Source organism: Neotabrizicola shimadae (genome assembly GCF_019623905.1).
GTDB lineage: Bacteria > Pseudomonadota > Alphaproteobacteria > Rhodobacterales > Rhodobacteraceae > Neotabrizicola > Neotabrizicola shimadae.
In genome coordinates this window covers 2684325-2909509 of the sequence record NZ_CP069370.1, presented here as the reverse complement: position 1 = coordinate 2909509, position 225185 = coordinate 2684325, and the positions used below count along the sequence as shown (strand labels likewise).

Below are 225185 nucleotides of genomic sequence, written 5' to 3'. Positions count from 1 at the left end.
GCACGACCGGTGGCCCCGCGTCGCTGAGCTATGTCGGTTGGGACCGCAGCACGGGCAACGCGGGCGCAGTCGCGGATGTGTCGGTGCGGGGCAGCACGACCGCCTTCAGCCTGACGCGGGACATCGCCTCGATCAGCGGGAACGACCTTCTGGTCGGCGGCGAGGGCAACGACACCCTGATCGGGCTGAGCGGGGACGACACGCTGTTGGGCAATGACGGGTCGGACACGCTGGACGGCGGGTCGGGGAATGACAGCCTGGAGGGGGGCGCGGGGAATGACAGCGCCCTCGGCGGGGAAGGTGGGGATCGTTTGATCGGAGGAGCCGGAGCTGACTTCCTTTCCGGCGGCGCAGGTGATGATTTTTTGACGGCGGAGACGATTCTGGGGGCTTATGAAACCCTAGTACGCATCGATTCTGGAGACAGGCTTTTTGGCGGCGACGGGAATGATGTGCTGATTGGAGGCAACTCCACAGAGTTGACGCTGCATGGGGGCTCTGGGAGCGACAGTATCTATAGTTATATCGTGGGCGAGGTATTGGCCGGATCGGGAGATGACATTGTTCTCATTTCTGGTGCCAGTAACTCTCTACCTGGCCTAATTGATGGAGGCGATGGACGGGACACCTTGAGTTCTGCTTGGTCGCCACTTGGCGGCGGGGCCAGCCCAGACATGGCTCGGGTGCGGAACTTTGAAGTAATTCATGCAGTATTCGCAGATTCTCTCATCCTGAATGATGCAAACGTTGCCGCTGGCGAGGTTCTGACGGTCATTGGCAACCCTGCGTCTGCAATACTGATTGACGGCTCTGCCGAGAGGAACGGGCGCCTTGAAATCGTCGGAAACAATTCAACGAACGGAGATGGGGACGAAATACTAGGAGGCTTTGGAGACGATACGATTACTGGTCTTGGTGGCAACGACAGTCTCTCGGGCAACGATGGACATGATCAAATCTCTGGAGGTGAAGGCAATGACGTTCTCACCGGAGCCAACGGTGACGACCTGATCGATGCCGGAACGGGGTTCGACACGGCGGTCTTCTCTGGCGCCTTCGCGGATTACCTGATCACGGAAGACAACGTGAACGGTCGTCTGATCGTGACGGACCTGCGCGGGATCGACGGCGAGGACACGCTGATCAGCGTGAACCGGCTGCAGTTCGCGGATCAGGCGGTGGATGTGGTGATCCCCGGGGTTCTGCTGATCGGGACCGATCTCGCGGACACGATCGCGGGCGGCGAAGGCACCGACAGTCTGGACGGCCAGGGCGGGGACGACACGCTGTTGGGCAATGACGGGTCGGACACGCTGGACGGCGGGTCGGGGAATGACAGCCTGGAGGGGGGCGCGGGGAATGACAGCGCCCTCGGCGGGGAGGGCGAGGACCTGATCGAGACAGGGGATGGTAACGACACGGTGGATGCCGGGGCGGGCGATGACCTGATCGTGGGCGGCAACGGCGCGGGGAACGACCGCTACACCGGCGGCGCGGGCATCGACACCGTCCGCTACACCAGCGCGATCACGGGCATCTTGGTTGATCTCGCCGCCACCACGGCCAGCGGGGCCGAGATCGGCAGTGATCGGCTGTTTCAGATCGAGAACATCATCGGCGGGCAGGGCAGTGACTCGATCCGCGGCAGTGCGGCAGCCAACCGACTGGATGGTCACACCGGCGCGGATACGCTGGAGGGGATTGGCGGCAACGACACCTATGTGGTCGACCGGCTGACGGATGTGGTCATCGAACAGGCGGGTGGCGGGACGGACACGATCATCGCCCTGGTGGATGCCATCGTGCTTGGGGCCGAGGTCGAGAACCTGGTCCTGGGCGGCACGGTCGGCCGCGGCACCGGCAATGCGCTGAACAACAGCCTCACCGGCAACAGCGCCGCGAACCGGCTGGAAGGGGGTGCAGGGAATGACACGCTCGACGGCGCCGGCGGCGCGGACAGTCTGATCGGCGGGGCGGGCAACGACCTCTATGTGGTCGATGCCGGCGGGGACCGGGTCTACGAGACAACGACCACATCGAGCGCCATCGATGCTGGTGGCATGGACACCATCCGCAGCGCCGTGAGCTTCGACCTCGATGCCAGCGCCGGTGTCAGGTTCGTCGAGACCCTAATCCTGACGGGAACGGCGAACTCGACCGCATCCGGTAATGCGCTGGCAAACCTGCTCATCGGCAACAGCGGAGCGAATGTGCTGGATGGGAGAGCGGGTGCTGACACGATGATCGGCGGCGGGGGCAACGATCGCTACATCGTCAGCGCGACGGGTGACCAGGTCTTTGAGACAACAACCCAAGCCAGCACGACCGATGCGGGCGGCACCGACACTATCGAGTCCAGGGTGAGCTTCAGTCTGGATGCCTATGTCGGCGTGCGCTTCGTTGAGCATCTGATCCTGACCGGCACCGCAAACACCAGTGGCACAGGCAATGCCCTGGCGAACCGCCTGACCGGCAGCGCAGGAAACAACCTGCTCAACGGGGGGCTGGGTGCCGACACCATGATCGGTGGGGCCGGGAACGACATCTATGTCGTCGAACGGTCGGCAGATCGCCTCATCGAAACACTCGACGTGGGAAGTGCCATCGACGCCGGCGGTGTCGACGAGGTTCGCAGTACCGTGACCTTCAGCCTGGACGCCTCTGCCGGGGTCCGCTTCGTGGAGAACCTGACCCTCACGGGCGCCGGCAACACTACGGGTACGGGCAATGGGCTCGCCAACATCCTGATCGGCAATGGGGGGCGAACCTCCTCGTCGGTGGCGCGGGCGCCGATACCATGATCGGTGGGGCTGGGGATGACATCTACGGCGTCACGTCCGCGGCAGACATGGTCTTTGAGACCAAATCCATCGCAAGCGCACTTGATGCAGGCGGCCAGGACGAGGTTCAGAGTTCGGTGTCGTTCAGCCTGGACGCCCATGCGGGCGTCCGGTTCGTCGAACGGCTGACGCTGACCGGCACCGGAAACACAGGCGCGACCGGCAACGCGCTGGCCAACGTCCTGACCGGCAATGCCGGCTCAAACACGCTGGTGGGTGGCGCGGGGGCCGACACCATGATCGGCGGGGCTGGAGATGACATCTACGGTGTCACCTCCTCCGCCGACCAGGTCCATGAAACCACCACCATCACGAGCGCCCTTGACGCCGGCGGCCGGGACGAGGTGCAGAGTTCGGTGGCGTTCAACCTGGATGCATATCTCGGGGTGCGGTTCGTCGAGAACCTGGTACTGACAGGCACAGGCAACATCGCCGGCATTGGCAATGCGCTGGCGAACAGGATCACCGGCAATGCCGCCAACAACGTGATCAACGGCGGCCTCGGTGCCGATACCCTGACCGGCGGTTTCGGTAACGATGCCTTCGTCTTCAGCGCGGCCCTCGGCGGCGGCAACATTGATCGGATCACTGACTTCAGTGCCGTAGATGACACGATCAGGCTGGACGACCTTGTCTTCTCGGGCATGGCCACCGGAGCGCTCGCCGCATCTGGCTTTGTCTCGAACCTGACCGGGAACGCCACGGATGTTCTGCACCGGGTGATCTACGAGACGGACACGGGTCGGCTCTTCTTCGACGCCGACGGCAACGGGTCCGGCGCCCGCGTTCAGTTCGCGACACTGTCCGCTGGGTTGACACTTACCGCGGCCGATTTCTTCGTAGTGTGATTGGTTCGTGGCATGGGCGCTCGTTTCGACAGGAGGGCGGAGCGTTACCTGTTCAGCCCTGCAGTGTCCTGTACGGAGGACTGTGCTCGGAAACGGTGCTCTTCGGTGTCTTGGGTCGCGCGTTGCTCCGATGGCATTCAAGTACTAGGTCGGTTCGGCAAAGGCCAAATCCTGCCCACGCAGCCAGATTTACGGTAGTGGATCAAGACGTTACAGGCCGCCCATCCGGGCGGCTTCTTGTTGCGTCGGCAAGACCCATTTAAGCAACGGGGAGGCACAAGAGGCCAAGTCAAGGGTGCCCAGGTCCGTCCGCAGTAGATACTTCGCCTGATGCGCGTGTGGCATGGGCTGCGCGGGTATCACACGCCGCGAAAGGACATCGGGCAGGTTCGGGAACAGTGGCGGGGTGGTAGGGTCCGATAAGCCATCGACGGAACGCAGAGCGCTTTGCTGGCGGATGGTCAAAGCGGCGGCGTAGTTCGAGTTCAGCAACCCCGTCGACACCCGCCGCTCAATCCGGTCGGCCTCATTCTCACCGGGCAAGGCTGGCACGGGCAGGGGCGGCAACGGCGTTGCACCAGAGTTTTCCGCCGCCCGCGCATCGTTGCCCAGCACATTCACGTCGAGTGTATCGTCATGGGATGGCGTACCATCCGGAGTTGGTCCGGCGCCTGAAGATCGACATCCGGTTCTGCGACCCAATCAACCGGCGGGAAAAGAATCCCCCGGACTGTTTTCTGATCCGCCTCATACGCGGAAGCGCGGATCGGACGAAAACACCAACGGCCTCCTGCGCCGTTTCTGCCCAACGGGGCCGACCTCCGCCAGTCCTCCAAGCGCTATGTCGACCATATCGCCAGGCTCATGAACAATCGCCCACGGAAAGCCCTAGGGCGGAAAGCCCCGGCTCAGCCCCTCACCGAGCAAACTGAAGGCGCAGCCGCAAGTGTTGCGATTGGAGCTTGAGTCATCAAATCGCAGGCGCGGCGCCGTAACGCATTGAAAACGCTTACTACGACAAGGCGTCCGAGCTCGGGCGCCCCGTCAGGCCACCAGCTGCCCGCCCTCGTGCCCCAGGATGGTTGCGGTCACGATCCGGCCTTCGGGCTGGTCCTCCCCGAAGACCACCTCGGTGAACTGCGGCGTCCGCCCCATCCGGGCCGTCTCCATCAGCACCGGGTGGACGGCCCCTACCTGGGCGCCCAGGTGCCGGGTCAGCGCCAGCTCCCCCTCGGCCCTCAGCCGCGCCGCCCTCTCCCGGATGATCGGCCCCTTCACTTGAGGCATCCGCGCCGCCGGCGTCCCCTTTCGCGGGCTGAACGGAAAGACATGCAGGTAGGTCAGCCCGCAGTCCTCGACCAGCTTCAGCGACTGGCCGAACATCTCCTCGGTCTCGGTCGGGAACCCCGCGATCAGGTCCGCCCCGAACACCATGTCGGGCCGCAGGCGCCGCGCCTCCTCGCAGAACCGGATCGCATCCTCCCGCAGGTGCCGCCGCTTCATCCGCTTCAGGATCAGGTCATCCCCCGCCTGCAGGGAAAGGTGCAGGTGAGGCATCAGCCGCGGCTCCGACGCAATGGCCTCCATCAGCATCGGGTCCGCCTCGATCGAGTCGATGGAACTGATCCGAAGCCGCGCCAGGTCCGGCACCAGCCGAAGGACCCGCATCACCAGGTCGCCCAACCGCGGTGTGCCCGGCAGGTCCGCGCCCCAGGACGTCAGGTCTACTCCGGTCAGGACGACCTCAAGGAACCCCTTGTCCACCAGCCGCCGGATCTGCTCGACCACCACCCCGGCGGGAACCGACCGCGAATTCCCCCGGCCATAGGGGATGATGCAGAAGGTGCAGCGGTGGTCGCAGCCGTTCTGGACCTGCACATAGGCCCGCACCCGCCCGAACCCGTCGATCAGGTGGCCGGCGGTTTCCTTCACCGAGAGGATGTCGTTGACCTGCACCCGCTCGGTCGACCCGATCAGGTCGGGCACGGCCAGCGCGTTCCACGTCTCGGCCTGCATCTTTTCGTGGTTGCCCACGACCTTCGTGACCTCGGGCATGGCCGCAAAGGTCTCGGGCTCTGTCTGCGCCGCGCAGCCGGTGACGATGACCGCCGCGCCGGGGTTCTCCCGCGCCAGCCGCCGGATTTCCTGCTTGGCCTTGCGCACCGCTTCGGCCGTGACCGCGCAGGTGTTCACGACCACCGCACCATCCAGCCCTACCGCCGCGGCAAGTTCCTTCATCGCCTCTGTTTCATAGGCATTCAACCGGCAGCCAAGCGTGGCAAAGACCGGCGGGCGAGGGGACAACTCGTTCATGCCAGGGCCGCCAGGTAATCCGGCGACAGCCAGCCGTCGAACACATGGGCGACCGGCCCGGTCATCCAGACCCCGTCCTCGCGCCAGTCGATGGAAAGCCGCCCACCGTCCACGTCGATCTCGACCGCCCGTCCGGTCAATCCCCGCAGATGGGCTGCCACCGCAACAGCGCAAGCGCCCGAGCCGCAGGCGAGCGTAACTCCAGCGCCCCGTTCCCAGACCCGCATCCGAAGGTGGTCGGGGCCTGTCAGGCTGACGAACTCCACATTCGTCCGTTCGGGGAACAGCGGGTCATGTTCGACGGCCGAGCCGCGACCCACCACATCCTCGGCCTCGGCATCGGCCACGATGAACACGCAATGCGGGTTGCCCATGCCCACAGCCACCGGATCGCCAGGCAGCGGCAGATGCAGGAGATCCACCTCGCGCGCCAGGGGCAGCGCACGCCAGTCCAGCACCGGCGGCCCCATGTTCACGCTGACCAACCCACTGTCCAGCCGCCGCGCCTGCAACTCGCCGCGCGCCGTGACCAGCCGCACCACCTCGCGTCCGAGGCCCGCCATCACAAGATCCGATACGCAGCGCGTGGCATTGCCGCAGGCGCCAGCCCGGCTGCCATCCGCGTTCCAGAAGTCCAGGGCGAAATCGGCCCCTGCATGATCCGGGCCGGCATCGCGAATCTCGGCCAGTTGGTCGAAGCCGACGCCGCGATGCCGATCGCCAAGCGCGCGCGCCAGCGCCGGGGTCGTCACCGCCCCGCGCCCGCGCGAGTCGATCACGACAAAGTCGTTGCCAAGGCCATGCATCTTCAGGAAGCGCAGGCCGGACTTGGGAAAGCTCTGGTCCATTCCGGCGCATATACGCGCCTTCGCCGCATCTTTCCAGCTTTCGCCGATTTCCCCTTGCGCCTGTCGGGCAACGGGGGTATCCGCCGCGCCAAGGATGGGCCGTTAGCTCAGTTGGTAGAGCAGCTGACTCTTAATCAGCTTGTCGAAGGTTCGAATCCTTCACGGCTCACCATCCTTCTTTCCCAAAGGAATGCTGCCAACAAAGCGGGTTGACGCCCAAGGGCGCATGCCGTAGCAGGCGCCTGCGTGGGCCCGTAGCTCAGTTGGTAGAGCAACTGACTTTTAATCAGTGGGTCACAGGTTCGAATCCTGTCGGGCTCACCATGAAGATCAAGAACTTGGCATCCCAAGCCGATCAAGCGGAAGCGTCCCGGCGACCACTTGGTTACCGCGCCGACGCACTCGGCATCCTAGATGTTCCTTGCCTTCTGTCGCGTGCAGGTCGTTGAGTCGCCATGCGCGCCCTCCGGCCCGCGCTGCCCAGTGAAATCCGTGCAGGTGAGGGCCGCCTTTTGCGTCATTGCGGCGTGCGGATGGTGTTCCAGGCGCGGTCAAGGGCCCGCAGCGCCGGCCCTTAAGCCCCGGCTTCGGCATGATGTCGTTCATGTGGACCGACGGGAACACGATGTCATGGCCCGTCGCCCCGACCGGATCATCGCCAGCATCTCCGCGTTCAAGGAACCGGTGTCCCGTGTCGCCTCGATGCCGACTTCGTCGGTAGGCTTCCGCGGAATCTCGGGGTGGTCGCCCCAGTTGCTCAGGGAGCGATTGCCCGCCGCCGCCGGAAGACGCCGAGCGTGCGGGCGCTCGAGCTGCACCGCCCCCCGTCGCGCGCGACCGTCAGCCTAGGTCTTGCGCCTTTTCGCCGGGCAAGCGGCCGGAAACCGCAGGTTCCTGTGAACTTGCCTTGCGATTGTCATGCTTCGGTGATCGGCTGGCCCCATGCCGGCAGTGTCGGCCAGTGGGCAGATTACAGGCGAGGATTCGGAATGAAGCTTCAGGACGTGCGCAACAAGGCCTTTGCGATGCCGGTGAACAACCCGGCCTATCCGCCGCCGCCCTACAAGTTCTACAACCGCGAATTCGTCATCATCAGCTATCGCACCGACCCGGAACTGCTGCGCCAGGTGGTGCCCGAGCCGCTGGAGGTGATCGGCGATACGGTGAACTACGAATTCATCCGGATGCCCGATTCCACCGGCTTCGGCGACTACACCGAAACCGGGCAGGTGATCCCGGTCCGCTACACCGCGCCCGATGGCACGGTGCAGGAAGGCGGCTATGTCCATGCCATGTATCTGGACGACAATTCACCCATCGCCGGCGGGCGTGAAATCTGGGGTTTCCCCAAGAAACTGGCTTCGCCGAAAGTGCAGCACGAACAGGAAACCCTGGTCTGCACCCTGCATTACGGCTCGGTCCTCTGCGCCACGGCAACCATGGGCTACAAGCACCGCGAACTGGACACCGCGCCGATCGCCAAGGCCCTTGCCAAACCCGCCTTCCTTCTGAAGGTCATCCCGCATGTCGATTGCAGTCCCCGGGTGTGCGAACTGGTGCGCTATTACTGCGAGGACGTGACGGTGAAAGGCGCCTGGGCCGGACCCGCGGCGCTTCAGTTCTTTGACCACGCGCTCTGCGACGTGGCCCGCCTTCCGGTGCGCGAGGTCATCGGCGCCACACATTACATCTGCGACCTGACGCTCGGTCTGGGCACGGTCGTTCACGATTACCTGGCCGACTGACGCACGGCCCTGACAGGAGACCAACATGGCCCGTTTCACCAATCGCATAGGCATCATCACCGGCGCCGCCAGCGGCATCGGCAAGGAGATCGCGCTGCGCTTTGCCGCCGAGGGTGGCACCCCGGTCATTGCCGACCTGAACCTCGCCGCGGCTCAGTCGACGGCGGAAGAGATCAAGGCCAAGGGCAGCGATGCCTTCGCCGTGGCGATGAATGTCACCGACGAGGCCGAGGTCGAGGCCGGGGTAGCCGCCGTGGCCGCGAAGTACGGCCGCATCGACGTGCTGGTGTCGAATGCCGGCATCCAGATCGTGCATCCCTTCGTCGATTTCCCCTTCTCGGACTGGAAGAAGCTGACCTCGATCCACCTGGACGGGGCGTTCCTCACGACGAAGGCCTGCCTGAAGCACATGTATGCCGCGAACTACGGCCGCGTGGTCTACATGGGTTCGGTCCACTCGCACGAGGCGTCCAAGCTGAAGGTCGCCTATGTCACGGCCAAGCACGGGCTTCTGGGCATGGCGCGGGTGCTGGCCAAGGAAGGCGCAGAACACAATGTCACCGCCAACGTTGTCTGCCCCGGCTTCGTGCGTACGCCGCTGGTGGACAAGCAGATCCCCGAACAGGCGAAAGAGTTGGGGATCACCGAAGATGAGGTGATCCGCAATGTGATGCTGAAGGACACGGTCGACGGCGAGTTCACCACGACCGATGACGTGGCGGATGCTGTGCTTTTCTTTGCCGGCGCCACGTCGAACGTCATGACCGGGCAATCCCTGGTCGTCAGCCACGGCTGGTACATGCAGTAAGCTTGCTTGGGGCGGGGCTGCCCGGCCCTGCCCGCCGTCGCATCCGTCAGAAGGCCTCCCCATGCCCCCCAAGCGCACCACCCCCTCGCCTGCCGCCGCCTCGATCCGCCCGCCCTTCGACCGGATCGCGCTCGTGCTGCAGGGGGGCGGGGCGCTTGGCTCCTATCAGGGCGGCGTCTATCAGGCGCTGGCCGAGGCCGGCATCCACCCCGACTGGGTCGCGGGCATCTCGATCGGCGCGATCAATGCCGCCATCATCGCCGGCAACGACCCGGCCGACCGGGTGGCCCGGCTCCGGCAGTTCTGGGAACGGGTCAGCGAACCGCCGCTTGGCGTGCCCTACCTGCCTGTCGCCATCGACGACTTCTCGCACCTCTGGATCAACCGGATGCGTGCCTTCGGCATCCTGTCCTTCGGGGCGCCCGACTTCTTTCGCCCGCGCTGGCCCCCGGTGATCAGCACGCCCGCCTCGGGCTTCGGCCGCCTCAGCTTCTACGATGTCACGCCCGTCCGGAATCTCTTGGGCGAACTGGTCGATTTCGACCGCATCAACCGCGGCGCAACCCGGCTCAGCGTCGGGGCAACCAATGTCCGCACCGGGAACTTCCTGTATTTCGACAGCGAAACCGCCCCTTTGTCGGTTGACCACGTCCTTGCCAGCGGCGCCCTTCCGCCGGGCTTTCCCGCCGTCCAGATCGACGGCGAACATTACTGGGACGGCGGCGTCGTCTCAAACACGCCCCTCGACTGGATCCTCGACAGCCCCGACCGCAAGGACAGCCTGATCTTCCAGGTGGATCTGTGGAACGCCCGCGGCGAGATTCCGCGCGACATGATGGAGGTCGACCTCCGCCAGAAGGAAATCCGCTTTTCCAGCCGCACCCGCCTGGCCAGCGACCACTTCCGCAAGTCGCAGACCCTGCGTCGCGCGATGCACGCGCTCCTGGAGCGCCTGCCGCCCGAAATACGGCAACTGCCCGAGACCGAGCTTCTGGCCGCCGAGGCCGACGAATCCAGCTACACCATCGCGCAGCTCATCTACCGGGCGCGGAACTACGAAGGCTCGTCCAAGGACTACGAGTTTTCCCGCCGCACGATGGAGGAACACTGGGCCGCCGGCCTTGCCGACACCCGCCGGACCCTCGCGCACCCCGAACTCCTGCAACCCGCAACCCGCGAAGAAGCCGTCCGCGTGTTCGACCTGGGTAAACCTGCCCAGCCCTGATTGCCAAGGCGCCCAAGCGGGTTGTCTGATGGGGAAATGGCGGACCCGGAGGCCGCCTGAGAGCAGCTTCACCCTGTCGCAGGATGACGCACGGGTGCATGGAAACATGAACTCAATCAAGCTTCTGGCGCCAATGCCGTCTGTCACCATTGCATCCTGTCGCATTTAGAAGCAAACTAGTGGATGGGTTTGATGAGGGGTATTAACCGGTGCCCAAGCTGGCCACAGAACTCGGAGCATTGGACGTTAAGCGACTTGTCCACGGCGGCGGCAAGGGCAACTCCATGGTGGCCGTCGGTGGGGTGACGGGGCTTTACGTCCAGATCACGCCGAATGGCGCGAAGACCTGGATCCTGAGAATGCGGATCGGCGAGCGGCGCCGGGACTTCGGGCTCGGTGGCTATCCGACGGTGACCCTGGCTCAGGCCCGCGACAAGGCGAGAGAGGCGCGTGCCAAGGTGGAGAGCGGCATAGACCCTGTCGAGGAGCGCAAGTCGGCCCGCGCTCGGATCATCGCATCGCAACGCAGGGGGCTCCTGTTCTCGGAAGCGGTCGATCGCGCGCTTGTCTCAAAGATTGATGCCTTCCGGAACGAGAAGCATCGAAAGCAGTGGAGGTCGACCCTCGACACCTACGCCCTCCCGGTAATCGGCCACATGCCCCTGCAGGACATCGCCGTCCATGACGTGCTGCGGGTACTGGAACCGATCTGGGCGACGAAGACGGAAACGGCCTCCCGCCTGCGTGGTCGGATCGAGGCGGTCTTGTCCTGGGCCACGGTTTCCGGCCACCGCACGGGCGACAATCCTGCCCGATGGGCGGGAAACCTCAAGGAATTGCTTCCGGCCGCAAGCAAGGTGGCGAAGGAGGACAATCAGCCTGCCCTGCAACTGAAGGATGCACCTGCCTGGTACGCGGAACTCAAGGATCGTCAGGGTTTCGTCGCTCGGGCCCTGGAGTTCCTCGCCCTGACCGCTGCCCGCTCCGGAGAAGTCCGCGGCGCCCAATGGGACGAGATCGACTTCGAGCACCGGTTGTGGATCATCCCCGCCTCTCGGATGAAGATGCAGCGGGAGCATCGGGTTCCGCTTTCTCAACAGGCTCTCGACCTTCTCGCGGCGCTTCCCCGGCTGGATACGAACCCGCTGGTCTTCCCAGCCGCACGTGGCGGCCCCCTGTCCGATATGGCCCTCTCGATGCTGATGAAGCGCCAGCACGCAGCCTCCATCGAGGCGGGCGGGCCGGGCTTTGTCGATCGCGTGACGAAGCGTCCCGCCGTTCCGCACGGGATGCGCAGCACCTTCAGGGACTGGGTCGCGGAACGCACGCAGTATCCGGGTGAGATGGCGGAGGTCGCTCTTGCCCATCGGATCAGCAATGCGGTCGAGGCCGCCTATCGGCGTGGCGACATGGTCGAGAAGCGGCGGGCGATGATGGAAGACTGGGCGGGGTTCCTTCGTGGTAGGGAGGCGGAGGCAACCGAAAAGGGCGCGACATCGGAGCTTCAATGATGTCTTCAGCCACTCATAGTCGGTTCCTGCCACTCTTTTCCCCGGATGGCACTTGGGCTGCGGAACGCCCTGATCTCTGGCTCCTCGCTCGCTTGAGTCGCTCGGACAAGCAGGACGACGAAGTCGCCCAAATCTATCGCACCATGCTCGATTCCGACGCTAACTCGCCCGTCAATGACTTCGAGAGAGATGTTCGAAAGCACACGATCGGCCAGAACACGGGTCCTCGGGTTCGAGCGGGAGAGGTTGTCCTGGAAAGTTGGCGGATCATGGAACACACCGGGCACGTTCCGAAGCTTTCCCACGCGCTTGCCCTCGTGGCGCTCGGTGTCCAAGGGGATGCCCGCAAGGCCGGGCATGAAGCGAAGGTCAAGAACTTCCGGGACGACTTCAGTCTCTATCGGAACACCGCGCACCTACAAGGTGCCCTCGTCCTGTGGTCGCACATGGGAGCCTTGTTCGAGGGCGACGAGGCCGAAACGAGGCGCTTCCTCGCATGTGCTCGGGCGCTGGAGCAGGTCATGGATGCAGTTGCCGCCCTTTCCACATTGGCCTGGTCACCGTGGCGCATACCTTCCGTCATCGAGCCAGCCATCCCCGCCAGGCCGGCACCGCTGTCAAAGGCCGATCTCGTGGCTCTGGGCCCCTCGTTTGGGGTCTGACCGGCGTCCCTTCGACGCAACTGCGCTGCGATAAAGCCGGGCATATGGGCCAGTCCGCGACCCCATGCGACGAGGGGCACCTCAAGATTTTGGAGGGATCGGCAAGGCCGCAGGCCTGAACGATGGTGCGGGCAAGCGCATCCAGCGCCAAGGAGACGCACCTTGCCCATTCCGGAATTCATCGCAGGCCGGCCCGGCCGCTCTATCCTACCCCCGGTCTACCTGGCTGACCGCGCGGTCGCCCGCCGCTACGGCGTCCATCGTTCGACCCCTTGGCGCTGGTTGCGGTCCGATCCCTCCTTCCCGAAGCCGGTCTCCTTGTCGCCTGGCTGCACCCGCTGGCGGCTGGAGGATCTTGAAGTCTGGGAGCAGGGCAGGGCTGACGCCATCGAGAAGGCAGGCAAGCCGTGACTTCACCGTCCAGATCCCAACTCCGGACAAGCGGAGGCAGTCCTCCCGTGTGTTCATCTACCCTCGCGCGCCAAGCGTCGCCGATTGCGCGCAGGGCCGGGAAAACTCTTGGATACGCGCTGGTCCGCAACACCCCAACGGGCTGGTCGGTCTTCAGCGACTGGATCGCCTTGCACGTGCCGCTTCATGACCGCTCCTCGGTGGCCTTCGCTGCGTTACGCTCCCTTCCTGACGCCGCGCGCCGGTTGGTCGTGTCGGCCGCACTCTGGGCCGAAGCCGATCCTCCTACAGCCGGCCAACCGCTTCCGCCGCTCCGGGACGTGCACGACGAGGCAGCCGATTGGGCGCGCTTCGCCTCGTCGACCGAGCGCCGCGCCTATCTCGGAGCGATCTGGCGATCAATCCCATATTCCGACCGTCAAGCTTTCCTTTTCCACATTCGAGGCCAGGACCATGGCTAGACGGAGTGCCGCACGGACAGAGACGGAGCAGGTACTCGGCTCCGTCAAGGCGCCCACCGTCGACGACCTCGCACCCCAGCCAACGCCACCGAGACAGGGGCGTCACGAACGCTGGTCCGTCGACTTGGCCTGCTCGACCATGGAGACCGATCCAGCATGGGCTGGCGTCTTGGCCTACGACGAGCTCTCGGCGCTTCCGGTCCTTCTTCGACCCATGCCCGGTTCAAGGACGCCGAAGTCGACATTCACTCCTCGGCCGCTTCGCGATGCTGACATCACCGCCGCAGTGCGCTGGTTCAACCGCGCCGGCCATCCGAACGCTCCCCGCGCAGCTGTTGCAGACGCACTCGCTTTCGTCGCGGGTGAGCATATGCTCTCGCCGATCCGAGACTACCTCGAAGGCCTACAGTGGGACGGAAAGCCGCGAGTGGCCGATTGGTTGGAGCGGTACTGCGGCGTGGCGCCCGCCAACTTCGCGCGGAAAGTCGGGCAAGCTTGGCTCGTTTCGGCCGTCGCCAGGGCATTGCAGCCGGGGTGCAAAGCGGACTGCGTGCTGGTGCTGGAAGGTCCGCAGGGGGCAGGTAAATCCTCCGCGTTGCGCATTCTGGCCGGGGAAGCATGGTTCCACGACGGGCTCGCCGACCTTCACTCGAAGGACGCCAGCCTGGCTTTGCGCGGCAAGTGGGTCATCGAATTGCCTGAACTTGCCGCGATGCGACGCACGGACATCGAGGCGGCGAAAGCCTTTCTTTCGCGCACGGAGGAGCGATACCGTCCCCCGTACGCTCACACTGAGGTGGTGGAGCCGCGCCGCTGCGTGTTTGCCGCAACGACCAATCGAGTTGACTACCTGAACGACGAGACCGGCGGGCGTCGGTTCTGGCCGGTCAAAGTCGGGAAAACTTCGCTGGCTGACCTTGCGGCGGACCGCGACCAAATTTGGGCAGAGGCGGTCGCGCTGTTTCGGTCCGGCACAATTTGGTGGTTGGACCGAGTGGACGAGGAAGAGGCCGCGCTAACTGTCGCCTCCCGTGCAAGCGACGATCCTTGGACAGCAGATGTCCTGTCCGCGGTCGCAGATAAGGCTGAGTCCAGCACCAAAGACGTGTTGCAGCTTCTGGGCATACCGTTGGAGCGTCGAGGCAAGCCTGAGGCGATGAGGGTGGCCTCGATCCTTACGAGGGCCGGCTGGCAACGTCGAGGGAAGTTCACGAGCGGTCCTAACCGCGATCTCGCCCTCTACGTCGCGCCTGATGCCAGCGACCCGGATTGAGGTTGACGGCTACGGCACCTCGGCCGACTTGGAGCGCGGAACGTCGCGCATGAACTCAACACAAGCGCGGGATAGTTTTCACCGCGGAACCTTGCGGAACCCTTTCCCACGAAACACTTCTGCTCACTTTAGAGCCTTGAAAAGCTGACAGGACTTGGCCCCATGTCTATCTCTACTTTTCACCGCTCGGGCCGAAACCTAACGCAGTTAGCGGGCTTAGAAGAAATACCCGCGCAAAGGTTCCGCACGTTCCGCCCGCCGATTGGAATGGCGCAATGCTCGGCCACGAGAGCGGCGGAATGAAACGGACGCTGGCGCTGCAATACGCGGACATTCTTGCCATTTCTGGCAACGGGGAGTGTGAGAAGGTTGTCTACAAACAAATCAGCGATGACCTCAATCTGGATGGCGAGGTTGTGACCGCTATGGATCCAGCTGCTTGGGAATGTGGAAATCCGCAAGATGCGGCTGGAGGCGTCTAAGACGCCGCCGGCATCGCAACCTGCTGGCGATGGTGATACCATGGCCGGCACCGCCCCCACGGAGCACCCCGCCAATGAACAAGGAAACGCTGACGCAGATCTTCCTGGACCGGTGGAAGGAACAGAGCCCAGCCAAGTTCAAAGCGCAGGACAGGACGTTCCTGACGCGGGAGGCGACGGCGCTGTCGGAAATGGCGGTGGCGGAAATCGAGGCGGAGCGGCGGCCCGGCCAGACAACGGAGGAGGTCTGGAGCGAGATAGCGTCGCCGTTCCTCAAGAAGAGGATGCCGACCCAGGACTGACCGACGACGCCGAGCCGGAAGAACATCCGGAGCCCGCGGCGGCAGGTCTGACCGGGGAGAACCCCGGCAACTTCGTCATCACACCAGAGCTTGGGCTTGGTACCGGAACGGATGGCCAGAAGCTGTCCGGCAACATCGCCGCGATCGAGCTTGTGAAGAAGCTGACGGCCGAGGGCCGCCATGCGACGCGGGAGGAACAGGCCGTTCTTGCCCGCTATGTCGGCTAGGGCGGGATGAAACGGGCTTTCGCCCAAGGTCGCGACCGATACCGGGCTGTGGGGCATAGCCTACCACTTCCGATATTGGAACATGACCGAAGACTGTAGTCGAACGGTCGATCCCGTCGACCGATCGGGCCGCCTACGCAACTGGTCCATGTCGTCAATCGGGCAGACCTGCGAGAAGCGTGCATTCACGGTGATGTGCCGAATCCACATGCGACCAGCGCCCGCGTCGGCGCCGTCCGCGCCATCCTGGGCAGCTGCCTCGGCAAATCTGGCACCCACGCCGACAACGGCCTCAACAGCGGTGATCGGCATCAGGCCCTCCTGTTGGAGATCATCGAACGGTCGTCCACACGATCAGAACCTGCGCAACGGGCTCCGGCTGCTTGCAGGCTTTGCCGCTGAGTATCCAGATTCTGTCTGACGGCCGAGGCCAACGGCACATGGCGGCGTCCGGATCATCAACACAGAGTCCGATCGTGGACGCCTAGCCACTTTCCTCTTCCGCGCGGCGGATCGGCTCGTCTAGTGTTCGCGCGAGGAAGCTATGTTTGTCGGTGGCGTGGAGTAAATCTATGGAAGCTGCTTCGTTTTTCGAGAAGCCGATCCTCAACTCACCCTATGAATACCCGGACCGACACTGGGAACTGGATCCCGAAGGCCAACCGACCAACCGAATACTGCCCTCTCGTCGCCGGTCCGATCTGATCACTCCCGTCCCGCCGCCGAAAAAGCAAACCAAAGCTTCGAAGCAGGGCTCATTTATCCTCGGCGGTCAGGATGGCCTTTCGACTGCCGAGCAGGAGTACAACCCCACCCCGATCATCAACGAACTGCGGGGGTATGTGGATTCGTGGCGCAAACTGCCGAACCCGGATCAGTGGCTCGTTACGCCCGAAACTGCTCGCCTCCTGCAGCACTGGCGACATCATCAGTTCGGCGGCGTCCGCCCCTTCTTCTGTCAGATTGAGGCCGTCGAGACAGCGATCTGGTTGACCGAGGTCGCGCCTCACATGGGCCCGCGAGGCGCCAAGTTCCGAAACCATATTGAGGGGGCGAATGCCCAGGCGAATCCGGAACTTCTGCGGACCGCCCTGAAGCTGGCGACCGGCGCCGGCAAGACCACGGTTATGGCGATGCTGATCGCGTGGCAGACGGTCAATGCCGTTCGGCACCCGAACAGCAGGCAGTTCTCAAGCCGTTTCCTGATCGTATCGCCGGGCATCACCATTCGAGACCGGCTGCGGGTGCTACTGCCCAACGACCCCGACAGCTACTACCGGAGTCGCGAAATCGTCCCGCCCGACATGCTGCGCGATGTCCAGAGCGCCAAGATCGTCATCACCAACTACCACGCCTTCAAGCTGCGCGAGAAGCTGGCGATCGCCAAAGGCACGCGCGAGGCGCTTGAAGGTTGGCGGGGCGACAAGGTCCAGACCCAGGAAACGGAAGGCGAGATGATCCAACGGGTCATGGGCGACCTGATGGGCCAGAAGAACATCGTGGTGATCAACGACGAGGCCCACCACTGCTATCGTGAGCGGGTCCGCGATGCCATGGGCGAGAAGGAAGATGACCTGAAGGGCGACGAGAAGAGCGAGGCCAAGGAAAACAACGAGGCTGCGCGGTTGTGGATTTCCGGGCTGGAGGCCGTAAAGCGCAAGCTTGGCATTCGCATGGTCTATGACCTGTCGGCCACGCCGTTCTTCTTGCGCGGGTCCGGTTACATCGAGGGCACGCTCTTCCCATGGACGATGTCGGACTTCTCGCTAATGGACGCCATCGAATGCGGCATCGTGAAGTTGCCGCGGGTGCCGATCGCTGACGACGTTCCCGGCGGAGACACCCCCAAGTTCCGCAACCTATGGGATCATATCGGCAAGAAGCTCCCGAAGAAGGGACGCTCGGGCGGCAAGGCCGCCGATCCGCTCAGCCTACCGGTCGAACTGCTGACAGCCCTGGAGGCTCTGTACGGGCACTATGAGAAAACCTTCCGGCTCTGGCACGATGAAGGCATCGGCGTCCCCCCGGTCTTCATCGTGGTGTGCAACAATACTGCGACCTCGGAACTGATCTACAAGTATATCTCGGGCTTCGAACGCCCCGGTGACGAAGACGGCCAGTCGACTCTAGAAAACGGCCGGCTGGCCCTGTTCCGGAACTTCGACGATTTCGGCAACCGCCTTGCCCGCCCCAACACCATCCTGATCGACAGCGCCCAGCTGGAGTCCGGCGAGGCGTTGGACAAGGACTTCCGGGAGATTGCCGCCACCGAGATCGAGCAGTTCAAGCGCGAACTGATCGAACGGACCGGCGACATCACCGCAGGCGACAAGATCGACGAATCCACCCTGCTGCGCGAGGTGATGAACACGGTCGGCAAGAAAGGCCGGCTGGGCGAGCAGATTCGCTGTGTCGTATCGGTCTCGATGCTGACCGAAGGCTGGGATGCGAACACGGTCACGCACGTTCTCGGCGTCCGCGCCTTCGGCACCCAGCTGCTTTGTGAGCAGGTGGTCGGGCGGGCGCTGCGGCGCCAGTCCTATGAACTGAACGACGAAGGCCTCTTCAACGTCGAGTATGCCGATGTCCTCGGCATCCCATTCGACTTCGCCGCCAAGCCCGTGGTCTCGCCGCCGGCCAAGCCGCGCGAGACTGTCCGCGTCCACGCCTTGAGGCCCGACCGCGACGCGCTGGAAATCACCTTCCCCCGCGTCGAAGGCTATCGCGTCGAACTGCCCGACGAGCGGCTGGAGGCGAGGTTCGGTCCCGACCATGTCCTCGAACTGACCTCGACCCTTGTCGGGCCGTCGAACACCAGGACACAGGGCATCATCGGCGAAGGCGTCGACCTGACTCTTCAGCACCTCGAAGACACCCGCGCATCGACGGTTCTCTTCCACCTCGCGCGGCACCTGCTCTACACGAAGTACCGCGACCCGGGGGAGGAGCCGAAGCTGCACCTCTTCGGACAGCTTAAGCGGATCACCCGCCAGTGGCTGGAAGGCGGCTACCTGAAATGCACCGGCGGCACCTACCCGGCCCAGCTTCTCTACAAGGAACTGGCCGACATGGCGGCCGAACGCATCAAGTCGGCCATCACGGAAACCTTGCAGGGCGAACGGCCGGTCAAGGCGATCCTTGACGCCTACAACCCGACTGGCTCCACCTCCTACGTCAATTTCACCACCTCCAAGGCGCTGCGCTGGCAAACCCGCCCCGACAAGTCGCACGTCAACTGGGTCGTCTGCGACAGCGATTGGGAGGCAGAGTTCGCCCGCGTGGCTGAGGCCCACCCGCGCGTCCTGTCCTACGTCAAGAACCAAGGGCTCGGGCTCGAAGTGCCCTACCTCTATGGCTCCACCCCGCGCAAATACATCCCCGACTTCATCGTCCAGGTCGACGATGGTCACCTCACCTACGGCGGCAAGCCTGACCCGCTGAACCTGATCGTCGAGATTAAGGGCTTCCGCGGCGAGGATGCCAAGGACAAGGCAAACACCATGCGCGCTTACTGGGTGCCCGGCGTCAACAACCTCGGCAAGTTCGGGCGATGGGAATTTGCCGAGTTCACGGCGGTTTACGAGATGGAGGAACAGTTCGACAAACTGCTTGAAAGTCTCGGCGCAGGACAGGCGCGACAAGGGATTCTGGTCGAATGACATCGCCCCCGTTTGGAACCCTCGCCGACATCGCTCCCCGTGAAGCTTGGTTTCACGAAGAGCGCGATTTCACCCCTTGGCTTGCCGCAAATATCGACGGGTTGGCCAAGGCTATCGGAATTCCACTCGAATTGACCGGCACCGAAGTTCGAGTGGAGGCGTTCGAGGCGGACATTCTTGCCCGCAACCCTATGGATGACACCGTCGTCCTGATCGAGAACCAGCTGGAAGCAACCGATCACACACATCTTGGACAAATCCTGACGTATCTCGCCGGTTTGGAGGCGCAGACCGTCATCTGGATTTCTCCGAGCTTTCGGGAACCACACTTGTCCGCTGTCAATTGGCTCAACGAACACACCTCTGAACGTTTTGCCTTTTTCGGGGTCAAGCTTCGCGTGGTTCGGATCGGCGACAGCCCTTACGCTCCGATCTTCGAAGTTGTCGCCCAACCAAATGGGTGGGAACGCCGATTGACCACCACACGTCGAAAAGCCGAAGCGCCGACCGCCCTGGGTGAGCGTCGCCGCGCCTTCTGGTCCGCCTACCATACTCGCTATCCCGCTGTTGCGGACCTTGGCATCAAGCCCGTGGCGACCTCTTCGGTTTGGGCGCGCGTCGATGGTCTTGCAGCCCCCGCCAATCTTTCACTCTGGATCGGCTCTGACGATTGTGGCGCTTTCCTTCGCCCAGCCCGTGGCGGCACCATCCAGCCCATCTTCGACCAGCTTTCACCATTCGCGGCTGAGCTCGAAACTGCCCTCGGTGCCACCTTTCAAGCGTCAGGAGAGAACTTGCTCTCGACACGTTTCGACAAGGGCTATGCGAATGAAGCGGACTGGCCGACCATTATCGACTGGATGGAAAAGACACGTATGGCCTACCTCGCAGCCTTAGGTCGTGTAGCAGCGGTACTCTCGGCGCAGGAGCGCAGCGATGGCCGCTGACTCATGCCATCCGAGACTCCGGCGCATTGTGAACAAGTCTGAGGCGACATGAGAATCGAAAAGGGCCTCGTCATCCGTGAACCCTGGATCGACCTGATCCAGACCGGCCAGAAGCCATGGGAGATGCGCGGCCAGCGCCCCTCGTACCGGGGCTGGATCGGCCTCATCCGCAAGGGCAGCGGCGTGGTGTCCTCGATCGCGCGCCTCGCAGATGTCGGCTTTCCGCTCTCGCCCGACGAGATGGTCGCCACCTTCGACCACCACCGCATCCCCGAGGCGATGATCCGCAGCGGCGAGGTTGCGAAGTGGACCACACCCTGGAAGCTGGCCGATCTCCGCGTCCTTCCCCGGCCCGTGCCCTATCGCCACCCGAACGGTGCGATCACCCTTTTCACGCTCGACCCGCAGGTCAGCGCGGCCATCGTGGCGCAACTCGGACCTGACATGCCCGCCGCCGACATGCCCGCCCCGCAGCCGTCCACGGCCCGCCCGATCACCCCTCGGGCTCCGTCCCGCCCCCCGAAAGTGTCCGCCATGCCCGTGACCTCCCCGCAGCCAGCCGCCCCCGGTTCCCTCCTGGGCGAAACGGTGCTGACCGAGGGCAACCTGAAGAACAACCACTTCTACCTGCGCGCCTTCCTGCATCACTTCCCGGAAGACCTCGTCGGCGGCCGTGACACCGCTCCGCCCACCCTCGCCGTGGTCGAGTCACCGGGGATGCCGCCCACCCAAACCGACATCTGCCCCACGCACCGCTTCTTCCGCGACCGCAGCTGGACCCGGCGGTTCTTCGCCAACCACGATGCCGAACCGGGTGACCGTGTGCAGGTGCATCAGGTCGCCCCCCGGCATTACCGCGTCTTGCTTGTGAAAGGTTGACCCTTGGCCAAGAAACCCATCGAGGTCGAAACCCTCACCCACGACGCCACGCGCAAGAACATTCCGACGGCGGAGTTCGAAAGCCTGATGCGTGATCAGGACAAGTCCCCCATCCAGCTCGCCTACGAACGCCGCAACCGCGATCTTGACCCGCAGCTCGTGTGGCGCGGCAAGGATGAGCAGGACTGGTCCGACCTGATCGTTCAGGCCCCGCCCCTCTACATTCAGGAAAAGGTCCACCCCAAGGTCATCATCGACGACCTGAAACGCGAAAGCGCCAACCGCGCCAAGGCGGCCAAACCCGCCCCGCAGTTCGACATGTTCGCCGATTTCAACGGCCTGCCCGATGCCGAGGCCGCGACCGAGTTCTACCAGCACGACCAGCACTGGTCGAACCGGATGATCTCGGGCGACAGCCTGTCGGTGATGGCGTCCCTGGCCGAGCGGGAAGGCTTACGCGGTCAGGTGCAGTGCATCTATTTCGACCCGCCCTATGGCATCAAGTTCAACTCGAACTTCCAGTGGTCCACCACCAGCCGCGACGTGAAGGATGGCGACAAGACCCATGTGACGCGCGAACCCGAACAGGTCCGCGCCTTTCGCGACACCTGGAAGGACGGCATCCATTCCTATCTGACCTATCTGCGCGACCGGCTGACCGTGGCGCGCGATCTGCTGAGCGAGAGTGGCAGCATCTTCGTGCAGATCGGCGACGAGAACGTCCACCGCGTGCGGGCGCTGATGGATGAGGTGTTTGGGGATGAAAATGTTGTTGCGGTCATCCCGTTCATCAAAACCAGCAGCCAAACAAGTGATTACCTGCCCAGCGTTTGTGATTATGTAATTTGGGCCGCTAAATCGAAATCTAACGTCAAGTATCGCCAGCTCTACTTCCGAAAGTCCGTTGGAGGGGATGGTTCTGCTGGTTACACAAGGTTGCAATCGGACGATGGCAGCCGCCGCTCCATGACGCCCGAAGAAAAGCGGAACCCGGACCTTCTTGATCCGAAACTGAAAGTCTTTTCACTCGACAACATGGCGAGCCAGAGACCGCCCGGAGACTTTCCGATCTACATTGTTGGACGCGCCATCAAACCCAATCGAGGTTACTGGAAGACGGGCGAACTTGGTGTGTCTCGTCTAACCAAAGCGGAGCGTCTGGAACTTGTTGGAAACACGCCGCGATATGTGCGGTTCATCGACGACTTCGGCGTTTTTCCACTCTCGAACGTGTGGACTGACACCATCACTGCAGGTTTCGCGTCCGACAAGGTCTACGTTGTTCAGACGCTCGAACGGATCATCGAACGCTGCATTCTTATGACCACCGACCCCGGCGATCTGGTGCTCGATCCCACCTGCGGCTCGGGCACCACGGCCTATGTCGCCGAACAATGGGGGCGGCGCTGGATCACCATCGACACCAGCCGCGTCGCCATCGCTCTCGCCCGCTCCCGCCTGATGGGCGCGCGCTATCCCTATTACCTGCTGGCCGACAGCCCCGAGGGGCAGCAGAAGGAAGCCGAGATCACCCGCACCCCGCCGAAAACCACCCCCACCCACGGCAGTATCCGCCAGGGCTTTGTCCATGACCGCGTGCCGCACATCACGCTGAAATCCATCGCCAACAATGCCGAAATTGACGTGATCTGGGACCGGATGCAGCCGGGCGTGGAACAGAAGCTGGCCGAGTTGAACCACTCCCTCCTTGGCACGGCCCCGCCCTTCAAGGTGGAAACCGGCGGACGCGCGGGCAAGAAGATCGAGTTCCGCGAAGGCGGGAAAGAAAAGCTGCCGTCCGGTGAAGAGGTGGAAACCTGGAAGCTGCTGGAATGGGAAGTCCCGCGCGAGGCGCCACAGGGCTGGAGCGAAACCAGCCGTGGCTTGCTAGCGCAGTTCTGGCAGGCCCGGATCGCCCGCCAGCGCGAAATCGACGCCAGCATCGCTGCCAAGGCCGAGTTCGAATACCTCTACGACAAGCCCTTCGCCGACACCTCCAAGGTCCGCGTCGCAGGCCCCTTTACCGTCGAGAGCCTGTCGCCCCACCGCTCCCTCGCCGTCGACTGGGACGACGAGCTGATCGACACCTACGAGGCCGCCGAAGGCAAGCGCAAGGCCGCCGAGGCCCCGCGCGACTTCACCGACTTCGCCCATATGATCCTGGAAAACCTGAAAGCCGCAGGCGTGCAGCAGGCGCATAAGGAGGACAGGATCACCTTCACCAGCCTGAAGGGATGGCCCGGCAACTGGATCGCGGCCGAGGGCACCTTCATGGAAGGCGACACCCAGCGCCGCGCGGGCGTGTTCATCGGCCCCGAGTTCGGCACAGTCTCCCGCCCCGACCTTGTGGCCGCCGCGCGCGAGGCGGGCGACGCCGGTTTCGACGTGCTGATCGCCTGCGCCTTCAACTATGACGCCCATAGCTCCGAGTTCGACAAGTTGGGCCGCATCCGCGTGCTGAAGGCCCGGATGAACCCCGACCTGCACATGGGCGGCGACCTGAAGACCACCGGCGCGGGCAACCTGTTCGTGATCTTCGGCGAGCCGGATATCCGTATCACCGATGCGGGCGACGGGATGGTGCAGGTCCAGGTCTTCGGTGTGGACGTGTTCAAACCCCAGACCGGCGAGGTGCAAAGCGAAGGCACCGACGGCATCGCCCTTTGGATGCTGGACACCGACTACAACGAGGAGTCGTTCTTCGTCCGCCACGCCTATTTCCTCGGCGCCAACGATCCCTACAAGGCGCTGAAGACCACGCTGAGGGCCGAAATCGACGAGGAAGCCTGGGAGAGCCTGTATTCCGACACCTCGCGCCCGTTCCCGAAGCCGAAGTCCGGGCGGATCGCGGTGAAGGTGATCAACCACCTCGGGGACGAGGTGATGAAGGTGTTTCCGATATAGATTAGCGAGAGGATGTTCTCAATGCCATACGTTGAAGTGAAAGAATCTGACCTCAGAAGACTTCGTGAGCTTGCCGGGATCTTTGAGATAAAGGATGTGATCACAAAGTTGATCGATGATTTCCTGGAAGATTACACGAAGCCTCAGGTCGGCAAGCCGTCAACCACTGCGACTGAATACTCTTTTGATGACTTGCCTTCTCTAGTGCATGCGAAATTCATTTCAGGCAAGATCGGTGATATTGCTTCAAACTCCACCACATGGAACGGTTTCCTTGAGCAGTGTCTGGAGATCGCCCACGGTCGATTGGGAGGCTTTGGTGCAGTCGCAAGGGTGGTGCCGCTTAACATAGTGGCCGGAGAGCGTGCTGAAGAAGGGTATCGATACGTTCCATCGATTGACCTTTCCTTTCAGGGAGTCTCGGCCAGTTACGCGGCCCGCTATATCGGGCAAATTGGGAAGGCGCTGAACAGTTCAGTCGAGATTGACTTCCTGTGGCGCACCAAAGAGGAAGCGCTAAAGCCGGGCGAGAGCGGCAGATTAATCTATCGTGCGCGGTGATTCCTTGGAGTTTCGCATAGCCGACACCTTCACCGACAGCCTCGGCCGACTGACGGCGCAGGAGCAGAAGGCGGCCAAGACCACCGCCTTCGACCTGCAACTCGACCCCACCTCGAACGGCCTGTCCTTCCACAAGTTGGACCGCACTCGCGACGCCAACTTCTGGTCGGTGCGGGTGAATGCCGACATCCGGATCATCGTCCACCGCACGGCAGCCGGCATCCTGCTGGTCTATGTCGACCACCACGACGACGCCTATGCCTGGGCCGAACGCCGCAAGATCGAACGCCACCCGACCACCGGCGCCATGCAGCTGGTCGAGGTGCGCGAACGGGTCGAAGAGGTGGCGGTCTTCAAGCCCAGGGAGGTGAGCGGGCCAGTCGCGCCCGCCACCAGGCCTGCCCCCCGCCTGTTCGATAACCTGCGGAAGTTCGAACTGATGGCCTTCGGCGTGCCCGAGGACTGGGTCGAGGATGTCCGCGCGGCCACCGAGGACAGCCTGTTCGACATCATCGCCCACCTGCCGCAGGAGGCGCAGGAAGCGCTGCTGAAGCTCGCCGTAGGCGAGCGGCCGGAGCCGCCACAGCCCGTTCCGGCCGAGGCCGATCCCTTCGCCCATCCCGATGCCCAACGCCGCTTCCGCCTGCTCACCAATTCGGAAGACCTGCGGCAGGCGCTGGACTTCCCCTGGGACAAGTGGGCGGTCTTCCTGCACCCCGCCCAGGCCGACCTTGTCAGCCGCAACTTCTCGGGCCCCGCGCGCGTGTCAGGCTCGGCCGGCACCGGCAAGACGATCGTCGCCCTGCATCGGGCCGTCCATTTGGCCCGGGCCAATCCGGGCGCCCACATCCTTCTGACCACCTTCTCAAAGGCGCTGGCCAATGCGCTGCGGCCAAAGCTGGTAACCTTGGCCGGGGCCGAGCCCCAGGTGCTGTCGCGCATCACGGTGAAGGCGATGACTGCGGTCGGATACGACCTTCATGCCGACCGCTTCGGCCAGCCGCAGATCGCCCCTTCCGCGCTGATCCACACGCTCCTCACAAAGGCCGCGGCCGAGGTCGAAGGCCATCGGTTCACACCGCGGTTCCTTCGCGGCGAGTGGGACGAGGTCGTGGACGCCTGGCAGTTGACGAGCTGGGAGGCCTATCGCGATGTCTCGCGCCTGGGCCGCAAGACCCGGATCGGCGGCAAGCAGCGCGAGGCGCTCTGGGCGATCATGGCGCGCGTCCGGGCCGGCCTCGCCGAGCGGGGCGTCGTGACGATGGCGGACGTGTTCGGCCGCCTGACAGACCACCTGGCGCAGAGTGGTGCCCGGCCCTTCGACTTCGCGGTGGTGGACGAGGCCCAGGACCTCGGCGTCGCCGAAGCGCGATTCCTCGCCGCGCTGGCCGGCGGGCGCGAGAACGGCCTCTTCCTCGCCGGGGACCTCGGCCAGCGCATCTTCCAGCAGCCCTTTTCCTGGCGCTCGCTCGGCCTCGACGTCCGGGGCCGGTCTTACACCTTGCGGGTCAACTACCGCACCTCGCACCAGATCAGGCAGCACGCGGACCGTCTCCTGCCGATGTCCGTGGCGGACGTCGACGGCACATCCGAAAGTCGGCGCGGAACGGTGTCGATGTTCGACGGCCCGCAACCGCAGGTCATTACCTGCGAAGACGAGGGACAGGAGACCCAGACCGTAGCGGACTGGCTTCGGGCCCGCCTGGATGAGGGAAGCGCGCCGGAAGAGATCGGCATCTTCGTCCGCTCCGAGGCGCAGATGAAGCGGGTCCGAGCCGCCATCAAGGTCGCCGGCCAGCGGGTAACCGAGCTGGGAGAATCGGCCTTGGTCGAGCCAGGCGCTGTTGCCATCAGCACGATGCATCATGCCAAGGGCCTGGAGTTCCGCAGCGTCGCCGTGATGGCCTGCGACGACGAGATCATTCCCCTGGCGGATCGAATCGAAGCCGTGGCGGACGATGCCGACCTGGAAGAGGTCTACAACACCGAGCGCCATCTTCTTTATGTCGCCTGCACCCGCGCGCGGGACCACCTCCTGCTCACCGGCGTCTTGCCGGTCTCCGAGTTCGTGGAGGACTTTCTCAAGGGCTGACCTGGGGCCATAGATCGGGCGGCGCCACGTGTATCCGCAAACCCATCAAGGCGAAACCAAGCCGGATGAGTGAGTTTTGCTAAAGCACAAGCAAAGGGAGCCAGTTCAAGACCTGATCGAAGCGTTGTCTCACTTCGGCGCAATCAGTCGCACAATAGAAGATGGGTGCAATGATGGGTATGAACCTATCCGGCGCATTTTCCTGTTGCTTTTCAATGGAAGGTGGCGGACCCGGAGCGATTCGAACGCCCGACCCTCAGATTCGTAGTCTGATGCTCTATCCAGCTGAGCTACGGGTCCGTCGTGAGGGGGCGTTTAGCCCCCCCGCTCGGGCTTTGCAAGGGCCAAAGCGGCGATCACTCGTCGGATTCTGCGGCGAGTTTCGGCAGGCGGATGATGAACTCCGACCCGTCCTCATCCGTTCGCACCAGCTCCAGCCGGCCGCCGTGGCCGCGCACCAGTTCCGCCGCGATGGCCAGGCCCAGGCCGGTCCCACCCCGCCGCACCCCGCCCTGGAACGCCGAAAACAGGTGCTCGCGCGCCTTGGGCGGCAGGCCGGGGCCGGTGTCGCCCACCCGGATCCACCACTGCGCATCGTCCTCGCCCGCCGAAACCTCGATGGTCCCCGCCTTGCCCGTCGCTTCTATGGCCTGCCTTGCATTGCGCACCAGGTTCGACAGCACCCGGTGCAGTTGCTCGGAATCGGCGCGCAGCACCAGGCCCGGCGGAATGTCCAGGATCGGCTGCACGAGGCCGCTGTCCGCAGCCAGCCCCTCGCCCTCGATGATGTCCTCGACCAGCGGCCGCAGCGCAAACAGCCGCAGCTGCGGCGGCGGCTCCTCGGCCTTGCCGAAGGCCAGCGTCGCCTCGGTCAGCGACACCGCCCGGCTGATCGAAGCCACCAGCTTCGGCGCCGACCGCGCAACGGCTGGGTCCGCGCTTCCCTCGATACGGTCGGCGAACAACTGCGCCGTGGTCAGGATGTTGCGCAGGTCATGCGCGATCTTGGCCACCGCCCCGCCCAGTTGCGCCAGCCGCTCCTTCTGGCGCAGCGAGTTGGTCAGCTGGGTCTGCATGGATTGCAGCGCCTCTTCCGCGATGCGCAACTCCACCACCCGCGCCTCGGGCGTGATCACCCGGCGCGCATCCTCGGGCGCTTGGGCATAGGCCTGCATCGACCGCACCACCCGCCGGATCGGCACCACCAGAAGCCGTTGAACCGCCAGGAACAGAAGGAAGGCGGTGACAACCGAGATCAACGCCGAAAGGGCCAGGATGCGCAGGCCATAGTCCAGCATCGACACCCGCAGCTCGGCGGTGTTCAGCGTGATCTCGATCAGCTGTCCCGCCTGCTGCACCGGATAGCCGATCACGCGGATCACCTGCGGTTCGGGGTTCAGCATGACCGCCATGGCATCGCGGATCAGCGCCCAGGGTCCCGCCGTACGCAGGTCATAGGTTTCGACGATGGGGGCGGGAATGGGCGAGGACAGCACCAGTTGCCGCACTTCGTCGCGCCGCAGCACCACGTTGTAGACACCGGCATTGGCCAGCAACTCGCGCTCCAGCTCCGGCGCGATCATCCGGTCCGAGGCCAGTACGGACAGCGCCGCGATCTGCGACTTCTCCAGTCGCGATACCAGGTAGTCCGCCCTAAAGCGCGCCATCGAGGGCACGAAGATCAGGATTTCGGCCAGCATCACGAAGGCCACCGTCAGCAGCAGGAACCGCCCCGACAGCGTGCTGAAGAATCTGTTCTTGCTGCCCCTGTGCGGCACGCCTTGCCCCCGCGGCCCTGGCTGGCCGCTCCCAGGCCGGACGTAGCAAACCGCGCACAAAAAACCCAGCACTTCCGGCGTCCTGCGCGACTTCCGCGCAGAGGCGTGCCGAATCTAGCGGCGGCGCAGGAACAGCGGCAACGCCGCCAACAGGCAAAGCGCCGTAAGGGCCAGCAGGAACCGGGGCTCCCCCAGCACCGAAAGATCGGGCAGGCCGCCCGTTGCCAGCACCTCGCCCAGGCCGGCCCCGATCGAGGTCAGGATCAGGGCGCCCGGCAGGATGCCCAGATAGGTTGTCACGGCAAAGGGGCCAAGCCCCACGCCGGCAAAGGCGGGAAGCAGGTTCGCCAGGAAGAAGGGCACGACCGGCGCCAGCCGCATCAGGAACAGCGCCGGCCACTGGTTGCGCCGCAGCGCCGCCAGCACCGAAGCGGACCGCCCGCCCGCCCGTTCGATCCGCGCCGCCGTTTCGGCGCCGAACCCCATGCGGGCTGCCAGGAACAGAAGGACCGCCCCGCTGCCAGCGGCCAGCACATTGTAGACCACGCCGGGAAACAGGCCGAACAGATATCCGCCTGTCAGCGTGGCCACCGTGGCGCCCGGCAGGCTGAAGGCCACCATCGCCACATAGACCACCATGAACCCCGCCACCGTCGCCAGGTAATGCGCGTCGCGAAAGGCGATCAACTCGGCCTGGTGCTGCGCCAGCGTCTCCAGGTCCAGCCGGTCGCGCAGCAGAAGGCCGCCCGCCACCGCCACCAGTAGGATCACAAGGAAGGGCAGGCGGCGCAGCCACGGGCGCCAGCGGGATGGGGGAACCTCGGTCATGGCCATACTCCACCACGCCGCGCGTCCGCCGGCAAATTTCTTCCACGTGAGAATTGACTAACCGCGCCCCGGCCCGTAAAGGACGGGCCTCGAATGGATACGCCTCCGAATCCTTCCGGCTTCGGGGGTGGACGTATGGAGTTACGCGATGAAGCGCACGTATCAACCCTCGCAGCTCGTCCGCAAGCGCCGGCACGGCTTCCGCGCCCGCATGGCCACCAAGGGCGGCCGTCTTGTGCTGGCGGCGCGCCGCGCCAAGGGCCGCAAGGTCCTGTCGGCCTGATCTGACCCAACGGTCCCGCTTGGCGGGTCCGTCTGAATGGGGCGCAGCATGCCGCCGCCGGAGACCAGGGTGACAGGGCAGGATGCCACCGTCGCCGAAAGGTCGCCGGCGGTTTCGTTTTGCGCGCCCGAAAACTGCCCGCCTGCAGGATTTCTGGTGCTGCGGCACCGTGCGGACTACCTGCGCGCAGCCAAGGCACAGCGCCAGGGAACCTCCGGGTTCCTTCTGCAAGGCCGCGACCGCGCCGATGGTGATCCCGTGATCCGCGTCGGCTTCACCTGTTCGAAAAAGATCGGCAATGCCGTGATGCGCAACAGGGCCAAGCGCCGCCTGCGCGCCCTTGCGCGCGAAGTTCTGGCCGGCGGCGCACGGCAAGGCTGGGACTATGTGCTTGTCGCCCGGCCGGATGCCACCGTCTCGCGCAGCTATTCCGATCTCTGTGCCGATCTGGCCCAGGCACTCTCCCGCATCCACCGCGCCCCCGAGGCGCGCGAGGCCAGGGCATGACCCCGCTCGCCCATCTGGTCGCGCTGCCCGTCCGGGCCTACCGCCTGCTCCTGTCGCCCTGGGTCGGCCACGGCTGCCGCTATCAGCCCACCTGTTCGGCCTACGCGCTCGAGGCGCTGGACCGCCACGGCGCGCTCAAGGGCGGCGCGCTGATGGTGCGCCGGGTCTGCTCCTGCCACCCCTGGGGCGGTCACGGCTATGACCCGGTGCCCGGCGCCGATCCCGACTTCGACGCCCAAAGGAAGGGCCCGGCAGAATGATCTGCCGGGCCGGCCCGCCTCAATAGCAGGGCGGATAGGGCGCGTAGCCGCAATAGGGCGGATAGGCATAGCCGGGAGGCGGCGGCGCCGGGTAGGCGACCGGCGGCGCCGCATAGTAGGGATGCGAGGCATCCGCGATCGCGGCGCCTGCCACCATTCCGGCGCCAACGGCCGCCGCGCCCCAGGCAGCTGGATGAGCGGCCCCGTACCAGGCGCCGCGATAGGCCGTCCGCCGCGCCGCGCCGGCGTAGGACACCGGAGTCAGCGGTCGCCCGATGATGTCGATGAAGATCGCCGCGCCGCCCTTGGCGCCATCAAGGCTGCCTTCCAGCACATCCACGTCGAAGGTCAGAGTCGTGCCGTCCAGCGCGGGCGTCTTCAGCACCACCACCGCGTCATAGACCGCATCCTCCGTCTCGCCAAAGACCGAAACGGTGGCATTGGGCGGGTCGGCGGCAAAGCTGTCGCTGCCATCGGCCCATTCTTCCAGAAGTGTCGTGGTGAGCGCATGGCCCGCCGCGCGCACCGGGCGGTCGGCGAACAGGATCGAGTTCTTGGCAATGCCGGTCAGCACCAGCTTGCCATCCTTCAGCGTCGCGCCTTCCGCGTTCATCACGATCAGCGTCGGAACGACCTCGGGCCGCGTCTGGCCGATGGTCTTCTGCAGGGGCACATGCTTCGGCGGGGCATCGGCCGTCTGCCCGAAGGCAACCGCCGGAACCAGAGCCACCGCCAGCACCGCGGTCATCCGCGCGAGTCTGGTCATGCTCATTCCATATCTCCACAAGAACAGGGCGGGCCGGGGCGGCCGCGCGGGGCGTCGGGCGAAGCGCCGACAGGACGAAACCTAGCGGCGCTTTCTGCCCTCTCCAAGCCCGGATTGCATCGGATGCTCCGCTCTGGCGCAGGCCGCGAAACCCGGCTCACCCGTCGATCCGAAGCGCGCGGTCCAGCGAAATCCGCCCCGGCCCCCGCAGCACCAGCGCCAGAAAACAGGCCGCCCAGACCCCATGCACCTGCCAGGCGTCGGGATAGATGAAGGTCTGGATCACCAGCGTCATCCCCAACAGCGCCAACGCCGACGCCCGCGTGAACAGCCCCAGCACCAGAAGCACCGGAAACACATGTTCCGCCGCCGTTGCCATCACCGCCGCCATCCCCGGCGGGATCAAGGGCAGCGCGTAGTCGTTCTGGAACAGGAACCACGTGCTGTCCTTGATGTGCAGAAATCCCTCCACCTTGGTCCGACCCGACGTGAAGAACACCGCCGCCGGAAACACCCGCAAGGGCAGGGCGGCGATGTCCCAGGGCAGCCGGTCGGCCCGAGCATGAAGGTGGCGAAGGGCATCGGTCAGGCGGTTCATGTCAGGTCGTCCTGTCTCAGGGAAATGATCGCGCCATGCCGCGCAAGGTTCAGAAGGATCGTCCCCGGCGCATGGCCGGGCTCGGCCAGCGCCGCCGCTGCCGCCGCGGCCATCAGCGTGCCACCCGCTGCCAGCGTCTCGACCAGCACCAGATCACCCGCCGTCACCGGCAGCACCGGCACCGCGTCGCCGGTATCGCGCAGGACCGCCGCCGCCTCCGCCCGGTCGGCGGTCAGCGGGCCGGACGGTTCGGCCCCCGGCTGGTTCGCGGCCCAGATCGTCACCGCCGAAAACCGCGACCGGAACAGCCGCAGCGAAGGATGCAGCCCGATCCGCAATCCCCCCGCCGAGCCAGCCGCCGCGGCCAGGTCCCCCGCCGTCACCGGCCGGGCATCCGCGGCATGATAGGCCTCGCCCCGCAGCCACTCCAGCCGCGCCACCTCGGGCAGGTAGGGCAACCCCGCCACTGGCGGAAACCGCTCCAGGAAGCCGGGGAACGCCCCGCCCCAGTGAAACAGCACGGGCGAGCGCGGCGGATGCGCCTCGATGAAGACCCGGGCCATCGCACCAAAGAACTCGGCCCCAACCAGCCGCTCCACCACCGGGAACCGCGCCGCCAGCGCCCGCGTCAGCCCGTAGGCCACATTGTTGCGATAGACGGCAAAGCGCCGCTCCGCCTCGGCCGGATCGCGCGCCGTCACGCCCGCCGGCAATGTCCCGCCGAACAGCCCGGCCCGGAATTCCCCCACCAGGTCACGAGGCAAGGCGCAGCCCTCCGGCATCGGCCATCACCCGCGCCGCGCGGTCCGCCTCGGCCAGCAGCACCGGAAACTCGGGCACGTCATTGTCCCATTCGATCAGCACAGGCTGCGGCCCGGTCAGCGCCAGCGCCTCGGCAAACAGCGCCCAGACCGGGTCGGCCACCGGCCGCGCATGATCGTCAATCAGCAGGGGCCCCGAAGGCAGCATCTCCTCGGCATGGCCGCCCAGGTGAATCTCGCCCACCGCCGCCACCGGAAAGCCCGCCAGATAGGCCCGCGCATCCATGCGGTGATTGGTGGCCGAAACGAAGACGTTGTTCACATCCAGAAGCAGCCCGCAGCCCGTCCGCCGCACCACCGCGGCCAGGAACTCCGTCTCCTCCAGCGTGGACTGCTCGAACAGCACATAGGTCGAGGGGTTCTCCAGAAGCATCCGCCGCCCCAGCACCGCCTGCACCTCGTCCACATGGTCGCAGACCGCCTGCAGCGTCTCGGCCGTGTAGGGCAGGGGCAAAAGGTCGTTCAGATAGTCGCCGCCATGGCTCGACCAGGCCAGATGCTCCGAAAAGCTATCCGGCTCATAGCGCGCCACCAGAGCCTTCAGCCGCGCCAGGTGGTCGCGGTCCAGCCGCCCCGGCCCGCCGATCGACAGGCCCACGCCATGCAGCGACAGGGCGTAATCCTGCCGCAGCCGGCCCAGCATCCGGTGCGGCGGCCCGCCTTCGCCCATGTAGTTCTCGGCGTGAATCTCAAAGAAGCCAAGCGCCGGGCTCAACCTCAGGATGTCGGAAAAGTGCTCGGGCTTGAAGCCAAGACCAGGGGAAGCGGGCAGAGGCATGTTCGTCTCCTGCAAGAAGCCGGGGCCGGCACCAGGGCCGGCCCCGCAACGGTCACATCTTCACCGGCTCCAGCGAGCCCATGCCGTTCGGCGTCTTGATCGTTGCGCAGGTCCCGGCGGGGACGTATTTCCACGCATTGCCCTGATAGTCCTTGGTCGAGGTCCCGGCGCAGCTCGTGCCCGGACCCGCGGCGCAGTCGTTCTGGCCGGCCATGGCCACGCCATAGCACTTCTCCATGGTCTGGTCCTGGGCCTGGGCCGCCGCAGCCATGGTCAGGGCCGCCGCCAGAGTGGCCGAAAGCGTCAGGGTCTTGTCGATCATCGTCATGGTCATCTCCTGTTGGACCGAGTGAAGGACCGTCCATGGTCCTCGGCGGTCCATACGGCGCGGGTTTCCGTGCCGTTACGGCGCTCACGCAGCCGTGTTTCCGGCGCCCCGTCTGAAACATTTGCCCTTGGCCGCACCCCGCGTGTAACACTCGCGGCGGTGCGGCGAAGGGACAGGCGATGATCGACCGCGAGACGGAATGGGCAAGCCTGTTCAGGGCGGCGAATGCGGGGGATGCGCTGGCCTACCAGCGTCTCCTTCGTGCCATCACTCCCGTGCTGCGTGGCATCGTGCGTGCCCGTGGCCGTACACTCGACGCCGACACCCAAGAGGACATTGTGCAGGACGTGCTGATCGCCATTCATACCAAGCGCCAGACCTGGGACCCGGCCGCGCCGCTCCTGCCCTGGCTCTATGCGATCACGCGGCACAAGGTGGTCGATGCCTTCCGCCGCCGCGGCGCGCGCATCCATCTGCCGATCGAGGATTTCTCCGATGCGCTCGAAGCCGATCCTGCCCCGGATCCGACAGCCGTGCGCGACAGCAATGTGCTCATCGGCCAGCTCGAACCGCGCGCGGCCGAAATCGTGCGCGCCGTCAGCCTGGCCGGGGAAACCCCGGCGGAAGTCGGCGCGCGGCTTTCCATGACCGAAGGTGCCGTCCGCGTGGCCCTGCACCGCGCAATCCGGCGCATGGCCGACCTGGCGAGGGGGCAGGGCCAATGAAGACCGAGGACCTCATCACCCTTCTGGCCGCCGATCCGCCGCCGCCCGCCTTTTCGGCCCTGCGTGTCGCCGCGGTTCTCTTGGCCGCCGTCGGGCTTTGCGCGGGCCTCTTCCTGGCCCTCGCCGGCCCGCGACCCGATCTTGCCGCCGCTCTGGCGGTGCCGGTGGTGCTTGCCAAGACGCTGCTTGCCGCCCTGACCTGCACACTGTCGCTATGGCTCGTTCTGCGCCTCGCGCGGCCCGGTCACGGCCTTGGCCGGGCGGGCCTGGTTCTGGTCCTGCCCGCGCTTCTCGCCGGGGCGCTCTGGCTTCAGGGCTATGCCGCCCGCCCGCCCGAGGTGCGTTTCGCCGATGTCACCCCGCTGGCTGTGGCCGAATGCCTGGGCTTCATCGTCCTCCTGTCGGCAATCCCCGCCGCCGTGGCGCTGCGCCTCTTGCGCGACGGCGCCTCCACCTCGCCCGCCCTGTCGGGCGCCCTTGCCGGCCTTGCCGCCTCTGCCGGGGCGGCAACCGGCTATTCGTTGTTCTGCACGCAGGACAACCCGGTGTTCTACATCACCTGGTACGGCCTCGCGCTCTTCATCGTCACCGCCGCCTGCGCCATGCTCGGCCGCCGCAGGCTCGACTGGTAACGCCTCAAAGCGCGATCACCTCGCGCCGCAACGGCCCCTCGGGCGGCGCAAACAGCGCCCGCCCGGCGCGGTGGCCGTCATGCACCGCATGAAAGATCAGCCCCGGTGCGCGGGCATCGCCGATGCGCTCCAGCGTGGTCAAACCCTTGCCCTGCAACCCGTGCCACAGCCCATCCTGCGGCTCGCGAGAGGTCACGGGGATCAGCGTGCCGCAGGCAACGCCCAGGGGTTTGCCCGTATGCACGCAGGCGAACTCTGCCGTGCCCTCGCCCCGACCGGCCAGCGCCAGATGCGTCAGGATCGTCACGCCCTGCCCGATCAGCCGCGCCTGCAATCGTGACTGTTCGGTGGTATAGGCGCTCCACTCCGCCACCGCCCCGCCGGGGCTGACATAGGTCACCTCATGCCCTTCGGCGGCCAGCAGGTCCGCCAGCCCGGCGGCGATGTGATAGCCCTCGTCGTCGAAGATGACGACAGGGCCGTCGCCGGGCCGCGCCCCCGCCAGAATGTCGTCTGGCGTCAGCACGGCCCCCAGCCCCGCAATGCCGCCGGGGTTCGACCGCCCGGTGCCGTCGCGCCGCCACAGACTGCCGGTCGCCACCAGCACATGACCCACGCCGGTCTCCAGCACGTCCTGCACCCCCATGCGGCTGGCACGGAACAACTCCACCTGCGGCAGCTTCGCCAACTGCCCCAACCGCCAGTCGCGCACCCGCGCCCATTCGCTCAGTCCCGGCAGCCGCGCCTCGCGCGTGACACGCCCGCCGGGGCTGTCCTCCGCCTCGGCCAGCAGCACCGGCACCCCGCGCCGTCCCAACACCAGCGCCGCTTCCATTCCCGACGGCCCCGCCCCGACAATCAGCACCGGATCGGCCCGCCCTGTGATCGCCGGCACGTCCTCGGGATGCCAGCCCCGCCGCCATTCCTCGCCCATCGCCGGGTTCTGCGTGCAGCGGATCGGCGCCCCCAGCCCGTCATGGGCGTAGCAGATGTTGCAGCCGATACATTCGCGGATGTCCTCCATCCGCCCCTCGTCGATCTTCTTCGGCAGGAACGGGTCGGCGATGGAAGGCCGCGCCGCCCCGATGAAATCCAGCACGCCGCGCCGCAGCTGCCCCAGCATCGTCTCGGGCGAGGTAAAGCGGCCCACGCACACCACCGGTTTGCCCGTCACCGCGCGCACATGCGCGACATGGTTCTCCAGCGGCGCTTCCTTGACAAAACGCGATGGCCCCATCTCGGTGCCATAGTCCGGGATCGTCACGTCGAACACGTCGATCAGCGGCGCCAGCCGCTCCAGAAGCCGCGCGCGTTCCTCCTGTCCCGTGCCGTCCTCGTCCGTCACCTCGATCCGCGTCGCCACTGCGGCGCGATGTCCCACCGCCTCCCGCGTGTCCTCGGCCAGCGCCAGCACCAGCCCAATCCGCGCCTCCCAGTCCACCGGGTTCAGCACCGGGTCCAGGAACTGCGCCAGCAGATAGGTATGCGCGGCATAGACATAGACCACGTCGAAATCCGCCTGCACCGCACGCAGCGCCGCCGCCCGGTGCCACTGGCGCAAGAGGGCAACGTCCTGCCGGTCCATCCGCGCGCTCTGCCACGGCACATTCTCCGCCATGGCGCTCACCGGCCCCAGCCCGGCCAGCCGGGACCAGGCGTTCGACACCCGGATGCCGCCGTGCCAAAGCTCCACCCCGGCCAGCGCCCCCTGGAAATGCACCGCCTCGGTCATCAGCGCATGGGCGCGCACGTCATGGTCGTCCCAAAGCGAGGCATGGATGGCCGGCGTGTCGTCGGAACTTTCGTGAATCGAACAGTATTCGGTATTCACAACCCCCCAGCCCCCCTCGGCCTTCACCCCCCGCATCGCGGCCAGGGTGCGCGGGTGGCGGTTGCCCATGCCGGTGCAATGCGGCACCTGCCAGAACCGGTTCGGCGCGGTCACGGGACCGATCTTCAGGGGCTGGAACAAGGGGTCGAAACGCGGGTCGCGGGGCATGGCAGTCCTCCCGCCCCAATTTTGACTGTGGATTCAGAATCCCGTCAAGCCGCCATGAAAAAGGCCCCGCCAGAGCGGGGCCTCCCAAAGCCGTCAGGCAGATGTCACATGCCCTGGTAGATCGGGTAGGCCCGGCACAGGGCCTCGACCTCGCCCCGCACCTTGGCCTCGACCGCACCGTTGTCGGCCTCGCCATTGGCCGCCAGCCCGTCCACCACTTCCACGATCCAGCGCGCGATCTGGCGGAACTCCGGCTCGCCAAAGCCGCGGGTCGTGCCCGCCGGCGCTCCCAGGCGGATGCCGCTGGTCACGAAGGGCTTCTCCGGGTCGAACGGCACGCCGTTCTTGTTGCAGGTGATATGCGCCCGGCCAAGCGCCGCCTCGGCCGCCTTGCCCGTCACGCCCTTCGGCCGCAGATCCGCCAGGCACAGGTGGTTGTCGGTGCCGCCCGACACGATGTCGATGCCGCCCTTCATCAGCTCGTCCGCCATGGCCGCGGCATTGGTCTTCACCTGCGCCGCATAGGTCTTGAACTCCGGTCGCAGCGCCTCGCCGAAGGCCACCGCCTTCGCCGCGATCACATGCATCAGCGGCCCGCCCTGCAGGCCGGGGAACACCGCCGAGTTGACCTTCTTGGCGATCTCTTCGTCATTGGTCAGGATCAGCCCGCCGCGCGGCCCGCGCAGCGACTTGTGCGTGGTCGACGTCACCACATGCGCATGTGGAATGGGCGAGGCATGGACGCCCCCCGCCACCAGCCCCGCGATATGCGCCATGTCCACATGCAGATAGGCCCCCACCTCGTCGGCGATGGCGCGGAACGCCGCCCAGTCCCATTCGCGCGAATAGGCCGTGCCGCCCGCGATGATCAGCTTCGGCCGATGCTCCAGTGCCTTGCGCCGCACGTCGTCCATGTCCAGCCGCTGGTCCTGCTGGCGCACGCCATAGGACACCACGTTGAACCACTTGCCCGACATGTTCACCGGCGAGCCATGCGTCAGGTGCCCACCCGAATTCAGGTCCAGCCCCATGAAGGTGTCGCCGGGCTTCAGCAGCGCCAGGAACACCGCCTGGTTCATCTGGCTCCCCGAGTTCGGCTGCACGTTGGCGAACTTCGCCCCAAACAGCGCCTTCGCCCGCTCGATGGCCAGCGTCTCGGCCACGTCCACGAACTGGCACCCGCCGTAATAGCGCTTTCCGGGATAGCCCTCGGCATACTTGTTCGTCATCACCGAGCCCTGCGCCTCCAGCACGGCGCGCGACACGATGTTCTCCGAGGCGATCAGCTCGATCTCCTCGCGCTGGCGGCCAAGCTCGTCGGCGATCGAGGCATAAAGCTCGGGGTCGCGCGACGCGAGGGTTTCGGTGAAGAAGCCGCTGTCGCGGTGCGTGGCAGTCATGGGGCAAGCTCCTTTGGCGGCCGTGGGCGTGGTTCCGAATACAGCAGACATTCCGGCCAAGAAAGGGCGGAATCCGACATTCGCGGCAGGGCGAGCGAAGCCGGGCACAGGATCGGAAACGAAAGCGCGCATCGGAAATCCCCGCCACCGGCTCCGGCCGGGGTTGAGTTGCCGCCGCCGCGCGGCAAGAGTGGCGCCAGGACGCGGCGCCACGCCGCGAGGGAACCCGATGACCCAGCGCAGGATCGCCTTTGCCGCCAGCCCCGCGCCCGACGCGCAGACCGCGCTGGCCGAACTGACCGCCGCTTACGGCCAGCACAGCCTGGACCGGGCCGATGTCGTCGTGGCCCTTGGTGGCGACGGCTTCATGCTCCAGACCCTGCACGAGGTTGAGCAGCGCGGGCTGCCGGTCTATGGCATGAACTGCGGCACCATCGGCTTCCTGATGAACGCCTATGCCGTCGAAGATCTGCCCGCCCGCGTCGCCGCTGCGGAAGAGGCGGTGATCCACCCGCTTGCCATGACGGCGGTGCAAAGGTCGGGCGCCGTGGTGAAGGCGCTGGCGATCAACGAGGTCTCGCTCCTGCGCGCCGGCCCCCAGGCTGCCAAGCTGCGCATCACCGTCGACGGCAAGGTGCGGATGCCGGAACTTGTCTGCGACGGCGCGCTGGTCGCCACCCCCGCCGGCTCAACCGCCTACAACTACTCGGCCCACGGGCCCATCCTGCCCATCGGCTCGGACGTGCTGGCGCTGACGGCGATGGCCGCCTTCCGCCCCCGCCGCTGGCACGGCGCGCTTTTGCGCAACACCTCTGTCGTGCGCTTCGACGTGATGGAAGCCGACAAACGCCCGGTCATGGCCGATGCCGACAGCCGCTCGGTAACGGATGTGGTCTCGGTCGAGATCCGCTCCGAACCCACGATCGCCCACCGCATCCTCTTCGACCCCGGCCACGGGCTGGAGGAGCGGTTGCTGGACGAGCAGTTCGTGTGAGGGGGAATAGCTTCATTCAGAAGGAACTTGAAAGTTCCTTGGATCGGCAGCGATTGCGTCAAGCATGACTCGAATCTGACCGCCCAGTGCATACAAGTTTGCTATCAATGCGTCAGTTCTTTGCCCGAACTCCGGCGAGCTTAGATTGCCCTTTGCAATCTTTAATATAACATCCTCCAGGTTCATTCGGATTTTCCCTTCTCGACATAGCTATGACTTATGGTAAGATGATCGCATGTCCGATAGTAATTCCGACTCTCCGCACAGAACTCGAATGCCGCACCTCTATCTATGAGGAATTGGCTGAGGTCATGAGTATTACGGCCCGTCACATTTCTGATGTCACTGCTTCCGCACTTTGCGATATCTGTAGTTGGCCCGTAAGTTGCCAAGAATTCGTACGAAACTTCCTTGCCAGCGACCAGTTGGCGAAGTGTTTCGGGCTCGGTAACAACGATTCCCCACAGTCTGGCCGGGTATCTCTTTTCAAACACCATGACGCCGCAGTCATTCACCTTCGTGACTTTGGCAAGTTCTAGAGAATAAACATCCCCGATTGCCGGCTGAACCAGGCAAACGAAGATGCACGTTCCAAGCGTTAAAGCTTTCATCGAGGCGTCCCTTCATCCCGTTGCCCCGTGCAGCCAACCAGACATATGCCTGCGATGGCGATTCGAGCAGTGGCTGTGTTGAGCAGGGACCGCACGCTTCCCACCCTCCAAGCTGCATCGTGGTCCTGCTGCGCGCCGTGCAGGCACTCGGCCGCGGCGGGAAATGCCGCAAGCGCAGGGCGCCCGGCAACAATGTTCTTCATCACCGCAATCCTGCCTGTTTCGGGTCGGTCGGGTAATGATCATGCCCGGCACGAAGAATTGAGGGAACCCAATCGCAGGTTGAATTTGGCTTCAAGGAGAATTGGCGCGGGAAGACCCGAAAGCAGGGGCGCGTGCATGTTGGCCGAGACGGTCAGTCGCAGGCTCTTGGGCCGATGAGCCTTCTGCCGGACATGCCGTCCAATGCCCTGCGCCACCCGCCAAAGGTTACGTCCAAGTTAACACGGCCTCGTAACCCATTGATTTCATGGAGTCGGAAAGGGCGTCCGAGCTCGGACGCCCCCTCAGGCACCTTTGCGGCCCGGCCCCCTCAGGCCGAGGTCCGGGCGTAGCCGATGGCCTTCAGGGCCAGGGTGATCTCGTCCAGGATGGCCGGGTCGTCGATGGTGGCCGGCATCTTCCAGGCCGCCCCGTCGGCGATCTTGACCATGGTTCCCCGCAGGATCTTGCCCGACCGGGTCTTGGGCAGCCGGTCCACCACCACGGCCTTCTTGAAGTCGGCCACCGGCCCGATCTTCTCGCGCACCAGGGCCACGCATTCCCGGACCACATCGCCATGGTCCCGGCCCGAGCCCTTGTTCAGGCACAGGAAGCCCACCGGCGTCTGCCCCTTCAACTCATCCCCCGCCCCGATCACCGCGCATTCGGCCACGTCGGGGTGGCTGGCCAGCACCTCCTCCATCGCCCCCGTCGAAAGCCTGTGCCCCGCCACGTTGATCACGTCATCGGTCCGGGCCATGATGTAGAGGTACCCGTCGGCATCCTTCATCCCCGCATCCCCCGTCTCGTACCAGCCGGGGAAGTGGTGGAGGTAGGACTTCCGGAACCGCTCCTCCGCGTTCCACAGCGTGGGCAGGGTGCCGGGCGGCAGCGGCAGCTTCACCGCGATGGCGCCCAGTTGGCCGGGTTCCACCGGATGCCCGCCCTCGTCCAGGATCTGGACATCGAAGCCCGGCATGGCGACCGAAGGCGAGCCGATCTTGACCGGCAGCGGCTCGATCCCGAGCGGGTTGGCCGCGATGGCATAGCCGGTCTCGGTCTGCCACCAGTGGTCGATTACCGGCACCTTCAGGTGCCGCTGCGCCCACATGATCGTGTCGGGGTCGGCCCTCTCGCCCGCCAGGTACAGGGCTTTCAGCCGGGACAGGTCATAGTCGCCGACAAGCCGGCCCTCGGGATCGTCGCGCTTGATCGCCCGCAGCGCCGTGGGCGCCGTGAAGAAGCTGCGGACCCTGTGCTCCGAGATCACCCGCCAGAAGGCCCCGGCATCCGGCGTGCCCACCGGCTTGCCCTCGTAGACGATGGTGGTGCAGCCCGCGATCAGGGGGCCGTAGCAGATGTAGCTGTGCCCCACGACCCAGCCCACGTCCGACGCGGCCCAGAACACATCGCCCGGCCCGCAGTCGTAGATGGCCCGCATCGTCCAGGCCAGTGCCACCAGATGCCCCGCTGTCGGCCGAACCACACCCTTCGGCGCGCCGGTGGTGCCAGAGGTATAGAGGATATAGGCCGGATGGTTGCCCGCAACCGGCACGCAGTCCACCGGCTCGACCCCGAACTGGAAGCTGTGCCAGGCCACGTCGCGGCCCTCGATCAGCTGGGCCACCTCCTGCTCGCGCTGGAAGATCACGCAGAAGTCGGGTTTGTGGCTGGCCAGTTCGATCGCGGCATCCAGAAGCGGCTTGTAATGGACGACCCGGTTCGGCTCGATCCCGCAGGAGGCCGCGATGATCGCCTTGGGCGTGCAGTCGTCGATCCGCACGGCCAGTTCGTTGGCCGCAAAGCCGCCGAAGACGACGGAGTGGATGGCCCCCAGACGGGCGCAGGCGAGCATCGCCTCCAGCGCTTCCGGCACCATCGGCATGTAGATGATGACGCGGTCGCCCTTTTCCACGCCCTTCGCCCGTAGAGCCCCGGCCAGTCGGGCGACGCGGTCCTTCAGTTCGGCATAGGTGATGACATGTTTGGTGCCGGTCACCGGGCTGTCATGGATGATCGCCGGCTGCTTCCCGCGCCCGGCCTCGACATGGCGATCCACCGCGTTCCAGCAGGTGTTGACCTCGGCGTCTGTGAACCATTCATAGAACGGCGCGCGAGCGGCGTTCAGGGAAGTGGTCGGGCGACGAACCCAATCAATGGCCCCTGCCGCTTCAAGCCAGAAGCCCTCCGGATCGCTGAGCGAACGGCTGTAAAGATCGCTGTATGCCATGGCATGCCCTCCCGCTTGCGCAGGTCTGTTATGTCAGGCACCGCGCCCCGCGCAACGATGTTACCGGCAACGGGGCAGGGGGTGCGACGAAATGTTTGCAGACTCCGGAGGGCATTGACCCGCCAAGTTTGCAAACTTGGCCACGCGGTCTTGGCGACGGGCTAAGGACGACGGGATTTGCAAATCCCTGCGCGACTCACCCGTAATGCGCCACCGGCGTTCCTGCGATGGCAGACATGTTCAACAAGCCCCGCGCGGTGATCGAGGGTGTGACCACATGCGCCTTGTTGCCCATGCCCATCAGGATCGGCCCGACCTCCAGCCCTCCGGCCTTCATCTTCAGGATGTTCCGCACCCCGGAGGCCGTGTCGGACGAAGCGAACAGAAGCACGTTCGCCGCCCCTTCGAAGCGCGAACCGGGGAAGATGCGGTCGCGCAGCGTCTGGTCCAGCGCCACGTCGATGTTCATCTCGCCCTCATAGGCGAAATCGGGTTCGCGGGCATCCAGAAGCTCCAGCGCCGCACGCATCCGAAGCGCGGCGGCGTTGTCCATGTTGCCGAACTGGCTTTGCGTGCACAGCGCGACCTTGGGAGTCAGGCCGAAGCGTCGGACGTGGCGCGCGGCGCCGATGGCGGTTTCGGCAATTTCAGCCGGAGTGGGCTCGGAGTGGACGTGGGTGTCCGCGATGAAGAGCGGTCCGTCTTCCAGGATCATCAGGCTGAGCGCCGCGGTGGGGCGCAAGCCGCCGCGGGCGAGGATCTGGCGGACGTAGTTCAGATGCCAGTGATACTGGCCGAAGGTGCCGCAGATGAGGGAATCCGCCTCGCCCCGGTGGACCATGATCGCGCCGATGGCGGTGGTGTTGGTGCGCATCACAGCGCGGGCGGTGTCGGGCGTGACGCCGCGCCGTGCCATCAATTCGTGATAGGTGCCCCAGTAATCGCGATACCGGGGATCGTTTTCCGGGTTCACCAGGTGGAAGTCGCGGCCGGGGCGGATGGGCAGGCCATAACGCTCGCACCGGCCTTCCACGACTTCGGGTCGCCCGATCAGGATGGGCAGGTCTGTGGTTTCTTCCAGCATCGCGTTCGCCGCGCGCAGCACACGCTCGTCCTCGCCCTCGGCAAAGACGATGCGGCGGACGGCGAGCTTGGATGCCTCGAACACCGGGCGCATAAGGAGCGCCGACTTGAAGACCGACCCGTCGAGCTTCTGCTTGTAGGCGTCAAGGTCGGGCAGGGGCCGGGCCGCCACGCCGGTTTCCATCGCCGCGCGGGCGACCGAAGTGGCGACAACGCCCATCAGGCGGGGGTCGAAGGGTTTGGGGATCAGGTAGTCGGCGCCAAAGCTCATGGTCTCGCCCCGGTACGCGGCAGCGGCTTCGGCGCTGGTGGTGGCGCGGGCCAGGGCGGCGATGCCGTCGATGCAGGCCAGTTCCATCTGGTCGTTGATGGTGGTGGCGCCCACGTCCAGCGCGCCCCGGAAGATGAACGGGAAGCACAGGACGTTGTTGACCTGGTTCGGAAAATCCGACCGGCCGGTGGCGATGATGGCGTCCGGCGCGACCGAGCGCACGGCGTCGGGCAGGATTTCCGGCGTGGGGTTGGCCAGGGCGAAGATGATCGGTCGCGGCGCCATCTTCGCCACCATCTCGGGCGTCAGCACGCCGGGGCCGGAGAGGCCAAGGAACAGGTCGGCGCCGCCGATCACATCGGCCAGCGTGGCCGGGGTGGTGCCTTGCGCGAAAGCGGCCTTCTGCTGGGTCATCTGGTCATGGCGGCCGTGATAGACGAGACCGGCGAGGTCGCACAGCCAGACGTTCTCGCGCCGCACCCCAAGTTTCACCAGCATTTCAAGGCAGGCGATGCCCGCCGCGCCGCCGCCGGTGGAGACGACCTTGATGTCCTCCCACTTCTTGCCGGCGACGATCAGCGCATTGGTGGCCGCAGCGCCGACCACGATGGCAGTGCCGTGCTGGTCATCGTGGAACACAGGAATGTTCATCCGCTCGCGGCAGAGCTTTTCCACGATGAAGCAGTCGGGGGCCTTGATGTCTTCTAGGTTGATGGCGCCGAAGGTCGGCTCCAGCGCGCAGACGATGTCGGCCAGGCGTTCAGGGTCGGGTTCGTTCAACTCGATGTCGAAGCAGTCGATGTTGGCGAATTTCTTGAAGAGCACCGCCTTGCCCTCCATCACCGGTTTCGAGGCCAGGGCGCCGATGTTGCCGAGGCCAAGCACGGCGGTGCCGTTGGACACCACAGCCACCAGATTGCCGCGGCTGGTGTAGCGGCTGGCGCTAGCGGGATCGGCCTTGATTTCCAGGCAGGCCTCAGCCACTCCGGGCGAATAGGCGCGGCTGAGGTCGCGGCCGTTGGCGAGCGGCTTGGTGGCGCGGATCTCGAGCTTTCCGGGCCGCGGGAACTCGTGATAGTCCAGCGCCGCCTGGCGGGCATTCTCGTGCCGTGCTTCGTCTGCCATGTCGTCCTCCCGATCCTCGCTTACCCATTAAACCAATTTCGGTTCGGTGCAATTCGGGGAAACCGCAGGTGTTTCAGGGCCGCCTTGCAAATTGGCAGGGCCGCGCCCAATCTGCGGCCGTTCCGGGGAGGACGAGATGACCGAGACCCGCGCCGAGATCCGGCTGCCCACCAACGAGTTGCGCGATGACCTGCCCTTCTACATGAAGGTGCTGAAGATGCGGCTGGACATGATCTATCCGGCCGACAACCCCGAAGTTGCGGTGCTGTCGGGCCATGGGCTGCGGCTGCGCATCGAGAAGGGGGCGAAGGAGGCGCCGGGGACGATCCGCATCCTGACCGAGGACCCCGACAGCTTTGCCGAGGGCAAGCGCGAATTGACCGCGCCGAACGGCACGCGCATCGAGATTGACGAGTTGAACCCGCCGCTGGTGCTGCCGGCCACGCAACATGCCTTCGTGGTGCGGCGTCTGGCCGACCAGGCGCCCTGGGTGATCGGCCGGGCCGGCATGATGTACCGCGACCTGGTGCCGTCGCGCCTGGGCGGCGCGATGATCGCCAGCCACATCCGCGTGCCGGACGGCAAGGTTCCGGACATGGTGCACTTCCACAAGGTCGGCTTCCAGCTGATCTTCTGCATCAAGGGCTGGGTCGATGTGCTGTACGAAGACCAGGGCGGCATCCGGCGGCTGCACGCCGGCGACTGCTTCATCCAGCCGCCGCAGATCCGGCACCGGGTGCTGGAATCCGGCGAGGGGATCGAAGTGATCGAGATCGGTGTGCCGGCCGATCATGTCACCGAGATTGACCACGAGATGACCCTGCCCACCCCGGATTACCGCCCCGACCGCGAGTGGGACGGCCAGCGCTTCGTGCATGACATCGGTGCGAAGGGCGCGTTCCAGCCCTTCCGGCTGCCGGGCTTCGTGGCCCGCGACACCTCGATCAACGCCAATACGAAGGGCGTGGCCTCGGTCATGGTGGCAAAGCCAGATGGTGGCGAGACGCGCTGGACCCGGCATGACGGCGACATCCTGTTCACCTTCGTGATGTCAGGCAGCATGGTGCTGGAAGGCGAGGGGAAGGAGCCCTATCGCCTGTCGCCCGGCGATGCCTTCGTCATGCCGCCGGGGATGGCCACCCGCTACGCCGAGCCTTCGGCCGACCTTGAACTGCTGGAGGTGACGCTGCCCGGGAACCCGCCAACGGTGGTCGTGTAGCCGCGCTTGCAGTTTGGCGTGGGCGGTTCCACACTCCCGACCGAACGGTCAAATCGGAAGCCGAGGTCCAGATGTCCCTGCTTGACGCCGCCACCCAGGTTCGCCTGAACGCCTGGGTGCCCTATTCCCGCTTCAAGGTTGGCGCGGCGATCCGCGCGACCTCTGGCAAGGTCTATGTCGGCTGCAACGTGGAGAACGTGGCCTATCCGGAAGGCACCTGCGCCGAGGCTGGGGCCATTGCCGCCATGGTGGCGGGGGGTGATACGCGTATTGCCGAGATATGGGTCATCGCCGACAGCCCCGAACCCGTGCCCTGCTGCGGCGGTTGCCGGCAGAAGATCGCGGAATTCGCCGATGCCGATGTGAAGGTCACGCTCTGCACCACCGACGGCAAGCAGAAAGTCATGACGGTGGCCGAGATCCTGCCGGGTGTCTTCACGGCCGCCCATATGGACCGGGCCTGAGATGGACGCGCGATCCATCGTGATGAAGGTGCGCGACGGAACCACCCCGTCGGCGGACGAGTTGCGATGGTTTGCCGCCGGGCTTGCCTCGGGCGATGTCACGGATGCGCAGGCCGGCGCCTTCGCGATGGCCGTGCTGCTCAAGGGGCTTGGAGAGGCTGGCCGCGTGGCCTTGACCTCTGCCATGCGGGATTCCGGCCGGGTCATGGCGTGGGATCTGCCCGGCCCGGTGGTGGACAAGCATTCCACAGGCGGCATCGGCGACTGCGTGTCCCTGCTTCTTGCCCCGGCCCTTGCCGCCTGCGGCGCCTATGTGCCGATGATCTCGGGCCGCGGTCTCGGCCATACCGGCGGCACGCTGGACAAACTGGAGGCGATCCCCGGCTTCCGCACGGGGCTTGGCGAGGACCAGTTCCGCGCCCAGATGGACCGTGTTCACTGCGCCATCGTGGCGGCCTCGGCCGACCTGGCCCCTGCCGACCGTCGGCTCTACGGGATCCGCGACATCTCGGGCACGGTGGAATCCATCGACCTGATCACCGCTTCCATCCTGTCAAAGAAGTTGGCGGCAGGACTGGAGGCTTTGGTTCTGGATGTGAAGGTCGGTTCCGGGGCCTTCATGAAGACGATGGAGGATGCACGGGCACTGGCGCAATCGCTGGTCTCGACCGCGCAGGGTGCCGGCTGTATGACCGTTGCCCTTATCACCGACATGAGCCAGCCCCTGGCCACCGCAGCCGGCAATGCGCTGGAAGTAATCGAGGTGATGGAGACGCTGTCGGGCACGTCGGTCAACGCCGCGCTGTGGGACATCACCTGCGCGCTCGGCGGCGAGGCTCTGGCACTCGGCGGGTTGGCGGCAGACCCGCAGGACGGGGCAGGGCGCATTGCGCAGGCGCTGGAATCCGGCGCGGCAGCGGAACACTTCGGCCGGATGGTGACGGCTCAAGGCGGTCCCGCCGACTTTGTGGACCGCTGGCCCGACCGCCTGCCCTCTGCCCCGGTCATGCGCGAGGTTCCCAGCCCGGCGAACGGCTGGGTGGCCGCCATCGACGGCTTCGCGCTTGGCCAGGCGGTGGTGCATCTGGGGGGCGGGCGGCTGCGTGACGGCGACCGGATCAACCCCTCCGTCGGTCTTTCGGATCTTGCCGGCATCGGTGAGGAAGCCAGCCGCGAGGTCCCGCTTGCCATGGTCCACGCCGCGACCGAGGCCGAAGCCGAGGCTGCAGTGGCCGCGGTTCAGACAGCCTATCGCATCGCCCAGGACCTTCCCGACGAGCCCCCCCTCATCCACGCGAGGATCGCATGAGCCGCGCCTTCCTGATCGTGATGGATTCCGTGGGATGCGGCGGTGCTCCGGATGCCGCTGCGTTCGGCGATGAAGGTGCAAACACGCTCGCCCATATCGCAGTGGCCTGCGCCGAGGGGCGGGCCGAGGAGGGGCGGAGCGGCCCACTTCACTTGCCCAACCTCGATGCGCTCGGTCTCGGGGCGGCTGTCCGGCTGGCCACTGGATTGAAGACCCCAGGTTTGGGGGCAGAGCCGAGGGGCCGTTGGGGTGCAGCGAGCGAGGTGTCCAAGGGCAAGGACACGCCTTCGGGCCATTGGGAACTGGCTGGCGTGCCGGTGCCCTGGGACTGGGCCTATTTTCCCGATCGGGTTCCTGCCTTTCCGGAAGGCCTGGTTGCCGAGGTGTGCGCCCATGCTGGAACCGGCGGCATCCTTGGCAATTGCCATGCCTCTGGCACAGAGATCATCGAACGACTGGGGGCCGAGCATCTGCGAACCGGCTGGCCGATCTGCTATACTTCCGCTGACTCGGTGTTCCAGATCGCGGCGCATGAGGAGGTGTTCGGGCTGGATCGGCTGATCAAGCTTTGCCAGGATCTGGCCCCAACCCTGCACTCCATGAAGATCGGGCGCGTCATCGCCCGGCCCTTTGTCGGCGCGCCCGGAGCTTTCGCCCGCACCGCCAACCGTCGCGACTTTGCCATTGCCCCGCCGGCACCCACGCTCCTGGATTGGGCTCAGGGGGCGGGGCGCTCCACCCATGCCATCGGAAAGATCGGCGACATCTTCTCGCACCGGGGCATTGGCAAGCTGCACAAGGGCAAGTCGGATGCGGAGCTTTTCGACCATCTGATGCGGCTGGCAGACGAGGCGGAGGCCGGTTCGCTGACCTTTGCGAACTTCGTGGAATTCGACAGCCTGTACGGCCACCGCCGCGATGTATCTGGCTATGCCCGCGCGTTGGAATGGTTCGACCGGCGCACCGGCGACTTCCTCGCGCGGCTACGCCCCGGTGACCTCGCGCTGTTCACCGCCGACCACGGCAACGATCCAACCTGGACAGGCACGGACCATACGCGGGAACGGGTGCCGGTGCTGTGTGCTGGAGTAGGTGCGGGGTCGATCGGCCTCGTGGGTTTCACCGATGTCGCAGCCTCGGTCGCGGCTCACCTGGAGATTCCGTCCGAAGGCCCGGGCAAGTCCTTCCTCTAGGTCACTTTCTGTCTGGAAACATCCCACGGGGGGCGGGGGTTTGGAACCCCCGCCTGCTTGCAAGAGGCACCGCGCATGAAATCAATGCCGAAGATCGAACTCCACCTTCATCTCGAAGGCGCAGCGCCGCCCGCCTTCATCCGCGGCCTGGCGCAGGAAAAGCACATGGATCTGTCGGGCTTGTTCAACCCCGACGGAAGCTATCGCTTCACCGATTTCTGGGATTTCCTGAAGGTCTACGAGGCGGCGACCTCGACCCTGCAGACGCCCGAGGACTACAGGCGGTTGACCCTTGCCGTGCTGGAAGAAAGCGCCGCCAATGGCGTAGTCTACTCCGAAACCTTCCTGTCGCCCGACTTCTGCGGCGGGCGGGATGTGGGCGCGTGGAAGGAATACCTGCACGCCATCCGGGATGCCGCCGACCAGGCCGAGCGCCAGATGGGCATCACCTTGCGGGGCATCATCACCTGCATCCGGCATTTCGGCCCTGACAAGGCGCGCGAAACTGCGGTCTGCGCGGCAGAGACGGCGGGGGACTGGATCACCGGCTTTGGTATCGCTGGCGACGAGAAGGTGTTGCAGCCAAAGGATTTCCTCTGGGCTTTCGACTGCGCACGCGAGGCGGGGTTGCGCATCACTGCCCATGCCGGCGAATGGGGCGGGCCCGAAAGCGTGCGCGCCGCACTGCATGACCTGAACCCGGAACGCATCGGTCATGGCGTGCGGGCCATCGAGGACCTCGCCTTGGTCGACGAACTGGCTGAACGCGGCACGGTGCTGGAGGTCTGCCCCGGTTCCAACGTGGCGCTCGGCATCTGGCCCACCTTCCGCGCCCATCCCATCGGCAAGCTGTTCGATCGCGGGGTGAAAGTCACCGTCTCGACCGATGACCCGCCCTTCTTCCACACCACCATGGCGCGCGAGTACGACATGCTGTCGGATGCCTTCGACTGGGATGACAGCGTCTTCGCGACGCTGAACCGCACGGCGCTTGACGCGGCCTTCTGCGATACCGATACCCGGTCGAAGATCGCGAAAAGACTGGAGGCTGCAAATGCGTGAACACCTGACCGTCGTTTCCCATCCGCTGGTGCAGCACAAGCTGACGCTGATGCGAGACAAATCGACGTCCACTGCCAGCTTCCGGCGCCTCTTGCGCGAGATCAGCCTGCTTCTGGCGTACGAAGTCACGCGCGAGCTTGACATGACCACCATTCGCATCGAAACGCCGCTGTGCGAGATGGACGCCCCCACCATCGAGGGCAAGAAGCTGACGCTGGTGTCGATCCTGCGGGCGGGCAACGGCCTGCTGGATGGCATCCTGGAACTGATCCCGGCGGCACGCGTCGGCTTCGTAGGGCTCTACCGCGATCCGGCCACGCTTCAGCCGGTTCAGTACTACTGCAAGCTGCCGACGCAGATGGAGGACCGGCTCGCCATAGTTGTCGATCCCATGCTGGCCACCGGCAATTCATCGGCGGCAGCCGTTGATCTTCTGAAACAATCCGGAGCGCGCAACATCCGCTTTCTTTGCCTGCTGGCGGCGCCCGAGGGGGTTCAAAGGATGAAAGAGGCGCATCCTGACGTTCCGATCATCACAGCAGCTGTGGACAGCCATCTCAATGATCATGGATATATTGTCCCTGGCCTAGGGGATGCGGGTGACCGCATGTTCGGCACTAAATAGAGCCCAAGCCACTTTACTTGGAAACAATCCTGCCCCATGCTGCGTGAAAGCATATGGGGTGCTGGCATGCTTCGGGATCTGTTGTCCGTCGCGCTTTGCGTGACACTTGCCGCAACTTCAGCGGTATCTGCCCAGACGCTGGCACAGATCGGCGGCCCCAAGGAAGTGCCCCCTGCCAGTTTCAAGGGCGATCAATTCGTTGACAGCCGCGGCTGCATCTTCATGCGGGCGGGTGTCGGCGGGACGACCAACTGGATCCCTCGGGTCGGGGCGAACCGCAAGGTGATGTGCGGCTACCCGCCCACCTTCGGCGCGCGTGAACCCGTGCCGGTGGCGCCCGACGTTGCCGTCGCTTCGGCGCCGCAAGCGCCTGCCGCTGCCGCAGCGGCGCCCGCCGTGGTTGCCGGCGCCACGCCGGGTTGCCCTGCCAATGCCCCTTACGGTCGGCAGGAAACCCGCGCCGACGGCAGCGAAGTGCTGAAATGCTCCACGCGCAAGGCAGCGTCGGCAGCACCCGCGCCGGTTGCGGTTGCCAGCGCCCCGGCCCCCGCTGCAAAGCCTGCACCTGCTGCGCCCGTGGTCCTGGCCGACGCCACGCCGGGCTGTCCGCCCAATGCGCCCTATGGACGGTTGGAAACCCGGGCAGATGGGCGTGACGTGCTGAAGTGTTTCTCGCGCAAGTCTTCCGCCGCTGCGCCCGCCCCGGTCGTCGTGGCTAGCGCACCTCCCCCCGCCCCGGCGGCAAGGCCGGCGCCAGCTGTCGTGCCGGTGGCCGCGCCGGCTGCAGCCGCCCTTCCGGCACAAAGCGTGCCGGCACGCGTCATATCCACGGGCGGGCCTGGACCGGGCCAGGTGGCCTGCCCGGCTTCCATGCCTGTTCTGATGAGGGTCAAGCTGACCACCGGTGGGACGGCTCTGCTGTGTACACCCGGATCGCAGCCCATCGTCTACGCCGCTGCGCCGACCTATCCGCCTGGCGCAGGACTGGCGCCGTCGATCTCGCCCCGTCAGGGCGCAAGCACCGCGGGCACAACCGCAAGGGCTGCTGCACCGCGCGCGCCAGCCGCCGGAACGCAGGTCGCGACGGCCGATGCCATGCCCCCGCTTCCGCCGGGTTACAAGCGCGCTTGGACGGATGACCGGTTGAACCCCAATCGTGGCAAGGGCACCGCCGAAGGCTGGGCGCAGCAAGATCAGGTCTGGACCCGCACGGTGCCGGCCGAGCCTGTGGTGCAGACCAAGCCATATGTTCCGCCGCCCGCTGGTGCCGTGACCGTTTCGTCGCGGTCTGCCAAAGCTGTGGCGCCGCAGGTCACGGTGTCGACCCGGTCCATACCCGAAGCCGCCGCGCCGGTCGTTGCCGGCCCGCGCTATGTGCAGATCGGCACCTTCGGAGTGCCGGCCAATGCGTCGGGCGCGGCAGAAAAGCTCTCTTCCCTCGGCCTGCCGGTTGCGACCTCGAAAACCACCCGCAACGGCAAGTCGCTTCAGATCGTGCTGGCCGGTCCCTTCGCCAGCACAGCCGAGGCGCAGCGTGCGCTTTCGGTCGCGCGCGGTGCAGGCTTCGGCGACGCCTACCTCCGTTAGTCCAGGCAGACCAACCAACAGGGCAGAACAAGACTTGGCCCCCGGATCAACCGGGGGCCTTTCCTTTGGGGGCCCGTCAGGAACCGCAGATCGCCTGAAGGCTGATCCAGTCGCCATCCGGAATGAGCAAATCCGGCGGAGAGCCCTTGAACGGATCAGCCTCGATCAGGGTCAGCGTTGTCTCGCCAGTGGGGTCCAGAGCATAGGCATAGGCCGAAGACGGAACCCCGGCCGCCTCGAACCTGGGCAGCAGAACTTCGGGATCGACAGGCACCACGCCCGGAGTCTGGGCTCGCAGCAACACTTCGCCCAGACCGTGAAGCGAATTCGGGTCCAATCGGCCAGACGTCAGCAGCCGAAAGGTCGCAACGGTCCCCGCCTGGCGCAGCACGGGCACCATCGGGTCCTGTTCTTCGTCCAGGATGGCCTGAACCAGGGCCAGGCCCGCCGCCCGTTCCGGACCGTCGGCGTCCTCAACCGCCGACCGAGGCAATAGGATCAGCCCACCGGGTAGGCTGGCTGGGCCGGACAGGCCGTCTGGCAGGATCAGAATGCGCGGGCCTTCCGGCCCGAAAAGCCGATCAGAAAGCTTCTCGGCCGCACGAACGCCAAGCGGTGCATCGCAGGGCGCACCCGTCAGGCGCGACAGATCGGCCAGCGCCGCCATCCCGATTTCGGCCCGCGTAGCTTCGGGCAGGGCCGAGGCCGTGTGGCTGGCAAGCGCGCCGGGCAACCAGAACAGACCTACAAGCACGATCAGAGCCGTGCCACCAGCCACCACCATGCCCCGCAACCGGCCGGGTCGGGACTGGGCGCGCTCCACGACACCGCGCACCGTCTCCAGCGCGACCACCATCTCCGGTTCTTCGATCTCCAGCGTTTCCGGCGAGTCCGGCGCGGGGGCATAGATCGCAGGCTCCTCGCCCGGATTCAGGCGCTGAATTGCGGGCAGCGACCACTGCGTAAGGGCGATATCGGTGCGCGGATCGGCCAGCACCAGTGTTGCCTCGCGAAAGCCCACGACGACCTCGCGCCGTTGCGCCAGTGCCGTTTCGCGCCAAAGGCCCGGGCATTCCAGCCGCTGATACTTCTTGAGTGCCGTCATCCCCTGGCCGGCCTTGCACACACCTGTACCGACCCTAGACGAGGCCGGCGCCTGCCACAATCACGACCCGATCAGCTTGGCAACCGCCCGAAGCTCGAATTTCTGGATCTTGCCCGTCGAAGTCTTGGGCAATTCCTGGAACACCACCAGCTTCGGCGTCTTGAACCCGGCGAGTCTGCTGCGGCAATGCGCGATAAGCTCCGACTCCGTCACTTTGGCCGACGGCTTCAACTCCACAAAGGCGCAGGGCACCTCGCCCCACTTTTCGTCCGGCTTGGCGACGACTGCACACAACAGCACGGCAGGGTGCTTCATCAGCACGTCCTCAACCTCGACCGATGACACATTCTCGCCGCCCGAGATGATGATGTCCTTCGCCCGGTCGGTGATCTTGATGTACCCGTCAGGGTGCTGGAAGGCGATGTCGCCGGAATGGAACCAGCCGCCCCTGAAGGCTTCGGCGGTGGCTGTGGGGTTCTTGTAGTAGCCCTTCATCACCATGTTGCCACGCATTGCGATCTCGCCCAGGTGATGCGCGTCGCGCGGAACGGGATGCCCTCGGCTGTCTTGCACTTCGGCATCTTCCAGCATGGCCATGGCCACACCGGTGCGCGCCTTGAGTTCGGCTCGTTCGGGCCCGAAACTTGCTTCCCATTCGGGTTGCCAAAGGCATTCGGTCGCGGGGCCGTAGGTCTCGGTCAAGCCATAGACCTGGGTGACGTTGAATCCAAGCGGTTCAAAGGCGGCCAGCGTCGCCGCGGGCGGTGGCGCCCCGGCGGTAAAGACTTCGACGATCTGACGGAACGGGCGCCGGTCCTCTTCCTTCGCGTTGACGATGGTGTTCAACACGATGGGTGCGCCGCCGAAATGGGTGACGCCTTCGTCGGCAATGGCGTCGTAGATCGCCTTGGCAGTGATGTCTCGGCAGCAGACCAGCGTGCCACCCAGCATCGGCAGCATCCAGGCGTGGCACCAGCCGTTGCAGTGGAACAGCGGCACAATCGTGAGGTAGACCGGGAACAGCGTCATCCGCCAGGCGATGGCGTTGGCCATGGTGGAGAGGTAGGCACCGCGGTGGTGGTAGACCACGCCCTTCGGTCGGCCGGTCGTGCCCGACGTGTAGTTGATGGCGATGGATTCCCACTCGTCCTCGGGCATCTTCCAGGCGGCGCCGGGATGTCCCTCGGCCAGCAGGTCCTCATAGGTCAGGTAGCGGCCGCTCGCGGTGAAGCCCTCGTCCACCACCTCCACGATCTGTGGCGCTGGCCCCTCCATCGCGGCGATGGCGGCCTCGGCCAGCGGGATCAGGGCACTATCGCAGATCACCAGCTTTGCCCCGGCATGGCCGAAGATATAAGCCACAGTGTCCACGTCGAGCCGGGTGTTGATGGTGTTCAGCACGGCGCCGCAGGCGGGTACACCGAAATGCGCCTCGGCCTGGGCGGGGATGTTGGGCAAGAGCGTGGCGACGACATCGCCCGGCTGCACGCCGCGCGCGCCAAGGGCCGAGGCTAGGCACGAGACGCGGGCGGCGTATTCGTCATAGGTCCTGCGGGTCGACTTCCAGACCACTGCGGTACGGTTGGCGTGGATGTCGGCCGCGCGACGAAGGAGAGAAAGGGGCGTCAGCGGCACATGGTTGGCCGCGCATTTTTCCAGTCCCGTTTCGTCTGCCAGCCAACCCATGCGTCCCTCCCCGTGAGATGTCGTTTTCCGGCGCGCGGAGGGGACGTTAGCAGGGTTGAAGGACAAGGGAAGACTGGACAAGACGCAGGAACGCCCGTGCCCGACAGAACCCTAGCCGCCGCCGGCCTGATCCTGGTCTATGCCGTCATCATAGGCTTCACAGACAACTATGTCCGGGTCATTGCGGCCGAGGCGGGGCTTTGGCAGTTCCATGCCACGCGGTCGGTCATGGCGATGGTGATCCTGGGCGCGGTGGCGGTGCCGTTCGGGCTGCGGCTGCGGCCGGTTTCGGTGAAGGCGGTGGCGGCGCGGTCGGCGATCCATGGGCTGGCCATGCTGATCTATTTCGGGGCGCTGGCCTTCCTGCCGGTGGCGCAGGTGGCGGCGGGGCTGTTCACGGCGCCGATCTTTGTCCTGCTGATCTCGCGGTTCGTATATGGCGAGGCGATCGGGCCGGTGCGGATCATCGCGGTGGCGGTGGGGTTCGTGGGGGTGATCCTGGTGCTGGGGCCTTCGGCCATGGCGGGCGCGTCGGTCGCGGCGGTGCTGCCGGTGGCGGCGGGGGCCCTCTATGCCATGGGGAACATCGCGACCCGGCGGTGGTGCGGGCAGGAGCGGGCGGAGGTCTTGCTGGCGGGGTTCTTCGTGGCCTTGGGGATCCTGGGGGTCATCGGGCTGGCCGTGCTTCACCTGGCGCCGGTGGCGGTGCCGGAGGGGGCGGCGGGGTTCGTGCAGCGGGGGGCTGTGGTGCCTTCGGGGGCCTTCTGGTTCTGGACCTTCGTGCAGGCGGCCGGGTCGCTTCTGGGGGTGGGGCTGATGATCCGGGCCTATCAGATCGCCTCGGCCAGCCGGGTGGCGGTCTTTGAATATGTGATCCTGCCGGCCTCGGCCTTCTGGGGCTGGGTGATCTGGTCCGAGACCCTGACGCCCCTGGCGGTGCTGGGGATGGGGCTGATCACCCTGGCCGGGGTGATGATCGCGGTCCGGGCCAGGGCCGAGACCTAGGCGTCCGAGCTCGGACGCTTGCTCGGGCCTATATATTTCAATGGGTTGCCGGCGCGCATTAACTTGGACTTAACAATTGTCCGAAGGAGGCGGCCCTCGCGCGAAGATGCGGCTAGGGCAGCAGGTGCAGCCAGACGGCGGCGGTGAAGAGCGCCAGCGCGGTGGCGACCAGCACGGCGGAGGCCGTGACGCGCTTGGCCACGCCATACATGTGGGCGAAGAGATAGGCATTCACCCCCGGCGGCATGGCGGCGGTGACGGTGGCCGAGCGCAGGCCGGGCACGGGCAGGTTGAAGACGAAACGGCCGAGGCCGAAGGTCACGGCGGGATGCAGCACCAGCGAACAGAAGCAGATCCACAGGATCGTGCGGGTGTCACCTTCGGGGCGGTAGCGAAACAGCACGCCGCCCAGCCCGAAGAGCGCCGCCGGAATGGCGGCGCGTCCCATCATGTCGAGCGCGGCGGCTGCGATGCCGGGCAGGGGCAGGCCCGAGAGGTTCAACAGGAAGCCGAGCGAAATACCCACCACAAGGGGCTGCGTGAAGATCGCGCGCAGGGTCTGGCGCATCATCGCAGAGGGGCCGAGCCCCAGCCCGCGCGAGCGGGCAAGCTCCATCATCGTGATGCCGGTGCCGTAAAGGAAGGGCGAGTGCAGCGCGATGATGGCGTAGTTGCCGGCCAGAGCCTCGGGGCCATAGGCGCGTTCGGTGATGGCAAGGCCCAGAAGCAGGGAGTTCGAGAACAGGCAGGCGAAGCCGATGGCGATGGAATCCGTCATGGGCCGGTTGAACAGGAGCCGCGCGCCGAAGAAGCCCGCGGCAAAGCCGGCGAAGGCGCCGCCGTAGAACGAGATCATCAGGCCCGGATCGAAGGCGGTGCGCAGGTCTAGCCCGGCCATGTTGCGAAACAAGAGACAGGGAAGGGCGAAGTTCTGGGAAAAGCGCATCACGCCGTCGATGCCGGCTTCGGTGATGAGCCCGCCACGCGCTGCGGCCCAGCCAAAGCCGATGATGAGAAAGACCGGCAGGATGACGTCGAGAAGGGCGCTCATGCCGCGCTGTCGGGCAGGTCGTAGGCGATGACCATTCCGTCATGGGCGGGGCGGATATGGGCGGGAAGTTCGGCTTCGAGCTGGTCGAAATCGAGGTCCACATGCATGTTCGTCAGCACGGCGCGCGCCGGCCGCGCCCTGGCGATCCAGTCCAGCGTGAGTGCGAGATGCGCATGGGTGGGATGCGGCTTCCGGCGCAGGGCATCGACCACCCAGCAGTCGAGCCCGGCAAGGTGCGGCCAGCTTTCGGCGGGGATTTCCACCGCGTCGGGCAGATAGGCGAGCGGACCAATGCGGAAGCCAAGCGCGTCGATGGTACCGTGGTTGGCGCGGAAGGGTTCCAGCCGGATTTCGCCGCCCACGCCATCCACCGTGACCGGCCCGTCAAGCTGGCGCAGGTCGAGAATCGCGGGATAGGGCGAACCGGGTGGCTGGACGAAGGCATAGCCGAAGCGCGAGAGCAGCGCCTCTTGCGTGGGGCCATCGGCCCAGACCGGCAGGCGCTCCTGCATGTTGAACACGATCTGGCGCAGGTCGTCGATGCCATGCATGTGGTCGGCATGGGAATGGGTGTAGATCACGCCATCCAGCCGGCCCACACCGGCATCGAGCAGCTGGTCGCGCATGTCGGGCGAGGTGTCGATCAGCACGCGGGTGGTGCCGGCGCTGGTCGTGCGTTCAACCAGCATCGAGCAGCGGCGGCGGCGGTTCTTCGGGTTCGTGGGGTCGCAGACGCCCCAGTCGCCGCCAAGGCGCGGCACCCCGCCCGACGAGCCGCAGCCAAGGATGGTGAAGCGGAGCTGGGCCATGTCAGGCGGCTTTCGCCTGTCCTGCGGCCTTGGTGAAGAGCCGGTCGAAATTGGCCGAGGTGGCGGCGGCGAATACGGCCTCGGTCAGGCCGAAGACCTGGGCACCGACCCTGGCGGTGAAGGCGGTATAGGCCGGTTCGTTGCGCCGGCCGCGGTGCGGCGGGGGGGCCAGATAGGGGCTGTCGGTTTCCACCAGGATGCGGTCGAGCGGCGCTTGCGCGAAGATCTCGCGCAGTTCGGTGGATTTCGGGAAGGCGGCGATGCCGGACATCGAGAGGTAGAAGCCCATGTCCAGCGCGGCGCGCGCCAGCGCGGCCGAGGAGGAGAAGCAGTGCATCACGCAGGAATAGGGCCGGGCGCGGAAGCCTTCGGACAGGATGGCGGCCATGTCGTCATCGGCGTCGCGGGCGTGGATCACCAGGGGCAGGCCGGTGGCCTGCGCGGCCTCGATATGGAGGCGCAGGCTTTCCTGCTGAATCGGCTTCGATTCAGGCGTGTAGTGGTAGTCGAGCCCGGTTTCGCCGATGGCGACCATTTTGGGGTGCCGGGTGAAGGCGATCAGCTGGTCGCGCGTGGCGAGCGGCTGTTCGGTGACGGACATCGGGTGTATGCCGACCGCGTAGAACACGCCCTCGTAGGTTTCGGCGATGGCGCGGACCTTCGGTTCGTTCACCAGCCGGGTGCAGATGGTGACCATACGGGTCACGCCGGCCATGCGGGCGCGGTCGATGATCTGGGGCAGTTCGCCCTCGAAATCGGGAAAATCGAGGTGGCAGTGGCTGTCCACGAGGGCCGGAGGAATGGGGGTCATCGTCTCACCTGAGGGCGAGGCTTCCCGCCGTCTCGTCGATCTTGAGCACCATATCCATGAGAAGCGCCGCAGGGTCAAGGTTGACCGCCTTGCCGCGGCGGGCGCGCAGGCCAAGCGTCTGGGCCAGGTCGGCCCATGTGCGCGCTGCCTGGGCATCGGGGGCGAGACGGGCGAAAAGCGCGGCCTCGCCGGGGGCTGCTTCGGGCGGGGTTTCGCGGGTGGTGCCGGCGCGGGCGAGGCGGGCGAGGAACAGGTCGATCAGCGTGACGATCAGGTCGAAGCGGGCCTCGTTGCCGCGACCGGCAGCGGTTTCGGCGATGGCGAGCGCGCGTGGCCGGTCGAGCCGGGGGAGGGTGGCGAAGAGGGCGACAAGGCGGGCGTAGAGGTCGAGCCCGTCGAGGTTGGTGAGGCGGAACGCCTCGCCCACCGAGCCGCCGGCGAGTTCGGCCAGCGCGGTGCGGGCCTCGGGTTCCACGGCCGCGCCGGCTAGGGCCAGCGCGTCGGAGAGGTCGCTTGCCGGAAGGGGCGCGAGGCGCAGCTCGCGGCAGCGCGAGCGGATGGTGGGCAGGAGCCGGAAGGGCTGGTGCGAGATGAGGAAGAAGGTGACGCGGGCGGGCGGCTCTTCCAGGAGTTTCAGGAGCGCGTTGGCGGCGCCGGTGTTCATCTCGTCCGCGGCGTCGATCAGCACGGTGCGGCGGCCGCCGTCGGCGGCGGTGAGCGAGAGGAAGGAGGTGAGCTTGCGCACCTCGTCCACGCGGATGTCGGCGGAAAGGGCGGTTTCGCTGGAGTTCAGGCCGCGGCGCAGCAGGAAGTGGCGCGGCTCGGACAGGGCGCGCAGGCGCGCGGTGACGGGGTGGCTGTCGGGGATGTCGAGGGTTTCGGGCGGGGGCGGGGCGAACACGCCGCCGTCCTCTTCGGGCGTGGCGAGGAGGAAGCGGGCGAGCGTCCAGGCCAGGGTGGCCTTGCCGAGGCCGCGGGGGCCGGTGATGAGCCAGGCGTGATGCAGGCGGCCGGCGTTGAAGGCGGACAGGAATTCGGCCCTTGCAGCGGCATGGCCGAACAGCCGCAGGGTTTCGCGCGGATGGGGCGCGCCCTCGATGCGGTCGGGTTCGGGGAGGGTTTCGTCAGCCATCGATATGGGCGCGGGCGAGGCCCAGGACCTCGGCCGCGATGGTGGCGGGCGGGCGGGCGCCGTCGACGATGCGGAAGCGGGCGGGATGGGCGCGGGCGAGATCGAGGAAGCCCGCGCGCATGGCCTGTTGCAGGGGCAGGCCCATGTCTTCGAAGCGCAGTTCCTTGCCGGCCCGGCCCACGGCGCGCGAGAGGCCAAGCGCGGGGTCGATGTCGATGAGGAAGGTGAGGTCGGGTTCGGTGCCGATCATCAGGTCGTGCAGGCGGTCCACCGTGGCGCGCAGGTCGCCGCGCGAGAGGCCCTGGTACATGCGTGTGCTGTCGGCGAAGCGGTCCGTGATGACGGTCTCGCCGCGGGCCAGAGCAGGGCGGATGGTCTTTTCCAGGTGGTCGCGGCGGGCGGCGGTGAAGAGCAGGATCTCGGTTTCGGCCGACCAGCGGTCGGGGGCGCCTTCCAGCACCAGCCGGCGGATTTCCTCGGCGCCGGGCGAGCCGCCGGGCTCGCGCGTCAGCGTGACGGCGCGGCCTTCGGCGCGCAGGCCTTCCGCCAGGAGCCGCGCCTGGGTGGACTTGCCCGAGCCGTCGATGCCCTCGAAGGAGAGGAAAAGGCCGGACATCAGCTTTCGGCGGGGGCCGGGCCGTCGATGTAGCGCGCGCGCAGGACGTCGACCGCGGTCATCAGCCGGGTGAGGAAACCACCCTTGGCGACGGCGGTTTCGGTCACGAGCGGCACATGCGCATCGGGCAGGCCTGGGACATGGATGGTGAGCGTGCCGACCTCGGCGCCCTGCGCCAGCGGCGCGGTGAGCGGGCCGGTGTAGGTGACATCGGCGGTGACGGTCTCCTGCACCAACGCCGGCACCAGAAGCTTGACATCCGCGGCGGGCACCAGCCCAACGGTCGGCGCGCCGCCCATGAAGACCTCGGCCTCGGCCACCCGGGTGCCAGCCTTCACGATGGTCTTTTCGGTGAACTGGCGGAAGGCCCAGGACACGATGCGCTCGGCCTCTTCGGCGCGCTCCTTGTCCGAGGTCAGGCCGTTCATGGCAAAGACGATGCGGCGGTCGCCCTGCTTGGCCGAGCCCACAAGCCCATAGCCGCTTTCGCTGGTATGGCCGGTCTTCAACCCGTCGGCGCCGATATCCAGCTTCAGGAGCGGGTTGCGGTTGAAGCGGTTGGCGGGCGAGCGGTCCTTGTAGTCGAATTCGGTCTGGGCAAAGATCGGATAATATTCGGGAAATTCCTCGATCAGCCGGATCGCCAGGATCCCGAGATCGCGCATTGACATGCGCTGCGTCGGGTCGGGCCAGCCCGATGAATTGGCGAAGGTCGATTGCTGCAGGCCGATCGCCCTGGCGCGCTCCGTCATCTGGGCGGCGAAGGCCTCTTCCGTGCCGGCGAGGCCCTCGGCCACCACGATGCAGGCATCGTTGCCCGAGTTGATGATGATGCCATGCAGCAGGTCGTTCACCGTGGGCCGGTCGGTCTGCTGCAGGAACATGGTCGAGCCGCCCTCGTGGCTCATTTGCTGGGCGCGGGCCGAGACACCGAAAGTCGTCTCGGGCGTCACGCGGCCGTCGCGCAACGCCTCGAACAGCATGTTGATCGTCATCAGCTTGGACATGGAGGCCGGCGGCACCGGCTCTTCGCCGCCCTTGTCCATCAGCACCGTGTTGGTCGTGACATCATAGACCCAGGCATGGGTGGCCCGGGTGTCGAAGGCGCGGGCGGGCAGGGCGGCCAGCACCAGAAGGGCAGCGAGGGCGATCAGGCGGCGGGTCATGCGGCGGGGTCCTCCGTCGGGATCATGGGGGGCTGGATCACTTGACCAGATAGGCGTCCTTGAAGCCAAGGCCCTTGATCTTGGTCAGCGTGGCCGAGGCATCGCCGCCGCCGGCGGCGGTGACCGACCAGTAGGTCTTGCCCTGGCTTTCTTCCTTGCGGACTTCGGCCGCCACGCCAGCCTTGGTCAACGTCTCGGCGGCGCGCTTGGCATTGGCCTCGACACTGAAGATGCCGATCTGGATGCGCTTGCCGGTCGCGGCCGGTTTGGCCGGAGCCGCAGGCTTGGCCGGAGTGGCGGGCGCGGCCAGGGCCGCCGCGGTCTCTGTGGCGATGGCGGCGGCATCGGTGGCGGGCTGGGCGCCCTTGGCAGGTTTCGCTGGTTTGGCCGGAGTGGCGGCGGGTTCGGCAGGTATGGCTTCGGCCGAGACGGTTTCGGCGGCATCGAGGATCGGCGCGCTGGCATCGGGCGGCGTGGCCGGCGCCTCTTCGCGGCGCAGCGCCGTCACGCTGATCTTCGTGGTCTGGCCGGCGAGGATGCCAAGCGCATCGGCTGCATCCGACGAGATCTGCAGCGGCGGGCCGGGATTGTCGCGCTCGCGCTTGAACAGCGCGCCGATGACGAACTTGCCGTTCGAGGGGTTGCGCATGATGACCCGCTCGGGGTCCTTGGTTTCGGGCGAGGCGACCCAGACGCCCCCCAGCGAGGGCCGTCCGTCCCACAGCGCATCGGCTGTGGTCTGGAAGACCTCGGGTGCCTCGACGTCGCGGTCGACGAGCCGGACCGACTTGGCCGGCGTGGCAGCCGGTGTTGCCGCAGCCTCGCCGCCGGCTGCTGCAGCGCCCTCGGCTGCCGCCGCATCGGCTGCGCCGTCTGCCGGCTTCTTGGCGAAGGGGCCCTGGCCTTCGACACAGCCGGCAAGCAGGGCCAGAAGCGCCACCCCCGCAATCAGCCGGTGTTGGGTCCGCCGCGCGGGCCGCTCGATCGGCAAATCGTTCATCCTCTTGCCCCCATCGCGCGGTCTGACGTGCCGCGCTTGTTCGTTCCGGCGCTCGCCGGTCGTCCTGCCCATGCCCGAGGCCGGCGCCCTGCCATGTGTTGGGCGGGGGCCGTCACGAAAGCTGAGGCATCATAACGGCTGCGCAAGGTTCTGGAAAGGCCGCCTCCCGACGAGTTGACGGAAGCCGCCGAGCGGCCGGCCGCGACCTGCACCACCCGCCTTGCACCGCCGCCCGCCGCGTTCTAGACCGGACCCGCCGGATGGGTGGCCGAGTGGTTTAAGGCTCTGGTCTTGAAAACCAGCGTGGGGGAAACCCCACCGTGGGTTCGAATCCCACCCCATCCGCCAATCCTTTAGAAATATTGTTTTATTTCAGAGACTTGTGCCGCGGCCTGGCCTACGACCCTAAAGTTGACCCTAACTTGAGTTGCAGCGATGAGCGCCGATACAGACGCCGCAACAGGATCGAGATCATGTTCGGGCGGTTGAAGGACTGGCCAATCGTCGGGAAAACAGTCCACCGGACTGTTTTCTGATCCTCCTCATACGTCGCAACCCGCTACGACAGGTGCCCCAAGGTCTTCCTTTCCGCCGTAGCACTCGCCGCAACCGCCATGGTCTGGCTATGACGAGAGAAAGAGTCCTGACCCTAGTCCACCTCCATAACCCATTGACTTCAAAAACACCGGCCAGGCGTGCGAGCTCGGATGGTCGGCGGGTGGGGAGGATGGAGCGGGCCGGGTGGACCTCCGTGCGGCCCCGCGCCGACCCCCTTCAGGCCCCCGCCTCGAAGGCCCGGATTGCCCCAAGCGCGGTCCCGAAGATCCGCCCTTCCCCCAGCCGCCCGGTCAACCCATAGGCGCCGAGGTCATCTGCCACTGTCGGGTTCATCCCGGCCAGCCAGACCGTGACCCCCTCGCGCTCGAACCGGGCAATGCCGGCATCCAGCGCTTGTATCGCCGAGAACTCGATGTCGAACACCCGGCTCAGATCCATCACCAGCACCCGCGCCTTGCTTTCTGCCACCAGCCCGCGGACGCGCGCGCTCACCGTCTCGGCATTGGCAAAGAACAGCCGTCCCAGGGGCCGCACCACCAGCAGCCCTGCGGGCAGCGCTCCGCCATCCACTTCCTCGTCGGCACCCGCCTTGCGGCCGATGACCAGAATCGAGGGATGTGCCGCCTGGCTCGCCAGACCCACAAGCGAGACCATGATGGCGATCACGATCCCCTGAAGCGTACCGAAAAGTATTACGCCAAGAAATGCGACCAGCGCCCAGACATACTCCATCCGCCGCACCCTCAGGATCGCGGCAAAATCGGCCGGCTGCACCAGCGCCGCCGAATAGACGATCACCACCGCGGCCAGCACCGCATTGGGCAGCATCCCAAGCATCGGCGCAAACAGCAGCATCACCGCCGCCGCCATCGCCGCCGTCACCAGCGAGGCTTTCTGCGTCCGCCCGCCTACAGCCCGCACCACTGCGGTCTGCGAGGTGCCACCCCCTGCCGGCATCGCGCTGAAGAAGGCACCCGCCAGGTTGGCCGCCCCGATCGCAAGCAGTTCGCGGTCGGGCCGGATCGCCGGGTCGGCAGGATCCGTGAACGCCCGGCCTGCGGCAATCGACTCGGTGAAACTCATCAGCGCGATCCCCGCCGCGCCCGGTAGCAACGCCAGCACCAGGTCTCGGTCGGGCAGCGTCAGCGCCGGCAGCGCCTGAGGAATATGCCCCACAACCGCGACACCGCGCGCCTCAAGCCCCAAGAGCCAGCTCGCCGCAATTGCCGCGCCAACAATCGCCAGGGCCGCTGGCGAATGCGGCCACTTGCGCTCGGCAGCGATCAAGGCCGCCAGCGCCCCCGCCGCGACCACCAGCGTCGCCATAGAGGTCGCCGGCAGGTCGCGGATCAGCGACAGGATGTCGAGGAAGAACCCCTGCTTGGTGATGTGCAGTCCCAACAGCTTCGGCACCTGGTCCAGCACGATCACCAGCCCGATGCCCGCCTTGAACCCCGTCAGTACCGGGGCCGAGATCAAGTTCGCGACGAACCCCAGCCGCAACATCGAGGCAAGGATCAGCAGCCCCCCCGTCAACGCCGTAAGTGTCGCCGTCGCCGTGATCAGCCGAGCGGGGTTGCCATCCGGCACCGTCAACCCCAGTTGCGTCGCCACCAGGATCGCCAGCGTGGTCGTCGAACTTACACTCAGAACGCGCGACGAGCCGAGGAGCGCATAGACGATCATCGGCACGAAGGCGGTATACAGGCCTACGCCCGCCGGCAGCCCTGCCACCGTGGCATAGGCCATGGACTTGGGCAGCACCACCGCGGCGGCCGTCAGCCCCGCAACGAGATCCGGACCCGGCCCGCCGGCGCTTGTGCTGCTGGTCATCTTCGCTCCCCGCCCCGCGCCACTGCCCGACTTTGCCGCCATTCCTTTGCCCCGGCAATCCATACAACGGACCGAGCGGGTGAACCGATCGACAGGCGGCGTCGCCGCTCTCGCGCTTCCGCGACACCATCTCGCTCAGGTTCCCAGCCGGGGCGGGACGCACGACCGCTACATCCGCCACGCCAGCCCATCGATCCTCACCGAACTCCCCCCGTCGCATCACGGAAGCTGGCGATGACCGGGGCCACCAGCCTGTGCCCACTGCTTCGAGACCGTCCCCACGGACTGGCGTTTCTGCAGGGCGGGATGATCGCGGTAGCTCCGCGGGCGGCGATGGCGTCATGGCACTTGCGCGTATCGAAGACGCCGTCGGCGGTGGCCATGGCGATCACTTGCTCGGGCGCCATGCCGAACAGCACCTTCATCGTCCGGCGGGTCTGGAAAGCCACATCGCTGTGGTCACGCTGTCGCCCGCGCTTGCCGGTTGGCGCGGCTTCCCAGGTCATGGCTTGATCGAATCAGATTGTCAGCGAGCCGCGGCGCCTGAGCGATTGGTTGTAGCTCGGCCAGATCCTGGTCTCTTGGGTCGGGCATGTCGATCTGCTCACGCCATCCAGCTATCACGCAGGATTCACGAGATGAATCCCTGGCAGGATTTGGGAAACTGAGCCCTTGCGACCTGCGGATTGTCCATCTCGGGAATGTCAGGGACGGCACGCATAGTCGGACGTCGACATCAGCTCTCCATTTGGACCGGTATGTGGCCCGCCCGGACTGCAGCCTTGAGTTTCGCGTGATCGCGCTCGGCCAGGTCGGCGTAGGTCACCGCGAATCGGGCTACCGCTGCGTCGAACTCCTCGCCCTTTCCCAAGTAGCCAGAGATCATCCAGGGGTCACCGGATTTTGCGTGTGCGCGGGCCAGCGCCCATCCGCACAGGATCCCGTAGTTTCTGAACGTCTCCAAGTCGAAGCTCTCGAGGAGCGGCCTGAGCTTCACATCTCTCAACTGCCGGAAGTAGAACTGCCTTCCTTCCTCGCCCCTGGACCAACCGAGGAATATGTCGGTCGCCGGTTGCACCATCCTCAGCCCTTGAACCACGCGCTCCCCGTGGTTCTTGTAGATGCTGCGACCAGCGAAGGGTTCAAGCACCGAGACATTGGCTTCCTTCATCTGTAGAAACAGCGGCTTGCCAGCCATTGACATGAACAGCCCGATGAAGCAGTTCGTTCCCACTGAGCCGATCCCGACGACCTTGATGGCCACGTCCACAAGGGTGAAGCGGTCGAAAAGGCGGCGACGGTCTTCTGCCAGGGTCTCGCGATAGGCGGCCAGCGGGCCCTGCATGCGCCGCAAGTGATCCTTTGTCGCAACATCGCCGACGTGAAAGATTGTGGGCGGCGTATCGCGGATCGATGCTTCGCCCGTGTCGAAGCCGTCAACCAGCTTCGGAAGGACAAGTTCCGAACTGTTTTGCCGTGTGGCCTTCTCGATCCGTTTGCGAAAGGCTTCGCGGCGCTCTGGCGGAAGCATCTGCTCGGCGATGCTGTCGTCCACGCGGGCATACCAGATGTCGAGCACGTCGGTCTGCGAGAAGGCCCTCATGCGTTCCCGATAGCTCCGGACCGATGCTTCAACGGCATCACGTGCCGCCTGCTCGCTGTGTCCGAGACTCCGGGCCGCGAGCACAAGGGAAGCGGCAAGGCGCTGGACGTCCCATTCCCAGGGTGCGGGCAAGGTTTCGTCGAGATCGTTGATGTCCATGACGATTCGACGTTCGGGAGTCGCAAACCCGCCGAAGTTCAGCAGGTGGCAGTCCCCGCAGGCCTGGACACGAAGCCCTGAGGTGGCACTGCGCCCGATATCCGCGGCCATGACACCGGCAGAGCCGCGATAGAAGGTAAAGGGCGACGCGAGCATGCGGCCATATCGCAGGGCAAGCAGATCAGGTCTCCGCGTCGCGTCAGCGGCCCTTAGAATATCCAGGGGGTCGGTTCGACCCGGGTCTGGCTTCCAACGGGCAAGGGCATCCCGCGGAGTCCTCGCCCGCAATGCCTTGCCGGCTGCGCGCCGGTCCTTGATGGTGATGCCCGCGTGGGCCCTGCCTTCCCAGTTCGCCGTGTCGTTCATTCCGCCACCCAGTGAAGATGTGGTCCGATTGCGCTACGCTGCTTCACGAATTCAGGTCAGAGACGAAAGGGTGCAAAGCCCGTAACTGGGCTTTGCAGAGCTCGCCTTCAACCTAGATCGCGCTCGCCAATTTCTCAATTCACCTTGACGATCTGCGGTGGCGTCCAGGTGCCGTTGAGGATCGACGGGTCCTTCTCTTTGGGCCAGTACATGCGCAGCATCGGCAGGAAGGCACCCTTGGGGGCCGGCAGCCAGTTGGCCTCCTTGTCCTTGCCCGGCGACTCGTTCTGGAAATACAGCGTCACCGAGCCGTCTTCGTTCGGCACCAGGTTGTTGCGCGGGCTGACGGTGAACTTGTTCAGAGCGTTCGGCACGAACCACCAGCCCTTGTCGATCTCGTACATGGTGATCGACCAGAAACCATCGACCGGCGGCTCCTGCCCCTTGGCGAAGGTCAGCGTGTAGTTGTTGGCGCCGTCCAGCGGCTTCCCGTCCTTGTCGGTCAGCGTGTAGGGATAGACCGCGTCCTGCGGCAGGTTGGCGGGCCAGCCGAAGGCCGCGAGCACGGCGCGCTTCAGATAGTCGGTGCCATAGGTGCCCACCATCGAAAAGACCCAGCCATCCTTCACGACCCCCATCGTGGATTCGTTCTTGCCCAGATAGTCCAGCGCCTGTTGCGGCAGGTCCTTCAGGGCCGACGCAGTTTCATCGCCCAGAGCTGCAAGGCTGAACGGCTTGCAGGGCTCCAGCCCGATCTTGGCCATCTCTGCCACCATCGGCGCATCCTCCGCCGCCGGGGGTGCGTCATGGCACATCAGCTTGGCCATCCGGTTGAAATACTCGTCGGTGTCCATGCCCAGGATCACCTGCTGCGGCTTGTCGGTCATCGAATAGCCGGGGTTCGGATCGACCGGCGGTGGCGTATAGACGTAATCCGTCTTGCCATAGGCCGAGAGCGGGCGGACGTCGTACTGCGCCTGCAGGGCGTTCACGATCTCATAGTCCTTCTCGGTACCGTCCGCAAAGGTGCGCCCCAGGATCAGGACATAGCGCGTCGGCACGTCGATCTTCGTAATCCCGGCCGGCACCTCGCCGTTCCAGCCCGGCCCGGCCAGCAGATAGCTCGCCGCCTTTCCCCCCGCCGTCCGCGCCCCCGGCGAGGCGATCACCGGCACCCACAGGCTGTAGGTCGGGAAGAGGTAGTAGCGGTCACCCATGTCAGGGTGCGAAAAGACCCAGGGTTCCTTGTCCAGGTCCATCCAGGCCAGAGAATAGAGTGTATCCGCATTTGGCGCCGAAACGCCGCGGTAATCCGCAGGCGGATAGCGCTTGATATTGAAGAACTGCCCCATCGGCGCGTGCAGGTCATCGGCCTTGGGGACATTTGTCATCTGCACCCGCGTCACCTCGGTGGTGATCAGCGAATAGCCGTAGACATAGGAATCCATGGCAATCTTCTTGGCCTCGTCGGTGGTCAGGGCCGATGCCGCCCCGGCTGACGCCACGAGGCCAGTTGCAAGCACCACGCCAGAAAACTTTCGCATAATTGCTTCCTTCTCCTGCTTCGACATGCGCGCTCGCCCGGCGGCGGCCGACATGCTAAAAAATACGGGCCGGGCAGGCTCGTCTTGCCCGGCCCGCGAAGGGTTGAGCACTCTTGGGCATCGTCGCCACTCATTTTGCGCCAGCGCCGCGCAGGCTGTTGCGCGAGGGGGAAAGCGGCACGCCAACGATGATTTCGGTCACTGCGCTGGCCAGGGTTCCCCAGATGGTGCGCCAGGCCTTTGGCGACTCGGTCCTGCGCTACGCCAACCGCGCCGCCATGCTCGACATCGAGTTGATCGAGGACCGCGACTGCTTCATCCCGCATATGACGATGACCGACTTCCTGGGCGAGATCGAACGGCGGACGAAGGAACGCCACATCGGCCTTCTGGTCGCGCCCCACCTCTCGTTCGAGGGCTACGGGTGCTGGGGCGACTATGTGTTGTCGGCCCAAACCCTGGGCGAGGCCATCACCCGTGCCGCCACGACCATCGGCTTTCACAGTTGCGGCGAGGCGATCACGCTGAAGGTCGAGGGCGAGACGGCCTGCTTCGCCTATTTCAGCGCGGCGCGAGGCAGCGCGGCCTATCCCCACATTGCCACCGGGGCCGCCGCCGTGATGGTGAACCTCTGCCGCTCCTTCGCGTCACCGGGCTGGAAACCTGCCCGCGTCGAGGTCGACATCGCCCGTCCACGCGACGCCCGGCTGTTCGAAGACACATTCGGTTGTCCGGTCGTCTTCGACGCGCCCGCCGCTGCGGTCCGGTTTCACGCCCGGCTCCTGCGGGCCGAGCGTCCGCGCTCGCAGGGGGGGCGGACGATGACCGTGGACGACCTCGCCCGCGCCCGGCTGGAACCCGCCAGCCGCGGCGATCTGATCGGCGTCATCACCACACAGATCTGGACGCAGGTGCTGGCGGGCAGCGTTTCGCTGGACGGCGCGGCCCATGCACTCGACCTCAGCAAGCGCACGCTGCAGCGCGCACTTGAAGACCACGGCACCAGCTTCCGCGACCTCGGCAATATCATCCGCGCCCGCCGCGCGACCGAGCTTCTGCGCGGCACCATCGCTTCCATCACCGATATCTCGGTCGAACTCGGATACTCTACCCCCGCGAATTTCGCGCGTGCCTTTCGAAAGGCAACAGGTTTCGCACCGGAGGAGTTCCGGCGCAGCCTGTCTGCAAGCTCAGTCCAGCATCAGGCGGCGGCGCGGATTGGAAGGGAGGCGGGCTTGAGCAGGAGAATATCGTCTTGAATTCGCGTCTGTCGTCCACTCGACAGGACCATTCTGTCCTTTCCGCGAGCCATCATCTGGCGGGTGCTTCACGGTCACGGCTGCCAGTTGGCAAAGGCCCGCCTTCCGCCCATCCCCGCCTGTCAAAAAAAAACTATTGCCGCCACGCCACGTCTGGAGGGACGCCATCCAGGCACAACGCAGCGCAGTCGCCGCAACAGAGTCGACTTCGCGGGACAGCGCTGCCGTCTGGCTTTGCTGCCTCTTGACATCACGGCCTTCCGTACTTGCCGGGAAGCCCGTCACTTGGGGCGTTCATGCACCAAGATTGTAGCCGGACCACTCAATCGGCACTGGCCAGACAGCGCTTACAGTACACCCGCTTGCCGACCCCTTCGATCAGCACAGCCGTAGGTGGGGCATCGGAGCCGACGATGCATCGATCTTGATGGCGATCGAAAGCTCATCGAGCTGAGTGGCGATCAACAGCAGATCGGCAAGAACCCTCGACTCGATGCGCGTTGCACCGGCAAGGCCCACGCCTTCCACAAGATTGGAGGCCACGTGGAGCGCGTATCGGAACCGTGTCTCGACCGGGAGCGTGCTGATCTGGCGCATGAGCGAGAACAGCCGGTCGCTGAGTTCCTCACCAAATTCATCGAGGATGGCTTCACTTGCTGTCATCTGCATCTGGTTCAAACATCCTTGTGCCATGGGAGCAACCGAGTCGATGCTGGCCTCCGCTCACCATGAAGACAGTGGTTTGGGGCACCCGTTTGACGCGATTGCGGCAGAGGAGCACTGAACGTGACAAGCTTCTGGCGCGAGGGACTTGGGTCCTACTGCGAAAGGAACTGTGCGAAGACGCTGGACAGTGGTGGCGCTTCGCCGCGACCGGCAGGCATTGTAAGGACAGCATAGCGCCGGCCGTCGGACTCATTTGCGTAGGCACCCCCCACGCGGTTCGCAGCATAACCTAGCTGCCGCAACGCACGGAGCAAGGACACCGGAGAAAGCGAGACGAGCTCATTTGCCCCTTCGCGTCGAGCAACGGACACAAGTCCGTCCACAATCAGACCTAGGCAGTGGCTGCGCTCGGCATGGCTGGTTAGTGCATCATCAATCACCAGCCTGGTGCACTCCCAGACGTCCGGTGAATTGATCTCCCTGTCGATGATGCCCGGAGGAATGTCCGCGAGCTTCCCGGCCAGGGCATCGCGGATCATGTATGTGTGTCCACCCCAAGAGGCCGTCGTGGACATCGTGCGTGCTCCGCCGACGACACAACCGTCTCGCAACACGACAGAGTAGTGTGCCAGTGGTGTGTCGTACTGATCCATCTCGACGACATCATTGTGTGAGAGGTTCCAGCCCAGATCATCGACGAACCGCTTCTTCCTGAGCCTCAGGAAGTCATAGAACGCCGACCCATGCAGATGCATGTCCGAGAAATCGAAGGTTACGCCCTGCATGACTGCTCGCTTTTTGGTTGATCTTAGCTGGGCTGAGGCCAAGTGCAAAAGACAACTTGCATGTCAGATCACGTTGTCTATGCCGCTGCTGCGTCCGCAACACACCTTACCTTCCCCCGACCGGACGCCGCGGTGGGTAGACAGACGCCCGCACCACTAGGCCCGCGCAAAGAAAATGCACAAGCACTCTTGAACTTTGCGCATGCCTGGAACTCAGATCAGCCCGAATTTCACAGCCTTGCTAAGTGCTTGGCTATTCGTCTTCGCACGCAGCTTGATCTTCGCATTCTTCAATCGGGCCTTGATCGCAGCTTCGGAGACGTCGAGTTCGAAGGCGATCTGCTTAAAGCGAAGCCCTCGGTTCAGGTAGCGCAACGCTTCGATTTCCGCTTCCGTGATCGTTCTCGGGGGCGACATGTCGTCGTGGCCTTCCTGCACCGCCTTGGCCAGGAACACGCTTTCCTCTGATGTGAACTCGCGATCCGGCCGACAGAACGACCCGAAGGACCTCTGCCCTGTGTTGTCCGCATCCGAGTAAGACACCGCCAGACCGTACACCAGATTGTGCTCCTTGGCTCGAAGCATCACGTTGGCAGGATCGGGGATTTCGATTTCACTCCAGCGAACGACCCCCGTGTTCGCGTACACCCACCTCATGACCGGGTCGTGCAGCATGAGCCCGTTCTGGGTGTAGTACCGGACCCATGCCTCAGGAAGGAGGTTATGCTCCTCGAGCGGGAACGCAAAACCGACGCGCAGCGCCACATAGAATCCAGAGATTGCCACGCCGGCTATGCTGTGGATGGGCAGTGTGGATGTGTCGACCTCAGGCATGCAGCGGCGTCAACCAATCGACTGGCACGTCCATTGACCGTTGCATGGACTCGGTGTCAACATGTGACCTAGGAGCAAGGGCTCCTGGGGGAGCGGGTTGGACGATGAGCAGCGCTTCGGAGATCGTTGGCATCTTGAGCACCCTAAAGGACGTCGCGCCGGCCGGCTATGCGATTGCCTTGCACATTCACTTTACAACTCCGATGTACCTCTTTCAGTCCTACCCACGGGAGTGGGTGGACAAGTACTCGCAAGAAGGACTGGTCCTCCTTGATCCTACCGTGCGCTGGGGATTTGGCAACACTGGGCCCATAAGGTGGTCAGAATTGGCGTCCGACGACAGCGCCGGTGTGCTCGCGGCTGCCGGACAGCACGGATTGACGTTCGGCTTGACCGTCGCCCAGAGCTTCGCCACGCGGAAGTCGATCGCGAGCTTCGCACGAACTGATCGAGAGTTCTCTGATCCCGAGGTTGCGCAGGTTTGCGCCTTGTTTGACGATCTCATTCAGAGAACGATCGCCCCCGGCGCATTGACAGATCAAGATCAGGAGTTTCTCCGCCGGATGTCAGTGGCCGTAACCCGAGGATGAGAGCCAGCAAAGAACGTGCTGACTGGGCCCTATGACCCCGTGCAATTTCTTGCCGTCAAGCCGATGCAGACGCCCAACCGCAGGCATCGAGTCTTCTGTTTGCTTTCCGCAGCAGAGGAACATTCGTATGCGAGGAACAGCTCCACAGCATACGTGATCTGCTGCTTTGGGTGAGCTGCCTCTGATCGGGTTCGGCCATTGCACAGCTTCATGCCCGCCCTGCTTCCTGCGCGGGCGCACTTGATGCCTCGGGTGGCGATCTGCACCGTGTTTGCTCGGATCTGGGTTCGATCTGACATCCACGAGAGCATCCTCAATGTGACGGCGACGCGTCCAACGTATGTTTCGCCTTGGCGCTCTAAGGCTGCAGGCAGTGTCGTCGGTTAGCCTGAGGTCGGGGTGCGAGGCGAATCCAGATTGTGTCATGATCATGTCCGCCAGGCCCCAAGCTGCGCATTGTTCCTTGTGCTGGCCAGAACTGTAGAAGATTTGAGAACATTAGTTATCCGAAACGGGATGGTGCCACCCATCGCCAAGTCGTGCATCTTGAGGATGCGAGGGCCGAACCGGTGCGTGTGTTTTCTTGGTTGGTGAGTGGTGAGCGTGTCCGTGACTTTTCGAGTGTGAAGCGCGCCTGGTTCGGCCCCTTGCGAAAGTGTACTGCGGCTTGGCACATCGGTTCGCTGATTTGACCCGGGTCTCGGTGAGAATGCGAGCAGTAACCAAATAGCAATTCGAGGACCCGGAATGACGTATCTTCAACTCGGCCTGCTCCTTGGGCTCATCACCATCAGCCTTCTTGCCGCGTTCTTCCCGCGCCGCCTTGCCCGGCCTCGGAAGTCGCCCGATCCGTTCGTGGGACTTGAGGTTGAGTGGAGAGAAATCATGCGGGTCCGACCGCGGCCTGTCCAGTCCAGCCGCCCCGGTGCCATCGGCGCTCCTGTGCCATCGTTCTCGCCGGAGAAGAGCGCCGCTTGAGGGAGATCTGAATGTCCTCCGATCTGGGAACGATGGTCTAACCGCGTCCAACGCCAGATCGAGTCCGTCGAAACGCTCTAGGCCATGTTGACAAATGGCGGAGCCGGAGGCGGATCGAGGTGATGTCGATGAAGCCCAGGAAGCTTTCGGCGGTTTTGTCGTAGCGTGTAGCGACCCGCAGGGTGTTCTTCAGCTTGTTGAAGCAGCGCTCGACGAGGTTGCACAGGCGGTAAAGGGTGCGATCCACGGCGACACGCAGTTTGCGCGTCTTGCGCGTCAGGAGCACCGGCACGACGTTGCGTGCCTCCATGGTTTTACGAACCTTGTCAGAGTCATAGCCGCGGTCGGCCAGCAGGACGGCGGGCTCGGGCAGATTGTCGTCCATGTATCGACCCAGTGAAAATCTGCTCATGCTACAAAGGAGAAGGTAGCGATGAGTGTGACGATGGACGACAGCATCAAACGGTGGACGGTGAAGCGGAAGACGGCGCTGGTGGTCGAGATCATTCAGGGCAAGTCGACGGTGGCAGAGGCCGGTCGGGCCTATGACCTTTCGCCGTCCGAGATCGAGGGCTGGGTTGATGATGCCAAGCGGGGCATGGAGAACGCCTTGCGGGCGAACCCGCTGGAGACCCGCGAGCAATATGAGAAGCAGCTGAAGGACCTGCAGGAGGCCTATGGCGAGGCCATGCTGGAGCTGCGCGCCAGAAAAAAAGCTGGCGGCCCTCATGGAGCGGGAGGACGGCAATTGATCCGGACGCTCCATGAGGGCCTTCTGGCTGATGGGATCGCGGTGCCGCTGATCAAGCTGTGCGCCTGGATCGGCGTGCCGCGGGGGACCGTCTACTACAAGCCGACCAAGGCCACGCCAACGGTCGATCCTCGCTATGCTGATCCGATCAAGGCCATGATCGAAAAGGAGCCGTCATTTGGTTACCGCACCCGCCGCAGCACCTTGCCCAGGTGCACGAGGTCCTTGTTGGCGCTGTTTGGCGTGAGCTCCTCGGTCTCAAGCCGCTCAGACCACCACTGCCGGAAGTCGAGCATGTCATCGCGCGTGATCTCGGCTATAGGCTTGTCGCCGATCACCTCGATGAAGTTGCGGATCGCCTTGATCACCGGATTCCGCGCCCGGCGGACCTAGTCCTCGCTCTTGCCGATCATCTCGTCGCGGGTCAGGTCTCAGAAGATCTCCAGAGCCTTGCTGACGCGCAGCCCCGGGTCCGGCACAGTGCCAAGAAGCGCAGAGGCGACCTTTGGGTTCGGGCGCCCCTTGCGCAGCGGGATTGCCTCGACACGGGAGAGGATCTCCTCGACAGGTGCGGCCTGGAGCACAGCCGCCGGCTTGTAGGCGAAGCCCCGCGTCTGCGCGATCTCGCGCGCCGCCGCGAGACGATCCTCCGCGGAGGTGGTGTCGCCCGCGAGCATCGCCTCCCAGGCGCGGATGTACTCCTGCCAGGCCAGTTCTGCCTTGTGCGCGCCTTCCGCGGCGGAGAACGCATCGATCGATAGCCAGATCTCCTTGCGGGGCTCGACCGAGGCATAGCGCGCTGGCACGCGCTTGCGCATCGTCACCGCGCCCACCTTCCGCTTCGACCGCGACATCAGGACCACGGCAGGACCCCCACCCAACAGAACCACGCAGCGACTGTGTAGCAGATTGTGGGGCAAAATGTGGAGCAGAAAATGCTCGAGGCGCATCCGGAGTCAGGCCTTGGGCTGAAAATTCAATTCTAATCAGCCGCCTAATACGTCGGGTCGTCAGATTGATATGCTTAGGTTGGCGGACAGAGAGTGCCTCAGGCGCTTCATCCTAGTTGGTATAATCTTTTGTTTTTCTGATGGTTGCAAGGCGGCTCATTCGCCTTGTGTGCCCCGGTTGGTCGTTTTGTGTAACCTCAAGCAGGCGGTCATTCGCTGCCGAACAGGGTGAATGGCCAAATCAACATTTAGTGTGAGGCGCTCAGAGTACACCAAATATTGATCACCCATCTTCGACACGGATCGAAGCGCCAAGGCGCTTCCAACGGGCCGGAAGCACCGATAGGCTGAAGAGAGATTCCAGAAGGGTGCCAGATGGTTAGCGTTGCCGACTTCGTTGTCAGGGTAAAGGACGTCTACAAGACCGGCATTGCCGGGGAACATGCCTACCGGCCCGCTTTGCACGATCTTCTGAAGGCGCTGGGGGACGATCTGACCCCGGTCAATGACGCCAAGAAGTCGGAAGTGGGCGCGCCTGACTTCATTGTTCTCAAGGGTGACATTCCTATCGGGCACCTGGAGGCCAAGGACATCAATCTCGACATCCGTGCCCTTAAGGATGCCAATAAGAAGCAGCAGGACCGTTACAAGGCGGGCCTGTCCAATCTGATCTACACCAACTGCCTAGACTGGGACTTCTACCGCAACGGCCAGCTTGTGGCCTCTGTGACCATCGCAGACTTCCTGATGGGCATTCAGCCCAAGCCCGAGGAATACGCGACCCTGGAGAACCTTCTCCGGGACTTCGTGGCCCAGCGCCCGCAGTCCATCACAACACCCCGTGATCTAGCCGAGCGAATGGCGGGCAAGGCGGTCTTGATCAAGGACGTCCTCTTCCAGACCCTTCGGCAGGACAAGGACCTCCAGACCGATCTGGCAGGCCAGTACAAGGCCTTCAAGGAACATCTGATCCACGACATCAGCCTCGAAGACTTTGCTGACATCTACGCCGAAACCATCGCTTACGGCATGTTCGCTGCCCGCCTGCACGACACCTCGCTGGACAGCTTCAGTCGCTTCGAGGCTCTGGACCTACTTCCTAAGTCCAACCCCTTCCTGCGCGACCTCTTCGGCTTCATTGCTGGGGCCACCCTGGACGACCGCATTGCCTGGGTGATTGATGACCTGGCCCGCGTCTTCCAGGCCGCCAACGTCAAGAAGCTGATGGAGGCCTTTGGTAAGCTGACAGGCCAGCAGGACCCCTTCCTGCACTTCTATGAGACCTTCCTGGCGGCCTATAACCCCGCCAAGCGCAAGGCGCGGGGCGTCTGGTACACGCCGGAGCCTGTGGTCAACTTCATCGTGCGGGCTGTGGATGAGGTCTTGCAGACCGAGTTCGGCTTGCCCGATGGCCTCGCCGACACCTCCAAGGTGATCATCGACTGGGACACCGGCCAGACCGACCCCAAGGGCAAGCCCTTAACCATCAAGAAAGAGGTCCACCGCGTCCAGATACTCGACCCCGCCACCGGTACCGGCACCTTCCTGGCCGAGGTGATCAAGCAGATCGCCCCCAAGGTGAAGAACGTGGCCGAGGGTATGTGGTCCCCCTACATCGAACGCGATCTGATCCCCCGCCTGCATGGGTTCGAGCTTCTGATGGCCTCCTACGCCATGTGCCACATGAAGCTAGACATGATTCTGACCGAACTGGGGTACAAGCCCACAGGCACGCCGCCGCGCCTGGGGGTCTATCTGACCAACTCACTTGAGGAAGGCGAACGCGAAGTTCGCGACCTGTTTATGGCGCAATGGCTGACCCGTGAGGCGCGCGAGGCCAATACGATCAAACGCCAGACGCCGATCATGTGCGTGATCGGGAACCCGCCGTATTCGGGACATTCGTCGAATAAGGGGCAATGGATCGACTCCCTTCTTGAGCCCTACAAGAGAGAGCCGGGAGGTATTGAGCGACTTCGAGAGCGAAACCCAAAGTGGCTTAATGACGACTACGTGAAGTTTCTTAGGTTTGCCGAAAGCTTGATCGCTAGAACAGGCGAAGGAGTTTTAGGTTTTATCACGAACCACGGATATCTTGATAATCCGACCTTCCGAGGGATGCGTTGGCACCTCCTCAGGACATTTGACAAGATATTTGTTCTCGATTTGCACGGGAATGCGAAAAAAAATGAGGTAGCGCCGGAGGGTGCCTCAGACAAAAACGTATTCGATATTCAACAGGGTGTCGCTATAATCATAGGCGTAAAGAGGAAGGAATATGGACGGAAAGCAGGGTTGGCGCGTGTGTATCATGGCGACCTCTGGGGTAGTCGAGAGGTAAAGTATGACGCGTTACGAAAGGAAACTATTCTGGGGCCTGTGTTCTCAGAGATCACTCCAAGCGTTGAGCAGCTCCAATTCCACCCGAGAGATTTCTCTCTGGACGACGTCTATTCGAAAGGCTTCTCGATAGAGAATTTCTTTCAGTCCAACGTGCTGGGGTTTCAGACACATCGCGACGATCTTGTAATTTCTACAGATCGCCAGATAGTCCAAGACCGTCTCGATAATCTTCTCTCGCCTGCGCTATCGGACTCTCAAGTCGCAAAAATACTTGCTTTGGATGCAAAAGCAGAGGCCAGCCTTACTGAACAACGCAAGAAGCTGAAATCTTCTCGGAAGGCAGAAGATAGTGTCGTAGCTTGCCTATATCGCCCTTTCGATGTCCGCTTCTGCATTATGCATCAAGCTGTTGTAGATCGACCTCGACCCGAACTTATCCGCAATGCAATCGGCAAGGAAAATTTGTTCTTGCTTGCCTCTCGCCAGATTTCTTTCTTAGGTTATCGTCATTGCTTTGTTTCCACTCTGACGGCGGAAAGCTGCGTTGTCTCGCTCAAGACTAAGGAGCAGAACCGCGTTTTTTCGCTCTATGCTTACCCCACCGAACAAGACCTCGACCAATCCCGCCGCATCAACTTCGACCCAAAGCTCTACGACCGCCTGCAGGCTCTCGCCACCCACCCCACCCACGGCACCCCGGATGAGGTGGCGGTCTTCGACTACATCTACGGCGTCCTGCACTGCCCGGCCTACCGCGCCACCTATGCCGAGTTCCTGAAGATCGACTTTCCCCGCATCCCCTGGCCCGTAACTCCTGATGAGTTCTGGGAGGTTTCGACCAAAGGCACTGCGTTGCGCAAGCTGCACCTGATGGACCCCGCAACCATCGGCCCCACCCCTTACCCCTTCAAGGGAGAAGGAAGCGCCGTGGTGGAAAATCCCCGGTTCGAAGGTGGCAAGGTCTGGATCAACGCCACCCAGTATTTCGACAACGCCCCCGAGGTCAGTTGGAACTTCTACATCGGCGGCTACCAACCAGCCCAGAAATGGCTTAAGGACCGCAAGGGCCGCACCCTAAGCTTCGATGACGTGAAGCACTATCAGCGCATCCTGAAAATCCTGGTCGAAACCGACCGGATCATGCAGACGATCACGATGACGCTGGGGGCATGAAAAAGCCCCAGGAACAGGCATTGGCCTGCCCCTGGGGCGTGTCTTGCTCAGAGTGTCGGTTCCCTGCGCCGCAGCATCGGTTCAGACCGTTGCTCTGGCCGGTTTGGACGCTGTGTCTGGCTGGGATGCTGCTCTCTCTCCCCCTGCTCAGCGATCCGCCGCAGCAATTCGTTGTTCTCCAGCACCAGGGCGAAGTTGCCCGCCAGCATCAGTACGAATAGCGCGCCTCCGACCATCAGGCTTACCCCGTCCCATCGGTGTCGGGAGGTCTGGCCCTCGATCATGCCGTAGAAACCAAATCCGAGCGCTGAGGCGAGCATCAGGCCGCACATGATCAGAAACACAGCCTTGTACAGGGAGATGATCTTTCGAAGCATTGGGAACTCCAAGGGTGGAAGGGCAGGATTTCAGGGACTTCACCGTGCGTCAAGCTTCTGACAGCACACGATAAACCGACCGTTCAGAGATACCCGTCACTCTGGCAATCTCTCGCTTCGGCGTCCCTGCGGCCAGGAGGCAGAGGACTTCGGCCCTTTTGAATTGGGCTGTTGGTTTCCTTCCCCGATACTTCCCGTCCGCCTTTGCCTTTGCGATCCCCTCCCTCTGGCGTTCGAGCATCATTTCCCGTTCGAACTGCGCCACCGCTCCGAGGACGTTCAGCATGAGCTTTCCGGTCGCGTTGGCGGTGTCCAGTCCAAGGTCCAGCACTCGAAGGCCAACTCCCTTGCGTTCAAGCGCCTCGACAATCTCGCCAAGGTGGCGGACAGAACGGGCCAAGCGGTCCAATTTGGTGACCATCAGGGTGTCGCCCTCCCGAACGAACTCCAGCGCGGCCTGGAGAGCGCTGCGGGTGCCCACTGAACTTGTCTGCTCCTCAAAGAGCTTCTCGCATCCGATGCCCGTCAGGGCCTCTTTCTGAGCCAATAGACCCGCAATCTGATCCAGGGTGGACGTGCGGGCATAACCGATTAGCATGTGAACCTCCTTCATCTGCCATTAGGGTCTAAGAGGTGGGTCTCGCGGTCTGCCAAAATGCGAGACCCCACTCCATTGTCCGCCTATTGCGTCCCAGGAAGGCTCTGCCACACGGGCAAGGTCTAGCGTCAGCCCGTCAGACCAAGATTTGCCGGATTGGCTTGGCCTGTATGGTGGCCTTCTCACGGACTACAAGGCACCCGCCGCTATCTCGGACAAGCTCACAAGCCCCAAAGCCTCCAGGATCTCCAGACCGAGGGCAGGCCGCGATTCTTCACGGCATTGGAAGGGGGTGGGGGGTCAGGAAGGTCACTTCAAAAATCGGGGGCTATTATTGGCTGTTGTTGTTAGTTAGCCCAGACGACGGTCTCGATGCCTGACCGCCGAGACCCGTTACGTTTCCAAGTAATGCCTTGGGGTGCTAAGGTGGCCAGGGGCACAGGTCGACCTATTTGGTGGTGACTAGTAGATGCTATACTAGGAATAGGATATGAATATACACTAAGGATGCCTCAAGTAACTCCAAGGATGCCCATTGAGTATCAAGGGAGTGCAAAGGTGAACCTAGGTCGACCCCTGTCCCTAAGAGTCTGCCCGAATGACTGGGGAGAACCCAAATCGGTCTCGATAGGCCTCCTCAAGTAGGCGATGAGCAAGGTCCATATGGCGGCGAGCCACAATAATGCTGTCATGGACCGGGAGGGCTGCAACGCCATTCTCCTCACCAAGTCGCAGAAGACAACTTATGAAGCACTCCGACTCCTCGTACTGGAGTCTCGCCCAATCAAGCTTTCCTGGCGCGATGGTCCTGATCAAGGGGTGCTTGTCCAAGAGAGCTTCGACCACGGCACTAAGCTTGTACTTTCTTGAGACCTTCACGCCGCTCTTCTCAAAGTATTCTGCGGAGAATTTTCTAGGCCATTGCTCAGGGGGCTTACCTCGTCCCGTTGTGGCGGCGAACAAGACCTTCGAGACCTCTCTCTCTACCCCCGGAAGCGAATAGGGGTCCTCATCTTGCGGAAGTTCCTGACCATTCAGTGCGTAAAGGATGAAAAGGTGGCTGGCGCGAACGTCCAACTCCACTGTTGGCTCAGACTGCCAAGTGATAAGGGAGCGCTCAATCTTTCCCATGTTTTGCCAGTCTGTGTCCGACCGGCAGTACAACCGCCCGCCCATATTGAAATCAAACCTGGGATTGTCCCCCTCGTTGAAGAGGCGGTAGACGCTTGGAGCGTCGGGTAGATCAAAGCCCCCGGCAGACAGGATTGAGTTGATCCTGTCTACTCGCTGAACTTCCGATTGATACTTGTCTCCCTTGTGCGCGATTCGTCTTGGCTTGCCAGTACTAAAGCCGGCGGTGCCTTTACTCTCGCGGACCATGACTGGCCTGATCCTGCTAATCTGACGATCAAAGTGATCCCCTATCGAACTTGGGGTGATCCCGAAATCCTCAGCCAGGCTCAAAAGCGATGTCGTGGCACGATACCTCGCAGCACGCCCCCAGGTCCGACCAATATCGGCACCGTCAAAGGTCTCCCTGACCACGAAAGAGCTTGTGGACTCCATCAAGCCCATCCGAACCCAGTATTCCCTCAACTGATCGAAAGATCGAACAGAAACCAGGGTCTCTCCGAGAAGGTCTTTGTCGCTGGGGCGGTAAAAGAAGCCCGCTGAGTCCTGAAATTGGCTGTGGCGAACGAGGTCTGCCGCAAAGGCTGCCACCGCACCTTCGAAACTCTCTAAGGCGGTCGATTGCCGCCGCCGACGCCGGGGGGCTGTGACGTCTTCATGCGCGATGGTCAACGCCGTGAGATGCAGCGCGAAGGCCTTGGCGGCATCCGTCTTGGGGCAGTAGACAAACTCTGCCATCCGTGCGTTTTCGAGATGTTCGCGGAGGTATCCTTCAGGGGTCTCTTGGCTTCGCCAGTCGTCTTGGGGCTGCATTCTCGGGACACTCGTTCTTTTGGCCACGGCTTTCGCCTGCCCCGGCCATGTTCTTCGATTTTTTGGGTTGATCCGTTCAGGCTGACGGTCGGTCTGACTGTTTCCAGCCTGTGCCAGGTTCTCAGGTGGGTATCACGGTCTTGATCATGTAACGGTGCATCAACTCAAGCCCATGTCCCTGGCCGTATGTCTCTCCCACACCTTTTCCAGCCCAGCCCCCGATCCGGTCGCAGAGGTCGGCTGGGGTTTCGACGTTGCGCAACCGGTCACGCATCGTGTGCCGAAAGCTGTGGACTGTTTGCCCGGTCGTGGCCAGCTTGTTGTCTTTCAGCCATTTGTTCAACGCCGCGGAGACCGCAGCAGACGTGAATTCGCCCTTCGACGGTCTTTGGGCTAGCTGAGGAAAGAGGTACTCGCCACTTCCGCCCATAGCTCGACGGGCAGCCCAGAGCGCCATTCCCACAAGGGGTACTGCCCTTTCGGACTGCTTGTTCTTCAGCCGCCTGAGGTCGTTTGGCCTGATCATGATGTGGGGAACTTGCGCGTCCAGTTGGACGTCATCCCGTTTCAGGCCGACTACCTCTGCCAAGCGAGTCATCGAGTCCGATACCATTGCGATCACCCAGCGCCGTTCGTCGTCCATACGCAAACAAGCGGATTGGATGGACGCGACCTGTGCCAAGGTGAATGGTGATCTTGGCTTGCGTTGACCCTCGTCGCGGTTCGGAATCGTTAGACTGTCGAAGGGATTTGGCTTGGACAGCTCAAACTCAAGAATGCCGGTCTGGATCACCGGACGAACTTGCGACAGGTAGCGCTTTATCGTCTCGGGACCCGCTCCTTGATTGATTAGACGGCGAACGAACTCGTTCCCATGCTCCCGCCTCAGTTGATCCAGTGGTAGGTCTCCTGCAATCTCAAGGAGTATGTTCCAAGCTCGATTGAACTGATCGGTAGCGACTTTCCCCTTTGGCCCTTTCCCCAGTTCAAAGTGCTTCTGCTTGGCATCACTGAGAAGACGAGGAACCGGCGCGCCGAAGAGGAGATCAATGGTCAGTTTGTCCTGTGGGGCTACCGTTGGAGGAGGTTCATCTGGCTCGTGCTGACCGATAAGTCGATCAACGAAGTTGCTTGCGGCAAAGCTATCGCCCTGTCTGAGGCCGTCACCAGGCGCGAGACCTGCCGCCTCCAAGGTTGCGAGGGCAACCTGTACATCGGCTGCATCTGAACTACCCAGACGCTTTGCCTTCCAAAGGGCATCGAAGCGCCGTGTTTGCGCATCGGCCCTGCGGCAGGCTTCGGCTAGGTCGGAGGTCTTCAGGCTGAAGAACAGCTGGGCGTCGTCCTTCCGTCCCGGCACCCTGTGGAGCGACCTGACATCCTCAGGGATGCGACGGCGATAGTAGAAGACATTTCCCTTTTTCTGCACATGCTTGCACATGACGCGGTAGGCCCCGTCTTCGAACATCAAGATCATCGCTGTGTAACCTCGCGTGTTACCTCAGGCAACCCGCGATCCGCACCTAACGCCTTGATCCTAAATCAGAATATGGCAGTTTGGTGGCGGACAGAGAGGGATTCGAACCCTCGAGACGGTTCCCCGCCTACACACTTTCCAGGCGTGCGCCTTCGACCACTCGGCCATCTGTCCGTCGCAGCGGTCTACAGCCAGGATGCAGGGAAATGCAAGAGGGGACGGTGCGGATCAGGCCCAGTTGCCGATCAGTCGGCGCAGGGCGCCGGATGGGTCATCGTCGGACCAGATCTCCTCGCCTACGGCAAGGAAATCCGACACCGGGGCAAGGGCGGCGATCAGGTCTGGTGTGAGGGAACCTTCGGCCACGACCGGGACTTCGATCATCTCGGACCACCAGGCGAACAGTTCGGCCTCTGCGCGTGTGCCGTCACCGAGGGGCGACAGGCCGACCGGGCCGAAGGCCACATAGTCTGCGCCGGCTTCACCTGCGGACAGGCCCTCGTGCCGTGATGCGCCGCAAAACGCCCCGACAATGGCGTCGGCACCAAGGTCCTTGCGGATCTTGCGGACCGAGCGCGCCCCATCCATCAGATGGACCCCGTCGAGCCCAAGCCGTTCTACAAGAAGGACATGGCGGTCGATGACGATCGGTACGTCGCGCTGGTGGGCGACTTCGCGCAGGGCGTCTGCGGCGCGCGCGACGAAATCCTCGTCAGAAGTCGCCAAGGACAGCCGCAGGCAAGCGATCTCATGGTCGTCCAGCACGCCGGCAATGCGATCTGGAAAGGTCTCCAGATCGAAGGCCGGCGGGGTGATCAGGTAGAGTTGGGGTTTGTCTTGATCTGCCATGGTAGGGCGTCCATTCGGGTTCAGCCTCCATAGGCCGCAACCCGGCAAAAGGCCATGCCCTCGTTCATCGGGCCGGCCCGGTTTCTGCGACTGCACCGTTGCGCTGGTGCCTGCGGTCTCAGGCGTCGCGGCGCGCGATCCAGTCGTGGTCCGGGTGATTGGCGAAGCGCCACTTCCGCAGTGGGCCGGCCATGACGTTCAGGTAGTACATTTCGTACCCGTAAGGGGCGCCGCAGGGATGGTGGCCCTTGGGTACAAGCACGACATCGTGGCTTGATACCGCCATGGTTTCGTCCAGGCTGCCGTCCTCGGTGAAGACGCGCTGGATGCCGAAGCCCTGGGCCGGGTTCAGGCGGTGGTAATAGGTCTCTTCCAGATAGGTCATGTCCGGGAAGCGGTCTTCATCGTGCCGGTGAGGCGGGTAAGACGACCAGTGCCCCGCCGGCGTGAAGACCTCGGTCACCAAGAGGCTGTCGGCCACGTCCAGCGCTTCCATCGCGATGTTGTTGATGTAGCGGGTGTTGGTGCCCTTGCCCCGAGGGGTCAGCGTGATCCCTTCTGGTCCAAGCCGCGCTGCCGGGTGGCCGCCCTTGCCGGGTGCAGTGCAAACGGCCAGCGTCAGGGAGGTGGTGGCGCGCACCTGCCAGTCGCTGCCGTCGGGCAAATACAGGCAATGCGGTGGAGTCTTCTCGAAGACATCCATCCGTTCGCCCATTTCTCCCCAATCCTCGCCCGCGCCGATCACCCGTCCCTTGCCTTCGACGAAGACGAGGATCGCCTCTCGGTCACCCAAGGCGCCGCCAGCCACCTCGCCCGGGGCCAGGCGCCAAAGCTGGAAGCCCACATAACCCCAACCGGCGCTTTCCGGCGTGATGTCGTGCACAAGGCCCGTTGTGCCCCGTGGCTTGACCAGCAAATGGCTCATCGGTCGCTCCCTCAGATCAGCCCGGCATCCCGGGAAAGACGCTTCAGTGTGGCCAGCCCGAGCGTCTGGTACAGGAGCGGATTGCGGACCTTCGGGTCCTGCTCTGCCTCGATCACGATCCAGCCGTCATAGCCGGCCCCCGCCAGAACCTTCAGCAGGGGGCCAAAGTCGACACCTCCCTCCTGGTCGCCCGGCACGGTGAAGGCGCCGGCGACAACGCCCTGAAGGAAGGACAGTCCCTCCGTTCGCACCTTCGCCACCATCGGGGGGCGGATGTTCTTGGCATGGAAGTGCCGCACCCGCCCGACATGCCGGGTCAGCACCGCCAGCGGGTCGCCCCCGCCAAAGGCGCAGTGTCCCGCATCGAACAAGAGATGCGTGTGCGGCCCGGTCCCGGCCATCAGCGCGTCGATCTCCTCGGGGCTTTCGATAATCGTGCCCATGTGGTGGTGATAGACGAGCGTGATGCCCTGGCTCGCCAGATAGGCGGCAAAGGCCTCGAGCTTCTCGCAGAACCCGGCCATCTCGGTGGCGGTCAGGCGGGGCCGGTCGTTCACCGGTTTGGCCGCATCGCCGTGAATGGCGTTCGACGTCTCGCAGACGATCATCACCTTGCAGCCATTGTGTTTCAGCTTGGCCAGATGATGCTGGCAGGCAGCGATTTCCGCCTCGACGGATTGCACCAGCAGGTTCGTCGAATACCAGCCCGAGATGAAGACCAGCCCGTATTCGGCCAAAAGCGCGCGCAGCGCTTCGGGGTCGTCGGGCCAGCGGTGGCCGTTCTCGATGCCGTCAAAGCCAATCTGGCGACCGGCCTCATCCAGGATGCGAGCGGTCGGGATATCGGCACCGATCGACTGGTCGTCGTCGTTGGCCCAGGCAATGGGGTTGGTCCCAAAACGGATCATGATTGGTCCTTGCGTTTCTTGATGTAGGTGGCGCGCGCATCGCGCACCTGCGGACGGGCAGAGACCTCGGGCACGGCCACGTCCCACCAATGCCCACCATGCGGCGTGGAGGGATAGGGATCGGTGTCGATGACGATGACGTAGGGGCCGCGAACCTCGGTCCGCCGGGCAAGGGCTGCCTCGAGCTCGGCGATGCTTCCAACCTTTACCGCCGTCGCGCCCATCGCTGCGGCATGGGCGGCAAAGTCGATCTGCGGCTGGTTCTCGATCCGCGCATGGGCATATAGATTGTTGAACTCTGCCCCGCCCGTGCCCATCTGCAGGCGGTTGATGCAGCCATACCCGCGGTTGTCGGTGATGACGGTGGTGAAGCTCGTGCCCAGCATCGCAGCCGTTGCCATCTCGCTGTTCATCATCATGTAGCTGCCGTCGCCCACCATGCAGACGACATCCCGCTCGGGCTCGGCCATCTTGATGCCCATGGCCCCGGCGATCTCGTAGCCCATGCAGGAGAAGCCGTATTCCATGTGATAGGCGCCTGCGCGCGGTGCCTTCCACAGCTTGTGAAGCTCGCCCGGCATCGTGCCGGCGGCGCACATGACAACGGTATCGTCATGCGACGCACGCTGAACGGCGCCGATGACCTGCTGGTCGGTGGGCAGGGCGTTCGCCTCGCCCGGCGCGTCGGTCAGGGGATCGACGGCGGCGAACCAGGCTTCCTTCAGCCCCTTGGGCGGGGCAGGGGCGCGGTGCGACCCAAGTGCCGACGACAGTGCCTCCAGCGAGGCGAGGGCATCGCCGCACAGCGGTTCCGCCCCGCGCTTCATGGCATCATAGGCCGCGACGTTGACGGAAACCAGCTTGCGGTCACGCGCCTTGAACAGCGCCCAGCTTCCGGTGGTGAAGTCCTGGAACCGCGTGCCGACGCCAATCACCAGATCTGCCTTTTCGGCCAGCGCATTGGCCGAGGAAGCGCCGGTCACGCCGATCGGTCCGTGATTCAGCGGATGCGTCCAGGGCAGCGCAGACTTGCCGGCCTGCGTCTCCACCACGGGAATGCGATGCCGCTCGGCAAAGGCGGTCAGCGCGGCCTCGGCCTCGGAATACAGCACCCCACCGCCCGCCACGATCAGCGGGCGCTTGGCGGCACGCACCAGCGATGCCACGCGCTCCACCTCCACCGGGTCAGGCGGCGGGCGGCGGAACCGCCAGGTCCTGGGCGCGAAGAACTCTTCCGGCCAGTCGAAGCCTTCGGCCTGTACATCCTGGCAGAATGCCAGCGTCACCGGCCCGCATTCGGCCGGGTCCGTCATGACGCGCAGGGCGCGGGGCAGGGCGGTCAGCAGTTGCTCCGGCCGCGTGATGCGGTCGAAGTAGCGGCTCACCGGTCGGAAGCAGTCATTCGCGCTGACTGTGCCGTCGGCGAAGTCCTCGACCTGCTGCAGCACCGGGTCGGGCGCACGATTGGCGAAGACATCCCCCGGGATGAACAGGACCGGCAGTCGGTTCACATGGGCCAGCGCGGCAGCGGTCACCATGTTCAGCGCGCCCGGCCCGATGGACGAGGTCACCACCATCGCCCGGCGGCGCCGCAATTGCTTGGCATAGGCAATGGCGGCATGGGCCATCGACTGTTCGTTCTGGCCGCGAAAGGTGGGCAGGACGTCCTGCATACCCTGCAGCGCCTCGCCGATGCCCGCCACGTTGCCGTGGCCGAAAATCGCCCAGACCCCGGCAAGATAGCTTTCGCCCGTTTCGGTTTTCTGCGCGGCAAGCCAGCGCATCATTGCCTGCGCGGCGGTCAGCCGGATCGTGGTCATTCCGTCCTCCTGGCGCGCGCCTGATCCCACAGGTCGCACAGCCGCCCATAGTTCTCGGCCATCACGGCGACCGCCTCCTCCGAATCCAGACTTCCTGCCATGAAGCCCGCCGCCGCCTCGGCAAAGATCGTCCGGCCAACGGCAAAGCCCTTCACCAGGTCAAACTCGGCGGCCAGACCGAAGCTCTCCGCCAATGCGGCCTCGCTTTCGCCCAGGCCCAGCACCACGATGCCGCGGGTGTGCGGGTCATTCTCGGTAATCGCCCGCACCGCTTCGGCCCAGGCCGTCCGGCTACGCATCGGTTCCAGCTTCCACCAGTCGGGGAAGATGCCGATGTCATAGAAGCGCCGGATCACGCGGGCGGTGGTCAGGTCATCCACCGGCCCGGCCTTCGACGGGATGACCTCCAGCAGGAACTCCAGCCGGTTCCGCCGCGCGGCGGCGTAAAGCCGGGTAATCGTCGCGTCCTGGTCCGCCCACATCTCGTCTGTGTCGTCCGGGTGGCAGAAGCACAGGACCTTCACCACATGGGCCAGCGGCCATTGCGCAAGCCCTCCGAAATCCGCCCCCAACTCGGGTTCAAGCCGCAGCGGACGCGAGCCCGGCCATTCCACCGGCCGCCCGATCCACAACCCGGTTTCCGCTGAGGCGTGAAGCGCGGTGCGGCCCAGCCGGTCGTCGCACAGGATGCCATAGCCAGGACGCCCCGCCTGCACGCGCGTCGCTGCCGCAAGGCACAGCTCCTTGAACGCGCCGATCTTCTTCGGATCGGCGCCCGGCAAATCCTCCATCTGCATCCGGTGGTCGAAGGCAAAGACCCGCATCGCAGACCAGTCGCCCGAACGGTTGGTCGACCAGTGGATCTGCTCCAGGGCCGCGTCGTTCCGCAGATCCTTCCTCACGATGCCCCGCCGGAAGAAGAACTGCAGCTCCTCCCAACTCGGATAGGCCGGCGCGCAGCCATGGCGGCTCACGGCAAAGGCGCCGCAGGCATTGGCGTATTTCAGCGCCACCGGCCAGGGCTCGCCATCCAGCCAGCCTTTGAGCAGGCCCGACATGAAGCCGTCACCGGCCCCAAGCACGTTGAACACCTCGATGGGAAAGCCCGGCCCGGCCTCGCCCTCGTCCAGCGTGTCGGGGATGGCGCCGGTAAAGGCCACGGCCCCCATTGGCCCGCGCTTGCAGACCAGCGTCGCCCCGGACACCGCCCGTACCGCCCGCAGCGCCGCGATGGTATCGGTGTTGCCGCCAGCGATATGGAACTCTTCCTCTGTGCCCACGATCAGGTCGAACAGCGGCAGCGTGGATTGCAGCTTTGCCGTGACCTTGGCGCTTTCGATGAACCGGTTCTCGCCATCGCCGTGGCCCGAAAGGCCCCAGAGGTTCGGGCGATAGTCGATGTCCAGCGCCGTTTGCGCCCCGCCTTCACGGGCCAGCCGCAGCGCCTTCAGCACCGCCGCCTCAGTCCGGGGATGCGACAGATGGGTGCCCGTCGCCACCACGGCCCGCGCGCGGGCGATGAAGGCGGGGTCGATGTCATCCTCGCACAGCGCCATGTCGGCGCAATTCTCGCGGTAGAAGATCAGCGGGAACCGGTGCTCATCGCGAATGCCCAGAAGCACCAGCGCCGTCAGCCGCTCGGGGTCGGTGACAACCCCGTCCACGCAGACCCCCTCGCGCTCCAGCTGCTCGCGGATGAAGCGACCCATGTGTTCGTCGCCCACGCGGGTCACCAGCGCCGATTTCAGCCCCAGGCGCGCGGTGCCCACCGACATGTTGGTGGGCGAGCCGCCGACGTATTTCTGGAAGGACCCCATGTCCTCCAGCCGGCCGCCGACCTGGGCGCCGTAAAGATCGACGGATGACCGGCCGATCGTGATCAGGTCCAGGTCGCGTGCCATCACAGGACCTCGGACACCTTCACCAGCCGCCCTTCGGCCACCGATTTCAGCGCCGCCTCGGCCAAGGCCAGCGCGCGCAGCCCGTCCTCGCCCGTGGTCGGCGTCGCGGCGCCCTCGGTGACGGCCGCGATGAACGATGCGATCTCGTTGGCATAGGCCGCGACATAGCGGGTCATGAAGAAGTTCAGAAGCGGCGCCGAATGGAACCCATCGGCATCGGCCAGCACGATCCGGTTCTCGCCGTGGTTCTCGGCGGCTGCCATGCCCTTCGAGCCCAGCACCTCGATCCGCTGGTCATAGCCATAGCTGGCGCGGCGGGTGTTGGTGATGATCGCCTGCTTGCCCGAAGCGGTGCGCAGGATCACGTTGGCGCTGTCGAAATCGCCCAGTTCCCCGATCTTCGCATCCGTCAGAACCGAAGCCGAAGCGAAGACACTCTCCACCTCTTCGCCCAGAAGCCAGCGCGCCATGTCGAAGTCATGGATCGTCATGTCGCGGAACATGCCGCCCGACCGGGTGATGTAGTCATGCGGCGGCGCGCCGGGATCGCGGCTGGTGATCGTCACCATCTCGACCGCGCCGACCTTGCCCGCATCAATGGCGGCCTTCACTGCCATGAAATCGGGGTCGAACCGGCGGTTGAAGCCGACCATCAGCTTGCCGTTCGTCTCTTGCACCACCTTCAGGCAGGCCGCCACGCGCGGCAGCGACAGGTCGATGGGCTTTTCGCAGAACACCGCCTTCCCCGCCCGGCAGAACCGCTCGATCAGGTCCGCATGGGTGTCGGTTGGCGTGCAGATCACCACGGCATCCACATCGTCCGAGGCTTCGATCTGCTCGATCGTCCGCACGTCGCAGCCATAGGCTGCGCGCAGCTTCTCGGCCGCGGCGGCCACCGGATCGGCAATCGCCACAAGGCGGGCGCCAGGGGTCGAGGCTACGGCGCGGGCGTGAACCTGGCCGATCCGGCCGGCACCAAGGATGGCAAAACGTAGGGTCATGGTGTTTCCTGCTCTGGTCTCACTCGGGATAAGCGCCCGAGACATTCTGGTCAAAGTCTATGATTGCGCCGGTCATCACGCCCGAGCCCGGCCCCAACAGATAGGCTGCAAGCCCGGCGACGTGGTCCGGCTTCACAAGCATCCCGAAGGGCTGCCGCGCCTCTGCCTCTACCAGCCAGTCATCGCTGGCCCCGTGAAACCGGCGCTGCGTGGCATCCTCTCCCGGCGTATCCATCCAGCCGCAGGCAATCCCGTTCACGCGGATACGGTCATGCCGCAACGCATTGGCGGAATTCCTTGTGATGTTCGCCAGTGCGGCCTTCGATGCCGAATAGGGCGCCAGGAACGACTGGCCGCAGTGGATGACCATAGACAGGATCGTGACGATGCTCGCCGGGTGCCCTTTTGCCCTTGCCAGTTGCGCCGTGCGCTGGATGGCAAAGAACGGACCCCGCGCATTGGCCGCCATCACGCTGTCCCAGACCTCGGGTGTCGTATCCAGGATCGAGCCCCGGTCCGTCGAAGCCCCCGCGAGGCACATGGCATCGACCCGCCCCATGATCTCTGCCGCACGGTCCACTGCAGCGATGACCGCGCCCGCATCCGCCAGATCCACAGGCAGGAAGCTTGCCCCAAGATCTTCAGCCGCTGCCTCGCCCTTGGCCCGGTCCCGCGCCGCAAGCACCACTCGGGTGCAGCCTTGAGCGGCCAGAGCATGAGCAATCGCCAGCCCCAATCCTTGTGTGCCGCCGAAGATCAGGGCATGGGAGTTCTCGTGCAGGTTCATGCTTCCTCTGCGCGTCCGACGCGCCCGTCTGCGAAGGTCGCTTGCCGCAGCGGGCATGCACTTGGCCTGCCGATCCGTGGGGCGGCCACTCGCTGCCCGGCCACATGGTGCAAGGCTGAAACTGTCACCGCCGATTCCTCCCTGAACCCGTGCGCCGGACCATGCAAACGTCGGCGCCGATCCGTCAACTCGACACGGGGCATTTCACGTCATTCATGACGAAGAATGGCCATGCGGATGATGGCATTTTCGTCAGACGGATTCGGGCAGGTAAAGGTCTGGCGGGAGGAAATGCTGGCCCAGCACTGGCGTGATGCCCTGCTGCATCGCGTCGGCGGCCAGGGTCACCAGATCGGCGCACAGCCGGGGCAGGGGCGTGCCGATGACCATGGTCACGTACCGGGCTACAAGGGCCGAGCGGCTTTCCGGCGTCAGTTCGTTCACCACCAACGCCACCTCGCCCGGTTGCCGCACCTCGCGAAGGGCGGCGATGGCGCCCTCCATCCCGCCGCCCGCACAGTAGATGCCACGAAGGTCCGGGTGGCGGTCCAGCAAATCCAGCGTGGCCTCATAGGTCAGCTGCCGCGTCTCCAGGTTCACCAGGGTATCGAGGATGACGAACTGCTGGGCGTGTTCGCGGAAGTAGCTGCGGAAACCGGTCTCCCGCAGTTCGTGGCCGTGCCAGCGATAGCCGCCCACGAAGACCGCGATCTTGCCCGGCTGATGTGTCGTCTGGGCGATCATGTGGGCGGCGATGCGGCCGATCTTCATGTTGTTCAGGCCCAGATAGTTCTGGCGCACCCCCTGGGCGAAGTCGTTCAGCAGGGCAAAGCAGGGGATGCCGCGGGCGTTTGCCCGGATCACGGCCTCTGTCACTTCGGGGTGGCTGACCGCGGTGGCCGCCAATACATCCACCCGTCCGGCCATGGCGTCCATGCGGGCGGCGAAGTCGGCCGGGGATTGGGAAGCCGTGAACTCGATCACGGCGGTGGCGTCCAGGCCGGCGGCGCGGGCTACGGCGCGCTCGATCTCGGCCTTGAAGCCCTGGTAGAAGGCCTGCCGTTCCTTGTGCAGGACCACGCCCAGGCGCAGGCGGGGCAGGTCGGGCTGCACGCGCTGGCCGATCAGGGGGGTCGCGTGGTAGCCGACCAGGCGTGCCGCCTCGTAGACCTTGCGGGCCGTCTCTTCCCGCACCCTCTCGCGCGCGTTGAGGACCCGGTCGACAGTGGCGGTCGAGACGCCCGCCTGCCGGGCGACGTCGTGGATCGTGGGTCGCCGTGCCATCCTGCCCCCGGTTGCACTGCCTTGGCCTGGCTGGAAAGGTGCTGGTTTCCGGTGGGGCCGGCAAGGGTTCCCCTGAAGCGTCGGCAGGCGTCCGAGCTCGGACGCCTTGTCAGATTGAGTGAAATCAATGGGTTGCTGTCGCATCTTTACTTGGACGTAACGATTGTCCGAGGCTTTCGCGGCTATCCGGGCGCGCCGGATGGCGGTTCTTTATCGGGGCTCGGAACCGCAGCCGGTGCATCCGCTGCCCGAGCTTTGGCCGGAAGGACAGATCGCGGCCATTGCCGGGCATCACTGGCCTGTCCCATCCGCGACACCGCCTGTCGGAATTTGCGAGATTGCAGGGTCCGCGCGCACTAGTGTCGCGGCGGGGACGGGCAGGGCGGGCAGATGGACGAGACCGATTACATCATCGTGGGCGCCGGTTCGGCGGGATGCGTTCTGGCAGAGCGGCTGACGGCCAATGGCCGCCACAAGGTGACGGTGCTGGAGGCGGGCGGCAGCGAGCGGCGGTTCTTCGTCGAACTGCCGCTGGGCTATGGCAAGCTGTTCTATGACCCCAAGGTGAACTGGCTGTACAAGACCGAGCCCGACCCTGGCCTTGCCGGGCAGCAGGATTTCTGGCCGCGCGGCAAGATCCTGGGCGGGTCATCCTCGATCAATGCGATGGTGTGGATCCGCGGGCACAAGGCGGATTACGAGGAGTGGAAGGCGGCGGGAAATCCCGGCTGGGGCTGGGAGGATGTGCTGCCCGCCTACCGTGCCATCGAGGACAACGAGGCGGGGGCTGACGCCTATCGCGGCAAGGGCGGGCCTCTGTTCATATCGGCCAACCTGAAGGGGCTGCATCCGCTGGTGCAGGACTACATCGCTGCCTGCGAACAGGCCGGCTTGCCGCACAATGCCGATTTCAATGGCGCGCGGCAGGAAGGCGCGGGCGTCTATCAGATGACGATCAAGGGCGCGCGGCGCAATTCCACCGCGCGCGCCTTCCTGCGCCCGGCGATGAAGCGGCCGAATTGCCGGGTGGAAACCCGCGCCTTCGTGACGCGGATTCTGGTGGAAGACGGTCGCGCCGTGGGCGTGGAATACCGGCAGGGCGGGGCGGTGAAACAGCTGCGCGCGCGCGGCGAAGTGATCCTTTCGGGCGGCGCGATCAATTCGCCGCAGCTGTTGCAGCTTTCGGGGATCGGGCCGGGGGGGCTTTTGTCCTCGCACGGGATTGCGGTGGTGGTGGACAACCCGAATGTCGGCGACCATCTAAGCGACCATCAGGGCCTGAATTACACCTGGTCCATGAAGGTGCCGACCTACAACGACGAATTGCGCCCGCTGTGGGGCAAGGCCCTGGCGGGGATCAAGTATCTCTTGGGCGGCTATGGCCCGCTGGCGAAAAGCATTAACCATGGGGGCGGGTTCTTCCGCACCGATCCGGGCCAGCCCCGGCCGAACATGCAGCTTTACATGCAAGCCTTCTCGACCCTGATCCCGCGGGTGGGCGAGCGGCCGCTCTTGACGCCGGACCCGTGGTCGGGCCTGTCGCTTGGCCTGTCGAACTGCCGGCCGACCAGCCGGGGGCATATCCGCATCCGGTCGGCGGATGCGGGGCAGCATCCGGTGATCACCGCCAATGCCTATTCGACCGACAACGACGTGACCGAAATGCTGGCCGCGGTGAAGATGCTGCGGAAGATCGCGGCGCAACCCGCTTTTGCCCGGCTGGTGGAAAAGGAACTGCGGCCGGGGCCCGAGGTGGCGACGGATGAAGAGATGATCGCCGATTTCCGGGCGCGGTCGGGCACGGTCTATCATCCGTCCTGCACCTGCCGCATGGGGCCGGATGCGGCGAATTCGGTGATCGACGCGCGGCTGCGGGTGCACGGTATCGCGGGGCTGCGGGTGATCGACGCCTCGTCCTTCCCGAACCTGATTGCGGGGAACACGAATGCGCCTTCGATCCTGATGGGGTGGATGGGCGCGGCGAAGGTGCTGGAGGATGCGCGCTGAGGCTCAGGCCCGGGCGCGGGCCAGGGTTTCGCTGGGAAGTTCGCCATAGGCCTGGCGGTACTGGCCGGAGAAGCGGCCGAGGTGGACGAAGCCGCAGTCGAGCGCGATGTCCGTGACGGAACTGCCGGTGCCTGGCCGGGTCAGCCGATCGCGGGCGACCTGCAGGCGGATATTGGCCAGAACGTCGCGGGGGCTGGGCTGGCCCGCGCGCTGGAACGCCAGTTGAAGACGGCGCGGGCCGATGCCGAGATCGCGGGCGAGGTCGGCCACGGAGAGGCGCTGGTCGGCGCTGGCGCGCATCAGGCGGATTGCCGTTCGCACGAGGTCCGCATCGCTGCGCCATGTGCCGGGGACGGGATCATCACCCGCAGCGGCAATGAGGGCTTCGGCGATCCTTTCGTGCAGAAGCCGGGCCATGCCGCGTGCGCCGCGGTCTGACAGGCGGCCCGGCGGCGCGCGGAGGAGCCCCGCCGCGACTTCGGCCGTTGCCGAGGCAAGCCGCCGGGCCTGGGCCCCGGCGAGCCAGAGCCCGTCTGACGCGCCAAGGCCGGTCGAGGCGAGACCCTCGACAAGCGGTGCGAGATGGCGGATCGGCACCATGAGCACGAGGGCGCGGAACCGGGGACCGGCATCGGTGGCGGTGGAGGTGAGGCGGTCGCCGGGGCGCAGGGCGAGGATTTGCCCGGCCCTGGCCACGCGATTCGTGCCGCCAAGGTCCACGCCGATGCGCCCGAGCTGCGGAAACAGCAGGGTGACATCTTCCGTTTCGGTCAGGTTGATGCGGTGGCCCGTGGATTCGACCGAGCCGATCTTCAGGGCACCGTCAGGAAACTCTGCCGAGCATGTGTGCAGATGGCCGTCCGCCGCAGTGAAACCGAGGCGATGCACCTGGGAAAACAGTTGTGACCGGAACTGGTCGACCGAATGGTCGCCGGCCGATACCGATGTTTCCACACGTGTGATTGGCACAATCGTTCCTGAGCAAACGGTTTCTCGCGCGAATTCCTGCGCCTGATAGAGTAACGGAAGTATAGCAGAGAAATGTACGGGCAAGAGCGCGATTGACGCAGCCATGCGCCGCGTTTTCTGCAGACGGACCGGGCTTGTGCCTTAGCGCCCGGTCGTGCCGGTGAACCTTCCGCTTTCGTCGAAGGTGCACACGAACAGCAGGCTGTCGCCGGGGGCCAGCTGGAACGAGCCGTTCACGGCATAGCCCTCGGCGGTTTGCAGGGTCGCGCCGGTGTTCACGTCGCCCATGTTGATGCCGAAGCGGCGCGAGGCATCGCCGGCGCAGAAGGCGGGCATCCGGCCGGGCGACACGGTGAAGCCCCCGCTGCCCGAGGGCCCGGGCGCGCAGGCGGGCAGGGCCAGCGCCAGGAGGGCCAGGACCACCAGGCGGCGGATGGCGGGGCTGTGGCGGGAATCCTGGATCATGCCGCTCTCCTTCGGGTGATCACGTTGTCGCGAGTTTTCGCGGGCGGGGCAAGGGAAAGCGCAAGCCGGCGGGGCGGGCTGGCGCGGGGCGGGAAAGGCGGCTTTACATTCGGGCGGCGGGGCGGGTCTATTCGCCGCCGGGCTGACAGGAGGGATGCGATGGCCGAGGCGCATATCGGGTTGATCGGGCTTGGCACCATGGGTAGCGCCCTGGCGCTGAACATCGCCGAGAAGGGGTTTCCCATCGCGGTCTGGAACCGCACGACCGAGGTCACGCACCGCTTCAGGGCCGAGGCGGACGAGTTGGCGGACCGGATCTTGCCCTGCGACACGCTTGCCGCACTGGTGGCGGCGATCGCGCCGCCGCGCGCGATCATCCTGATGGTGCCGGCGGGTCAGGCGGTGGATGACCAGATCGCGGCGCTGGCGCCCTTTCTGGGGCCGGACGACCTGGTGATCGACGCGGGCAACGCGAATTTCCACGACACCAACCGGCGCGATGCGGCGGGGTTGCCGTTCCGGTTTCTGGGGATGGGCGTGTCGGGTGGCGAGGAGGGCGCGCGGCACGGGCCGGCGATCATGGGAGGGGGCGCGCGGGCCGACTGGGACCGCGTGGCGCCGGTTCTGACGGCGATTGCCGCCAAGGCCGAGGATGGCACGCCCTGCGCCGACTGGATGGGCGAGGCGGGGGCGGGGCATTTCGTGAAGGCCGTGCACAACGGCATCGAATATGCCGACATGCAGATGATCGCCGAGGTCTACGGCATCCTGCGCGACGGGCTGGGGATGCCGGCGGAGGATATTGCGGGGGTGTTCCGGGGCTGGAACGAGGGGGTGCTGAAATCCTACCTCATCGAGATTTCGGGCGAGGTGGCGGCGGCGGTGGACCCGGTTTCGGGCGGGCCGATGCTGGACGTGATCCTGGATTCGGCGGGGCAGAAGGGCACGGGACGCTGGACGGCGGTCGAGGCGCAGCATCTGGGCACGCCGATCCCTGTGATCGAGGCGGCGGTGATGGCGCGCAATGCCAGCGCGCGGCGGGCCGAACGGGCGGCGGGCGAGGCGCGGTTCGGGCCGGGGCCGCGGCGCGTGGAGGGGATGACGACCGAGACGCTGGAGCAGGCGCTGATCGCGGGGAAGATCCTGTGCTATGCGCAGGGCTTCGGCATGATCGCGGCGGCGTCCACGGCCTTTGGCTGGTCGCTGGACATGGCCGCCATCGCGCGGGTCTGGCGGGCGGGCTGCATCATCCGGTCGGCCATGCTGAACGACATGGCGGCGGCGCTGGCCGAGGATCCGGCGCGCAACCTGATCCTGGCGCCGGGATTTGCGGCGATGCTGGAGGAGACGGTTCCGGCGCTGCGGCAGGTGGTGGCGGCGGGCGCGCTGAACGGGCTGGCGCTGCCGGCCCTTTCGGCGGGGCTTGCCTGGTTCGACACGATGCGCACGGCGCGGGGCACGGCGAACATGATCCAGGCGCAACGCGATTTCTTTGGCGCGCACGGGTTTCAGCGCGTGGACGGCCTTGACCGGCCGCATGGACCCTGGGGGAAGGCATGACGCTTCCGGCCGGACTGAACCTGTTCGACCTGACGGGGCGGCGGGCGCTTGTCACCGGCTCGTCGCAGGGCATTGGCTTCGCGCTGGCGAAGGGGCTGGCCGCGGCGGGGGCCGAGGTGGTGCTGAACGGGCGCGATGCGGCGCGGGTGGAGGCGGCGGCGGCCACGGTGCCCGGCGCGCGGGCGCTGGTGTTTGACGTGACGGACCATGCGGCGGCGCGGGCGGCGGTGGACGGGTTCGAGGCCGGCATCGGGCCGATCGACATCCTGGTGAACAACGCAGGCATCCAGCATCGCGCGCCGCTGGAGGATTTCCCGCCGGAAGCCTTCGAGCGGCTGTTGCAGACCAACATCGCCAGCGTCTTTCACGTCGGGCAGGCGGTGGCGCGCCATATGATTGCGCGCAAGCGGGGGCGGATCATCAACATCGCCTCTGTGCAGACGGCGCTGGCCCGCCCCACCATCGCGCCCTACACGGCGACCAAGGGGGCGGTGGGCAACCTGACCAAGGGCATGGCGACCGACTGGGCGCGGCACGGGCTGAACTGCAATGCCATCGCGCCGGGTTATTTCGAGACGCCGCTGAACGCGGCGCTGCTGGCCGACCCGGCCTTCAATGCCTGGCTGGAAAAGCGCACGCCGGCGGGGCGGTGGGGGCAGGTGGATGAGCTGGTGGGGGCCTGCCTGTTCCTGGCCTCGGACGCCTCCAGCTTTGTGAACGGTCATATCCTTTACGTCGATGGCGGGATCACGGTGTCGCTGTGACCCTGCGCGTGGTGGTGATGGGCGTGTCGGGCTGCGGCAAGTCCAGCGTGGGCGCGGCGATGGGCGCGCTGCTGGACATTCCCTATATCGACGGGGACGACCTGCACCCGGCGGAGAACGTCGCCAAGATGGCGGCCGGCGTGCCCTTGACCGACGCTGACCGCTGGCCCTGGCTGGACCGGGTGGCGGCGGTTCTGGCCGAACGGGCGCCTGTCATCCTGGGGTGTTCCGCGTTGAAGCGGGCCTACCGCGACCGTATCCGGGCGGGGGCGGGCGGGCCGGTGCGCTTTGTCCACCTGGCGGGCAGCCGCGAGGTGATCGGCGCGCGCATGGCGGCGCGTACGGGGCATTACATGCCCGCCACGCTCTTGGACAGCCAGTTCGCGGCGCTGGAACCGCCCGGCCCGGACGAGGCGGCGATCACGCTGGACGTGGCCGCGCCCGTCCCCGAGATCGCCGCGCGGGCGGTGGGCTGGCTGCGGACAGGGGCCAAGGTCTGACGCCGGAACGGCGGTGCTTCCGCGAATCCCGGAACCGCCTTACGCTTGGCGCCGGGACGCCCGGAAGCGGCGCCCGTTCCAGGGAGGAAGTCATGACCGCGCCCTATGCGGGTGGCTGCCAGCACGTCCATGTGACGGCGAAGGCAGAGCCCATCGACAACCATGAATGTCACTGCAATGTGTGCAAGGCCGTGACCGGCCAGCACACCACCCATGTCGCCTTTTTCGATTATGGCGACCTGAACGTCGATCACCCCGAGAAGATGAAGCGCGTGCCCTTCAACGCACAGAATCCCGGCGGCCCGCTGGAGATTTGCCTGTGCACCGATTGCGGCGCCGTTCTGATGCTGGACGACAAACAGAAGCGGATCCGCGTCGCCGTGCCGAATGTCATGGGCTATGACGATGCCGCCTTCCCCAAGGCCAGCTATCACGCCTTCTGGGACGAGACGAAGGGCTATCCCCCGCCGCAGGACGGCCGCCCGGTCTTTGGCGGCCTGCGGCCGGAATTCGCCTGGCCGGCGAGCCACTGACAGGACAGACGGGATGGGCAGGTCTGCCCATCCCCTTTCATCAACCGGATTTCATCAGCCATGCGTTTTTCCGTTTGTGCCGCTTTTGCCGGCCTTCTGGCCGGCCTTGCCCTTCCCGCCCTTGCCCTTCCCGTCTTTGCCGCCGATCCGGAGGTCCTGCGCCAGAAAGTGCAGGCCATCGCCGATGCCTATGTGCGCGACACCGCGCCGGGCGAGCGGGCGACCGGCATCTCCGTCAGCGTCAGCCTGCCGGGGGGCGCGATGGTGAACCTGGGGGCGGGCAAGGTCTCGACCGCCGCCGATGCCGCGCCCATCACGCCGGAAACGCTGTACCAAATCGGCAGCGTGTCCAAATCCTTCACCGCCGCCGCGCTGTTGCAGTTGCAGGCCGAGGGCAAGGTGGATCTGGACGACACGCTGGGCAAATGGACCCCGGAATATCCCGCCTGGAAGGACGTGACGATCCGCCGATTGTTGAACATGACCAGCGGGATCATGGGCTATGACAACGCGCCCGCCATGGCCGAGACATTCCAGAAGCTGGGGATGGGCCGGCATTTCTCGCCCGCGGTTCTGGTGGGCTTCGTGGACCCGACCTATCCCGGCGCGCCGGAGGCGACCGAGGGATATGACTATTCCAACACAAATTACATCCTTGCCGGCATGGTGATCGAACGGGCGGGCGGCATGACGGTGCAGGAGACGTTCCAGACCCGGTTTTTCGGCGACCGCTACGGCCTGACCGACAGCCACTATGTCGAAGGCGTCTTCCCGAAGGATGTGACGGACCGCATGGCCTCGGGCTATTTCGTGGCCGCGGCCATGCCCGAGCTGAAGGCGTTCGAGACCGACGACATCAAGCTGGCCGACATGTCCTGGGCCGGGGCGGCCGGGGGGATCGTGTCGTCGCCCGCGCAGGTGAACCTGTGGGTGCGGGCGCTGTTTGCGGGCGATGTGCTGGATGCGGCGGGCAAGGCCGAGCTGACCGATGTGGTCAGCATGAAGACCGGCAAGACCATCGGTCGCGCCAGCGCCGATGACCCGCATGGCTTTGGCCTGGGGGTTTCGGGCTTTTCCAGCGCGATGGGCGACGGCTGGACCTATGAGGGCGAGTCGATGGGCTTCCGGGTGCTGTATGCCTATCTGCCCGACAAGGATCTGGTGGCGACCATTGCGCTGAACAGCGGGGCCGAGGGCGAGGCGGACCATGCCAATACGGTGCTGGTCGAGATCCTGAAGGCGGCGATGGAGTAGCTCAGGGGCAGGCGATCGGCAGGAAGGTCGTGGACATGCCTTCCAGAGCCACGATCAAGGCCAGCGCATCGGCGAGTTCCACATCGGCCTTGGTCGCCGGGCAGGCATCGCGCGGCGTTTCGCAGCCCGAGGCGATGAAGGCTTCGATCTTCTGGCGAAAGCCGGGGCTGGGGGCGCCCTTGCCTTCGGCGGGGGCCGATGTGGCCCAGGCTTCGGTGAAGAGGGCGCATTTCTGCTGAGGCCAGGTCTGGGCCAGAGCCGAAGCGGGGGCGAGCATCAGGACGATCAGGGCGGGGCGAAGGATCATGCGCCGCCGCATAGCCGGAAGGGGCGGGGCGCACCAGATGCGACTTTCGCCGCAGGTCAGGCGTTTTCGTCGCGCGGGCAGGCGATGTCGAGCCAGGCGGTGGCGCCCTGCGCATCGCCGGGGCGGACCATGACGCCATGAAAGCCCGTATCGTCGCCTGACATGGCGGCGCGGGCCTCTTCGGCCAGGCCCTTGACCAGACGTTCCAGGATCCGGGCACCTGCCGCGCCGTCGCCGGCGCGGGTGGTGGTGCCGTCGCGCAGGTCCACGGTATCGCCGGGGCCGAAGACGGTGAGGCGCACGCCGCGGGCCTCGAAGTTGTCGCTTTGCAGGACAAGCTGCATCGGATCGACCTCGACCAGGACGAAGCCGTCCTTGCCGGCCGCTTCCAGCCGCATCCCGGCCTGGGTGGCGATGACGGCGGAATCCTCGAAGACGCCGATGCCGAAGCGTTCGTTTTCCTCGGCGCAGGCGACGACGAGGCGGCCGAGCCGGTCGTGGCCGATGAGGTTCTGGTCCACGATGCCGCCGGCAAAGAGGCCGATGCCTTCCTGGATGGCGAGGCCCTGGTGGCCCACGTCGGAGGAGACGCCGAAGCGCAGCGCCTCGTAGGTGGAGCCGCCGGCGATCATCACGCCGGACAGGGCAGAGGCGGCGCCGGAGGCCGCGATGAGCGCCGCGCCGCCGGCATGGGCGCGGGCGATGGCGCGCAGGAGGGCGCTTTCCTCGCCGCGGTGAACGAGGGTTTCCACCAGCCGGATCTGGTTGCCGCCGCACAGGAGGATGCCGGCCATGCCCTCGACCGCCTCCAGAAGCGCGCGGTCCTGCGCGGCATATTCCACGGTGTCGATGGTGACGCCGAGGTCCACACCCTCGATCCCGTGGCGGGCCAGCAGCGCGATGTGGTCGCGCGCGGTGCGGGCCGGTTCGGCCGAGGCGGCGGCCAGCACGCCGACCTTGCCGCCTTTCAGTGCGGCGAGCGGGCCCGCGACCATCGCCGCGTCGGAACTGACCGGGGTGGAGCCCAGGAGGATGAGCCTCGCGTCGGGGCGCGGGTCCATGCCGTAGGTGCGGGCGCGCCTTCCGATGCGGTCGGCCAGCCGCGTGGCGCTGAGCTTTTCGGTCGAGATCGTGGCACGGAAGTCGAGCGCGGTCATGCGCAGGCCCGATTCCGGCGTGGCGATCAGGCATTTCGTTTCGGGCTGGCGTTCGAGGATCACCGAGACGTTGACGCCGCTCTTGGCATCGAACGCCTCGACCCGGTCTTGCGCATAGGTGGCGGGGTCGCCCAGCACCAGGCGGGCCATCAGGTCATAGAGCGTGTAGGCGCCGAAGGCGTTTCGGCGCGACCGAAGGTTGCCGCGATAGGCGATCTCGGCGGCGCCGACCCGGCGCTTCGTTTCGGCCGGATGGGCGCGGAGCTTGCGCAGGTCCAGCCTGTCGCCGTTGTCGAGGTAACTCAGGCGGAAGTCCTGGTAGATGCGGCGGTTTGCGTCGGTCTGCATCTCGGACAGGTCCAGGAGCATCACGCCGTATTCGCCCACGACACGCGCCGCCGCGCCCTCGACGATGAGCGCGGTGTTTTCGTCGATGCCGAAGCCGGTGACAGCCCCTGCCGCCTCCATCGCCACCACGAGCCGGCCGAGCCGCCCGCGCTTGATGAAATGCTGGTCCACCATGCCGAAGGGAAAGAAGCCAAGGCCCCCGCCCATCATCAGGCCCGGCTCTTCGGCCTCGTCGGTGACGCCATGCACCACGGCTTCCAGAGAGGTGCCGCCCAGAAGCATGGGCTCTGACATGATCGCCGCACCGGCGCTGGACCCGGCGATCAGCCCGCCCTTGCCATGCGCCTTGCGCAGCGCCTTCAGCGCCGCGCTTTCGCGACCGCCGGGCAGGAGGGCGGCAAGGATCTTCGCCTGGTCGCCGCCGGTGAAATAGACGTGGCCCATGCGCGCGATCTGCGCCGCCACCTCGGGCCGGTCGGCCAGTTGGGCGGCATTCTCGCCCGACAGCGGCGAGACTTCCGCCTGGAATCCATGCGCGCGGAAGGCGGCCAGGCTTTCCTCGCCCACCGCCTGGGGTTCGGCCGAAGCCGTGGGCAGGATCAGGATGCGCCCGCCCGACAGGCGGTGCATCTCGCCGTAGATGGCGGCGTTGTCATCTTCCAGCCGGCCACCGATGACGGCCAGACGCCGGCCCCCGGCGGCCTTGGCGGCGGCTTTGAAGGGAAATCTGGCCATCTGCGGCGGTGCTTTCCCGTCACTCCCGGCGCTGGATGCGCACGCCCCGGTCGTCGCTGACCAGGGCATAGCCCTCGGGCACGGCGAAGCCCGCAGCCGTGACCCGCGCCTCGGGCGGGACCGGGCGCGCGGCTTCTTTCGGCTTGTGGTAGATGATCTTCTTCCAGCAGCGCGTGATGCCATCGCAGAAGATCAGCACCAGGTCGTTGGGCCGCGCCATGTCGAGCGCCGCTTCGACCGATTTCTCCTCGGACGGCTCGATCAGGATGGCTTCGGGCGGCACGCCATGCGCAATCAGCTCGTCGCGGATCATCTCGGGCACTTCGGTGGGCGTTCGGCCTCGCGGGTTGTCGTCGCTGTGGCAGATGTACTGGTCGAAATGGCCGGCCACCTTGCGCGCGACGGCCTTCACATCCTCGTCGCGCCGGTCGCCGGGGCAGGTGACGCAGGTGATGCGGCGGCCCATCGGTTGCAGCCGTTCCACCAGATCGACCATGGCGCCCACCGCGGCCTCGTTGTGCCCGTAGTCCAGGATCACGCGGAAGCCGTGTTCGTCATAGACGTTCATCCGACCGGGGCTTTGGAAGAAGGAATTGTCGAAGGTGCGCAGGCCGGTGCGGATCTGGTCCAGCGAGAGGCCGAGCGCATGGGCCATGGCGGCGGCGAACATCGCGTTTTCCACGTTGTGCAGCGCCTTGCCTTCGAGCGTGGCCGGGATCAGGTGGGTCCAGATCAGCGGGATCTGATTGCCGTGATCGTAGATCACGATCTGCTGGCCGTTCAACCCCGCCTCCAGCACCACGGCGCGCTTGCCCAGCCGGATATGCTCGCGCACCAGCGCGTGATCGGGGTTCTTCGTGACATAGCAGATGTGGGTCGCCGTGGTGTGTTCGGCCATGCGGAGCGTCTGGATATCGTCGGCGTTCAGCACGGCGCAGTCCTTGGCGACCTCGACCACCAGCCGCTTGACCTCGGCCAGTTCGTCCAGCGTATCGACGCCGCCGAGGCCTAGGTGATCGGAGGTGACGTTCAACACGGCGCCCACATCGCAGAAACGGTAGCCCAAACCCGCCCGCACGATGCCGCCGCGCGCGGTTTCCAGGACGGCCATGTCCACCGTGGGGTCGCGCAGCACCATCGAGGCCGAGGCGGGGCCGGTCATGTCGCCCTTCACCGTCACGTTGCCATCGACATAGACCGCATCGGTCGAGGTCTGGCCCACGGTGAAGCCTGCCATCTTCAGCACATGCGCCAGCATCCGCGCCGTGGTGGTCTTGCCGTTGGTGCCGGTGAGCGCGGCGATCGGGATGCGGCTGGGGCTGCCCGGCGGGAACAGCATGTCCATCACCGCGCCGCCCACGTCGCGGCCCTGGCCTTCGGACGGCGAGATATGCATCCGCATTCCCGGCCCGGCGTTGATTTCGCAGATGGCGCCGCCGGTTTCGCGGTAGCTCTTGGTGATGTCGGTGGTCAGGAAATCCACGCCGCCGATGTCCAGCCCCACGGCACGAATGGCGCGTTCGGCCATCAGCCGGTTGTCGGGGTGGATCACGTCGGTCACGTCGATGGCGGTGCCGCCGGTGGACAGGTTGGCGGTCTTGCGCAGGTAGACGACTTCGCCCGCCGCGGGCACGGTGGCGTGGTCATAGCCCTTTTCGGACAAAAGCTTGTCTGCCACCGCGTCCAGTTCCAGCCGGGTGAGCATGTTTTCATGCCCCTTGCCGCGGCGCGGGTCGGCGTTCACCTCTTCCACCAGGTCCAGGACCGTGCGTTTGCCGTCGCCCACCACATGGCCGGGCATCCGTTTGGCGGCGGCCACGAGGACGCCGTTGACCACCAGAAGCCGGTGATCGTCGCCCGGGATCATGCTTTCCACGACCACGCCGCTGCCTTCCTGTTCGGCGATGAGGAAGGCTTCCTCGGCGGCTTCGGGGGTGGTGATGTTCACCGTGACACCGCGGCCATGGTTGCCATCGACCGGCTTGATGACCACGGGAAAGCCGATGTCCTCGGCCTCTTCCGCCGCCTCTTGCGGGTCGCGGACATAACGCTGCACCGGGACGGGAAGGCCCAGGTCGGACAGGAGCCGGGCGCAAAGCTCCTTGTCGGAGGCGATTTCCACCGCGATATGCGAGGTCTGGCTGGTCAGTGCGGCCTCGATCCGCTTCTGGTACTTGCCCTGGCCGACCTGGATGAGGCTCGCATCGTTCAGGCGGACCCAGGGAATGTCGCGCGCTTCGGCGGCGCGGACCAGTTCGCGGGCGGTGGGGCCAAGCGAGCGGCGCTCGGCGAAATACAGGAAATCGTCAAGTTTCTCGGGGAAATCCTCCAGCGAGGAGCCGTCTTCCGGTGCGATGATGTCAAGAATCAGGTCGCGCGCCAGGTCGCCGGCGCGCAGGCCGATCTGTTCGGATTCATAGCCGAACAGCACCTCGACTTCGTCGGGATGCTTGGCGGGGCGGGTGAAGGCGCGGTTGCCCGGCGCGCCGGCCTGGTCTTCCAGGGCCAGCGCCACCTGGGCCATCAGCTCGCCCAGCCCGCAATCGGGCGCGGTGCGCGCGCGATCCAGGAACGGCGCGCCGTCTTCGGTCACCGCGCGCGCCAAAGCGGGGACATGGGCCAGAAGCGGGCCGATCAGCGCCTCGCCCCAGTCCGACACCGGCTTGCCGGCGCGGCGGTGCAGGTCCACCGTCAGCCGGATCAGGGGGTCGCGGGCCCAGGTGTTGGGCCCGACATAGACCGAGGTTTTGACGATCTGCATTGCGCGCCTCCGCTGGCCGCCCGTGTGACGGGCATGGGTCATTGCTAGCCGGGCCGTTCCCGCGGCGAAAGCGGTTTGTGGCGCCGGCGGCTTCAGCGCGGGTCGTTCGAGCCGTCGATGCGGTCGCGCAGGGCGATCATGGCGCGGTGAAGCGCGCGAGCGCGGTTGACGATGGCCCAGGCGTAGAAGGCGACGATGGCGCCGACGATCAGGACCAGGAGGCCCATCCAGAAGATCGTGGAAAGATCAGGCATGGTCATGCGCGGGCCGGGGCTGGGATGCGGGGCAATCTTGCATGGTGCGGGGGCGCGGCCAAGCCGGCGGATCAGAACGGACAGGGCGCGGTGAAGGTGACGGGGCGGCCGTCGGCGGGGTGGTGCAGCGTCAGGCTTTCGGCGTGCAGCATCAGGCGCGGGGCGTCGCGGGCGGGGCCGGTGGCGTAGATGGGATCGCCGAGGATCGGGTGGCCGAGTTCGGCCATGTGCAGGCGCAGCTGGTGGCTGCGGCCGGTCAGCGGCATGAGGCGCACGCGCGTCTCGCCGGGCGGGCGGTCTGTCACCTGCCAGTCGGTCTGGGCAGGGCGGCCGTGGTCGTGGCTGACCATCTGTTTCGGGCGGTTCGGCCAGTCGGCACAAATGGGCAGGTCCACGCGGCCCGCGTCGGGGTGCAGGTGGCCCCAGAGGCGCGCGACATAGACCTTTTTCGCGCGGCGCTTCTCGAACTCCTGCCCGAGGAACCCTTGCGCCTTCTTGGTGCGCGCAAAGATCATCACGCCCGAGGTGTCGCAATCCAGCCGGTGCACCAGAAGCGTGTCGGGGTGGATCGCGCGCAGGCGGGATTCCAGGCAGTCCTGCCGGCCTTCCAGCTTGCCGGGCACCGAGAGGAGGCCCGGCTGTTTGTCCACCACGATGATCTGGTCGTCGATGTGCAGGATCGCCGGGGGATCGGGGGGCGGGTCGTAGTCGAATTCCATCATGCGATGGTGTGCCCCGCGGCGGTCAGCGCGGCGGCGAGGTGGCGGATATGGGCGGGACCGACCTCGCAGCAGCCGCCGACGATGGTGGCGCCCTGCGCGACCCAGCCAAGCGCGAAGGCGGTGTAGCGTTCGGGCGTCAGGTCGTGGCGGGCGCAATAGGCGGGCGCGCCGCCGTCATCGGGCAGGGGCAGCGAGGAGATTTCAGAGAAGCCGTTGGCATAGGCGCCGAAGGGCAGGCCGAGCCGGGCCAGTTCGCCCATGGCGGCTGCCATCGCCTCGGGCATGGAGCAGTTGGCCAGCACCGCCTGGGCGGGTGTTTCGGCCAGCACGTCGGCCAGCGCGGCAACCGGCTCGCCCGAGCGCAGTCTGGTGCCGTCGCGGTCGTTGACCGAGACCGAGAGCCAGACCGGCCTGCCCGCCGCCTGCGCACCCTTCAGGGCGCCGCGGGCGAGGTCGAGCGAGGGGATGGTCTCGATCAGGATCACGTCGACATGCGGCCCGAGGATCCGCGCCTTTTCGGCGTATAGGGGGGCGGAGACCTCCACCGGCGGGGTCAGGTCGGGGCGGTAGCTTTCGCCCAAAGGCCCCATGGAGCCGGCGATGAGGCCGCGCCCGGCCTGGGCCTTGGCTTCGTGCGCCTCTGCCAGGGCGCGCAGGTGCAGCGCGTGGTACAGTTGGTCCAGCCCCTGCGGCTGCAGCCGGTCGTGCAGGATGTTGTAGGTGTTCGTGGTGGCGACCGAGGCGCCGGCGGCGAAGTAATCGTCGTGGATCGCCTTCACCAGACCGGGGTGGTCGATCATCACGCGGGTGGCCCAGAGGGGGCCGGGGTCCTGCCCCGCGCGGGCCACGAGTTCCTGGCCCATGCCGCCGTCAAGAAGGGTGATCGTGGTCATGGCTTACTCCGAAAGGACGAGCCGGACGGCGAGCCCGGCGAAAAGGACGGCGGCTATCTTGTTGACCGCGCCCATGCGGGCGCCGATGGCGCGGCCGGCAAGGCCCGCGACATAGCCGAAACCGGCGGTCACGACACCCCCGGTGAAGGCGAAGACCAGGCCGAAAAAGGTGATCTGCTGCCAGACCGGGCCGATGGCGGGATCGACGAACTGCGGCAGGAAAGCCAGCATGAACAGCACGGGCTTGGGGTTCGTGATGTTGGACAGGATGCCGCGCAGGAAGGCCCGGCGGGCATCCGGGGCGGCGCGGCCCTCGCCCGAGGAATTGCCCGCGCGCCAGCTTTTCCAGGCGAGCCAGAGAAGGTAGGCCGCGCCGACATATCTGATGGCGGTCAGCGCGCCGGGATGGGCGGCGATCACGGCGGCAAGACCAAGCGCGGCAAGGGCCACATGCCACAGCACGCCCACGCCCACGCCAAGGCCCGCGATGGCGCCCATGCGGGGGCCGCCGGCGATGCCGCAGGCGGTGGCGAAGAAGATGTCCTGCCCCGGCGCGAAGTTCACCGCCAGCCCGCCAAGGAGCATGGTCAGGAAGGTTTCCCACGGGATCGAGGCAATGGTGTGCAGCATGTCTTCCGCCGGTCAGGTGGGGCGCACCATTTCCGCCTTCGCCCCGGGGTTCAAGCCCCGTCCCATCTTGGGTACTGCGGCAGGCCGTCGTCGATGGTGTAGTAGTCGCCCTTGTCTGCCACGAAGATGTGGCTGACCAGTTGCCCGCCGGTGGGGTTGTCGATCACGCCGCTTTCGACCGAGAAGCCGCCCGCGGCATTGCGAAACCAGAGCGACGACCCGCAGTGGGGACAGAAGCCGCGTTGTGCGCCGCCGGGCGTGGTGTAGACGGCTTCGTCGCGCGACTGCCAGTCCAGCGCGGATTCTTCGGCATCGAAGGAGGCGGTGTAGTGGCCCGACAGCTTGCGGCACTGGGTGCAATGGCAGGCGCCCACCTCGCCCATCGGCCCCGGCAGGGTGAAGCGGTTGGCGCCGCAGAGGCAGGAGCCGTGCAGGGTTTCGGCCTGAGTGGGCGCGGGCGGCGGGCCTTCTGGGGCGTAGTAGTCGCCCGCATGTTCGGGCATCCAGTGTTCGGCGATGTGCAGGCCGGTCGGCCCGTCGATGGCGCCGGCGGCAAAGGACATGCGGTCCTCGCCCTCGGGCTTCCAGAACAGGAAGGCGCCGCAGTCCTTGCAGAAGCCGCGAGCGGCAGCGGGCGAGGCGCGGTACCAGGCAAGGCCCCGGTCCTGAACCAGGCGGAAGCGGTCCAGGGGCACGGTGGAGGCAGCCCAATAGTGGCCTGACTGCTTGCGGCACTGTGTGCAATGGCAGGCGAGCACGTCACGGACTGGGGGCGTGACCTCGAACACCACGCCGCCGCACTGGCACGATCCGCGCATCAGGCCGCCCCGTGGAACACGCGGGCCAGGAGCGGGACCAGATGCGCCTCGTCCTCTGCCGTGAAGGCGGCGGGGGTGTTGCTGTCGAGGTCCAGCACGCCGAGGAGGGTGCCCTGGCCGTTCCAGACCGGCAGCACCAGTTCGGACCGCGTGGTGGACGAACAGGCGATGTGGTCGGGGAAGGCGTCCACGTCCGGCACGTTCAGCACCTGCCCCGTGCGGGCGCTGGCACCGCAGACCCCGCGCGAGAAGGGGATGACCAGGCAGCCGTGACCACCCTGGTAGGGGCCGATCTTCAGCAGTTCGGGCGCGACGACGCGGTAGAAGCCGGTCCAGTCGCTGTAGGGGTGGCCGTGGTGCAGCTCGCACACCACGGTGGCCATGAGCGCCACGGCGTCCGTCTCGCCCTCGGTCAGGGCGAGGATCCGGGATTCGAGGTCTTTCCAGTCCAGGTCAGTAGCCAAGGGCGCATCCATCCTTTCGCGGGTCCGAGGCGCCGATCAGGGTGCCATCGCTGCCGATATGGATCGCCTGCGAGCCGCCGAGCGGCTCGTCGGGAATCGACACGCGATGCCCCATCGCCGCCAGTCCGGCGCGCACCGCTTCGCTGTAGCCGCGTTCGACCTGCATCCCCTCGCTGCCCGAAAAGCTGCGGGGGGCGTCCATCGCCTGTTGCAGGTCCATGCCGTAGTCGGTGAGGTTGGAGACGAAGCGGGCATGGCCGCAGGGCTGATACTGGCCGCCCATGACGCCGAAGGGCAGGGTGATGCGGCCCTTTTCCTTCAGCATCGCCGGGATGATGGTGTGCATGGGGCGCTTGCCGCCCGCAGCCTCGTTCGGGTGGCCGGGGGTCAGGGTGAAGCCCGCGCCGCGGTTCTGGAAGTTGATGCCGAACCTGTCGGAGGCGAGGCCCGCGCCGAAGCCCCAGAAGATCGAGTAGATGAGCGAAACCGCCATCCGGTCCCGGTCCACCACGGTGAGATAGACCGTGTCGCGGTGGACGGCTTCCGTCAGCTTCGCGGGTTCGGCCATGGCGCGCGCCGGGTCGATCAGGGCGGCGAGCTTCGCCGCGGTTACGGGCGCGGTCAGGTAGTCCGCGCCGCGGGTCATGAAGGCGGGATCGGCGATGAAGCGGTTGCGGGCATCATAGGCGAGTTTGGCCGCCTCGGCTTCGAGGTGCGCGCGTTGGGCGCCGAGGGGATCGAGCGCGGCGAGGTCGAAATGCGCGAGGATGTTCAGCATCAGGATCGCGGTTGCGCCCTGGCCGTTCGGCGGGTGTTCCAGCAGTTCGACCCCCTGATAGGTGCCACTGACCGGCGCGCCCCAGTCGCAGGCGGTGGCGGCGAGGTCCTCCATCGTATGCGTGCCGCCAAGGGCCCGCAGCGAGGCGATCATGTCCTCGGCCACCTCTCCCTCGTAAAAGCCCTTGCGCCCTTCGCGCGCAATGCGGCGCAGCACTTCGGCCTGGCCGGGGGCGCGGAAGACCTGGCCGAGTTTGGGCGCCGCGCCGCCGGCGAGATAGAAGCGCCGGGCGGCGCCGGTGAGCGCCTCGCCATCGGCGGCCCAGTCGAAGGCCACGCGCGGGGCGACGGGCACGCCTTCTTCGGCGTAGCGGATGGCGGGGGCGAGCACTTCGTCCAGCCCCTTCAGGCCGTAGTCGGCGTTCAGTCGGCAAAAGGCGTCGATGGCGCCGGGCATGGTGACCGATTCAATGCCGCGGATCGGCATGGCGGTCAGGCCCCTTGCGCGCAGGGTTGCGGCATCCAGCCCCATCGGCGCGCGGCCCGAGCCGTTCAGCGCCACGACATCCTCGGTGCCGGCGGGCTTGACCAGCACGAAGCAATCGCCGCCGATCCCGGTCATCTGCGGTTCGCAGATGCCAAGGAGGACGGCCGCGGCAATGGCGGCGTCGGCGGCGTTGCCGCCGGCCTGCAGCATGTCCACCGCGACCTTGGCGGCCAGCGGATGCGAGGTGGCGCACAGGCCGTTGGTGGCATAGACGGCCGAGCGGCCGGGAAGCTGGAAATCGCGCATGGGTCCCCCTTTTCGTGCCCAGCCTAGACCGGGGGCGCGCCGAAGAAAACCGGGGGCGTCAGGCGGCGGAGGTTGCCAGGCGGAAGGACAGGAGGTTGCGCCCATCGGTGCGGCGGTAGGTCAGATCCTGCGACAGGCTGCGGATCAGGAACCAGCCGAACCCACCCTCGGCAGGGTCGCCCTCGGGCGGGACAGGGGGAGGATCGCCGGGGGGCATGGCATCGCCCGGCATCGGCTGGCCATCGTCCACCACCCGGCATTCGAGCGCCGCGGCATCCAGCCGGATCGTCACCTGGATGACGCCCTGGCGCCCGGCATAGGCATGTTCGACGATGTTGTTCAGCACCTCGGCCAGCACGATTTCGGCGGTGCCCCGGTCGTCTGGAGGCAGGCCGCGAGAGGTCAGCGCCGCGACCATGGCCTGAAGCGCCTGGCGGACGGCCAGGGCGTCGCCGGGAATGACCAGCGTCAGGTCAGCGCCGTCTGGATCATCCGGCATTGCGCGGCCCGTCGGGCACGAGGGGATGGACGGTGAAGACGCTGTCCATCCGTGTGAGGCGAAAGACCTTTTCCACCGTGGGCGTGAGCCCTGCGAGTTCAAGCTGCCGGTCGGGGCCCACCAGTTTCAATACCGCGACCACCGCGCCAAGGCCGCTGGAATCGAGGAAGGCCACGCGCGACATGTCCAGCATGATGCGGGTGGTGCCATCATGCGCCTGGACGAGTTCGCGCATCCGGTCCTTGAACTGGATTGCCGCCGCGGCGTCGATCCGTTCGGCCCCGACTGAGACCAGCAGCAATCCGGGGCGTTCCTCTGCCACAAGTTCCATACGCGACCTCCGAATCCATCATCGGGGTCAGGTTAGGGCAGCGGGGTTAGCGAAAGGTGAGCGTCAGTTCAGGCGCACTTGCAGCGGATAGCGCCCGTCCTCGAAATCGCCGAACAGGTCGCCCAGGTCGGGGTGCGTGACCGGCTCGCCCGTGTCATCGGGGACGAGGTTCTGTTCCGAGACATAGGCGACATAATAGCTTTGGTCGTTTTCGGCCAGCAGGTGATAGAAGGGCTGGTCCTTCGAGGGGCGGCTTTCTTCGGGGATGTTCTCGTACCATTCCTCGGTGTTCGAAAACATGGCGTCCACATCAAAGACGACGCCCCGGAACGGGTGCTTGCGATGACGCAGCACCTGGCCGATATGATATTTTGCAAGCGTCGTCTGCATCTGTACCCCCATGATCATTATTACGCGTTTGGTCAAAAAGAGTCCATTCTTGGCGCGAAGGGGCCAAGGAAACAATCCGGATCAACAGGTTCGCTGGCCGGGCCCTTCGATCGGCCGTGGCAGACATGCATCCTCGCGGGAATCTGATCGCTGCGGCGTCTCTTGACGGGTTTCCCCCCGGCGGCACTTCACCTAGACTGCGCAAAAAAGAGAACGCGAGGGGCAGATGAGCAGAACTCTCCGCGCGTCGATGTTGTTGCTGTTCCTTGCCTCCTGTGGAGGCGGCAACTTTTCGGCGCCGCGCAATGTCGAGGATGCCTGCGCCATCGCGCGCGAGCGACCGCAGTACCTGCGGGCGATGGAAGCCACCGAGCGCAAGTGGGGCGTGCCCGTCCATGTGCAGATGGCGACAATCTACCAGGAGTCGAGTTTCGTGGGCAACGCCCGCACGCCGCACCGCTATGCGCTGGGCATCATCCCGATGGGGCGCCAGTCTTCGGCCTATGGCTATGCCCAGGCGCTGGACGGCACCTGGGAAGAGTATCAGGACGAGGAAGGCGGCCGCGGCGCCAAGCGCGACAACATTCGCGATGCCACCGATTTCATGGGCTGGTACATGGATGGTTCGGCCGAACGGCTGGGCATCTCGAAGACGGATGCGCGGTCGCAATACCTGGCCTATCACGAGGGCCGCACGGGCTTTGCCAATGGCAGCTACAACAACAAGCCCTGGCTTGTGGACGTGGCGAACCGGGTGGGCGCGCGGTCTGCGCGCTACGAGGTTCAACTGCAGGAATGTCGCTGACCAGGCAGGGCGTCCCGGCCCGGAGGCCGGGTCAGGTGGCCGTCGCAAGACGCTCGACGCCGGTGTAGCCGGCGGCGCGAAGGATTTGCGGACCTTCAGGCGGCACGCTGCCAGGCGCGAAGATCAGCGCCCTGGCCGGACCGGAATGGGACCGTGCAAAGCCCAGGGCACCCAGGGCGCGGGCGAGGTCGGCGGTCGGGTCGGAGGCGGGTCCGCGCCGGGCCTGGCAGCGACGCGCGCTTTCGCTGGCGAGCGCGGCGCAGCCGGCAAGGCCGGGCGCATTGGACCAGTCCGAAACCAGGTCGGAGATGTCGGCGTAGTCGCAGTCTTCGGCCCGCGTCCTTTCGGGCGGACCCCAGAAGCCGACAAGAAGCTCGGCCCTCGGCGGCGGCGGCAGGCCCATCAGCACCTCGCCCTGCCGCGAGGCCCAGAGATGGCGGTCGGGGTGGTCCAGCATCAGCGGGTCGCTGGCGCCTTCGGCGCGAAGGCAGGCGCGCACAAGGCAGCCGCGCGGGCCGGCGTATCCTGCAAGGCGTGCCACGGCCAGAAGCGAGGCGGTGGACATGCCGGTGCCCGACCCTGGCACGAAGCGCGGTTTCAGCAGGTAGCGCCCCTTGGGCGGCAGGCCCAGATCGTTCAGGAAGCGGCGCAGGCGGGGCAGGGGGATGAGCCCCGCGCCCTGGCCGAACCGGCAGGCCGCCAGCGCACCGGCCCGGCGCTGGCCCGCCAGGCCGGTGACCGCGGGCAACAGCGTGACAAGGCCGACCGGCCCGGCAGGGCCGATGCGGCCCTGGAGCCATTCGCCGAAATGGCAGGGCAGGGCGACGCGGGCGCCGGGGGGCAGGGGATCAGCCGTCACGCTGGCCCCAGCCGTCATGGAACACCAGGTCTTCCAGCGGCAGGCGGCTGCGCCAGCCGCGCGCCTGCAGTTCGGGCTCGGCATGAAGCTCGTCGACATGGCCAAGGCACAGATAGGCGACAGGCACGACCTGATCGGGCAGATTGAGGATCCGTTTGAGCGCCCCCTCGCGGAAGATGCTGACCCAGCCGACACCGATACCTTCGGCCCGTGCCGCGAGCCAGAGGTTCTGTACCGCGCAGACGGTGGAATAGAGGTCCATCTCGGGGGCATGGGTGCGGCCCAGGATGACCGGGCCGCCCCGGCTGCGGTCGCAGGTGACGCAGAGGTTGACCGGCGCGGCGGTGATGCCTTCCAGCTTCAGCGCCGAATAGAGCGGCCGGCGTTCGGCCGGAAAGAGCGTGGCGGCCTCGGCATTGGCCTCGGCGAAGGCGGCCTGAACCCGGCCCTTCACGCCGTTGTCGCGGATGACGATGAAGTTCCACGGCTGCATGAAGCCAACCGAGGGCGCATGGTGGGCGGCATCCAGAAGCCGCAGCAGGGTGGCATCGTCCACCGGACGCGGGGTGAACTGGCTGCGCACGTCGCGGCGGCTGTGGATGGCACGGTAGACCGCGGCGCGGTCGGCCTCTGGAAAGGGGGGGGCCGCGACCAGCGCGGCAGAGGCGGGTTGGGCAGGACTGGACAATCGGTTCCCCTGTCGTCGAAACGGGGTACAGGTCGGCCAGCCTGCGCCCCGGTTTCGTCTGGCCGGTCTTCTGACTCGGTTTCCTCCGGCGCCGCGCCTTCCCGACCGAGGTCAGTGGCATCTGCGGCCCCGTCCACCTTACAGCGTTGGGCACGTTGCGGAGTTTCACCGCATTCCCGATTATCCCGACCCTCGCAGGCCGGGCACCAGACCAACCCCAGATACCGCCGAGCCCGCACGGGCGCAATCGCCCTTGCGGCCGTGGCTTGGGTCACTCGTCGGGCAGGTTCTCGCGGAAGATGACGTGCTGGCGCGGCTGGACCGGGGTGTAGGGCAACCCGCGCACACCGGCGATCAGCGTGGCCAGCGCCTCGCGCGCCTCGACACGGGCGTTCTGGTCGATCACCGCGTCCATCGTGCCGTCCAGCAGCAGCGCCTTGTTGCCCTCGGTCGCCTCGTGGCCGATGAGCACGACGCGCTGCGCAAGCCCGCGATCCTTCATCGCCCGGCCGATGCCGTAAGAGCCGCCGCCGACATTGTAGATCGCGGCAAGGTCGGGGTGGCGGTCGAACAGCGCCATCGCCTCGCGCCAGGAATTCTCGCGGTCGTCCAGCATCTCGCGCAGTTCCACGATCTGCAGGCCGGGGAATTCCTCGTGCAGGATCTGGCGGAAGCCCATCTCGCGCTCCTGATGCCCGCGGTAGGACAGGGAGCCTGCGAAGAGCGCCACCTTGCCCTGGCTGCCCGTGCCGAGGAAGCGGCCCATCAGATAGCCAGCGAGGCGGCCCGCCTGCCGGTTGTCGGTGCCGATATAGGCCGCGCGGGGCACGTTCTGGATATCGGAGCAGAGGGTGACGATCCTGACGCCCGAGGCCGCCAGCCCGCGCAGCGCCTCGCGCACGACGGGATGGTCCAGCGCGATGACGCCGAGGCCGTCGACGGCGCCCTTCATCCGCGCCAGCCTTTCTGAAAGGGCCGCGGGATCGAAACCTTCGATGGTCTCGACCAGGGTTTCCACGCCGTCCAGCGCCGCGGCCTGGGTCTCGATCTGTGCCTGAAGCATCCGGATGAAGGAATTGGTGCCCTGGGGCAGCAGGAAGGCCAGCCGGACCGCTGGCGTCGAGGGCGCGCTGACGGCGACATAGCCAAGCCGCTGTGCAACGGACAGGACGTGCTGTCGCGTGTGTTCCTTGACGCCGGGCCGGTCGTTCAGGACGCGGTCGACAGTGGCAGGGGAAACCCCGGCCTCGCGGGCGATGTCGGTCAGTGTGGCGCGCAGCATGACGGTCTTCCGGATGTTCCCGACCAGCAGCTAGGGCCAGGGCGAGGGCGGGTCAACAGGGTGACGGGGGCCGCGCCGGGACACACTGATTTAAAAGACATCATTGCGCTGGCGATTCGCGTCATCTGGTGGCCGGTTGGCCTCGCGCTATGGATCGCCTGATCCTTTCTGCAGTCGCAAATCATGCAGCTTCTTGATGTCATTGCGGCAATCATCGACGAAACGTGCATGAGGGCCTCGAGAATCTCGCAACTGCGGCATCTTTCCTTCAAGAATAGAGCATCAAAATGATGTTTAGCATATAACAAATTGATTGACACTTGCCGCCGAGTCGCCGCACAAACCCGCCACGGGCTCCGGGAGAGGGCTTGAGGGAGGATCTCATGATCGGACGTCGCTTGACGCGGCGCGGGTTCCTAGGAACCGGCGCGCGATGGGGAATTGTCGGTGCCGGCGCCTTGATCGCGCCGCGCTGGATCGGGCAGGCCTGGGCGCAGGAGCTGGCGCCGGGCATGATCGGCGGGCCGACCGGCTTTGCCGGGGCCGAACGCTATCAATACGGACCGGACACGCCGGAAGGCCGCGCCGTCGAGGCGGCCAAGGCGATGAAGGCGGCAGGCACGGCGCCCGACAAGATCGTCCTCGGCCTGTCGGACGGGTCCATCGGCCAGCTGACCCAGCCCTTCCCGGCCGGCGCGCCCAGCGTCAAGGAACTGTGGGAGCGCGAGACCGGCATCACGCTGGAAATCGTGGGCCTGCCCAACGGGCAGGAATTCACCAAGACCATGCAGGACATCTCGACCAGCGCGGGCGGCTTCGACATCTACTCGACCGACTGGAACCGGTTGGGCGACCTGGTGGAATCCGGCGGCATCGCCAAGCTGGACGACTATGTCGCCGAATACAAACCGGAATGGGATGATCCGGTCCGCGGCTATGTGAACGGCGCGCAAGGCGTGTCGCTGATGAACATGTATCGCGGTTCGACCTATGGCGTGTCGCTGGACGGCGACTTCCAGACCTGGGTGTATCGGACCGACCTGTTCAACGACCCGGCCGAGCAATCGGCGTTCAAGAGCCAGTATGGCTATGACCTGGCCGTGCCGCGCACCTGGGCGCAGTTCAACGACATCGCGGCCTTCTTCCAGCGTCCGGACAAGGGCCTGTTCGGCTCGACCGACCTGCGCAACCAGGGCTGGGGCTATACCAACTGGTACCAGCTTTACACCTCGCTCGCCTCGCCGAACCAGTACCTGTTCGACAACGACGCGAACCCGCTGATCTCGTCCGAGCAGGGCATCAAGGCGACCCAGGCCTATATCGACTCGCTGGCCCACCATTCGCCTGATGCGATTTCCTGGGGCTGGCCGGAACAGTACGGCAACTTCGCCGCCGGCGGCGCGGCGATGACCTGCGCCTTCTCGAACCTGCCGAAGTTCCTGGACAATCCGGGCAATACCGGATCGACCGTCACGGGCAAGATCGGGTCCATGCTGCCGCCCGGCAACGAGATCGACGGCAAGATCGTCAGCCGGTCGGTGCTGTGGTTCTCGCTGACGGGGATGGTCAGCTCGCAGTCGAAGAATCCGGAACTGGCCTACCTGTTCCTGCAATGGCTCGGGTCCAGCCGCATCTATTCCTGGATGACGGCGAACCCCGGCGGCTATTTCGACCCCTTCAGCCTGAACGACTTTGCCGACCCCTTGGTGCGTGAGACCTACCACGCCTACCACATGGATGTGGTGCGCGAGACGGTCGCACGGTCGGTGCCGACCATCAACTACGCCGGCGCCACGGCCTTCAACAACGCGCTGGACGAAAACCTGATGGCCGCGCTGACCAAGGCCAAGACGCCCGAACAGGCGATGGCCGACACAGCGGCGGAATGGGAAAAGATCACCCGCCGCACCGGGCGCGACAAGATCGTCGAGGCGGTGCGCGGCAACATGGCCGCCTGGCCCACCGTTCTGGACCCGGTCTGAGACCATGCGCCGGGGCGGCCAGACCGCCCCGGCCCCTCCTTCAAGTGACTGCCGATGACCCGTTCGCCCGTCTTCGAGATCTTCCGCTACGCCGCGATCCTTGTCGCTCTGGCGATCACTCTGGTGCCGATCCTGTGGATGGTCTCCATGGCGTTCAAGCCGGTTGCCGAATGGCAGGCCTCTGGCGCCGCGCTGACCTGGGTGCCGCTTGCGCCCACGCTGGACAATTTCCGCTTCCTGTTCGGAGAAAGCGGATCGGACCTGATCGTCGCCCTGGACCGCACTGCGGGCAAGCCGATCCTGTCCTCCCTTCTTTCCGCCTCTGTCGGCACGCTGATCGCCATGTCGGCCGGCACGGCCGCCGCCTATGGCCTGTCTCGCTTTGGCTCGGGTGCGAACCTGCCGCTTGCGCTGATCCAGTTGCGGCTGTTCCCGCCGATGGCGGTGATGATCCCGGTGATGATCATGTGGGCCTTCCTGGGCCTGATGGACACCTGGTGGGGCCTGGCGCTGATTTATGGCATCGTCACGCTGCCCTTCGCCTTCTGGCTGATGAAGACCTTCTTCGATGACATGCCGAAGGAAATCGAAGAGGCGGCGCTAGTCGAGGGCTGTTCGCGGCTCCGTGTCTTCACCCGCGTGACGCTGCCGATGATGGCCGCACCCCTGGCCGCCGCTTCGCTGTTCGTCTTCATTCTGAACTGGTCGGACTACCTGATCGCGCTTCTGCTGACGACGCGGGAATGGGTGACTATTCCGGTCTACATGGCGTCGCTGTCATCTTCGATGACCGGGCAGCTCTATGGCGCCAAGGCCGCGCTTGGCCTGATCGCGGCGGTGCCGCCGGTGATCCTGGGCGTGATGATCCAGAAACATCTCGTGCGCGGCCTGACCTTCGGGGCCCTGAAGCAATGACCATGGCAGACCGTGCTCCCGCCCCCGCCGCGCAGCCTCGCGCCGACGCCCCCGAGACCGCCCGGCTTGGCTTTCGCCTGACGCTTCCCGCGCAGATTCTGGTGCTGTTCATCTCGGTCTTTCCGCTCTTGATGCAGCTCTACATCTCGCTGACCGACTGGTCGCCCCTGTCGGGCGTGTCCTGGCCCCATGCCTGGGAATACTGGAACAGCTTTGCCAACTATACCGACATCCTGGGCGATGGGCGGCTGTGGTCGGCGCTCTGGCGCACGGCGCTGGTGATCGCAGTCTGCGTGCCGGTCGAGTTCCTGCTGGGCCTCGCACTCGCCACGCTGTTCGTGGACGACTTCCCCGGCAAGCGGGTGGCCTATTCGGTGCTGATCATGCCGATGATGGTGGTGCCCGCCGTCGCCGGCTACATGTTCTTCATGCTGTTCCAGTCGGGCGGACCGGTGAACGACATCCTGTCATGGTTTACGCCCGAGCCCGTGACCCTGGCCTGGCTGTCCGATCCGACGCTGGCGCTGGTGGCGGTGATGGTGGCAGACATCTGGCAATGGACGCCGCTCATGTTCCTGATCCTGCTGGCGGGTCTGGTCGGCGTTCCGGATGACCAATTGAAGGCGGCGGCCCTGCTGGGGGCATCGCCCTGGGCGCGGTTCCGCACCATCGTCATCCCCCGCATGAAGACCATCATCGTGATCGCCCTGTCGATCCGTGTGATCGAGGCGTTCAAGATCTTCGACACGCTGTACATCATGACGGGGGGCGGCCCCGGCGTCGCGACCGAAACCATCTCGGTCTACATCTACAAGATCACCACGCAGGATCTGATCTGGGGCTATGTCGCGGCCATCGCGCTGTTCATCCTGGTCGCCCTTTCGGTCGCTGCGGTCTGGGCCATGAAGAGGATGGCGAAATGAGCGCGATCCGCCTTGAACACCTGGTGAAGCGGTTCGGCGGCTTCACCGCGCTGAAGACCATGGACCTGTCGATCGCCGATGGCGAGTTCATGGCGCTGCTTGGCCCCTCGGGCTGCGGCAAGTCCACCACGATGAACATGATCGCCGGGATGGAACGGCCAAGCGAGGGCCGCATCCTGTTTGGTGACCGCGACATGTCCGGGGTGCCGATGGGCCGGCGGGGCGTGGGTTTCGTGTTCCAGAACTACGCGATCTTCACCCACATGACTGTGCGGCGGAACCTGGACTACGGGCTGCGCATGACGGGCCGGCCCGCCGCAGAGGTGGCAAAGCGCACGGCGGCGATGGCCGATCTTCTGGGGCTGACCGATCTGCTGGACCGTCCCGCGGCGGGGCTTTCGGTCAACATCCTGCAACGTCTGGCGATCGGCCGGTCGGCGGTGATGGAGCCCGCGATCTTCCTTCTGGACGAGCCCCTGTCGAACGTGGATGCCGCCTTCCGCTCGGTGATGCGAACCGAGCTCAAGTCCCTGCAACGGCAGTTCCGGCAGACGATGGTCTATGTGACCCATGACCAGCTGGAGGCCATGACCATGGCCGACCGCATCGCCGTGATGGACCATGGCGTGCTGCAACAGGTCGGCACGCCGCTGGAAGTCTACAACGACCCGGCCAACATCTTCGTCGCCCGCTTCATTGGCGCGCCGGGGATGAACCTTCTGCCGGGACGGTTGGCCGAGACCGACCGGGGCCTTGCCGTCGACCTTGGCCCGCTTGGCCTGACACCGCCCCTGCCGCCCGGACTGGCGGCGGCGGCGCGCGGGGGCAAGGCCGAAGTGACCTATGGCTTCCGCCCCGAGGAGGTGCACCTGGACCCCGAAGGCGCCGCCCTGCACCTGCCGCTTCTGTTGACCGAACGGATCGGCGCGCGGAACATCCTGCATCTGGGCGACAGTGACGCGGTGCGCGCCGTCTTCCCGGCGGGCGCCACGCTGCCCGCGGGCGGCACGGTGCGCTTTGCCCCGGCCGAGGCCTCGGTGCGCCTGTTCGACACGGCCTCGGGCCGGGCCATCCGGGGGGTGTGAGACATGGCAGAGATTGCCTTCCGCAACGTCACCAAGCGCTTCGGCGAGACACTCGCGGTGAACGACGCCAGCTTCACTGTGGCCGACAACGAGTTCTTCTGTCTGTTCGGCCCGCCGCTTTCGGGCAAGACCACCATCCTGCGGCTGATCCTTGGCCTCGATACCCCGGACGAGGGCGAAATCCTGATCGACGGCAAGGTGGTCAACCGGGTCGGCCCCGCCGGGCGCAACATCGCCATGGTGTTCCAGAACCTCGCGCTGTTCCCGCACATGACGGCAGAGCAGAACGTCCGTTTCCCCCTGGTCGAACGCCGGGTGCCCGAGGCGCAGATAGCCGCCCGCGTGGCCGATGCCGCGGCCAAGCTGCACATCGCCCACATCCTGCACAAGCATCCCGCCCAGCTTTCCGGGGGCGAGCGCCAGCGGGTTGCCATCGCCCGTGCGCTGGTGCGCGACCCGGCGGCCTATCTGATGGACGATCCGATCTCGGCGCTGGACGCCCGCCTGCGCGAAGAGGCGCGGGTGGAGCTGAAGCGGATGCAGCGCGAGGCGGGGCGCACGCTGATCTATGTGACGCATGACCAGGAAGAGGCAATGTCGGTCGCCGACCGCATGGCGATCCTCGACCACGGCGCCATCCGCCAGATCGGCGCGCCGACCGAGCTTTATGACCGCCCCGCCAGCGCCTATGTCGCCCGGCTTCTGGGCGCGCCGGTGATGAACCTTGTGCCGCCGGGGCTGTTCCCGGGGCGGCCGGGGGCTGCGCAGGTGGGCGTGCGGCCCGAGGATCTGGCGGTCACGCCCGATGCCACGGGTCAGGCCAGGATTTCCGGCGTCGAACCGCTTGGCGGCTATACTGTGCTGACCATCGCGGCGGGGGGCGAGACGCTGCGCGCCATGCTGAGGGGGCAGCCCGCCTTTGCCCCCGGCCAGCCGGTGCGCCTGACCGCACCGCCTGACCGGTTGCACCATTTCGCGCCCGATGGCCACCGCCTGACGGCCTGAGACGTGAGGGAGGAAGGAATGACTGACGCATTGGGGTTCAGCCCCGACCCGCAGGTCCGCACCAACAGCCTGAAGATCGGCTGCATCGGCGCAGGCATGATCATGGCCGAATGCCATCTGGCCGCCTACAAGCAGGCCGGCTTCCCGGTCGCGGCCATCGCCAGCCGCACGAAGTCGCGGGCGGAAGCCGTGGCCAGCCGTTGGGGAATCCCGAAGGTGCATGACACGCCCGAGGCGCTGATCGCCGACCCTTCGGTCGAAATCCTCGACATCGCCTATCCGCCCGACCAGCAGCCCGGCCTGATCCGCGCCGCGCTGAAACAGCCGCACATCAAGGGCATCCTCGCGCAGAAGCCCCTGTCGCTGACGCTGGACGAGGCCATCGCGCTCCGCAACGAGGCCGAAGCGGCGGGCAAGGTGCTCAGCGTCAACCAGAACATGCGCTACGACCAGTCGATGCGCGTGCTGAAGCAGATCCTCGACCGGGGCGACCTGGGTGAGGTGGTCTTTGCCCAGATCGACATGCACGCGATCCCGCACTGGCAGGATTTCCTGAAGGGTTATGATCGTCTGACGCTGGCCAACATGTCGGTGCATCACCTGGACGTGCTGCGCTTCCTGTTCGGCGACCCGACCGAAATCACCACCCAGACCCGCACCGACCCGCGCACCGCCTTCGACCACAAGGACGGCATCACCGTGTCCACCCTGCGCTTCCCCTCGGGCGTGCTGGCGGTGAGCCTTGAGGATGTCTGGTCCGGCCCCCGCGCCGAAGGCTATGACAACGACCAGCACATCTCATGGCGCGTCGACGGCACCGAAGGCGTGGCCAAGGGCACCATCGGCTGGCCCACCGGCGCGGCCTCGACGCTCAGCTATGCCAGCCGCAAGACCACGGGCGGCAAATGGGTGGAGCCCAAGTGGGAGACCATGTGGTTCCCCCATGCCTTCATCGGCGTGATGGAACAGCTGCAACACGCCATCGCCACGAAGACCGCGCCCGCGCTGTCGGTGGCCGACAACGTCAAGACGGTCGCGCTGATCGAGGCCGGATACCGGTCGATGGCGGAAGGCCGCACCGTGAAACTGTCCGAAATCTCAACGAACTGACGGGAGGAGACCCAGACCATGATGCACGCAGGCATCTTCACCGGTTACTACCCCTATGGCCTGAAGGAAACCGCGCAGCGGATCCAGAAACAGGGCTTCACCACGGTCCAGCTGGACCTGCATTTCAAGGATGTCGACCTTGGCCCCGGCCAGATCACGGCCGCCAAGGCCAAGCTGGTGCGCGACACGTTCCGCGACCACAACCTGCCGATCTGCTGCATCTCGGGCTATACGAACATCGTCCACCCCGACAAGGAAGAGCGGGCGCGGCGCGTGGGATATCTGAAAGAGATCATCCGCAACGCCCGCGCCTTCGGCACACCCTATGTCATCTCGGAAACCGGGACCTTCAACACCGAAAGCGACTGGGTCCACCATCCGAAGAACAAGACGGAAGAGGGCTTCGAGGATTGCCGCAAGGTGATCGCCGATCTGGCGCAGACCGCCTATGACCATGGCGCGGTGTTCCTGCTGGAAACCTACGTCAACAACGTGGTGGGTTCGGTCGAAGAGACGGTGAGGATGTTCGCGCAGGTGGACCATCCGGGCCTGGGCCTCCTGATGGACCCGACCAACTACTTCGAGACCCACAACATCGACCGCATGGACCAGATCCTGAACCAGGTCTTCGACACGCTGACCCAGCATATCAAGATCGCCCATGCCAAGGATGTGAAGCGGTCGGGCGACGACAAGAGCGAAAAGCACGCCGACATCGGCGACGAGGACGCGCTGGAATCCCACACCTTCCGCGGCGTGGGCGAGATCGAGCTTCCGGCGCCCGGCCTAGGCTCGCTGAACTATGACCTGTATCTGAAGCGGCTGTCGGAAAAGCACCCGAACATCCCGGTCATCATCGAACACCTCGACGAAAGCGACATTCCGCGCGCCAAGGCGTTCCTGGACGGCAAGTTCAAGGCCAACGGCCTGTGACAGCATCGGGTCGCGGGCTAACTTCAGCCCGCGACCACTCACGGAGACGAAGATGCCCGAGCTTTACGGCCAGACCCTTTCCGCCCGCGCGCTGGCTGAACGCGGCGGCAGCCTCGCAGCCTTTGCCGGCGTGCGGCTGGTGACGCTGGCCGACGGGCTGGAACGCGGCGTCCGGATGCTGGAGTTCCGCACCGGAACCGGGCTGCGCTTCACCGTCATGGTGGACCGGGCGATGGACATCGCCGAAGTCGAACACAAGGGCCGCGCCATCGGCTGGCATTCACCCACCGGCTTCCGCAACCCCGCGCTTTTCGAGCCAGAGGGCGAGGACGGGCTGGGCCTGATGCGGTCGTTCACCGGCTTCCTTGTCACCTGCGGGCTGGATCACATCCTGGGTTCGGAAACCGTGCCGGCGCTGAACTACAACTACCCCCGCCGGTCCATCGCGCCGCAGGGCCTGCATGGCCGGGTCAGCCAGATCCCGGCGCGCCTGACCGGCTATGGCGAAACCTGGCACGGCGACCGCTGCGTCCTCTGGGCCGAAGGCGTGGTGGTCCAGGCGGCGCTGTTCGGCGAGGTGCTGCACCTGCACCGCCGGATCGAGGCCGAGGTGGGCGGCAACGAAATCCGCCTGACCGACCGGGTGGTGAACGCAGGCTTCGCGGTCACGCCGCACATGTTCTTCTACCACGTAAACCTCGGCTACCCGCTGTTGGACGAAGGCAGCCGCTACCTCGCCCCCATCCGCGATGTGATCTGGGCCGCCCATACCGGCCGCTACCGCGACCAGGGCGTCGGCTACCGCAACATGTCCGGCCCCCGCATGGGCTTTGCCGAACAGGTCTGGGCGCATGACATGGCCGCCGATGCCGCGGGCGAGGTCCGCGTGGCCCTGCTGAACGACCGTCTGGCCCTGGGTCTGGAAATGACCACCCGCGCCGACCAGTTGCCCTGTGCCTATCAATGGCAGAACCTTCAGGCCGGCCAGTATGTGCTGGGCATCGAGCCGTCAACCCACCACGTCCTGGGCAACACCGCCGCGCGCGACCGGGGCGAGATGATCTGGCTGCGCCCCGGCGAGACGCGCGACTATCAGGCCCGCTTCACCGTGCTGGATGGGACAGAAGCCACCGCCGCGGCCGAGGCGCGCATCCGCGCCATCCACGGCCAGCCGGCCGATGACTATCCGGCCCCCTCGGGCCATTTCCCGCCCCTGACCGGGCGCTGGCAACCCGACACCTGAGACAGAAAGGGACCGATGCGATGACCGCAATGGCCGACCCGCCCCATATCCGCGACTATTCCCTGACCGGTGCGGACACTTCGCGCGCCAAGGACGCGGGCCTTGCCAACGCCGACTGGTACCACACCGAAGTACCGCGCAAGGCGATGAAGGAGCTGATGCAGCGCACGGACGGCCCGGCGATCCGCGACACGCTGCTGTGGTTCGCCCTGCTCGCCGGCAGCGCCTGGGGTGGCATCGCCTTCTGGGGCACCTGGGGATGCGTGCCGTTCTGGGTGGTCTATGGCGTAATGTACGGCTCGGTCTGCGACTCGCGCTGGCACGAATGCGGGCACGGCACCGCCTTCAAGACCAGCTGGATGAACGATGTGGTCTATCAGATCGCCAGCTTCATGGTGGTGCGCAACCCGGTCAGCTGGCGCTGGAGCCACGCCCGCCACCACACCGACACCATCATCGTCGGCCGCGACCCCGAGGTCGCCTGCAAGCGCCCGCCCAATGTCTTCCGCCTGATGATGGCCTATGCCGGCGTGCTGGACATGATCGATTCCGTCAAGGTTCTGGCCCGCAACGCCGCCGGAAAGCTCTCGGATGACGAAAAGGACTACATTCCAGCCAGCGAATGGGGCAAGGCAATCTTCGCCGCCCGTGTCCACATGGCGATCTATGTCGCGACCGTGCTCGCGGCGCTGATCTGGCAGTCCTGGATCCCGCTCATGCTCATCGGCCTGCCGCGCATCTATGGCTGCTGGCACATGCTGATCACCGGGCTGATCCAGCATTGCGGCCTGGCCGAAAACGTCACCGACCACCGCCTGAACAGCCGCACGGTCTACATGAACCCGGTCAGCCGGTGGATCTACTGGAACATGAACTATCACGTCGAACACCACATGTTCCCCATGGTCCCCTATCACGCGCTGCCAAAGCTGCACGAGCTGATCAAGCACGACCTGCCCGCGCCGAACCCCTCGATCTGGGATGCCTACCGCGAGGCGATCCCGGCGGTTCTGCGGCAGGCAAAGGATCCCGAATACGCCTATCGAAAGCCGCTGCCGCCCACGGCGCGGCCCTACAAGGAGACTGTTGTTCATGGCTGACTGGGTTGCCGTCTGCGACGAGGATGACATCGACCCCGAGGATGTGCTGCGCTTCGACCACGGGGGCCGGACCTTCGCGGTCTATCGCGATCCCTCGGGCGCGCCCTTCGCCACGGATGGCCTGTGCTCGCACGAGCGCGTCCACCTCTGCGACGGGCTGGTGATGGGCGACCAGATCGAATGTCCAAAGCACAATGGCCGCTTCAACTACAAGACCGGGGCCGCACTCCGCGCGCCGGTCTGCGTGAACCTTGCCACCTATCCGGCCCGCGTCTCGGGCGGCCGGATCGAGATCCTGATCTGAGGGAAGCCCCATGCCCCGCAAGCGCCCCACTGTTGCCGACCTGCGCGCCCTGAAGGGCAAGCGGCAGCTGACCATGCTGCGCATCTTCACCCTGGACGAGGCCGCCGCGGCCGAGGAAGCGGGCATAGATATCGTCTCCGCCCCGATCGAGCTGGTTGCCCATCCCCGCTACCGCGAGGTCGCGCCCGGCCTCTTCTCGATGACCGGGGTCGATCACCGCGAGGCCGGCACGCGCGACGACTACCTGCGCTTCTCGCTCAAGGCGCTCATGGCGGGGGCGGATGCGATCTACTGTTCCGGCGGCCTGGGCACGGTGAAGTTCCTCGCCGATGAACATGTGCCGGTGGTTGGCCATGTCGGTCTCGTGCCCTCCCGCGCCACCTGGACCGGCGGGTTCAAGGCGGTGGGCAAGACCGCCGACGCGGCCTTTGCACTGTACGAAGAGTGTCTCGCCTACGAAGCCGCCGGCGCCTTCGCGGTGGAAATCGAGGTCGTCCCCGATGCGGTGGCGACAGAGATCAGCCGCCGCCTGCCGGGGCTTCTTCTGTGGTCCATGGGCTCGGGCGCGGGCTGCGACGTGCAGTACCTCTTCGCCATGGACATCCTGGGCGACCACAAGGACCACATGCCGCGCCATTCCAAGGTCTACCGCAACTTCGCCGCCGAATACGAACGGCTGCAACGCGAACGGGTGGCCGCCTTCTCCGAATTCCGCCGCGACGTGGAAACCGGCGCCTTCCCCGAGGACCGCTATCTGGTGAAGATCGACGAAGCCGAACTCGCCGCCTTCCGCGCCCGCCTGCCATGACCCGTTTCGGCATCGTCACCGGCGCGGCCAGCGGCATCGGCCGCGCCGTGGCACAGGCGCTGCGCGCCGAGGGGGCCGAAGTTCTGGGCATAGACCGGGCCGATGGTCCCGGCCTCGCCGCCATCGACCTGTCGCGCGCCGATGCCGGCGAGGCGGTGCTGGCGGCGGCAGGGCGCGACGCCGATTTCCTGGTGAACGCGGCAGCGGTGTTCCATTCGGGCGACCTGGACCTCACAGACTCGGCCGCCTGGGACAGGCTCTACGCCGTCAACCTGCGCGCGCCCTACCTGCTGGCGCGGTCGCTGGCGCCCGGCCTTGCCCGGCGCAAGGGGGCCATAGTCAATGTCTCTTCGGTCAACGCCATCCGCAACGCCCGCGCGAACTTGGCCTATGACAGCCTGAAAGCCGCGCTCGACCATATGACCCGCGGTCTGGCGCTGGACTTGTGGGAAAAGGGCGTCCGTGTGAACGCGGTCGCGCCGGGGGGAACGGCGACGCAGGGTCTGAACGACTGGCTGACCCAGGCCAGCCACCTGACCGACCGCCCGGATGCACAGGCCATCGCGGCGCAGGTCCAGGCCAATGTCTTTGCCGCACCCGAGGATATTGCGAACATCGTGGCGTTCCTCCTGTCGCCCGCATCCCGCTGGATCAACGGTGCCGTCATCACCGCCGACAATGCGCTGCACCTGCGCGCGGGGCAGGGCTGACCCGCCGCGCCTCAGGCCACGCCAAGGTTGCGGTTCAGCGCATTGGTCAGGTGGCGGGCCATCGCCATTTCGGCCGCGGTCTCGTCGCGCCGCAGGCAGGCCGCCAGCACCTCGCGGTGTTCGGCCACCGAAACCAGGGCCGCCCGGGGGAACTCTGCTGCCCGAACCTTGATGATCCGCGCCATCAGCTGCAGCCGCCGGTAAGAGGCATCCACAAGCTCGTTGCCAAGGCACGCCACGATCGGCGAGTGGAATTCCACCTCAAGCTCGGACAGCTGGGCCGAGACATTGGCGTTCGGATCGGCCGCCCTGAACTCCTCTGCGGCGGCATCGTGCTGCACCAGCATGCCCCGCAGCACCGCCTCGGGCGCGGTAAGCGCAAAGGTGCGGGCGGCCTGCCGTTCGATGATGGCGCGGAACTGGAAGGTGGCGCGCACCAGGTCGGTCGAGGGGCGGATAACCTCGATCCCCGACCGGGGATGCACGGTCAGGATGCCATCCGCCTCCAGCACCTTCAGCGCATCGCGGACCGGGCCGACGGGGATACCCGTCACTTCGGTCAGCTCTCCCTGGCTCAGCCGCGCACCCATCGGAAGCCGCGCGTCGAACAGCGCCTGAAGGATGCGTTCATAGGCCAGGTCAGACAGCAAAGGCGCGGGGTCACGGGCTTTCATGTCCTCAGGCTAACGCCGGGCTTGCGGCGGGGCAATAGATGTGCAAGCGTAACTGATAAATCAGATGAAGATTCTGACATGATCAAGAAGCTACCTGCCGCAATCACAGACTTCCGCCTGACCCGGTTCCAGTTCCGGCGCGACCGGGTGATCGGCGACAGCCAGGTGCGCTTCGAAGACTTCAACGGCTTCGCGCTGGAATTGCGCGACGGGGCAGGGCACTGGGGCCTGGGCTTCGGCCATTCCATGTGGGATCCGCTTCCCCCTGTCGCGGCGATGGAGGCGAGCTTCACCGCCCATCTCTGGCCGGGGCTGGAAGGGCGCGTTCCCGCAGCCCTGATCCACCGGATCGACCGCCCGCGCGGCGGCAACCAGCGCGATTCGGCCCATGGCTTCGGCGAGGCGCTGCAGATCGCGCTCTGGGATCTGGCCGCGCAACAGGCCGGCCTGCCGCTTTCCGACTACCTCGGCGGCACGCGCCGCCGCGCCCCGGTCTATGCCAGCGGGCTCGACTATCATATGTCGGATGCCGAATTCTCCGCCTTCTTCACCCGCGCTGCCGACCTCGGTTTTCCGGCCTTCAAGATCAAGGTGGGCCATCCTGACCCAGAACGCGACCTGCACCGGCTGGACCTCCTGCGCGCCGCCGTGGGGCCGAAGGCGGGCGTCATGGTCGATGCGAATGAGGCCTGGTCGGCCAAGGAGGCCGCCGCGCGACTGTCCCTGTTCCATCGGGCGGGCCATCACCTGATCTGGGTCGAAGATCCGATCCTGCGCACCGATTTCGACGGGCTGAAGGCTTTGTCCGCCGCCGCGCCCTGGACCCAGATCAATTCCGGCGAGTATCTCGATGTCTCGGGCCGGGCCCGGCTTCTGATGGCGCGGGCGACCGACATCATCAACGTTCACGGCCGCATCACCGAGGTGATGCACACCGGCTGGCTGGCCGCCGAACTGGGCATCCCGGTCGCCCTCGGCAACACCAACCTGGAGCTTGGCGTGCACACCGCCTGCGCCCTGCCGGAAGTGCCCTGGCTCGAGTATTCGTTCCAGAACTACGACCACCTGGTCGAAGAACCGTTCCGCATCGAGGGCGGCTTCATCCATGTGCCCGACCGGCCCGGACTTGGCCTGACCCTGTCATCCGCCGCGCGCGGGCTCTGGTCGGCCCCGGTTCCCCTGCGCCCCGAGGAGATGCGCCAGGGACCCGACTGCCTTCTGTTCAGCAAGACCTCCCGCAGCGCCGCAACGGCCTGACGGGTCAACCAATCAGGGAGGAGGACCCCGATGAAACTGAAGATGCTGCTTGCCGCCACGGCCATGGTTCTGGCCAATGCCGCCGCCGCGCAGGAACTGACGGTCTGGGACTGGAAATCCGGCGATCCGGCCGCCGCAACCTACATCGAGGCCGCGAAGAAGGAATTCGAGGCCGCCCATCCCGGCGTGACGGTGAACTTCGTCATGCAGCCGCATGACCAGTATTACACCCTTCTCGGCACCGCCCTTTCCGCGGGCTCCGGGCCGGATGTCTTCCTCGTCCACGGCGGCGCGCAGGCGAAAAGCCGCGCCGATGCCCTGGCCGACCTGACCGCGCAATCGGCGGGTCTCGCGGGCCTGGCCGATTTCACCGCCGACAGCGGTGCCGTCGTGGCCCTGCCCATCACCATCCAGGGCTTCACCGTCTATTACAACAAGGCCCGCTACACCGAGGCGGGGCTTGACCCGGCCAACCCGCCCAAGACCTGGGACGAGCTCAAGGCCGCCTGCGAGGCGATCAAGGCCAAGGGCGCCGTGCCCTGCTTCGCCATGGGCAACAAGGAAGGCTTCGGCGCCGAATTCTTCCTTTCCTCCCTCGCAGCCTCGATGCTCACGCCCGAGGAACAGGCCGCCTTCGCCAAGGGCGAGCTGAAATGGTCCAGCCCGAAGATGAAGGCCATCCTGCAAGCCTGGGTCGATACCCAAGCCTGGGGTTGGTACGAAGAGGGCGCGAACTCGATGCCCAAGTTCATGGACGAATACGAGATGTTCATGCGCGGCGACGCGGCCAACACCATCGGGCTTCTGTCCGACGTGGCGCACTGGAAGCAGTTCGACGACATGCTGGGGGCCGAGAATGTGGGCGCCTTCCGCCACCCGGCGCCCGAGGCCGTGGTGTCGGGCACCGACGGTGGCCCGATGATGCCTCTGGCCGGCGGCATCGGCTACGGCGTGAACAAGGCAGGGGCCAACGCGGCGCTGGCCACCGAACTGGTGCAGGTGCTGGCCGCGCCCGGCCCGATCGCCGTCTTCGCCGCCGACGCGGGCATCCTGCCCGCAAACCCGGCGGTCGATACCTCGGGCCTCAACAGCCCGACGCTGGCCACGATCCTGCCCTGGACGGCCAGCGCCGCCGCGCCGATGGCGCATGCCAACTCCTCGCCCGAGGAGCTGGAGGAACTGCACCGCCAAAGCCAGCTTCTGCTGAACGGCGAAGTCACGGTTGACGACGCGGCCGCGCGGCTGGACGAAGTCCAGGCCAAGGCCCACGGCGGCTGAACGGAAAGGGGGGTGCCGGGCCGACCGGCACCCCCGCATCGGGGGAAAAGGCCATGACTGTCGGAAAGGAAGAACGCCGGGTTGCGTTCCTGTTTCTTGCGCCCGCGCTGATCCTTGTCGTGGCCTTCCGCATCGTGCCCCTGATCTGGGGCGCGCACCTGTCGCTGACCGACGCCCGGGGCATCACGCCCGGCGCCTTCATCGGCCTCGACAATTACCGCGAGCTTGTCACCGACCCTGCCTTCCGCGACTCGATCTCCAACACGCTCCTGCTGATCGCCACCCTGCCGGTCTGGATCACCGTGCCAATGCTGCTGGCGATCCTCATCCACCAGGGCGTGCCGGGCGGGCGCTTCTACCGCGCGGTCTATTTCTTCCCCGCCATCCTGTCCTCGGTCATCGTCGGCTCGATCTTCAACGTCCTGCTGCGCCGCGACGGCCAGGTGAACGAGCTGCTTGGCCTTCTCGGCATCGCGCCATTGGACTGGCTGGGCAATTCCTCCACCGCGCTTCTGTCGCTGATCGCGGTGCAGCTTTGGGCCACCTTCGGCATGTCGGTGCTGATCTTCCTCGCGGGCCTCTCCACCGTTCCGTCTGAGATGATCGAGGCCGCGCGACTGGATGGCGCGCGCCTGCGCCACCTGATCTGGTTCATCATCATCCCCACGCTGCGGCCGATCATCGAATTCGTCGCCGTCGTCACCACCATCGGCGTGCTGACCTCGATGTTCGGGCTGATCTACGTCCTCACGGCAGGGGGGCCGGGCACGTCCACCACGCTGCCGGAATTCCTGATCTGGATCGAACTCGGCAAGCTGAACCGCCCCGGCTACGCCGCCGCGATTTCCATGGTGCTGTTCGCCATCATGGCCGGCCTCGCCTGGCTGCAGATCCGCATCATGTCGAGGAATGTCCATGTCTGAGCACGATCATGTCTGACCGCCGCCCCGGCAGCCGGCTGACGCTGTGGGCCTTGGCCCTGCCCATGATGCTGATCGCGATCAGCTGCATCTATCCGATGCTGTTCGCGCTGAACAACTCGTTCAAGACGAACAAGGGCTACATCCTCGACCGCTTCGGCCTGACCACCGACCCGACCTTCGCCAACTATGTCCAGGCCTGGACACGGTCGAACCTCGACAGCTACTTCCTCAACTCGGTCATCGTGACCCTTGGCGCGGTGTTCTGCCTTCTCGTTTCCGCCTCGCTGGCGGGCTTCGCCCTCGCCGTGCTGCGCTTTCCCGCCCGCAAGCTGGTGTTCATCGTCATCCTCGCCTCGCTGATGATCCCGGTGCAGGTCGTGCTGGTGCCCTTCTACAAGACCATCATCGGCATCGGTCTCCTGAACACGCGGACCGGGCTGATCCTGTCCTACACCGCCTTCTTCCTGCCCTTCTCGGTCTACCTCATGACCGCCTTCTACGCGGGTCTCCCGCGTGAACTGACCGAGGCCGCCCGGATCGACGGCGCCCGGTTCTGGCAAGTCTGGTGGCATGTCATGCTGCCCATGGGCACGCCCGCACTCATCACGCTTGGCATCCTGAATACGCTTTACTGCTGGAACGACGTGCTGATCTCGCTTCTGGTCCTGCAGGACAAGCGCACGCTCATGGTCGGCATCGCGGCGCTGCGCGGCGAATACACTACCAACGTGCCGCTCCTCACCGCGGGCATCGTTCTGGCGGCGGCGCCCATCGTTCTCATCTACATCGTCTTCCAGCGCCGCATCGTGACGGGCATCGCCGCTGGCGCGGTCAAGGGATAACCCATGTCGGAACTGGTTCTTTCGGGCGTTACCAAGTCCTTCGGCGGGGCCGAGGTCATCAAGGGCGTGGATCTCGCCATCGAGAAGGGCGAGTTCGTGGTCTTCGTCGGCCCGTCGGGCTGCGGCAAATCCACCCTCCTGCGCATGATCGCCGGGCTGGAAAGCGTCTCGGGCGGCACCATCGCCATCGGCGGCCGCGCCGTCACCGATGCCGAACCCTGGGACCGTGGCATCGCCATGGTGTTCCAGTCCTACGCGCTTTACCCCCACATGACCGTGGCCGAGAACATGGGCTTCGCGCTTCGCCTGCAAGGCGTTCCCCCGGCTGAACGGCGGAAGGCCGTGGAACAGGCCGCCCGCATCCTCCAGATCGAGCCGCTTCTGGACCGCAAGCCCGCGCAACTGTCGGGCGGGCAGCGCCAGCGCGTCGCCATCGGCCGCGCCATCGTGCGCCAGCCGCGCGTCTTCCTGTTCGACGAGCCGCTCTCGAACCTCGACGCCGAACTCCGCGTCCAGACAAGGATCGAGATCGCGCGCCTTCACCGGCAGCTCGGCGCGACGATGATCTATGTCACTCATGACCAGGTCGAGGCCATGACACTGGCCGACCGCATCGTGGTGCTGCGCGGGGGCCGCATCGAACAGGTCGGCCGACCGACCGATCTCTACGACGACCCCGACAACGCCTTCGTCGCGGGCTTCATCGGCAGCCCCAAGATGAACTTCCTGTCCGCCCGCGTGCTGGGCCCGCGTACCGTGCAGGTGGCGGGCCAGACGCTTGACCTGCCTCACCTTCGCGACGCCCTGCCGCAGGGGCGCGACCTCCAGCTTGGCATCCGCCCCGAACACATCGGCTCGGGCACGGGCCTGGCCCTGACGCTGGCGATTGACGTGGTCGAACAGCTGGGTGCCACGGCCTATGTGATCGGTGCGCCGCAACCGGGCCTGACCCTTGTGGCCGAGGCCCGGGGTTTGAGGCCGCAGGTCGGCGACAGCCTCACGGTGCATCTGCCCCCTGCCCAGGTGCTTCTCTTCGACGAGACCGGCCGCCGCCTGCGCTGACACCGGGGCCGATCCTGCGGGAAACCGGAACCTGGCGGCGCCTTACGGGTCGCTGACCAGATAGGTTTCGCGCATCTGCCGGGGCGACAGGCCATAGGCTGACCGGAACTGGTGGTAGAACTGGCTGATCGAGGAAAAGCCGGAATTCTCGGCCACCGAGGCAATGGCGATCGAGCTTTCCACCAACAGCGCCCGCGCCCGCATCAGCCTCATGCGGATGACGAACTGCTTCAAGGGCATCTTCATCACCCGCGTGAACAGCGCCTGCGCATAGTTCTCGTGCAGCCCCGTGACCTTTGTGATGTCGGCATTGGCCAGGGGCTGGTCCAGCGTCTCCAGCGCCACCCGCACCATGGCCACCACATGCCGGATATGCGCCGAAGACAGCGCCCGGTCCCCCTCGCCCTGGTGGGCCGGCGGCACCAGATACTCCGGCTCTTCCAGCAGCACCCGCCGGAACAGCGCGTTCAGCTCCATCTTCACGATCTCGGACCGCTCGAAATCCCCGCTGCGGTAATCCCCATACCAGCGCCGCACCTGATCGGCCGAACACAGCGCCTCGGGCAGCGTGATCATGCCCCCGCCCAAGAAGGCCACCTGCAGCGCCATGATGTGGTTCATCATCAGGAACGCATCCAGCGGCAGGTAGATGTTGCACAGCTGCGCCGCCCCCGGCCCCACCCGCCTGATGCTGCGCAACTGGTGCGGGATCCCCGCCCAGAACAGCGTCAGCCGGTTGGCCGGCACCACGATCTCGCGGCCGTCCACATTGTAGTCCATCTCCAGGTCGATCGGAAAATTCGCCTCGATATGCCCATGCCAATGCGGCTGCGTCATCACCACCGGGTCAAAGATCCGGATGCCGAACCGCCCGAAGGCCCGGGTCGTGGAATAGAAATGCCGCTCATGCGCCGGCGTCGGCGCCACACGCTTCGCTGCGGCCTTCCCTTTGCCCGCTGACTGCACCATCGCCCCTGACCTTAGAAAACCGGAAAACTATCTGGCAATCCGACATTGCCGGAATCCGTCACGATTCGCATCCTGATTGCACTTGCCGGCTGGCGGAGGAGCCGCCCGCGCAAGTCACGAACAAACGGCACATGACCCGGCCGGGTCCATCCGGCCAAGGGAGGACACATGAAACCACATCTCCGGCGCGCCGCCTGGGCGGCGCTCATGCTGGGTGTTTCCGCCGTGGCAGTGCAGGCCGAAATGGCCGCGCCCACCACGCCCCCGGACCCGCCCAAGTTCGACGCTCAGGGCGAGCCCGTCTTCGTCAACCGCGCCGACATCCTGGAATACAAGGCCCTGCCGGCCTATTCCCAGCCCGAATGGGTCGCCGCCTTCGAGGCCGCCGGCAAGCTGCCGCCGCTGGCCGAACGCCTGCCCAAGGAACCGCTGGTCTACAAGACCGCCAACATGCCCGACGGCGCCGGCACCTACGGCGACGTGATGCGCCACGTCATCGGCGGCCGTCCCGAGGGCTGGAACTACTGGGCCGGCCAATCCTACGGCTGGGGCGGCATCGACATCGGCCTTGTCGAATGTCTCACCCGCACCGGCCCCCTGTTCGAGGTCAACGCCGCCGACCTGCAGCCCTTGCCCAACCTCGCCAAGTCCTGGGAATGGTCCGAGGATGGCAAGACCCTCACCGTCCACCTGATCGAGGGCGCGAAGTGGTCCGATGGCGATCCCTTCGATACCGAAGACATCGACTTCTACTGGAACGGCATCATCCAGGATGCCGAGATCACGCCGCTGAACGGCGCCACGGCGGCCACCTATGCCAATGCGACGCTCACCGTCGTCGATTCCTACACCTTCACGATGAGCTTCGACACGCCCTTCCCGGAATCGGTGCTCTACGCCATGGCCTATGGCAACTTCTGCCCCGGCCCGTCGCATGTGCTGAAACCCAAGCACCCGAAATACGGCGGCGAAAGCTACGAGGCGTTCCAGAAGGCCTTCCCCTCCGACTACATGAACTTCCCCACCCTGGGCGCCTGGGCCATTGTGGAACACCGGCCCGACGACATCGTCGTGCTGCGCCGCAACCCCTATTACTGGAAGGTCGATGAAACCGGCCAGCAGCTGCCCTACCTGGACGAGATGCACTATCGGCTCTCCACCTGGGGCGACCGCGACGTGCAGGCTGTGGCCGGCACGGGCGACTTCTCGAACCTCGAACAGGCGGAAAACTACGTCGAAAGCCTGAAGAAGGCCGCCGATCCCAACTCGCCCGCCCGCCTGGCCTTCGGCCCGCGCACCATCGCCTATACGATGTACCCGAACCTGTCGGGCAACGGCTGGGGCGAACCCGATGCGCGTGCCCAGGCCGTGCGCGAACTGAACCGCAACCTCGATTTCCGCAAGGCCATCAGCTACGGCCTTGACCGGCAGCGTCTGGGCGACAGCCTCGTGAAGGGCCCGTTCACGACGATCTATCCCGGTGGCCTCGTGCCCGGAACCTCGTTCTACGACCAGGCCTCCACCGTCTACTACCCCTACTCGGTCGACAGCGCGAAAGAGGCGCTCAAGGCCGCGGGTCTGGAAGACACCGATGGCAACGGCTTCGTCAACCTGCCGGGCGGCGAGGATCTGAACGTGGTCCTTCTCAGCCAGTCCTCCTATGCCACCGACAAGAACCTCGCCGAAGGCGTGGTGGCCATGATGAGCGACATCGGCGTGAAGGCGACGCTCAGCCTGCTGGACGGCAAGGATTTCGACAACGCCCGCGACAGCGGCAAGTTCGACTGGATCGTCCTGCGCAACGGCACCGAGCTGATCACCGTGGTTCAAAGCACGGCCCAGCTGGCGCCCACCGGCCCCAGCACCGACTGGAACCACCGGGCGAACGGGGCGGGCGAGCTTGACCTGCTGCCGCACGAAACGCAGATGGTCGAACTGGTCAACGGCTTCATCGGCACCCAGGATGCCGCGCAGCGCATCGAGCTGATGAAGCAGTTCCAGAAGGTCTATACCGAAAACCTCGACGGCATCGGTCTGACCGCCTATCCGGGCGCGCTCATCATCAACAAGCGCTTCGCCAACATCCCGGCGGGGGCACCGATCTTCATGTACAACTGGGCCGAAGACAACATCATCCGCGAGCGGGTGTTCGTCCCCGAAGACAAGCAGATCGACGCCGAACTGCACCCCGACACCCTCCCGGGCAAGCCCGGCGAAGCGGGGCCGGTCAAGGCGAACTGACGGGTTCCTCCCGGCTGACGGGCAGGCAGGCGATCGCCTGCCCGTCTCTTTCCCCCACCATCCTTTCCCGACCAGAGGCGCGTGATGCTGCGATTCATAGGAATCCGCATTCTCCAGGCGATCCCGGTGCTGATCGTGATGTCCATCATCACCTTCATCATCATCCAGGCTCCGCCCGGCGACTATGCGGACTTCATCCGCACCAACATGATCACCCAGGGCAATGCCACGGTCGAAGCCGCCAATGCCGCGGCCGAGAAATACCGCGAGGATCACGGCCTGAACGATCCGCTCTTCGTCCAGTACATGCGCTGGATGTGGGGCATCGTCTCGCGCGGCGATTTCGGCATGTCCTATGCCTACAACCGCCCGGTCGCCGAAGTGGTGGCGCAGCGCCTTCCGGCGACCATCGCCATCGCGCTGACCTGCCACTTCCTGGCCTCGCTCCTCGGTATCTCCTTCGGCATCATCGCCGCCACCCGCCAGTACACCTGGGTCGACACGACGCTCTCGATCATCTCCTTCCTGGGCATGACCGTGCCGCGCTTCCTGATGGCGCTGATCCTGATCTACATCCTGGCCTACAAGCTGAACGTGCAGGAAATCGGCTCCTTCTTCTCGTCGAAGTACGGCGGCCAGCCCTGGTGGAACGGCTTTCTCGATTTCAACTGGGCCAAGTTCTGGAACCTGATCCAGCATGTCTGGCCGGTCATTGCCGTCGCCACCTTCGGGGGCCTCGCCTACAACATGCGCGTCATGCGGGCCAACCTCCTAGACACGCTGAACGCCCAATATGTCGAAACCGCCCGCGCCAAGGGGCTCAGCGAAGGCGCCGTCGTCATGCGCCACGCCGTGCCCAATGCGCTGCACCCGCTCGTCGCCTATCAGGGCGTTGTGCTGCCCTACATGCTGACCGGCGAGATCGAGGTCGCCATCGTCTTCGGCCTCGCCACCATCGGCCCGGCCATCGTGGGCTCCATGGCCATCGGCGATGTCTATGTGACCGCGACCCTGCTTCTGGTGCTCGGCGCCACGCTCATCATCGGCAACATCATCGCCGACCTGCTGCTGGCGGTCCTTGATCCGCGCATCCGTGTGGGGGCAGACGCATGACCACCGCGCCCGAACTCCCCGAAGCCCCCGACATGGCCGAGGCCATCGACGCCCGCGTCACCACCGGCTCGACCACCAGCCAAAGCTACCGCGCCCTCGTCTGGCGCCGCTTCCGCCGCTCCACTCCCGGCATGATCGGGCTGGTGCTTGTGACACTTCTCATGCTGACCGCCATCTTCGCCGAGTTTGTGGCGCCGATGGACCCGAACGTGAACACCACCTCCTTCGCGCCGCCCGACAAGATCAGCTTCTTCACCAAGGACGGCTTCACGCTCCGCCCCGTCGCCTATGCCACGGTCGAGGGCGAGGAACTGGACCCCATCACCTTCCAGCCGCTGATCGGGCCGGACTATGACAACCCCCGTCCGCTCGTGCTTTTCGCCAAGGGCACGCCCTATCTGATGTGGGGCTTCATCCCCTGGGATCGCCACCTGATCGGCGTGGCCGATGGCTCGCCCCTGCATCTGCTGGGCACCGACAAGCTGGGCCGCGACATCCTCTCGCGCGGCGTCTATGGCAGCCGCATCACGCTGATGATCGCGCTGGTCTCGATCTCGCTCATCACGCTTCTGGGCACGCTTCTCGGCATCACCTCGGGCTACATTGGCGGCAAGTTCGACCTCTGGTTCCAGCGTTTCGTCGAGGTGATCCTCGCCTTCCCGCAACTGCCCCTGTATCTGGCGCTCACCACGCTGATCCCGCCCACCACGGCCAGCTGGAAGTTCATCGGCTTCGTGATCCTCGTCATCGCCGGCCTTGGCTGGGCGCAGCTCTCGCGCGAGGTGCGGTCCAAGACCATGGCGATGGCCCGCATCGACTATGTCCGCGCCGCCCAAGCCATCGGCGCCAGCGACGGGCGTATCATCACCCGCCACATCCTGCCCAACGTCACCAGCCATGTCATCGTGGCCGTCACGCTCGGCATCCCGGCCATCGTCCTCCTGGAAAGCTTCCTCGGCTACCTCGGCTTCGCCGTGAAGCCGCCGCTCATCTCCTGGGGCCTCATGCTGCAAGACGCCGGCACCTTCTCGGTGATCGGCTCCTACCCCTGGATCCTTTCCCCCGTCGGCTTCGTGCTGATCGCCGTCTTCGCCTTCAACGCGCTCGGCGACGGGCTGCGCGATGCCATCGACCCCTATTGAGGCGCCCCACATGACCCATCACAGCGCCCCCCAGGATATCGTCATCGACGCCCGCAACGTGGGTGTGACCTTCAAGGTGGACGGCGGTTCCGTCGAAGCCGTCCGCAACGTCTCGTTCCAGCTCCACCGCGGCCAGACCATCGCCCTGGTGGGCGAGTCAGGCTCCGGCAAGTCCGTCACCGCCCGCGCCGTGATGCGCCTCCTGTCGAAACGCGCCCGCGTCTCGCCCCAGACCGTCATCACCTACGGCGGCAAGAACATGGCCACGCTCAGCGACCGCGACATGCGCCGCCTGCGCGGCAACCGGCTCACCATGATCTTCCAGGAGCCGATGTCTTCGCTGAACCCGGTCTACACCATCGGCCGCCAGATCGCGGAAATCCTGCGCATCCACCAGAAGATGACCCGCGCCCAGGCCCTTGCCCGCGCGGTCGAGCTTCTGCGCAAGGTCCAGATCCCCGACCCCGAAGCCCGCGTCCGCCAGTACCCCCACCAGCTCTCCGGCGGCCAGCGCCAGCGCGTCATGATCGCCATGGCGCTGGCCAACAACCCCGACGTGCTCATCGCCGATGAACCCACCACCGCGCTCGACGTCACCGTCCAGGCCGAAATCCTGAACCTCATCAAGGCGCTGAAGGCCGAAACCGGCATGGCCGTGGTGCTCATCACCCACGACCTCACCGTCGTCCGCCAGTTCGCCGACCACGTCTACGTCATGCAGCACGGCGAGGTGCGCGAGGAAGGCCCGACCGAACAGGTCTTCACCAACCCGCAGAATCCCTACACCAGACGCCTCCTCTCCTCCGAACCCAAGGGCCGCGCCAACCCGGCCGAGGTGACGGACGAGATCGTGATGCAGGGCCGCGGCGTCCGCGTCACCTACACGCTCAGGAAGGGCGGCGCGTTCCGCGGCACCTACTACGACCTGCAGGCGGTGGACGGCCTCTCGCTCACCCTCCACCGCGGCGAAACCCTGGGCCTTGTGGGCGAATCCGGCTCGGGCAAGACAACCTTCGGCCAGGCGCTGATGCGGCTCAACACGCTCACCGCCGGCGAGGTGGATTTCCTGGGCACCCGCATCGACGGCTTCGACCGCAAGGCGATGAAGCCGCTGCGCAAGCAGATGCAGATCGTCTTCCAGGACCCCTTCGCCAGCCTCAACCCCCGCATGTCGGTGCGCCAGATCATCGAGGAAGGCCTCATCGTCAACGGCATCGGCTCCTCCGGGTCAGACCGCCTCGCCCGCGTGAGCCAGGCGCTGCGCGACGCGGGGCTCCCCGACACCATCCTCAACCGCTTCCCGCACGAGTTCTCCGGCGGCCAGCGCCAGCGCCTCGCCATCGCCCGCGCCATCGCGCTGGAACCGGAATTCATCCTCCTGGACGAACCCACCTCCGCCCTAGACCTCTCGGTCCAGGCCCAGATCATCGAACTTCTGCGCAAGCTGCAGCGCGACCGCGGCCTCAGCTACCTCTTCATCAGCCACGACCTGAAGGTCGTCCGCGCCCTGTGCCACCGCGTCATCGTCATGCAGCACGGCCGCATCGTGGAACAGGGCCCGGTCGACCGCGTGCTGGAAGACCCGCAAACCGACTACACCCGCCGTCTTGTCAAGGCGGCCTTCGACATCGCAACCTGAGGACATCATGGCCAAACCCGTCATCACCTTCATCGGCGCCGGCTCGACCGTGTTCACCAAGAACATTGCCGGCGACATCCTGCAACGCCCCGCGCTGGCCCAGGCCGAAATCCGGCTGATGGACATCAACCGCGAGCGGCTGGAAGAATCCGAAATCATCGTCGGCAAGCTGGCATCCACCCTTGGCGGCAAGGCCAGCGTCAAGACCTACACCGACCAGCGCCGCGCGCTCGATGGTGCCGATTTCGTGGTGGTCTGCTTCCAGATCGGCGGCTACGACCCCTGCACCATCACCGATTTCGAGGTGCCCAAGAAATTCGGCCTGCGCCAGACCATCGCCGACACGCTCGGCATCGGCGGCATCATGCGCGGCATCCGCACCGTGCCGCATCTCTGGGCGATCTGCGAAGACATGATGGCCGTCGCCCCGAACGCCATCATGCTGCAATATGTCAACCCGATGGCCATCAACACCTGGGCCATCGCCGCGAAATATCCGAAAATCAAACAGGTGGGCCTCTGCCATTCGGTTCAGGGAACCGCATACGAACTGGCGCGCGACCTCGACATCCCCGTCGAAGAAATCCGCTACAAGGCCGCCGGCATCAACCACATGGCCTTCTACCTCACCTTCGAACACCGTCAGGCTGACGGCAGCTATCGCAACCTCTATCCCGATCTGGTCAAGGGCTACCGTGAGGGCCGCTTCCCCAAGCCCAGCCACTGGAACCCGCGCTGCCCCAACAAGGTGCGCTATGAAATGCTCACCCGGCTCGGCTACTTCGTCACCGAGTCGTCCGAGCACTTCGCCGAATACACGCCGTGGTTCATCAAGCGTGACCGCCCCGACCTGATCGAACGCTTCGGCATCCCGCTGGACGAATATCCGGTGCGCTGCGTCGAACAGATCGCCCGCTGGAAGAAGGAAGCCGCCGCGCTCAAGGCCGCCAACACGGTCGAGCTGAAGGAAAGCCACGAATACGCCAGCCAGATCGTGAACTCGGTCGTCACGGGCGAGCCTTCGGTGATCTACGGCAACCACGGCAACCGCGGCTTCATCCCGCAACTGCCCGATGGCTGCGCGGTCGAAGTGCCCACCCTGGTCGATCACATGGGCCTGCAACCCACCGTCGTCCATGACATCCCGCCTCAGCTGATCGCGCTGATGCGCACCAACATCAACGTGCAGGATCTCACGGTGCAGGCGCTGCTGACGCAGAACGTCGATCACATCTACCACGCCGCCATGCTCGATCCGCACACCGGGGCAGAGCTCGACCTCGACCAGATCTGGCAACTCACCACAGACCTTCTCGCCGCCCATGGCGACTGGCTGCCGGAATGGGCGCGGGTGCAGGCGCGCAAGGCGGGGTAAGGCAGATGGGGCAGGGCGGCTGGCCGGGACATATCGTCATCGTCGGCGGCGGCACCGCCGGCTGGCTGGCCGCCATGATGCTGTCGGATGTCGCGTCGCGGAAATCTCCCGCGACGCGCATCACCGTCATCGAATCCTCGAAGATCGGCGTCATCGGCGTGGGCGAAGGCTCAACGGCGGTGTTCCGCCAGATGCTGCGCCACTTCAAGCTCGACGAGGAGGAATTCCTGCGCGAGACCGGCGCCACCATCAAATACGGCATCCGCCACCGCGACTGGCGGCGGCTTGGCCACAGCTATGACGGCCCGATCGACGATCCGCATCTGGTCGCCCCCGGCGTGCCGCTGGATGCCTATGCCGTGGCCGCGGGCCGCCCGGTGGTCGAGGCGCATCTGTTCCAGCACCTTCTGCGAGGCAACCGCGCCCCGGTCGCCGATGTGGGCGGAAGGTCCGTGCCCGCCGGCCCTTTCCAGCACGCCTACCACTTCGACCAGGCCCTTGTCGGCGCCTGGCTCCGGCGCAAGGCCAAGGGCATCGCGCTGATCGACGATCAGGTGCAGGGCGTCCAGACGGGTGAGGGCGGCATCACCGCGCTGACCCTCGAAAGCGGCCAGCGCGTCGAGGGCGATTTCTTCCTCGACTGCACCGGCTTCCGCCGCGCTCTGGTGGGCAAGCTCGGGGCAGACTGGCTCAGCTACCGCGACGTGCTGCCGGTCAACCGTGCCATGCCCTTCTGGGTGGACATCGGGGAAGACGAGGAAATCGCCCCCTGCACCCTCGCCTGGGCACAAAAGGCCGGATGGCTCTGGTGGATCCCGACGCAGGGGCGCTACGGCGCGGGCTATGTCTATTCCGACGCCCATACCACGCCGGATGAGGCCAAGGCCGAGATAGAGGCAGCCTTGGGCCATGAGATTCACCCCCGCAACGACATCCGCATCGAGGCCGGCCGTCTGCGCGACGCCTGGATCGGCAATTGCGTGGCGGCAGGCCTGTCGTCCTCGTTCCTCGAACCGCTGGAGGCGACCTCTATCCACGGCACCATCGTGCAGATGATGATGCTGGCCGAATGGATGGGCACGCCCGGCGGGCGCGACCACTACAACGCCGCCGTGGCGACCCAGGTGGACGATTTCCGCGACTTCATCCGCCTGCACTATGTCAGCGAACGGCGCGACTCCGCCTTCTGGCGCGACGTGGCCGAAACCCATCCGCAGGTGGTGAAGGACCGCCTCGCGCTCTGGCAGACCAAGACCCCGTCACGAGACGATTTTCCCCGCTTCCCGCCGGGGATGGAGCATCTGCACCTCGCCCATGTGCAGGAACAGCTCTACGTCCCCGTGCTCGATGGCCTGGGGCTCCTGAACCGCGAAGCGGCCCGCGCCGAAATGGCCGCGCGGCCAAAGGACCGCGACCGCGCCCGCGCCACCCATGCCCAGCTTGTCACCGAATACAGCCGCGCCGCCACCCGCTGCCTGCCCCACCGCGCCTGGCTGCAATCTCTGGCCGCCTGAGCCGCGGGGCGGATTCTCTGCGAAAATCCGCGGGCGATCCAATTAAGCTGGTTCGCCCCCCCTGCGGGACGGACGCGCTTGCGCACCCCGGCCCGCTGGAAGTCCTGCCGGTGCTCACCTCGCTCCACGCCCCCTGCTTCTTCTGTTAACAAATATCCCACGGGGCTCCGGGGGTGTGAAACCCCCGGTTCTCCCCCAGCCACAGGCGGAACCTCTCATCGAGAGAAATTCCTTAAGTCCAAGTTAATTCGCGCCCGCAACCACTTGAAAACAATGAACCCGGACAAGCGTCCGAGCTCGGACGCCTAAACCGCCCCGGCCCGCGTGGCCCTCAATTCCAGGGGTGCCACCCCCCTTTCCCGCCGCAGGACCTTGGCCAGGTAGTTCCCGTCGGCAAAGCCCGTGGCCCGGGCGATCTCCCCCACCCCCATCTCGGTCGCCAGCAGCAGCCGCTCCACCCGCTCCAACCGCCGGGCCCGCACGAAGTCCGAGGGCGGCATCCCCAGGGCCGCCCCGAAGACCCGCACGAAATGGGCCCGGCTCAGCCCCGCCACCGCCGCCAGCCGCTCCACCGTCAGGGCCTCCCCCAGGTGCGCCTCCACATGGGCCACCACCCGCGCCATCCCCGGCGGCAGCGCCGGCGCCGCCCGCCCCCCGAAGGCCGCGTCCGCCAACGCCGCCATGGCCCCGTACCCAAGTGCCGAGACCTCCCCCGCCGTCGGGCCGGGCGTCGTCAGCAGGGACAGACAGGCCCCCGCCAGCCGGTCCACCACCGCGGCCTCCGGCTCCAGCACCGGCCCCGCCACCGCCAGCACCTCCCGCGCCAGCCGCAGCGCCTCCCGACCCGAAAGAAGCAGCCAGAAATACTCCCACTCCCCCCCGCGCTCCAGCCAGTAGCGATGGGCATGGGGCATGGTCACCACCATGCACTGTCCGGGCCGCAGCCGGTAGCGCACCCCCTCGTACTCCAGCCGCCCCTCCCCCAGCACTGTGTGCTGGATCACCAGGAACGGCTGCGTCCCCCGCTTCATCCCGTCCCAGGAATAGACCTCCGCCCGCCGCTCTTCATACCCCGCCGCCACCGCCGCGCAGTGCAGCGCCGCCAGGTCGCGGGGAAGGCCGGAGTTGCGGATGTCGTGGCCGTGGGCCAGCAGGGCGGACAGCATGAGATTCCCCGGACGGGCACAACTTCTCCCTACACCGCGCACATGCACGGGCCTAGCCTTTACGCAAGCGAACAGGAGGGGAGGAGCCCATGTCGTTCCGCATCACCATCATCGGCGCAGGCAGTGTCGGGTTCACGAAGAAGCTGGTCTCGGATCTCCTGAAAGTCCCCGAGTTTGCCGACGTCGAATTCGCCCTGACCGACATCAACGCCCACAACCTGGACATGGTGGCCCAGATCATCCGGCGGATCGTCGAGGTGAACAACCTGCCCACGAAGGTCACCGCCACCACCGACCGCCGCGCTGCGCTGGAGGGTGCGCGATATGTGATGAACGTGGTCCGCATCGGCGGGCTGGAGGCTTTTGAATCCGACATCGCCATCCCGCTGAAGTACGGCGTGGATCAGTGCGTCGGCGATACGATCTGTGCCGGCGGCATTCTCTATGGCCAGCGCGGCATCGCTGCGATGCTGGATTTCTGCAAGGACATCCGCGAGGTCGCAGCCCCCGGCGCGCTGATGCTGAACTATGCCAATCCGATGGCGATGATGACCTGGGCAGCCATCGACCATGGCAAGGTGAACACGGTGGGCCTGTGCCACGGCGTGCAGAACGGCCACCGGCAGATCGCCCGCGCGCTTGGCCTGCCGATGGTAGAGGTGGACATCGTCTGCTCGGGCATCAACCACCAGACATGGTACCTGGATATCCGCCACAAGGGCCGTCAGATCAGCCGCGAGGAACTGATCGCCGCCTTCGAGGTGCACCCGGTCTTTTCACAACAGGAGAAGGTCCGCATCGACGTGCTGAAGCGGTTCGGGTTCTACTCGACCGAATCGAACGGTCACCTGTCGGAATACCTGCCCTGGTACCGCAAGCGTCCCGAACAGATCCTGGACTGGATCAGCCTTGACGACTGGATTCACGGCGAGACCGGCGGTTACCTGCGCTACAGCACTGAAAACCGCAACTGGTTCGAGACCGACTTTCCGGTCTTTCTGGAAGAAGCCGCGAAGCCCTTGTCAGAGTACGAACGGACCGACGAACATGCCTCGCATATCCTGGAGGCGCTGGAGACGGGGCGCACCTACCGCGGGCATTTCAACGTCAAGAACGGCGGCACGATCACCAACCTGCCGTCCGATTGTATCATCGAGAGTCCCGGGTTCGTCGATCGCTTCGGCATCAACATGGTCGAGGGCGTGACCCTGCCCCTGGCCTGCGCCGCGACCTGCTCGACCAGTGTGAACGTGCAGCGGATGAGCGTTCAGGCGGCGGTCACCGGCGATGTCGACCTGTTGAAGCTCGCCGTGCTGCACGATCCGCTGGTGGGCGCGATTTGCACGCCGGAAGAGGTCTGGCAGATGGTGGACGAGATGCTGGTCGCCCAGGCGAAGTGGCTGCCCCAGTATGCCCATGCCATTCCCGAGGCGCGGGAGCGTCTGAATGCGCCGAAGGTTGCCACACGCGACTGGCGTGGCGCTGCGCGCAAGCTTGTGCGGGGGGTCGAAGAACTGCGCGCCGCGAAGGAGCGCAAGGCGGCCAGCGACCTGGGCACGAAGATGATGAGTTGAGACCTCGGCTGCGGCTCGGCCATGTCCGGGCCGCAGCTTTGAGCCGCAGCACTGAGGCTGCCGTCCGACGAAAAGCATACGGCCGGGCAGGGCCCGGCCGTTCGGTCAATTCAAACCAGCGCTTCAGGCGCGGCGGCGACGTTCGACCACCAGCGCAAGGATCGCGGCAACGGCAGCGATCGCGAGGAGCCCCGAGGATGCGTCGATCTCCGGCACGTTCCGCACCGGTCGCGGCCACCACCACCAGCTGGAAGCCGATTGGGCAAGAGCCGGCGCGGCCACCAGCAGGGAGGCGGGAACAGCCAGACCAAGAGCCTTGAGCGAACGAGACATGAGCAAACCCTCACTAGTTAGACTCATAATGGGCAAGCTGACCGGAGTTGACAAGACTTTGCCTTGCTTCTGCCGCATTTCGCACGCGCAGCGCAACCGAACTGGCCGTTGATGGAAGATTGTTGCGAATTCCGACGATAATCGCGCTGCAAGGATGTCATCGTCCAGTGAGCCGCGAGGGCAACGATTGCGGCAGATCGGCGAATCCTGCCGTCACGATTCGCCCGGCGGTCTGGCGCATTGACTTCCAGACGGGCCTCGGCCAACAGGGCAGAAATCCGGCCCCTTGCGCCTGGGCCGGCATGACGAAGGAAAGAGATGCGCCTGAGCGTCGTCATCCCGGCGAAGAATGAAGCCGAGAACATCGTGACCCTGGTGCGCGACATCGACCGCGCGCTTGCTTTGCATGCCCCTTTCGAGATCGTCGTGGTGGACGATGGCTCCACCGACGACATGGTGGCGCGCCTGGTGGCCGAAGGCACGGCGATGCCGCATCTGCGCGTTGTTAGCCATGACCGTTCGGGCGGACAAAGCGCGGCGGTGCATACGGGCGTGCGAACGGCAACGGCGCCGATCATCCTGACGCTTGACGGCGACGGGCAGAACCCGCCCGAGGAATTGCCGAAACTTGCCGCACCGTTGCTGGCCGATGCGACCGGGCGGATCGGTCTTGTCGCGGGACAGCGCGTCGACAGGCAGGACACCTGGTCGAAGAAGACCGCCTCGCGCCTGGCAAACGGTCTGCGGGGATGGATGCTGAACGACGGCACGCGGGACACCGGCTGCGGGCTGAAGGGATTCCGCCGCGATGCTTTCCTGGCCTTCCCCTATTTCGACCACATGCACCGCTATCTTCCTGCCCTTGCCAAGCGGGACGGATGGGAGGTTGTTCATGTCGACGTGAGCCACCGGCCACGCGGAGCGGGGCGGTCGAACTACTCCAACATTCAGCGCGCCTTTGTCGGGGCCATTGACCTTGTCGGGGTGGCCTGGCTGATCCGCCGCCGCAAGAAGGCCCGTCCCATGGAGCGGAAGCCATGAACATTGCTACCGTGATGAGCTGGTTCCATGTGAACACCACGGCCGAGCTGCTGTGGGTCCTGTTCGGTTTTGCCGCGCAGATGATGTTCACCGGCCGGTTCCTGCTGCAGTGGCTGGCTTCCGAAAAGCAGCGCAAATCCGTGGTGCCGGTGGCCTTCTGGTACTTCTCGCTGGCGGGGGGCGTGATGCTGCTGATGTATGCGATCCACCGTCGCGATCCCGTCATCATCCTCGGCCAAGCGGTGGGTGTGATGATCTATCTGCGCAACCTCATGTTGATCTATGCCGACCGTCGCCGCCAGCCGACCTGAGGCGCGGGGCTGGGTCGCACCGGCGCTGGCGCTCGTTTTGGCGGTCACCGCGCTGCGGTGGCTTCTGCTGGCGTTCGACCGCACCGACCTGTTCGTGGACGAAAGCCAGTACTGGCTTTGGGGGCAGCATTTCGAGTTCGGTTACTACTCCAAGCCGCCATTGATCGGCTGGCTGATCGGTGCCGTCACGGGGCTTGCCGGTAGCGACGACAGCTTCTGGGTCCGGATGCCTGCGGCCGGCCTGCATGGTGTGACCGCGCTGATCCTGGCCGCGCTGGCAGCCCGTCTTTGGGGGGCCGCAGCGGCGATCTGGACGACGGCGGCCTGGCTCAGCCTGCCCATGGTGGCGGTCGCGAGCCTCCTGATCTCGACGGATACCGTCATGGCGCCTTTCTTCGCCGCAGCGCTGCTGTTCCACCGGCGTCTGCTGGAAGATGGTCGCATGGGGTGGGCCATGGCGGCGGGGGCGATGGCGGGGATGGCTTTCCTCGCGAAATATGCGGCCATCTATTACATCGTCGGCGTGGGGCTGGCCGCGTTATGGCCTGCGGGTCGGATCGGCTGGCGAAACGGGGCGGTCCTTCTGGGTGCTTTCCTGGTGGTGATCTCGCCCAACATCGTCTGGAACCTGGGCAACCGCCTCGCCACCGTATCGCACACGCTGGATAACATCGGTTGGGTACGCGAGGACGCGCCGCTGGAGTCCGGGCTGAACCCGGCGGGGCTGGCCGAGTTCTTGCTCAGCCAGTTCGGCGTGTTCGGGCCCGTCTTCTTTGCGGCGCTGATCCTGGTCGTGGCGCGCCCGAAGGGCAGGGCGGGGCTTCTGGTCTTTGTTCTGCCTGCGCTGGCGGTGGTGTCGTTCCAGGCCCTGATGGACCGCGCCTATGCAAACTGGGCGGCCTCGGCCTACCTGGCGGCAACACCGCTCGTGGTGGCCTATCTCATGCCACGACCGATCTGGTTGCGGGTCGGGATTGGCGTCAACGTCGCCGTCGCGCTGGCGCTGCCACTTCTGACCCTGGTGCCCGAGGTGACACTGGGCCGCGACCAACCGCTTCTCTCGCGCTATCTCGGCCGGTCTGATCTCAGCCGCGAGATCATCGCCCAGTCCAAGGCGCAGGGAGGCATCCCGGTCGTTGCCGGCAACCGCGATATCCTGGCCGACCTGTTCTACACTGGCCGTGAGTCCGGGCTTGCCTTTTATGCGCGCCCCCCTGTCGGCCGGCCCCAGAACCACTACGAGCAACGCCATGCCTTGCCGGGCAGCGCAACAGGTGCCGTGCTGTTCATCGGCGACCTTCCGGCCGGCTGTCCTTCCCTGGCGCCTGGCCAGACCGTGACCGGCACCGGCACTTGGGCCGGAAAGCACTTTGCCGCCACCGTGACCGAGGCAAGCTGTCTTCATGCCCCCGGCTGACCCCATTCGCCTGGCAGGACTGCTGAGCGCATCCATCATCGCAACCTTTGCGGTCTTCGCGGTATGGCCTGGGCTGGACCTTGCCGTGTCCAACCTCTTCTTCCGAGGCGGCGCGGGCTTTCCAGTCGGTGGAGTGGCGCTGGTCGAAGGCCTGCGTCTTGCCCTCTGGCGTCTGTCCATCACGCTGGCATTGGCCTCGGCGGTCTTCCTGTTTCTGGCAACGGCGACCGGGCGCGCGCCTTTGAATGTACCGGGCCGGGTTTGGGGCTTCATTCTGGCCGTTTACGCGTTGGCCACGGGGGTGGTGGTCAACGCCATACTGAAGGCGCACTGGGGCCGCGCCCGACCGGCGCAGGTAACAGAGTTCGGAGGCTCGGCCCGGTTCACGCCGCCGCACCAGATCTCCCCGGAGTGTGACTCAAACTGTTCCTTTGTCTCGGGCGAGATGTCAGGTGCGGTGGCTTTCGGCATTGGGCTTTGGGCGATCCTGACCGCGCTCGACTGGCGACTTCCCCGAAGATGGCAACGCTGGGGCCGGATCGTCGCCCTGGCAGTCCCCCTGTTGACCGGCCTGCAGCGCATTGCCTCCGGGCGACACTTCCTTTCGGACGTGGTGCTTTCGGCGCTGTTCACCCTCTTGATTGCGGTGGTTTTGTCGCCCCTCCTCCCGCGGCGTCACACGCCTCGGCCCTGAGCCCGGCTTCTGTTGACATCCCCCCCGACTCCCCATATACGCCCGGCAACTTGCGCCGGAGGTGTGTCCTCCGGCCGGGTTCTGAACCGATGAAGTGGTCATGATCCGGGCCTCAAGCCCCGATCCTCTGGAATTCCACCGCGGCATCCCCAGAAGGGGATGGATGCGGTGTTCGTGTTTTGCGATGCGCGCAAGGCACAGTCGAGAAGCGGCGCCTCTCTGGCAGGGGGCGAGTATCGAAACGAGGAACGTTGATGCCGACGATTCAACAGCTGATCCGGAAGCCCCGGGAAGCGAACGTGCGGAAGTCCAAGTCCCAGCACCTGGAATCCTGCCCGCAAAAGCGTGGTGTGTGCACCCGCGTCTACACCACCACCCCGAAGAAGCCGAACTCGGCCATGCGGAAGGTCGCCAAGGTGCGCCTGACCAACGGGTTCGAAGTGATCAGCTACATCCCCGGCGAAAAGCACAACCTGCAGGAACACTCCGTGGTCCTGATCCGTGGTGGCCGGGTAAAGGACCTTCCGGGCGTCCGTTACCACATCCTGCGCGGCGTTCTGGATACCCAGGGCGTCAAAGACCGTCGTCAGCGCCGCTCGAAGTACGGCGCGAAGCGTCCGAAGTGAGGAGCTGAGAGATGTCCCGCCGTCACGCCGCAGAGAAGCGCGAAATCCTGCCCGACGCCAAGTATGGCGATCGCGTGCTTACCAAGTTCATGAACAACCTGATGATCGACGGCAAGAAGTCCGTTGCCGAATCGATCGTCTACGGCGCGCTTGACCGCGTGCAGTCCCGCCTGAAGCGCGAGCCCGTGGCCGCCTTCCATGAGGCGCTGGACAACGTGAAGCCCTCGCTGGAAGTCCGCTCCCGCCGCGTTGGCGGTGCGACCTACCAGGTTCCCGTCGAAGTGCGCTCCGAGCGCCGCGAAGCCCTTGCCATCCGCTGGCTCATCACCGCGGCCCGCAAGCGCAACGAGAACACGATGGAAGAACGTCTGGCGGCCGAACTGGCCGACGCCGTGAACAACCGCGGCACCGCGGTGAAGAAGCGCGAAGACACCCACAAGATGGCCGACGCCAACAAGGCGTTCAGCCATTACCGCTGGTAAGAGGACAACATGGCACGCGAATATCCGCTGAACCTCTACCGCAACTTCGGGATCATGGCCCACATCGACGCGGGCAAGACCACGACGACCGAGCGGATCCTCTACTACACCGGCAAGTCCCACAAGATCGGCGAAGTCCACGACGGCGCCGCGACGATGGACTGGATGGAGCAGGAGCAGGAGCGGGGTATCACGATCACCTCGGCTGCGACCACCACGTTCTGGGAACGCACAACCGACGGCAAGACCGCCGAGTCGCCGAAGCACCGCTTCAACATCATCGACACGCCCGGCCACGTCGACTTCACCATCGAAGTCGAACGCTCGCTGGCCGTGCTTGACGGTGCGGTTTGCCTTCTTGACGCCAACGCCGGCGTCGAGCCGCAGACGGAAACCGTCTGGAGGCAGGCCGACCGCTATGGCGTTCCGCGCATCGTGTTCGTCAACAAGATGGACAAGATCGGCGCCGACTTCTTCAACTGCGTGAAGATGATCAAGGACCGCACCGGCGCGACCCCCGCCCCGATCGCCCTGCCGATCGGCGCAGAGGACAAGCTGGAAGGCATCATCGACCTGGTGACCATGAAGGAATGGGTCTACCAAGGCGAAGACCTGGGCGCGTCGTGGGAAATCCGCGATGTCCGTGACAGCCTGAAGGCGGAAGCCGAAGACTGGCGCGGCAAGCTCATCGAACTCGCCGTCGAACAGGACGACGAGGCGATGGAGGCTTACCTTGAAGGCAACGAGCCCGACATCGACACGCTCCGCAAGCTGATCCGCAAGGGCACGCTGTCGATGGCCTTCGTTCCGGTGACCGCCGGTTCGGCGTTCAAGAACAAGGGCGTGCAGCCGGTTCTGAACTCGGTGATCGACTATCTGCCCTCGCCGCTGGACATCAAGCCCTACATGGGCTTCGCGCCGGGCGACGAGACCGAAACCCGCAACATCGCGCGTTCGGCCGACGACTCCCAGCCCTTCTCGGCACTGGCGTTCAAGATCATGAACGACCCCTTCGTGGGCTCGCTCACCTTTACCCGCATCTATTCCGGTCAGCTCAAGAAGGGCGACCAGATGGTCAACTCGACCAAGGGCCGCCGCGAGCGCGTTGGCCGGATGATGATGATGCACGCCATCAACCGCGAGGAAATCGACGAAGCCTTCGCGGGCGACATCATCGCGCTGGCGGGCCTGAAGGAAACCACCACCGGCGACACGCTGTGCGACCCCAACAACCAGGTCGTGCTTGAAACGATGACCTTCCCGGAACCGGTGATCGAAATCGCCGTGGAGCCGAAGTCGAAGGCTGACCAGGAAAAGATGGGCATCGCCCTCGCTCGCCTGGCCGCCGAAGACCCGTCCTTCCGCGTCGAGACCGATCTGGAATCGGGCCAGACCATCATGAAGGGCATGGGCGAACTTCACCTCGACATCCTCGTCGACCGGATGCGTCGCGAGTTCAAGGTCGAGGCGAACATCGGTGCGCCGCAGGTGGCCTACCGCGAGACCATCTCGCGCGAAGCCGAAATCGACTACACCCACAAGAAGCAGACCGGTGGCACGGGCCAGTTCGCCCGCGTCAAGCTGGTCATCACCCCGACCGAGCCGGGCGAAGGCTATTCGTTCGAGTCGAAGATCGTCGGTGGCGCGGTGCCGAAGGAATATATCCCCGGCGTCGAAAAGGGCATCAAGTCGGTGATGGACTCGGGCCCGCTGGCTGGCTTCCCGGTGATCGACTTCAAGGTGGCGCTGATCGACGGAGCCTTCCACGATGTCGACTCGTCCGTTCTGGCGTTCGAAATCGCGTCCCGTGCGGCGATGCGTGACGGTCTGAAGAAGGCCGGCGCGAAGCTGCTGGAGCCGATCATGAAGGTTGAGGTGGTGACCCCCGAGGAATACACGGGTGGTGTCATCGGTGACCTGACGTCGCGTCGGGGCATGGTGCAGGGCCAGGACAGCCGCGGCAACGCGAATGTCATCAACGCCTTCGTGCCGCTCGCCAACATGTTCGGCTACATCAACAACCTGCGCTCGATGACCTCGGGCCGCGCCGTGTTCACGATGCAGTTCGACCATTACGACGCGGTTCCGCAGAACATCTCGGACGAGATCCAGAAGAAATACGCATGACCGGTGTGGCGGGGTGAACCCCGCCCTACCGCCCCGTAGGCCGGCGCCGCCGGCGACACCGACACCGAATTGAGGAGATACCCCCATGGGTAAGGCAAAGTTCGAACGTAACAAACCGCACGTCAACATCGGCACGATCGGCCACGTTGACCACGGGAAGACGACGCTGACGGCGGCGATCACGAAGTATTTCGGCGAGTTCCGCGCCTATGACCAGATCGACGGCGCTCCGGAAGAGCGGGCGCGCGGGATCACGATCTCGACGGCGCACGTGGAATACGAGACCGAGAGCCGTCACTATGCGCACGTGGACTGCCCCGGCCACGCCGACTATGTGAAGAACATGATCACCGGCGCGGCGCAGATGGACGGCGCGATCCTGGTCTGCGCGGCCTCTGACGGCCCGATGCCGCAGACGCGCGAGCACATCCTTCTGGGCCGCCAGGTGGGCATCCCCTACATGGTCGTCTACATGAACAAGGTGGACCTCGTGGATGACGAGGAACTGCTGGAACTCGTGGAAATGGAAGTGCGCGAGCTTCTGTCGTCCTACGAATACCCCGGCGACGACATCCCGATCATCAAGGGCTCGGCCCACCAGGCGATGATCGGCGAGCGTCCGGACATCGGGGAGCAGTCGATCCGCGCGCTGATGAAGGCGGTGGACGAATACATCCCGACCCCGGCCCGTGCGGTTGACCAGCCCTTCCTGATGCCGATCGAAGACGTGTTCTCGATCTCGGGCCGCGGCACGGTTGTGACCGGCCGGGTCGAGCGTGGCGTGATCAACGTCGGCGACGAAGTGGAAATCGTGGGCATCCGCCCGACGAAGAAGTCGGTCTGCACCGGCGTGGAAATGTTCCGCAAGCTCCTGGACCGCGGCGAAGCCGGCGACAACGTGGGCGTGCTCTTGCGCGGCGTGGAACGTGACGGCGTGGAGCGCGGCCAGGTTCTGTGCAAGCCGAAGTCGGTGAACCCGCACACGAAGTTCGAGGCTGAAGCCTACATCCTGACGAAGGAAGAAGGCGGCCGCCACACCCCGTTCTTCGCGAACTACCGCCCGCAGTTCTACTTCCGCACGACGGACGTGACGGGCACCGTGAAGCTGCCGGAAGGCACGGAAATGGTGATGCCGGGCGACAACCTGAAGTTCGAGGTCGAGCTGATCGCCCCGATCGCCATGGAAGAAAAGCTGCGCTTCGCCATCCGCGAAGGCGGCCGCACCGTCGGCGCAGGCGTCGTCTCGAAGATCATCGCCTGATCCAAACTGCGGGACGGACTGCAAAGCCCGTCCCGCGCATCAACGAAACAGAACCTCTCGGGTGGGCGCTTCCTGCCCAGGCCGATGTTCTAAAAGGAAAAGAAGATGCAAGGTCAAACCATTCGCATCCGCCTGAAGGCCTTTGACTATCGCGTGCTGGACGCCAGCACCGCGGAAATCGTCAGCACGGCCAAGCGCACGGGCGCCCAGGTTCGCGGGCCGATCCCGCTGCCGAACAAGATCGAGAAGTTCACGGTTCTCCGTGGTCCGCACATCGACAAGAAGTCGCGCGACCAGTGGGAAATCCGCACGCACAAGCGTCTTCTCGACATCGTCGATCCGACCCCGCAGACCGTGGACGCGCTGATGAAGCTCGACCTCGCGGCCGGCGTGGACGTCGAGATCAAGGTGTAAGGGGGACAGCGATGCGCTCTGGAGTTATCGCCAAGAAGCTGGGCATGACCCGGCTGTTCCTGGAAAACGGGACGCAGGTGCCGGTCACGGTTCTGCAACTGGACAAGTGCCAGGTGGTCGCACAGCGCACCGCCGACAAGGACGGCTACACCGCCGTCCAGCTCGGCGCGGGTACGGCCAAGGCCAAGCGGACCACGGCCGCACAGCGGGGCCACTTCGCCAAGGCGAATGTGGAGCCCAAGCGCAAGATCGCGGAGTTCCGCGTGACGCCGGACTGCCTGATCGACGTGGGCGCGGAAATCACCGCCGACCACTACCTCGCGGGCCAGTTCGTCGACATCGCCGGCACCTCGATCGGCAAGGGCTTTGCCGGTGCGATGAAGCGCCACAACTTCGGTGGTCTGCGCGCCTCGCACGGCGTGTCGGTCTCGCACCGCTCGCACGGGTCCACTGGCCAGTGCCAGGACCCCGGCAAGGTGTTCAAGGGCAAGAAGATGGCCGGCCACCTTGGTTCGGTCCGCGTGACCACGCAGAACCTGCAGGTCGTCCGTACAGATGCCGATCGTGGCCTGATCATGGTCAAGGGCGCTGTGCCGGGCTCGAAGGGTGGCTGGGTCACCATCAAGGACGCGGTGAAGAAGGCCGAGGCCAAGGACGCGCCGCGTCCGGCCGCGATCCGCACCGCCGCTCAGCCGGCTGCGGAAGCCGTTGGGGGTGAAGCATGAAACTCGACGTGATCAATCTGGACGGCGGCAAGGCCGGGTCGATCGACCTGGACGAAGCTCTGTTCGGCCTGGAGCCGCGGGCCGACATCCTGCACCGTGTGGTCCGCTGGCAGCGCGCCAAGGCGCAAGCCGGCACCCACTCGGTTCTCGGCAAGTCGGACGTGTCCTACTCGACCAAGAAGATCTATCGCCAGAAGGGCACCGGCGGCGCACGCCACGGTTCCAAGAAGGCGCCGATCTTCCGTCACGGCGGCGTGTACAAGGGGCCGACGCCCCGCAGCCACGCCCATGACCTGCCGAAGAAGTTCCGTGCCCTCGGCCTGCGCCATGCGCTGTCGGCCAAGGCCAAGGCCGGCGAACTGGTGATCCTGGACTCGGCGACCCTTGCCGAAGCCAAGACCGCGAAACTCGCCAAGGCCGCGCAGGAGCTGGGCTGGAAGCGCGTGCTGATCATCGACGGTGCGGAAGTCGACGCGAATTTCGCGCTGGCGGCCCGCAACCTCGACGGCGTCGACGTGCTGCCGACCATCGGCGCCAACGTCTATGACATCCTGAAGCGTGACACCCTGGTGATCACGAAGGCGGGTGTCGAAGCTCTGGAGGCTCGCCTGAAATGAGCGCGAAACCCGAACACTACGACCTGATCAAGAAGCCGGTCATCACCGAAAAGGCCACCATGGCCTCGGAGAACGGCGCCGTGGTCTTCAAGGTCGCCATGTACGCTACGAAGCCGCAGATCAAGGAAGCGGTCGAGGCGATCTTCAGCGTCAAGGTGAAGGCGGTCAACACCACCGTCACCAAGGGCAAGTCGAAGAAGTTCCGCGGCCGCGATGGCGAGCGGAGCGACGTGAAGAAGGCCTATGTGACGCTCGAAGAGGGCAACACCATCGACGTTTCGACGGGTCTCTGATAAAAGCCCGACGAATCGCGCGGCCCCGGCCATCCGGGGCCGCCGGTTTTTTACTACCTGGGGATCTTCGGAGCCCTTCACCCCGGACCCGGATGGGTCCTGAAGCAAACGGAAGACAGTAAACATGGCACTCAAGTCGTATAAGCCGACGACGCCTGGCCAGCGCGGGCTGGTTCTGATCGACCGTTCGGAGCTGTGGAAAGGCCGTCCCGTCAAGGCGCTGACCGAAGGTCTGCGCAAGAACGGTGGCCGGAACAACCTCGGACGGATCACGATGCGCCACCAGGGTGGTGGTGCGAAGCGTCTCTACCGCGTCGTGGATTTCAAGCGCCGCAAGTGGGATGTCGCCGCAGTGGTCGAGCGGATCGAATACGATCCCAACCGCACGGGCTTCATTGCGCTGGTGCGCTATGCCGACGGCGAACTCGCCTACATCCTGGCGCCGCAGCGCCTGGCCGTGGGTGACAGCGTCATCGCCGGCGCCAAGACCGACGTGAAGCCGGGCAACGCGATGCCGTTCTCGGGCATGCCGATCGGTACGATCGTGCACAACGTCGAACTGAAGCCGGGCAAGGGCGGCCAACTGGCCCGCGCTGCCGGCACCTATGCGCAGTTCGTCGGCCGTGACGGCGGTTACGCGCAGATCCGCCTGTCCTCGGGCGAACTGCGGATGGTGCGTCAGGAATGCATGGCGACCATCGGCGCCGTGTCGAACCCCGACAACTCGAACCAGAACCTCGGCAAGGCCGGCCGTCGCCGGCACATGGGCATCCGCCCGACCGTCCGCGGTGTTGCCATGAACCCGATCGACCACCCGCACGGCGGCGGCGAAGGCCGCACCTCGGGCGGCCGTCACCCGGTCACCCCGTGGGGCAAGGGCACCAAGGGCAACAAGACCCGGAAACCGAAGGCGTCGGACAAGCTCATCGTCCGCTCGCGTCACGCGAAGAAAGGCCGCTGATCCATGGCACGTTCACTCTGGAAAGGCCCGTTCGTCGACGGCTACCTGCTGAAGAAGGCGGAAGCCGCCCGTACGTCGGGCAAGAACGAGGTGATCAAGATCTGGTCGCGCCGTTCCACCATCCTGCCGCAGTTTGTCGGGCTGACCTTTGCCGTCTACAACGGCAAGAAGCACATTCCCGTCGCGGTCACCGAAGAGATGATCGGCCAGAAGTTCGGCGAATACTCGCCGACGCGGACCTACTATGGTCACGCCGCCGACAAGAAAGCGAAGAGGAAGTAAGCCATGGGTGCGGAAAAGAACCCCCGTCGCGTGGCGGACAACGAAGCCATGGCGATCGCGCGCATGCTGCGCACCTCGCCGCAGAAGCTGAACCTCGTCGCCGGCCTGATCCGCGGCAAGAAGGTGGAAAAGGCCCTGGCCGATCTCACCTTCTCGAAGCGCCGCATCGCGGGCGACGTGAAGAAGTGCCTGCAGTCGGCCATCGCCAACGCCGAGAACAACCACGGCCTTGACGTGGACAGCCTCGTTGTGGCGGAAGCCTATGTCGGCAAGAACCTGGTGATGAAGCGCGGTCGTCCGCGCGCCCGTGGCCGGTTCGGCAAGATCATGAAACCGTTCAGCGAGATCACCATCAAGGTGCGTCAGGTCGGGGAGTCTGCGTAATGGGACAGAAGGTCAACCCCATCGGGATGCGCCTCCAGGTGAACCGCACCTGGGACAGCCGCTGGTTTGCCGACACCAAGGACTACGGCAACCTGCTGCTTGAAGACCTGAAGATGCGCGACTTCATCCATGAAGAGTGCAAGCAGGCCGGCGTGTCGAAGGTGATCATCGAGCGCCCGCACAAGAAGTGCCGCGTGACGATCTATACCGCCCGTCCGGGCGTGATCATCGGCAAGAAGGGCGCCGACATCGAGACGCTGCGCAAGAAGCTGGCCGCGTTCACGAAGTCGGAGCTGCATCTGAACATCGTCGAGGTCCGCAAGCCGGAACTGGACGCACAGCTGGTGGCCGAGTCCATCGCCCAGCAGATGGAGCGCCGGGTTTCGTTCCGTCGCGCCATGAAGCGTGGCGTGCAGAACGCGATGCGGATGGGTGCACTGGGCATCCGGGTGAACGTGTCTGGCCGTCTGGGCGGCGCGGAAATCGCCCGTACCGAGTGGTACCGCGAAGGCCGCGTGCCGCTTCACACCCTGCGCGCCGACATCGACTATGCGCTGTCGGAAGCCGAGACGCCCTACGGGATCATCGGCGTGAAGGTATGGATCTTCAAGGGCGAGATCCTGGAACACGATCCGCAGGCTCATGACCGTCGCCTGGCCGAAGCCGCTGACGGCCCGGCCCCGCGCGGGCCGCGCCGCGAGCGCGAGCGTGCGTAAGGAGTAGAAAGAGATGCTGCAACCAAAGCGCACCAAGCACCGCAAGATGTTCAAGGGTCGCATCCATGGCGAGGCCAAGGGTGGGTTCCTGCTGAACTTCGGCTCCTTCGCCCTGAAGGCGACCGAGCCCGAGCGCGTCACCGCGCGGCAGATCGAGGCGGCCCGCCGCGCGATCACCCGCCACATGAAGCGTCAGGGCCGGGTCTGGATCCGGATTTTCCCGGATACCCCGGTCACGTCGAAGCCCACCGAAGTCCGCATGGGCTCGGGCAAGGGTTCGGTCGATTACTGGGCCTGCAAGGTCAAGCCCGGCCGGATCATGTTCGAGATCGACGGGGTGAACGAGGTCATCGCCCGTGAGGCCCTGCGCCTGGGCGCGATGAAGCTTCCGGTCACGACCCGGATCGTTGCCAAGGAAGACTGGTAAGATCAAGGGGCCAGGCCCCGCGATTGAAGACCCCCGGCGCGCCCGCGCCGGGGGTTTTTCTTTGCCCGCCCGAGGGGTGTCCGAGCTCGGACGCCCCGCCCGAATGTGGGAAATCAAGGGCTTGGCCGCGCGGATTAACTTGGACTTAAGGATTGTCCGAGGGGCGCTGTGGGGGGCCGCAGCAGGTGCCTGACTGCGTGGTGCTGTCCACCACCTGCCGGGCGGCCGCATGGGCCGCTGTGGGGCCCAGGGGCGCTATGGCGGCGCGGTGGGCTGGCAGTGAGCGCAGGGTTTCGAGAAACCGTCTGCATCGGTCCAGGCGAGGATGAAGTCCAGAAGATCGCCGGCGCTGCCGGCGCAGACCTTGGTGTAGCCGCGTGCGGTGAAGCCGCCAGGTTCGGTCTGTGGTACGCGGATGGTCCGGCAGCTGGCGCGGTGCAGCACGAGGTAGCGAGCCGAGGGGTTGCGATAGGTGTTCAGGACAAACCCGGCGGGGTTGTCGTTGAGCCAGGCGAGATAGCCGGTGTCGTCGTCCTGGAACCAGAGGGCCTTTGCCATCGACACGCGCTCCCATCAGGCCAGCACCACCGGGGCATAGGATAGGGCAGGGGCGGGAGACCTGCCAATGACAAAGGCCCCCGCGTCGCCGCGGGGGCCTTGTCTTCAGCTTGGCTGGCGTGGCCTTAGCCGCGCTCTTCCACGATCACCACGAGGTGGGAGATCGAGTTCACCATGCCGCGGACGGCCGGGGTGTCTTCCAGCTCGCGGGTGCGGTGCAGCTTGTTCAGGCCGAGGCCCTTCAGCGTCTGGGTCTGCACTTCCGGGCGGCGCGCGGCCGAGCGGACTTGCTTCACCACGATGGTTTTCTTCGCGGTCATGCTCAGGCCTCCCCCGTCTCAGCTTCGGGCTTCTTCAGGATCTCGGCGACCTTCTTGCCGCGGCGTGCCGCGACCGAACGGGGCGAGGCTTCCGACTTGAGGCCGTCGATGGTGGCGCGGATCATGTTGTAGGGGTTCTGCGAGCCGATCGACTTCGCAACAACGTCCTGCACACCCAGCATTTCGAAGACGGCGCGCATCGGGCCGCCCGCGATGATGCCGGTACCGGCCACGGCGGTGCGCATCACGACCTTGCCGGCGCCATGACGGCCCTCGATGTCGTGGTGCAGCGTGCGCGCATCCTTCAGCGGCACGCGGATCAGGCTGCGCTTGGCCTGCTCGGTGGCCTTGCGGATGGCCTCCGGCACTTCCTTGGCCTTGCCCTTGCCGAAGCCCACGCGGCCGCGCTGGTCGCCCACGACCACCAGAGCCGCAAAGCCGAAGCGCTTGCCACCCTTCACGGTCTTGGAGACGCGGTTGATCGCGACCAGACGGTCGGCGAATTCCGGGGTTTCCTCGGCGCGGTCGCGGCGGTCATCGCCCCGGCGCTCGCCGCGATCCCGGCGGTTTTCACGTTCTGCCATTCAGGCATTCCTCATCGTGCTGGCGCAAGCGCCGTTGACTCCAATCCTGGTGTTTCCGCACGGAAGGCGGAAACCCGGATCATCGGGGCGGCGCGCCCGCGAAAGAGGCGCCGCCCACCAGATCAGAACTTCAGGCCACCTTCACGGGCGGCGTCGGCAAGCGCCTTGACCTTCCCGTGGAAGAGGAAGCCACCGCGGTCGAAGTAGCATTCTTCGACACCGGCCTTCTTGGCCCGTTCTGCAATCGCGGCGCCAATCTTGGTGGCGGCCTCGACGTTGTTCTTGCCGACGACGCCGAAATCCTTTTCCAGCGTCGAGGCAGAAGCCACGGTGATGCCCTTCACGTCGTCGATCAGCTGGACGCTGATGTTCTTGGAAGAGCGATGGACCGAAAGCCGCAGCCGCCCATGCGACATCGCCTTCAGTTTGTTCCGCACGCGCAGGCGGCGCTTGAGGAACAGCTCTCGCTTGGTGTTCGCCATTTCTTTGCGCCCCCTTACTTCTTCTTGCCTTCCTTGCGGAAGATGTACTCACCCTTGTACCGGATGCCCTTGCCCTTGTAGGGCTCGGGACGCTTCCAGTCGCGGATGTTCGCCGCCACCTGGCCGACCGCCTGTTCGTCGATGCCTTCGACGACGATTTCGGTCTGCTTGGGCGAGGTGATCGTGATGCCGGCCGGCGCCGTGAAGTTCACTTCATGGCTGTAGCCAAGCGACAGCTTCAGGACGTTGCCGGCCATCTGGGCGCGGTAGCCGACGCCCTGGATTTCCAGTTCCTTCTTGAAGCCGGTTGTCACGCCGGTCACCAGGTTCTCCACCATGGACCGGGTCATGCCCCACTGCTGGCGCGCCCGCTTGGACGTGCCGCGCGGGGTGACCTTCACGGTTTCGCCCTCGATCGCGATGGTGACATCGTCGGTCGCGGTGAAGCTGCGGGTGCCCTTCGGGCCCTTCACTTCGATGGTCTGGCCGCTGATCTGGGCGGAAACGCCTTTGGTCAGCGGGACGGGCTTCTTGCCGATACGAGACATGCCACCCTCCTCAGAACACGGTGCAAAGCACTTCGCCGCCGACATTGGCAGCGCGTGCATTCGCGTCCGACATCACGCCCTTCGGCGTGGAGACGATGGAAACGCCCAGGCCGTTGCGAACGGTCGGGATTTCCTTGACGCCCATGTACACACGACGGCCCGGCTTGGACACGCGCTTGAGTTCGCGGATCACGGGGGTGCCTTCGAAGTACTTGAGCGAGATGGTGAATTCGCCCTGACCGTTGGTCGTGTCAGCGCGTTCGTAGCCACGGATGTAGCCTTCCGAGGCCAGCACGTCCAGGACGCGCGCGCGCAGCGTGGAGGCGGGCGAGGTCACGGTGGACTTGCCGCGCATCTGGGCGTTGCGGATACGGGTCAGCATATCGCCGAGAGGATCGTTCATCGACATCTTCGGTCCCCCTTACCAGCTCGACTTCACCATGCCGGGGATCTGGCCGAAGGAGGCCAGTTCGCGCAGCATGATCCGCGAGAGCTTGAGCTTGCGATAGTAGGCGTGCGGACGGCCGGTGAGCTGGCACCGGTTGTGGATCCGCGTGGCCGAGGAATTGCGCGGCATCTGGGCGAGCTTGTGCGTCGCCTTGAAGCGTTCTTCCATCGGCTTGGACTGGTCGGCGATCACCGCTTTGAGCGCGGCCCGCTTGGCAGCATGCTGCTTCACGAGCTTGGCGCGCTTCACTTCGCGGTTCACCATGGATTTCTTGGCCATGTCAGGTTCCTCGCGCGTCAGTTGCTGAAGGGCATGTTGAAATGCTTCAACAGCGCCTTGGCTTCCGCGTCGGTTTTCGCGGTGGTGCAGATGATGATGTCCATGCCGAGAACTTCGTCGACCTTGTCGAAGTCGATCTCGGGGAACACGATGTGCTCTTTCAGGCCCATGGCATAGTTGCCGCGGCCGTCGAAGGCATTGCCCTTCACGCCGCGGAAGTCGCGGACGCGGGGCAGGGCGATCGTGATCAGACGGTCGAGGAATTCGTACATGCGGTCGCCGCGCAGCGTGACCTTGCAGCCAAGCGGCATGCCCTCACGCAGGCGGAAGGTCGCGATGGACTTGCGCGCCAGCGTGATGACGGCCTTCTGGCCGGCGATCTTGCTGAGTTCCTCGGCGGCCTGCTTCACCTTCTTGGTGTCCTTGACCGCTTCGCCGACGCCCATGTTCAGGACGATCTTGTCCAGCTTGGGGATCTGCATGTCGTTCTTGTAGCCGAACTCTTCCTTGAGCGCGGCGCGCACCTTGGCCTGGTAGGCGGCCTTCATGCGCGGGGTGTAGGTGGCTGCGTCCAGCATCAGATCGCCTCCCCGGTGGTCTTGGCGTAGCGGACCTTCTTGTCGCCTTCCATGCGGAAGCCGACGCGGGTGGCCTTGCCGTTCTTGTCAACGAGCGCGAGGTTCGACAGGTCGATCGGCATGGCCTTGGCCAGGCGGCCGCCCTGCGAGCTCGGCGATTGCTTGGTGTGGCGGATCGCGACGTTCACGCCGTCGACGACGGCCTTGTTGTCCTTGGGCATGACGGCGGTGATTTCGCCTTCCTTGCCCTTGTCCTTGCCGGTCAGCACGACGACCTTGTCGCCCTTGCGGAGTTTCGCGGCCATCACAGCACCTCCGGTGCAAGCGAGATGATCTTCATGAAGTTCTTGGCGCGCAGTTCGCGCACGACCGGCCCGAAGATACGGGTGCCGACCGGTTCGCCCTGGTTGTTCAGGATGACGGCGGCGTTGCGGTCGAAGCGGATGGAGGTGCCGTCTTCGCGACGGACTTCCTTGGCGGTGCGCACGACAACGGCCTTGCGGACGTCGCCCTTCTTCACGCGGCCTTTCGGAATCGCTTCCTTGACCGACACCACGATGATGTCGCCCACGGAGGCGTAGCGGCGATGCGAGCCACCCAGAACCTTGATGCACTGAACCCGGCGCGCGCCGGAGTTGTCAGCAACATCCAGATTGGTCTGCATCTGGATCATTTGGTTTCTCCCGACCTTTGGGGACAGTCAGATCTGCGGCTGCCCCAGGGTTTCGATTGACGATGTCGGTGGGATCGGGGCCTCAGGCCTCGACGACCACCGTCCAGCGTTTGGTCTTCGAGATCGGTGCACATTCCTCGATGCGGACGGTGTCACCAACCTTGAACTGGTTGTTCTCGTCGTGGGCCCGGTACTTCTTGGACTTGCGGACGGTCTTTTGCAGCAGCGGGTGCTTGAAGCGACGCTCGACGAGGACGGTGATCGTCTGCTCGTTCTTGTCGGAGGTCACGACACCTTGCAGGATACGCTTGGGCATTTCGTGGTCCCCTTACTTCGCGGCTTCGGCGGCTTTTTGGTTCAGCACCGTCTTGATGCGCGCCACTTCACGGCGGACGGTGCGCATGCGGGCGGTGTTTTCCAGCTGGTTGGTGGCCTGCTGGAAGCGCAGGTTGAACGCTTCCTTCTTCAGGGCCAGAAGGCTGTCGCGCAGCTGGTCGGGCGTCTTGCCCGCAAGTTCCTTGGCGGTGGTCATCACCGGTCTTCCTTTTCACAATCGCCAGCCGGCCCCTCGTTGAACGGGGTCACCGATGCCCTGGCGGATCAATGACGAACCGACGAGTCCGAGTCGCCCCGGAATCGCGGATGGGGGTCTCTACAGGTCGGGGGGCTAGAAGGCAAGGGGGAAGTTGGGGTGTCGGACAGGGAGTGCCCTGACGCGGCGACCCGGACTTGCAGGTGGCGCAAGCCGGGCAATGTGAACCTGGCCCGCCGTCCGCGCGCGCGCATTCTGACTCGTCAGCGATCGCGTGCGTTCTCTGATGGCGGAACCAGGACTTACGAGAGCCTTGCTAAAGCCTCCTGATGTGGTTCTATCGCCGAAGTCGGGAAGGGAGCCTTCGGCAGGCCGCTTAGAGAGGAGGGGCTGTTGAGTTCACCGCTCCAGGCTCAGCCCATGCTTGATTGGCTGAGGTTTCTACTCGCATCCATAGTTGTCCTGGTTCACCTGGGATTTGTGTTTCCGGGACCGATTGACGGTCAGCTTGCTGTTTGGGTGTTTCTTGCCCTGAGCGGTTGGCTGATCGGTGGCATCCTGCTTCGAACGCCCCAGCAGGAATTGCCCAGGTTCTATTTCAATCGTGCTGTCAGAATCTGGATTCCTTACGGCTTCGCTGTCGCCATGCTGTACGGGGTGGCCGCCTTCAAGGAAGGCGTTGACGAGTATTGGTGGAAGTACCTTTTCTACGATGTTACATTCACTCACTACAACTTCACGGTATTTCCGCAGGCGATGACAGAAATGCCGATGGAGGGAACCGGCAACAATTATTGGAGCATTTCCGTTGAGGAGCAGTTCTACCTGATTGCTCCGTTCATGCTTTCGTTCTCAAGCCGTCTTTCGCGCGTGGCGGCGGCCGCTTTCTTCGCATTGGCCGTCTTCTTTGTTGGGGTCGCTTTTCTTCCGATTGCTGGCGGCGTTGTTGCGGCGTCCGTTCAGAAGAGGTTCGGTGACTGGCATCTTCGCAAGTCTGGCCGGCTGGCGGTGGCGGCGGCGCTGATCTCGAGCTTCGTTCTGCTTTGGTTTGTACGTGATTTCATTGTGATGACGTTCTTTTCAGTGATGCTGGTGTTGGCTCTGTCGGTACCCGGAAATAGGAGTCGCACGGCGCTGTTTTTCGGCGCGATCTCGTTTCCCTTGTACCTTAACGCCTGGATCGGGATCTTCGCCGCAAATCTTCTGGCGCGACCGTTTCAACTGCCTGCGATTGCGACAGGGCTGTTTCAATTCAGTCTGGCAGTCCTCGCCGCAGTGGCCTGCTGGTACTGCATTGATCGCCCGGTTAGGGCGCGCAGGGACCTCTGGTATACACGTCGGCTCGGGAAGACAGCGGCGATTGCTGCCTATCTTTCGGTGATGATCGGCTGGGTGGGGGAATATGTGCTGAGATGGTACGGGATCGTGGACTAGCCCCGACGATGTTTGAAACAGACCGAGTCCGTTCTTCCCCAGCAAGGCTCATCGGCACCCTTTGGCGCGGACAGCGTCCCAAGGCAAGTCTGTCGTTGGCCGATTGCGCGAGAAGGGCGACGGGGTGCATCGCTTGTCGCCCGGTCTTCCGGCGGTGGCAGAGGCCGGCACGGCGGCTATGGCTCCTGGCCGCCGGCGCGCAGTCGGTCGGCGGAAGCCTGCGACCGGCTCAAGAACCGCCGTCGATGCGCGATAAGCGTTGACCTATCCAGCCGGGGCGGATCTCCGGAGTGATCTCGCCAAGAAACACGGCCTCGGCTAGCCAGGCCACAGCATGGAGCCTCTTCATCGGGCGATCTCGTGGTGGCCGATCCAGGCCGCCGCATCGGCGTAGTCCACCACCGCCCGCGCCGAGCGACCGTCGGCGTTGCGGACGAAGCGGTAGCCAAAGACGCCGGGATGGCCTTCGGTTGTACACGTTCCGCGAGGTCCGCCACGGCTCGGTCAAAATCCCCCGCCGGGTCGAGCAGGTCATAGCGGTTCGCGACGGTCAGGCCGATGGTGTCCAATTGCCTCACGCCCAGCCATAGTTGAAACTCACCGAGATCCGCTCGTCCTCTGCCATGTTCATCGGCACCTCGTGGCGCAGCCAGCTTTCCCAGAGCAGCACGTCTCCGACCGAGGGCGTGACGTAGACGAAGGGTTGCAGCTCTTGCCCGGCGTTCTTGCGGCGCAAGGGCGCGTGCATCAGCATCGGCAGCCGGGGGTCTTCCAGTTTCAGGGCGCTCGTGCCTTCAGGCATGGCGACATAGGTGGTGCCGGAGATCACCGAATGCGGGTGGATGTGGCTGGCATGGCTGCCGCCTTCGGGCAGGATGTTGATCCAGAGGCTGTCGCATTTCAGCTTTTTCCCCTGAAGGTCGAAGCCCAGATCGTCGCAGAAGGCGGCGACATGCTTGTCGAGCGCCTTTTCCAGATCGCCGAAGATCGGGAAGCGCCAGGGCAGGTCGGTCAGAGAGGCATAGGAGGTGTAGCCCGGATAGGCGTTCGCCTCGCACCAGTCCTGCCCGGCCTCGTCATCCTCGGCGATGGCCTCACAGGAGGCACGCAGCTCGGCATAGTCGATCTTCTTCTTGCCCAGGTCGTTCAGCCGGGCGCGATACAGGCGGGTGACGAAAAGCGAGGTGATTTCGGGCATCTTTGCGGTCCGTGACAGGTTGCGGACTTCCTAGCACTGCCGCCCGGCCGATGCGAGCGGGCTTGCCGGGCGGCGCCGCGCCCGCGATCATGCAGAGCATAGGAGAGATGTCATGCCCCATTCCGGTTCCTGCCTGTGCGGCGCGGTCCGCTTCACCGTCGAGGGCGATCTGCCGCCGCCCGACGGCTGCCATTGCGTGAACTGCCGCAAGCAGACCGGGCATTACCTTGTGTCCACCGATGTGCCCAAGGCGGCGCTGAGCGTGACCGGCGCGGACCATGTCGGCTGGTTCCAGTCATCGGAAAAGGTGCGGCGCGGGTTCTGCACGCGCTGCGGGTCCACGCTGTTCTGGGACCCGGTGTTCCGCGACTGGATCGGCGTCGCCATGGGCGCCTTCGACAGCCCGACCGACACACATCAGTCGAAGCATATCTTCACCAGCGAGAAGGGCGATTACTACGACATCGCCGACGGCCTGCCGCAGAACCTGCGCTGAGGCGCCTATTCCCCGCGCGGGAAGCGTTTCTGCTCTTCCAGCACGTTCAGGTCCATGTGGTTGCGCATATAGCGTTCCGAGGCGGCGCGCAGCGGCTGGTAATCCCAGGGGAAATAGGCGCCGTTGCGCAGGGCTTCATAGACCACCCACCGCCGGGCCTGGCTTTGCCGCACCTCGGCATCGAAGGCCGCGAGATCCCAGCGGGCATCGGCCAGCGCGCGGAAATGGGCCAGGATTTCCGCCGCGCGCGGATCCTGCGCCAGGTTCTGCCGTTCGCCGGGGTCGTTGGCCAGATCGAACAGCAGTTCGGGATCGGCCGGGCAGCGGATGTATTTCCAGGCGCCTTCGCGCAGCGCCACCATGGGCGTGATCGTGCCCTCGGCGGCATATTCCATGGGCACCGGGCCGCGCCCGCCTGTTCCCGTGGCCAGGGGCAGAAGGTTCTCGCCATCGGTCCAGGGCATGACCTCGTTCAGGTCGATGCCGGCCAGGGCGGCGAGGGTGGGCACCACGTCCAGGGTCGAGACGGCGGTGTCGATGCGCGCGGGCGTGAGGCCGGGGGCGGAGATCATCAGGGGCACGCGGGCCGAGCCTTCGAAGAAGTTCATCTTGAACCACAGACCCCGGCGGCCCAGCATCTCCCCATGGTCGGAGAGGAAGACGACGATGGCCTCCTGCCGCGTCGCCTCCAGCACGTCGAATATCTCGCCGATCTTTTCGTCGATGTAGGAGATGTTGGCGAAATAGCCCTGCCGGGCGCGGCTGATGCTGTCTTCGGTCAGGTCGAAGGCGCGCCAGTCGCAGGCGTCCATCAGGCGCTGCGCATGGGGGTCCTGGTCTTCGTAAGCGATGGGTTGGGGTGGGGCAAGTTCCGGGGCGCCGTCGTAGAGGTCCCAGTACTTGCGGCGGGCGACGAAGGGGTCGTGCGGGTGGGTGAAGCTGACCGTCAGGCACCAGGGGCGGGGGTCGAGGCCGCGCGACAGGTCGTAGAGCTTCTGTACCGCCTGGAAGGCCACGTCGTCATCGTATTCGTACTGGTTGGTGATCTCGGCCACGCCCGCCCCGGTGACGGAGCCCAGGTTGTGATACCACCAGTCGATGCGCTCGCCCGGCTTGCGGTAGTCGGGGGTCCAGCCGAAATCGGCGGGGTAGATGTCGGTGGTCAGCCGCTGTTCCAGCCCGTGCAGCTGGTCCGGCCCGACGAAGTGCATCTTGCCGCTGAGCGCCGTCTGATAGCCCGCCCGGCGCAGGTGATGGGCATAGGTCGGGATGTCGGAGGCGAATTCGGCGGCATTGTCATAGACCCGCGTGCGGCGGGGCAGGGCGCCGGACATGAAGCTGGCGCGCGCCGGCGCACAGAGCGGCGAGGCCGTGTAGGTGTTGGCAAAGCGCACCGAGTGTTCCGCCAGCCGCTTCAGGTTCGGCGCTTGGAGGAAGGCGTCTGGCCCGTCCGCAAACAGCGTCCCGGTCAGCTGGTCCACCATCAGGATCAGGATGTTGGGGCGGGTCATGGCTGGTCTCCGGATCTGGCGCGCTTTGCGGCGCAGCTTAGGGCGGCGAAGCCGGCGGGATCGCCCGGCCGCGCCCTGTGCCGTGCCTCAACCGACATTCCCGGTGCGGTGCAGGCGGACCGGCGCCTTGGGCGCGCGGGCAAGGACGCCGCGCGCCTCCAGGTCCAGCTGGACGCATTTCATCCACCATCCGGCCTTTTCGCCACCGGGAAACAGCGTCGCGTCCAGGTGCGGCAGCAGCGCCGCCTGAGCCTCGGCCGGGGTCATGCCGGGGGGCGCGTCGGGCAGGACGGCCAGCAGGGCATGGCGCATGGCCTCGTATTTCGCGCGGTCCACGCGGGTCACATGGTGCGGGGCGTTGACGTTCAGCACTTCAATGCGGTCGTCGGCCATTCGGGTCCCTCCGGCGTCTCGGTCCCCCCAGGATACGCTGCCCCCGGCCTCCTGCCCAGCCATCCCGGCCCTGTCGTCAGATGTTCACAGGCCTGTCGCCTCGCTGTTGCGCGGGACGGCGCAACTCACGGAAGCGTTACCAGCCAGCGAGACTCACATGCGCAAGCTCTCCGCACTTCTGCTCCTTTCCACCGCCCTGCCCGCTGCCGCCGAAGATTTCGGCGCCTCGGTCGATGCACAACTGGCGGCCCAGTCGCTCGCGTTGTTCGGCATTGCCGCGCCGCTGGCCGAAGGTGCCGGCGAAAGCCCGGAAGAGGGCTATCGCACGCCTGCGGACACCGCCGATGCGGCCATCGCCCTTGCCGATGGCCTGAAGGCCGAGTTCCTGACCCGCGAGGCGGGTTCGGATGTGGACATGCTGGCCTTCTACCCGGTCGAGGCCCCCACCCACCTGATCGCCTGCATCGAGGGCGATGCCGAGGAAATCGCGCCCGGCAAGATGAACCCCGCCGTGCAGGCGATCTCGCTGGCCGATGGGAAGGTGACGACGCTGGTGCGCGGCACCTCGTCCTGCGACGGCATCCGCGCCACCGCCTGGGGCACGATCCTGTTCACCGAAGAGGATGACCGGGGCGGCGCCTACGAGATTCTGAACCCGCTGGCCATCACCGAAGCGGTGACGATCACTGACCGCGAGACCGGCAAGACCACCGACGAAGCCCAGGTCCGCCGCTGGCTGTCCATGCCCACCATGGCCTGGGAAGGTATCGCCGTGCTGGCCGATGGCACCGTCTATGGCGGCGACGAGCTGCGCCCGGGCACCGATACTGCGGATGCCGATGGCGGCGCGATCTTCAAGTTCATTCCCGCCGCGCCCCATGCCGGCGGCATGATCGAAAGCCTGGACGCCTCGCCCTTCGCGGCGGGCAAGACCTATGCGATGCGCGTCTCGTGCCAGAAGGACACCGTCCAGTTCGGCCAGGGCTGCGAGGTCGGCGTGGCCGACTGGGTCGAGGTCGATCCGGTGAAGGCCCGCGTCGAAGCCGATGCCAAGGGCGCGACCGGCTTCTACCGCCCGGAAGACCTGCACCAGGACATGGCCTATGCCGGTGAGGGCGTGCGCTTCTGCTGGGCCGATACCGGCAACGAAGGCGCCCGCAACTATGCCGAGGTGATGTGCGCGGTCGATTATCCGGCCAACGTTCCCGTGGCCGATGCCGAGGGCAAGATCTCCTTCACCGCCATGGTGCAGCGGTTCGTCCAGGGCGACGAGGAGGCCAACTCCTTCGACAATCTGGATTTCCAGCCCGGCACCGGCAACCTTTACGTTCTGGAAGACCACCCGAACGGCGACATCTGGGCCTGCCTGCGTGATGGCGCCGACCGCGATCTGACCACCGACGGCTGCATCCGCGTGGCTTCGGTGAAGGACACTTCGGCCGAACCCACCGGCTTCATCTTCGCCGCCGATGGCAAGACGGCCTATGTCTCGATCCAGCATTCGGACGATACGAACATGGCCAAGGTCGATGACTACGGCACCGACGACATCGTGAAGATCACCGGCTTCGCCGACGTCGCGAAGTAGGGCAGGGTCCAACACCAAGAAGAGGCGCGGGCCGCAAGGTCCGCGCCTTGTTCCTTCTGTCGGGATCAGCCTCCTTCGTCCGGGGCGCGCGCGTCCGGTCGGGCTGTTGTGCCTTCCAACGCCGCGATGCGCCTCAGGATGTGGCGCTGTTCCGGTTCTTGCGCGCTCAGCGCCAGCGCCTTGCGGAAGGCGCTTGCCGCTTCGGCCCGGCGATCCAGGCGTTCCAGCATTTCGGCCTGTGCGGCATGGGCGGGGGCATAGGATTCCAGCGGTCCCTGCGCCAGCGGTGCGATCAGGGCAAGCGCCGGGGCCGGCCCCTGCACCATGGCAAGTGCGACCGCCCGGTTCAACGCCACGACCGGCGACGGCGCGGCCCGCAGAAGCACGGTGTAAAGCGCCAGGATCTCGGCCCAGTCGGTCTGATCCGCGGTTGCGGCGGCGGAATGGAGCGCGGCAATCGCCGCCTGTAACGTGTAGGGCCCGATCTGGCGGGTGGCGAAGGCGCGCTCCACCAGCGCCGAACCTTCGGCGATCAGGCCCCGGTCCCATAGGCTGCGGTCCTGGTCGGCCAGCAGGACGATGGCCCCCTCGGCGTCCTGCCGGGCCGCCTGCCGGGCGCGGGTCAACAGCATCAGCGCGACGAGCCCCATCACCTCGGCATCCGGCAGAAGTGCCAGCAGGTCGCGACCAAGCGCAATCGCCTGGTCCGAAAGGTCGGCGCGCAGCAGGTCCGGGCCGGCATGGGCGGAATAGCCCTCGTTGAACATCAGGTAGATGACGCGCAGCACCGGATCCAGCCGGGCCGGCATCTCGCCTGGCTCGGGCACGTCGTAGGGCACGCGGTCGTCCTTCAGCCGCGCCTTGGCACGGGTGATGCGCTGGGCGATGGTCGGGGTTCGCACCAGGAAGGCGCGGGCGATTTCTTCCGTCGTCAATCCGCACAGGGTGCGCAGGGTCAGCGCCACCTGCGCCTCGGGCGACAGGGCCGGATGGCAGCAGGTGAAGATCAGCCGCAGCGGATCATCCGGCCGGGCCGTATCGTCGGTGCTGTCGGACAGGGTCAGCGCCAGTTCGGCGGCAGCGGCGGTGAACCGCGCGCGGCGGCGCAGCTTGTCGATGGCGCGGAAGCGCCCCGCCGAAATCAGCCAGGCGGCGGGATTGGCGGGTACGCCGTCCTGTGGCCAGGTCTGCGTGGCGGCAAGAAAGGCATCGTGCAGCGCCTCTTCTGCAAGGTCGAAATCGCCAAGAAGCCGGATCAGCGTGGCCAGCACCCGGCGCCGGTCGCGGCGCCAGATGCTGTCGAGCGTGTCGCTCATTCGAAGTCCATCACCGGCCTGACCTCGACCGCGCCAAGCCGCGCCATGGGAATGTTGCGCGCCACCTCCATCGCAGCCTCGGCATCCGCCACGTCGATCAGGATGAACCCGGCCAGGACCTCCTTGCTTTCCGCATAGGGGCCGTCGGTCACCAGCGCGTCGCCGCCCCGCACACGCACGGTGCGCGCCGTCTCCCGCCCGTGCAGCGCCTCGGCGGCGAGGAACACGCCCCGCGCCATCAGCGCCCGGTCATAGGCCTGGGACTCCTCGCCGATCTTCGCCCAGCCTTCGGGCGTCACGGCAGCGGCGATGTCGTTGTCCACGATCACGGTGCACAGGTATTTCATGCGATCCTCTCCAGCACATCCAGCGGCCGCACCTCGATGGATCCGGTCTCTGCCAGCGGCATCCGCGCGGCGATCTGGATCGCTTCGGTCATGTCGCGGGCCTCGATCACGACGAAGCCCGACAGGTGCTCCTTGGTTTCCATGAAAGGGCCGTCGGTGGTGGTCAACTGCCCGCCCCAGGTGCGCACGGTGATCGCGTGGTCGGGGGTCTTCAGCGGCTCGCTGAAGACGAGGCGACCCTCTGCCGCAAGCTCGGCGTCATAGTCGAGCATGGCGTTCACATAGCCGTCGCGCTGGCTTTGGGACATGACCGCGAACTTGGCTTCGTCGAGATAGATCAGAAACATATAGCGCATGGGCCCTCCGGACCTTTCGGGGTTGATGGCCATGGTCGAACGGTAGCGGCGGATTTCGACAGCCCCAAAATCTTTTTCGTATCCTGTCGAACCGGACCTGCCCCGTTCGCCCATTCGCACCTGACAAGAAAGGATGGCGAAATGGACGTGATGACGGCAGCGGCGATGGCTTCGGTGAGGGAACTTGCCCGCCAGCGGCGGGACCGGCGGACAGGCGAAGCAGAGGTCCCGGTTGGAAAATTCTGTCGCCTTTGGTTCCCAAGCGCCGGAATCCGGCTGTGCCGGCTGCGAATTTGGTGGCCAAATGCCGGGGACAAAGGGGATGTGGATGGCATCAGTGGCAGGCAATCCGGTGCGGGTGGTCGAAACCCCTGACATGGGTATCGTGATGCCGGATGGCTGCCGGCTGTCGGCGCGGGTCTGGATGCCCGACGATGCGGGGACGCGCCCTGTCCCCGCGGTCCTGGAATACATTCCCTACCGCAAGCGCGACGGCACCCTGCCGCGCGACGAGATCATGCATCCATACGTCGCCGCCCGCGGTTATGCCTGCGTGCGTGTGGACATGCGCGGCTGCGGCGACAGCGAAGGGCTGCTGGCCGACGAATACACCGAACAGGAGTTGCAGGACGCCTGCGACGTGATCGCCTGGCTGGCAGCACAGCCCTGGTGCACCGGCGCGGTGGGGATGATGGGAAAAAGCTGGGGCGGCTTCAATTGCCTGCAGACCGCCTTCCTGCAACCCCCGGCTCTGAAGGCGGTTATCTCGGTCTGCTCCACCACCGACCGTTTCGCCGATGACATCCACTTCCGCGGCGGCTGCCTGCTGGGCGAGAATCTGGGCTGGGGCGCGGTGATGCTGTCCTATTCCTCGCGCCCCGCCGACCCGCTCTTGCGCAACGACTGGCACGCCGACTGGCTGCGCCGGCTGGACGCAGAACCCTTTCTGTCGGCCCGCTGGGCCCGTCACCAGACGCGCGACGCCTACTGGAAGCACGGCTCGATCTGCGAGGATTATTCCCGCGTCCAGGTGCCGGTCCTGTCCATCGGCGGCTGGGCCGACAACTACATGAACACCTGCTCGGCGCTGGTCGAGAACGTGAACGCAACGGCCATCGTCGGCCCCTGGGTGCACCAGTATCCGCATACCGCCGTGCCCGGCCCGGCCATCGGCTTCCTGCAAGAGGCGGTTCGCTGGTGGGACCGCTGGCTGAAAGGCATCGACAACGGTGCCGAGGCCGACCCCGCGATGCGCGCCTATGTACTGGACAGTGAGCCGCCCGACGCCTCGCCCCGCCACCGCGCCGGCACCTGGGTGGCCGACACCTGGCCCCCCGCCGAAGGGTCCAGCCTGACGCTGGCCCTGTCGCCCGGCGGGCGGCTGGGCGGGGCAGGCGGAATGCTGGACACCCCCGTGAACACCCCTCAGCACCTGGGCATGTCCACGGGCGAGTTCTTCCCCATGGGCCTGAACGCCGAAATGCCGGGCGACCAGGCGGCGGATGACGCCCTGTCGGTCTGCTTCGACGGCCAGCCGCTGGACGCGCCCCTGCAACTGCTGGGCCGCGCCCGCCTGCGCGCCATTGTCAGTTCCGACGCGCCGCTGGCCTTCCTGGCCCTGCGCCTGAATGACGTGGCCCCGGACGGGTCATCGGTCCGCATCGCCCACGGGATGCTGAACCTCTGCCACCGCGACAGCGCCGAACATCCCCAGCCGATGATTCCGGGCGAACCCGTGCCGGTCGACATCGGGCTGGACCTGATGGGCTATCGCCTGGCCCCCGGCCACCGCCTGCGCCTTGCGGTGAGCACGACCTACTGGCCCTTCGTCTGGCCCTCGCCCCGAGCGGCCACCGTCACGCTGCACGAGGGCACCCTGACGCTGCCGGTGCATCAGGGTGGGCAGCCTTGGCAACCGCCGCCGCCCGAAGGTGCGGCCCCCTGGGCGCATCGCGTCCTGCGCGAGGGTCGCGCCGCCCGCCGCATCGAGCGCGACCTGATCGCAGGAACGCAATCCCTGATCGTCGAGGATGACCAGGGCGAGGTGGAGAACCTGACGCACGGCCTCATCACCGCCGAAGCGATGGCCGAACGCTGGACGATCCGCCCGGACGATCCGCTGTCTGCCGAAGTCACCATCCGCTGGACGCAAAGCCTGCGCCGGGGCAACTGGTCGGTCAGAACCGAGGCCGAGGCGCGGATGACCGGCACCGAAACCGACCTGCGGATGCAGGCAAACCTTACCGCCTGGGAGGGCGAAGCGCAGGTGTTCGGCCGCAGCTGGGACGAAACCGTGCCCCGCCACTTCGTCTGACCGATCACGCGAAAAACGTTTGCCCGGAAGAAGATTCGCGGGTTACTGATTCACCAATCAACAAAAACACGGCAACGCCGCAGGGAGAACGGAATGAACGACCAACTGAAACAGCTGGCCAGCATGACGGCCAAGGGCCTGATGTCGCGCCGCGAGTTCAACACGCGCGCCGCTGCGCTGGGCGCGGGCTCTGTGCTTTCCTCGTCGCTGCTGGCGACGGCCGTGCGCGCGCAGGAACCCAAGAAGGGCGGCGTGCTGCGCGCCGGCATGCAAGGCGGCGAATCGACCAACTCGCTCGACCCGGCACTGGCCGCCTCGGAAGTGCCCTTCGCGGTCAGCATGACCTGGGGCGAGATGCTGGTTGACGTGGCCCCCGACAACTCGATCGACTACCGCATCGCAGAAGAGATCTCGTCGAACGCCGATGCGACCGAATGGAAGTTCAAGATCCGCCAGGGCGTGGAATTCCATGACGGCAAGACCGTCACGGCCGAAGACGTGGTGGCGACGCTGAAGCGCCATACCGACGAGAAGTCGCAGTCGGGCGCGCTGGGCATCGTGCAGGGCATCTCTGAAATGATCGCCGAAGGCGACATGGTCACGCTGAAGCTCGCCTCGGGCAATGCCGACCTGCCGTATCTCATGGCCGACTATCACCTGGTGATCCAGCCGGGCGGCGGCTTCGAGAACCCGGCCGCGGGCATCGGTGCCGGTGCCTACAAGGTGGCGATCAACGAACCGGGCGTGCGCCATGTGTTCGAGCGTCACCCGAACTACTGGGATGCAGCCAACGGCGCCCATGCCGACCAGGTCGAGATCATCGTGATCAACGACAACACCGCCCGCACCGCTGCGTTGCAGGCCGGCCAGATCCACATGATGAACCGCGTGGATCCGAAGATCGTCGAACTGCTCAAGAGCAACAGCGACATCACCATCGAACATGCGCCGGGCCGCGGCCACTATGTCTTCATCATGCATGTCGACAAGCCGCCCTTCGACAACAACGACCTGCGCATGGCGCTGAAGCTGGCGATCAACCGGCAGGAAATGCTGGACAAGGTGCTGGGCGGTCTCGGCTCGGTCGGCAACGACTTCCCGATCAACGCGGCCTATCCCCTGTTCGACGCCTCGATCCCGCAGCGCGAATACGATGCGGCGGCGGCAGCCGAGTTCTACAAGAAGTCCGGCCACGACGGCTCGCCCATCATCCTGCGCACCGCGGCAGGCGCCTTCCCCGGCGCCATCGACGCGGCCAACCTCTATGCCGCCAGCGCCAATGCCGCGGGCATCCCACTGCAGATCAAGCTCGAACCCGATGACGGCTACTGGTCGAACGTCTGGAACGTGGAACCTTTCTGCGCCAGCTACTGGGGCGGTCGCCCGGTGCAGGACCAGATGTATTCCACCGCCTATCTGTCCACCGCCGACTGGAACGACACCAAGTTCAGGAACCCCCATTTCGACGAGGTGCTGATCGCGGCGCGGGGCGAGCTGGACGAGACCAAGCGCAAGGCGATGTATTCGGAACTGGCCAACATCCTGCGCGACGAGGGCGGCCTGATCCTGCCGATGTTCAACGATTGGGTCGAGGCGCGCCGCGTCGAAGTGGCCGGCTGGACGCCCGACCCGAATGGCGAGTTGATGAACGGCAAGGCACTGATCAAGTGCTGGATCGCCTGAGGGCGGTCCGGTGCATCCCATCCTGAAACTGGTGGTCCAGCGCGTCGCGCTGGGCCTCCTCCTGTTGCTCGCCGTCTCGGCCGTGATCTTCCTTGGCGTCGAGGCGCTGCCAGGCGACACTGCCCAGGCGATCCTTGGCCAGTCGGCCACGCCCGAGGCGCTGGCCAACCTGCGCGAGAAGATGGGGCTGAACGAACCGCCCCTGACCCGCTACTTCAACTGGCTCGGCGGTGTTCTGACCGGCGATCTGGGCACGTCGCTGACCAACGGCGCCGACATCGCCCAGTCCATCGGCCAGCGGCTCGGCAACACGCTGTTCCTCGCCGGCTGCGCCGCCGTCATCTCGGTGCCGCTGGCGATCATCCTGGGCCTGATCGCCGCGCGCTATGCCGGGCGCTGGCCCGACAAACTGATCTCGGCGGTCACCCTGACCACGATCAGCCTGCCCGAATTCGTGGCGGCCTATTTCGTCATCTACCTGCTGACGCAGCTTTTCCCGATCTTCCAGCCCGTCGCCATGGTCTTCCCCGGCATGTCCTTCTGGGCCAAGCTCAACGCCGTGGCGTTGCCGGTGATCGTGCTGGTGCTGGTGGTGCTGGCTCACATGATGCGCATGACCCGCGCCGCCATCCTGAACGTCATGCAGTCAGCCTATATCGAAACCGCCGAGCTGAAGGGCCTGTCGCCCATGACGGTGATCTGGCGCCATGCCTTCCCCAACGCCATCGCGCCGGTGGTTTCCGTGGTGATGCTGAACCTTGCCTACCTTGTGGTGGGGGTCGTCGTTGTCGAGGTGGTGTTCAGCTACAACGCGCTTGGCCAGTATCTGGTGGACCATGTCACGAAGCGTGACCTGCCGGTGGTGCAGGCTGTGGGGCTGATCTTCGCGGCGGTCTACATCGTCCTGAACATGCTGGCGGACATCATCGGCATCCTCGCCAACCCCCGGCTGAGGCACCCGAAATGAAGATGCCGATCTCTGCCCTTCTGGGCCTTACCCTCACCGGCCTGTTCCTCTTCGTCGCCGTCTTCGCGCCCTGGCTGGCGCCCTATCCGCTGGACGATATCAGCGGCGGCCAGTGGGAAGGCCCCTCGGCCGCGCATTGGCTGGGTACCGACACCATCGGCCGCGACATCCTTTCGCGGCTGATCTACGGCGCTCAGGTGACGATCTTCGTCGCTCTGGCCTCCTCGGTGCTGGCCTTCACTTTGGGGGCCTTCCTGGGGTTCCTCGCCGCCGTGCGGGGCGGATGGATCGACCAGGGCCTGTCCCGTCTCGTTGATCTTGTGATGGCCGTTCCCGCGCTGATCGTGGCGCTGGTCGTGCTGTCGGTCCTGCCGCTGAATCTGACGGTGCTGATCCTTGTGATGGGGCTACTGGACAGCACCCGCGTGTTCCGGCTGTCGCGCGCCGTTGCCGTGGACATCGCGGTGATGGATTACGTCGAGGCCGCAAAGCTGCGCGGCGAACAGCAAAGCTGGATCATCTTCCGCGAGATCCTGCCCAACGCCCTGTCGCCGCTGGTCGCCGAATTCGGGCTGCGCTTCATCTTCGCCGTGCTGTTCATCTCGACGCTCTCCTTCCTCGGCCTCGGCATCCAGCCGCCGCTGGCCGACTGGGGCGGCATGGTCAAGGAAAACAAGGACGGGCTGATCTACGGCAAGTCCGCGGCGCTCTTGCCCGCCTTTGCCATCGCCGCACTGGCGATCTCGGTCAACCTCGTCGCCGACTGGGTGCTGAGCCGCACCACCAGCCTGAAAGGGGGACGCGGTGGCTGACATCCTTCTCGATATCCGGGGCCTGCGCATCGAGGCCACCGCCTATCCGCCGGGTGAACCGCCCAAGGACGTTGTGCTGGTCGATGACGTCTCGGTTTCCGTGCAGAAGGGCAAGGTGCTTGGCCTGATCGGCGAGTCCGGCGCCGGCAAGTCCACCATCGGCCTTTCCGCCATGTCCTATGGCCGCGGCGGCGTGCGCCTGACCGGAGGCGAGATCCTCCTGAACGGCCGCAACATCCGTGGCGCCCCCGCGCGCGAGCTGCGCAAGCTGCGCGGCCACGAAGTCACCTATGTCGCCCAATCCGCCGCCGCCGCCTTCAACCCGGCCAAGCGGCTGATGGAACAGGTGATCGAAACCTCGCTCTCCCACGGCCTCATGTCCAAGGCCGAGGCCGAGAAACGTGCCATAGGCCTCTTCCGCGAACTGGGCCTGCCCAACCCCGATACCTTCGGCGAGCGCTATCCCCACCAGGTCTCGGGCGGGCAATTGCAGCGCGCCATGACCGCCATGGCGCTCTGCCCCAAGCCCGACCTCGTGATCTTCGACGAACCCACCACCGCGCTGGACGTGACCACGCAGATCGACGTGCTGGCCGCCATCAAGAAGGCCATTCACGAAACCGGCGTGGCCGCGCTCTACATCACCCACGACCTCGCCGTGGTGGCCCAGGTGGCCGACGACATCCTGGTGCTGCGCCATGGCAAGAAGGTCGAATACGGCACCACGGCCCAGATCATCACCGCCCCGCGCGAAGCCTATACCCAGGCGCTGGTCTCGGTCCGCGGCATCGAACATGTGGAGAAGGCCCCCGCGCCCCCGGTCCTGTCGGTCCAGAACGTCACCGCCCGCTACAAGGGCACCGGTTTCGACGTCCTGAAGAACGTCACCGTCGATCTGCCCCCCGGCCAGACCCTCGCCGTGGTGGGCGAAAGCGGCTCGGGCAAATCCACGCTGGCCCGCGCCATCACGGGCCTCCTGCCGCCCACGCAGGGCCGCATCACCTTTGCCGGTCGCGAACTCAGCCGCGACCTTCCCACGCGCAGCAAGGATGACCTGCGCGAATTGCAGATGATCTACCAGATGGCCGACACGGCGATGAACCCGCGCCAGACAGTCGGCACCATCATCGGCCGCCCGCTGGAGTTCTACTTCGGCATGGGCGGCGAGCAGAAGCGCAAGCGCGTGCAAGAGCTTCTGGACGAGATCGAGATGGGCAAGGGCTTCATCGACCGCTATCCGGCCGAACTTTCGGGCGGCCAGAAACAGCGCGTCTGCATCGCCCGCGCCCTGGCCGCGAAACCAAAGCTCATCATCTGCGACGAGGTGACATCGGCGCTGGACCCGCTGGTCGCGGACGGCATCCTCAAGCTTCTCCTGAACCTGCAGAAGATCGAGGGCGTGGCCTATCTCTTCATCACCCACGACCTGGCCACCGTCCGCGCCATCGCCGACCGCATCGCGGTCATGTATCGCGGCCAGGTGGTGCGCTACGGCTCCAAGACCGATGTGCTGACCCCGCCCTTCGACGACTACACCGATCTTCTCCTGTCCTCGGTGCCCGAGATGCGGCTTGGCTGGCTGGAAGAGGTGCTCGCCCACCGCAAGATGGAAAGCGCCGGGAACTGACGTGGCGGCAGCCCGCGCTGCCGCCCGTTGCAAGGGGCCGCCCCGGCCCGGCAGAAATGACGCCATGACAAAGCACCTGATCCTGCTGGCGCTGCTGGCCAGCCCCGCCGCCGCCGAGACCTTCGCCATCGCCCCCGGCCCCGACGCCGAGGCCGCGCTGCAAGAGGCCCTGATCCTCGCCCAGCCGGGTGACGAGGTGGTGCTCGCCCCCGGCCGCTATGACATCGTGAACCAGCTCTCGCTCGCGAACGAGGATGTCACGCTCCGCGGCGCGGGCATGGATGCCTCGGTCCTGTCCTTCAAGGGCCAGACCGGGGGCGCCGAAGGGCTGATCGTCACGGCGAACGGTGCCATCCTCAAGGATTTCGCGGTCGAGGACGCCAAGGGCGATGCGATCAAGGCCAAGGGTGTGGACGGCATCGCCATGATCCGCCTGCGCGCCGAATGGACGAACGGCCCGGATGCCGCGAACGGCGCCTACGGCTTCTACCCCGTGGAATCGCGGAACGTTCTGCTGGATGGCGTGGTCGCCATCGGCGCCTCGGATGCCGGCATCTATGTCGGCCAAAGCCAGCGCATCGTCGTGCGCAACAGCCGGGCCGAATACAACGTGGCCGGGCTGGAAATCGAGAACTGCTACTACGCCGATGTGTTCGACAATCTGGTGACCAATAACACCGGGGGCCTTCTGGTCTTTGACCTGCCCGACCTGCCGCAGCAGAAGGGTCATGACATCCGCGTGTTCCACAACCGCAGCCTTGCCAACAACACCCCGAACTTCGCGCCGCAGGGCAACATCGTGGGCCTCGTCCCGGCCGGGACCGGGATGCTCATCATGGCCAACACCGATGTCGAGGTCTTCGACAACGACTTCGCCGACAACAAGACGGTCAACCTGATCTTCGGCAGCTACGTCAAGGACTTCACCGACGAAAGCTACTATCCGCATCCCCGCCGCATCCACATCCACGACAACCGTTTCACCGGCGGCGGCACCGATCCCGATCCCGGCGAATTCGGCAGCGCCCTGCGAAAGGCCCTGGGCGTGCCGGTCCCGGATGTGGTCTGGGATGGGGTGATGCCGCTGTCGCAGTGGTTCACCACGGGCCTGGCCGCGGGCGAGGGGCATCTCGTGGCGAACAACAGCCATGCCACCAACCCGCCCTATGCCAATGCCGATTTCGTGGGCTTCTTCGGCCTGCCCTTCCTGCACTCGGTCAAGACCGACCCGGCCGAGCTGTCCGAGCCGCTGGCCCCGCTGCCGCCGGTTCAGGTGGTGATCCGTGGCCGCGATGTCTCGCATCCCGGCGCCTGGGCCGAGTTCGCGAAATGAGGCTCGCGGCGGCGCTGCTGGTTCTGGCCACGCCTGCACTGGCAGAGGTGCAGCCCGATGCCATCGCCGCGCCGCGCCCGGTCAGGCACCTGTCCGACTATGGATTCTTTGACGACCTCGCCGCCGGCACCCCCGCGCCGGGCGTCGTGCCCTATGTCATCTCGGCGCCGCTCTTCACCGATTATGCCGACAAGGACCGTTTCCTTTACACTCCCGCGCCGGTCGATCCCGGGACCGGCGGCCTGTTGGACCTGCCCGTCGGATCCGCGCTGATCAAGACCTTCCGCTATGACGATCACCGGGTCGAAACCCGCGTGCTGCTGCATCAGGCATCCGGCTGGAAGGCCTGGCCCTATGTCTGGAACGCCGATGGCACAGATGCCGAGCTTCGTCTTGCCGGGGCCGACATGACCATCGACACCGGCCACGGTCCGGCGGCCTATCACGTCCCCAACGCCAACCAGTGCAAGGCCTGCCACATCGGCGCAGACAAGCAGATCACGCCCATCGGGCCGAAGCTGCGCAACCTCAACACCGGCGACCAGCTCGACCGGCTGGCGGCAGCCCATGTGCTGACCTCCGTGCCTGCCGATGCCCCGGCTGTGCCGGACTACACCGACACCGCCGTGCCGCTCGATGTCCGCGCCAGGGCCTGGCTCGATGCGAATTGCGGCCACTGCCACGCGCCCGGCCATCCGGCCGACACCTCGGGCCTCTATCTCACCTGGGACGAGGCCGATCCGCTGCGCCTTGGCGTGATGAAGCGCCCGGTCGCCGCCGGTCGCGGCTCGGGCAACCTGGAATACGACATCGTGCCGGGCGACCCCGACGCTTCGATCCTGCTTTACCGCCTCACCTCGACCGATCCCGGCGTGATGATGCCAGAGCTTGGCCGCAGCATGGTGCCCGAAGAAGGCGCGGCGCTGATCCGGGACTGGATCGCATCGCTGAAGGAGTGACGACATGTCCGCGAAGCTCTTGCTCATCATCCTGGACGGCGTGCCTTACGCCAACTGGCGGCGCCTGTTCGGCAATCTCGAAGGCTGGGTCGCCTCGGGCGAGGCGCAGGTGCGCCGGATGCGCTCGGTCCTGCCCTCGACCTCGGGCACCTGCTATGCCTCCATCCACACGGGCCTTGCCCCGCAGGTGCATGGCATCTGGGGCAACGCACAGCGCCGGCGGCTGGAGTTTCCGGATGTCTTCTCGGAATTGGTCAAGGCGGGCCGGGTCACGGGGGCCGTGACCCACTCGTTCTGGTCCGAATTCTTCAACCGCTACCCGTTCGATCTGGTCCGCGACATCGAATACGATGAACCCGGCGGCCCGATCACCCATGGCCGCTTCCACACCATGACGGGCGATTCCGGCTGCAACCAGATGACGCCCTCGGATGTGGATCTGTTTGCCACGCTCACCATGCTCTGCGAACGCAAGGGCATCGACTACGGCATCCTGCACACCTGCACGCTCGACAGCATGGGCCACCGCTTCTTCCACGATTGCGAGGAAATGGACGACGCCTGCTACAAGATGGACGAGATGCTCGCCCCCTTCCTCCATCGCTGGCGCAAGGCCGGCTACGAGGTCATCGTCACCGCCGACCACGGTCAGGACGCGCGCGGCCACCACGGCGGCACGGGCGAGGCGCAGCAGGACTTCGCCTTCTACTACTTCGGCGGGGCCACGCTCCCCGCGCCCGACGTGGTGCTGGATCAACTGGCGCTCGCGCCCTCGATCCTCACCCGCATGGGCGTTCCGGTGCCCGAGACGATGAAGGCCCGTCCTTTCCTTCAACCCTGATCTTTTGTCCGTGTCTCGCCCCGGCGCAGGCCGGGGCCTCGGCTCCACCCCGCCCGGCAAGGCCCCGGCCTGCGCCGGGGCGCAGCGGTCAGCTGGCGAAGTCGCTGCCCTCGGCGTCCAGAAGCGCCCTGATCTCGCGCAGATGGGCCTCGGCAAAGCCGGGATAGGCCTCCCATTCCCGCGCGGTCTTTTCCGCCACCGCCTCGGGCAGCACCCGCAGGGGCCGCCCGGTCTGCAACGCCCGGATATAGGTCTCGGCCGCCCGCTCGAAATAGTAGAGCCGGTTGAACGCCTCGGCCACCGTGCGGCCCACCACCAGCACACCGTGGTTGCCCATCACCATGGCAATCACCTTGGGGTCCGCCAGCATCGCCGCGCAGCGCGCCCCCTCCTCCTCGAAGGCCATTCCCCCGTAATGCTCGTCCACCACATGCCGGTTGTGGAACATGGCCGTGTTCTGGTCGATGGCCGGCAGGTGGCTGTCCGCCAGACTAGCCAGCACCGTGGCATGGACCGAATGGACATGCATCACGCAGCGGGCATGGCGACAGGCGCGGTGGATGGCCCCGTGCAGCCCCCAAGCCGTGGGATCGGGCGCATCTGGCCTGTCCATCGTGGCGGGGTCGTTGGCATCCAGCTCCAGCAGATCGCTCGCCCGGATCCGGGCGAAATGCCGGCCGTTGGGGTTGATGAGGAACCGCGTCCCGTCCGGGTTCACCGCGAGCGAGAAATGGTTGGCCACGGATTCGTGCATCCTCTCGCGCACCGTCCAGCGGAAGGCGGCGGCCATGTCCACCCTTTCGAGCCAGTGGGTGAGGTTGGGGGCAGGGGCATTCATGTCGGAACCTCCTCGGGGAACGTGCCTTTCACCAGTGCCGCGATGCCGGCGCAGATGCGGTCAAAGCTGCGCGCCGCACGCCCCACGCTGGACCGCGCCCGCAGATAGCCATGCACCAGGCCCGGCTCGGTGACCGCAACCGCCACACCCCCCGCCGCCACGATCTTCGCGGCATAGGCGGGCGCATCGTCGGCCAGCGGATCGCATTCCGCGGCAATCGCCAGGGTGGGCGGCAGGCCGGAGAAATCCGTGTCGGCCAGCGGGCTGACCGTTGCATCCGGCGCCTCCGGCGCCACGCCGCCATGGCGGATGCCGGCATAGAAGGCGATGTCCGCCGCCGTCAGCATCGGCGCATGGGCATGTGTCACATAGCTTCCCTCGCCGCGCCTGCCGCCCAGGCCGGGATAGATCAGCACCTGGCCCACGATTCCAAGTGCCCCATTCCGCCCGATCGCCTGCGCCACTGCCGCCGCCAGGTTGCCCCCCGCGCTGTCGCCCGCCAGAACCATCGGCCCGCCGATCTCGTCGGCCACCGCGCGCGTCGCCGCGCAGGCGTCATCGAAAGCCGCCGGATGCGGATGCTCGGGCGACAGCCGGTAATCCACGGCCACCACCGTATGCCCGGTGCGCGCGCGGATCTCGGCGCAGACATCGTCATGCGAATGCAGCCCGCCCACGACGAAGCCCCCGCCATGGAAATAGACCACCACCGCCCCGTCGCCCGGATAGATCCGGCAGGGCACCCCGCCGAACATCCGGTCCGCCGCCGTCACCCCCGGCGGATAGCCGCGGAAGAACAGCCGGCACATGCGGTCATAGATCGCCCGCTGGTCGGCAATCGTCAGCGTCGCCGTGTCGGGCGGATAGGCCGCATCCGTCGTGCGGATGAAGTCCCAGGTCTCGTCGTCGATCAGCTGGCTGTAGTCGGTCATCTTGCCCTCTTCGGCCCAAGCCTCGCCCGGCGGCCGCTTGATGGCAATGGGAGCTTTCCGCTGCGCCGCGGAATCTGCCCGCTTTGTTCATAACCTGGCCCCAATCCGCAGCGATGCAGGAAACTACGAAAGCTGGAGACCGCAATGATCAGGGCGCATTTCGATCACCCCCATCCCGTCGACCGGGTCGGTGAAGGTGTGCGCGTCCTGCTTCTGACATGCGCCGGCACGCCCGGCCGCGATGCCCTGATCGCCCGGCTTTGCGCCACCGGGGCCGAGGTCGAGACGGCCGAAGAGCTTTACTCCGTTCTGGGCGATCTGATGGACGATTCCTCGGATTACGGGCTTTTCGTCATGGAATGCGACGCGTTCGGCGGGGTTGATGCGGGGCGCCGCGCCGCCGCCCTTCTGGGCCAGTTGAAGCGCCCGCTCCCGGTGATCCTGCTGACCGCCGACCGCGCCGAACAGCACTTCCCAGATGACTGGCGCGATCCCGCCATCCTGCACCAGCCGGTGTCCTCGGTGGCGCTGCGCGTCGGCATGGAACAGCTTCTACACCGCCGCTTCGACTGGGACCGCCCGGCAATGTGAAAGGGCGGGCCAAGGCCCGCCCTTCCGAATTCTGCCGAAGGCCTGGATCAGGCCAGAGCGAGGTTGGTCGCCGATTCGCGGCCGTCACGGCTCTTTTCGATGTCGAAGGTCACGGCCTGGCCGTCCTTCAGGCCACGCAGGCCAGCACGCTCCAGCGCGGTGATGTGGACGAACACGTCCTTCTTGCCGCCTTCCGGGGCGATGAAGCCGTAGCCCTTGGTTTCATTGAACCATTTCACGGTGCCCTTGGCCATCGTGAACACTCCTGTTTCTCATGCCGCCCGCGGAATGCGGCGACCCGGCTCAGTCAGATCAGTCGATGCCGCGGCCGATGGTCGGAGACAGGGATCGAGATAGACAACGTCGCGTCAGCGATGTTGGCATTTTCCGCGCGATTCCGCAAGGTTGAAGGGAAGCCGCGGTCAGGCGAGCTGCGGCTGGGGCAGGGAGGGCGGCCCCTTGCGGCGCGGCATCAAGGCCCAAGCCAGGGACAGGACAAAACCCAGGGTGCCGATGCCGGACCAAAGGCCAAGCCCCGCCAGGAAGCCGATGTCGAACACCGTCCAGCCCAGAACTGCCGCGATGAAACCGGCCAGACCCGCAGCGATGACAAGCAGAACGGCCATGTCCCCTCCGATTCCTCACGAAACCGTGTCACGGGTTTGCGGCAGCATTTGGGCAAAGGTCGAGCAGGGCGCGCCCCGGAGCAAGCGGCGAACCTGTCGCATTTGAACCTTACATATTCAACATTATGTATGTGTTGGCCAACACGCCGATTCGAAAGGATTCCCAATGACGCTCGACCGTTCCGTGATGATGTTTGCCGGGGCCATGGTGCTCCTCTCCGTGGCCTTGACCGCCTGGGTCTCGCCGCTCTTCGTCTGGTTCACCGTCTTCATCGGCCTGAACCTGATCCAGTCCTCGGTCACCGGCTTCTGCCCGGCGGCTTCGGTGTTCCGCATGTTCGGGGTCAAGAAGGGCTGCGCCTTCGAGTAAGGCTTGCGGTGCCGCCGGCGCCGGCGTAGCCCGGCGTCATGGCTGTCCTTCTGCCCTTTCTGGCCGTGGCCGTCTTTCTGGCGATGTGGTGGTCGCGCCGCGGCTCCACCCTCACGCGCGACTGCCGCTGGCGGCTGGACCGCCGGCTTGGCCCGACCACCTGGCACTGCGCGACCTGCGGGGCCACCTGCGATCCCGGCAGCGGTACGCCGCGCGATTGCCTGCACCCCGCGCCGCGCGACCCGGCTTGACGGTGGCGGCGCGGCGGCCAAGTCTCGCGCCATGGCCGCCCGCATCCCTGACCTGACACCCGAACTTGTCGCCCGCGTCGAGCGCATCGTGCCCGAGGACGGCGGAGACCGCGGCTTCGCCCTCTTGACCGAAGACGACTACGCCGCCGCCGCCGACCGCTTCTTGGCGCAGGCGGGGGACGAGTTCTGGGTCTTTGCCTATGGCTCGCTGATCTGGAACCCCGAGTTCACCCATGTCGAGGCTCGGCCCGCCCTCATCCACGGTTGGCGCCGCAGCTTCTGCATCGGGCTGACCAGTTGGCGCGCCACGCCCGACCAGCCGGGTCTGATGCTGGCGCTGGACCGTGGCGGGTCCTGCCGTGGCATGGCCTTCCGTCTCGCTCCTGCCGATCCCCGCGCCCAGATGATCGCGCTCCTGAAGCGCGAGGCGGTCCATAATGAAGGGCTGGCCACCTTCCGCTGGCTGACCGCCCGCACCGCCGAAGGCCCGGTCACCGCGCTGGCTTTCTACGCCATGCCGGATGGCCATCCCTACCGCGAACACCTGCCCATTCAGGCCCAGGCGCAGCGGCTGGCCCGTGCCGCCGGCCGCATGGGCAGCGGCGCCGCCTACCTGCGCAACACGGTGGAACATCTGGAACAGCTTGGCATCCACGACTGCTACCTGTGGGATCTCCAGCGCCGGGTCGCGGCGGAAATCGCCGCCATGCCGCCGCTCGCCCCTCAGGAATAGCGTTCGACCGTCCCCGCCTGCTCGTCGTTGTAGCGGTCTCCCTGCGCCCAGCCCACCGGCAACAGCCGCTCAATCTCGGCCAGGTCCTCCGCCGTCAGCACCAGGTCATCCGCCCCGCGCCAGTCCAGCACGTTTTCGGCCGTCCGCGTGCCGGGGATCGGGATCACATGCTCCCCCTTGGCCAGCAGCCAGGCCAGCGCCACCGCCGGCACCGACCAGCCGCGCGCATGGACCCAGGCGCGGAACGCCTCCACCCGCGCCCGGTTCGCCGACCAGTCGGGTTCGATGAACCGCGGAATCTCCTTGCGGAACGACCCGGCATCGGGGTCGGCCGGATCGAACACCACCCGCCCGAACACCCCCCGCGCCAGCGGTGAGAAGGGCACGAAGGCCACGCCAAGCCGCGCACATTCCTGCACCAGCCCCAGCTCCGGCTGCCGCGTCCACAGCGAGTATTCGTTCTGCACCGCCCGGCAAGGGTGCACGGCATGGGCGCGCCGCAGCGTATAGGGCGCGATCTCCGACATCCCATAGCCCCCGATCTTGCCTTCCTCCACCAGCCGGCCAAGCGTCCCGGCCACCTCCTCGATGGGCCGGCCCTTCTCGTGGCGGTGGATGTAGAACAGCTCCACCTGCTCCACCCCCAACCGCTTCAGCGAGCCCTCGAGTTCGGCCCGCAGATGCGCCTCCGAGTTGTCCACCCGCCGCTCCGGCGCAGTCACGAAGCTCGCCTTGGTGGCGATCTTCGGACGGTGCTTCCGGGTCCGCAGCCACTCGCTGATCACCGCTTCCGACCGGCCCATGCCATAGATGTTGGCGGTGTCGAGGAAGTCGATGCCCATGTCCCATGCCGCGTCCAGGCAGCGCAGCGACTCCGCATCCGTGGTCGATCCGAACGTGCCGCCAAAGGACAGACACCCAAGGCCGATGGCCGAAACCTCCGGCCCACCGGCCCCGAGTTGGCGTTTCTTCATGCGGTCCTCATGTAGTGCAGCCCCTGGAACCCCGCCCGAAGCGCCGCCGTGCGCGGCGCGACCGAAGCCGGGTCATTGGACCGTAGCCCTTCGGCGATCAGCGCCGCAAGGGCAGGCGCATCCGCGGGCGTCACGCCGCGCCGCACCAGTTCCGGCGTGCCGATGCGCAGACCGTTCATGTCGCCCCCCACCGGGGCAATCGGCAGGCCAATGCCGCAGGCCAGGAACCCGGCCTTGCGCAGGGTTTTCGACGCCGCCTGCCCGCCGCCGAACCCCGCCGCCTCGATGGCAAACTGGTGGCTCTGCGTCGCCCCGCGCCCCGCGCCGAACACCGGCAGGCCAAGCGCCGCCAGCTCCCGCGCCAGCGCCTGCGCCAGCTCCACCATCGCGCGGCCATAGCCCGCGCCAAACTCCCGCCAGTCCAACAGCGTCAGCGCCAGCGCCGCCGACTTGGCCGCATCGAAATTCGCGGTCAGGCCCGGAAAGGCGATATGGTCCAGCCGCTCGGCAATCGCCGCATCGTCGGTCACGATAAGCCCGCCCGCCGGCCCGCCCAGCGACTTGTAGGTGCTCATCGTCATCAGATGGGCCCCCTCGCGCAACGGGTTGGCCCAGACACCGCTCGCGATGATGCCGCACTGGTGCGCCGCATCGAACAGCACCTTCGCCCCCACCTCGTCGGCAATCTCCCGCACGCCCGCCACCGGATGCGGAAACAGGTTCAGGCTGCCGCCCACGGTAATCACCTTCGGCCGGACCTTCAGCGCCAGCTCGCGCAGGCCGGCCAGGTCCAGCGTATAGCCATCCGCATCCACCGGCGCCGGATGCGTCACCAGCCCGTACAGCCCCGCGCAGCCATCGGCATGGTGCGTCACATGCCCGCCCACCGAAGGCGGCGGCGCGATGATCGCATCGCCCGGTTTCGCCAGCGCCATGAAGCCATAAAGGTTCGCCAGCGCCCCCGACCCCACGCGGATCTCGGCATACTTCGCCCCGAACACCTCCGCCGCCAGTTCCGCTGCGATGACCTCGATCTCCTCGATGGCCTCCAGCCCCATCTCGTATTTGTCGCCCGGGTAGCCCAGGCTCGGCCGGCTCCCCAGCCCCCGCGCCAGCGCCGCCTCGGCGCGCGGGTTCATCACATTGGTCGCGGGGTTCAGGTTGAAACACGCGCGGTCGTGGATGTCGCTGTTCCTGACGATCAGCGCCTCGATCCGGTCCGCCACCACGGCGGCAGGCGCGCCGGCGTCGGCGGCCAGCTTCTGGATATAGGTCTCGCAGGGTTCGGGAACCCAGGGGCGGCGGGCAAGATGGGGCATGGCAGATCTCCTTTGCGCCATCTGGGCCCAGGACAGGCTTGCCCGCAAACCAGTTTTCCGAAAATCTAGGCTCAGGAAACCTGACCCATGCCTGTCGCGCCACCCCGCCCGAAAGACCTGCCGCTCAACGCGCTCCGCGCCTTCGAGGCCGCCGCACGTCTGCAAGGCTTCGCCGCCGCCGCCATGGAACTTGGCGTCACCCCCGGCGCCGTCACTGCCCATGTCAAGGCGCTGGAAGACCGCCTCGGCGCCCCCCTCTTCGACCGAACCGCGCGCGGCGTGCACCTCACCCAGCTCGGGGCCACGGTCCTGCCCGCCTTCACCGCCGCCTTCGATGCGTTGGGCCAGGCCCAGCACCAGCTTCGGGCCGAGGCCGCGCCGCGCTCGGTCCATATCGCCACGCTGCCCGCCATCGCCCAGCTCTGGCTTTCCCCGCGCCTGCCGGCACTTCGCGCCGCCATGCCCGAAATCGCCCTCTCGGTCACGGCGATGGAGGCGCCGCCCAACCTGAAACGCGCGCCCTATGACCTCAGCCTCTTTCCCGGCACCGAAGGCCGGGTGATCGCCGAGGACGAGATCTTCCCGGTCTGCGCCCCGTCCCTCGCCGCCCGCATCCACCGCCCCGAAGACCTCGCCCAATTCCCCTGCCTGATCGACAGCGCCTGGTCCGCCGACTGGCCGCTCTGGCTGGAGGCCGCCTTGCCCTGCACGGCCTTCACCCCGCGCGGCCCGGTCTTCTCGCTCTACGCGCTGGCGGTCGAGGAAGCGGCCGGCGGGGCAGGGGTCCTCATGGGCCACGCGCCGCTGGTCGCCGCACATCTGGCGCGCGGCGCGCTGGTCGCGCCCCTGCCGCAGCGCGTGCGCCTGGCCAAATCCATCCGCCTCTGGTCCGCCCGCCCGCTCCGCCCCGGCCAGCCGGCCGACCGCGTGGCACGGGCCTTGGCGGAACCTCAGGGCTGGCCGGTGTAGATCACGATCTTGCCCGTCACCCGCCCGGCTTCCGAAAGGCGCTGCGCCTCCGCCGCATGGTCCAGCCCGAACTCGGCCCCGATCACGGGCCGCACCTGCCCGGCATCCACCATCCCGGCCAGGTCCCGCAGGATCGCCGCATTCGGCCCGATGAACACGAACCCCGCGCGCCGCCCTTCGGCCTTCGCCCGCTCTTCCGACGGCGGCGTGGTGATCGACACCAGCATCCCCCCCGGCTTCAAACCCGCCCAGGCCGGCTCCTGCACCGCAGGACCCACCGTATCGAACACCACGTCCAGCCCATCGGGATGCACCGCCCCCGCCTCGCGCAGGTCCAGCACCTCGTCCGCGCCAAGCGAGCGCACCAGCCCCGCCTTGCCCTTCGACGCGGTGGCAATCACATGCGCCCCCTTCGCCTTGGCCAGTTGCACCGCAATCGAGCCCACGCCGCCCGCCCCGGCATGGATCAGCACCCGCTGCCCGGCCTCCAGCCCCGCCGTGGTGAACAAGGCCTCCCAGGCGGTGATCGACACCAGCGGCAGGCTCGCCGCCTCGACATGGCTGATCGTCGCGGGCTTCGCGGCCAATTCATCGGCCCGCACCACGACAAACTCCGCATAGGTGCCCTGCCGCCGGATGTCGGGCCGCGAATAGACCGCATCGCCGGCCTTCCACTGCGTCACACCCGGCCCCACCGCCGCCACCACGCCCGACACATCCCAGCCCAGCGTCAGCGGCAGGTCATAGGGGATCATCGTCTTCAGGTATCCCTTGCGGATCTTCCAATCCACCGGGTTGACCGAGGCCGCGACGCTCCGCACCAGCACATCCCCCGCGCCGGGCACAGGCATCGGAGCCTCTTCGACGCGGATCTGGTCGGCCTCGCCATAGGCATGAATACGGGCGGCTTTCATCGGCATGTATCCTGTACGTTATCGTTCACTTATAGCCAGAGCCCGCCAGGGCCAAGCCGACTCACGGAGGCGTGAACTGGTGAGGGGGCGTCGAGGTCCACCTGAGGGTGACGGGCGCCCTTAGTGTGACCGCCGGACGTGACCCGAGCGACCGCGTGGAGGCCGCCCGCAACGTGACGGTGCGGGACTAGATCGTGACGGCCCTTTTCGAGCCAGGCCCCAAGGCCAAGCACACGGGTATCGTGGTGCTGTAGGGAGGGCAAAATGCGGCCCAAAGCGGGCCTGAGTGCAACAACACAGCGACTAAACTTTATGGGTAGGCCCATCAAGTAGCCCACTTCTTAGCTGCCTTACCCTTGATCACTTCAAGTTGCCCGGCTGCATACTTCTCAATAACTAGCAGTGTCTCTGTGCAAGCTTGTTTCAAATCATCTGGTAAAGGCTTTTCGTCATAGTAGGTCCCATGACAAAGCGAATTGATCAAGATGCTCTTGACGGTGATCCCATCCTCTGATGCTAGGTGTTGAACGAACGATGTCAGGCTCTCAGACTTGTCTGGTCTGCAAAATCTCCCGACCGCCTCCAATACCGAGCGGACTGCATTGGCTGTTGTGTGGTCTGGATCGCGTCCACTTGCCACTTCATAAATGTCCTTAAGTTGCTCATGGAAGGGAGATACATACTTATTGAGTCGCGAAATCTTATGGACGCCCTTTTCTGAATACAGGGCAAAAGCAGCATCATCTGCGACGACCTTGTTGGTCGCACACACATTGAAGAAGTAGCTGCTGTGCGTCAAAACGAGAAGGTCAGGCCGCCTGTGCGAGCTTCCATTAACAAGGCCAGGATTAAGCGATACCTCGCCTCTATTTGAGATATTGATGTTCTTAAGTGCCTGTGCGATGCAAAAAACAAAATCATAGGACATCGACGTTACTGGGTCGTCGAAAACCAGAAATAGGCGATGATAATCGCCATTAGTTGCAACCTTCCTGTGTACGCACGCCACAAAGTAGCAGAACGAAATAGCGGTCTTCTCACCATCGCTTAGTGTGCGATGTGGCCCGCGCGCCATCTCATGCGCTCCGCGCTTAAGTACAAAGGAATCCTTATCGAAGATGTACTTCTCGCCAAAGAAATCTCTCAATAGAAGCTCGAAGGTATCTGCTACTCGTGCTCGCGCATCCGCAGACGGACTCGACTTCTCTAGTGCCGCTAGCGCTGTCGCCTTATCCCTCTTGTTGTTCCCATGCTTTCTGAGCGCTTCAATGTCTTGCCAATTCGATATTGCGAACTCCTGTGCGAACACGCTACATGCCTCACGCTGTGATTTCTTTCGCTCGTCATCGGATTTGGCAAAAGCTCGAGTGAGGGCTTCAACGTTTCTGTTGTTGCCCTCGATCACCTGATTGAGTGCACCAACTCGCGCATCGAGGCTTTCTTCGGGCAGGGATGCCGCACTCCCCAAGATCTTCGCCTTGCTTTCTATTGCGCTCTTGATCCGAGAGATGGTCTCGGCGGCGCGCTTGATTATGTCCACGCCGTCGGCAAGCGATGTATTCTTCACAGAAGGAAGGTAAACTTTGAGCGAGTTGTATAGAGCCTGCTGGCGGATCAACTTGGTCTTGGCTTCAGACAGCTGACTTTCTTTTCCGTTCAAAACCCCGTAGAATCTGCGCAACTCTAATTTGTGCTTTGCTTCTTCATCGGAAAAGTATTCTACATAAGCATCAATGATAGTTCGAGGGTCTGGCGCAGTGATGCTTTGCGCGCAAAACGGGCAGGAGCTGAGGTGCTCGTGATCAATGATCTCAACGCCAGTTCTGTAGAAATCTCGGTGTGTTTCAATTTTCCGCTTCAGCGATTCGGAGACGCTTGATGGCGATGTAATCCTTTCGAGACTGCTGGCGAGCGCAGTTAAATCAAGGTCGGCAAGATCAATAGGGTTCACAAGTTCTGGATAGTCTGGTTCGGCAGGTATAGACCTGAGTGTGTCAAGGTCCTTCAGGATAGCGGCGAAGGTCTTTTCAGGTTCCTTTGGCTTCTCTAGATATGCACCCAGCAGTCCATCTAGACTCAGTGATGCAAACTCCTTTAGTTGTCTTCTAACTCCCGCTTTGTCAATTAGCTTTGCGCCCTTCTCTCTGTTGAACTCTGCATTGAGGGCACCCAAGGCGCTTTGCTCGGCACTGTCTGCTCTAGCAAGCGCGTCCTGTGCGTCCTTGATCTGGATGTTGGCGCTGTCAACTGCAATCTGGTTTTCTATTTCGCCATTGAGGCTGTACTGTTGCTCTCTCAACTCTTCTTGAACAAAGTCCTCCGAAAACACGTGAAAAATGGTGTTGTTGAGCTGCGCTACGGCTTGATCTGAGATTCTGGCGACGTTCAGTGATCCCATTACGTTCGTGCCGCGGCCAAATGAAAACGCACCTTTTCCATCCGGCGACTCATCTGAAACAAGGTTGAGTGGCGCACTGTCAATGGGAGCGCCCTGGCCATAGATGTCCAGATAGCGGAAGGCTCGGGTCAGGAACGACTTGCCCGTTCCATTGCGGGCAAAAACAAGGTTCTGGGCGTTCTTGGTCAGTTCACCGTTAAGGGAAAATACAGGGCCGAGAAATTCAGCCGCAATTGAGAACGGTTGGTTCGCAGGAGTACTCATGAGGACCTGTGCTGTCTACCAATACATGATCGTAAAAGTTGAGTATTCGCATGGCAGGCCTTCCGGTCAAGTGCCAAGACCGTCCGCTTCCCGCCCATAGGGACGAACACGAAACTGTACCGAGCTATGCCAGAGGACCCACCCCCACCCCAATCCTTAAGTCCAAGTTAATCCGCCCGCATAACCCCTTGATTCCAAACACCCCGACCAGGCGTCCGAGCTCGGACGCCCTTGCGGCCCGGGCCGAGGGTCAGGCGAAGGCCGCCTCCAGCGCGATCTCGACCATGGCCCCGAAACTGGTCTCCCGGTCGCTCGCCGGCAGCGCCTCGTCCCGCAGGATGTGGTCCGAGATGGTCAGCACCGCCAGCGCCCGCCGCTGGTAGCGGGCCGCCAGCGTGTAAAGCTCCGCCGCCTCCATCTCCACGCACAGGCACCCATGCCGCTGGAGCTGCTCGCCCAGATCCGGCCGCTCGTCATAGAAGGTGTCCGACGACAGGATCCCCCCCACATGCGTGGTGATCCCCCGCGCCGCCGCCACCTTCGCCGCCGCCGACAAGAGCCCGAAATCCGCCACCGGGGCAAAATTCACCTCGCGGAAGATCGTCCGCGACGGCGACCCGATGGTGGACGCCGCCTGCGCCAGCACCACGTCCCGCACGTTCACATGATGCTGCAGGGCCCCCGCCGACCCGATCCGGATCAGCGTCTGCGCCCCGTAATCCTTGATCAGCTCGTTGGCATAGATCGACAGCGAGGGCATCCCCATGCCCGACCCGTGGATTGTCACCCGATGCCCCCGCCAGGTGCCGGTGAAGCCCAGCATCCCCCGCACCTCGTTCACCAGCACCGGGTTCTCCAGGTACTTCTGCGCCGCCCACCGCGCCCGGTAGGGGTCGCCCGGCATCAGCACGGTCTCGGCAATCTCGCCCGGTTTCGCCCCGATGTGGAATGTCATGCCATCCTCCCTTTTCCGATATGCTAGGCCAGCCCGCCGCCGCCCGAAAGGTCCCGATGAGGTCACGCATTGCGCGCCTCCGGCGTTTCGGGCAGGCAGGGGCAGATTCAGGAGGAGAACCCCATGACCGATCTCGCCGCCCTCGTCGATGCCATGACGCTGGAAGAACAGGTCTCGCTCCTTTCGGGCGCCGATTTCTGGTCCGTCCCCGCCATCCCCCGCCTCGGCATCGGCCGCCTCATCGTCTCCGACGGCCCGAACGGCGCCCGCGGCGGCGGCGGGCTGATCGGCGGCGTCACCGCCGCGGCCTTCCCCGTGGGCATCGCGCTCGGCGCCACCTGGAACCCCGACCTGATGCGCCAGATCGGCGTGGCCCTCGCGCACGAGACCCGCTCCAAGGGCGCCCATGCCCTGCTCGCCCCCACCGTGAACATCCAGCGCTCCGTCACCAACGGCCGCAACTTCGAATGTTTCTCCGAAGACCCGGTGCTCTCCGCCGAACTCGCCGTCGCCTACATCGACGGCCTCCAGTCGCAGGGCGTCTCGGCCACGATGAAGCACTTCGCCGGCAACGAATCCGAGATCGAACGCACCACGATGTCCTCCGACATCGACGAACGCAGCTTGCGCGAAATCTACCTCCTGCCCTTCGAGGCCGCGGTGAAGCGCGCGAAGGTCTGGGCGCTCATGTCCAGCTACAACAAGGTCAACGGCACCTATGCCGCCGAAAACCACTGGCTGCTGACCAGGGTGCTGCGCCAGGACTGGGGCTATGACGGCATCGTCATGTCCGACTGGTTCGGGTCCCGCTCCTGCGAGCCCACGGTCAACGCCGGGCTCAACCTCGAAATGCCGGGCCCGCCCCGCGACCGGGGCGCAAAGCTCGTCGCCGCCGTGGAACAGGGCCTCGTCCCCCGCGAACAGGTCCGCACCCTCGCGCTCGACATGCTGCGGATGATGGAGCGTTCAGGCGCGCTGCACGACCAGACCCCCCACCTGGAAACAGCCGACGACCGCCCCGAAACCCGCGCCCTGATCCGCCGCGCCGGGGCCGAAGGCGCGGTGCTCCTCAAGAACGACGGCCTCCTGCCGCTGGCCAGGACAGGCACCCTCGCCGTCATCGGCCCGAACGCCCGCGTCGCGCAGATCATGGGCGGCGGTTCCTCCCAGCTGAACCCGCACTACCGCGTGACGCCGTGGCAGGGCCTCGCCGCAGCCCTCGGCGAAGACGCCCTCACCTTCGCCCCCGGCTGCACCAACCACCGGTGGGAGCCTCTGTTGACCGGCCCCTTCACCGTCTCCTTCCACCGTGGCCGCAACCTCCAGGGCCCCGTGGTCCATACCGAGACGATGACCAACCTCGAATCCTTCTGGATTCCCCCGGTCGCCGGCGGCGCGGTCGATGCCGCCGACTGGTCGGCCCGCATCACCGGTCACTTCACCCCCGAAGCCTCGGGCCTGCACCGCGTGGGCGTCATCGCCGCCGGCCATGCCCGCGTGAAGATCGACGGCAAGATCATCGCCAACGCCTGGGAGGGCTGGACCAAGGGCCGCACCTATTTCGAGGAAGGCAATGACGAGGTGGTGGGCGAAGTCACCCTCACCGCCGGCCAGCCCTGCCAGGTCGAGGTCGAATTCTGCGTGAAGCCGGCCGAGAACCTCGCCTTCTCCGCGCTGCGCGTCGGCATCGGCCGCCCGATGGGCGAGACCGAGATCGCCGAGGCCGCCCGTGTCGCGGCAGGGGCCGACCGCGCCGTCCTTTTCGTCGGTCGTTCGGGCGAATGGGATACGGAAGGATCGGATCTCACCGATATCCGCCTGCCCGGCCGGCAGGATGACCTCGTCGCCGCCGTGCTGAAGGCCAACCCGAATACCGTCGTCGTCCTGCAAACCGGCGGCCCGGTGGAAATGCCCTGGATCGGCCAGGCCCGCGCCGTGCTGCAAGCCTGGTATCCCGGCCAGGAATGTGGAAACGCCATCGCCGATGTGCTGTTCGGCGATGCCGAACCCGGCGGGCGTCTGGCGCAGACCTTCCCGGTCCGCTGGCAGGACAACCCCACCCACAGCCAGGACCCGCTGGTATATCCCGGCCTCGACGGCCATGTGCGCTATGACGAAGGCCTGTTCATCGGCTACCGCCATTACGACCGGCAGAACATCCTGCCGCTCTTCCCCTTCGGCCACGGCCTCGGCTACACGACCTTTGCAATGTCAGACCTCACCGCCTCGGCCCCCGATGCGTCAGGCGCTGTCACCGCCCGCCTCACCGTCACCAACACCGGCGCCCGCGCCGGCAGCACGGTGGTCCAGCTTTACCTCCGCCCGGCAAAGGCCCCGGTGGACCGACCCGACCGCGAGCTGAAGGCGTTTGCGAAGCTCCATCTCGCCGCCGGCGAGGCGCGCGAGGTCACGCTGACCCTGCCGCCCCGCGCCTTCGCCTACTACGACGTGGCGCAGGGCGACTGGGCAATTGCACCGGGCGCCTATACGCTGGCGGCGGGCTTCTCTTCCGCCGACCTGGCCCTGACCGCCAGCGTCACGCAACAGGCGCGGCGCTTGGCCGTGGGCGGCATGGTCTAGACCTCACTCCGGAAACCGGCGGGCGTAATCCTCCTTCAGCGCCCGCCAGCGGTCCCAGAAGCTGCCGAAAGGCGCGCCGGCCAGCCGTGCCGCCAGCACGTCCAAATGCGCGTGCCAGCCGGCGCTCACGCTCAACAGGCCCGACCGTCCTGACAGGCGGCGGTGCGTCACGGTCAGGATCACGCCGTCCCCGTCCGGCATCAGGTCAAAGGTCACTTCCCCGGTCTCGAACCAGGAAAACACCAGCTTCCGGGGCGGCTCCACCAGAAGAATGCGGCTGTCCATCCGGTGTTCCTCGCCGAAATCCGCCGGGCGCTGCCCCATGTCATCGACCAGCCGGTCGTTCTGCCAGACCAGTTCGAAGGGCGCGCCCACCGTCAGATCCATCACGCCCGAGGCCAGCCACAGCTTGCGTAGCTCGCTGTCGGTCAGATAGGCCCAGACCCTCTCGATGCTGCCCGGCAAGCGGCGCTCGATGCGGAAGGTGGTCGGCTCGATCAGCGCGCCCGGCGCGCCGAATTCGGCAAGTGTCGTCATGTCGTCTCTCCCGTGTCTGGGGTGGGCAGGGCAGGGGCCGCCGCCGGGGATTCGGCGCGCAGCAGGGCTTCCAGCACATCCAGGCGCTCGCCCCAGAACTGCCGGTAGAAGGCCAGCCAGTCATGCGCCGCCGCCAGCGGCGCCGCATTCAGCCGGCACATATGGGTGCGCCAGCGCACCTCGCGCCGGATCAGCCCGGCGCTTTCCAGCACCTTCACATGGCGCGAGGCCGCCGCCAGCGACATGGCATGGGGCCGCGCCAGGTCGGTAACGCTTTGCTCTCCCCCCGCCAGCTGCCGCAACATCGCCCGCCGCGTCGGATCGCCAAGCGCCTGGAACAGCACGTCGAGTTGGGTGTGATTTGATTCAACCATGATGTTGAACGATACGCGAAACCGCGCATCATTCAACAGATTCGTTTAGCGATTGGCCGGACCCAGGCGCAGGGGCAAACCCCACCCTTCTTCCGTTCAAAAATGTCCCACGGGGGGAGGCCCCGGCCCTCGCCGGGGCCGTGGGGGGCGTGAAGCCCCCCGAACACCGTCCGACCCAAGCCCCCCGGCATCAACGGATGCGCGAGAGGGGGGCTGGGGGGCAGTCCCCGCGCCCTCTTCACAGCTCAGGCAGGAAGCGCCAGCGCTTCAAAGGCCGCGCGGTTGCGGCAGAAATCGCAGTCGGCCGGATGCGCCTCAGACCCCTTTGCCAGCTGATGCGCGCAGGCCTCCCGGTCGGTGCAACCGCCGCAGACCTCCAGCAATTCGACCCATTGCGCGTGGCTGGCCTTCACCTCGTCCGCGGACAGGCCAAAGACCGCAGCCATGTGGGCCACGCGGTCCTCCACATCCCTCGGCATCCGGACGAAATGCGCCAGCTGGTCGCGAGTCAGCCCAAGGTCAGAAATGTCGCGGTCGGACAGGGCCTCGACCTCGCGGATCTCGTGCCAGCGTTCCAGAAGTGTCTTGATGCGGTCGAACATGGGAACCCCCGTGTCATGAACGCAAGGTCCATGCCACGCCCAGGGGCCTGCCGCCTTGATCTGGCGCAAGCCCGGCCTCGGGGCGACCCTCGGACAATCCTTAAGTCCAAGTTAATCCGGGCGCGCAAACTATTGATATTGCTGGATCGGAAGGGGCGTCCGAGCTCGGACGCCTCACTCCGCCGCCACGGCCTGACGGTCCACCAGGGCCACGATATCCATCATGATCCGGTTCAGCTCGAAATCCTTGGGCGTATAGACCGCCGCCACCCCCATCGCCCGCAGCCGCACCGCATCGGCCTCGGGAATGATCCCCCCCACGACCACCGGCACCTGCCCCAGCCCCGCCGCCCGCATCCGGTCCATCACCTCGGCAATCAGCGGCAGGTGGCTGCCGGACAGGATCGACAGGCCCACCACATGCGCCCTCTCTTCCCCCGCCGCCGCCACGATCTCCCCCGGCGTCAGCCGGATCCCCTCGTAGCTGATGTCCATCCCGCAGTCCCGCGCCCGCGCGGCGATCTGCTCGGCCCCGTTGGAATGGCCATCCAGCCCCGGCTTGCCCACCAGGAACTTCAGCCGCCGCCCGAGGCGCGAGGAGACCGCATCCACCGCCTCGCGGATCGGCTCCAGCCCCTCGGTCCGGTTGGACGGGTTCCTGGAAACCCCCGTCGGCCCCCGGTACTGCCCGAAGGCCGCCCGCACCACGTCGCCCCATTCCCCTGTGGTCGCCCCCGCCTTCGCTGCCGCGACCGAGGGCGGCATGATGTTGGCCCCCGTGGCCGCCGCCTGCCGCAAGGCCTCCAGCGCGGCCCGGACCCTTGCCTCGTCGCGCCCCGCCCGCCAGGCCTGCAGCCGGGCGATCTGGTCCGCCTCGGCCGCCGCATCCACCGTCATGATCGCCCCCTCGCCCGTGGTCAGCGGCGACGGCTCGGTCGTGGTGAAGCGGTTGACCCCCACCACCACGGTCTCACCCGCCTCGACCCGCGCCAGCCGATCGGCATTGGCCTCGACCAGCCGGCCCTTCATGTATTCGATGGCCGCAACCGCCCCGCCCATGGCGTCGATCTGGCGCAGCTCGGCCCGCGCGCCCTCTTTCAGCGCCTCGACCTTGCGGTCCACCGCCGGGTTGCCGTCGAAGAGGTCGTCGTATTCCAGAAGGTCGGTCTCATAGGCCAGGATCTGCTGCATCCTCAGCGACCACTGCTGGTCCCAGGGCCGCGGCAGGCCAAGCGCCTCGTTCCAGGCCGGCAGCTGGACCGCCCGCGCCCGCGCCTTCTTGGACAGCGTGACCGCCAGCATCTCCAGAAGGATCCGGTAGACGTTGTTCTCCGGCTGCGGCTCTGTCAGGCCAAGCGAATTGACCTGCACCCCATACCGGAACCGCCGCGCCTTGGCGTCCGCGATGGCATAGCGGTCGCGCAGGATCTCGTCCCAAAGGTCCACAAAGGCCCGCATCTTGCACATCTCGGTCACGAACCGGATGCCCGCGTTCACGAAGAACGAGATGCGCCCGACCATTGCCGGGAACTCGGCCTCCGGCACCTTGGGCCGCAGGTCGTCCAGCACCGCAACGGCGGTCGCCAGCGCGAAGGCGAGCTCCTGTTCGGGCGTCGCGCCGGCCTCTTGCAGGTGATACGAGCAGACGTTCATCGGATTCCACTTGGGCAGGTGGACCCCGGTCCATGCGGCGACATCGGTGATCATGCGCAGCGAGGGCTTGGGCGGGCAGATATAGGTCCCGCGCGAGAGGTATTCCTTGATGATGTCGTTCTGCACGGTGCCCTGCAGCTTTGACACATCGGCCCCCTGTTCCTCGGCCACCGCGACATACAGCGCCAGCAGCCAGGGTGCCGTGGCGTTGATGGTCATCGAGGTATTCATCTGCTCCAGCGGGATCGAGTCGAACAGCGCCCGCATGTCGCCCAGATGGCTGACCGGCACGCCGACCTTGCCGACCTCGCCCCGCGCCAGTTCGTGATCGCTGTCGTAGCCGGTCTGGGTGGGCAGGTCGAAGGCCACCGACAGCCCGGTCTGCCCCTTGGACAGGTTGGTGCGGTAGAGCGCGTTGGAAGCTGCGGCGGTGGAATGGCCTGCATAGGTGCGGAACAGCCAGGGCGCGTCCTTGGGGGCGGTCATGCGGGGCCTCGTTCGATTCGGGTAGGTAATTTTATTGCGTTGACTGGCTTATCCGCGAAAGCAAATGCCAAGTCAATTCGCCGCGGTGCGGCGAAGGGCGCGCGCTTGCAGCAGCTGATCGGCGACCCGCGCCCCGGAAGCGCGGCGCTGTCGGTAGGCTGGCACGGCGCAGAAACTGGTTTGAAATCCACACGATGACAAATGCATTCATCATTTTGAGACGGATTGATTGCTTGGTCAAACCTCGTAGAGTGACGCTGCGGCATCCCGGTTCGATGCCCCTGCAACGAGGACAGAATGACTTTTCAGACAGCTTTCCGCACTGCCACGGTGACCGCGATGCTTCTTGTCGCGACCCAGGCGCTTGCCGTTGACCGCCACGTCCGCATTCACAACGACACGGGTGTCACGCTTTACCGCTTCTACTCGACCAACTCGAACCACCCCAAATGGGGCAAGGATGTCATGGGCAGTTCGACCCTGCCCTCGGGCAGTTCGATGCGGCTGAACTTCGACAATGCCCAGGGCTACTGCCTGTTCGACTTCAAGGCGGTCTTCGCCGACGGCACCGAACTGGTCCGCCAGAACGTCAACGTCTGTGAGGTCGGCGACTACTACTACAACCCGTAAGGTGGTCGATCTGCCCAGGTGCTGGTCCGCGGCGCGGCTTTCTGCGGTGCCGCAGACATAAAATTACAAAACTAGGCGTCACTGTATTGCAATGTTGCGCAGCCATCTTTATCCAAGGGCCATCCGGCGCCTGATTCTGCGGCGCGGCATGATCTTGAACAGGAGGGAAGCCCGTGGCTCTCGACGCGCAGAACAGCATTGTTGCCTATGACGCCCCCAGGAAGGACCTGTACGAGCTTGGCGAGATGCCACCGCTCGGGCATGTGCCAAAGCAGATGTATGCCTGGGCTATCCGGCGCGAGCGCCATGGCGCCCCCGAAGAGGCGATGCAGCTGGAGGTGGTGGACACCTGGAAGCTGGACAGCCACGAGGTGCTGGTTCTGGTGATGGCGGCCGGGGTCAACTACAACGGCGTCTGGGCCGGTCTTGGCGTTCCGATCTCGCCCTTTGATGGCCACAAGCAGCCGTTCCACATCGCCGGCTCCGATGCTTCGGGCATCGTCTGGGCCGTGGGTGACAAGGTGAAGCGCTGGAAGGTGGGCGACGAGGTCGTCATCCATTGCAACCAGGACGACGGCGACGACGAGGAATGCAATGGCGGCGACCCGATGTTCAGCCCCACGCAGCGCATCTGGGGCTATGAGACGCCTGATGGCTCGTTCAGCCAGTTCACCCGTGTGCAGGCGCAGCAGCTGATGCCGCGGCCGCGGCACCTGACCTGGGAGGAATCGGCCTGCTATACGCTGACGCTGGCCACCGCCTACCGCATGCTGTTCGGCCATGCCCCGCATGACCTGAAGCCCGGCCAGAACGTGTTGGTCTGGGGCGCCTCGGGCGGGCTTGGGTCCTATGCGATCCAGCTGGTGAACACGGCAGGCGCCAATGCGATCGGCGTGATCTCGGATGAATCGAAGCGCGATTTCGTCATGAGCCTAGGCGCGAAGGGCGTGATCAACCGCAACGAGTTCAAATGCTGGGGCCAGATGCCCAAGGTGAACAGCGAGGAATACAACACCTGGCTGAAGGAAGCCCGCCGGTTCGGAAAGGCGATCTGGGACATCACCGGCAAGGGCGTGAACGTCGACATGGTGTTCGAGCATCCGGGCGAGGCGACTTTCCCGGTCTCGTCTCTGGTCTGCAAGAAGGGCGGCATGGTGGTGATCTGTGCGGGCACCTCCGGGTTCAATTGCACCTTCGACGTGCGATACATGTGGATGCACCAGAAGCGCCTTCAGGGCAGCCACTTCGCCCATCTGAAGCAGGCCGCCGCGGCCAACAAGCTGATGTGCGAGCGCCGGCTGGACCCCTGCATGTCCGAGGTCTTCCCCTGGGCCGACATCCCCAAGGCGCATACGCTGATGTGGAAGAACCAGCACAAGCCGGGCAACATGGCGGTGCTGGTCCAGGCGCCGCGCACCGGCCTGCGGACCTTCGAAGACACGCTGGAAGCCAGCCGGAACCGCTGATCCCCGCCCGGGACTGTCACGGAACGAGCCACATTCTGTTGCGGTGCGGCGGGCTACCGCCGTGCCACCTGCCGGGTTAGGGTTAACAACCTGTTCCTGGCGGTTGGCATGAGTCACGATTGGATCTTCGACGTATTGAAGGACCTGGTGTCCTATGCCGAGCGAAACGGTCTGCCGCAGCTTGCGCGCAAGGCAGAAGAGGCGCTTCAGGTCGCGGCGGACGAGATTGCCGCCCAGGACGACGACGACGACGGCTCGGATCAGGGGCATCAGGGGCACCTGCACTGATCCGCCCGGGCCACTGGCCACCGGCGAGCGGGGCGTCTATGGTCCGCCCATGCAGATCGCGCTTCCGACCTTCTCCGAAGATCAGGCCGAAGCCTTCGACCGGGTGGCGGAGGTGCTGTCCGGCGTTGGCATCGACCTTGCCGATGGCAGCCTGACCCCGCCAGCCGAGGGCAAGGCCAATGTTCTGGCCGTCCTGGGCAAGGCGGGCTCGGGCAAGACCCTGTTGCTGGCCAGCCTGACCAAGGCCTTGGCGGCGGCCGGGGTGGACATCGTTTCAGGAGACTACGAAGGGCGCCGCCGCAAGGACCGCCGGACGCTGGCGGTGCTGGCGCCCACCAACAAGGCGGCGTCGGTCCTGCGCCTGCGGGGCGTGCCGGCCACCACCATCCACCGCATCCTGTACACGCCCGTCTATGACCCGGAATACGAACGCATCGCCGAATGGCTGGCGGGGCAGGGGACGCGGCCGGTTGTCGAGGGGCTGACCGACCTGGCACTGGACCGCGCCCTTGCATTTTTTCAACAGGTCGCCTCGATTCCGGGCGCTCTTGCGGCCGCTGGCTTGCGTGGATCGGACTTCATCAAGGGCTGGAAACGGCGCGAAGACCCGCTGGACGTGGGCTTTGTGGACGAAAGCTCGATGCTGGATGACCGCCAGTTCGAGGATCTGCGCGAGATCTTCCCGACGCTCGTGCTGTTTGGTGATCCGGCGCAGCTCGCCCCGGTGGGTCAGTCGGGCGAGATGGCCTTCGACAAGCTGTCAGAGGGCCGCAAGCTGCGCCTGACCCGCATTCACCGGCAAGAGGGCGACAGCCCGATCCTGGACCTCGCCCATGCGCTGTCGGATGACAGCCTCGGCTTCGAGGAGTTCGAGCGGATGGTGGAGCGCGCCGCCCGCAGCGATGACCGCGTCGTGGTGTCAGAGCGGGTGGATGCCGATCTGATGGCGCGCTCGCCGGTGCTGGTCTGGCGCAATGCAACCCGCATCCGGCTGATCACCGCCTTCCGAACGGCTTACGGGGCACCCGACGACCAGCTTCTGCCGGGCGAACCGCTGATCTGCGACGGGATCGAGCTGCCGCTCAAGCACCGCAAGAAGCGCATCGACCTGGAAGCGCGGGGCCTGATCAAGGGCGCGCAGGTGATCTACCTGGGCGAGGGGACGAGGCCCGGATTTGCCAAGCTGCATGTGGTGGGCGCCGAGGATCCGCAGGTTAGCGCCGCTTCGATCGTCAAGATCGAGAAGCCCGACGAGGAAGAGCCCTTCATCCCCCATGCCGCCACCATGGGCGCGGCCTTCCTTCATGGCGCGGCGGTCACGATCCACAAGGCGCAGGGCTCGCAATGGGAAACCGTGCAGGTCTTTGCCCCCGATCTGTGGGCCGCCGCCGCCTCGGGGCGGAACGAGGCGGGGTTGCCGCTTTGGAAGCGGCTGGCCTATGTGGCGATCACCCGGGCCGAAAAGCGGCTCATCTGGGTCACGCGCAACCGCCTGGCCCGCCCCCACGCGGAACTGGGCGTCGCCGACCTGCCGCGCCCGGTGCCGGCATTGAAGCTTGCTGCGCATGATGCCGAACCGGTGGCTTGATCTTGATGCGTGGCCGGGCTATGCCCCCCACAGAGCGGCGGGTATGGTGTAGTGGTAGCGCCTCAGCCTTCCAAGCTGATGGGGCGGGTTCGATTCCCGCTACCCGCTCCAACCTTACCGTGATCCAGCCATCAACTCCCCGCCTTCAGGCGGAACCGTTGCAGTTTGCCGGTCTGGGTCTTGGGCAGGCTATCGGCAAAGACCACGCGCCGGGGGTACTTGTAGGGGGCGATGGTCGCCTTCACGTGGTCCTGCAGCAGCTTGACCATCAGTGCATCGCCCACATGGCCCGGCGCCAGCACGACATGGGCCTCGACCACCTGGCCCCGCTCTTCGTCGGGCACGCCGATCACACCGCATTCCAGCACCGCGGGATGGGCCAAAAGCGCCGCCTCGACCTCGGGCCCCGCGATATTGTAGCCGGCCGAGATGATCATGTCGTCGGACCGTGCGGCAAAGTGGAAGCGGCCGTCCTCGTCCTGCCAGAAGCTGTCGCCCGTCAGGTTCCAGCCCGCCTTCACATAGGCCCTTTGGCGGTGGTCTGACAGATAGCGGCAACCGGTCGGCCCCCGCACCGCCAGCCGCCCAACCTCGCCGCGTGGCTTCTCGTTCATCTGATCGTCGACGATCCGCGCCTCGTAGCCCGTCACCGGACGCCCTGTGCAGCCGGGGCGGTGGTCGTCGAAACGGTTGGTGATGAAGATGTGCAACATCTCGGTCGCGCCGATGCCGTCCAGCATTGGCTTGCCGGTCTTGGTCCTCCATTCGTCATAGACCGGGGCCGGCAGGGTCTCGCCCGCGCTGACCGCGGCGCGCAGCGAGGACAGGTCCGCGCCCTCGTCCATCGCTTTCAGCATCACGCGATAGGCTGTTGGCGCGGTGAAGCAGATCGTCGCCTTATGCTCCTGGATGATCTGGATCATGTTCGGCGGGCTGGCCTGTTCCAGCAGTGCCGCCGCCGCGCCAAAGCGCAGCGGAAACACCGCCAGACCGCCGAGGCCGAAAGTGAAGGCCAGCGGCGGGGAGCCGACAAACACATCCTCGGGCGTGACGTTCAGAACTTCCCTTGCATAGCCGTCCGCGATGATCAGGATGTCACGATGGAAGTGCATCGTGGCCTTGGGCTCGCCCGTGGTGCCCGAGGTGAAGCCCAGAAGCGCCACGTCGTCGCGCCCGGTCCGTACCCCCTGGAACTTGACGGGCTTGCGCAGGGCCACCCGGTCAAGCTCTGCGTCATGGTTCGCCGTGCCGTCAAAGCCCACAACCGTCATCAGGAACCGGCTGTCCTTCTGGCAGGCGACCATCTCTTCCATCAGGCGCGTGTCGCAAAGGGCGACCGAAATCTCGGCCTTGTCCACGATCTTCGCCAGTTCCCCGGCCCGCAGCATGGGCATGGTGTTCACCACCACAGCACCTGCCTTGGTGGCTGCCAGCCAGCAGGCCACCATCGCCGGGTTGTTGGCCGACCGGATCAGCACCCGGTTGCCCGGCCGCACCCCGTAGTCCGAAACCAGCGCATGGGCGATGCGGTTCGACCAGTCGGCCAGTTCCTTGTAGGTGCGGCTACGCCCATTGCCGATCAGGGCGATGTGGTCGCCAAAGCCCCTTTCCACCATGCGGTCGGTCAACTCGACCCCGGCATTCAACCATTCGGGATAATCGAAGCCGTCCAGCCGGATCTCTGGCCAGTCCTCGGCCGGGGGCAGGCGGTCACGGGAGAAGCTGTCAACATGGCCCGTCGGTCCAAGCGTCATGCGACCTCCTCCGGCACCACGGCCGTCGCTTCGATTTCCACCTTGGCTCGGTCCTCCACCAGTGCCACCACCTGCACCAGCGCCATCGCGGGATAATGCTTCCCGATGGTCTCGCGATAGGCGCGGCCGATCTCCTTGAGGCTCCCAAGATATTCCCGCTTGTCCGTCACATACCAGGTCAGTCGCACCAGATGTTCGGGCCGTGCGCCGGCGCAGGCCAGCACCTCGACGATCGACCGCAGCGCCTGCGCCACCTGACCCGCGAAATCGTCGGTCTCGAAGACCTGATCCGCGTTCCAGCCGATGATGCCGCCGGTAAAGACCATCCGGCCTTTGGCCGCCACGCCGTTGGAATAGCCGATGGCCGGCCTCCAGTGTGACGGATGCAGGATCTCGTGGGTGCTCATGTTGCCTCCAGATGCGCGGAAAGCCGCGCCTTCACGTCATCGGGCCAGGGCGCGGGGCGCAGGTCGGGCGACAGCCACACAAGCGTCAGCCGCGCCCGGACCCGGGTTTCGCCGCCGCATTGCGCCACCTGCCGGAAGGTGACCGAGGTTCGCCCCAGCCGTTCCACCACCAGTTCCCAATCGAGCTCTTCGCCCAGGCGCGAGGGGACGAGGAAATCCGTCTCGACCCGCGCCGTGGGCACGCCGATGCCTTCGTCCATCATCCGGGCGTAGGAATAGCCCACCGCCTCGCGGAAGAAGTTCTCGGTGACCGAGTTCGTCATCTCGAAATAGCGGGGATAGAAGACGATCCCCGCGGGGTCGCAATGGTTGAACTCGATGCGGATCTGGCGGCGGTAGGCCAAGGCGCTTTCCTCAGTCGTTGGCTTCGGGCGGCAGGAAATCCACCTCGTGCTCGGCCGATGCGGCGATGATCGCCGGGATGTCCGACATCTCGTGAAGCACCTCGAACAGGGCCTCCAGCTTGCCGGCGGGAGATACCCAGAAGAGCGCGCGCGCCGGCTTGTCGGACTTGTTGAAATAGCCATGCGGCACCCCGCGCGGCATCCGCACCAGGTCACCCGCCCTGGCCGTGTGCCAGACGCCGTCCAGTTTCAGCTCCAGTTGGCCTTCCTGCACCAGGATGAACTCGTCCTGGGTCGGGTGCACATGGACGGGCACAAACTGGCCCGCCTCGCTGTTGGTCTCGAAGGCGAAGGTCGCGGCGCAGCTGGCCTTGGGGAAGTACCGCTGCCCAAGGATGTTCAACTGCCGCCCATGATAGGCGGTGCCATCGCGGGTGATGCCGCCGTCCAGTTTGTCTGCCATTCGTCTTCTCCCTGTTGAACCGTCATCCCAGGACGCTGCGGGCGATCACCACCCGCTGTACGTCGCTGGCGCCTTCATAGATGCGCAGTGCCCGGATATCGCGGTACAGCGCCTCGACCACCGAACCAGACCGAACGCCATCGCCGCCATGCAGTTGCACAGCCAAGTCGATGACCCGCTGCGCCGCCTCGGTGGCATAAAGCTTTGCCATCGCCGCCTCGCGCGTGACCCGTGCTGCACCCATGTCCTTGACCCAGGCAGCGCGGTAGACCAGCGCCGCGGCCGCGTCGATCTCCAGCGCCATGTCGGCGATGTGCCCCTGCACCATCTGCAACTCGGCCAGCGGCTGGCCCTGGATGCGCCGCGCCTTCACGCGCGCCACCGTCTCGTCCATCGCCCGCCGCGCCATTCCCAGGGCCGCCGCGCCAACGGTGGACCGGAACACGTCCAGCACCGACATCGCCAGCTTGAACCCCTCGCCCGGCTTTCCGATCAGCGCATCGTCGGGCAGCACCACGTTGTCCAGCTTCAGCCGCGCCAGAGGATGCGGCGCGATGGTTTCCAGCCGCTCGGCAACGCTCAGCCCCGCCACATCGGCCGGCATCAAGAAGGCCGACAGGCCCTTCGCGCCGGGCGCCTCGCCGGTGCGGGCGAAGATCACGTAGACATCGGCGATACCGCCGTTGGAAATCCAGGTCTTCTCGCCATCCAGCCGCCAGCCCTCTGGCACCCGGACGGCCGTGGTCGCGGTCGCCGCGACATCCGAACCCGAGCCCGGTTCGGTCAGCGCGAAGGCCGCGATTGCATCCCCGCGCCGCGTCCGTTCCAGCCAGCGCCGTTGCTGGTCCGAGCCGAACAGCGAAACCGCCCCCATCCCCAGCCCCTGCATCGCAAAGGCGAAATCGGCCAAGGCATCGTGCCGCGCCAGCGTCTCGCGGATCAGGCACAGAGTGCGGACATCCAGCCGCTCGCCCTCGGCCGCCCCGGAGTGGCGCAGCCACCCCCCCGCGCCAAGCGCCGCCACCAGCCCCCGGCACGCGGCATCGACGTCGTGGTGATCCACCGGCAGGTGGGAGGCGCACCAATCTTCCAGCGCCATCGACAGGTCCCGGTGCCGGTCGTCCAGGAAGGGCCAGTTCAGATAGCTTTGATCCGCCATGTCATGTTCTGTCCGAAACGATACTCTTGGTGTCCGCGGGCGAAGCCCCCCGATGTCAGTCGCCCTGAAACACCGGCGTCTCCTTCGCCACGAAGGCGCGGTAAGCCCGCTCGAAATCCCGGGTCTGCATGCAGATGGCCTGGGCCTGCGCCTCGGCCTCGATCGCCTGGTCCAGACCCATGTTCCATTCCTGGTTCAACTGGGTCTTGGTGATGCCATGCGCAAAGGTCGGGCCCTCGGCCAGCCGCCGCGCCAGCGCCAGTGCCTCGGCCTCCAGCGCTTCCGGCGTGTGAAGCGCGTTCCAGAAACCCCACCTCTCGCCTTCCTCGGCCCGCATCACGCGCCCGGTGTACAAAAGCTCCGCCGCCCGGCCCTGTCCGATGATCCGGGGCAGCATGGCACAGGCCCCCATGTCACAACCGGCCAGGCCCACTCGCGTGAACAGAAAGGCGCATTTCGCCCCCGGCGTCGCCAGCCGCAGGTCAGAGGCCATGGCGATGATCGCCCCGGCCCCTACAGCCACCCCGTCCACGGCCGCGATGACGGGCTTGCCGCAGCCGATCATCGCCTTCACCAGATCGCCGGTCATGCGGGTGAAGGCCAGCAGGTCTTTCATCGGCAGGCCGATCAGCGGGCCGATGATGTCATGCACATCGCCGCCCGAACAGAAATTGCCGCCGTTCGAGGCGAAGACCACCACATCCACATCCGAGGCATAGGGCAGCGCGCGAAAGGTGTCGCGCAATTCGGCATAGCTGTCGAAGGTCAGCGGGTTCTTCCGTTTGGGACGGTTCAGCCGCACCACGGCGATCCGGTCCCTGACTTCCCACAGGAAATGCTTGGGCGTCAGCCCGGCCATCTCGGTCATTGCCCACCCCCCAGGCGTTTCAGGATATCGGTCAGCCTGTCCAGATCGGCCTCGTCCAGGCCCTCGAACAGCCGGTCGACCTCGGCCTCGTGATCGGCGGCCAGCCCCTCGAACGCGCTCAATCCCTCTGGCGTCAAGGCGACATAGACCGTGCGGCGATCCACGTCCGAGGGAGACCGGCGCACCAGCCCGTCCGCTTCCAGCCGGTCCACCACCGTCGTCGCGTTGCCGTTCGAGACAAGCAGCATCCGGCTCAGATCGCTCATCGTCACGCCGTCGCGACGGCGGTACAGCGCGGCCATCACGTCGAAGCGGGGCAGGGTAGTCCCGTGCTTCACCCGCAGGAACTCGCGCAGTTCGCCCTCTGCCGACCGGGTCACACCCAGAAGGCGGATCCACATCTTCAGTCGGCGCTTGGACAGGGCGCTCATATCTCGCCCCCGGAAACCGAAAGCGCATGGCCATTCACCATCGAGGCGCCGGGCGACGCCAGGAACAGCACCGCCGCCGCGACTTCGGCCACGTCGATCATCCGCTTCAGCGGGTTGTCCGACACGACTTCGGCCACCGCCGCGTCACGCGGGACGCCGCGTCGCGCCTGCACGGCATCCACGGCAGCCTGGCCCAGGGGCGTATCCACGAAACCGGGGCAGACGGCGTTGCAGGTGATGCCCCTGGGGCCTGCGTCCAAGGCAACCGACCGCACCAGCCCCAACACGCCGTGCTTGGCTGCGGCATAGGCCGGGATTGTCGCGCCGCCCTTCAAGCTGGCGGTCGAGGCGATGGCAATCAGCCGGCCGCCCGCCCCCATGCCGCGCAGCGCCTCGCGGAATGTCAGGAACGTGCCGGTCAGGTTGACGGCCAGCGTCTCGTTCCAGGCCGCCAGCGACAGGTTTTTCAGCCGGCCCGCCACGCCACCCCCGGCATTGGCCACCACCACGTCGAAGGGCTCGCCGAACAGGGCGGCCACCTGCGCCTCATCGGTCACATCGGCGACACGGGTCTCAATGTCGCGACCCGTTGCAGTTTCAGCCAGCGCCGCAGGGGTGCGGCCCGTGATCGTCACGCGGTCGCCCGCATCGGCAAAGGCATGGGCGATGCCCCGGCCGATGCCGGAGCCGCCGCCTGTCACCAGAACCCGCCTCGGTGCCGCCGTCATACCCGGATCGTCTCCTGGCTTTTCTCCCGCAGCCTTTGCGCCTGGTTGCGACCGGCCAGATAGGGCAGGGGCCAGTCCGTGCCGGAATCACCGGCGGCGATGGCCGCGTGCAGCGTCCAGTAAGGATCGGCCAGGTGCGGCCGCGCAAGGCAGACAAGGTCGGCACGACCCGCCAACAGGATCGAATTCACCTGATCCGCCTCGGTGATGTTGCCCACAGCCATCGTCGCCAATCCCGCCTCGTTGCGGATACGGTCGCTGAACGGGGTCTGGAACATCCGCCCGTATATGGGCCTCGCTTCGGTCGATGTCTGGCCGGCGGACACGTCGATGATGTCGGCGCCAGCGGCAGCGAACATCCGTGCGATCTCTACCGCATCTTCCGGGGTCACGCCGCGTTCGCCCACCCAGTCATTCGCGCTGATCCGCACCGACAGGGGCCTATCCTCGCCCCAGGCCGCGCGCATCGCCGCCAGCACACGCAGCGGGAAGCGCATCCGGTTCTCCAGCGACCCGCCATAGGCATCCGTCCGCCGGTTCGACATCGGCGAGATGAAGGACGAGATCAGGTAACCATGCGCCGCATGCAGTTCGACCATGTCAAAGCCTGCACGACTTGCCATCTCGGTTGCCGCCGCGAATTCCGCCGTCACACGCTCCATTTCGGTTTCTGTCATCTCGCGCGGGGCGGGGTGCTTGTTCGACCAGGCGATTGCCGAGGGCGCGATGGTCTGCCACCCGCCCGTCACCAGCGGCATCTCGTCATCGGCCCAGGGCACCTGGACGCTCGCCTTCCGCCCGGCATGGCCGATCTGGCAGCAGATTTTCGCGGTGGTTTCGGCATGGACGAAATCCACCAGCCGCTTCCACGCCGTCTCATGCTCGGGCGCGTAAAGGCCGGGGCAGCCGTCGGTGATGCGGCCCTCGGGCGAGACGCAGGTCATCTCGGTATAGACCAGCCCCGCGCCGCCCTTGGCGCGTTCGGCATAATGGATCAGGTGCCAGTCGGTCGGGCAGCCGTTCACCGCCTTGTACTGCGCCATGGGCGAGACGACGACGCGGTTCTTCAACTCCATGCCGCGCAGACGGAAGGGGGCGAACATGGGCTGGCGGCCCGGCTTTCCTCCCGCCTGTTCCTGAAACCAGTCCTCGGCCTCGCGCAGCCAGGCCGGATCGCGCAGGCGAAGGTTCTCGTGGCTGATCCGCTGGCTGCGCGTCAGCAGGGAATAGGCAAACTGCATGGGCGGCATGTCGAGGTAGCGTTCCACCTCCTCGAACCACTCCAGCGAGTTGCGCGCCGCCGATTGCAGACGCAGCACCTCGACACGCCGCTCGTCCTGATAGCGCTGGAAGGCCGCTTCCATCGTCGGTTCGCTGTGCAGGTATTCCGCCAGCGCGATGGCGCTGTCGAACGCCAGCCGCGAGCCTGAACCGATCGAAAAATGCCCCGTCGCCGCGGCATCGCCCATCAGCACCACGTTCTTGTGGTACCACGTCCCGCAGATCACGCGCGGGAACTGCATCCACACCGCAGAGCCGCGCAGGTGGGCGGCGTTTGACATCAACTCATGCCCGCCCAGGTGGCGTTCAAAGATCCTCCGGCAGGTTTCGACCGTCTCTTCCTTGGACATGTGCTCAAAGCCCCAGCGGTCCCAGGTCTCGGGCAGGCATTCCACGATGAAGGTCGCGGTGTCGGCATCGAACTGGTAGACATGCGCCCAGACCCAGCCGTGCTCCGTCTTCTCGAAGATGAAGGTGAAGGCGTCGTCGAACTTCTGGTGGGTGCCCAGCCAGACAAACTTGCACTTCCGTGTGTCGATATCGGGCTGGAACACTTCGGCATATTCGCGGCGCACCACCGAGTTGATGCCATCGCACCCAACAACCAGGTCATACTCCTGCCGGTACTCCTCGGCCGTGCGGAACTCGGTCTCGAAGAGCATCTCCACGCCCAGGTCTCGGGCGCGCTGTTGCAGCAGGATCAGCATCTGCTTGCGGCCGATCCCGGCAAAGCCATGACCGCCCGACACAGTGCGATGGCCGTCGTGGACAACCGCGATGTCGTCCCAATACGCGAAGTGATCCCGGATCGCCTTGGTCGACACCGGATCGTTCTTCTGCATCCGGCTCAAAGCGTCATCCGACAGCACGACGCCCCAGCCGAACGTATCGTTGGCGCGGTTGCGTTCCAGCACCGTCACCTGATGCGCGGGGTCTCGCAACTTCATCGAGATGGCAAAGTAAAGGCCCGCAGGGCCGCCGCCGAGGCAGAGAATTTTCATGACCCGCATCCCTTGGGTGGATCGTGGTTCGCGTTTTCCGAGTCGGAGGCTGACATCACCGATCTGGTATTTCAAGCTTGAAATTTCTAACTTGAAATTCTTCCTGCCTCGGCCATGATGCTCTACATGGACCTGATCATCACCCCGCGCGAGGGCTGGACCCTCCTCACGCTGAACCGTCCTTTGGTGCGCAATGCGTTGAACACGGCGCTGCTTGGCGACGTCGCGGCACAGCTGGCGCGGCTGGATGCCGACCCCGATTGTCGCGCCGTGGTGCTGACGGGCGCCGAGGGGAACTTTGCGGCCGGTGCCGACATTGGCGAAATCGAACACAAGAGCAGCCTTGAAGGCGCATTTGACCCCCGTAAACTGCACTGGTTGAATATTCGTGGCTTTTCAAAGCCGCTGATCGCGGCCGTTGACGGCTTCGCCCTTGGTGGCGGGTTCGAGTTGTCACTGATGGCGGATTGCATGGTCCTGGGCGCAACGGCACGAGTTGGCCTGCCGGAAACCTCGCTTGGCCTGATTCCTGGCGCGGGCGGCGGTCAAAGGCTGATGGCACTGGTCGGGCGCGCCAGGGCCACGCGTCTGGTTCTGACCGGCGAAATCATCGACGCGGCGACCGCATTCGACTGGGGCATAGCCGGCTGGTTGGCCAACGGTCCGGCCCTTCCCATGGCCGAAGACCTGGCCACCCGCCTGGCCACCCGCGCGCCGCTGGCGCTTCGGGCCGCCAAGCGGTCCCTCGTCGCCGGTTCGGAAGCCGCGCTTGACCTTCCGGGCGAGAGGGCGGCCTTCGAGGCCCTGCTGGACAGTGCCGACAAGACCGAAGGCATCCGCGCTTTCCACGAAAAACGCCGGCCACAGTTTCGGGGGGAATGAGATGGGCGATGTCGTCGGTATCGTCGGGCTTGGAACCATGGGACTTGGCATCGCCCAGGTCTTCGCGCAGTCCGGCTGTACCGTTCTGGTGACAGATGCCCTGCCGCAGGCGCGAGCTTCGGCGCGCGACCGGTTGACCGCTGCCCTGGCGCCCGGCATCGCCAAAGGCGCAATGACCGAGGCCGAACAGGTCGCGATCCTATCGCGACTGATCGTGGTCGAGGGGCCGCAGGATATGGGACCCGCGGACCTTGTGATCGAGGCTGTGGTCGAGGATCTGGCGGTCAAACGCGCACTGGTCGCCGTCCTGGAACGGGCGGTTTCGGGAAGTGCGGTGATCGCCACCAACACCTCATCCTTGCCGGTATCCGACATTGCGGCCAGCGCTCACCGGCCTGAACGGGTCTTGGGCTTGCACTTTTTCAACCCGGCCCCGATCATGAAACTGGTCGAACTGGTCCCTCACCACACCACTGCTCCCGAGGCGATTGCCTTCGCGCGGCGTCTGGCCGAAGCCGCTGGCAAGGTGGTGATCGACGCCCCCGACCGGCCCGGCTTCATCGTCAACCGCTGTGCCCGGCCCTTCTATGGCGAGGCCCTTGCACTGGTCGAGGAAGGCCGCAGCCCTGCCGAAATCGACGCCGCCATGGTCGCCGCGGGTTATCGCCTTGGGCCATTCGCGTTGATCGACCTGATCGGCGCCGACATCAACCTTGCCGCTACCGAGGGCCTGTCTCGCGCCATGGGGGGGCATTCCCGGTATCATGTCTTCGACCGGCTGAGGGCGCAGGTTGCGAGTGGCGATCTGGGCCGCAAGACCGGCAGGGGCTTCGTCCATCCGTCCGAACCCGTCCTCGCCCCGGCCGATGCCGAAGCCATTGTCGAACGGATAGAATCCACGCTGGTGAACGAGGCCCGTTGGCTGCTGGCCGAAGGCGGAGCCACCCGTGAAGGCATCGATACGGCTCTGAAACTTGGGCTGAACTTCCCGCGCGGCCCGTTCGAAATCGAAGCCCTTCACGGTGCCGGTCGCATCGACCGGCGGCTTGCAGCGCTGGAGGCAGAAGCCCCCGTGGCCCTGAAAGGCCGCTACCTTACGCCGCCTGCCTGATCCTCGCGTCCGCCCCCTGCCGCGCGCAGGGTGTCGCGTGGAGTCAGGCCATACCGTTCGCGGTAGGCTTCGGAAAACCGGCCGAAATGGGAAAAGCCCCACTTCAGCGCCACTCCCGTCACGGTGGTGCCCTGTGCTCCCTTGCGCAGGTCGTCATGCGCCCGGGCAAGACGGGCATCGCGCCAGAAGGCAAGCGGGGTCGTCCCGCGGTACTCGCGGAACGCAAGCTGTAGCCCGCGCGACGAGATGCCCGCCGCCGCTGCGACTTCCTCAATGGTCAGCGCACGGTCAAGATGCGCCTCTATATAGCTTTCCGCCGCGCGCAGGTGCCGGGGCCGTGGCGCCGACTTGGCCCGCGCCACCAGCCCGGCATGGTCATGCCGCGCGCTTTCCAGAAGACCCGAAAGCACCGTGCCTTCGATCTGCCTTGCCATCAGCCCCGGCCCGATGGGCGGCGCGCCGGCATCGGCCTCGGCCACCAGCCACAGCACCAGCCGCCGCAACGCCGCCCCCGGCCCTGAGGTCAGGTCCAGCGGACCAAGGAACGTAAGCGGCCGGTCGGACGGCGCCCCCAGTTCCGCCGCAAGATGATCCTGCATGGCGCGGCGGTCGATCTGCACCAGAACCTGGCGCGTGCCCTCCTCCCAGACCATGCGTGTTGGCAGATGCGGGTTCAGCACCGCCGCCTGATCGGGGGTGGACAGGTAACTGTCGTTGCCGTTGCGTATCTCGGCCCCGCCCTCCAGCGGGATCTGCACAAGGTAGAACTGGTCCAGTTCCCCCGGCGCAATCAGCGTGCGGGCGCCATATTCGATGTAGTTCAGCGAAAGCCGGTTGCCGCGCAGGTGGTGGTGGCAAGCGTTGAACAGGGTGCGGGACCCCGTGGTTTCCAGCCGGTGCGGGCAGAACACCTGCGCGACGCGCTCGCGCGCCTCGTCCAGGTCGTTGGAACGGAACAGGGCATGGGCGGCAAGCGGAACCTGCGCAGGGCGAGGGGCCATCGGACGATCCTCTCGTGACCCGATGACACTATCACGACAGGGCCGAATCCCATCGGCCTGAGTCACGATTTTTTCGTTTTCCGGATAGTCGGCGCGGTCGCCGGATAGCGGGAACCTTCCCCGCGGGGAAGGATGTTTCAAATTCAAAGAAACAGGGAGAGCGTGATGCGCGGATTGGCGGGCAAGGTGGCCATCGTTCCCGGCGGCGTGACGAAGATCGGTCAGGCCATCGTGTCGGGCTTTGTCGAAGCCGGGGTCAAGGTCATGGTGGCAGATATCGCCGACCCCAAGGCGCCCCTTCCCGAAGGCGCGGCCTTCATCTCTTGCGACCTGCGCGACGATGCCCAGATCGCGGCATTGGTCGCGGCGACGAAGGACAAGTTCGGGCGCATCGACTTTCTGGTGAACGTCGCCTGCACCTACCTGGACAACGGCGCTGCCTCGACGCGGGCCGAATGGCTGGATGCGCTGGATGTGAACATCGTGGGCTCGGTCGTGCTGATGCAGGCCGCGCGCGAGGAACTGGCCAGGAACCGCGGCGCGATCGTCAACTTCGGCTCGATCTCCAGCCGCGTGGCGCAGACCGGGCGCTGGCTTTATCCGGTCTCAAAGGCGGCGATCCTGCAGTTGACGCGCAACCAGGCGATGGACCTGGCGCCCGATGGCATCCGCGTGAACGCCGTCTCGCCGGGCTGGACCTGGTCCAACATCATGGACCAATTGACCGGCGGCAACCGCGCCAAGACCGATGCCGTGGCCGCGCCCTTCCACCTTCTGGGCCGCACCGGCAGCCCCGAGGAAGTGGCGGCAGCGGTGCTGTTCCTGTGCTCGGACGAGGCCAGCTTCATCACCGGCACCGATATCCGCGTGGATGGCGGCTACAGCGCGATGGGGCCGGAACAGGCGGTTCCGGCGATCCCGAAACTGATGGAATGACAACAGGATACAGGGAGACAACAGCATGAGGACCATCACCATCATCGGCGGCGGCCAGTCCGGCCTGCAACTGGGCATCGGGCTTCTGAAGGCCGGCCACCAGGTTCGCGTGGTGCAGAACCGCACGGCGGAAGAGGTGGCCGGCGGCCGCGTCCTGTCCAGCCAGTGCATGTTCTCGAACGCGGTCGCACATGAGCGCGCGCTTGGCATCGACTTCTGGTCCGATACCTGCCCGCCGGTGCAGGGCATCAACTTCATCGTGCCGAACCCCGACGGCTCGGGCACGAAGCTCATCGACTGGACCGGCAAGCTGGACCGCGACGCCTTTTCGGTGGACCAGCGGGTCAAGGTGCCGCGCTGGATGGCCGAGTTCTCCAGGCTGGGTGGCGATCTGGTGATCGCCGATGCCGGTATCGCCGAGATCGACGCCTATGCCGCCGAGGATGATCTGGTCATCGTCGCCTCGGGCAAGGGCGAGGTGGGCAAGATGTTTGCCCGCGACGCCGAGAAATCCGCCTATGACAAGCCTATGCGTGCGCTGGCGCTGACCTATGTGACCGGCATGACCCCGCGCGAACCCCATTCGGCGGTGGAGTTCAACCTGATCCCCGGAGTGGGCGAGTACTTCGTCTTCCCGGCGCTGACCACCACCGGCCCCTGCGAGATCATGGTGTTCGAGGGGCTTCCCGGCGGCCCGATGGATTGCTGGGGCGAGGTGACGTCGGCTGACCAGCATCTCGAGACCTCGCTGAACATCCTCAAGACCTTCCTGCCCTGGGAATACGAGCGGTCGAAGGACTGCCAGCTGACCGATGCCAACGGCATCCTTGCGGGCCGCTTCGCGCCGACCATCCGCCATCCGGTCGCCACGCTGCCTTCGGGCCGCAAGGTTCTGGGTCTGGCCGATGCGGTCTGCCTGAACGACCCGATCACCGGCCAGGGGTCGAACAACGCCGCGAAGGCGGCGGCGATCTACCTGAAGCGGATCCTGGATCACGGCGACCGGCCCTTCGATGCGCAATGGATGCAGGGGACGTTCGACGCCTACTGGGACTATGCCCAGTGGGTGGTGCGCTGGACCAACATGCTGCTGCTGCCGCCGCCGCCCTTCATCCTGGAGATCATGGGGACCGCCTGCGCCGTCCCGAAGCTGGCGCACCGGATGGCCAACGGGTTCGACGATCCGCGCGATTTCTTCCCGTGGTTCGCCGACCCGGGCGCGGCCAATGCCTATCTGACTGAACTCCGGGCGGCCTGAGATGGGGATGCCCGTCGATGCGCAGAGCTTTCGCGCCGCGATGGCGCGGTTTCCGGGGGCGGTGACGATCGTCACCGCCGCCGCCGGGGAGGACCGGCGGGGCATCACGGCCACCGCGGTCTGTTCGGTCACGGCCGAGCCGCCCTCGATCCTGGTTTGCCTCAACCGGCAGACCGGCACCTGCGCCATGGTGCGCGAGACGGGGCGGTTCAACGTGAGCCTTCTGGCCGGCGATGCGCAGGAGATTGCCCTGCGTTTTGCCGGGGCGGGGGGTGTCACGGGGGCGGAGAAGTTCGCCCTGGGACGCTGGACCGAGGACAGCCGGGGCCTGCCGGTGCTGGAGGATGCGGTGACCACCTTTTCCTGCGAGGTGGCCGAGATGACGGACGCGGGGTCCCACACCGTTTTTATCGGGCAGATCACCGAGCTGGCGGTGGGGGAGGCGCCGGCCTTGATCTATGAGCGATCCCGGTTCCACCGGCTGCAGCCGCTGTGACCCTTGAAGGCGTCCGAGCTCGGACGCCTTCTTCGATTCAATGATATCAGATGGTTACGGGCGCGGATTAACTTGGACTTAAGGTTTGTCCGCGCCTGAGCCGGTTCACAGGAAGCTGTGGATCGTCTGGATCGCGCCGTCCAGGGCCTTGCCTTCCTCGTCCTTCAGGGCGGCTTCGCGCAGGCGGCGGGCCCAGTCGGCGGCGTCTTCGCGTCCCTGCACCAGCGCAATGGCTTCCATCACCCGGTCGAACTTGGACAGGCCGCGGGCGTGGGTGTCGGAATAGCCCTTTACCAGCCGGCGGCAGCGCAGGATTTCCACGGCCAGCGCATAATCGCGGTCCACCTGACCCATGGCACGTGCAAGCCAGGCTTCCATATGCGCCACTTCCTCGGCATGGCGGAGCGTGCGGCGGCGCCAGGGTTTCAGGCCACCGAGGATCCAGAGCAGGGTGAAGCCGGTGGCGGAATCGGTGCGGATGCGGCGGCCGCGGTTGATCCAGCGGTCAAGCCTTTCCATCCGGTCGGGGTTGCCAGCGACCTTCGCCCCCCAACCGGCGGGAAAGAGGCCAACGACTTCCTCGGCGCGGGGGTGCATGAATTCGGTCAGCTGCATGAGCTGGCCGTCCTTGGCGCCCATCTCGCCCCGGATGCGGTCCAGCCGGGACGAGCGGGTTTTCAGATCGGCGACCCGGATCACATCATCATAGGTCATCGCGTTGGCGATGTACTTCGCGGCCTCTCGCGTGAGGTCGAAGGGGGCGCGGTCGCGGTCGCGGATGCGTTCCACTCGGTCGAGGTAATCGGCGCCATAGGCGAGGTCCTGGAAATCCACGACCTTCTTCAGGCCCGCCAAGGCCATCGCGCCCGCCTCGCCCGGCAGGGTTTCGGCGCGGGCGGCGAGGCGGTTCCATTCGGCCATGAGCCTTGCGGGGCCTTTCACGCCTCTGGCCTGTGGCACCGGGGCGGGCTTGACGGCGGGCGCTTCGCCCTTTTCCGCCGATTCATACCCCGCCGCGAAGGCGCGGAGCGAGGCTTCCGCGCCCTTGCCGCCCGAACGGATCGCGTCTTCGTAGGCGGAGCGCGGGAAGGGCAGGGTGCCCGAGGCGGCGAGCGCACCGAAGAGGGTGGCCGAGATCACCGAACCGGAGCGCACGGCGACGGATTCGAAGTCGGCCGAGATCAGGCGTTTGGCCATCTGAACGGCGGCCTCGCGCACGGCTTGCCCATCGGCAATGCCGTCGCCCGGCACCATCTTTTCGCTGACGGCGAGGTTGCGGTGCGTCGAGGCGATGAGGGTGGTGCGGTCGGGGGTGACGAAGCCGCGGATGATGGCGCGGCCAGCTTCCATCCATTCGGCGGCGATCATCACATCCACGTCGCCGGCCGCGGGCATGAGCGAGAACACCGGCTGGCCGCCGCCGGGCGCCATTTCGATATAGTAGATCGTCGCGCCGGTGCGCTGGCTGACGCCCGCCACGCTGGTCGCCTGTGCGGCCCAGCCTTGCGAGCGGGCCAGATCCTCGATCCAGCCGGTCAGGACGCCACCGCCCTGGCCGCCCACGGCATAGATGGCAAGCTTGATGACGCTTTGCAGGCGGACGTCGCCGGGGCGCGGTTCGAGGACTTCGTGCTTGGTCATGCGGCGAACTCCAGCCGCTTGGCGGCGCGGCGGCGGGCAAGCCAGCCGGTGAAGCGGGCGGTGACGCCGGCCCACCAGATTTCGAACTTGCCGGGATTGTGGACGACATCGGCGCGGTAGAAGGAGGGGCAGAGCACCGCGGCATCGGCGACCTCGCCGCAGTTGCCGCAGCCGACGCAGGTCTGGTCGATATGCGCCACCGGATCGTCGCGGAGGGGATCGCCCGTGTGTTTCAGGCCAAGCGAGGGGCAGCCCGACAGGCGCATGCAGGCGTGATCGCCGGTGCAGACGGCCTCGTCCACGCCGAAGCGCGGGGCCTCGACACGGCGGCCGGCCTTGATGGCCTGGGCGCGCAAGGGCTTTTCGCGGCGCTGGCGGTTCAACATGCATTCGCTGGAGGCGACGATGATCTTCGGCCCCGGTTCTTTGGTGGTCAGCGCCTCGTGCAGGGTGTCGCGCAGTTTGGGCACGTCATAGGTGCGGTCGATCTGGCGCACCCATTTGACGCCGACGCCTTTGACCGCCTGCGAGATCGGGTGCTGGGTGTCCTTGCTTGCGTTGGTGGCACGGCTGGACATGACGTCCTGCCCGCCGGTCGCGGCGGAATAATAGTTGTCCACCACGACGACGAGGCCATCGGATTTGTTGAACACCATGTTGGTGATCGAGGAGGACAGTCCGTTGTGCCAGAAGCCGCCGTCGCCGATGATGCTGATGGGCCGGCGTTCGCCGCCGCCATCGAAGGCGGCATTGGCGGCTGGGCCGAGGCCATAGCCCATGGTGGCGCCGCCGACCTCGAACGGGGGAAGCGAGCCGAAGAGGTGGCAGCCGATGTCGCCGGTGATCTGGTGCTTGCCCAAGTCCTTTTGCACGAGTTTCAGCGCGGCGAAGATCGGGCGTTCCGGGCAGCCGGTGCAGAAGCCCGGCGGACGGATGGGAACGACCTTGGTGAGGTCTGGCGCCTTGGGCTTGTCGTCATTCGGGGCGCGGACGGTGGCGGGCAGCATGTCGGGCGCGGCCTGGCGCAGAAAGGCGGCGATGCTGTCGAGCATGACCTGGCCGGTGTATTCGCCGGCCATCGGCAGGATGTCCTTGCCGCGCAGCTTTACCGTCGATCCGGCGCGGTAGAGGAAGGTCGTAAGCTGCTGTTCGATGAATTCGGGCTGGCCTTCCTCGACCACCATCACCTGATCCTTGCCTTCGCAGAATTCCAGGAACTCGGAGGAGACGAGGGGGTAGGTGACGTTGAGGACGTAGAGCGGCACCTGGGTTTCGCCGTAAAGGTCGGCGAGGCCCAGGCGTTGCAGGGCGCGGATGACGCCGTTGTACATGCCGCCCTGAACGACGATGCCGATCGGGGCCTTGTCCGGCCCGAAGCGTTCGTTCAAGCCGCGGTCGCGGATGAAGCGTTCGGCGGCGGGCCAGCGGTGCTTCACCTTGTCCTGTTCGTGCAGGTAGGACATCGGCGGCAGCACGACGCGGGCAAAGTCGGACCTTGGGTTGGAGAGGGCGTCGCGGACGGTGAGCGCGGGGCGGCGGTTGGTGCGCGTGGGGAAGCTGCCGGTGACATGGCAGGACCGGATGCGCACCATGAGCATCACGGGGGTATTGGTGGCCTCTGACAGTTCGAACCCGTCGCCCACGGCCTTGACGATGGCGGGCAGGTTGGGGCGCGGGTCGAGGAGCCAGAACTGCGATTTCATCGCGAAGGCGTGGCTGCGTTCCTGCATGATGGAGGAACCCTCGCCGTAATCCTCGCCCACGATGACCAGCGCGCCGCCGGTGACGCCGGAAGAGGCGAGGTTGGCCAAAGCGTCGGAGGCGACGTTGACGCCGACCGAGCCCTTGAAGGTGACGGCGCCGCGGATCGGGTAGTGCACGGAGGCCGCCAGCATGGCGGCGGCGGCGGCTTCGTTGGCATTGGCCTCGAAGCGGATGCCAAGCTCGGACATCAGGTCTTCGGCATC

General features: G+C 65.7%; 217 protein-coding genes, 6 tRNA genes, 4 pseudogenes and 1 riboswitch (2 of these 228 cut by a window edge). Of the genes and pseudogenes, 114 read left to right on the top strand and 113 right to left on the bottom strand.

Annotation, left to right across the window (positions count from 1 at the left end; all coding sequences use genetic code 11):
* Positions 1-2498, top strand: a pseudogene (locus JO391_RS14210) (beta strand repeat-containing protein); its annotated part reaches 646 nt to the left of the window's first position; the annotation flags it as partial.
* Positions 2499-2797: 299 nt separating this feature from the next.
* Entirely contained in the window at positions 2798-3688 is an 891-nt protein-coding gene (locus JO391_RS14205; RefSeq protein WP_220661117.1) for a calcium-binding protein, read from the top strand.
* Positions 3689-3898: 210 nt separating this feature from the next.
* Here JO391_RS14205 and JO391_RS14200 read toward each other — a convergent pair whose 3' ends face one another.
* The 3 genes from JO391_RS14200 to dapF form a co-directional block, all read right to left on the bottom strand.
* A complete protein-coding gene (locus JO391_RS14200; RefSeq protein WP_220661116.1) occupies positions 3899-4309 on the bottom strand; it encodes a hypothetical protein in 411 nt (136 codons plus the stop codon).
* A 423-nt stretch (positions 4310-4732) separates the two neighbouring features.
* Positions 4733-6001, bottom strand: a complete 1269-nt coding sequence (mtaB, locus tag JO391_RS14195) for a tRNA (N(6)-L-threonylcarbamoyladenosine(37)-C(2))-methylthiotransferase MtaB (RefSeq protein ID WP_220661115.1) — start codon at positions 5999-6001, stop codon at positions 4733-4735.
* Complete coding sequence (gene dapF / locus JO391_RS14190) at positions 5998-6849, bottom strand: diaminopimelate epimerase (RefSeq protein WP_220661114.1); 852 nt, start codon at positions 6847-6849, stop codon at positions 5998-6000. Before dapF ends, mtaB begins: the two co-directional genes overlap by 4 nt.
* A gap of 96 nt (positions 6850-6945) precedes the next feature.
* Between dapF and JO391_RS14185 the strand changes: the two genes are divergently transcribed.
* The 11 genes from JO391_RS14185 to JO391_RS14135 all read left to right on the top strand — a co-directional run bounded on the left by JO391_RS14185 (position 6946) and on the right by JO391_RS14135 (position 15956).
* Positions 6946-7021 (top strand) — tRNA-Lys (locus JO391_RS14185).
* Between the two features lie 76 nt (positions 7022-7097).
* A tRNA-Lys gene (locus JO391_RS14180) sits at positions 7098-7173 on the top strand.
* A 665-nt stretch (positions 7174-7838) separates the two neighbouring features.
* The gene (locus tag JO391_RS14175) at positions 7839-8594 is read left to right on the top strand and encodes an acetoacetate decarboxylase (protein ID WP_220661113.1); all 756 of its coding nucleotides are present in this window, start codon (positions 7839-7841) and stop codon (positions 8592-8594) included.
* Positions 8595-8619: 25 nt separating this feature from the next.
* The gene (locus JO391_RS14170; RefSeq protein WP_220661112.1) at positions 8620-9402 is read left to right on the top strand and encodes a 3-hydroxybutyrate dehydrogenase; all 783 of its coding nucleotides are present in this window, start codon (positions 8620-8622) and stop codon (positions 9400-9402) included.
* 61 nt (positions 9403-9463) lie between these two features.
* Positions 9464-10627, top strand: coding sequence for a patatin-like phospholipase family protein (locus JO391_RS14165; protein WP_220661111.1), 1164 nt, complete (start codon positions 9464-9466; stop codon positions 10625-10627).
* Between the two features lie 209 nt (positions 10628-10836).
* The gene (locus JO391_RS14160; protein WP_259444707.1) at positions 10837-12138 is read left to right on the top strand and encodes a tyrosine-type recombinase/integrase; all 1302 of its coding nucleotides are present in this window, start codon (positions 10837-10839) and stop codon (positions 12136-12138) included.
* Positions 12135-12800, top strand: coding sequence for a hypothetical protein (locus JO391_RS14155; RefSeq protein WP_220661110.1), 666 nt, complete (start codon positions 12135-12137; stop codon positions 12798-12800). Before JO391_RS14160 ends, JO391_RS14155 begins: the two co-directional genes overlap by 4 nt.
* Positions 12801-12962: 162 nt before the next feature.
* On the top strand, positions 12963-13211 hold the full coding sequence (locus JO391_RS14150; RefSeq protein ID WP_220661109.1) for a helix-turn-helix transcriptional regulator: 249 nt from the start codon (positions 12963-12965) through the stop codon (positions 13209-13211).
* A gap of 630 nt (positions 13212-13841) precedes the next feature.
* On the top strand, positions 13842-14945 hold the full coding sequence (locus JO391_RS14145; RefSeq protein WP_220661108.1) for a virulence-associated E family protein: 1104 nt from the start codon (positions 13842-13844) through the stop codon (positions 14943-14945).
* 299 nt (positions 14946-15244) lie between these two features.
* Positions 15245-15427, top strand: coding sequence for a hypothetical protein (locus JO391_RS14140; protein ID WP_220661107.1), 183 nt, complete (start codon positions 15245-15247; stop codon positions 15425-15427).
* Between the two features lie 40 nt (positions 15428-15467).
* A complete protein-coding gene (locus JO391_RS14135; RefSeq protein WP_220661106.1) occupies positions 15468-15956 on the top strand; it encodes a hypothetical protein in 489 nt (162 codons plus the stop codon).
* Between the two features lie 60 nt (positions 15957-16016).
* Here JO391_RS14135 and JO391_RS14130 read toward each other — a convergent pair whose 3' ends face one another.
* Positions 16017-16268, bottom strand: coding sequence for a hypothetical protein (locus JO391_RS14130; protein WP_220661105.1), 252 nt, complete (start codon positions 16266-16268; stop codon positions 16017-16019).
* Positions 16269-16528: 260 nt separating this feature from the next.
* Here JO391_RS14130 and JO391_RS14125 point away from each other — a divergent pair, with 260 nt between their 5' ends.
* The 6 genes from JO391_RS14125 to JO391_RS14100 are packed head-to-tail and all read left to right on the top strand — an operon-like array spanning position 16529 to position 26998.
* Positions 16529-19615, top strand: coding sequence for a BPTD_3080 family restriction endonuclease (locus JO391_RS14125; RefSeq protein WP_220661104.1), 3087 nt, complete (start codon positions 16529-16531; stop codon positions 19613-19615).
* Entirely contained in the window at positions 19612-20562 is a 951-nt protein-coding gene (locus JO391_RS14120; RefSeq protein WP_220661103.1) for a hypothetical protein, read from the top strand. Before JO391_RS14125 ends, JO391_RS14120 begins: the two co-directional genes overlap by 4 nt.
* A 48-nt stretch (positions 20563-20610) precedes the next feature.
* Complete coding sequence (locus tag JO391_RS14115; protein ID WP_220661102.1) at positions 20611-21441, top strand: hypothetical protein; 831 nt, start codon at positions 20611-20613, stop codon at positions 21439-21441.
* Between the two features lie 3 nt (positions 21442-21444).
* Positions 21445-24345 carry a site-specific DNA-methyltransferase gene (locus JO391_RS14110; RefSeq protein WP_220661101.1) on the top strand — a complete coding sequence of 967 codons (2901 nt, stop codon included), beginning with the start codon at positions 21445-21447 and terminating at the stop codon, positions 24343-24345.
* A 21-nt stretch (positions 24346-24366) separates the two neighbouring features.
* Positions 24367-24906 carry a T4SS efffector SepA family protein gene (locus JO391_RS14105; RefSeq protein WP_220661100.1) on the top strand — a complete coding sequence of 180 codons (540 nt, stop codon included), beginning with the start codon at positions 24367-24369 and terminating at the stop codon, positions 24904-24906.
* A 4-nt stretch (positions 24907-24910) separates the two neighbouring features.
* Positions 24911-26998 carry a 3'-5' exonuclease gene (locus tag JO391_RS14100; protein WP_220661099.1) on the top strand — a complete coding sequence of 696 codons (2088 nt, stop codon included), beginning with the start codon at positions 24911-24913 and terminating at the stop codon, positions 26996-26998.
* Between the two features lie 223 nt (positions 26999-27221).
* Here the strand turns inward: JO391_RS14100 and JO391_RS14095 are convergent.
* The 3 genes from JO391_RS14095 to JO391_RS14085 form a co-directional block, all read right to left on the bottom strand.
* Positions 27222-27298 (bottom strand) — tRNA-Arg (locus JO391_RS14095).
* 56 nt (positions 27299-27354) lie between these two features.
* Entirely contained in the window at positions 27355-28698 is a 1344-nt protein-coding gene (locus tag JO391_RS14090; protein ID WP_220664568.1) for a sensor histidine kinase, read from the bottom strand.
* A gap of 192 nt (positions 28699-28890) precedes the next feature.
* A complete protein-coding gene (locus JO391_RS14085; RefSeq protein WP_220661098.1) occupies positions 28891-29604 on the bottom strand; it encodes a TVP38/TMEM64 family protein in 714 nt (237 codons plus the stop codon).
* A gap of 148 nt (positions 29605-29752) precedes the next feature.
* On the opposite strand from JO391_RS14085, the gene rpmH reads away from it, so the two are divergent.
* From rpmH to yidD, 3 genes are read left to right on the top strand one after another with little or no spacing between them, the layout of a single operon-like run.
* Positions 29753-29887, top strand: coding sequence for a 50S ribosomal protein L34 (gene rpmH, locus JO391_RS14080; protein WP_220661097.1), 135 nt, complete (start codon positions 29753-29755; stop codon positions 29885-29887).
* 48 nt (positions 29888-29935) lie between these two features.
* Positions 29936-30394, top strand: a complete 459-nt coding sequence (rnpA, locus tag JO391_RS14075; protein WP_220661096.1) for a ribonuclease P protein component — start codon at positions 29936-29938, stop codon at positions 30392-30394.
* Positions 30391-30654 carry a membrane protein insertion efficiency factor YidD gene (gene yidD, locus JO391_RS14070; protein ID WP_220661095.1) on the top strand — a complete coding sequence of 88 codons (264 nt, stop codon included), beginning with the start codon at positions 30391-30393 and terminating at the stop codon, positions 30652-30654. The genes rnpA and yidD overlap by 4 nt, the downstream gene beginning before the upstream one ends.
* Before the next feature lie 19 nt (positions 30655-30673).
* On the opposite strand, the gene JO391_RS14065 is transcribed toward yidD, so the two are convergent.
* The 5 genes from JO391_RS14065 to JO391_RS14045 all read right to left on the bottom strand — a co-directional run bounded on the left by JO391_RS14065 (position 30674) and on the right by JO391_RS14045 (position 33945).
* On the bottom strand, positions 30674-31426 hold the full coding sequence (locus JO391_RS14065) for a hypothetical protein (protein WP_220661094.1): 753 nt from the start codon (positions 31424-31426) through the stop codon (positions 30674-30676).
* Positions 31427-31577: 151 nt separating this feature from the next.
* The gene (locus JO391_RS14060) at positions 31578-32018 is read right to left on the bottom strand and encodes a DoxX family protein (RefSeq protein ID WP_220661093.1); all 441 of its coding nucleotides are present in this window, start codon (positions 32016-32018) and stop codon (positions 31578-31580) included.
* Positions 32015-32782 (bottom strand): HvfC/BufC N-terminal domain-containing protein, encoded by a 768-nt coding sequence (locus tag JO391_RS21740; protein ID WP_310795039.1) that lies wholly within the window; start codon positions 32780-32782, stop codon positions 32015-32017. The genes JO391_RS14060 and JO391_RS21740 overlap by 4 nt, the downstream gene beginning before the upstream one ends.
* The gene (gene bufB, locus JO391_RS14050) at positions 32772-33617 is read right to left on the bottom strand and encodes an MNIO family bufferin maturase (protein ID WP_220661092.1); all 846 of its coding nucleotides are present in this window, start codon (positions 33615-33617) and stop codon (positions 32772-32774) included. Before bufB ends, JO391_RS21740 begins: the two co-directional genes overlap by 11 nt.
* A 52-nt stretch (positions 33618-33669) precedes the next feature.
* Positions 33670-33945 carry a BufA1 family periplasmic bufferin-type metallophore gene (locus JO391_RS14045; RefSeq protein WP_220661091.1) on the bottom strand — a complete coding sequence of 92 codons (276 nt, stop codon included), beginning with the start codon at positions 33943-33945 and terminating at the stop codon, positions 33670-33672.
* Between the two features lie 179 nt (positions 33946-34124).
* On the opposite strand from JO391_RS14045, the gene JO391_RS14040 reads away from it, so the two are divergent.
* Complete coding sequence (locus JO391_RS14040; protein ID WP_220661090.1) at positions 34125-34670, top strand: sigma-70 family RNA polymerase sigma factor; 546 nt, start codon at positions 34125-34127, stop codon at positions 34668-34670.
* Positions 34667-35302: an NrsF family protein gene (locus JO391_RS14035; protein WP_220661089.1), complete on the top strand. Its 636-nt coding sequence runs from the start codon at positions 34667-34669 to the stop codon at positions 35300-35302. Before JO391_RS14040 ends, JO391_RS14035 begins: the two co-directional genes overlap by 4 nt.
* A 4-nt stretch (positions 35303-35306) precedes the next feature.
* On the opposite strand, the gene JO391_RS14030 is transcribed toward JO391_RS14035, so the two are convergent.
* Both JO391_RS14030 and glyA (JO391_RS14025) read right to left on the bottom strand, forming a co-directional pair.
* The gene (locus JO391_RS14030) at positions 35307-37301 is read right to left on the bottom strand and encodes an oxidoreductase (protein ID WP_220661088.1); all 1995 of its coding nucleotides are present in this window, start codon (positions 37299-37301) and stop codon (positions 35307-35309) included.
* 104 nt (positions 37302-37405) lie between these two features.
* On the bottom strand, positions 37406-38701 hold the full coding sequence (gene glyA, locus JO391_RS14025; protein ID WP_220661087.1) for a serine hydroxymethyltransferase: 1296 nt from the start codon (positions 38699-38701) through the stop codon (positions 37406-37408).
* A gap of 229 nt (positions 38702-38930) precedes the next feature.
* On the opposite strand from glyA (JO391_RS14025), the gene JO391_RS14020 reads away from it, so the two are divergent.
* Positions 38931-39695 carry an NAD kinase gene (locus JO391_RS14020; RefSeq protein WP_220661086.1) on the top strand — a complete coding sequence of 255 codons (765 nt, stop codon included), beginning with the start codon at positions 38931-38933 and terminating at the stop codon, positions 39693-39695.
* A gap of 12 nt (positions 39696-39707) precedes the next feature.
* Here JO391_RS14020 and JO391_RS14015 read toward each other — a convergent pair whose 3' ends face one another.
* From JO391_RS14015 to JO391_RS14005, 3 genes are all read right to left on the bottom strand, one after another.
* Positions 39708-39881: a hypothetical protein gene (locus JO391_RS14015; protein WP_220661085.1), complete on the bottom strand. Its 174-nt coding sequence runs from the start codon at positions 39879-39881 to the stop codon at positions 39708-39710.
* 957 nt (positions 39882-40838) lie between these two features.
* Positions 40839-42737: a propionyl-CoA synthetase gene (locus JO391_RS14010; RefSeq protein WP_220661084.1), complete on the bottom strand. Its 1899-nt coding sequence runs from the start codon at positions 42735-42737 to the stop codon at positions 40839-40841.
* Positions 42738-42933: 196 nt separating this feature from the next.
* Entirely contained in the window at positions 42934-45216 is a 2283-nt protein-coding gene (locus tag JO391_RS14005; RefSeq protein ID WP_220661083.1) for an NADP-dependent malic enzyme, read from the bottom strand.
* A gap of 136 nt (positions 45217-45352) precedes the next feature.
* Here JO391_RS14005 and JO391_RS14000 point away from each other — a divergent pair, with 136 nt between their 5' ends.
* The 7 genes from JO391_RS14000 (at position 45353) to JO391_RS13970 (ending at position 52675) form a co-directional block, all read left to right on the top strand.
* Positions 45353-46435, top strand: a complete 1083-nt coding sequence (locus tag JO391_RS14000) for a cupin domain-containing protein (protein WP_220661082.1) — start codon at positions 45353-45355, stop codon at positions 46433-46435.
* Between the two features lie 71 nt (positions 46436-46506).
* Positions 46507-46899, top strand: coding sequence for a cytidine deaminase (locus JO391_RS13995; protein WP_220661081.1), 393 nt, complete (start codon positions 46507-46509; stop codon positions 46897-46899).
* 1 nt (position 46900) lies between these two features.
* On the top strand, positions 46901-48208 hold the full coding sequence (locus tag JO391_RS13990) for a thymidine phosphorylase (protein WP_220661080.1): 1308 nt from the start codon (positions 46901-46903) through the stop codon (positions 48206-48208).
* A complete protein-coding gene (locus JO391_RS13985; RefSeq protein ID WP_220661079.1) occupies positions 48205-49401 on the top strand; it encodes a phosphopentomutase in 1197 nt (398 codons plus the stop codon). The genes JO391_RS13990 and JO391_RS13985 overlap by 4 nt, the downstream gene beginning before the upstream one ends.
* Before the next feature lie 75 nt (positions 49402-49476).
* On the top strand, positions 49477-50463 hold the full coding sequence (locus tag JO391_RS13980; protein WP_220661078.1) for an adenosine deaminase: 987 nt from the start codon (positions 49477-49479) through the stop codon (positions 50461-50463).
* Positions 50456-51088, top strand: a complete 633-nt coding sequence (gene upp / locus JO391_RS13975) for a uracil phosphoribosyltransferase (RefSeq protein WP_220661077.1) — start codon at positions 50456-50458, stop codon at positions 51086-51088. The genes JO391_RS13980 and upp overlap by 8 nt, the downstream gene beginning before the upstream one ends.
* A 66-nt stretch (positions 51089-51154) precedes the next feature.
* A complete protein-coding gene (locus JO391_RS13970) occupies positions 51155-52675 on the top strand; it encodes an SPOR domain-containing protein (protein ID WP_220661076.1) in 1521 nt (506 codons plus the stop codon).
* A gap of 76 nt (positions 52676-52751) precedes the next feature.
* On the opposite strand, the gene JO391_RS13965 is transcribed toward JO391_RS13970, so the two are convergent.
* Both JO391_RS13965 and JO391_RS13960 read right to left on the bottom strand, forming a co-directional pair.
* Entirely contained in the window at positions 52752-53780 is a 1029-nt protein-coding gene (locus JO391_RS13965) for a hypothetical protein (RefSeq protein WP_220661075.1), read from the bottom strand.
* Positions 53781-53840: 60 nt separating this feature from the next.
* Positions 53841-55466: an AMP-binding protein gene (locus tag JO391_RS13960; RefSeq protein ID WP_220661074.1), complete on the bottom strand. Its 1626-nt coding sequence runs from the start codon at positions 55464-55466 to the stop codon at positions 53841-53843.
* Positions 55467-55562: 96 nt separating this feature from the next.
* On the opposite strand from JO391_RS13960, the gene JO391_RS13955 reads away from it, so the two are divergent.
* Positions 55563-56471 (top strand): DMT family transporter, encoded by a 909-nt coding sequence (locus JO391_RS13955; protein ID WP_259444706.1) that lies wholly within the window; start codon positions 55563-55565, stop codon positions 56469-56471.
* A gap of 112 nt (positions 56472-56583) precedes the next feature.
* Here the strand turns inward: JO391_RS13955 and JO391_RS13950 are convergent, their stop codons facing one another.
* The 7 genes from JO391_RS13950 to JO391_RS13920 are packed head-to-tail and all read right to left on the bottom strand — an operon-like array spanning position 56584 to position 63056.
* Positions 56584-57522, bottom strand: coding sequence for an AEC family transporter (locus JO391_RS13950; RefSeq protein WP_220661072.1), 939 nt, complete (start codon positions 57520-57522; stop codon positions 56584-56586).
* Positions 57519-58331, bottom strand: coding sequence for an MBL fold metallo-hydrolase (locus tag JO391_RS13945; protein WP_220661071.1), 813 nt, complete (start codon positions 58329-58331; stop codon positions 57519-57521). The genes JO391_RS13950 and JO391_RS13945 overlap by 4 nt, the downstream gene beginning before the upstream one ends.
* A 1-nt stretch (position 58332) precedes the next feature.
* Complete coding sequence (locus tag JO391_RS13940) at positions 58333-59142, bottom strand: TatD family hydrolase (protein WP_220661070.1); 810 nt, start codon at positions 59140-59142, stop codon at positions 58333-58335.
* Between the two features lie 4 nt (positions 59143-59146).
* A complete protein-coding gene (locus JO391_RS13935) occupies positions 59147-60274 on the bottom strand; it encodes a DNA polymerase III subunit delta' (protein WP_220661069.1) in 1128 nt (375 codons plus the stop codon).
* Positions 60267-60890, bottom strand: coding sequence for a dTMP kinase (gene tmk, locus JO391_RS13930; RefSeq protein ID WP_220661068.1), 624 nt, complete (start codon positions 60888-60890; stop codon positions 60267-60269). Before tmk ends, JO391_RS13935 begins: the two co-directional genes overlap by 8 nt.
* Positions 60890-62056, bottom strand: coding sequence for a D-alanyl-D-alanine carboxypeptidase family protein (locus tag JO391_RS13925; protein ID WP_220661067.1), 1167 nt, complete (start codon positions 62054-62056; stop codon positions 60890-60892). The genes tmk and JO391_RS13925 overlap by 1 nt, the downstream gene beginning before the upstream one ends.
* A gap of 37 nt (positions 62057-62093) precedes the next feature.
* Complete coding sequence (locus JO391_RS13920) at positions 62094-63056, bottom strand: SPOR domain-containing protein (protein WP_220661066.1); 963 nt, start codon at positions 63054-63056, stop codon at positions 62094-62096.
* A 258-nt stretch (positions 63057-63314) separates the two neighbouring features.
* Between JO391_RS13920 and JO391_RS13915 the strand changes: the two genes are divergently transcribed.
* Positions 63315-63404, top strand: a tRNA-Ser gene (locus JO391_RS13915).
* Between the two features lie 86 nt (positions 63405-63490).
* A pseudogene (locus JO391_RS13910) lies at positions 63491-63685 on the top strand (hypothetical protein); the annotation flags it as partial.
* 145 nt (positions 63686-63830) lie between these two features.
* On the opposite strand, the gene JO391_RS13905 reads toward JO391_RS13910, so the two are convergent.
* The 4 genes and pseudogenes from JO391_RS13905 to JO391_RS13890 form a co-directional block, all read right to left on the bottom strand.
* Positions 63831-65447, bottom strand: a complete 1617-nt coding sequence (locus tag JO391_RS13905) for a SulP family inorganic anion transporter (protein WP_220661065.1) — start codon at positions 65445-65447, stop codon at positions 63831-63833.
* A gap of 278 nt (positions 65448-65725) precedes the next feature.
* Positions 65726-66055 (bottom strand): annotated as a pseudogene (locus tag JO391_RS13900) (transposase); the annotation flags it as partial.
* A 128-nt stretch (positions 66056-66183) separates the two neighbouring features.
* The gene (locus JO391_RS13895; protein WP_220661064.1) at positions 66184-67575 is read right to left on the bottom strand and encodes a DUF2252 domain-containing protein; all 1392 of its coding nucleotides are present in this window, start codon (positions 67573-67575) and stop codon (positions 66184-66186) included.
* 134 nt (positions 67576-67709) lie between these two features.
* Entirely contained in the window at positions 67710-69119 is a 1410-nt protein-coding gene (locus JO391_RS13890) for a DUF1254 domain-containing protein (RefSeq protein WP_220661063.1), read from the bottom strand.
* Positions 69120-69307: 188 nt separating this feature from the next.
* Between JO391_RS13890 and JO391_RS13885 the strand changes: the two genes are divergently transcribed.
* Positions 69308-70378, top strand: coding sequence for an AraC family transcriptional regulator (locus JO391_RS13885; protein WP_220661062.1), 1071 nt, complete (start codon positions 69308-69310; stop codon positions 70376-70378).
* Positions 70379-70756: 378 nt separating this feature from the next.
* Here JO391_RS13885 and JO391_RS13880 read toward each other — a convergent pair whose 3' ends face one another.
* The 3 genes from JO391_RS13880 to JO391_RS13870 form a co-directional block, all read right to left on the bottom strand.
* Positions 70757-71047, bottom strand: a complete 291-nt coding sequence (locus tag JO391_RS13880; RefSeq protein WP_220661061.1) for a hypothetical protein — start codon at positions 71045-71047, stop codon at positions 70757-70759.
* A 149-nt stretch (positions 71048-71196) separates the two neighbouring features.
* Positions 71197-71829, bottom strand: a complete 633-nt coding sequence (locus JO391_RS13875) for an acyl-homoserine-lactone synthase (protein WP_220661060.1) — start codon at positions 71827-71829, stop codon at positions 71197-71199.
* A gap of 213 nt (positions 71830-72042) precedes the next feature.
* A complete protein-coding gene (locus tag JO391_RS13870; protein WP_220661059.1) occupies positions 72043-72663 on the bottom strand; it encodes a helix-turn-helix transcriptional regulator in 621 nt (206 codons plus the stop codon).
* Positions 72664-72767: 104 nt separating this feature from the next.
* On the opposite strand from JO391_RS13870, the gene JO391_RS13865 reads away from it, so the two are divergent.
* Positions 72768-73253: an autoinducer binding domain-containing protein gene (locus JO391_RS13865; protein ID WP_220661058.1), complete on the top strand. Its 486-nt coding sequence runs from the start codon at positions 72768-72770 to the stop codon at positions 73251-73253.
* A 1015-nt stretch (positions 73254-74268) separates the two neighbouring features.
* On the opposite strand, the pseudogene JO391_RS13860 reads toward JO391_RS13865, so the two are convergent.
* Positions 74269-74616: pseudogene (locus tag JO391_RS13860) on the bottom strand (transposase); the annotation flags it as partial.
* Between the two features lie 60 nt (positions 74617-74676).
* On the opposite strand from JO391_RS13860, the gene JO391_RS21545 reads away from it, so the two are divergent.
* Positions 74677-75375, top strand: a complete 699-nt coding sequence (locus JO391_RS21545; protein ID WP_259444705.1) for a DUF1153 domain-containing protein — start codon at positions 74677-74679, stop codon at positions 75373-75375.
* Between the two features lie 38 nt (positions 75376-75413).
* On the opposite strand, the gene JO391_RS13845 is transcribed toward JO391_RS21545, so the two are convergent.
* Positions 75414-75806, bottom strand: a complete 393-nt coding sequence (locus tag JO391_RS13845; RefSeq protein WP_220661056.1) for a hypothetical protein — start codon at positions 75804-75806, stop codon at positions 75414-75416.
* Positions 75807-76307: 501 nt separating this feature from the next.
* On the opposite strand from JO391_RS13845, the gene JO391_RS13840 reads away from it, so the two are divergent.
* Positions 76308-79448, top strand: coding sequence for a type ISP restriction/modification enzyme (locus JO391_RS13840; RefSeq protein WP_220661055.1), 3141 nt, complete (start codon positions 76308-76310; stop codon positions 79446-79448).
* Between the two features lie 47 nt (positions 79449-79495).
* Here JO391_RS13840 and JO391_RS13835 read toward each other — a convergent pair whose 3' ends face one another.
* From JO391_RS13835 to JO391_RS13775, 13 genes are all read right to left on the bottom strand, one after another.
* Entirely contained in the window at positions 79496-79825 is a 330-nt protein-coding gene (locus JO391_RS13835) for a hypothetical protein (RefSeq protein WP_220661054.1), read from the bottom strand.
* A gap of 49 nt (positions 79826-79874) precedes the next feature.
* Positions 79875-80423, bottom strand: coding sequence for a recombinase family protein (locus JO391_RS13830; RefSeq protein WP_220661053.1), 549 nt, complete (start codon positions 80421-80423; stop codon positions 79875-79877).
* Between the two features lie 582 nt (positions 80424-81005).
* The gene (locus JO391_RS13825) at positions 81006-82367 is read right to left on the bottom strand and encodes a hypothetical protein (protein WP_220661052.1); all 1362 of its coding nucleotides are present in this window, start codon (positions 82365-82367) and stop codon (positions 81006-81008) included.
* A 121-nt stretch (positions 82368-82488) separates the two neighbouring features.
* On the bottom strand, positions 82489-83844 hold the full coding sequence (locus tag JO391_RS13820) for a DUF6538 domain-containing protein (RefSeq protein ID WP_220661051.1): 1356 nt from the start codon (positions 83842-83844) through the stop codon (positions 82489-82491).
* An 84-nt stretch (positions 83845-83928) separates the two neighbouring features.
* Positions 83929-84018 (bottom strand) — tRNA-Ser (locus JO391_RS13815).
* A 54-nt stretch (positions 84019-84072) separates the two neighbouring features.
* Positions 84073-84693: a thiamine phosphate synthase gene (locus JO391_RS13810; protein ID WP_220661050.1), complete on the bottom strand. Its 621-nt coding sequence runs from the start codon at positions 84691-84693 to the stop codon at positions 84073-84075.
* A 118-nt stretch (positions 84694-84811) separates the two neighbouring features.
* Positions 84812-85618, bottom strand: coding sequence for a 5-deoxy-glucuronate isomerase (gene iolB, locus JO391_RS13805; protein ID WP_220661049.1), 807 nt, complete (start codon positions 85616-85618; stop codon positions 84812-84814).
* A gap of 11 nt (positions 85619-85629) precedes the next feature.
* Positions 85630-86526 carry a myo-inosose-2 dehydratase gene (gene iolE, locus JO391_RS13800; RefSeq protein WP_220661048.1) on the bottom strand — a complete coding sequence of 299 codons (897 nt, stop codon included), beginning with the start codon at positions 86524-86526 and terminating at the stop codon, positions 85630-85632.
* Positions 86523-88346 carry a 3D-(3,5/4)-trihydroxycyclohexane-1,2-dione acylhydrolase (decyclizing) gene (gene iolD / locus JO391_RS13795; RefSeq protein WP_220661047.1) on the bottom strand — a complete coding sequence of 608 codons (1824 nt, stop codon included), beginning with the start codon at positions 88344-88346 and terminating at the stop codon, positions 86523-86525. The genes iolE and iolD overlap by 4 nt, the downstream gene beginning before the upstream one ends.
* On the bottom strand, positions 88343-90247 hold the full coding sequence (locus JO391_RS13790) for a bifunctional 5-dehydro-2-deoxygluconokinase/5-dehydro-2-deoxyphosphogluconate aldolase (protein WP_220661046.1): 1905 nt from the start codon (positions 90245-90247) through the stop codon (positions 88343-88345). The genes iolD and JO391_RS13790 overlap by 4 nt, the downstream gene beginning before the upstream one ends.
* Positions 90247-91248: an inositol 2-dehydrogenase gene (gene iolG, locus JO391_RS13785; RefSeq protein WP_220661045.1), complete on the bottom strand. Its 1002-nt coding sequence runs from the start codon at positions 91246-91248 to the stop codon at positions 90247-90249. Before iolG ends, JO391_RS13790 begins: the two co-directional genes overlap by 1 nt.
* A gap of 19 nt (positions 91249-91267) precedes the next feature.
* Entirely contained in the window at positions 91268-92035 is a 768-nt protein-coding gene (locus tag JO391_RS13780; protein WP_220661044.1) for an SDR family oxidoreductase, read from the bottom strand.
* 252 nt (positions 92036-92287) lie between these two features.
* Positions 92288-93319, bottom strand: a complete 1032-nt coding sequence (locus JO391_RS13775) for a LacI family DNA-binding transcriptional regulator (protein ID WP_220661043.1) — start codon at positions 93317-93319, stop codon at positions 92288-92290.
* Between the two features lie 390 nt (positions 93320-93709).
* Between JO391_RS13775 and JO391_RS13770 the strand changes: the two genes are divergently transcribed.
* A complete protein-coding gene (locus JO391_RS13770; RefSeq protein ID WP_220661042.1) occupies positions 93710-95326 on the top strand; it encodes a GMC family oxidoreductase in 1617 nt (538 codons plus the stop codon).
* A gap of 3 nt (positions 95327-95329) precedes the next feature.
* On the opposite strand, the gene JO391_RS21735 is transcribed toward JO391_RS13770, so the two are convergent.
* On the bottom strand, positions 95330-96295 hold the full coding sequence (locus JO391_RS21735; RefSeq protein ID WP_220661041.1) for an AraC family transcriptional regulator: 966 nt from the start codon (positions 96293-96295) through the stop codon (positions 95330-95332).
* Between the two features lie 141 nt (positions 96296-96436).
* Positions 96437-96760 (bottom strand): hypothetical protein, encoded by a 324-nt coding sequence (locus JO391_RS13760; RefSeq protein WP_220661040.1) that lies wholly within the window; start codon positions 96758-96760, stop codon positions 96437-96439.
* Between the two features lie 159 nt (positions 96761-96919).
* Between JO391_RS13760 and gnd the strand changes: the two genes are divergently transcribed.
* The 5 genes from gnd (at position 96920) to JO391_RS13735 (ending at position 101371) form a co-directional block, all read left to right on the top strand.
* On the top strand, positions 96920-98320 hold the full coding sequence (gene gnd / locus JO391_RS13755) for an NADP-dependent phosphogluconate dehydrogenase (protein ID WP_220661039.1): 1401 nt from the start codon (positions 96920-96922) through the stop codon (positions 98318-98320).
* Positions 98317-99084 (top strand): SDR family oxidoreductase, encoded by a 768-nt coding sequence (locus JO391_RS13750; protein WP_220661038.1) that lies wholly within the window; start codon positions 98317-98319, stop codon positions 99082-99084. Before gnd ends, JO391_RS13750 begins: the two co-directional genes overlap by 4 nt.
* Complete coding sequence (locus tag JO391_RS13745) at positions 99081-99584, top strand: gluconokinase (protein ID WP_310795038.1); 504 nt, start codon at positions 99081-99083, stop codon at positions 99582-99584. Before JO391_RS13750 ends, JO391_RS13745 begins: the two co-directional genes overlap by 4 nt.
* Positions 99585-99676: 92 nt before the next feature.
* Positions 99677-100117, top strand: a complete 441-nt coding sequence (locus JO391_RS13740; protein ID WP_220661037.1) for a GFA family protein — start codon at positions 99677-99679, stop codon at positions 100115-100117.
* Between the two features lie 60 nt (positions 100118-100177).
* On the top strand, positions 100178-101371 hold the full coding sequence (locus JO391_RS13735; RefSeq protein WP_220661036.1) for a serine hydrolase domain-containing protein: 1194 nt from the start codon (positions 100178-100180) through the stop codon (positions 101369-101371).
* A 1-nt stretch (position 101372) separates the two neighbouring features.
* Here the strand turns inward: JO391_RS13735 and JO391_RS13730 are convergent, their stop codons facing one another.
* The 13 genes from JO391_RS13730 to hspQ form a co-directional block, all read right to left on the bottom strand.
* Positions 101373-101678 (bottom strand): hypothetical protein, encoded by a 306-nt coding sequence (locus JO391_RS13730; protein WP_220661035.1) that lies wholly within the window; start codon positions 101676-101678, stop codon positions 101373-101375.
* A gap of 56 nt (positions 101679-101734) precedes the next feature.
* On the bottom strand, positions 101735-103918 hold the full coding sequence (locus tag JO391_RS13725) for a cyanophycinase (protein ID WP_220661034.1): 2184 nt from the start codon (positions 103916-103918) through the stop codon (positions 101735-101737).
* A 19-nt stretch (positions 103919-103937) separates the two neighbouring features.
* The gene (gene cphA / locus JO391_RS13720; RefSeq protein ID WP_220661033.1) at positions 103938-106679 is read right to left on the bottom strand and encodes a cyanophycin synthetase; all 2742 of its coding nucleotides are present in this window, start codon (positions 106677-106679) and stop codon (positions 103938-103940) included.
* A gap of 92 nt (positions 106680-106771) precedes the next feature.
* A complete protein-coding gene (locus JO391_RS13715) occupies positions 106772-106933 on the bottom strand; it encodes a hypothetical protein (RefSeq protein WP_220661032.1) in 162 nt (53 codons plus the stop codon).
* A gap of 71 nt (positions 106934-107004) precedes the next feature.
* Positions 107005-107652 carry a pseudouridine synthase gene (locus JO391_RS13710; RefSeq protein WP_220664566.1) on the bottom strand — a complete coding sequence of 216 codons (648 nt, stop codon included), beginning with the start codon at positions 107650-107652 and terminating at the stop codon, positions 107005-107007.
* Positions 107652-108548 (bottom strand): homocysteine S-methyltransferase family protein, encoded by an 897-nt coding sequence (locus JO391_RS13705; RefSeq protein WP_220661031.1) that lies wholly within the window; start codon positions 108546-108548, stop codon positions 107652-107654. Before JO391_RS13705 ends, JO391_RS13710 begins: the two co-directional genes overlap by 1 nt.
* Before the next feature lie 3 nt (positions 108549-108551).
* Entirely contained in the window at positions 108552-109178 is a 627-nt protein-coding gene (locus tag JO391_RS13700) for a LysE family translocator (protein WP_220661030.1), read from the bottom strand.
* 50 nt (positions 109179-109228) lie between these two features.
* Positions 109229-109996, bottom strand: a complete 768-nt coding sequence (locus JO391_RS21535) for a GFA family protein (protein WP_259444704.1) — start codon at positions 109994-109996, stop codon at positions 109229-109231.
* Complete coding sequence (gene msrC, locus JO391_RS13685; RefSeq protein ID WP_375155667.1) at positions 109996-110460, bottom strand: free L-methionine (R)-S-oxide reductase MsrC; 465 nt, start codon at positions 110458-110460, stop codon at positions 109996-109998. Before msrC ends, JO391_RS21535 begins: the two co-directional genes overlap by 1 nt.
* Positions 110450-112030: a gamma-glutamyltransferase family protein gene (locus tag JO391_RS13680; protein ID WP_220661029.1), complete on the bottom strand. Its 1581-nt coding sequence runs from the start codon at positions 112028-112030 to the stop codon at positions 110450-110452. The genes msrC and JO391_RS13680 overlap by 11 nt, the downstream gene beginning before the upstream one ends.
* 58 nt (positions 112031-112088) lie before the next feature.
* Entirely contained in the window at positions 112089-112529 is a 441-nt protein-coding gene (locus JO391_RS13675) for an ATP-binding protein (RefSeq protein WP_220661028.1), read from the bottom strand.
* Positions 112519-112860, bottom strand: a complete 342-nt coding sequence (locus JO391_RS13670) for an STAS domain-containing protein (protein ID WP_220661027.1) — start codon at positions 112858-112860, stop codon at positions 112519-112521. Before JO391_RS13670 ends, JO391_RS13675 begins: the two co-directional genes overlap by 11 nt.
* A gap of 63 nt (positions 112861-112923) precedes the next feature.
* Positions 112924-113250: a heat shock protein HspQ gene (gene hspQ, locus JO391_RS13665; protein ID WP_220661026.1), complete on the bottom strand. Its 327-nt coding sequence runs from the start codon at positions 113248-113250 to the stop codon at positions 112924-112926.
* A gap of 226 nt (positions 113251-113476) precedes the next feature.
* Here hspQ and JO391_RS13660 point away from each other — a divergent pair, with 226 nt between their 5' ends.
* On the top strand, positions 113477-114055 hold the full coding sequence (locus JO391_RS13660; RefSeq protein WP_220661025.1) for a transglycosylase SLT domain-containing protein: 579 nt from the start codon (positions 113477-113479) through the stop codon (positions 114053-114055).
* Positions 114056-114086: 31 nt separating this feature from the next.
* On the opposite strand, the gene JO391_RS13655 is transcribed toward JO391_RS13660, so the two are convergent.
* The 3 genes from JO391_RS13655 to JO391_RS13645 form a co-directional block, all read right to left on the bottom strand.
* Positions 114087-114914: a propanediol utilization protein gene (locus JO391_RS13655; RefSeq protein ID WP_259444703.1), complete on the bottom strand. Its 828-nt coding sequence runs from the start codon at positions 114912-114914 to the stop codon at positions 114087-114089.
* A complete protein-coding gene (gene bluB, locus JO391_RS13650; protein WP_220661023.1) occupies positions 114904-115602 on the bottom strand; it encodes a 5,6-dimethylbenzimidazole synthase in 699 nt (232 codons plus the stop codon). The genes JO391_RS13655 and bluB overlap by 11 nt, the downstream gene beginning before the upstream one ends.
* A gap of 43 nt (positions 115603-115645) precedes the next feature.
* Positions 115646-115828: riboswitch (cobalamin riboswitch) on the bottom strand.
* Between the two features lie 45 nt (positions 115829-115873).
* A complete protein-coding gene (locus JO391_RS13645; protein WP_259444702.1) occupies positions 115874-116884 on the bottom strand; it encodes a LacI family DNA-binding transcriptional regulator in 1011 nt (336 codons plus the stop codon).
* Between the two features lie 383 nt (positions 116885-117267).
* Between JO391_RS13645 and JO391_RS13640 the strand changes: the two genes are divergently transcribed.
* The 12 genes from JO391_RS13640 to JO391_RS13585 are packed head-to-tail and all read left to right on the top strand — an operon-like array spanning position 117268 to position 129002.
* Positions 117268-118866 carry an extracellular solute-binding protein gene (locus JO391_RS13640; protein WP_220661022.1) on the top strand — a complete coding sequence of 533 codons (1599 nt, stop codon included), beginning with the start codon at positions 117268-117270 and terminating at the stop codon, positions 118864-118866.
* Positions 118867-118920: 54 nt separating this feature from the next.
* Entirely contained in the window at positions 118921-119781 is an 861-nt protein-coding gene (locus JO391_RS13635; protein WP_220661021.1) for a carbohydrate ABC transporter permease, read from the top strand.
* A gap of 2 nt (positions 119782-119783) precedes the next feature.
* Positions 119784-120704 carry a carbohydrate ABC transporter permease gene (locus JO391_RS13630; protein ID WP_259444701.1) on the top strand — a complete coding sequence of 307 codons (921 nt, stop codon included), beginning with the start codon at positions 119784-119786 and terminating at the stop codon, positions 120702-120704.
* Complete coding sequence (locus JO391_RS13625; protein ID WP_220661019.1) at positions 120701-121789, top strand: ABC transporter ATP-binding protein; 1089 nt, start codon at positions 120701-120703, stop codon at positions 121787-121789. Before JO391_RS13630 ends, JO391_RS13625 begins: the two co-directional genes overlap by 4 nt.
* Positions 121790-121792: 3 nt before the next feature.
* Positions 121793-122794, top strand: coding sequence for an ABC transporter ATP-binding protein (locus JO391_RS13620; RefSeq protein ID WP_220661018.1), 1002 nt, complete (start codon positions 121793-121795; stop codon positions 122792-122794).
* An 18-nt stretch (positions 122795-122812) separates the two neighbouring features.
* Positions 122813-123904, top strand: coding sequence for a Gfo/Idh/MocA family protein (locus JO391_RS13615; RefSeq protein WP_220661017.1), 1092 nt, complete (start codon positions 122813-122815; stop codon positions 123902-123904).
* Positions 123905-123922: 18 nt separating this feature from the next.
* A complete protein-coding gene (locus tag JO391_RS13610) occupies positions 123923-124837 on the top strand; it encodes a sugar phosphate isomerase/epimerase family protein (protein WP_220661016.1) in 915 nt (304 codons plus the stop codon).
* A gap of 52 nt (positions 124838-124889) precedes the next feature.
* A complete protein-coding gene (locus JO391_RS13605) occupies positions 124890-126080 on the top strand; it encodes an aldose 1-epimerase family protein (RefSeq protein ID WP_220661015.1) in 1191 nt (396 codons plus the stop codon).
* Between the two features lie 20 nt (positions 126081-126100).
* A complete protein-coding gene (locus JO391_RS13600) occupies positions 126101-127180 on the top strand; it encodes a fatty acid desaturase family protein (protein ID WP_259444700.1) in 1080 nt (359 codons plus the stop codon).
* Entirely contained in the window at positions 127173-127484 is a 312-nt protein-coding gene (locus tag JO391_RS13595; RefSeq protein ID WP_220661014.1) for a MocE family 2Fe-2S type ferredoxin, read from the top strand. The genes JO391_RS13600 and JO391_RS13595 overlap by 8 nt, the downstream gene beginning before the upstream one ends.
* A 10-nt stretch (positions 127485-127494) precedes the next feature.
* The gene (locus tag JO391_RS13590) at positions 127495-128292 is read left to right on the top strand and encodes a 3-methyl-2-oxobutanoate hydroxymethyltransferase (protein ID WP_220661013.1); all 798 of its coding nucleotides are present in this window, start codon (positions 127495-127497) and stop codon (positions 128290-128292) included.
* The gene (locus tag JO391_RS13585; RefSeq protein WP_220661012.1) at positions 128289-129002 is read left to right on the top strand and encodes an SDR family NAD(P)-dependent oxidoreductase; all 714 of its coding nucleotides are present in this window, start codon (positions 128289-128291) and stop codon (positions 129000-129002) included. Before JO391_RS13590 ends, JO391_RS13585 begins: the two co-directional genes overlap by 4 nt.
* An 11-nt stretch (positions 129003-129013) precedes the next feature.
* Here the strand turns inward: JO391_RS13585 and JO391_RS13580 are convergent, their stop codons facing one another.
* Positions 129014-129676 (bottom strand): GntR family transcriptional regulator, encoded by a 663-nt coding sequence (locus JO391_RS13580; RefSeq protein ID WP_220661011.1) that lies wholly within the window; start codon positions 129674-129676, stop codon positions 129014-129016.
* A 78-nt stretch (positions 129677-129754) separates the two neighbouring features.
* On the opposite strand from JO391_RS13580, the gene JO391_RS13575 reads away from it, so the two are divergent.
* The 5 genes from JO391_RS13575 to JO391_RS13555 are packed head-to-tail and all read left to right on the top strand — an operon-like array spanning position 129755 to position 135038.
* Complete coding sequence (locus JO391_RS13575; protein ID WP_220661010.1) at positions 129755-130933, top strand: mandelate racemase/muconate lactonizing enzyme family protein; 1179 nt, start codon at positions 129755-129757, stop codon at positions 130931-130933.
* A gap of 30 nt (positions 130934-130963) precedes the next feature.
* Positions 130964-132211, top strand: coding sequence for an ABC transporter substrate-binding protein (locus tag JO391_RS13570; RefSeq protein WP_220661009.1), 1248 nt, complete (start codon positions 130964-130966; stop codon positions 132209-132211).
* Positions 132212-132264: 53 nt separating this feature from the next.
* Complete coding sequence (locus JO391_RS13565; RefSeq protein ID WP_220661008.1) at positions 132265-133134, top strand: carbohydrate ABC transporter permease; 870 nt, start codon at positions 132265-132267, stop codon at positions 133132-133134.
* 8 nt (positions 133135-133142) lie between these two features.
* Complete coding sequence (locus tag JO391_RS13560; RefSeq protein WP_220661007.1) at positions 133143-133976, top strand: carbohydrate ABC transporter permease; 834 nt, start codon at positions 133143-133145, stop codon at positions 133974-133976.
* 3 nt (positions 133977-133979) lie between these two features.
* Positions 133980-135038, top strand: a complete 1059-nt coding sequence (locus tag JO391_RS13555) for an ABC transporter ATP-binding protein (RefSeq protein WP_220661006.1) — start codon at positions 133980-133982, stop codon at positions 135036-135038.
* Between the two features lie 42 nt (positions 135039-135080).
* Here the strand turns inward: JO391_RS13555 and JO391_RS13550 are convergent, their stop codons facing one another.
* Positions 135081-135965: a helix-turn-helix domain-containing protein gene (locus tag JO391_RS13550; RefSeq protein WP_220661005.1), complete on the bottom strand. Its 885-nt coding sequence runs from the start codon at positions 135963-135965 to the stop codon at positions 135081-135083.
* 210 nt (positions 135966-136175) lie between these two features.
* On the opposite strand from JO391_RS13550, the gene JO391_RS13545 reads away from it, so the two are divergent.
* From JO391_RS13545 to JO391_RS13520, 6 genes are all read left to right on the top strand, one after another.
* On the top strand, positions 136176-138248 hold the full coding sequence (locus JO391_RS13545) for an ABC transporter substrate-binding protein (protein ID WP_220661004.1): 2073 nt from the start codon (positions 136176-136178) through the stop codon (positions 138246-138248).
* A gap of 84 nt (positions 138249-138332) precedes the next feature.
* Complete coding sequence (locus JO391_RS13540) at positions 138333-139361, top strand: ABC transporter permease (RefSeq protein ID WP_220661003.1); 1029 nt, start codon at positions 138333-138335, stop codon at positions 139359-139361.
* Positions 139358-140503 carry an ABC transporter permease gene (locus JO391_RS13535; RefSeq protein WP_220661002.1) on the top strand — a complete coding sequence of 382 codons (1146 nt, stop codon included), beginning with the start codon at positions 139358-139360 and terminating at the stop codon, positions 140501-140503. The genes JO391_RS13540 and JO391_RS13535 overlap by 4 nt, the downstream gene beginning before the upstream one ends.
* A 10-nt stretch (positions 140504-140513) precedes the next feature.
* Positions 140514-142142 (top strand): ABC transporter ATP-binding protein, encoded by a 1629-nt coding sequence (locus JO391_RS13530; RefSeq protein WP_220661001.1) that lies wholly within the window; start codon positions 140514-140516, stop codon positions 142140-142142.
* A gap of 7 nt (positions 142143-142149) precedes the next feature.
* Positions 142150-143517 carry an alpha-glucosidase/alpha-galactosidase gene (locus tag JO391_RS13525; protein WP_310795037.1) on the top strand — a complete coding sequence of 456 codons (1368 nt, stop codon included), beginning with the start codon at positions 142150-142152 and terminating at the stop codon, positions 143515-143517.
* Complete coding sequence (locus JO391_RS13520; protein ID WP_220661000.1) at positions 143484-145031, top strand: tryptophan halogenase family protein; 1548 nt, start codon at positions 143484-143486, stop codon at positions 145029-145031. The genes JO391_RS13525 and JO391_RS13520 overlap by 34 nt, the downstream gene beginning before the upstream one ends.
* Positions 145032-145336: 305 nt before the next feature.
* Here the strand turns inward: JO391_RS13520 and JO391_RS13515 are convergent, their stop codons facing one another.
* Positions 145337-146197 (bottom strand): AraC family transcriptional regulator, encoded by an 861-nt coding sequence (locus JO391_RS13515; protein WP_220660999.1) that lies wholly within the window; start codon positions 146195-146197, stop codon positions 145337-145339.
* Between the two features lie 89 nt (positions 146198-146286).
* On the opposite strand from JO391_RS13515, the gene JO391_RS13510 reads away from it, so the two are divergent.
* Positions 146287-147771, top strand: coding sequence for an alpha-glucosidase/alpha-galactosidase (locus JO391_RS13510; RefSeq protein WP_220660998.1), 1485 nt, complete (start codon positions 146287-146289; stop codon positions 147769-147771).
* Positions 147772-147894: 123 nt separating this feature from the next.
* On the opposite strand, the gene JO391_RS13505 is transcribed toward JO391_RS13510, so the two are convergent.
* Complete coding sequence (locus tag JO391_RS13505; protein WP_259444699.1) at positions 147895-148104, bottom strand: VPEID-CTERM sorting domain-containing protein; 210 nt, start codon at positions 148102-148104, stop codon at positions 147895-147897.
* A 318-nt stretch (positions 148105-148422) separates the two neighbouring features.
* On the opposite strand from JO391_RS13505, the gene JO391_RS13500 reads away from it, so the two are divergent.
* From JO391_RS13500 to rplP, 17 genes are all read left to right on the top strand, one after another.
* The gene (locus JO391_RS13500) at positions 148423-149145 is read left to right on the top strand and encodes a glycosyltransferase family 2 protein (protein ID WP_220660996.1); all 723 of its coding nucleotides are present in this window, start codon (positions 148423-148425) and stop codon (positions 149143-149145) included.
* Entirely contained in the window at positions 149142-149456 is a 315-nt protein-coding gene (locus JO391_RS13495; RefSeq protein WP_220660995.1) for a lipid-A-disaccharide synthase N-terminal domain-containing protein, read from the top strand. Before JO391_RS13500 ends, JO391_RS13495 begins: the two co-directional genes overlap by 4 nt.
* Positions 149428-150873, top strand: coding sequence for an ArnT family glycosyltransferase (locus JO391_RS13490; RefSeq protein WP_220660994.1), 1446 nt, complete (start codon positions 149428-149430; stop codon positions 150871-150873). Before JO391_RS13495 ends, JO391_RS13490 begins: the two co-directional genes overlap by 29 nt.
* Positions 150874-151006: 133 nt before the next feature.
* A complete protein-coding gene (locus tag JO391_RS13485; RefSeq protein WP_220660993.1) occupies positions 151007-151567 on the top strand; it encodes a phosphatase PAP2 family protein in 561 nt (186 codons plus the stop codon).
* A gap of 254 nt (positions 151568-151821) precedes the next feature.
* Positions 151822-152193: a 30S ribosomal protein S12 gene (gene rpsL, locus JO391_RS13480; protein ID WP_165014620.1), complete on the top strand. Its 372-nt coding sequence runs from the start codon at positions 151822-151824 to the stop codon at positions 152191-152193.
* Between the two features lie 11 nt (positions 152194-152204).
* Complete coding sequence (gene rpsG, locus JO391_RS13475; protein WP_220660992.1) at positions 152205-152675, top strand: 30S ribosomal protein S7; 471 nt, start codon at positions 152205-152207, stop codon at positions 152673-152675.
* A gap of 9 nt (positions 152676-152684) precedes the next feature.
* On the top strand, positions 152685-154802 hold the full coding sequence (gene fusA / locus JO391_RS13470) for an elongation factor G (protein WP_220660991.1): 2118 nt from the start codon (positions 152685-152687) through the stop codon (positions 154800-154802).
* A gap of 85 nt (positions 154803-154887) precedes the next feature.
* A complete protein-coding gene (gene tuf, locus JO391_RS13465; protein ID WP_220660990.1) occupies positions 154888-156063 on the top strand; it encodes an elongation factor Tu in 1176 nt (391 codons plus the stop codon).
* Between the two features lie 105 nt (positions 156064-156168).
* Entirely contained in the window at positions 156169-156477 is a 309-nt protein-coding gene (gene rpsJ, locus JO391_RS13460) for a 30S ribosomal protein S10 (RefSeq protein ID WP_209426390.1), read from the top strand.
* Between the two features lie 11 nt (positions 156478-156488).
* Positions 156489-157202, top strand: a complete 714-nt coding sequence (rplC, locus tag JO391_RS13455) for a 50S ribosomal protein L3 (protein WP_220660989.1) — start codon at positions 156489-156491, stop codon at positions 157200-157202.
* Positions 157199-157819: a 50S ribosomal protein L4 gene (rplD, locus tag JO391_RS13450; protein ID WP_220660988.1), complete on the top strand. Its 621-nt coding sequence runs from the start codon at positions 157199-157201 to the stop codon at positions 157817-157819. The genes rplC and rplD overlap by 4 nt, the downstream gene beginning before the upstream one ends.
* Positions 157816-158112 (top strand): 50S ribosomal protein L23, encoded by a 297-nt coding sequence (locus JO391_RS13445; RefSeq protein WP_220660987.1) that lies wholly within the window; start codon positions 157816-157818, stop codon positions 158110-158112. The genes rplD and JO391_RS13445 overlap by 4 nt, the downstream gene beginning before the upstream one ends.
* A 124-nt stretch (positions 158113-158236) precedes the next feature.
* On the top strand, positions 158237-159073 hold the full coding sequence (rplB, locus tag JO391_RS13440; protein WP_220660986.1) for a 50S ribosomal protein L2: 837 nt from the start codon (positions 158237-158239) through the stop codon (positions 159071-159073).
* A 3-nt stretch (positions 159074-159076) separates the two neighbouring features.
* A complete protein-coding gene (rpsS, locus tag JO391_RS13435; protein WP_220660985.1) occupies positions 159077-159355 on the top strand; it encodes a 30S ribosomal protein S19 in 279 nt (92 codons plus the stop codon).
* A 3-nt stretch (positions 159356-159358) separates the two neighbouring features.
* Positions 159359-159739: a 50S ribosomal protein L22 gene (gene rplV, locus JO391_RS13430; RefSeq protein WP_220660984.1), complete on the top strand. Its 381-nt coding sequence runs from the start codon at positions 159359-159361 to the stop codon at positions 159737-159739.
* Positions 159739-160455, top strand: coding sequence for a 30S ribosomal protein S3 (gene rpsC / locus JO391_RS13425; protein ID WP_220660983.1), 717 nt, complete (start codon positions 159739-159741; stop codon positions 160453-160455). Before rplV ends, rpsC begins: the two co-directional genes overlap by 1 nt.
* A 13-nt stretch (positions 160456-160468) precedes the next feature.
* Complete coding sequence (gene rplP / locus JO391_RS13420) at positions 160469-160882, top strand: 50S ribosomal protein L16 (RefSeq protein WP_220660982.1); 414 nt, start codon at positions 160469-160471, stop codon at positions 160880-160882.
* 255 nt (positions 160883-161137) lie between these two features.
* On the opposite strand, the gene JO391_RS13415 is transcribed toward rplP, so the two are convergent.
* From JO391_RS13415 to rpmC, 12 genes are all read right to left on the bottom strand, one after another.
* Entirely contained in the window at positions 161138-161440 is a 303-nt protein-coding gene (locus JO391_RS13415; protein ID WP_220660981.1) for a hypothetical protein, read from the bottom strand.
* Between the two features lie 125 nt (positions 161441-161565).
* Positions 161566-161760 (bottom strand): 50S ribosomal protein L30, encoded by a 195-nt coding sequence (gene rpmD, locus JO391_RS13410; RefSeq protein ID WP_220660980.1) that lies wholly within the window; start codon positions 161758-161760, stop codon positions 161566-161568.
* 2 nt (positions 161761-161762) lie between these two features.
* Positions 161763-162344: a 30S ribosomal protein S5 gene (gene rpsE, locus JO391_RS13405; protein WP_220660979.1), complete on the bottom strand. Its 582-nt coding sequence runs from the start codon at positions 162342-162344 to the stop codon at positions 161763-161765.
* A 122-nt stretch (positions 162345-162466) separates the two neighbouring features.
* Positions 162467-162826: a 50S ribosomal protein L18 gene (gene rplR, locus JO391_RS13400; RefSeq protein ID WP_220660978.1), complete on the bottom strand. Its 360-nt coding sequence runs from the start codon at positions 162824-162826 to the stop codon at positions 162467-162469.
* A gap of 14 nt (positions 162827-162840) precedes the next feature.
* The gene (rplF, locus tag JO391_RS13395) at positions 162841-163374 is read right to left on the bottom strand and encodes a 50S ribosomal protein L6 (protein ID WP_220660977.1); all 534 of its coding nucleotides are present in this window, start codon (positions 163372-163374) and stop codon (positions 162841-162843) included.
* A gap of 10 nt (positions 163375-163384) precedes the next feature.
* On the bottom strand, positions 163385-163783 hold the full coding sequence (rpsH, locus tag JO391_RS13390) for a 30S ribosomal protein S8 (protein ID WP_220660976.1): 399 nt from the start codon (positions 163781-163783) through the stop codon (positions 163385-163387).
* A gap of 12 nt (positions 163784-163795) precedes the next feature.
* The gene (gene rpsN, locus JO391_RS13385) at positions 163796-164101 is read right to left on the bottom strand and encodes a 30S ribosomal protein S14 (protein WP_220660975.1); all 306 of its coding nucleotides are present in this window, start codon (positions 164099-164101) and stop codon (positions 163796-163798) included.
* A 17-nt stretch (positions 164102-164118) separates the two neighbouring features.
* Entirely contained in the window at positions 164119-164679 is a 561-nt protein-coding gene (rplE, locus tag JO391_RS13380) for a 50S ribosomal protein L5 (protein ID WP_220660974.1), read from the bottom strand.
* The gene (rplX, locus tag JO391_RS13375; RefSeq protein ID WP_220660973.1) at positions 164679-164984 is read right to left on the bottom strand and encodes a 50S ribosomal protein L24; all 306 of its coding nucleotides are present in this window, start codon (positions 164982-164984) and stop codon (positions 164679-164681) included. Before rplX ends, rplE begins: the two co-directional genes overlap by 1 nt.
* Positions 164984-165352, bottom strand: a complete 369-nt coding sequence (gene rplN, locus JO391_RS13370; protein WP_023666245.1) for a 50S ribosomal protein L14 — start codon at positions 165350-165352, stop codon at positions 164984-164986. Before rplN ends, rplX begins: the two co-directional genes overlap by 1 nt.
* An 82-nt stretch (positions 165353-165434) precedes the next feature.
* A complete protein-coding gene (rpsQ, locus tag JO391_RS13365; RefSeq protein ID WP_220660972.1) occupies positions 165435-165668 on the bottom strand; it encodes a 30S ribosomal protein S17 in 234 nt (77 codons plus the stop codon).
* Between the two features lie 12 nt (positions 165669-165680).
* The gene (rpmC, locus tag JO391_RS13360) at positions 165681-165884 is read right to left on the bottom strand and encodes a 50S ribosomal protein L29 (RefSeq protein WP_220660971.1); all 204 of its coding nucleotides are present in this window, start codon (positions 165882-165884) and stop codon (positions 165681-165683) included.
* 420 nt (positions 165885-166304) lie between these two features.
* Between rpmC and JO391_RS13355 the strand changes: the two genes are divergently transcribed.
* Positions 166305-167318, top strand: a complete 1014-nt coding sequence (locus JO391_RS13355) for an acyltransferase family protein (RefSeq protein ID WP_220660970.1) — start codon at positions 166305-166307, stop codon at positions 167316-167318.
* A 574-nt stretch (positions 167319-167892) separates the two neighbouring features.
* Here the strand turns inward: JO391_RS13355 and JO391_RS13350 are convergent.
* Positions 167893-168516 carry a TIGR02466 family protein gene (locus JO391_RS13350; protein WP_220660969.1) on the bottom strand — a complete coding sequence of 208 codons (624 nt, stop codon included), beginning with the start codon at positions 168514-168516 and terminating at the stop codon, positions 167893-167895.
* A gap of 112 nt (positions 168517-168628) precedes the next feature.
* Between JO391_RS13350 and JO391_RS13345 the strand changes: the two genes are divergently transcribed.
* Positions 168629-169012, top strand: coding sequence for a GFA family protein (locus JO391_RS13345; RefSeq protein ID WP_220660968.1), 384 nt, complete (start codon positions 168629-168631; stop codon positions 169010-169012).
* 5 nt (positions 169013-169017) lie between these two features.
* Here JO391_RS13345 and betC read toward each other — a convergent pair whose 3' ends face one another.
* Both betC and JO391_RS13335 read right to left on the bottom strand, forming a co-directional pair.
* Positions 169018-170523 carry a choline-sulfatase gene (gene betC, locus JO391_RS13340; protein ID WP_220660967.1) on the bottom strand — a complete coding sequence of 502 codons (1506 nt, stop codon included), beginning with the start codon at positions 170521-170523 and terminating at the stop codon, positions 169018-169020.
* Positions 170524-170610: 87 nt separating this feature from the next.
* A complete protein-coding gene (locus JO391_RS13335) occupies positions 170611-170916 on the bottom strand; it encodes a DUF6958 family protein (RefSeq protein WP_220660966.1) in 306 nt (101 codons plus the stop codon).
* 157 nt (positions 170917-171073) lie between these two features.
* Here JO391_RS13335 and JO391_RS13330 point away from each other — a divergent pair, with 157 nt between their 5' ends.
* Complete coding sequence (locus JO391_RS13330; RefSeq protein WP_220660965.1) at positions 171074-172504, top strand: alkaline phosphatase PhoX; 1431 nt, start codon at positions 171074-171076, stop codon at positions 172502-172504.
* Positions 172505-172569: 65 nt separating this feature from the next.
* Here the strand turns inward: JO391_RS13330 and JO391_RS13325 are convergent, their stop codons facing one another.
* From JO391_RS13325 to JO391_RS13315, 3 genes are read right to left on the bottom strand one after another with little or no spacing between them, the layout of a single operon-like run.
* Positions 172570-173820, bottom strand: a complete 1251-nt coding sequence (locus tag JO391_RS13325; protein WP_220660964.1) for an RNA polymerase sigma factor — start codon at positions 173818-173820, stop codon at positions 172570-172572.
* Entirely contained in the window at positions 173817-174167 is a 351-nt protein-coding gene (locus tag JO391_RS13320; protein WP_220660963.1) for a YciI family protein, read from the bottom strand. Before JO391_RS13320 ends, JO391_RS13325 begins: the two co-directional genes overlap by 4 nt.
* Entirely contained in the window at positions 174164-174523 is a 360-nt protein-coding gene (locus tag JO391_RS13315) for a YciI family protein (RefSeq protein ID WP_220660962.1), read from the bottom strand. Before JO391_RS13315 ends, JO391_RS13320 begins: the two co-directional genes overlap by 4 nt.
* 328 nt (positions 174524-174851) lie before the next feature.
* Between JO391_RS13315 and JO391_RS13310 the strand changes: the two genes are divergently transcribed.
* From JO391_RS13310 to JO391_RS13275, 8 genes are all read left to right on the top strand, one after another.
* Positions 174852-176837 carry a CocE/NonD family hydrolase gene (locus JO391_RS13310; protein WP_259444698.1) on the top strand — a complete coding sequence of 662 codons (1986 nt, stop codon included), beginning with the start codon at positions 174852-174854 and terminating at the stop codon, positions 176835-176837.
* A 93-nt stretch (positions 176838-176930) separates the two neighbouring features.
* A complete protein-coding gene (locus JO391_RS13305) occupies positions 176931-178520 on the top strand; it encodes an ABC transporter substrate-binding protein (protein WP_220660961.1) in 1590 nt (529 codons plus the stop codon).
* Between the two features lie 10 nt (positions 178521-178530).
* A complete protein-coding gene (locus tag JO391_RS13300; protein WP_220660960.1) occupies positions 178531-179487 on the top strand; it encodes an ABC transporter permease in 957 nt (318 codons plus the stop codon).
* Positions 179484-180299 carry an ABC transporter permease gene (locus JO391_RS13295; RefSeq protein WP_220660959.1) on the top strand — a complete coding sequence of 272 codons (816 nt, stop codon included), beginning with the start codon at positions 179484-179486 and terminating at the stop codon, positions 180297-180299. Before JO391_RS13300 ends, JO391_RS13295 begins: the two co-directional genes overlap by 4 nt.
* Complete coding sequence (locus JO391_RS13290) at positions 180292-181926, top strand: ABC transporter ATP-binding protein (RefSeq protein ID WP_220660958.1); 1635 nt, start codon at positions 180292-180294, stop codon at positions 181924-181926. Before JO391_RS13295 ends, JO391_RS13290 begins: the two co-directional genes overlap by 8 nt.
* A gap of 64 nt (positions 181927-181990) precedes the next feature.
* Complete coding sequence (locus tag JO391_RS13285; RefSeq protein ID WP_220660957.1) at positions 181991-183259, top strand: parallel beta-helix domain-containing protein; 1269 nt, start codon at positions 181991-181993, stop codon at positions 183257-183259.
* Positions 183256-184218, top strand: coding sequence for an SO2930 family diheme c-type cytochrome (locus JO391_RS13280; RefSeq protein ID WP_220660956.1), 963 nt, complete (start codon positions 183256-183258; stop codon positions 184216-184218). Before JO391_RS13285 ends, JO391_RS13280 begins: the two co-directional genes overlap by 4 nt.
* A 4-nt stretch (positions 184219-184222) precedes the next feature.
* Complete coding sequence (locus JO391_RS13275) at positions 184223-185059, top strand: alkaline phosphatase family protein (protein WP_220660955.1); 837 nt, start codon at positions 184223-184225, stop codon at positions 185057-185059.
* An 88-nt stretch (positions 185060-185147) separates the two neighbouring features.
* Here the strand turns inward: JO391_RS13275 and JO391_RS13270 are convergent, their stop codons facing one another.
* Positions 185148-185897, bottom strand: coding sequence for a class II aldolase and adducin N-terminal domain-containing protein (locus JO391_RS13270; RefSeq protein ID WP_220660954.1), 750 nt, complete (start codon positions 185895-185897; stop codon positions 185148-185150).
* Positions 185894-186829 carry an alpha/beta hydrolase gene (locus tag JO391_RS13265; RefSeq protein ID WP_220660953.1) on the bottom strand — a complete coding sequence of 312 codons (936 nt, stop codon included), beginning with the start codon at positions 186827-186829 and terminating at the stop codon, positions 185894-185896. The genes JO391_RS13270 and JO391_RS13265 overlap by 4 nt, the downstream gene beginning before the upstream one ends.
* A gap of 144 nt (positions 186830-186973) precedes the next feature.
* Between JO391_RS13265 and JO391_RS13260 the strand changes: the two genes are divergently transcribed.
* Entirely contained in the window at positions 186974-187420 is a 447-nt protein-coding gene (locus JO391_RS13260) for a hypothetical protein (RefSeq protein ID WP_220660952.1), read from the top strand.
* Between the two features lie 47 nt (positions 187421-187467).
* Here the strand turns inward: JO391_RS13260 and JO391_RS13255 are convergent, their stop codons facing one another.
* Positions 187468-187674, bottom strand: a complete 207-nt coding sequence (locus JO391_RS13255) for a cold-shock protein (protein WP_220660951.1) — start codon at positions 187672-187674, stop codon at positions 187468-187470.
* A 168-nt stretch (positions 187675-187842) separates the two neighbouring features.
* The gene (locus tag JO391_RS13250; protein WP_220660950.1) at positions 187843-188046 is read right to left on the bottom strand and encodes a hypothetical protein; all 204 of its coding nucleotides are present in this window, start codon (positions 188044-188046) and stop codon (positions 187843-187845) included.
* A gap of 166 nt (positions 188047-188212) precedes the next feature.
* On the opposite strand from JO391_RS13250, the gene JO391_RS13245 reads away from it, so the two are divergent.
* The 3 genes from JO391_RS13245 to JO391_RS13235 are packed head-to-tail and all read left to right on the top strand — an operon-like array spanning position 188213 to position 189400.
* On the top strand, positions 188213-188416 hold the full coding sequence (locus JO391_RS13245; protein WP_220660949.1) for a YgaP family membrane protein: 204 nt from the start codon (positions 188213-188215) through the stop codon (positions 188414-188416).
* 38 nt (positions 188417-188454) lie between these two features.
* Complete coding sequence (locus JO391_RS13240; protein WP_220660948.1) at positions 188455-188667, top strand: hypothetical protein; 213 nt, start codon at positions 188455-188457, stop codon at positions 188665-188667.
* 31 nt (positions 188668-188698) lie between these two features.
* A complete protein-coding gene (locus tag JO391_RS13235) occupies positions 188699-189400 on the top strand; it encodes a gamma-glutamylcyclotransferase (RefSeq protein WP_220660947.1) in 702 nt (233 codons plus the stop codon).
* Here the strand turns inward: JO391_RS13235 and JO391_RS13230 are convergent.
* Together JO391_RS13230 and glyA (JO391_RS13225) are read right to left on the bottom strand one after the other, a co-directional pair.
* Entirely contained in the window at positions 189391-190374 is a 984-nt protein-coding gene (locus JO391_RS13230; RefSeq protein WP_220660946.1) for an aldo/keto reductase, read from the bottom strand. The genes JO391_RS13235 and JO391_RS13230 overlap by 10 nt on opposite strands.
* Complete coding sequence (glyA, locus tag JO391_RS13225) at positions 190371-191693, bottom strand: serine hydroxymethyltransferase (RefSeq protein WP_220660945.1); 1323 nt, start codon at positions 191691-191693, stop codon at positions 190371-190373. The genes JO391_RS13230 and glyA (JO391_RS13225) overlap by 4 nt, the downstream gene beginning before the upstream one ends.
* Before the next feature lie 87 nt (positions 191694-191780).
* Between glyA (JO391_RS13225) and JO391_RS13220 the strand changes: the two genes are divergently transcribed.
* The gene (locus tag JO391_RS13220) at positions 191781-192662 is read left to right on the top strand and encodes a LysR family transcriptional regulator (RefSeq protein ID WP_220660944.1); all 882 of its coding nucleotides are present in this window, start codon (positions 191781-191783) and stop codon (positions 192660-192662) included.
* Here JO391_RS13220 and JO391_RS13215 read toward each other — a convergent pair.
* From JO391_RS13215 to deoD, 3 genes are all read right to left on the bottom strand, one after another.
* A complete protein-coding gene (locus tag JO391_RS13215; RefSeq protein ID WP_220660943.1) occupies positions 192644-193576 on the bottom strand; it encodes an NADP-dependent oxidoreductase in 933 nt (310 codons plus the stop codon). The genes JO391_RS13220 and JO391_RS13215 overlap by 19 nt on opposite strands.
* A 325-nt stretch (positions 193577-193901) precedes the next feature.
* Positions 193902-196238 (bottom strand): AAA family ATPase, encoded by a 2337-nt coding sequence (locus JO391_RS13210; RefSeq protein WP_220660942.1) that lies wholly within the window; start codon positions 196236-196238, stop codon positions 193902-193904.
* 250 nt (positions 196239-196488) lie between these two features.
* Positions 196489-197193, bottom strand: a complete 705-nt coding sequence (deoD, locus tag JO391_RS13205) for a purine-nucleoside phosphorylase (protein WP_220660941.1) — start codon at positions 197191-197193, stop codon at positions 196489-196491.
* 123 nt (positions 197194-197316) lie between these two features.
* Here deoD and JO391_RS13200 point away from each other — a divergent pair, with 123 nt between their 5' ends.
* A complete protein-coding gene (locus JO391_RS13200; RefSeq protein ID WP_220660940.1) occupies positions 197317-199773 on the top strand; it encodes a beta-glucosidase in 2457 nt (818 codons plus the stop codon).
* A gap of 3 nt (positions 199774-199776) precedes the next feature.
* Here JO391_RS13200 and JO391_RS13195 read toward each other — a convergent pair whose 3' ends face one another.
* From JO391_RS13195 to JO391_RS13180, 4 genes are all read right to left on the bottom strand, one after another.
* Positions 199777-200310, bottom strand: coding sequence for an SRPBCC family protein (locus JO391_RS13195; RefSeq protein WP_220660939.1), 534 nt, complete (start codon positions 200308-200310; stop codon positions 199777-199779).
* The gene (locus JO391_RS13190) at positions 200307-200684 is read right to left on the bottom strand and encodes an ArsR/SmtB family transcription factor (protein WP_220660938.1); all 378 of its coding nucleotides are present in this window, start codon (positions 200682-200684) and stop codon (positions 200307-200309) included. Before JO391_RS13190 ends, JO391_RS13195 begins: the two co-directional genes overlap by 4 nt.
* Before the next feature lie 245 nt (positions 200685-200929).
* Positions 200930-201286, bottom strand: a complete 357-nt coding sequence (locus JO391_RS13185) for a DUF6455 family protein (protein ID WP_220660937.1) — start codon at positions 201284-201286, stop codon at positions 200930-200932.
* 174 nt (positions 201287-201460) lie between these two features.
* On the bottom strand, positions 201461-203425 hold the full coding sequence (locus tag JO391_RS13180) for an ethylmalonyl-CoA mutase (RefSeq protein WP_220660936.1): 1965 nt from the start codon (positions 203423-203425) through the stop codon (positions 201461-201463).
* Between the two features lie 297 nt (positions 203426-203722).
* On the opposite strand from JO391_RS13180, the gene JO391_RS13175 reads away from it, so the two are divergent.
* The 5 genes from JO391_RS13175 (at position 203723) to JO391_RS13155 (ending at position 207508) form a co-directional block, all read left to right on the top strand.
* Complete coding sequence (locus tag JO391_RS13175) at positions 203723-204055, top strand: hypothetical protein (protein WP_220660935.1); 333 nt, start codon at positions 203723-203725, stop codon at positions 204053-204055.
* 173 nt (positions 204056-204228) lie between these two features.
* Entirely contained in the window at positions 204229-205521 is a 1293-nt protein-coding gene (ccrA, locus tag JO391_RS13170; RefSeq protein ID WP_220660934.1) for a crotonyl-CoA carboxylase/reductase, read from the top strand.
* Positions 205522-205629: 108 nt separating this feature from the next.
* The gene (locus JO391_RS13165; protein ID WP_220660933.1) at positions 205630-205809 is read left to right on the top strand and encodes a hypothetical protein; all 180 of its coding nucleotides are present in this window, start codon (positions 205630-205632) and stop codon (positions 205807-205809) included.
* Between the two features lie 49 nt (positions 205810-205858).
* On the top strand, positions 205859-207397 hold the full coding sequence (locus JO391_RS13160; RefSeq protein WP_220660932.1) for an ATP-dependent DNA helicase: 1539 nt from the start codon (positions 205859-205861) through the stop codon (positions 207395-207397).
* Positions 207398-207434: 37 nt separating this feature from the next.
* Positions 207435-207508: transfer RNA gene (locus tag JO391_RS13155), tRNA-Gly, on the top strand.
* Between the two features lie 20 nt (positions 207509-207528).
* On the opposite strand, the gene JO391_RS13150 is transcribed toward JO391_RS13155, so the two are convergent.
* Genes JO391_RS13150 through JO391_RS13110 form a run of 9 tightly spaced genes read right to left on the bottom strand, consistent with a single transcriptional unit; the run spans position 207529 to position 215893 of the window.
* Positions 207529-209151, bottom strand: coding sequence for an AMP-binding protein (locus JO391_RS13150; RefSeq protein ID WP_220660931.1), 1623 nt, complete (start codon positions 209149-209151; stop codon positions 207529-207531).
* Positions 209148-209558, bottom strand: a complete 411-nt coding sequence (locus tag JO391_RS13145) for a RidA family protein (RefSeq protein WP_220660930.1) — start codon at positions 209556-209558, stop codon at positions 209148-209150. The genes JO391_RS13150 and JO391_RS13145 overlap by 4 nt, the downstream gene beginning before the upstream one ends.
* Positions 209555-209962, bottom strand: a complete 408-nt coding sequence (locus tag JO391_RS13140; protein ID WP_220660929.1) for an acyl-CoA thioesterase — start codon at positions 209960-209962, stop codon at positions 209555-209557. The genes JO391_RS13145 and JO391_RS13140 overlap by 4 nt, the downstream gene beginning before the upstream one ends.
* A 10-nt stretch (positions 209963-209972) precedes the next feature.
* Positions 209973-210425, bottom strand: a complete 453-nt coding sequence (locus tag JO391_RS13135; protein ID WP_220660928.1) for a cupin domain-containing protein — start codon at positions 210423-210425, stop codon at positions 209973-209975.
* Positions 210426-210447: 22 nt separating this feature from the next.
* Positions 210448-211584, bottom strand: a complete 1137-nt coding sequence (locus JO391_RS13130; RefSeq protein ID WP_220660927.1) for an acyl-CoA dehydrogenase family protein — start codon at positions 211582-211584, stop codon at positions 210448-210450.
* Between the two features lie 55 nt (positions 211585-211639).
* Positions 211640-212452, bottom strand: coding sequence for an enoyl-CoA hydratase family protein (locus JO391_RS13125; protein WP_220660926.1), 813 nt, complete (start codon positions 212450-212452; stop codon positions 211640-211642).
* On the bottom strand, positions 212449-212883 hold the full coding sequence (locus JO391_RS13120) for a MarR family winged helix-turn-helix transcriptional regulator (protein ID WP_220660925.1): 435 nt from the start codon (positions 212881-212883) through the stop codon (positions 212449-212451). The genes JO391_RS13125 and JO391_RS13120 overlap by 4 nt, the downstream gene beginning before the upstream one ends.
* Positions 212880-213611 (bottom strand): SDR family NAD(P)-dependent oxidoreductase, encoded by a 732-nt coding sequence (locus JO391_RS13115; protein WP_220660924.1) that lies wholly within the window; start codon positions 213609-213611, stop codon positions 212880-212882. Before JO391_RS13115 ends, JO391_RS13120 begins: the two co-directional genes overlap by 4 nt.
* Positions 213608-215893: a bifunctional salicylyl-CoA 5-hydroxylase/oxidoreductase gene (locus JO391_RS13110; RefSeq protein ID WP_220660923.1), complete on the bottom strand. Its 2286-nt coding sequence runs from the start codon at positions 215891-215893 to the stop codon at positions 213608-213610. The genes JO391_RS13115 and JO391_RS13110 overlap by 4 nt, the downstream gene beginning before the upstream one ends.
* A gap of 126 nt (positions 215894-216019) precedes the next feature.
* Between JO391_RS13110 and JO391_RS13105 the strand changes: the two genes are divergently transcribed.
* Positions 216020-216775 (top strand): enoyl-CoA hydratase-related protein, encoded by a 756-nt coding sequence (locus JO391_RS13105; RefSeq protein WP_220660922.1) that lies wholly within the window; start codon positions 216020-216022, stop codon positions 216773-216775.
* Position 216776: 1 nt separating this feature from the next.
* Positions 216777-217886 carry a 3-hydroxyacyl-CoA dehydrogenase gene (locus JO391_RS13100; RefSeq protein WP_220660921.1) on the top strand — a complete coding sequence of 370 codons (1110 nt, stop codon included), beginning with the start codon at positions 216777-216779 and terminating at the stop codon, positions 217884-217886.
* Here the strand turns inward: JO391_RS13100 and JO391_RS13095 are convergent.
* Complete coding sequence (locus tag JO391_RS13095; RefSeq protein ID WP_220660920.1) at positions 217865-218887, bottom strand: AraC family transcriptional regulator; 1023 nt, start codon at positions 218885-218887, stop codon at positions 217865-217867. The genes JO391_RS13100 and JO391_RS13095 overlap by 22 nt on opposite strands.
* Positions 218888-219052: 165 nt before the next feature.
* On the opposite strand from JO391_RS13095, the gene JO391_RS13090 reads away from it, so the two are divergent.
* From JO391_RS13090 to JO391_RS13080, 3 genes are read left to right on the top strand one after another with little or no spacing between them, the layout of a single operon-like run.
* The gene (locus JO391_RS13090) at positions 219053-219823 is read left to right on the top strand and encodes an SDR family oxidoreductase (protein WP_220660919.1); all 771 of its coding nucleotides are present in this window, start codon (positions 219053-219055) and stop codon (positions 219821-219823) included.
* A 25-nt stretch (positions 219824-219848) separates the two neighbouring features.
* Complete coding sequence (locus JO391_RS13085) at positions 219849-221081, top strand: styrene monooxygenase/indole monooxygenase family protein (RefSeq protein WP_220660918.1); 1233 nt, start codon at positions 219849-219851, stop codon at positions 221079-221081.
* A 7-nt stretch (positions 221082-221088) separates the two neighbouring features.
* The gene (locus JO391_RS13080) at positions 221089-221577 is read left to right on the top strand and encodes a flavin reductase family protein (RefSeq protein ID WP_220660917.1); all 489 of its coding nucleotides are present in this window, start codon (positions 221089-221091) and stop codon (positions 221575-221577) included.
* A gap of 105 nt (positions 221578-221682) precedes the next feature.
* Here the strand turns inward: JO391_RS13080 and JO391_RS13075 are convergent, their stop codons facing one another.
* On the bottom strand, positions 221683-223218 hold the full coding sequence (locus JO391_RS13075) for an indolepyruvate oxidoreductase subunit beta family protein (protein ID WP_220660916.1): 1536 nt from the start codon (positions 223216-223218) through the stop codon (positions 221683-221685).
* Positions 223215-225185 carry the 3' portion of a thiamine pyrophosphate-dependent enzyme gene (locus JO391_RS13070; protein ID WP_220660915.1) on the bottom strand. Its footprint extends 171 nt past the window's final position, so only the last 1971 of its 2142 coding nucleotides appear in the window; the start codon falls outside the window, past its right edge; it ends in the stop codon at positions 223215-223217. Before JO391_RS13070 ends, JO391_RS13075 begins: the two co-directional genes overlap by 4 nt.

Excerpts from the sequence above, each read along its gene's own strand:
- JO391_RS14205 (WP_220661117.1), top strand. The coding sequence starts at position 2,798 with ATGATCGGTGGGGCTGGGGATGACATCTACGGCGTCACGTCCGCGGCA.
- mtaB (WP_220661115.1), bottom strand. The coding sequence starts at position 6,001 with ATGAACGAGTTGTCCCCTCGCCCGCCGGTCTTTGCCACGCTTGGCTGC.
- dapF (WP_220661114.1), bottom strand. The coding sequence starts at position 6,849 with ATGGACCAGAGCTTTCCCAAGTCCGGCCTGCGCTTCCTGAAGATGCAT.
- JO391_RS14175 (WP_220661113.1), top strand. The coding sequence starts at position 7,839 with ATGAAGCTTCAGGACGTGCGCAACAAGGCCTTTGCGATGCCGGTGAAC.
- JO391_RS14170 (WP_220661112.1), top strand. The coding sequence starts at position 8,620 with ATGGCCCGTTTCACCAATCGCATAGGCATCATCACCGGCGCCGCCAGC.
- JO391_RS14165 (WP_220661111.1), top strand. The coding sequence starts at position 9,464 with ATGCCCCCCAAGCGCACCACCCCCTCGCCTGCCGCCGCCTCGATCCGC.
- JO391_RS14155 (WP_220661110.1), top strand. The coding sequence starts at position 12,135 with ATGATGTCTTCAGCCACTCATAGTCGGTTCCTGCCACTCTTTTCCCCG.
- JO391_RS14140 (WP_220661107.1), top strand. The coding sequence starts at position 15,245 with ATGAAACGGACGCTGGCGCTGCAATACGCGGACATTCTTGCCATTTCT.
- JO391_RS14135 (WP_220661106.1), top strand. The coding sequence starts at position 15,468 with ATGGCCGGCACCGCCCCCACGGAGCACCCCGCCAATGAACAAGGAAAC.
- JO391_RS14130 (WP_220661105.1), bottom strand. The coding sequence starts at position 16,268 with ATGCCGATCACCGCTGTTGAGGCCGTTGTCGGCGTGGGTGCCAGATTT.
- JO391_RS14125 (WP_220661104.1), top strand. The coding sequence starts at position 16,529 with ATGGAAGCTGCTTCGTTTTTCGAGAAGCCGATCCTCAACTCACCCTAT.
- JO391_RS14120 (WP_220661103.1), top strand. The coding sequence starts at position 19,612 with ATGACATCGCCCCCGTTTGGAACCCTCGCCGACATCGCTCCCCGTGAA.
- JO391_RS14115 (WP_220661102.1), top strand. The coding sequence starts at position 20,611 with ATGAGAATCGAAAAGGGCCTCGTCATCCGTGAACCCTGGATCGACCTG.
- JO391_RS14105 (WP_220661100.1), top strand. The coding sequence starts at position 24,367 with ATGCCATACGTTGAAGTGAAAGAATCTGACCTCAGAAGACTTCGTGAG.
- JO391_RS14090 (WP_220664568.1), bottom strand. The coding sequence starts at position 28,698 with ATGCTGGCCGAAATCCTGATCTTCGTGCCCTCGATGGCGCGCTTTAGG.
- JO391_RS14085 (WP_220661098.1), bottom strand. The coding sequence starts at position 29,604 with ATGACCGAGGTTCCCCCATCCCGCTGGCGCCCGTGGCTGCGCCGCCTG.
- rpmH (WP_220661097.1), top strand. The coding sequence starts at position 29,753 with ATGAAGCGCACGTATCAACCCTCGCAGCTCGTCCGCAAGCGCCGGCAC.
- rnpA (WP_220661096.1), top strand. The coding sequence starts at position 29,936 with ATGCCGCCGCCGGAGACCAGGGTGACAGGGCAGGATGCCACCGTCGCC.
- yidD (WP_220661095.1), top strand. The coding sequence starts at position 30,391 with ATGACCCCGCTCGCCCATCTGGTCGCGCTGCCCGTCCGGGCCTACCGC.
- JO391_RS14065 (WP_220661094.1), bottom strand. The coding sequence starts at position 31,426 with ATGAGCATGACCAGACTCGCGCGGATGACCGCGGTGCTGGCGGTGGCT.
- JO391_RS14060 (WP_220661093.1), bottom strand. The coding sequence starts at position 32,018 with ATGAACCGCCTGACCGATGCCCTTCGCCACCTTCATGCTCGGGCCGAC.
- bufB (WP_220661092.1), bottom strand. The coding sequence starts at position 33,617 with ATGCCTCTGCCCGCTTCCCCTGGTCTTGGCTTCAAGCCCGAGCACTTT.
- JO391_RS14045 (WP_220661091.1), bottom strand. The coding sequence starts at position 33,945 with ATGACGATGATCGACAAGACCCTGACGCTTTCGGCCACTCTGGCGGCG.
- JO391_RS14040 (WP_220661090.1), top strand. The coding sequence starts at position 34,125 with ATGATCGACCGCGAGACGGAATGGGCAAGCCTGTTCAGGGCGGCGAAT.
- JO391_RS14035 (WP_220661089.1), top strand. The coding sequence starts at position 34,667 with ATGAAGACCGAGGACCTCATCACCCTTCTGGCCGCCGATCCGCCGCCG.
- JO391_RS14030 (WP_220661088.1), bottom strand. The coding sequence starts at position 37,301 with ATGCCCCGCGACCCGCGTTTCGACCCCTTGTTCCAGCCCCTGAAGATC.
- glyA (WP_220661087.1), bottom strand. The coding sequence starts at position 38,701 with ATGACTGCCACGCACCGCGACAGCGGCTTCTTCACCGAAACCCTCGCG.
- JO391_RS14020 (WP_220661086.1), top strand. The coding sequence starts at position 38,931 with ATGACCCAGCGCAGGATCGCCTTTGCCGCCAGCCCCGCGCCCGACGCG.
- JO391_RS14015 (WP_220661085.1), bottom strand. The coding sequence starts at position 39,881 with ATGAACCTGGAGGATGTTATATTAAAGATTGCAAAGGGCAATCTAAGC.
- JO391_RS14010 (WP_220661084.1), bottom strand. The coding sequence starts at position 42,737 with ATGGCATACAGCGATCTTTACAGCCGTTCGCTCAGCGATCCGGAGGGC.
- JO391_RS14005 (WP_220661083.1), bottom strand. The coding sequence starts at position 45,216 with ATGGCAGACGAAGCACGGCACGAGAATGCCCGCCAGGCGGCGCTGGAC.
- JO391_RS14000 (WP_220661082.1), top strand. The coding sequence starts at position 45,353 with ATGACCGAGACCCGCGCCGAGATCCGGCTGCCCACCAACGAGTTGCGC.
- JO391_RS13995 (WP_220661081.1), top strand. The coding sequence starts at position 46,507 with ATGTCCCTGCTTGACGCCGCCACCCAGGTTCGCCTGAACGCCTGGGTG.
- JO391_RS13990 (WP_220661080.1), top strand. The coding sequence starts at position 46,901 with ATGGACGCGCGATCCATCGTGATGAAGGTGCGCGACGGAACCACCCCG.
- JO391_RS13985 (WP_220661079.1), top strand. The coding sequence starts at position 48,205 with ATGAGCCGCGCCTTCCTGATCGTGATGGATTCCGTGGGATGCGGCGGT.
- JO391_RS13980 (WP_220661078.1), top strand. The coding sequence starts at position 49,477 with ATGAAATCAATGCCGAAGATCGAACTCCACCTTCATCTCGAAGGCGCA.
- upp (WP_220661077.1), top strand. The coding sequence starts at position 50,456 with ATGCGTGAACACCTGACCGTCGTTTCCCATCCGCTGGTGCAGCACAAG.
- JO391_RS13970 (WP_220661076.1), top strand. The coding sequence starts at position 51,155 with ATGCTTCGGGATCTGTTGTCCGTCGCGCTTTGCGTGACACTTGCCGCA.
- JO391_RS13965 (WP_220661075.1), bottom strand. The coding sequence starts at position 53,780 with ATGACGGCACTCAAGAAGTATCAGCGGCTGGAATGCCCGGGCCTTTGG.
- JO391_RS13960 (WP_220661074.1), bottom strand. The coding sequence starts at position 55,466 with ATGGGTTGGCTGGCAGACGAAACGGGACTGGAAAAATGCGCGGCCAAC.
- JO391_RS13950 (WP_220661072.1), bottom strand. The coding sequence starts at position 57,522 with ATGAGCGCCCTTCTCGACGTCATCCTGCCGGTCTTTCTCATCATCGGC.
- JO391_RS13945 (WP_220661071.1), bottom strand. The coding sequence starts at position 58,331 with ATGGCCCAGCTCCGCTTCACCATCCTTGGCTGCGGCTCGTCGGGCGGG.
- JO391_RS13940 (WP_220661070.1), bottom strand. The coding sequence starts at position 59,142 with ATGACCCCCATTCCTCCGGCCCTCGTGGACAGCCACTGCCACCTCGAT.
- JO391_RS13935 (WP_220661069.1), bottom strand. The coding sequence starts at position 60,274 with ATGGCTGACGAAACCCTCCCCGAACCCGACCGCATCGAGGGCGCGCCC.
- tmk (WP_220661068.1), bottom strand. The coding sequence starts at position 60,890 with ATGTCCGGCCTTTTCCTCTCCTTCGAGGGCATCGACGGCTCGGGCAAG.
- JO391_RS13925 (WP_220661067.1), bottom strand. The coding sequence starts at position 62,056 with ATGACCCGCCGCCTGATCGCCCTCGCTGCCCTTCTGGTGCTGGCCGCC.
- JO391_RS13920 (WP_220661066.1), bottom strand. The coding sequence starts at position 63,056 with ATGAACGATTTGCCGATCGAGCGGCCCGCGCGGCGGACCCAACACCGG.
- JO391_RS13905 (WP_220661065.1), bottom strand. The coding sequence starts at position 65,447 with ATGACCAGCAGCACAAGCGCCGGCGGGCCGGGTCCGGATCTCGTTGCG.
- JO391_RS13895 (WP_220661064.1), bottom strand. The coding sequence starts at position 67,575 with ATGAACGACACGGCGAACTGGGAAGGCAGGGCCCACGCGGGCATCACC.
- JO391_RS13890 (WP_220661063.1), bottom strand. The coding sequence starts at position 69,119 with ATGCGAAAGTTTTCTGGCGTGGTGCTTGCAACTGGCCTCGTGGCGTCA.
- JO391_RS13885 (WP_220661062.1), top strand. The coding sequence starts at position 69,308 with ATGATTTCGGTCACTGCGCTGGCCAGGGTTCCCCAGATGGTGCGCCAG.
- JO391_RS13880 (WP_220661061.1), bottom strand. The coding sequence starts at position 71,047 with ATGCAGATGACAGCAAGTGAAGCCATCCTCGATGAATTTGGTGAGGAA.
- JO391_RS13875 (WP_220661060.1), bottom strand. The coding sequence starts at position 71,829 with ATGCAGGGCGTAACCTTCGATTTCTCGGACATGCATCTGCATGGGTCG.
- JO391_RS13870 (WP_220661059.1), bottom strand. The coding sequence starts at position 72,663 with ATGCCTGAGGTCGACACATCCACACTGCCCATCCACAGCATAGCCGGC.
- JO391_RS13865 (WP_220661058.1), top strand. The coding sequence starts at position 72,768 with ATGAGCAGCGCTTCGGAGATCGTTGGCATCTTGAGCACCCTAAAGGAC.
- JO391_RS21545 (WP_259444705.1), top strand. The coding sequence starts at position 74,677 with ATGGACGACAGCATCAAACGGTGGACGGTGAAGCGGAAGACGGCGCTG.
- JO391_RS13840 (WP_220661055.1), top strand. The coding sequence starts at position 76,308 with ATGGTTAGCGTTGCCGACTTCGTTGTCAGGGTAAAGGACGTCTACAAG.
- JO391_RS13835 (WP_220661054.1), bottom strand. The coding sequence starts at position 79,825 with ATGCTTCGAAAGATCATCTCCCTGTACAAGGCTGTGTTTCTGATCATG.
- JO391_RS13830 (WP_220661053.1), bottom strand. The coding sequence starts at position 80,423 with ATGCTAATCGGTTATGCCCGCACGTCCACCCTGGATCAGATTGCGGGT.
- JO391_RS13825 (WP_220661052.1), bottom strand. The coding sequence starts at position 82,367 with ATGCAGCCCCAAGACGACTGGCGAAGCCAAGAGACCCCTGAAGGATAC.
- JO391_RS13820 (WP_220661051.1), bottom strand. The coding sequence starts at position 83,844 with ATGATCTTGATGTTCGAAGACGGGGCCTACCGCGTCATGTGCAAGCAT.
- JO391_RS13810 (WP_220661050.1), bottom strand. The coding sequence starts at position 84,693 with ATGGCAGATCAAGACAAACCCCAACTCTACCTGATCACCCCGCCGGCC.
- iolB (WP_220661049.1), bottom strand. The coding sequence starts at position 85,618 with ATGAGCCATTTGCTGGTCAAGCCACGGGGCACAACGGGCCTTGTGCAC.
- iolE (WP_220661048.1), bottom strand. The coding sequence starts at position 86,526 with ATGATCCGTTTTGGGACCAACCCCATTGCCTGGGCCAACGACGACGAC.
- iolD (WP_220661047.1), bottom strand. The coding sequence starts at position 88,346 with ATGACCACGATCCGGCTGACCGCCGCGCAGGCAATGATGCGCTGGCTT.
- JO391_RS13790 (WP_220661046.1), bottom strand. The coding sequence starts at position 90,247 with ATGGCACGCGACCTGGACCTGATCACGATCGGCCGGTCATCCGTCGAT.
- iolG (WP_220661045.1), bottom strand. The coding sequence starts at position 91,248 with ATGACCCTACGTTTTGCCATCCTTGGTGCCGGCCGGATCGGCCAGGTT.
- JO391_RS13780 (WP_220661044.1), bottom strand. The coding sequence starts at position 92,035 with ATGAACCTGCACGAGAACTCCCATGCCCTGATCTTCGGCGGCACACAA.
- JO391_RS13775 (WP_220661043.1), bottom strand. The coding sequence starts at position 93,319 with ATGGCACGGCGACCCACGATCCACGACGTCGCCCGGCAGGCGGGCGTC.
- JO391_RS13770 (WP_220661042.1), top strand. The coding sequence starts at position 93,710 with ATGGACGAGACCGATTACATCATCGTGGGCGCCGGTTCGGCGGGATGC.
- JO391_RS13760 (WP_220661040.1), bottom strand. The coding sequence starts at position 96,760 with ATGATCCAGGATTCCCGCCACAGCCCCGCCATCCGCCGCCTGGTGGTC.
- gnd (WP_220661039.1), top strand. The coding sequence starts at position 96,920 with ATGGCCGAGGCGCATATCGGGTTGATCGGGCTTGGCACCATGGGTAGC.
- JO391_RS13750 (WP_220661038.1), top strand. The coding sequence starts at position 98,317 with ATGACGCTTCCGGCCGGACTGAACCTGTTCGACCTGACGGGGCGGCGG.
- JO391_RS13740 (WP_220661037.1), top strand. The coding sequence starts at position 99,677 with ATGACCGCGCCCTATGCGGGTGGCTGCCAGCACGTCCATGTGACGGCG.
- JO391_RS13735 (WP_220661036.1), top strand. The coding sequence starts at position 100,178 with ATGCGTTTTTCCGTTTGTGCCGCTTTTGCCGGCCTTCTGGCCGGCCTT.
- JO391_RS13730 (WP_220661035.1), bottom strand. The coding sequence starts at position 101,678 with ATGATCCTTCGCCCCGCCCTGATCGTCCTGATGCTCGCCCCCGCTTCG.
- JO391_RS13725 (WP_220661034.1), bottom strand. The coding sequence starts at position 103,918 with ATGGCCAGATTTCCCTTCAAAGCCGCCGCCAAGGCCGCCGGGGGCCGG.
- cphA (WP_220661033.1), bottom strand. The coding sequence starts at position 106,679 with ATGCAGATCGTCAAAACCTCGGTCTATGTCGGGCCCAACACCTGGGCC.
- JO391_RS13715 (WP_220661032.1), bottom strand. The coding sequence starts at position 106,933 with ATGCCTGATCTTTCCACGATCTTCTGGATGGGCCTCCTGGTCCTGATC.
- JO391_RS13710 (WP_220664566.1), bottom strand. The coding sequence starts at position 107,652 with ATGGAATTCGACTACGACCCGCCCCCCGATCCCCCGGCGATCCTGCAC.
- JO391_RS13705 (WP_220661031.1), bottom strand. The coding sequence starts at position 108,548 with ATGACCACGATCACCCTTCTTGACGGCGGCATGGGCCAGGAACTCGTG.
- JO391_RS13700 (WP_220661030.1), bottom strand. The coding sequence starts at position 109,178 with ATGCTGCACACCATTGCCTCGATCCCGTGGGAAACCTTCCTGACCATG.
- JO391_RS21535 (WP_259444704.1), bottom strand. The coding sequence starts at position 109,996 with ATGCGCGGATCGTGCCAGTGCGGCGGCGTGGTGTTCGAGGTCACGCCC.
- JO391_RS13680 (WP_220661029.1), bottom strand. The coding sequence starts at position 112,030 with ATGCGCGATTTCCAGCTTCCCGGCCGCTCGGCCGTCTATGCCACCAAC.
- JO391_RS13675 (WP_220661028.1), bottom strand. The coding sequence starts at position 112,529 with ATGCCGGATGATCCAGACGGCGCTGACCTGACGCTGGTCATTCCCGGC.
- JO391_RS13670 (WP_220661027.1), bottom strand. The coding sequence starts at position 112,860 with ATGGAACTTGTGGCAGAGGAACGCCCCGGATTGCTGCTGGTCTCAGTC.
- hspQ (WP_220661026.1), bottom strand. The coding sequence starts at position 113,250 with ATGCAGACGACGCTTGCAAAATATCATATCGGCCAGGTGCTGCGTCAT.
- JO391_RS13660 (WP_220661025.1), top strand. The coding sequence starts at position 113,477 with ATGAGCAGAACTCTCCGCGCGTCGATGTTGTTGCTGTTCCTTGCCTCC.
- JO391_RS13645 (WP_259444702.1), bottom strand. The coding sequence starts at position 116,884 with ATGCTGCGCGCCACACTGACCGACATCGCCCGCGAGGCCGGGGTTTCC.
- JO391_RS13640 (WP_220661022.1), top strand. The coding sequence starts at position 117,268 with ATGATCGGACGTCGCTTGACGCGGCGCGGGTTCCTAGGAACCGGCGCG.
- JO391_RS13635 (WP_220661021.1), top strand. The coding sequence starts at position 118,921 with ATGACCCGTTCGCCCGTCTTCGAGATCTTCCGCTACGCCGCGATCCTT.
- JO391_RS13630 (WP_259444701.1), top strand. The coding sequence starts at position 119,784 with ATGGCAGACCGTGCTCCCGCCCCCGCCGCGCAGCCTCGCGCCGACGCC.
- JO391_RS13625 (WP_220661019.1), top strand. The coding sequence starts at position 120,701 with ATGAGCGCGATCCGCCTTGAACACCTGGTGAAGCGGTTCGGCGGCTTC.
- JO391_RS13620 (WP_220661018.1), top strand. The coding sequence starts at position 121,793 with ATGGCAGAGATTGCCTTCCGCAACGTCACCAAGCGCTTCGGCGAGACA.
- JO391_RS13615 (WP_220661017.1), top strand. The coding sequence starts at position 122,813 with ATGACTGACGCATTGGGGTTCAGCCCCGACCCGCAGGTCCGCACCAAC.
- JO391_RS13610 (WP_220661016.1), top strand. The coding sequence starts at position 123,923 with ATGATGCACGCAGGCATCTTCACCGGTTACTACCCCTATGGCCTGAAG.
- JO391_RS13605 (WP_220661015.1), top strand. The coding sequence starts at position 124,890 with ATGCCCGAGCTTTACGGCCAGACCCTTTCCGCCCGCGCGCTGGCTGAA.
- JO391_RS13600 (WP_259444700.1), top strand. The coding sequence starts at position 126,101 with ATGACCGCAATGGCCGACCCGCCCCATATCCGCGACTATTCCCTGACC.
- JO391_RS13595 (WP_220661014.1), top strand. The coding sequence starts at position 127,173 with ATGGCTGACTGGGTTGCCGTCTGCGACGAGGATGACATCGACCCCGAG.
- JO391_RS13590 (WP_220661013.1), top strand. The coding sequence starts at position 127,495 with ATGCCCCGCAAGCGCCCCACTGTTGCCGACCTGCGCGCCCTGAAGGGC.
- JO391_RS13585 (WP_220661012.1), top strand. The coding sequence starts at position 128,289 with ATGACCCGTTTCGGCATCGTCACCGGCGCGGCCAGCGGCATCGGCCGC.
- JO391_RS13580 (WP_220661011.1), bottom strand. The coding sequence starts at position 129,676 with ATGAAAGCCCGTGACCCCGCGCCTTTGCTGTCTGACCTGGCCTATGAA.
- JO391_RS13575 (WP_220661010.1), top strand. The coding sequence starts at position 129,755 with ATGATCAAGAAGCTACCTGCCGCAATCACAGACTTCCGCCTGACCCGG.
- JO391_RS13570 (WP_220661009.1), top strand. The coding sequence starts at position 130,964 with ATGAAACTGAAGATGCTGCTTGCCGCCACGGCCATGGTTCTGGCCAAT.
- JO391_RS13565 (WP_220661008.1), top strand. The coding sequence starts at position 132,265 with ATGACTGTCGGAAAGGAAGAACGCCGGGTTGCGTTCCTGTTTCTTGCG.
- JO391_RS13560 (WP_220661007.1), top strand. The coding sequence starts at position 133,143 with ATGTCTGACCGCCGCCCCGGCAGCCGGCTGACGCTGTGGGCCTTGGCC.
- JO391_RS13555 (WP_220661006.1), top strand. The coding sequence starts at position 133,980 with ATGTCGGAACTGGTTCTTTCGGGCGTTACCAAGTCCTTCGGCGGGGCC.
- JO391_RS13545 (WP_220661004.1), top strand. The coding sequence starts at position 136,176 with ATGAAACCACATCTCCGGCGCGCCGCCTGGGCGGCGCTCATGCTGGGT.
- JO391_RS13540 (WP_220661003.1), top strand. The coding sequence starts at position 138,333 with ATGCTGCGATTCATAGGAATCCGCATTCTCCAGGCGATCCCGGTGCTG.
- JO391_RS13535 (WP_220661002.1), top strand. The coding sequence starts at position 139,358 with ATGACCACCGCGCCCGAACTCCCCGAAGCCCCCGACATGGCCGAGGCC.
- JO391_RS13530 (WP_220661001.1), top strand. The coding sequence starts at position 140,514 with ATGACCCATCACAGCGCCCCCCAGGATATCGTCATCGACGCCCGCAAC.
- JO391_RS13525 (WP_310795037.1), top strand. The coding sequence starts at position 142,150 with ATGGCCAAACCCGTCATCACCTTCATCGGCGCCGGCTCGACCGTGTTC.
- JO391_RS13520 (WP_220661000.1), top strand. The coding sequence starts at position 143,484 with ATGGGCGCGGGTGCAGGCGCGCAAGGCGGGGTAAGGCAGATGGGGCAG.
- JO391_RS13515 (WP_220660999.1), bottom strand. The coding sequence starts at position 146,197 with ATGCTGTCCGCCCTGCTGGCCCACGGCCACGACATCCGCAACTCCGGC.
- JO391_RS13510 (WP_220660998.1), top strand. The coding sequence starts at position 146,287 with ATGTCGTTCCGCATCACCATCATCGGCGCAGGCAGTGTCGGGTTCACG.
- JO391_RS13505 (WP_259444699.1), bottom strand. The coding sequence starts at position 148,104 with ATGTCTCGTTCGCTCAAGGCTCTTGGTCTGGCTGTTCCCGCCTCCCTG.
- JO391_RS13500 (WP_220660996.1), top strand. The coding sequence starts at position 148,423 with ATGCGCCTGAGCGTCGTCATCCCGGCGAAGAATGAAGCCGAGAACATC.
- JO391_RS13495 (WP_220660995.1), top strand. The coding sequence starts at position 149,142 with ATGAACATTGCTACCGTGATGAGCTGGTTCCATGTGAACACCACGGCC.
- JO391_RS13490 (WP_220660994.1), top strand. The coding sequence starts at position 149,428 with ATGCCGACCGTCGCCGCCAGCCGACCTGAGGCGCGGGGCTGGGTCGCA.
- rpsL (WP_165014620.1), top strand. The coding sequence starts at position 151,822 with ATGCCGACGATTCAACAGCTGATCCGGAAGCCCCGGGAAGCGAACGTG.
- rpsG (WP_220660992.1), top strand. The coding sequence starts at position 152,205 with ATGTCCCGCCGTCACGCCGCAGAGAAGCGCGAAATCCTGCCCGACGCC.
- fusA (WP_220660991.1), top strand. The coding sequence starts at position 152,685 with ATGGCACGCGAATATCCGCTGAACCTCTACCGCAACTTCGGGATCATG.
- tuf (WP_220660990.1), top strand. The coding sequence starts at position 154,888 with ATGGGTAAGGCAAAGTTCGAACGTAACAAACCGCACGTCAACATCGGC.
- rpsJ (WP_209426390.1), top strand. The coding sequence starts at position 156,169 with ATGCAAGGTCAAACCATTCGCATCCGCCTGAAGGCCTTTGACTATCGC.
- rplC (WP_220660989.1), top strand. The coding sequence starts at position 156,489 with ATGCGCTCTGGAGTTATCGCCAAGAAGCTGGGCATGACCCGGCTGTTC.
- rplD (WP_220660988.1), top strand. The coding sequence starts at position 157,199 with ATGAAACTCGACGTGATCAATCTGGACGGCGGCAAGGCCGGGTCGATC.
- JO391_RS13445 (WP_220660987.1), top strand. The coding sequence starts at position 157,816 with ATGAGCGCGAAACCCGAACACTACGACCTGATCAAGAAGCCGGTCATC.
- rplB (WP_220660986.1), top strand. The coding sequence starts at position 158,237 with ATGGCACTCAAGTCGTATAAGCCGACGACGCCTGGCCAGCGCGGGCTG.
- rpsS (WP_220660985.1), top strand. The coding sequence starts at position 159,077 with ATGGCACGTTCACTCTGGAAAGGCCCGTTCGTCGACGGCTACCTGCTG.
- rplV (WP_220660984.1), top strand. The coding sequence starts at position 159,359 with ATGGGTGCGGAAAAGAACCCCCGTCGCGTGGCGGACAACGAAGCCATG.
- rpsC (WP_220660983.1), top strand. The coding sequence starts at position 159,739 with ATGGGACAGAAGGTCAACCCCATCGGGATGCGCCTCCAGGTGAACCGC.
- rplP (WP_220660982.1), top strand. The coding sequence starts at position 160,469 with ATGCTGCAACCAAAGCGCACCAAGCACCGCAAGATGTTCAAGGGTCGC.
- JO391_RS13415 (WP_220660981.1), bottom strand. The coding sequence starts at position 161,440 with ATGGCAAAGGCCCTCTGGTTCCAGGACGACGACACCGGCTATCTCGCC.
- rpmD (WP_220660980.1), bottom strand. The coding sequence starts at position 161,760 with ATGACCGCGAAGAAAACCATCGTGGTGAAGCAAGTCCGCTCGGCCGCG.
- rpsE (WP_220660979.1), bottom strand. The coding sequence starts at position 162,344 with ATGGCAGAACGTGAAAACCGCCGGGATCGCGGCGAGCGCCGGGGCGAT.
- rplR (WP_220660978.1), bottom strand. The coding sequence starts at position 162,826 with ATGGCGAACACCAAGCGAGAGCTGTTCCTCAAGCGCCGCCTGCGCGTG.
- rplF (WP_220660977.1), bottom strand. The coding sequence starts at position 163,374 with ATGTCTCGTATCGGCAAGAAGCCCGTCCCGCTGACCAAAGGCGTTTCC.
- rpsH (WP_220660976.1), bottom strand. The coding sequence starts at position 163,783 with ATGTCGATGAACGATCCTCTCGGCGATATGCTGACCCGTATCCGCAAC.
- rpsN (WP_220660975.1), bottom strand. The coding sequence starts at position 164,101 with ATGGCCAAGAAATCCATGGTGAACCGCGAAGTGAAGCGCGCCAAGCTC.
- rplE (WP_220660974.1), bottom strand. The coding sequence starts at position 164,679 with ATGCTGGACGCAGCCACCTACACCCCGCGCATGAAGGCCGCCTACCAG.
- rplX (WP_220660973.1), bottom strand. The coding sequence starts at position 164,984 with ATGGCCGCGAAACTCCGCAAGGGCGACAAGGTCGTCGTGCTGACCGGC.
- rplN (WP_023666245.1), bottom strand. The coding sequence starts at position 165,352 with ATGATCCAGATGCAGACCAATCTGGATGTTGCTGACAACTCCGGCGCG.
- rpsQ (WP_220660972.1), bottom strand. The coding sequence starts at position 165,668 with ATGCCCAAGCGTATCCTGCAAGGTGTCGTGACCTCCGACAAGAACGAG.
- rpmC (WP_220660971.1), bottom strand. The coding sequence starts at position 165,884 with ATGACCACCGCCAAGGAACTTGCGGGCAAGACGCCCGACCAGCTGCGC.
- JO391_RS13355 (WP_220660970.1), top strand. The coding sequence starts at position 166,305 with ATGCTTGATTGGCTGAGGTTTCTACTCGCATCCATAGTTGTCCTGGTT.
- JO391_RS13350 (WP_220660969.1), bottom strand. The coding sequence starts at position 168,516 with ATGCCCGAAATCACCTCGCTTTTCGTCACCCGCCTGTATCGCGCCCGG.
- JO391_RS13345 (WP_220660968.1), top strand. The coding sequence starts at position 168,629 with ATGCCCCATTCCGGTTCCTGCCTGTGCGGCGCGGTCCGCTTCACCGTC.
- betC (WP_220660967.1), bottom strand. The coding sequence starts at position 170,523 with ATGACCCGCCCCAACATCCTGATCCTGATGGTGGACCAGCTGACCGGG.
- JO391_RS13335 (WP_220660966.1), bottom strand. The coding sequence starts at position 170,916 with ATGGCCGACGACCGCATTGAAGTGCTGAACGTCAACGCCCCGCACCAT.
- JO391_RS13330 (WP_220660965.1), top strand. The coding sequence starts at position 171,074 with ATGCGCAAGCTCTCCGCACTTCTGCTCCTTTCCACCGCCCTGCCCGCT.
- JO391_RS13325 (WP_220660964.1), bottom strand. The coding sequence starts at position 173,820 with ATGAGCGACACGCTCGACAGCATCTGGCGCCGCGACCGGCGCCGGGTG.
- JO391_RS13320 (WP_220660963.1), bottom strand. The coding sequence starts at position 174,167 with ATGAAATACCTGTGCACCGTGATCGTGGACAACGACATCGCCGCTGCC.
- JO391_RS13315 (WP_220660962.1), bottom strand. The coding sequence starts at position 174,523 with ATGCGCTATATGTTTCTGATCTATCTCGACGAAGCCAAGTTCGCGGTC.
- JO391_RS13310 (WP_259444698.1), top strand. The coding sequence starts at position 174,852 with ATGGCATCAGTGGCAGGCAATCCGGTGCGGGTGGTCGAAACCCCTGAC.
- JO391_RS13305 (WP_220660961.1), top strand. The coding sequence starts at position 176,931 with ATGAACGACCAACTGAAACAGCTGGCCAGCATGACGGCCAAGGGCCTG.
- JO391_RS13295 (WP_220660959.1), top strand. The coding sequence starts at position 179,484 with ATGAAGATGCCGATCTCTGCCCTTCTGGGCCTTACCCTCACCGGCCTG.
- JO391_RS13285 (WP_220660957.1), top strand. The coding sequence starts at position 181,991 with ATGACAAAGCACCTGATCCTGCTGGCGCTGCTGGCCAGCCCCGCCGCC.
- JO391_RS13280 (WP_220660956.1), top strand. The coding sequence starts at position 183,256 with ATGAGGCTCGCGGCGGCGCTGCTGGTTCTGGCCACGCCTGCACTGGCA.
- JO391_RS13275 (WP_220660955.1), top strand. The coding sequence starts at position 184,223 with ATGTCCGCGAAGCTCTTGCTCATCATCCTGGACGGCGTGCCTTACGCC.
- JO391_RS13270 (WP_220660954.1), bottom strand. The coding sequence starts at position 185,897 with ATGAATGCCCCTGCCCCCAACCTCACCCACTGGCTCGAAAGGGTGGAC.
- JO391_RS13265 (WP_220660953.1), bottom strand. The coding sequence starts at position 186,829 with ATGACCGACTACAGCCAGCTGATCGACGACGAGACCTGGGACTTCATC.
- JO391_RS13260 (WP_220660952.1), top strand. The coding sequence starts at position 186,974 with ATGATCAGGGCGCATTTCGATCACCCCCATCCCGTCGACCGGGTCGGT.
- JO391_RS13255 (WP_220660951.1), bottom strand. The coding sequence starts at position 187,674 with ATGGCCAAGGGCACCGTGAAATGGTTCAATGAAACCAAGGGCTACGGC.
- JO391_RS13250 (WP_220660950.1), bottom strand. The coding sequence starts at position 188,046 with ATGGCCGTTCTGCTTGTCATCGCTGCGGGTCTGGCCGGTTTCATCGCG.
- JO391_RS13245 (WP_220660949.1), top strand. The coding sequence starts at position 188,213 with ATGACGCTCGACCGTTCCGTGATGATGTTTGCCGGGGCCATGGTGCTC.
- JO391_RS13240 (WP_220660948.1), top strand. The coding sequence starts at position 188,455 with ATGGCTGTCCTTCTGCCCTTTCTGGCCGTGGCCGTCTTTCTGGCGATG.
- JO391_RS13235 (WP_220660947.1), top strand. The coding sequence starts at position 188,699 with ATGGCCGCCCGCATCCCTGACCTGACACCCGAACTTGTCGCCCGCGTC.
- JO391_RS13230 (WP_220660946.1), bottom strand. The coding sequence starts at position 190,374 with ATGAAGAAACGCCAACTCGGGGCCGGTGGGCCGGAGGTTTCGGCCATC.
- glyA (WP_220660945.1), bottom strand. The coding sequence starts at position 191,693 with ATGCCCCATCTTGCCCGCCGCCCCTGGGTTCCCGAACCCTGCGAGACC.
- JO391_RS13220 (WP_220660944.1), top strand. The coding sequence starts at position 191,781 with ATGCCTGTCGCGCCACCCCGCCCGAAAGACCTGCCGCTCAACGCGCTC.
- JO391_RS13215 (WP_220660943.1), bottom strand. The coding sequence starts at position 193,576 with ATGAAAGCCGCCCGTATTCATGCCTATGGCGAGGCCGACCAGATCCGC.
- JO391_RS13210 (WP_220660942.1), bottom strand. The coding sequence starts at position 196,238 with ATGAGTACTCCTGCGAACCAACCGTTCTCAATTGCGGCTGAATTTCTC.
- deoD (WP_220660941.1), bottom strand. The coding sequence starts at position 197,193 with ATGACATTCCACATCGGGGCGAAACCGGGCGAGATTGCCGAGACCGTG.
- JO391_RS13200 (WP_220660940.1), top strand. The coding sequence starts at position 197,317 with ATGACCGATCTCGCCGCCCTCGTCGATGCCATGACGCTGGAAGAACAG.
- JO391_RS13195 (WP_220660939.1), bottom strand. The coding sequence starts at position 200,310 with ATGACGACACTTGCCGAATTCGGCGCGCCGGGCGCGCTGATCGAGCCG.
- JO391_RS13190 (WP_220660938.1), bottom strand. The coding sequence starts at position 200,684 with ATGGTTGAATCAAATCACACCCAACTCGACGTGCTGTTCCAGGCGCTT.
- JO391_RS13185 (WP_220660937.1), bottom strand. The coding sequence starts at position 201,286 with ATGTTCGACCGCATCAAGACACTTCTGGAACGCTGGCACGAGATCCGC.
- JO391_RS13180 (WP_220660936.1), bottom strand. The coding sequence starts at position 203,425 with ATGACCGCCCCCAAGGACGCGCCCTGGCTGTTCCGCACCTATGCAGGC.
- JO391_RS13175 (WP_220660935.1), top strand. The coding sequence starts at position 203,723 with ATGACTTTTCAGACAGCTTTCCGCACTGCCACGGTGACCGCGATGCTT.
- JO391_RS13165 (WP_220660933.1), top strand. The coding sequence starts at position 205,630 with ATGAGTCACGATTGGATCTTCGACGTATTGAAGGACCTGGTGTCCTAT.
- JO391_RS13160 (WP_220660932.1), top strand. The coding sequence starts at position 205,859 with ATGCAGATCGCGCTTCCGACCTTCTCCGAAGATCAGGCCGAAGCCTTC.
- JO391_RS13150 (WP_220660931.1), bottom strand. The coding sequence starts at position 209,151 with ATGACGCTTGGACCGACGGGCCATGTTGACAGCTTCTCCCGTGACCGC.
- JO391_RS13145 (WP_220660930.1), bottom strand. The coding sequence starts at position 209,558 with ATGAGCACCCACGAGATCCTGCATCCGTCACACTGGAGGCCGGCCATC.
- JO391_RS13135 (WP_220660928.1), bottom strand. The coding sequence starts at position 210,425 with ATGGCAGACAAACTGGACGGCGGCATCACCCGCGATGGCACCGCCTAT.
- JO391_RS13130 (WP_220660927.1), bottom strand. The coding sequence starts at position 211,584 with ATGGCGGATCAAAGCTATCTGAACTGGCCCTTCCTGGACGACCGGCAC.
- JO391_RS13125 (WP_220660926.1), bottom strand. The coding sequence starts at position 212,452 with ATGACCGAGATGGCCGGGCTGACGCCCAAGCATTTCCTGTGGGAAGTC.
- JO391_RS13120 (WP_220660925.1), bottom strand. The coding sequence starts at position 212,883 with ATGAGCGCCCTGTCCAAGCGCCGACTGAAGATGTGGATCCGCCTTCTG.
- JO391_RS13115 (WP_220660924.1), bottom strand. The coding sequence starts at position 213,611 with ATGACGGCGGCACCGAGGCGGGTTCTGGTGACAGGCGGCGGCTCCGGC.
- JO391_RS13110 (WP_220660923.1), bottom strand. The coding sequence starts at position 215,893 with ATGAAAATTCTCTGCCTCGGCGGCGGCCCTGCGGGCCTTTACTTTGCC.
- JO391_RS13105 (WP_220660922.1), top strand. The coding sequence starts at position 216,020 with ATGGACCTGATCATCACCCCGCGCGAGGGCTGGACCCTCCTCACGCTG.
- JO391_RS13100 (WP_220660921.1), top strand. The coding sequence starts at position 216,777 with ATGGGCGATGTCGTCGGTATCGTCGGGCTTGGAACCATGGGACTTGGC.
- JO391_RS13095 (WP_220660920.1), bottom strand. The coding sequence starts at position 218,887 with ATGGCCCCTCGCCCTGCGCAGGTTCCGCTTGCCGCCCATGCCCTGTTC.
- JO391_RS13090 (WP_220660919.1), top strand. The coding sequence starts at position 219,053 with ATGCGCGGATTGGCGGGCAAGGTGGCCATCGTTCCCGGCGGCGTGACG.
- JO391_RS13085 (WP_220660918.1), top strand. The coding sequence starts at position 219,849 with ATGAGGACCATCACCATCATCGGCGGCGGCCAGTCCGGCCTGCAACTG.
- JO391_RS13080 (WP_220660917.1), top strand. The coding sequence starts at position 221,089 with ATGCCCGTCGATGCGCAGAGCTTTCGCGCCGCGATGGCGCGGTTTCCG.
- JO391_RS13075 (WP_220660916.1), bottom strand. The coding sequence starts at position 223,218 with ATGACCAAGCACGAAGTCCTCGAACCGCGCCCCGGCGACGTCCGCCTG.